The following is a 225,308-nucleotide window of genomic DNA, read 5'->3' as shown; positions in this document are numbered from 1 at the left end:
CTGCCGCTGGCCGGCCGCCGGCTCCGCGCGGTCTGGACGCCCGGCCACACCCCGGGCCACGTGTGCCTGCACCTGGAGGAGCGGCACCCGGCCGACCTGCCCGGCAACGGCCGCCTCTTCTCCGGCGACCACCTCCTCCCCGGCATCACCCCGCACATCGGCCTCTACGAAGCCCCCGACGAGGACGGCGTCACCCGGGTCACCGACCCCCTGGGCGACTACCTGGACTCCCTCGAACGCATCGGCCGGCTCGCCCCCGCCGAAGTCCTCCCCGCCCACCAGCACGCCTTCACCGACGCCCCCGACCGGGTCCGGCAGCTCCTCGCCCACCACGAGGACCGCCTGAACGGACTGCACCGGCTGCTGAGCGCCGAACCGCTGACCCCGTGGGACCTGGCGGAGCGCATGGAGTGGAACCGGCCCTGGGCGCAGATCCCGTACGGCTCCCGCAACATCGCCGTCTCGGAGGCCGAGGCACACCTGCGCCGGCTGGTGAAGCTGGGCCGCGTGGAGGCGGTCCCGGGCTCGTCCCCGGTGGCCTACCGGGCGGTGCGAGCGGTGTGAGGAGTGACGTACCGAACGGTATGAGGGGGCGGGGGCGCCCGGACACGGGCCGGTAGAGTGAGCGGGTCGTCAACACTTCCGTACGGGGGGAAGCCGGTGCGAATCCGGCACTGACCCGCAGCCGTGACCCGCCCCGCCCGTCGGGTGCCGGGAAGCCGGAATGCCCCGTGCCGGAAGGGTGGCCGGCACCGTCGAGGTCAACGGAGCCGGAGCACGGCAGCGCCTGCCCGGGCGCGCGCCCGCCTCCCGCTCCCCAGCAGAAGAGGCACCCGCCCCGTCATGAACGTCCGCCGCAGCGCCGCCACGCTCGCCGTCTCCGCCGCGCTCTGCGCGGCCGCCGCTCCCGCCGCCCTCGCCGCGCCGTCCCCCTCACCGTCCCCGGTGGTCATCCCCTCCGGCCTGTACGGCACCGCCGACCCGACCTACGACGGCGTCTTCCGCCAGTCCCTGGCCTTCGTCGCGCAGGACACCGTGGGCGTGACGCCCGCGCCGCAGGCCGTGGACTGGCTGACCGGCCAGCAGTGCGCGAACGGCGCCTTCGCCGCCTTCCGCCCGGACCCGGCCAAGGCGTGCGACGCCTCCGCCGCACCCGACTCCAACGCCACCGCGGCGGCCGTGCAGGCGCTGGCCGCGCTCGGCGGCCACGAGGCACAGGTGAAGAAGGCGGTGGACTGGCTGAAGTCGGTCCAGAACGACGACGGCGGCTGGAGCTACAACCCCGGCGGCGGCGCCATGGACTTCGGTACGGACGCCAACTCGACCGGAATCGTGGCCGGTGCGCTGGCGGTCGCCGGCGAGAAGCCCGCCGAGACCAAGTCGAAGACGGGCAAGACCCCGTACGACGCGCTGCGCGGCTTCCAGCTGGCGTGCGCGGAGGAGGGCATCTCGAAGGAGACCGACCTCGGCGCGTTCGCGTCCCAGGACAAGGCCACCAAGCTCATCGCCAACGCGGACGCCACCGCCGCCGCGGTACTGGGCGTGCTCGGCAAGGGCATGGTCATCGCTCCCCCGGCCGCCGACCGGCCGGTCGGGCCGAACCCGGTCGCGTGCGCGGCGGGCGGCGCGAGCGACCCCGCGCAGGCGGTGGCCGGCGGTGCGGGCTACCTGAGCCGGACCATGGCCGCCTCCGGCGACCACCTGATGTCGGCGATGCCCGGCGCCACCGACCAGCCGGACTTCGGCAACACCGCCGACGCGGTGGTCGCGCTGGCCGCAGCGGGCCACCAGCAGGCCGCGGCGAAGCCGCTGGCCTGGCTGCAGCAGAACGCCGCCGCCTGGGCGAAGACGGCCGGCCCGGCCGCGTACGCCCAGCTGGTCCTGGCCGCGCACGCGGGCGGCACCGACCCGCGGGCGTTCGGCGGCACCGACCTGGTCGCGGCCCTCAACGGCCAGGGCCCGGCCCCGGCGGCGGCCCCGACCAGGGCCACGGGCGCCATGCCTCCGAAGGACGAGAAGGACGGCGAGGACGGCTCGGGCTCGGGCCTGTGGTGGACCATCGGCGCCGGTGCGGCCGCCGGCGTCGGCATCGGCATCCTGCTGAGCGGCCGCCGGAAGAAGCAGCAGCCGTGAGGCGGGCGACCTCCGCCGCCGCCCTGCTGCTCGCCGCGGTCCTCGCCGTCCTCGTCGCCGCGCCCGCCCATGCCGCGGGATACCGCTACTGGTCGTTCTGGGACGGCACCGGCGACGGCGGCTGGACGTACGCGACGCAGGGGCCCTCGCTGGCCCGCCCGGCGGACGGCTCCGTGCAGGGCTTCCGCTTCGTGGTGAGCGCGGACGCCTCGGCGGAGGTCGCCAAGCCGCGGGCCGCGGCGGACTTCGCCGCGGTCTGCGGGTCGACGCCGGCCGCCGCCGGCCGGAAGCGGGTGGCCGTGGTCGTCGACTTCGGCCTCCCGTCGGACGCCCCCGCGGGCGAGACCCCGCCGCAGGACGCCCCGCGCACGGCCTGCGCCGTGCTGGACCGTGCGGGTACGGCGGCCGAGGCCCTGGCCTCGGTCGCCAAGCCGCTCCGCTACAACAGCGCGGCCCTGCTGTGCGCGATCTCCGGGTATCCCCGGTCGGGCTGCGGCGAGCAGGTCGCTGACACGGCGGGCACCTCCGCGAAGACCACGGACCCCGCCTCCTCACCGGCTGCCGCCCAGGGCTCGCCCGCACCGGCCACGGACCCGACGGCGCACTCGACTTCGAACTCTGCCTCGGACTCTGCTTCGGGCTCGGCGGGCTCCGGCCCCTCCGTCGGCCTGCTCGCCGGCATCGCCGCGATCCTGGCCGTGGGCGCAGCCGCCGTCCTGCAGTCCCGCCGCCGCACCCGATGACACCCCCGCCCGAGCACACGCCCGGACGGCCCGCGGCCGCCGACGGCGCGGTACCGCCCACCGGGGCCACCCGCACCTTTCCCACGGCCCGCACGGGTGGTGCGGGTGGGAACACCGCCCGGCCGGAGGCCGGGCGCACCTCGGGCGAAGCCGCTCCCGCAGCCCCCGCAGCCACCGCGCGCAGGGCGACGTACCGGCGCGGCCAAGGCCAAGGACACGAAGACCAGCCGGGTCACCGGCAAAGCCGCTTCGCCCCGCCGGAGGCAACCCGCGCCAACGCCCTCCACGCCGGCGCCTGGTGGCTGTGGGCGCTCGGCCTCGCCACCGCCGCCTCGCGCACCACCAACCCCCTCCTCCTCGGCCTGATCGTCGTCGTCGCCGGCTACGTCGTCGCCGCCCGCCGCGAGACCACCGCCCCCTGGGCCCGCTCCTACTCCGCCTTCATCAAGCTCGGCCTGTTCGTCCTCGCCCTCCGCCTCGCCTTCTCCGTGCTCCTGGGCTCCCCCGTCCCCGGCGCGCACACCCTCTTCACCCTCCCCGAGGTGCCGCTGCCCGCCTGGGCGCAGGGCATCCGCCTCGGCGGCCGGGTCACCGCCGAGCAGCTGGTCTTCGCCTTCTACGACGGCGCCAAACTGGCCGCCCTCCTCATCTGCATCGGCGCCGCGAACTCCCTCGCCAACCCGGCCCGTCTGCTCAAATCGCTGCCGGCCGCGCTCTACGAGGCCGGCGTCGCCGTCGTCGTCGCCATGACCTTCGCGCCGAACATGGTCGCGGACGTGGCCCGCCTCCGCCGGGCCCGCCGCCTGCGCGGCCGTCCGACCGGCGGCATCCGGGCCGTCGCCCAGATCGGCCTGCCCGTCCTGGAGGGTGCGCTCGAACGCTCCGTGGCGGTCGCCGCCTCCATGGACGCCCGCGGCTACGGCCGCACCGCCGCGGTCCCGCCCGCCGTACGGCGCACCACCGCGGTCCTCACCCTCGGCGGCCTGATCGGCATGTGCGCCGGCACGTACGGGCTGCTCGCCGCCGCGGGCGCCGCGTACGGGGTGCCGGTCCTGCTCGGCGGGCTCGTCCTGGCCCTGGCCGGGCTCCGCCTCGGCGGCCGGCGCAGCGTCCGCACCCGTTACCGGCCGGACCGGTGGGGCGTGCGTTCCTGGCTGGTCGCGGGCTCGGGCGCGGCCGTCGCCGCCCTGATGATCCACGCCTCGGGCATCGACCCGGCCGGGCTGAAGCCGGGCGTGGTGCCGCTGGTCGCCCCCGGCCTTCCGCTGTGGCCCGCGGCCGCCGTCCTGATCGGCCTGCTCCCCGCCTTCGTGGCGCCCGTACCGCCGAAGGAGACGTTGTCACCGTGATCCGCTTCGAACAGGTCTCCATTTCCTACGACGGCGCCGCCGGACCCGCGCTCCGCAACGCCGACCTGACGATCCCGGAGGGCGAGCTCACCCTCCTCGTCGGCCCTTCCGGTGTCGGGAAGTCCACGCTCCTGGGCGCGGTCTCCGGCCTGGTTCCGCACTTCACCGGCGGCACCCTGCGCGGCCGGGTCACGGTCGCCGGGCGGGACACCCGTACCCACCGGCCGCGGGAACTCGCGGACGTGGTCGGCACGGTCGGCCAGGACCCGCCGGCCCACTTCGTCACCGACACCGTCGAGGACGAGCTGGCGTACGGCATGGAGTCGCTGGGGCTGCCGCCCGCCGTCATGCGCCGCCGGGTCGAGGAGACCCTGGACCTGCTGGGCCTGAACGAACTCCGCGCCCGGCCGCTCACCACCCTCTCGGGCGGCCAGCAACAGCGGGTGGCGATCGGTTCGGTGCTGACCACGCACCCGAAGGTGCTGGTGCTGGACGAGCCCACGTCCGCCCTGGACCCGGCGGCCGCCGAGGAGGTCCTGGCGGTCCTCCAGCGGCTGGTGCACGACCTGGGCACCACGGTGCTGATGGCGGAGCACCGCCTGGAGCGCGTGGTCCAGTACGCCGACCGCCTGCTGCTCCTCGAAGCGCCGGGCGCGGCACCGCTCCTGGGCACCCCCGCGGAGATCATGGCGATCTCCCCGGTCCACCCCCCGGTCGTGGCCCTGGGCCGCCTGGCCGGCTGGCACCCCCTCCCCCTCTCCATCCGCGACGCCCGCCGCCACGCCCCGACCCTCCACCACCGCCTGCCGGCGACGCCGCCCCACCACTGGGGCGCGGCGCCGACGGGGTCGGAGGGCGCGGCCTTCGCGGGCGCTGGGGGCGGAGCCCCGGCGGGGTCCGGGGGAGGAGCCCCGAGTTTCGGGATGGGGGTCCCCCCGGCGAAGCCAGGGGGAGGGTGGGGAGGGGGAATCCTCGCCCGCCTCCGGCGCAGCCCCGCCGCGCCCACGCAGCCGCGCCCCGGCCACCCCGCCCCCACCCCCCTCGCCGAAGCCGACGCGCTCACCGTGCGCCGCGGCCGCACCGAAACCCTCCGCGCCGTCGACCTGACCGTCGCTCCCGGCGAGACCATCGCCCTGATGGGCCGCAACGGCGCCGGCAAGTCCACCCTCCTCTCCACCTTGGTCGGCATGCTCGAACCCGCCTCCGGTTCCCTCACCGTCGGCGGCGCCGTACCCCACCGCACCGCGCCCCGCGCCATGGTGCGCCGGGTCGGCCTCGTCCCCCAGGACCCCCGCGACCTCCTCTACGCCGACACCGTCGCGGCGGAGTGCGAGGCGGCCGACGCCGACGCGGGCGCCGCCCCCGGCACCTGCCGGGCCCTGGTGTCCGCCCTGCTCCCGGACGTCGCGGACGGCACCCACCCCCGCGACCTCTCCGAGGGCCAGCGCCTCGCCCTCGCGCTCGCCCTCGTCCTGACCGGCCGGCCCGGCCTGCTGCTGCTCGACGAGCCGACCCGCGGCCTGGACTACGCCGCGAAGGCCCGGCTGATCGAGCTGCTGCGCGGGCTCGCGGCCGAAGGCCACGCCATCGTGCTCGCCACCCACGACGTGGAACTGGCCGCCGAGCTGGCGCACCGCGTGGTCGTCCTCGCGGGCGGCGAGATCGTGGCGGACGGTCCGACCGCCGAGGTCGTGGTCTCCTCCCCCGCCTTCTCCCCTCAGGTCGCGAAGATCCTCGCACCGGCCCCGTGGCTCACGGTGTCGCAGGTCGCCGAAGCCCTGACGGGAGCACCCCCGGTCGACGGCACAGGCACAGGCACCGGCACAGGAACCGACCCGGACCCCGAGGCCGACACCGACGCCGACGCCGACCCCGACACCGACACCGACACCGACGCCGAGGCCGAGGCCGTCCCGGTCGACGACACCGCCACCCCGCCGGCCCCCCGCCCCGGCCGCACCTACCGCAGCGGCCCGCACCCGGCCGACGCATCCGAAACGCACACGGCACACGCATCACACCCAGCACACCCAGCACCCGGAACACCCGCAGCCCCCGGCACCGGAGCGGCCGACCTGTGAGCCGTACCCCCCGCCCCGTCCCCGTCGGCCCCCGCGCCGCCGCCGCCCTCGCCCTCGTCACCCTCATCGGCATCGCCGCCTTCGGCTGGCCGCTGCTCGCCTCGGGCCGGTCCGGGCTGGCGCACTCCCAGGACGCCCCCTGGCTGTTCGCCGCACTGCTGCCCCTGCTCGTCGCCGTGGTCGTCGCCACCATCGCCGACGACGGCATGGACGCCAAGGCCGTGGCCATGCTCGGGGTCCTCGCCGCGGTCGGCGCCGCCCTGCGCCCGCTCGGCGCGGGCACCGCCGGGCTGGAACCCATGTTCTTCCTGATGGTGCTGAGCGGCCGGGTCCTCGGGCCGGGCTTCGGGTTCGTCCTGGGCGCCGTCACCATGTTCGCGTCCGCCCTGCTCACCGGCGGGGTGGGGCCGTGGATGCCCTTCCAGATGCTGGCGCTGGGCTGGTTCGCGCTGGGCGCGGGCCTGCTGCCCGGCCGGGCCCGGCTCCGCGGCCGCGCCGAGCTGTGGCTGCTGGCGGCGTACGGCTTCGTCGCCTCCTTCGGCTACGGCCTGGTGATGAACCTGCAGGGCTGGGTGTTCTTCCGGTACGCCGAGAACATCTCCTTCCAGGCGGGTGACCCGCTGCCCGAGAACCTCGGCCGGTTCGCCGCCTACTACCTCGCCACCTCCCTCGGCTGGGACCTGGGGCGTGCTTCGCTGACCGTCGTACTGACCCTGGTCCTCGGTGCCACCGTGCTGCGGGCGCTCCGCCGGGCCACCCGGAAAGCGGCCTTCGACGCGTCCGCCACCTTCGAATCCGGGGGTGTAGTGGCCCAGGACACACCCCCGAAAGGGGTACGAGTGACCACAGAAGGTGAGAACCGGGCCGCCGGCCGGTGAGGCGCCCCACAGGACCCAGGTCACATACGACCCGGGACCGTAGTTCCTCCGCCCCCTCCCGCACCCCCTCCGCCCACCCCTCCACCTGCGGCTTTCCCACCGGACCCACGGCCCTGCCCGAAGGCCCCCGCCACTACCCGCGGTCGTAGACGGAGGGCATTGCCAGGCCGTCGGCGGCCTGGCTAACTGGTTCTCGTCGCCGAGGCGGCCGGGGCGCACAGCCCCCCGCCGGACGAACCCCTCTCCTCCGCGTGAGTGGCTCACGCATGTCTTCGACATGCGGCGCGACTGCCCCTGTTCCCCACGGAAGGTCCTCCCTTGTCCATCTCCGCCATCCGCCGCATCGCCGCTTCCAAGAAGGCCCTCACCGGCACCGTCGTCGGCCTCGCCGCCGCCGGTTCGCTGCTCGCCGCCGTTCCCGCCCAGGCCGCCCCCGGTGGCGCCAAGGCGATCGCCCAGCAGATGATCAAGGACCCGGCCCAGTTCGCCGCGTTCAGCAAGATCGTCGAGCACGAGAGCGGCTGGAACCCGTCCGCGACCAACGCCTCCTCCGGCGCCTACGGTCTGGTCCAGGCCCTGCCCGGCTCGAAGATGGCCTCCGCCGGTGCGGACTGGAAGACCAACCCGGCCACCCAGATCAAGTGGGGCCTGGACTACATGAACTCCCGCTACGGCTCCCCGGTCGGCGCCTGGAACTTCTGGCAGGCCAACCACTGGTACTAAGCCGGTGAACGCCCCGCGCACCCGGCGCGACGGCACCAGCAGGACCAGCGGAACCGGCAGGACCAGCGACACCAGCAGCACGAGCAACACCGGCAAGACCTGCAACACCAGCACCACCGGCAAGACCTGCACCACCCGCAGTACGAGCAGCACCCGCGGTGCGAAACGCACCGCACGACGTGATGGCAGCAGGCCCGTCCGCGCACGGCGCGACGGCCCACCGCACGCCGACACCCGACGCGACGGCCCACGGCCCGTCCGCGCACGGCGCGACACCGCGCAGCGCGACGCCGGCCCGCGCGTCGGAGAACGGCGCGACAGCGCCGACCCACACGCACGCGAAGGCCCCGGTGGCCGACCTCCCCAGGTCCGGCCGCCGGGGCCTTCCGCATCCCATCCCACAGGGTCGATGACCGGCGGCACCCACGGCGCCGCCGGAGCAGCACCGGCCGGCTACGTCACAGCCGCTGGATGATCGTGCCGGTGGCGAGCGCGCCCCCGGCACACATCGTGATCAGCGCGAACTCCTTGTCCCGCCGTTCCAGCTCGTGCAGGGCGGTGGTGATCAGGCGGGCGCCGGTGGCCCCCACCGGGTGCCCCAGGGCGATCGCCCCGCCGTTGACGTTCACCTTCTCCAGGTCCTGGCCGAAGACCTTCGCCCAGCTCAGCACCACCGACGCGAACGCCTCGTTGATCTCGACCAGATCGATGTCCTTCAGCGACATGCCGGCCTTGCCCAGCACCGCCCGGGTCGCGTCGATCGGCCCGTCGAGGTGGTAGTGCGGGTCCGCGCCGACCAGCGTCTGCGCGACGATCCGGGCCCGGGGTTTCAGCTTCAGCGCGCGGGCCATCTTGCGCGAGGCCCACATCACCGCGGCCGCGCCGTCGGATATCTGGGAGGAGTTCCCCGCGGTGTGCACGGCCGTCGGCATGACCGGCTTGAGCCGGGCCAGCGCCTCCATGGAGGTGTCGCGCAGCCCCTCGTCCCGATCGACCAGCCGCCACATGCCCTGGCCGGCATGCTGCTCCTCCTCCGTCGTCGGCACCTGCACGGCGAAGGTCTCCCGCTTGAACCGCTCCTCCGCCACGGCCACGGCCGCCCGCTCCTGCGAGAGCAGACCGAGCCGGTCCACGTCCTCCCTGGTCAGGCCGCGGTTACGGGCGATCCGCTCGGCGGCCTCGAACTGGTTGGGCAGGTCCACGTTCCACTCGTCGGGGAAGGGCTTGCCCGGGCCGTGCTTGGATCCGGAGCCCAGTGGCACCCGGCTCATGGCCTCGACCCCGCAGGCGATGCCGATGTCCATGACCCCGCCGGAGATCATGTTGGCGACCATGTGGTTGGCCTGCTGGCTGGAGCCGCACTGGCAGTCCACGGTGGTCGCGGCGGTCTCGTACGGCAGCCCCATCGCGAGCCAGGCGGTCCGGGCGGGGTTCATCGACTGCTCGCCGGCGTGCGTGACGGTGCCGCCGACGATCTGCTCGACGCAGTCCGGCTGGATGCCCGTACGGGCGAGCAGTTCGCGGTAGGTCTCGCCCAGCAGGTAGGCGGGGTGGAGGTTGGCGAGCGCGCCGCCGCGCTTGCCGATGGGGGTGCGTACGGCTTCGACGATGACGGGTTCCGCGGCCATGAGCTCGTCCTCTCCTGCACATCGTGCACGTCCTGCACGGCGGACCGTCCCGGCGCCCCGCCGACCTGACTTACCTGAGGTAACTAGTACGCGTTCTAGTTCTCTCCCGAAGTCTTAGTGGTCCGGAGCCCCATCACGCAAGGGTCTTGCACGCCCTGTGCACCGTATCCACACGGAGCGCCACGCAACAGTTGCTGCCGCGACCCTTGCCACTTCTAGAACTCGTTACTACGTTCAAGTCAGTTTTCTGATGGGCCGTCAGAATTCAGTCGGATCGGATCGGACCAGATCAGATGTGGAGAGCCCGATGACCTGTCCCGCGCTGCCCGAGGGCTTCGACGCCACGGACCCCGATCTCCTCCAGTCCCGCGTCCCCTACCCGGAGTTCGCGCAGCTGAGGCAGACCGCACCGGTCTGGTGGTGTCCGCAGCCCCGCGGCATCACCGGCTTCGACGACGAGGGGTACTGGGCCGTCACCCGGCACGCGGACGTCAAGTACGTCTCCACGCACCCGGAACTCTTCTCCTCCAGCGTCAACACCGCGATCATCCGCTTCAACGAGCACATCCAGCGCGAACAGATAGATGCCCAGCGCCTGATCATGCTGAACATGGATCCGCCGGAGCACACCCGGGTCCGCCAGATCGTGCAGCGCGGCTTCACCCCGCGCGCCATCCGCGGTCTGGAGGAAGCCCTGCGCGACCGGGCCCGGCAGATCGTGGCCGGAGCCAAGGAGGCGGCGGGCGGCGGGGCCTTCGACTTCGTCACGCAGATCGCGTGCGAACTGCCGCTGCAGGCCATCGCCGAGCTGATCGGCGTACCGCAGAAGGACCGCACGAAGATCTTCGACTGGTCGAACAAGATGATCGCGTACGACGACCCGGAGTACGCCATCACCGAGGAGGTCGGCGCCGAGGCGGCGATGGAACTCATCGGCTACGCGATGAACATGTCGGCCGACCGGAAGCAGTGCCCGGCGAAGGACATCGTCACCCAGCTGGTGGCCGCCGAGGGACAGGGCAACCTGAGCTCCGACGAGTTCGGCTTCTTCGTCCTGCTGCTCGCGGTCGCGGGGAACGAGACCACGCGCAACGCGATCAGCCACGGCATGCACGCCTTCCTGACCCACCCCGACCAGTGGGAGCTGTACAAGAGGACCCGGCCTTCGACGGCCGCGGAGGAGATCGTCCGGTGGGCCACCCCCGTGATCTCCTTCCAGCGGACGGCGACGCAGGACACCGAGCTCGGCGGCCGGAAGATCAGGAAGGGCGACCGGGTGGGGATGTTCTACTCCTCCGCCAACCACGACCCCGAGGTCTTCGAGAACCCCGATGTCTTCGACATCAGCCGCGACCCGAACCCGCACCTGGGATTCGGCGGCGGCGGCCCGCACTTCTGTCTGGGAAAGTCCCTGGCCGTCCTGGAGATCGACCTGATCTTCAACGCGCTGGCGGACGCCCTCCCGGACCTCCGGGCGGCCGACGGCGCCCCGCGCCGGCTGCGCGCGGCCTGGCTGAACGGCATCAAGGAACTCCGGGTCGTCCACGGCTGACCGACCCGGCAGTCCGGGACGGCAGGGGCCACACCCTCCACGCCGGGCCCCTGCCGTCTGCGGACGCCTGTGCTCCGCCGCACCCTCGCCCGAGTGGCGGAACGGGTGAGCCGGGCAGATCATGACAGGAGCGGCGATCCAGCCGAAGGGGCGCCGGGGCATTCGTGCCCCGGCGCCCCTTCGGCCTGCGGACCGCCCGCAGCCCGCCCGCAGCCCGCCCTCAGCCCGCCCCAAGCCGGGTTCCCGGTCCGCGGGCCCCGGGCCGTGCGGAGCCGAAAGCGTTATCCGACCTCGTCGTCCCCGTGTCCTGCAGCGGTTAGGTTTCCCCGAGCAACCGAACGACCCGCACCCGAGGGACACCACCACATGCGCCGCACCCGTGCGCTCTTCATCGGGGCCCTCGCCGCGGCCCTGACCGCCGCCTGCACGCCGGGATCCGGTACGGCGGCCAAGACCACGACCGCACCGGCCCCGGCGAACCCGCCGGCCACATCCGCCACTCCCGCCGCTCCCGCCTTGTCGGGTTCGCCGAGCCCTGTCGCCCCTCCGGCAGCACCCTCCCCCTCCGTCTCCGGCTCCTCCTCTCCCCGGCCGTCGGCGACCGCTCCCGGCTCACCCGGCCCGTCGGCCACGGCGGCAGCCACCCCGGCCACCGCCTCGAAGGCCGCGGCCGGGCCGCCCGTACCCACCCGGCTCACGATGACGGTCGGCACACCCGGCGGCCGGCTCCTGCTGCAGCCCGGAGGTCCCGCCCGGGAGTTCACCGTCACCCTGCGCAACGGCAACACCCGCGCCTACCGCCACCTGCTGCTCGCCTTCCAGATGGAGGCCACGCCGGGCGGCACCCTCCCCGGCCACCGCCTGGAGCGCCGCGACCCCGCCACCGGCTCCTGGCGCCCGGCCCCGCTGCGCATCGCCAACGACGTCATGCCGTACGGGCAGCTCACCGGCGGCACCCCGCTGGCCCGGGAGGCGGTCACCACGGTCCGCTACCGCCTCCGCGCCCTCGACGGCGCCCCGGCCGGGCCCAACCCGCTGATCGTGGCGCTCGTCGACACCGATGCCGGCACCGGCCCGGCCGCGGCCTCACTCCCGCAGACCACCCTCGGCTGACCCGGACGACCGTCGGCCACCCCGGCAGGCTCCGCGGCGCCGTTCCGGCCGCCCGGTGCCAGACTGGGAACATGCCCATGCCGATGGCCAGGGCCGCGCTCGACCCATCGCCGTTCCGGGGGCCGCTGGTGCGGCCCGGGGACGAGGCGTACGAAACCTCCCGCCGGGTGTGGAACGCCTCGATCAGCCGCCGACCGGAGCTGATCGCCTACTGCACGGGGGCGGCGGACGTGATCGCGGCGGTCCGGCTGGCCACCACCGGCGCCGGCGCCGGGCTCCCGCTCGCCGTCCGATCCGGCGGCCACAGCTTCCCCGGCCATTCCGTGTGCGACGGCGGCATCGTCATCGACCTGTCGCTGATGAAGGGCGTCCGGGTCGATCCGGAGGCCCGCACCGTGCGCGCCCAGGCGGGCGTCCTGCTCGGGGAGCTGGACCACGAGACCCAGGCGTTCGGACTGGCCGTGCCCGCCGGGATCGTCACCCACACCGGGCTCGCCGGACTCACTCTGGGCGGCGGCATCGGCTGGCTGATGCGCAAGTACGGCCTCACCGTCGACCAGCTGCTGGCCGTGGACCTGGTCACCGCCGACGGCAGCCTGGTCCGGGCGAGCGAGGACGAGAACCCCGGCCTGTTCTGGGGCGTGCGCGGCGGGGGCGGCAACTTCGGCATCGTCACGGAGTTCGAGTTCCGCCTGAACCCGGTGGGCCCGGTCGTGCTGGCCGGCCCGATCATGTGGCGGGTCGCCGACTCGGCCCGGCTGCTGCGCTTCTACCGGGACTGGATCACCGACGTCCCGGACGAGCTGACCACGGCCGTGGTGCACCGCCGGGCCCCGGCCCTGCCGTACGTCCCTGCCGCGCTGCAGGGCGAGCACGTGGTGATGGTGGTGTGCTGCCACTGCGGGCCCGTCGAGGAGGGCGAGCGCGTGGTGCGGCCGCTGCGGGAGTGGGGCCCGCCGCCGGTGCTGGACCTGTGCGCACCCAAGCCGTTCACCGCCCACCAGGCGATGTTCGATCCTTCCTTCCCGCCCGGCCGCTGGTACTACTTCAGGTCCCTGGACGTGGAGCGGCTGTCGGACGAGGTGATCGACACCACCGCGGAGCACGCGGCGCGGATCGTCTCCCCCTACACCGCCTTCCCGATCTTCCAGCTGGGCGGGGCCATCGCCCGGGCCGGGGAGGACGGGACGGCCTTCGGCGGGCGCTCCTCCGGGCACACCTTCAACATCAACGCCACCTGCCTCGACGCCGAGGGGTTCGAGCAGGAGCGGGCCTGGGCGCGCGGCCTGTGGTCGGCGCTGGCCCCGCACCAGGCGGGCGTCTACGCGAACTTCCTGATGGAGGAGGGCGCGGAGCGGGTGGAGCAGGCGTACGGGACCGCGAAGTACGCGCGCCTGCGGGAGCTCAAGGCACGCTGGGACCCGGACAACGTGTTCCGCCTCAACCAGAACGTCCCGCCGGCCTGAGGCGCGTCCCGCCCGGCCCGGGGAGGGGCCCCGGGCTCAGCGGGGCCCCAGCTCGACGGGGACGCCGACCAGCGAGCCGTATTCGGTCCAGGAGCCGTCGTAGTTCTTGACGTCCGGATAGCCGAGGAGCTCGTGCAGTGCGAACCAGGTGTGCGAGGAGCGCTCGCCGATGCGGCAGTAGGCGATGACCTCGCGGTCGGACGTGACTCCCTTGCCGGTGTACAGGGCCTCCAGCTCCTGCGCCGACTTGAACGTGCCGTCGTCGTTGGCGGCCTGCGACCAGGGGATGTTGGCGGCGCCGGGGATGTGGCCGGGCACCTGCGCCTGCTCCTGCGGCAGGTGCGGGGGTGCCAGCCGCTCACCCCGGTACTCCTCCGGGGAGCGGACGTCGACCATGTGTGCGGCCGGGCCCTGCAGCACCTCGGAGCGCATCGCCCGGAACTGCGGGTTCTCCTGGCCGGTGACGGTGAAGTCGGTGTGCCGGTGGTGCGTGACCTCCCTGGTCGTCTCCCGGCCGTCCAGTTCCCACTTCTTGCGGCCTCCGTCGAGCAGCTTGACCTTGTTGAAGCCGCGCAGCCGCATGATCCAGTAGGCGTACGCGGCGAACCAGTTGTTGTTGCCTCCGTAGAGGATCACGGTGGTGTCGTAGTCGACTCCCGCCTCGGACAGCAGCCGTCCGAGGGCCTCGCGGTCCAGGTAGTCGCGGCCCACGGGGGCGTGCAGGTCCGTGGTCCAGTTCCAGCCCACGGCCCCCGGGATGTGGCCCTGTTCGTAGGCGGTGGTGTCCTCGTCCACCTCGATGACGCGCACCGTCGTGTCGTCGAGGTGCGCGGCCAGCCAGTCCGTGTCCACCAGGGTCTCGGGATGGGCGTAGCCGTTTCCACCCGTGGGTGGGGTGCCTCCTGTGGCTGCGGTGCCTCCTGTGGGTGCAGTGCCTCCCATGGCGCTCTCCCTCTTTCTATGTGTGTGCGTGTTCCCCCAACTCCCCCACGCCGCCCCGGATCACGGCCGTGACCGGGATGCCGGCCAGGTCGAGCAGGCTCGCGGCGATGGTCGCGCGGCGTCCGCTGGCGCAGACCGTCCAGATCTCCCCGTCCCTGGGCATCTCGCCCAGTCGGCGCGGCAGTTCGGCGAGGGGGACGGTGAGCGTGCCGGGGATGCCGCCCTCGGGGTGCTCCGGCCGCACGTCCAGCACCCGCGTGCGGTCGAGCCGGGCCGCCAGTTCCGCGGCGTCGGCGGTGCGGAAGGAGCGCACCGGGTGGCCGGCGGCGGCCCAGGCGCCGACCCCGCCCGCCAGGTACCCGGCGGTGTTCTCGTATCCGATGCGGAGCAGTTGGCGGACGGCTTCTGCGGCGGATTCGTCGGCGGGCTCGGGCAGGACGAGCACCAGGCGGGTGCCGAAGGGCACGACCTCGCCGACCAGGCTCGCGAAGCGGTCGTCGAGTTCGAAGCAGAGTGCGCCGGGCACGTGCGCGGCCGCGAAGGTGCGGCGGTCGCGGCCGTCGACGATCTGCGCGCCGCGCCCGTACAGGCCCTCCACCTGTTCGGGGGTCAGCGGACGGAGCGCGGGCACGCCGCCGAGCACCTCGGGACCCTTCCGGTTGATGGTGGCCATGTGGCGGTAGTAGGCGGGGTACGGGGGCAGCCCGGACAGCCTGGTGCGGACGAACTCCTCCTCGTCGCGGGCGGTCAGCGCGGGGTTCGTGAGGCGTTCGGCGCCGACGGTGGTGGTGCGGGCCGCCGAGACCGGGCCGGCCGCGCAGGAGCTGCCCGCGCCGTGCGTCGGCAGCACCCGCGTGGGGTCGGGGAGCAGCGCCAGCCGCCGGACCGTGCGGTACTGGGCGCGGGCAAGCCGCTCGGTGAGGTCGTCGCCGGCCAGGTCGGTGCGGCCGGTGTTGCCGACGAGCATGCTGCCGCCGGTGAACACGGCCGCCGGCGGCCCGCCGGTGCCGTCGAGGACGAGGTAGGCGGTGTGCTCGACGGTGTGGCCGGGGGTCGCCATCGCACGGACGGTCAGGTCTCCGAGGGTGATCTCGTCGTCCTCGGCGAGCGGCAGGTGGTCGAAGGCGTACGGGACGCGGGCGGGGACGGCCACGGTGGCGCCGGTCGCGGCGCGGACCTCCAGGGCGCCGGAGACGTAGTCGTTGTGCACGTGGGTCTCCAGGACGTACCGGATGCGCAGCTTGCGGGCGGCGCAGGACTCCAGCAGGTCCCAGCTGTCCCGCTGGGGGTCGACCAGTGCGGCCTCGTCCCCGCTGACCAGGAGGTAGCTGGTGTCGCCCAGGCCGGTGGTGGTCACCGTCTCGATCCCGTGCACTTCGTCACCGCCTCACACGACGACCACGTCGACCGACGCCACCGGATTGCAGCCGTAGCCGCGGGCGTTCCACGGCGGCCGGACGGGCTGGGTGTCGCCGTGGGTGTCGCTCGCGCGGGCCAGCACCCGGCAGGGGCCCGGGCGGTGCGGGGTCCAGCGGAAGGACCAGGCGGTCCAGGCGTACCGGCCGGCCGGGGGTTCCAGTTCGGCCTGCTGCCATTCCGGGGCCGGGTCGTCGTCCTGGAAGGCGGCCTTCACCTCGACCGCGCACACCCGGAACCCGCCGCCGGACCAGGCCCGGCCGCGTACGACGGTCTCGTGGTCGCGGCGCAGGGCCGTGTCCGGTTCGGGCGCGGTGATGAGGGATTTGACCCGGACCGCGGTCACGGGGCCTTCGGGGGTGCCGCGCGCGTCTTCGTAGACGTACTCCTCGGCCTGGAACACGCCGGTGAAGGGCTCGGTGACGGCCCGTATGCCGACCAGCCACTTCACGTCGGCGACGGCGTACCGTCCGGGGACCACCAGGCGGACCGGGGCGCCGTGTTCGGGCGCGAGGGGTTCGCCGTTCATGCGCGTGGCGAGGAGGGTGTCCGGGTGGAGGGCGGCGGCCCGCGGGAGACTGCGCTCGAAGTGCACCCGGCGGTCGCGGACGGTGCCCGCGTCGGCTCCGGCGAAGACGATCTCCACGGCGTCCGGCCTGATCAGGGCCCTGGCGGCGAGGGCACGGAACGGTACACCGGCGAAGCGGGCGCAGCCCACCGCCCGCTGGTCCCAGGGGAGGCCGGGCGGGCGCGGGGACATCATGCCGCGGCCGTTGCCGGCGCATTCCAGGACCACGTCGAGTTCCCGGTGCGGCAGGGCGAGCAGGTCGTCGTGGCGGAGTTCGAAGGGGGCTTCGACGGCGCCGTCGAAGCGGAGCCGCCAGGTGCGGGGGTCGGGTTCCGGGATGCCGAAGTGGTCGCGGACGAAGAAGGCGCCCACCGGGGTGACCGGTTCGGCCAGCGCGGCCGAGGGCGTCTGGGCGTTGTACGGGTCGGTCGTGACCGTCTCGGGTGCCCAGGCGGTGGCCCCGGGTCCGAGGGGAATCGGCCGTGCGGTCATGGTGGCCCGTCCCTTCCATCGGGCTCCGGGCGAGCACGACGCGGGTCCCCTTCAGTCTACGACCGCGGGGCCGGCCCGCCCGGGGCTGTGGACAGGGCCCCGGCGAGGGCCCGGAGCGGCCTCGCCGTAGGACCGGAGCGGGCCCGGCGAAGGCCCGGAGCGGGCCCGGCGAAGGACCGGCAGGGCTCCGGCCGGGGCCCGGGCGGGGCCCCGGGCCGGCCGCCCCCTACCGGTTGCCCGCGGCCGTCCTGACCTGGGCCTCCTCGCCGCCCGCGGCCGGTGTGGCGCGCTGTGCCGGCACCCGCACGCGCAGCCGCCGAGGCCCGGACAGCACGTACACGAGGGCGAACCCGGCGCCCACCACGCACGCGCCGCCCACCGCGTCGAGCAGCCAGTGGTTGGCGGTGGCGACGATCGCGCACACCGTGACGACCGGGTGCAGCGCCCCGAGCAGCTTCTGCCAGCCCTTCGGCGCCATCGCGACGATCACGATGCCGCACCACAACGACCAGCCGAAGTGCAGCGAGGGCATCGCCGCGTACTGGTTGGAGATGGCGGTCATCGCACCGTACGACGGGTTGGCGAGGTCCTGCGGGCCGTGCACGGTGTCGGTGAAGCCGAGGCCCGGCATGAGGCGCGGCGGCGCGAGCGGGAACAGCCAGAAGCCGAACAGGGCGATGAGCGTGGCCAGGCCCAGGGAGGCGCGGGCCCAGCGGTAGTCGGCGGGGCGCCGCCAGTAGAGCAGTGCCAGGAGGCTCAGCGGGATCACGAAGTGGAAGGAGGTGTAGTAGAAGTTGAAGAACTTCTCCAGCCACTCCGTGCGCACCACCGCCTGGTTGACGGCGTGCTCGATGTCGATGCCGAGCGCCCGCTCCGCGGCGAGGACGGTGTGCGCGTTGTCCTCGGCCGTGGCGCGGCTGTTCGGCGCGGCGGCCCGGATGTGCGAGTACATCGAGTAGCCGACCCGGATCAGCAGCAGTTCCAGCAGCAGGTTGGGGCGGCTGAGCACCCGCCGCCAGCCCGGCAGCAGCGGGATCCGGTGCCACCGGGCCTCGGCCGGGTGCCCGTAGGAGGTGGCCACCGGCTCCCGCCAGTACGGCGAACAGCGCGGCAGGAACGGCACGGCGCAGGCCGCGGCGAGCGCGGCCAGCAGCAGCACGTTGTCGCGTACGGGCGCCAGCGCGGCCATGTTGGGCAGCAGCATCTCGCTGGGCAGGGTCATCACCAGGACCACCGCGACCGGCCACACGGGCCGGTCGGCGGCCCGCCGGCCGACCTTGCCGGCCACCGCGAGCAGCACCCAGAGCAGCTGGTGGCGCCAGCCGGTCGGGGAAACGGCGACGGCCACGCAGCCGGTCACGGCCACGGCCAGCAGCAGCTGGCCGTCACGGGCGTAGCGGACGGCGCGGCGCAGCCCGATCAGGGCGACGGCGCCGGCGAGCACGAGGTACAGGGCCGTCTCGCCCGAGCCGGCCAGGCCGAAGCGGAGCAGTGCGCCGTGCAGGGACTGGTTGGCGAGGCCGTCCGGGCTGCCGCCGAGACGGGTCCCGGCCAGGTGGTCCACCCAGTACGTCCACGAGTCGCGGGGCAGCGTCACCAGGGCGAGGAGAGAAGCGGCGGAGAAGGTGGCCAGCGTGGACCTGGCGGCGGTCCGGCGGCCGGTCAGCCACAGCAGCGGGGCGAACAGCAGCAGGGCGGGCTGGAGGGCGGCGGCCAGGCCGGTGAGGATTCCGGCGGGGCGGTCGCCGGGCACCCGGAACAGGGCGAACAGCACCAGCAGCACCGGCAGCACGGCGGTCTGCCCGGGGAAGGCGGCCTCCCGGACCGGGAGGGAGACCATCATCAGGGTGACCAGGACGGGCGCGGCGAGCAGGGCGGTGCGGCGGGGCACCGGATCGGGCAGGCCGCGCGCCGCCACCAGCCCGACGGCGGCGACGGAGAGCAGGGTGACGAACGTCCAGGCGATCTCCAGGGACTGGTCGGCGAAACCGGTCAGGGGCCGCAGCACCATGCCCGCGAAGGGACTGCCGGTGAACAGCCCGCTGTCGTAGAGCGAGCCGGCCGTCAGATCGGGCAGCCGGATGCCGGTGAGCCACTCGTTCGGTGGCACGCGCAGCACCACCGCGGCCTGCCGCAGGGCGAGTACGGCGGCCAGGCCCCAGAGCACGATGCGCGCGGCCCCCAGCCGCGCGCCTTCGCCGTCGTCTTTGCCTATGACACCGGCATGGCCTTTCGCCCCGCTGTGCTCCGACGCATTCGCCACGCCCCGCCGGCCTCCCGCCCTGTTGCCTGCAACCCCGACTTCGCCTGGCTGCCGCGCTCAATTACCCGGGACGACGATATCCCGGGGCGGAACGTCAACCGGCCCGTCCCGGGAAGGTCGGGCGTGGGGGCTTCCCTAGGATGGCGGCATGAGCATCGTGAAGATCAACGCGCTGACGGTCCCGGCGGAGCAGCGGGAAGTCCTGGAGAAGCGGTTCGCGTCGCGGGCCGGGTCGGTGGAGAACTCGGACGGGTTCGAGTGGTTCGAGCTGCTGCGTCCGATGGAGGGCACGGACCAGTACCTCGTGTACACCCGGTGGCGGGACGAGGCGGCCTTCCAGGCGTGGATGGAGGGGCCGATGAAGGCGGCGCACCAGGGTGGCGCCGGTGGCGAGGGCGGCGGCGAGCGGCCGAAGCCGGCGGCTTCGGGTTCCACGCTGTGGTCGTTCGAGGTGGTGCAGCAGGCGGCCCCGAAGAAGGGGTGACGTCACCTCCGACGTACTTCTCACGTGTGGCGCCGTGGCGAACGGGATCGACCCCGGGTACGGCGCCGTGCGCGGCGTACCCGGCCGTGCGCGGCGTACGCGGCCGTGCACGGGCGTACGCGGCCGCAAGCCGCCGTACGTGGCCATGTGCCGCCGTACGTGACCGTGTTCAGTGCCAGAAGTCGTTCTCCGCGTCGATGTCCTCGCTGCACTGGTCGATGTCGGTGATCTTCCCGCCGACGATGGTGAAGAACAGCCCGGCGTGCATCTCGATGCCGCGGTCCCCCCGGTCGGCGTGCCACTTGTGGACGGCGATGGCGTGTCCCCGCCCGTCGGCCGTCACTCGCTCCAGTTCCACCCGCATGGTGCCCTTCGTCTCCTCGCCCATGCTCCGGTAGAGGTCGAGGACGGCTTCCCTGCCCTTGTGGTGCCCGGACAGCGGGTGGGTACCGGGGACGTGGTGGATGACGTCCGCCGTCATCAGGGTGGCCATCGTCTCCATGTCGCCCTTGCCGAAGGCTTCGTAACCGCGGCGGACCAGGGCACAGTCCGGATGCTGCGACATGACTGCTCACACCCTTCCCGGGATCGGTTTGTATGCCTTTCCCATCATCGGTCCGAGGGTGTGGATATTCCACGCGGCGGACGGGACCGGGCCTCCAGAATGGCGCCATGAACGAGAACAAGATCGTGCATGCGCGCAGGACCTGGTCCGTCACGCCGGAGGCCTTCACCACCCCTGAGGCCACCGCGCTGCGCCGCGCCTATTACGCCGAGGTGGCCGGGCGGTACTGGAAGCGGTCCGTCAGCGAGGCGGAGATCGACCAGGGGATGGACGATTTCCCCGCGGACGAGTTGGTGCCGCCCACCGGCGCGTTCGTGGTGGGACGGCTGGACGGGGAGCCCGCGTCCTGCGGCGGGATACGCCTGCTCGACCCGGCCACCGCCGAGCTCACCCGGGTGTACGTCAGCCCGGACGCCCGGGGCACCGGCGGCGGGGCGGCCCTGCTCACGGCCCTGGAGGACGCCGCGCGCGGGCTGGGCGCGACCAGGATCCGGCTGGACACCCGCACGGACCTGGTGGAGGCCCGCAGGCTCTACGCGAAGCACGGGTACGCGGAGATACCCGCGTACAACTCGGGCCCGTACGCCCAGCACTGGTTCGAGAAGGTCCTCGTCTGACGGACGGTGACGGGGACGGGGGTCAGGCGCATCGTGGGGCTCAGGGCGCTTCGTGGTCGCGGGGGGCCAGCCGGTCGTACGGCTCCTCCGCGTCCGAGCCGCACAGCTCCGCGTTGATCTCCTTGACCAGTTCGGTGAGGTCCCTGGGCCGGTCAGGTCCCCACCAGTCACCCAGCAGCTCGGCGAGCGACTCCTCCCGCGCTTCGGACAGGCGCCCGGCCGCCACCCGTCCCTTGTCGGTGAGGACGAGCGGCAGCCCCTCGCGCCGGGCCAGGCCGCGCTCCTCGACCTGCCGGGCGGCCTCGGTGATGACCCGCAGGGGTACGACGGTCCGCTCGGCGAGCATGGCCGGCTCCGTCGAGCCGTACTTGTTGATCCGCAGCAGCATCCAGCTGGCGGCGGGCATCAGGTCGTAGCCGGCCTTCTCGGTGATCTTCTCGTAGACGTGTCTCTTCCCCTGGAGGGTGCCCAGGACCGACAGGGCCCGGGCGACCTCGTCCCGGGAGGAGCGCTGGACGGGGTTGGAGGCGAGCGTCTCGGTGACGTCGGGGGCGGTCACCGAGGCCCGGAGCGGGTCCTCCTTGAGGAACCAGGCCACGGCGAAGGCCAGGAGCACGATCGGGACGGCGTAGAGGAACACGTCGGTGATGGCGGTGGAGAAGGCGTCGAGGACGGTGGGGCGCAGCGAGGCGGGGAGTTCGGCGACGGTCCGCGGGTCCGCCTCCAGTCCGGAGGCGCTCACGCCGGGCGGCAGCGGGACGCCCGCGAGTGCCTTGGAGAGGTTGTCGTCGAGGCCGTGGATGAAGATCGTGCCGAAGACCGCGACACCGAAGGAGGCGCCGATGGAGCGGAAGAAGGTGGCCCCGGAGGTGGCCACGCCGAGGTCGGCGTAGCTGACCGCGTTCTGCACGACGAGCACCAGCACCTGCATGACGAGACCGAGGCCGGTGCCGAAGACGAAGAAGTAGAGGCTGGTCTCCCAGGTGGGGGTGGTGCGGTGGAGCTGGTGCAGGAGGAGCAGGCCGACGGCGGTGACCGCGGTGCCGGCGATCGGGAAGACCTTCCAGCGGCCGGTGCGGCTGACGATCTGCCCGGAGCCGGTGGAGGAGATCAGCATGCCCAGGACCATCGGCAGCATGTGCACGCCGGACATGGTCGGCGATACGCCCTGGACCACCTGGAGGAACGTCGGCAGGTAGACCAGTGCGCCGAACATCGCGAACCCGATGACGAAGCTGATCACCGCGCACAGGGTGAAGGTGCGGATCCGGAACAGCCTGAGCGGGAGGACGGGTTCCACGGCCTTCCGCTCCACGAACACGAAGGCGAGGAGCAGGATTGCGCCGAGGACCGCGAGGCCGATGATGCGGGCCGAGCCCCAGCCCCAGGTGCCGCCGAGGGAAGCCATGAGCACCAGGCAGGTGGCCACGCAGGCGATCAGGAAGGTGCCGAGGTAGTCGATGGTGTGCTTCGCGCGGCGCACCGGGATGTGCAGGGCCGTGGCGATCGTGGCCAGGGCGATGATGCCGATGGGGATGTTGATGTAGAACACCCAGCGCCAGGAGAGGTGGTCCACGAAGAGCCCGCCGAGGAGCGGGCCGAGCACGCTGGTCGCGCCGAAGACCCCGCCGAAGAGGCCCTGGTACTTGCCCCGTTCGCGGGGCGGGACGATGTCGCCGACGATCGCCATCGACAGCACGATCAGTCCGCCGCCGCCCAGGCCCTGCAGTGCGCGGAAGCCGATGAGCTGGGGCATGTTCTGGGCGATGCCGCAGAGCGCGGACCCGATCAGGAAGAGCACGATCGCGCCCTGGAACAGTTTCTTGCGGCCGTACTGGTCGCCGAGCTTGCCCCAGAGCGGTGTCGCGGCCGTCGAGGCGAGCAGGTAGGCGGTGACGACCCAGGAGAGGTGGGCCAGGCCGCCGAGGTCGCTGACGATCGTGGGCAGGGCGGTGGAGACGATGGTCTGGTCGAGTGCCGCGAGCAGGAGACCCAGCAGCAGGGCTCCGATCGAGACGAGCACCCCGCGGCCGGGCTGCCCGGGGGACGGGCCGGGCCGCTGGTCGGGACCGGGATGGACGGCGGGCGTGGTCTCCTTCTGACCCATGCACTCCTCCTCGGGCCGCTCCTCAACGTCCATGGTGAGCGGTGTGCCCGGTTATGGCCTCCCGGGCAGCGGAGGGCAGTAGGGAGCCGGTGGGGAGGGGGTTACATAATCGCTGGCAGTTGCCAGGGAGGGGTCTGAGTGAGCGCCGAGCGGTGTCCTGAATGCGGTGCCGGGAGAACCGGCTGCGGGTGTGCGCCCTCCACCGGGTACCACCCGCTGCGGATCCGCCCGTACATATCCCTGGCGGACTCCGCTCCCGCCCCCGCGACCCCGGCTCCGGCTCCGGCCGACGACCCGGCCACCCAGGTCCTCCCGCCGGCGCCTCCCGCTCCGGGCCCCTGGACGCCCGCGGCCGGGCCGGCGTACGGCGAGCTGCCCGGGGACGGCTCCGCCGGGACCGGCACGCCGGCGTACGGGACCTCCGTACCCGGCCCTGGCCACACCCCGGGCCACGGCCCCGATCACGGCGTGGGCCACGGCACGGCCGGGGCCGGCGCGGTCGGGTCCGGGGTGCCCTGGGGCGGCGTACCGGCGTACCTGAACCCCGCGTACGACGGCTCCGTACCGACCGGAGCGCCCGTACCGCCCGGGCCACCCGGGCCACCCGGGCCACAGGCGTGGGGTGGCTCCGGCGCGTCCGGCCCGCCGGACGAGACGGTGGTGCTGCAGCCCGTCCCGTCGTACGACCGGCACCGGAAGGCCGCGGCCAGGCGGCGGCGCGGCATGCCCCTGCTGGCCGGCGCGGCAGCCGCCCTGGTGATCGGCGGCGCCGTGGTCGCGCTCGGCACGAGTACGGGCGACGGCGCCCCGGACGCCGACCTGGCCCTGCCCGACCCGAAGCTCTCGGGGGCCGCGCAGAGCGTGGCCCCGGTCGGACCCAGCGCCTCGGCCGCCGGCCCCAGCGACGGCCCGACCGCCTCCCGCCGGCCCTCGCGCGGCTCCTCCCCCTCGCACTCCGCGTCGGCCACCGCGTCGGACGGCGCCTCCCCGAAGGCATCGGCCTCTCCGTCGGCGAGCACCGGCGCCCGGTCCGCCCCGGGCCCCGGCCCGAGCACGGGCTCCCGCCCGCCGAGCCCGTCGCAGGACGCACCCGACGGCACCCTGCGCGAGGGCGACTCGGGCTGGGAGGTCAGGCAGCTCCAGGAGGACCTGGCGCGCGTCCGCTATTTCAAGGGCCGCCCCGACGGGCAGTACACGGGAAAGACCCGGGACGCGGTCGCGAGGTTCCAGCGCGACCGGCACGTCACCGGAGACGCCAGGGGCGTCTTCGGCCCCGCGACCCGCGCCGCCCTGGAGGAAGCCCTCGACGACTCCTACGACGACGGCTACGACGGCTGGGACTGGTAGGGAGTCGAGACCGCTGAGGCCGCTCGCGGTCAACCGGGTGGCGCTGTCGGCCCCATGTTTTGTATCGTGGAGAAACAAAGTGGCTCCGCCCGCATTCCCTGACCGGCGTGCGGAGCCACTTGTTCTCCTTTTCCTCCCCCTGGAGCCCGTCGTGCCGGCCGGCGCCACCCCCGCCGCTCCCGTCGTCCTCACCGCCAGGGCCCTGCTCCTGGACATGGACGGCACCATCGTCGACTCGGACGCGGTGGTGGAGCGCTGCTGGCGGGAGTGGGCGGAGTCGCACGGGCTCGACCCGCACGAGGCCCTGAAGGTCGTCCACGGCCGCCAGGGGTACGCGACGATGGCCGTCCTGCTGCCCGAGCGGCCCATGGAGCTCAACCACGCCGACAACGCCGAGATGCTCGCCCGGGAGACCTCCGACACCGAGGGCGTGGTCCCGGTCGCGGGCGCTCCGGAGTTCATGGCGGCGCTCGGCGCTCTCCCGCACGCCCTGGTGACCTCGGCCGACGAGGCCCTGGCCACGGCCCGGCTGACCGTGCACGCAGCCGCCTGATCCGCTCCGACCGGTACGCCGACACGGGCATGACAGGGCAGGACAGGGCAGGACAGGACAGGACGAAGGGCCCGCCCGGGGCTGCCCGGACGGGCCCTTCGCGTACCTGCGCCGCCCACCGCACGTACCACGCAGGTACGCCGTGGCGCGTCACCGCAGAGGTCAGGCGATGGCCTCGTAGAGCGAGAAGACGGCCAGCGCGGCCATGACCGCCGCGGCGACCTTCGTGATCAGGCGCAGCGGCACGTACTTCATGAGGGTGCGGCCGCCCAGGATGCCGATGCCGGCGACGGCCCAGAGGGCCAGGACCGCGCCGAGGCCGACGGAGACGGGGTTGTCGTACCGGGCGGCGAGGTTCGCGGTCATGATCTGGGTCAGGTCGCCGAACTCGGCGACCAGGATCAGCATGAAGCCCGCCCCGGAGACCTTCCAGAAGGACTGGTCCGCGGGTGCCTTGACCGCCTCCTCGCCGTCGTCCTTCTTCAGCAGCAGCATCGCAGCGCCCGCCAGGAAGAGGACCCCGACCACCGCCTGGACCAGCCGGTGCGGGAGCAGGGTGAGCACGCTTCCGGCGGCGATGGCCAGGGCCACGTGCACGGCGAAGGCGGCGGCTACTCCCGCGAAGACGTAGGAGGCGCGGTAGCGGGTGCCCAGCATGAGCCCGGCGAGGGCCGTCTTGTCGGGCAGTTCGGCGAGGAAGACGACGCCGAACGCGATCGCCGTGACGCTGAGGGTGATCACAGGGGTGAACCTCAATCGGTCGGACAGAACGCTGCCGCACCGAGAGACCTGGTCGTTTCAGGGGTCGCTTCGGCTCGACAGCGCCCTGTGCGTACAAGGACAGGACACTGCGGCCGAAGGTCTCGCTGGCCGACCACCGAACGCGGTCTGCCTCCGGGCGCCGGCTGGGATGACCCAGCAGTATGTCGACGGTCCGGCGAAGAGCTACTCCCCTTCTGCTCCGTACAGAATACGTGACGATTCCGGGGATCCGGAATGGGTCTTTGGTCCCGGGTTGCGGGGGGATGCACACCACGAACCGGCACACCCTCGCCCGGATGCTCAACTTCCGCTTGAGTAGGGCGCGTTGCTCGACTTGATGTGACGTGCCCATGTCGCCACCCTGTCATCTGGCGCCCGCCCCCGTGACACCCGGCGCCACCACCATGGCCGGGCCCCGCCGGGGCGCACGGCCGCACACCCCCCGCACCCAGGGAGCCCTCATGCCCTCCATGCCCAAGTTCTACGCGCGTCGCCTTGGCGTGCTCGCATCAGTCGCCGGCCTCGCCGTCACCGCCCTGATCACGGCCCCCGCCGCCCAGGCCGCCCCGCCCGCCCCGATGAGCGCCGCCGCGGCCCGCGCCTACCTGGCCACGGTCACGCCCCGGGCGGAAGGTTCCTCCAGCGGCTACAGCCGTGACCTGTTCCCGCACTGGAGCACCGTGTCCGGCTCCTGCAACACCCGCGAGACCGTACTCAAGCGCGACGGCGTGAACGTGGTCACCGACTCCTCCTGCGCCGCCGTCAGCGGCAGTTGGTTCTCCGAGTACGACGGCGCCACCTGGACCGCCGCCTCCGACCTCGACATCGACCACGTCGTGGCGCTCTCCGAGGCATGGCGGTCCGGGGCCAGCTCCTGGACCACCGCCAAGCGCCAGCAGTTCGCGAACGACCTCACCCGGCCGCAGCTCATAGCCGTCACCGACAACGTCAACCAGGCCAAGGGCGACCTGGACCCCGCCAACTGGATGCCCTCGCGTACCTCCTACCGCTGCACCTACGCCCGCATGTGGGTCAACGTGAAGCAGTACTGGGGCCTGAGCATGGACTCCGCCGAGAAGAACGCCCTGGTGAACACCCTGAACGGCTGCTGAGGAAGCTCCCCCGGGCGAGGCAGGACAACTCCCCCGCCCGGGGGACGCAGACTCCCCTTCCGCCACGTACCTTGAACCAAAGGGGTACGGAGGAGGGGGAGTTGCATGGCCGACCTGCGCTTGGGACCGCTGCTGCGGCACGTCGACTGGGACACCGGCCGCTCGGCGACCGTGTGGGTCGAGACCAGCCGCCCGTGCACGGCCGAGGTCCGCTGCTCCGACGGCGCACACGGCCGGGTCCGGACCTTCGCGATAGCCGGACACCACTACGCGGTGGTCCCGGTGACCGGCCTCACCCCCGGTACCACCACCGCCTACGAGGTGCTGCTCGACGGCGTGCGGGTCTGGCCGCTCCCCGACAGCCCCTTCCCGCCGAGCACCATCGGCACCCCGGCCGTTGCCGCCGGGCCCGGCCGGCCCTCCCCCGGGCTGCGGATCACCTTCGGCTCCTGCCGGCAGGCCGCCCCGCCCGCCGACTCCCACGGGCGGCACGGCCCGGACGCCCTGGACACCCTGGCCGCGCGGCTGGCCGCCGACCCGGAGGCGGAACGGCCCGACCTCCTGCTGCTCCTCGGCGACCAGGTGTACGCGGACGCGCTCTCCCGCGAGACGCTGCGCTGGCTCCGGGCCCGCAGGGACCTGAAGGACCCGCCGGGGAGACAGGTCGCGGACTACGAGGAGTACACCCGGCTCTACTACGAGTCCTGGCTGGACCCGGAGATCCGCTGGCTGCTGTCCACGGTGCCCAGCCTGCAGATCTTCGACGACCACGACGTCATCGACGACTGGAACACCAGCGCCGCGTGGGTGGCGGAGATGCGGGCCACCTCGTGGTGGCGGGAACGGGTGCTCAGCGGCCTGATGTCGTACTGGGTGTACCAGCACCTGGGGAACCTCTCCCCGGCAGAGCTGGCGGCCGACGCACTGTACGCGGCCGTCCGGGACACCCCGGACGGCACGGAGGCCCTGCGGGCCTTCGCGTGCGCGGCGGACGCCGATCCGGCCTCGGCGCGCTGGAGCTACCGCCGGGACTTCGGGCGCACCCGGCTGCTGATGGTCGACACCCGCGCCGCCCGGGTGCTGGCCGAGGACCGGCGGGCCATGCTCGACCCGGCGGAGCAGCAGTGGCTGCGGGACAACGCGCTGGACGGGCACGGGGGTTACGACCACCTGCTGGTGGGCTCCTCGCTGCCGTGGCTGCTGCCCCCGCTGATCCATGACGCGGAGGCGTGGAACGCCGCCCTGTGCCGCGGCGAGCGGGGGCCGCGCTGGGCACGGATCGGCGAGGACCTCAGACGGCGCAGCGACCTGGAGCACTGGGCCGCGTTCCCCGCCTCCTTCACCGCGCTCAGCGACCTGATCGAGGAGGTGGGGACGGGCCCGCGGGCCCCGGCGACGGTGGCGGTCCTCTCGGGAGACGTCCACCACGCCTATGTGGCCGAACCCCGGATACCGACGACGGCCCGGGTGTTCCAGCTGACCTGTTCCCCCGTCCACAACTCGATCCACTTCGCGGTGCGGCTCGGGTTCCGGCTGGGCTGGTCGCGGGCCGGACGCCGGCTGGGCCGGATGTTCGCCAAGCACGGACGCACCGGGCGGCCGCCGTTGACCTGGCGGCGGTCCGGAGGCCCCTGGTTCGGCAACCAGTTGATGACCCTGGCGCTGTCCGGGCGGACGGCACGGCTGCGGCTGGACCAGGCCCGGCGTACGCGCACGGGTGCCAAGGGCGCGCGCCTGGTGACCGTCCTCGAAAGGGACCTGACAGAGTTGCCGTGACCCGTTCCGGGCCCGTTCGCCCAGTCCCCGCAAGGGCCGCCGGGGTTCGGGCGAACACGTTCACCGACCCGGCCGGATACCTTCCGTCAACCCCGCGTACGCTGTATGGCTGTCAGCCCAGCCGCCCCTGCCGCCCCAGCGACGTCGCGGCGCTTCCATGCCGAGGCACGCCAACCGGACTGGGGAGTCCTGTTTTGTTCGAGACTGTGGGGTCGCTGACCACGAGCCCCTGGATCTACGCCCTCGTGGCCCTTTCCGTCATCCTCGACGTCTTCGTGCCGGTGCTGCCGAGCGGCGTCCTGGTGATCACGGCGGCTGCCGCGGCAGCCGCGGCGGGAGCGGCCGGCTCGTCCGAACCGGTGCCGGAACAGGTGCCCGACATCATGGCGCTGCTGGTCATCGCGACCACCGCCTCGGTCCTCGGCGACCTGGCCGCGTACCGGCTGGCCCGGCGCGGCGGCCCCCGCCTGGACCGCGCCATCGCCCGTTCACGCCGGCTGACCCGGGCCCACGAACGCCTGGGCACGGCCCTGGCCCGCGGCGGGGGCGCCCTGGTGGTCATCGCCCGATTCGCCCCCGCGGGCCGCTCGGTGGTCTCGCTGGGCGCAGGCAGGATGCAGCGCAAGGCAAAGGAGTTCCTGCCCTGGTCGGCCCTGGCCGGCATGGCCTGGGCGGGCTACAGCGTGGCCCTGGGCTACTTCGGCACCCAGTGGCTGGGCACCACGTGGCTCGGCACGGCGGTCTCCCTGATCGCCCTCTTCGCCGCCGGCGCCCTGGCCGCGTACCTCATCCGCCGCCCCGCCCCTACAGCGACGCCGTAGCTCCCGGGGCCGGGGCCCACAACGCCCCTCCCCCACCCGGCTCAACCGCTCACCCGTTCACCCGGCCCCGATCGCCGCCCCACCCCGCCACTCCTAGCGTCGAGACACGGTGCGCAACCGACCCCGCGTCACATCCGTGCCCTGACCGCGCCGTGCTTCCCGGAGCCGAGGAGTACCACGATGACCGCCACGCACACGCCCGCCGGCCACACCGCCACAGCCAAGGCACGCGCCACGACCAGGGCACGCGCCACGGCCGGGGCACACACCACGGCCAGAGCCACGGCGGCAGCCCTCGGCGCGGCGGCCCTCCTCACCCTCGCCGCCCCCACGACCGCCTCGGCCGCCCCCACCGCGAGCATGTCCTCGACCACCGTCTCCCCCGGCGGCCGCATCGGCCTCAACCTCCAGGGCTGCGGTACCCGCACCGGCCGCGTGACCTCGACCGCCTTCGGTGAACTCTGGCTCACCCCCGGCAACCTCGAATCCACCACCCTCATCGGCACGGCCCAGGCCTACCGGGACGCCCGTTCCGGAGCCCATTCGGTCGTGTTCGAGTGCGGTGGCGCGGGCGGCCAGCGGGTGACCCTCACCCTCCAGGTCACCCCCGGAGCCGCTCGCGGCGGCACGGGCGGCAGCATCGGCGGGATCAGCCCCGCGGAGATCGCGATCGGCGGCTCGCTCGCAGCGGGCGCACTCGGCGCCGGCGTCTGGTTCCTCCGCCGCCGTACGCTCACGAACTGACCACTGCACTCCCCCTGACCTGCAGCCCGTCCAGCAGCACCCGAGTCGCCTCGGCCACCGCCTCCACGGCTGCGTCGAACACCTCCTGGTTGTGCGCGGCAGGCCGGTGGAAGCCGGACACCTTCCGCACGTACTGCAGCGCGGCGGCCCGGATCTCCTCCTCGGTGGCCTTCTCGGGGAGGGCGGGCGGGCGCAGGGTCTTGATGCTCCGGCACATACCACCACTATGCCTCCGGCAGCGCCGCCCCCGACAACTTCATGATCAGCCCGGCCTGCAGCCGCGCCCGCAGCGCCGGGTCCGCCACCTCGCCCAGCAGCTGCACGGCCTGCTGCGTGGTCTCGGCGGTCCGCCGGTCGTCCCGCAGCGCGGCGGTCTGCTCGGCCATGTGCCGCAACGCGAGATCGGCCCGCCGGTGGAACAGCTGCCCGATCAGGGTCACCACCACGCCCACCGAACTGGTCACGATGCCGGCGTACAGCTCTCCGGTGCTCTCCGCCTTCCACACGGCCAGCGCGACCCCGAGCAGCAGGATCCCGGCGCCGAACGCGGCGAAGACCTGACTCACCACGAAGCTGCTGCGCGCCTGCGTCAGCCCGTACGCGTAGTACTCGACCAGCAACGGCGTGAAATCGTCCCGCCGGTCACCGAGCAGCGCCCGACCCCCCGCCGAAGAATCGGCGTACTTCCCGCCCCCGGGAGGCACCCGAGGCTCCGGCACGGTCACGCTCGCGCTCGCGCCCCGCAGCTGCTCCAGCAACCGCTCCCGCTCCCGCTCCCTCCTCCGCTCGAACCCCCGCCCCCACAACCCCAGCCACTCCGCCATCCCCTCGGCCATCCACCGACCATCCCACGCCCCCACCCGCCGGGGAAGTGGAGGACCGGAAGGGCGACGGACGGTTGAGCAGTCAAGCACAACAAGTAGCCCATAAATGGACATACCCGCACCCTCTCGATACCGTCGAGCTGTAGATGCCAGAGCCCCGGCAGCCGCAGGCAGGCAGCCAGTTGGGCCTCGGACGCCGGAATACACCGGGCCCGAAACGGCATTCCCGCGCCACCCCGTGCGCAGCACCACCGCCCGCGCGAACGAGCAGGGCGTGCATTCCCACCCCCACCGCCACAGCGGCACGCACAGGCGCGGACACGGGCGAGTCGAGTGGAGACCGAAATGCGGGATTTCAGAAGCAGGACGAAGAGGCTCGGCACCGCCGTGCTCATGACCTCGCTGGCTCTCGCCGTTCCCGCGGCAGTGACCGGCACGGCGAACGCCAACCCGAACTCGGCGCGGGTCAAGGTCTCGGGGACCGCCAGCTGCGAGCGCTTCGAGGACGCGACGGTCACCCAGGTGACCATCACCCCCGAAGGCAAGCAGGCCAAGGCCGTCCAACTCTCCAGCGACGACCCGAAGGAGTCGTACTCGCTGGCCTTCACAGAGGTTCCCTCGGGCAAGGGCCTGCCGTCCAAGGCCAAGGTCCAGTGCCAGGACAGCGACGGCGACCCCCTCACCTACACCGTGAAGTTCAACCTCACCCGTCCCGCAACCTCCTCGGAAACCCAGACCCTCAACCTCAAATAGCCGTCAGTCCGGCCACAACCGACGCCTGACCGACCCCAGTTGCAGCTGAGGGACCACTACAACGGAACCATCACCGCGTACGTGGACCGGTTGCCGGGGCGGCACTCCCCATTCGCTTCCGTTGGAGTGCGCGAAAAATGTCCGGCTGCGGACAAGGCCCCCGATCCGCTCCCGCCGATGCCGCAAACCGACGCAGAAGACCCCCCGCCATGACTGGCGAGGGGTCTTCTTGCCGGTGGGCGCGGACGGTTTCGAACCGCCGACATCTGCTTTGTAAGTTCGTCCAACCTGGCACGTGGCCACGCGAGCGCCCACCACTGCCTACGGAGCGTGGGCTCCCAGGGTGTGTACCGATCCGCTCACGTCTGCTGTCGTTGCCGTCAGAGATTGCCGTCAAGCACACCGCGACCGTACACACGGCTCTGGGCGCGCAGGGGGCCCAGGAAGCCTTCTGTGGGCTACACGATGTCCGGGGGTACTCAAGCGCCGCGCGCGAGCGGGAGTTGCTCCCTATAGAGCCAGGTGAAAGTCCGATCTGGTTCGAGCCGGGCCTCTCCCCAGTGAATGACGTGGATGCCGCTTTCCGCGTCGGCAGTGAAGAAGAGACACACAAGCTTCGTCGTGGCCCCCAGCTCCTCGAAGGCTTCGTGCAGTCCCAGGTACTCCTGGGTGGTCAAGTCGTCGGCGAGGTCAAATAGCCCTTCCGGCGACTGTGGCCCATGCGCACGGAACAGCCGGCGACGCGTAGGGGACGTGTTGGCGGGCAACCGGGCGCGATCAATGGGCCTTGGCTTGTCTGCGTACCTGAAAGGAAACAGCGCGTGATCATTGATCACCGCGTACTCGTACCCACGCACGTCCCGAACCGACTCATGGAGGTCCCGCGCCATGTCCGCCAGGTTCTCGCGAACTGCCTCGGCCAGGGTGACGCCGTAGGGGCTTCGCTTCTTCAACTCCGCTGTGAGGTGTGTGGCGTGCGCCTTGGAGTGAGCCCTGGCCAGTTGCGTCGGCACGGTGGCAACGAGCTTGTCGGCCTGCCTTCCGAACCGCTTGATCGCCCAGGCCGACGAACCCTCCGAATCGCTATCGAACACGGGCATCCAGTGTCCCCCTCCCAGATCGGCCCACTTCACACCTGTGTGACACGTACCTGCCGTGTAAGCAAGGGAGCAATCAGGCCATGCGCTGCGCGTGACGCCTTCCGCTGGAGCCAGCTGCGGTCCGCTCGGACACCTTCATCTCTCCGGTAGGCGCTGCCGCAGGCCCGGCCTTCTCGTCAGGGTGCCGGGCGCTCAGCTCCAGGCATCGATACAGTCGCGCCAGAGCGTGGCAGCGCGGTTGTCAGTGGTGGCGACTACGTTCGCACCTACGAGGGGGACTACATGACCAGCAATCCATACCGCCGTGTAACGAGCTTGAAGTACTGGCTGATTGCCGCGTCCGGCTTGGGCGTCGGTCTCATATTCCTCTATGTCTCTGGAATAAGCTGGTTTGACCAACATAAGGGGGCGGCGGCATTCCTTAACCAGCTCGGTGGTCTCATCGGCGCGTCCGTTGCCCTTGCTGTTCTGTGGGAACTCGTCGGCAGGCGATCCTTCTTCCAAGAGATGCTAGAGGTTCTCCATGTGAAGAATGATGTGGATTCTGCAGGGCTAGCCGCGATTGGTACAGATTACTCCAGAGTGATCGATTGGGAGCATCGCCTGGACAGTGCTAAGCGGTTGGATATTTTTGCCGCGTGGGCGACTACGTGGCGAAACACACATCAGACTCGTCTTACTCGCATTGCAAATCGCCCTGACGCGAAGATCCGAGTTTGCCTGCCCGACCCCGCTGACCAGGACTGTGTTCGAAGCCTCGCCACTCGCTTCAACATGACGGAAGATCGCGTCAGGAGCAAGCTTAACGAGGCGATCGATGGGTATAAGAGCCTTGATGGCCCCACCGCCTCTGGCCGCATCGAGATCTATCTGTCGCCTGTGTTTCGAGCTTTTACGGCGTACCGGGTTGACGACACTTTCGTCGTTAGCCTTTACCACCACAAGGACAATCGCAGCGGCACGGTCCCCAGTTTCAGTTGCCATCGAGGCGGGTCGCTCTACGAATTTTTTGAAGAAGACCTCGAAGGGGTTCTGAATGTCAGCACCAAACTCTATCCGTGACGTGGAGGTTGGTGACCGGGTCCGCATCGTCTCCGGTGATCTGCCTGAAGCCTTGTATTCGGAGGTCGCATCCGTTCGGCGGGTCGCGTGGGACATCGAAACCAACGGTCTCAACCCGCTAGATGCGCAGATCGGAACCTGCCAGCTGTCGGCACCTGAAGTAGGGGCGATTGTTGTCGTTGATTTGGCGGGTAAGCGGCCAGTCAACCTTTCGCGACTTCTCTCCGATCACGACGTAGAGAAGGTTTTCCATCACGCGCCGTTCGATGTCTCCTTTATGACCCACTGGTGGGGGGTGAGTGCCCAGAAGGTCTTCTGTACGAAGATTGCCGCCAAGCTGCTAAACCCGCACGGTCCGGCTCGGGAACACTCCCTTGAACACTTGATGCAGGCTTATTTTAAGCTGCAGCTAGACAAGAGCGTGCGGATGACGGACTGGTTGGCGGAGCACCTCAGCTCCCGTCAAATCGACTATGCGGTGATGGACGTCCTGAAATTGCTCGATCTCCACGAGCTGCAGCTTTCCCAGCTAGAGACGCAACGGCTTATGGGTCTCTATGAGCGCTGCTGTGCTTTTCTGCCTAGTCACGTGGAGCTGAGGCTGCATGGCGTGTCGGATCCTTTCAAGTATTGAGGCCACGGGAGCCTCGCCGACGCGGCTAAGGCCGCTAGCTGTCGCCTGCTTTGCTGTCATCTCGTCTGCCTTCGACCCACACGGAGTGATATCGGGGCAGGCTTCTGGGGCCCAGGTGGAGCGCCCTGCTGGACGAACGACCTGGGCCCCAGAAGCCTGGTCTGCTATCGACGGCAGGGCGGGATGACAGATCCCCACCCCGAACCACGAACGGCGAGCAGCCGCACGACCGGCCCCGGTCGTCCCGGAGCCTGAGCGCCCCCGCCGGAGGCATCAGTTCTGACAGTCAGCCGACAGATCAGCCGGGTTCACCCCATCAAGCCCTCAGCCCAATGGCGCGCGGCCGGCGGTCCGGGCTGGAGTGGGGCGGAGAGCAGGAGCGCAGGCCCGGGGCGACAGGCACGCAACGCCGCCTTGGGCGGCGGAAGCGCCCTTGACCGGGTGGGGGAATTCCCTTCCGGAATCAGCTAGTACGCGGCGACGAGCCTGCTAGTGAAACCTTGCCGACACAGGCGCTCATAGGCGGCAAGCACATCAGGCGGCACTGACGTGGGCACCATGAAGCCCTGAGCCGGATAGAGCTGAAGGCGCTGTAGAGCACCGACCAGCATGTCGATGACCAACTTCGGGTTCTCGATCGAATCGACGTACTCGCGGAAGGCCATCGGTGTGGACGCACTGACGATTTCCACCTCCGGCCACAGCTTCCGGGCGGTGGCGTAGGCCCTGCGCTCCTCATAGGGCTTGCTCACCAGCAGCAGCGACTCGACCTGGCGGCCGGATTCTTCGAGCAGCGCCCGGCTGAACCGGATGTTCTCGCCGGTGTTTCGGGCATTGGGCTCGACGAGCACGTCCTCGGGCGGGACCCCCAACTCCAACGCCCGTTCCCGGTAGTGCACAGCCTCCCCGCGGGGCATTCGAGCACGAGTCGTCGGGCTGGTGGCGCCCGTGAACACAATCAGGGGCGCCATACCCCGCCGATAGAGCTCGACGGTCGTATCGGCCACGCCGAGGTCGTGGCTACCAAGCCCGACGGCCACTGAGCAGGGGCGCACGGCGTGGTGCATCTGGTGGAAGTCCCAAATGAGTGCCGCGTCCGACCACGCCTGTGCGGTTATCACGCCTACTCCTGGTGACTCGCCGAATCGGGGACCTTGAACTCATACTCCCAGGCGAACCGAGACGCAGCGTGCACGCCGATCGCGAACTCGACCACCGTGCCGTCGGCCGTCCAGGTGGTGCGGTGCAGCTCGACGACTGGTTCCCCTGCCGGCAGCTTAAGGAGCTTCACCTCGTCCGCGGTCGGCACCCGGGCGAAGATCTCTTCCTTCATGTGGTCGATCTCGTAACCAGCGTCGTACAGCACACGGAAGCCGCCGCCGCGGCCGGCCGGACCAGGAGTCGGATCCACGATCCGGGTGCCCTCGACATGCTCGGGCCGGTAGTAGCTGGTCAGCATGTGTGTGGGCTGCTCGCCTTCCTTCACCAGTCGGGCCCGAGCGTAGACCGGAGCCCCAACGGGGATCCCGTGCGCCGCCGCGACCGGCCCTGTCGCTTCAACGCGGCTGACGGTCTGCGTCTGCTCGTTCCGGTTATACGCGCGGCCGGATGCCACCCTGTCTGCGATGAAGGCAACTTCATCGCCGTCGCGCCACTTCGCCTTGTCGTAGCGGGCAACGCCGAGTCGTTTCAGCGGGGTCTGGGCTCGCACGATCGTTCCGACGCCACGCGATGACGTGACGAGCCCCTCCGCTTCCAATGCCTTGTAAGCGGCGTGGACGGTCGCCTTTGCCCCCTCCCCGGCTTCCACCAGGTCGCGGATCTGAGGCAGGCGCTGCCCCGGGGTGTAGTCGCCGTTCCTGATCTGCTCCGCAAGCCTGTCGGCCAGCTCGCGCCACTTCGGTGCCACCAAGAGCTCCTCTCGACATGGCCAGTTTCGCACAGTCCTAGGACATTGACAGTCCTAGGACTGGGCTGTCATGGTCTAACCAGACGGAACGCAGTCCTAGGACAGCGAACTGACTCCCTTGGGGGGCCTTCTTTGGCCTGCCCGAGCGCACGGCAAGGGGCCCGGGACAGAGCGGGCCGAGGGGCACCGGACAGTCGCATCCCGCGAGGGGGCGATCCCTTGGCAGTCCGGATGGCAGGTCTCTGCCTACCAACGGGAGCGTCTCGCTCCCGGAAAGAGACCACTACGCACGTTCAACCCCACCGCTTGGCCCTCGGCCGGCGGCCGGTTGCCTTCCCCGCCCGTCTCGTACGGGCGGGGTCGAGGGGAGCCGGGGTTCTTCCTGCTTCACAACGACGTGCGCCCCCGGTGCTGGAACACCGGGGGCGCTGTTCGGGCCCGTTCCTGTGTGAGAGGAGCAAGACCCAATGAAGACCATCGTTGCTGTTCAGGCGGTTGTTACCGCCGCCCCGTTCGACCGTGAGCCGACGGATGCGGAGCTGGACGCGATCGAGCTGGAGATGCCGGTCATCTCGGCGGAGGTCGACGAGCTCGACGTACGGATCGCCCTGCTCGACCGGGTGCCGACCGAGCTGGACGAACGGCGCCTGCGCCGGGCGCGCCGGCGAGTGCTGGCCGAGCGCCGGACCTTGGCGGACAAGCTCGCGGCTCACTCGCGTCCGAGGGATGCGGCGTGAGCGCCCCGCCGTTCGGTGGGCTCGGGACGCCGGTAGCCCTCGGCCGCGGTGGTGCGGGGGCTGGGCGGTGAGCGGCAAGGCGCGTGTCGCGCTGGTGGCCGCGCTGGTGGGTGTGGTCGGGATGGCGTTCCGGGTGTCGTGGAACGCGTTGAAGGATGTGGCCAAGACGATCGGGGCGGATGAGACCGCCGCGACCTTGTACCCGTTCGTGGTCGACGGGCTGATGGCCCTGGCTCTGGTTGCCGCGCTGGTCCTGACCGGACCCGATCGGCGGTTCGCGTTGCGGGTGCTGGCTGCGTACACGGCCGCGTCGCTGGTGCTGAACTACGTGCACGGACTGCACGGCCGATCGGCCGGTGAGTGGAGTCGGCTGGCGGAGTTCGGTCCGGTGAACTGGGCGCTGGTGCTGCTGGCCGCGTCGCTGCCGGTCGGGTCGATCTACTTCGGATCGGATCTGGTCGGCAAGGTCCTCCACCACCGACCGCACACCGATCCGATTGCGGAGGAATCGGTACAGGAATCCGCAAAGCAATCCATTCCTGACCAGCCTGAGCCTCCCGTACCGCCCGCCCTTCCGGCCCTGTCCTCGGCGGCGGATCTGGTCGAGTCGGGCGACCTGCTGATCGGCGCGGACGGACAGCCGGTGGCGGTGCTGGCGGCCGATCGGCCGCGCCCGCGTCGGGCGACCGGTCGGCTCCCTCAGGCAGCCCGATCGACCCGACCGACGCGCACTCAAGACGAACTACTCGCCGAGGCAAGGACTCTGACGGAGTCGTGGTCGGCGAAGGAACTGACGGCCGATCGGCTCCGGCAGGCCCTGCGCACCTCGCCGGCGAACGGCCGGATGCTCCGCGACACCCTGCGGGCCGAACGGACGGAAGCGGCGGACGCGTCGGCGGTGGTGCTGTGAGCGGGCTGCGGATCGGTTCGCTGTGCACCGGCTACGGCGGTCTGGACATGGCCGTCCAAGCCGTCTTCGGCGGGTCGCTGGCGTGGGTCGCGGACAACGACCCGGGCGCGTCCCGCATCCTCGCCCACCGCTTCCCCCAGGTGCCGAACCTGGGGGATCTGACGGCGGTGGACTGGCACCGGGTGGAGCCGGTGGACGTGTTGTGCGGGGGCTACCCGTGTCAGCCGTTCAGCTCCGCCGGCAAACGCAAGGGAGTCGCCGATGAGCGGCACATCTGGCCCCACATCGCCCGTGCCCTTGGCGTTCTACGACCCCGGTACGCGGTCTTTGAGAACGTCGCAGGGCACCTTTCTCTCGGATTCGACACCGTCCTCGCTGACCTTGCCGCCCTCGGGTTCGATGCGGAATGGTGCTCTCTTCGCGCGTCCGACATCGGCGCCGCGCACCAGCGTAAACGGCTCTTCCTCCTCGCCCGGCCTGCCGACACCGCGGGCCCGCGACTGGCGTGGGCGGGGCTTCGAGGACGGGCTGCCGAACGTGGTCTCGCTCCTGCCGACGCCCTCGACCTCGGAGGCGACCGGGACCGGGCGCGCGGCGCAGGGCGGGATGAACCTGCGGCACGCCATCTCGCTGCTGCCCACGCCGGTGGTGGGCGACTCCAAGGGAGCCCGGCAGGCGACGGCACCCAACCCACGCAGCAGTTCGCCCACGCTGTCGGATCTGTCGTACGCGAAGCTGTTGCCGACGCCGCGGGCGACGGACGGCAGCAAAGGCGGCCCGAACCAGCGCGGGTCCAAGGGGGACCTGACGCTCCCCTCGGCGGCGGCCCGGATTGGGGCCCCTACACCGCGGTCATCGCCCGGTGGGAGTCGGTCCTCGGACGTCCATGTCCCAGGCCAACTGACGCTCTGGGACGACTGAACCCGCCGCTGGTCGAGTGGCTGATGGGTCTGCCCGCCGGCCACGTCACCGACGTCCCCGGCCTGTCCCGTACGGCCAAGCTCAAAGCCCTCGGCAACGGCGTTGTCCCCCAGCAGGCCGTAGCCGCCCTCCGCCTGCTGCTCGACGCCGCCGACAGCTGCGACGCAGTGACGGCCGCCTGAAACCCCTGACAAGGGAGACACCATGAACCATCTGCCCGAGCCTGTCCGTTCGGCCTCAGTGGTCCGCCTGCCGGATGGTACCCACGTCTATGCCGACCAGCTGCCCGCCGCGTACTCCGGCCCGCAGGTCGTGCACCAGCACATCCACCAGGCGCCCCCGGACCGGATCGTCCAGCGGCTCGCCCTGGGGTCCGGTATCGGCGCGGGCACGGTCGCGGCCGGGGTCTACTTCGGCCCGCTGCTGGTCGGCGTGCTGACCGCGATCGCCGCGAACATCGCGTTCCTGGCGTTCCTGGCGCTGATGCTCGGCTGGGGCGTCCACACGGTTGTGAAGTCCATCGGCAGCCCCGAGGGGGCGCAGGCCGCGAAGAACCTGCGGTCCGCCCGTCGCGGCCGGCGCTGACCGGTTGCCCGATCCACCCGCCATTGGGCGGGTGGTGAGGGGAGCTGGGACAGCCCCGGCCCGGAAGGGACATGTCATGGCCCGTAACGACGGCATCGACGGATACGACGAGCTGCGGTTCTCCGACTTCACCACCGGCGAGAAGCTCGCGATCGGCTGGAACATCGCCCGGATGGCCAAGCGCGGTATCGCCAGCGAGACCGTCCACCTCGGCGACCTCAAGCGCAAGGTCGAGCGGATCGAGAAGGCGGCTCTCAAGCGCAAGGAGAAGGCGGCGGAGACCCGCCGCAACGGCAAGTAGCTGCGCCCCCGGGGCGGCCCGATTCCTTGGCCGGGACGGCCGCCTCGGGGCCCCTGCCCGCTCATCACGAGACAGGACACCCCAGCATGACCGATCAGCCCAACCCCAGCAGCCATCTGCGGGCAGTGCCCGACCTGGACGCCGAGCCGATCGTGCCGAAGATGGTCGACAACCCCAGCCTGCCTGACCCGAAGGTCACGGTGGAGAAGCGCCGGCCGGTCCTGGCCGGATGGCTGACCAACCGGCGGGACTTCACCGCCACCGCCCGCCACGCGGGCGGCAACCTCGGCTACGCCGCCCTGTACCACGGGGTTCGGATCCCGGTGTACACCGCGCGTCTGGGGGCCCGGTCCCCGCGCGGGGCCTGCCGGTTCGTCGTCTCCACCAACCGGTGGGTGTGGGACCGCGAGGCGGCCCCGCTGCGGTCGTTCGCCGTCCGTAGCGAGGACGTGGAGGAGTACATGCGTCTGGCGCGGCTGCGCGCCGGGCGGGTCAAGCTCCGCGGGCTGGTGACCCTGGTCGCCGCCGTCTTCGGCCTGTCCTTCGCGCTGTGGCTGTACGTCCTGGCCCCCGCCTACCTGTACGCGTTCGCCGCTGGCGGGGTCCTGCTGCTGGGGCTGGGCGGTCAGCAGCCCGACGAGAAGGTCATCGGCCCGGCGGTGCTCAAGACCGAGGTGCAGAAGCTGACCGGGTCGATCGTGCTGCGCGGCCTGGACAGCATCGGCAATCAGAAGATCTCCGCCGCCATCAAGAAGGGCGGGGACATGAACGGCCTGCGCTTCACCTCCGAGATCGTGCGTGACGGGCCCGGCTACCGGGCCGATCTCGACCTTCCGTACGGCGTGACGCCGGAGGACATCATGGAGGCCCGCAAGCCCCTGGCCTCCGGCCTGCGCCGCAAGGTCGGCTGCGTGTGGCCCTCCCCGGACCCCTCGGAGCATGAGGGACGGCTGGTGCTGTGGGTCGGGGACAAGCCGATGAACGAGACCACCAAACCGGCTTGGCCGCTGGCCAAGACGGGCACGGTGGACCTGTTCAAGCCCGTGGTGTTCGGCAACGACCAGCGCATGCGCGACGTGGCCGTGACCCTGATGTTCGCCTCCGTCGTCGTCGGCTCGATCCCCCGCATGGGCAAGACCTTCCTGATGCGGCTGCTCCTGCTGATCGGCGCGCTCGACCCGCGGTCGGAGATCCACGCGTTCGACTTCAAGGGCACCGGCGACTTCTCCGCCCTGGAACCGGTCTGCCACCGCTACCGGGCCGGCGAGGAAGACGAGGACATCGAGTACGTCGTGCAGTCCCTGCGCGAACTCCAGGACGAACTCCGCCGCAGGGCCAAGGTCATCAAGTCCCTGCCCCGTACTCGCTGCCCGGAGTCCAAGGTCACCCCCGACCTCGCCTCCGACAAGGCCCTGGGCCTGCACCCGGTGCTGGTCGGTCTGGACGAGTGCCAGGTGCCGTTCGAGCACGAGAAGTACGGCGCGGAGATCGAGTCGATCTGCACCGACATCACCAAGCGCGGCCCGGCCCTGGGCATGATCGGCCTGTTCGGCACCCAGCGCCCCGACGCCAAGTCCCTGCCCACCGGGATCTCCGCGAACGCGGTGCTGCGGTTCGCGCTGAAGGTCATGGGCCAGCCGGCCAACGACATGATCCTGGGCACGTCGATGTACAAGGCCGGGTACCGGGCCACGATGTTCTCCCGCTCCGACCGCGGCATCTGCTGGATGGCCGGTGAAGGAGACGACCCCAAGATCGTGGCCTCCGCGTTCGTCGACGCCGTCGCGGCCGAAGCCATCGTCGCCCGGGCCCGCAAGGCGCGGGAAGAGTACGGCAACGTCACCGGCCACGCCACCGGCGCCGGGCCGGAAGCCGGGACCGGGGTGGACATCCTCGCCGACGTGCTGAAGGTGATCCCGGCCTCCGAGAAGTCGGTGTGGTGCGAGCGGATCGCCGCCCGTCTCGCCGACCTCCGGCCGGAGACCTACACCGGCTGGAAGGGCGAGAACGTCACCGCTGCCCTGAAGCCCTGGGGCATCAAGACCGGACAGGTCTGGGGCCAGACCGACGACGGCAAGGGCGCCAACCGGCGCGGCATCGACCGCGCCGACATCACCGCCGCCATCACCCGCCGCGACGCCGACCGGGCCGCCTGAACACCGCCGGCACACCCGCTAGACCTAGCAGCCCGCACTGCTAGGTCTAGCACCCCCACTAGCGCCCCAGCATGCCGCTGACCTGGGCTTTAGCGCCTAGCAGGACCCGGCTCCGCGCCCCCGAAACCGCCCCTATGCCGGGAGAGGACCACCCGTGCTCATCGTTAGCGCCCTCGCCGCCCTGACCCTTGGCATCTACGCCGGGCTCTGCGCGGCCAGCCCCTTCGGCACCTGCCGCAAGTGCGACGGCATAGGCGCCCAGCTCCGCACCGACCACCACGGCCGGACCAAGGTCACCAAGCTGTGCCGCCGCTGCAAGGGCCAGGGCAAGCGCCTGCGCATCGGCTACCGCCTGCTCAACCACAGCCGCGACATCCACCGCGCCGGCAACCGCTGACCACCCCCGGAAGGACACCCCGAATGGTCATAACCGTCTCGCTCGTCGCGGTCTTCGGACTCGTCCTGTACTTCCTCCTGCGCTCCGGCAGCCTCAGCGCCGGCAGCGCCTTCACCGCCGCCGGATTCGGCTTCTTCCTCGCCTCCACCGGCGCCGCCGGACCCATCAACCAGATGGCCACCGCCATCGTCCAGGCCATCCCCAACCTCTGACCCACACCGACCAGACGGAGGTATCCAAATGGACCTCGACCCCGACGAGGTGGTGACCGTCGCACTGGACTGGGACGACCTCGAAGACCGCTACACCTGCCGAATCAGCCGACGTCAGCTGGGTGAACTCCTCCTGGTCCTGGACGACATGGCTGACCACGCCGAAGAAGCAGAGGAGAGCTGAAGCCATGTTCGAGATCCGCATCATCTGCGACCCCACCGACACCGGCCCGATCACATCTGCCCTGAGCCGGGCATTCACCACCGGCCCGGTCCGCCGCCTGCCCTCCCGTACGGCAGGCAAGGAACGCCTGTACATCACCGCCGACCACCGCACCGTGGACTCAACCATGTGGCCGACGCCGGAAGATGCCTACGCCAAGGCCCCCTCGGTCATCAGTGAGATCGGATGGACGGCCCGGCACGTCCGGCACGGCCTGGACTCCGCAGACCCCCGTGAGGCCCGTGTCTTCTGGCTCCGCAAAGCCGCCCTGCTCGACCGCATCGCCCTCGCCGACGGTCACCACGACACCGATGGCGACGCCCTGCATGCGGCCATCGAAGCGGCCCACCGCCTCCGGGTCTTCGACACCCACCACCCCGGTCTCCACCACGGCGACCCCGACGCCGACGACGCGTTCCTCAGCCCCCGCGGCTACCTCCGCCAGCAGTACGCCCACTGGGCCAACAACCAGTAGCTACGCCAAGGGCGGCCCCCTCTCACGCCAATGAAGCGGGGCCGCCCTTGTCTCCCAGCACTCTCAAGAACTGGAGACCCCCAGCATGACCCACACGACCGACTTCCCGCGAGGCCCGCGCCGCCTGGCCTTACCCGCTCACCTCCGCACCGCGCTTTGGCTCGCTAACATTGGCCTGCCTGTGCTGCCGCTGCGGAAGGGAAAGCTCCCCTACGGGAACTGCCCGGCCTGCACCCGCTCGGCCTGCGGCGACCGTCCCCAGATGAAGGCGGCTGGCCCCTGCCAGTGCCCCGCCCCCTGCCATGCCTGGGCCGCCGCCACGACCGACCGCGACGTTCTCACCTCGACCGCGTGGGCTGGTGCCTGGAAGCAGGCGCACGCCGTCGCCTACCACCCGGGCGGGGCCGGACTCACAGTCGTGGACCTCGACAACGCCGTCGCGGTCGCGTGGGCCCGCCAGAACCTGCCCGCAACCACGGTCGTTGCGACCACCCGGGGCGAGCACTGGGTCTACCGGGGCGCCATGCGCTCGGTGAACGGTGTCCGGGAGGGTGTCGACCTCAAGTCCACCATGGGCTACGTGCAGTGGCGCGGCCCTGGCGCCGGCTCCATGGCGCCGTTGCCGGACGCCGTTCGCGCGCTCGCGGTGAAGCACCCCACCGCGGCCCAGCCGACGCCCCGCGTGGTCACGGTGCCCGCGCCAGCCGGGGGCGGGGAGTGTCCCCACCGCTCGCCCGCCTACCTGGAGCGTGGCATCTCCATGGCCGAGCAGCGCATCAAAGAGGCACCCGACGCGATCCACAGGACCGTATACCGGATGTTCCTCGCCGTGCTGTCCGCCCATGGCCGGTGCGGATGCCTGAGCGAGGCGCACATCGCGCGGCTCTTCAGTGCCGCCCAGGGCAAGGGGGAATCACTGCGGCACTGCACGGATGCCTGGGACAACGCCCGTACGAGTTTGGGACTGTAGATGGCCGACGACGAGAAGACTCCGGCCCGCGAGATCATCACCGACTACGCCCAAGCGCACTTCCGGTACTTCCGCACCTCCGACGGGACCGTGTTCGCGCAGAAGAACGGCCACCCCGTGGCCCGGCCCATCCGCTCACAGGGCACCGCAGGCAGCCACCGCCAGGAACTCATGGTCGGCCTCTACAGGGACGGGCGCGGCGTGTTCAACGGGACCGCGCTCAAAGAGGCGCTCGACCTCATCGAAGCACTCGCGATGAGCCAGGAGGTGCAGCCCGTCCATATCCGGGTCGCGCCGGGATTCGACGGGGCGACGTGGCTAGACCTGGGCCGCACGGACGGGCAGTCCGTTCGCATCCACCCCACCGGTTGGGACATCGTCACCCCCCCGCCTGAAGAGGTGTGCTGGCGGCGGACCCAGCTCACCGGAGAGCTGCCCCTGCCGGCTAAGGACACCGACGGCAAGGGCCTGGACGTTCTGCTGCGGCTGTGCAACTTCGCCAACGCGGAAACCGAGTGTCTGGCCGTCGCGTGGTTGATCGGGTGCCTTGGGCCGTCCGTACCTGTCCCCGCCCCCTTCCTCACCGGCCCCCAGGGCGCGGGCAAGTCCACCGGAGGGCGGATGCTTGTCCGAATCATCGAGGGCATGAGCGCCGACCTGCGCCGGGCCCCGAAGGACGAGGAGAACCTGATCGCGGCCGTGGCTGCCGGGTGGGTCACGGCTTTGGACAACCTGTCCCATCTGGCCCCGGACCTGTCCGACCTCATGTGCTGCATCGTCACCGGGGCCGAGACCATCAAGCGGGCCCTCTACACCGACGGCGATGTCGTCCGCGCCCGCTACCGCCGGCCGCTGCTGCTGACCGGCATCGACGTGGGCGTCATCCGGCCCGACCTCGCCGAACGGCTTCTCCCGCTCCGCCTGGAGCGGCCCCGCGTGCGGCGGACCGAGGAAGAGCTGTGGGCGGAGTTCCAAGAGGCTCTGCCCGTCATCCTCGGCTCCCTCCTCGACCTCACCGTCAAGGTCCGGGCCGCGCAGGCCGACATTCCCACCGACCTGCGCATGGCCGACTTCGCCCACCTGTGCGCGCAGCTCGACGCAGCCACCGGCCTTGGAGCGCTGACCGCCTACCGGGCCACCCTCAACGACCTCAACGACGACGTCATCGAAGGGGACCTGCTGGCCCAGACCGTCCTCAAGCACGCCGCCGGCACCGACCCGGGAGAGGAAGTCCGGATGACCTCCGCCGAGTGGCTGCACGCCCTCACCCAGCTCTACACGGGCGAGGACTTCCGTCCCCTGCCCAAGGGGTGGCCCACCACCGGCAAGGTCCTCTCCGACCGCCTCAAACGGCTTCAGCCGACCCTCGCCGCGCGCGGTGTCCTCGTCGACTGGGGCCGCACCAACACCGCCCGCTACATCGAGATGACCCGCCCTGCCGCCCGGCCGCCGGACCCGTCGGATCCGATGTTCTAACCCCGCGCCGCCACGCCCGCGTCATGCACAGGCAAGAGGAGCACCCCGGCCCCGGGAGGGGCGTGCTCCTCTTGCTGTTCCGGCGGCTTGCCGCCGCTGCAGAGGACGTGCCGCTTTGCGGCTCCGTCTTCGCGTTCTATGGCGCACCGCACCACTACAAGGCACCCCCCTCTTTGTCCTAAGAGAAGGGACGCTGCGTCACCTGCGTCACCACAGGCCAACAAACAGCTTGTGACCTGTGGATACGCGGGTGACGCAGACGGCCCACAGCTGCGTCACCCCGCGTCACCCGCGTCACCGGCTTGCGTCACCCGGTGACCCGGTGACACAAGCCGGTGACACACGCGCCCAGCTCTGCGTCACCGAAAACCGCAGGTCAGCCAAGCGAATGACGCAGGTGACGCGGTGACGCAGAAATCCGAGCCTCGGACACACGCGGCGACGCCTGGAGAGGCCCCGAACCCTGCCCCGCGACGCATACAGCCAGCAGGACACCGTCAGCAACCACTGCCATGGGAGGCCGCAGTGAGCTCAGCCCTGCCTACTACCCACCAGGCCCTGACCGTCCCCGAGGTCATGGCCGCCCTGCGGCTCAGCCGCTTCACCGTCTACAACCTGATCCGCTCCCGCGCCCTGCCGAGCTTCACCGAGGGCCGTTCGCGCCGCATCCCCGCCGAGAGCGTGCGCGCTTACCTGGAAACCAAGTTGGAGGAAGCTGCCTGATGGCACGCAAGAGGAACCCGAACGGCGCCGGCAGCATCTGGCAGCGCACGGACGGCCGTTATGAGGCGCGGGTCTACGTGCCCCAGCCCGACGGAACGCGTAAGAGGAAGACCGTCTACGGCAAGACCTGGGAGGAGTGCGACACCAAGCGGCAGGAGTTGGTGCTGCGCGACCGGCAGGGGGTGCCCACGCCCACCCGGTCCGCGCGGCTCTCGGAGTGGCTCCCGTACTGGCTGGAGGAGTTCGTGAAGCCGGAGCGGAAGAAGACGACGTACGCGAAGTACGAGACGCACGTCAGGCGCTACCTGATCCCCAACATCGGCTCCAAGCGCTTGGAGAACCTCGCCGTCGCCGACGTGCGCCGCATGCTGACCACGGTGACCACGCAGGCGTCGGCCGCCACCGCGAAGGAGTCGCACCGGGTGCTCCGGAGCGCGCTCTCCGCCGCCTGCCGAGAGGAACTGATCAGCCGGAACGTCGTCCAGCTTGTGCCGGCGCCCCGCGTCCAGTCACGGGAGCTGAAGCCCTGGGACCTCGACCAAACGGTCGCCTTCCTGGAAGCGGCACGGCTGGACCCCCTGTACGCCGCATTCGTGCTCGCCGTGGCACTCGGCCTGCGTCGTGGGGAGGTCCTCGGGCTTAGCTGGACGGACATCGACCTCGACCGTCGGACCTTGACCGTCCGCAACCAGATCCAGCGGGTACAGAAGGAGCTGTACGCGGACAGCACCAAGAACCGGCGGACACGGGTGATCCCGATCCCGCTGATGTGCGTGGCACCGCTCCGCTGGCAGCGGCTTCGCCAGGCAGCGCAACGGGAGGCGGCCGACGCGGACTGGCAGGAGAGCGGCTACGTGTTCACCACGCGGTCCGGTCGGCCGATCGAGCCGCGGAACATCAGCCGGTCGTTCGAGCGGATCGCGGACGGCGCGGGCCTCCCGCGGGTCCGGCTGCACGACGCGCGGCACGGGTGCGCCACACTCCTGTTCGCCGCAGGGGTGCCCCCGCGGGTCGTCATGGAGATCCTGGGGCACTCGCAGATCGCCGTCACGATGAACATCTACACGCACGTGACGGAAGAGACCCGGCGCGAGGCCATCGGGCACATGGACCGGATGCTGCGGCGGCGGCGTCCGTAGGGCCAACTGCCGTCAAGAACTACCGTCAAAGGCCCCCAGCCATGATCGGCTGGGGGCCTTTGTACTGGTGGGCGCGGACGGTTTCGAACCGCCGACATCTGCTTTGTAAGAGCAGCGCTCTACCCCTGAGCTACGCACCCGCGGATGAGTGGACAGCCTACATGCAGGGCGTACCCCGGACGCAAACGCGTAGGGGTGGGAGAGAATGGAGCGAGGCAGGCGGGGCAGGGTGGACGCGTACGGGAGTGGGATTGTGACGACGGCATCCCGGCGGTGGTTCGGCGGGCGGGACGAGAGCCGGCGGGCGGACGCGCAGGCCGCGAAGGATGCCGCCGCGGCCGCGTTCTACGAGCTGGACACGGCACAGCGCGACCTGCGGATCTCGATCGAGACCATCGCCGCGGTGGACGGGAGTCCCGCCGGGCGGCAGGCCGTGGAGGGGTTCGGAGCGCTGGGGCGGCGGATCGACGAGGTCAGCCACACCTATATCGAGGCCGTGGACGCGCACGACCTGGACCGGGTCGATCTTGATGCCGGGACAGCAGGGCGGGCCAAGCAGCAGCTGGACCGGGCCCGGGACGAGCTGGTGCGGGTCAAGGGGGAGCTGGACCGGTTCGCCGAGGGGCTGCGGCCGCTGCTGGACCGGGCCGAGAGCCAGCTCGCGCAGGTGGCGCCGGCCCGGGAGCGGGCGCGGGCGGGCTTGCTGGCGGCGAGCGACGCGCTGGACGCCGTACGGGTGCAGGGCATGCGGGCCGACGATCTGGCGGCGCGGCTGGCGGCGCTCGGGCCGGAGCTGACCAAGCTGACGCAGGGGGCCGGGCAGCACGGCGTGCCGGAGACCCTGCAGCGGGCCGACCGGATCCTGCGGGAAGCCGAGGGCATCCGGGCCGAGGCCGAGCGGCTGCCGGAACGGGCCGCCGAGATGGACCGGCGGATGGTCAGCCTGCGGACGCGGGCGCAGGCGCTGCGGAACCGGGCGGAGCGGGTGGACCCCGTGCTGAGCGAGCTGCGCCGCCGGTTCTCGGCGGCCTGCTGGCAGGACCTGCAGCCGGTTCCGGAGCAGGCGGCACGGGACGTCGGGCAGGCGGAGGAGCGGCTGCGGGAGGCCGGCAAGGCGCGCGAGGAGCAGCGGTGGGCGGACGCCACCGCACTGTTCGGGACCGTACGGGCGCTGCTCGACGCGGTCGACGGGGCGGTGTCGGAGGCCCAGGACCGGCTGGAGCGGCTGGAGGCGGTCGCCCGGGACCCGGAGGTCGAGGTCTCGCGGACCCGGTTCGCGATCCGGGACGCGCAGCGGCTCGCCATGGACGGACGTACGGTGCCGGACCCGCGGCACGCCCGGCCGCTGGACGACGCGGTGGCGCGGCTGGACCGGGCGGTGGCGGGCCTGACCGGCCGGCACCCCGATTACTGGCAGTTCCTGAAGGAGCTGGAGGACGTACGGGGTCGGGTGGGGCGGGTGGTCGGCGACATCCGCGCCCAGCGGGGAATCGGCTGATCCCGTCCCCTGTCCCTCGCCCATCCCCTCCTGTCCCCCGTACCCGGTTGTCCCCGTGGCCCCGGCGGCGCAGGCTGGGGGTATGGCCAGTCACGCCGAAACCCATGCGCGGATGCCGGTTGCCAGTCACGTCGAGCCGCACCTGCGGATGCCGGTGACCGCACGGCTCGACGAGCACCTGCCGGTGGACCACAAGCTGAGCAAGGTCTACCGGGTCGGGGCGGGGCTGACCGGCCTCCTGCTGGTCGCCTTCGGGATCCTGGGCCTCACCGACAACATCGGGTTCTTCGACACCGGTGGGGACCGGGTGCTGGGGCTGAACACCAACGGTGCGCTCAGCGTGCTGTCGATCTGCGTGGGGCTGCTGCTGTTCACGGGGATGGTGATCGGCGGGAACTTCGCCTCCACCCTCAACATCGTGCTGGGGCTGCTGTTCATCGCCAGCGGGTTCGTGAACCTCGCCCTGCTGGATACGGAGCTCAATTTCCTGGCGTTCCACATCCAGAACGTGCTGTTCAGCTTCATCGTGGGCGTGATGCTCATGTGGTTCGGGATGTACGGGCGGGTGGGCAGTGCGCTGCCGCACGACAATCCGTACTGGCGCGCCCGGCACCCCGAGGAGGCCGCGCGGGAGGACCGGGCGCGGGCCCGGCTCCAGGCCCGGTCGAGCGGGCACGAGCAGTACCTGCGCAGGCAGCTCCCCCACGGCTCCTGAGCGTTTAGCATGCCTGCATGCCTCGCTACGAATACCGCTGCCGGACCTGCGACGACACCTTCGAGCTCAGCCGCCCGATGGCCGAGTCGGGTGATCCCGCCGACTGCCCCGCCGGGCACGCCGACACCGTGAAGCTGCTGTCCGCCGTCGCCGTCGGCGGCACCAGCGCCGCCCCCGCCCCGGCGGGCGGTGGCGGGGGCTGCTGTGGCGGCGGGGGCTGCTGCTAGCGCCCCGGTTCGACCCCCGCAGCCGGTTCTGCCCCCGCCCCCGGCCCCCTAGCGCTTGCGGGAGAGCGTCAGGCCGTCCGAGATGGCCAGCAGGACGCTCTCCATCCGCTCGTCCTGGCGGACGTGCTGGTTGAAGGCGCGCACGGCGGCCGGCGTGCCGGGCGCCGACTCGTCCACGACCTCGCCGTGGAAGAGGGTGTTGTCGGTGACGATCAGACCGCCCGGGCGCATCCGCGGGACGAGTTCCTCCCAGTAGTCGATCTGGCTCGTCTTGTCCGCGTCGATGTACGCCATGTCGACGTGCGGCTCCGCCGGGAGCGAGCGGAGGGTGTCCAGCGCCGGGGCGATCCGCAGGTCGATGCGGTCCGCGACGCCGGCCTCCGCCCAGGCCTCGCGCCCGTACGCCGTCCACTCCTCGGAGACGTCGCAGGCGATGATCTTGCCGTCGGCCGGCAGGGCCTGTGCCATGGAGAGGGCGGAGAAGCCGGTGAAGGTGCCCACCTCGACGACGAGGCGGGCACCGGTCAGCCCGACCAGGAACGCCAGCAGCGGCCCCTGCTCCTCCGCCGACTGCATGCCGGCGGCGTCCGGGAACTTCTCCCAGGTCTTCTCGATCAGCCCGTGCTGCACCGCGGTCAGCGGCGGGTTCTGCGCGAGCATGTAGGCGTACAACTCATCCGTGATTTTGGTGGTGTTGCCCTTGGTCATGATCACAGTTTCGCAGCATCCCGCCGCCGTCGCCCCGACTTCCGCCAGTCCCGGCGCCGCCCCCGCCCCCGTCCCGCTGCCGCCGTCCCACCGGGCCCGCCCCCGCTGCCACCGTCCTATCGGCCGGCCTCCGCCGACGCCCGCCCGAACGCCCGGACGATCTCCTCGCCCGCCAGCACCCCGGCCGCCGTCAGCGCGGTCACGCCCGGAGCCCGCCATCCGGCGTCGGCCAGTTCGCCGTGGCCTGGCCGCCAGGCCCGGTCCGCCGCCAGCAGCAGGTCCGCGTCCAGCAGCGAGTCCCCCGCGGCCAGGGTGTGCGTGGCACCCGTGCGCCGGGCCACCTCCCGCATCGCCGCGCTCTTGGTCAGCGGGCGCGGGACGGCGTAGATCTTGCGGCCCTGGAGGGACACGGTCCAGCCGCGCGCCTCCGCCCACTCGGTGAGCGCCTTCAGCCACTCGTCCGGCACCAGCGCCCGCTCCACCACCAGGTAGACGAAGAGGTCCTCCGCCACCCGGGCCTTGCGCAGCCACGCCGGGTCGGCCGTGCCGACCAGGCGGTCGTGCACCTCCTCCAGCGGGGCGCACTCCCGCGCCAGGCGCCCGGCGACCGTCCGCCGCCAGTCCCGGTCGGAAACGCCGTCGACCAGCAGCTGCCCGCCGTTCGCGCAGATCGCGTACGGCGCGGGCGGTCCGGGGAAGCGGATGCGCTGGTACTGCTTGCGCGTCCGGGTGGTGGTCGGGACGAACACGACGTCGTCCCGGCCCGCCAGCTCCGCCAGCAGGGCCGCCGCCGTCTCCGTCATGAAGGACAGCGGCTTGCCCTCGTGGATCTCCACGCACAGCAGCCGCGGCGCCTCCGGGTCCGGCATCGTCAGCCCGAGGGCCGCCGAGGAGTAGATCAGCGTCCGGTCGAGATCGCTCGCTATCAGGACGGTCACCGGTTGACCACAGCCTTTCCGTCGGCGCCCGTGGCGCCTCTCGTGAAGCGGGGATGGATGAGTCCGACACAGGTGTACGGCAGGCCGTCGACCTCCTCGACCGGCACCCCGCGCTGCTCGGCCAGCAGCCGTACGTGGTCCAGGTCGGGCCCGGCGCCCCGGCGGGCCAGGATCTTCCACGGCACCCGGCGCAGCAGCACCCGGGTGGTCTCCCCGACACCCGGCTTGACCAGGTTCACGTCGTGGATGCCGTACTCCTCGCTGATCCGCTCGACCGCCGCCCAGCCCTCCCAGGTCGGGGTGCGGTCGGTGGCGAGGAGCTCCTTGACCTCGGCGTCGACGGCGTCGGAGACCTCGTCGAAGCGGGCCGCCACGGTGTCGACGAAGGCGGTCGAGACGTCGGCCCCGGCCAGCTCCCGGTAGAACTTGGCGCCGTGGAAGTCACCCGGCCCGACCAGGTCGGCGCGCAGCACGGTCCGCGAGACCAGGCCGGAGACGGTGGAGTTGAGGCAGGCCGAGGGAATGAGGAAGTCCTCCCGGGTGCCGTACGTGGCGACGCAGCCGCCGGGGTCGGCGAGCACCACGATCTCGGGGTCGAAGCCGGGGCCGCCCTCCCGTTCCCGGTGGGCTTCGAGCGCGGCCCGCAGCTCGCGGGTGATGGCGCCCTTGCCGGTCCAGCCGTCGACGAAGACGATGTCGGCCGGGTCGTGGCGGTCGGCCAGCCAGCGCAGGGCGTTGGCGTCGATGCCGCGGCCGCGCACGATCGAGACGGCGTAGTGCGGCAGGTCCAGGCCGTGCCGGTGGCGGGCCCAGCGGCGCATCAGCACGCCGACGGGGGTGCCGGCCCGGGCCAGCGAGACCAGTACCGGGGACGGGGACCGCTCGGCCAGCACCGTTTCGGTGACGGTGCCGACGGCGCGGGCGATCCGGGTCGCGGAGGCGCGGAGCGCCGAGTGGTAGAGCTCCTGGTAGTGCGGGCTCGGCTGGTACTCCACCGGCAGGGATTCGGCGTAGTGGGCGCCGCCCGCCTGGATGGCCTCCTCGCGTTCCTCGGTGGGGGCCTCCAGATGGACGTCCGAGAGGTCCTGCAGGAGCCAGCCGACGTCCTCGGGGGCGTAGGAGGAGAACGCGGGCCCGCGGAGGGGCTCGGACAGCATGATCGGCTCCTGCCGGTCGGGGACGACGGGGTCGGTGCGCACCGTGTCGGTGTCGCCGGGGGCGGCGTCGGCGGGATCGGTGTCCGTGCCGGCGGCGGCTGTGTCGGCGGGGACGGCGTCGGCGGAGGCGGCGTCGGCGGAGTCGGTGTCGGCCGCGCCTGCGGGGACGTACGACGGCACCACCGCGAGCAGTACCCGCCCGGCGTGCCCGCGCAGCCGGTCCAGCAGCCCGTCCGGCGCGTGCAGGGCGGGGGTGTCCCCGGCCGAGTCGACGACGGCGACCACGGCGTCGAAGCCGGCGCCCGCCACGTTGTAGGCGTAGCGGTCGCCCGGGCCGTCCGCCGGGTCGTCGTGGGCGGGGAACACCAGCCGGGTGCGTATGGCGTAGCCGGGGTCGTCCACGGCGAGCACCGGCGAGCGGGTCGTGGTCGAGAACCGGACCTCGGCGGCCGCGCCGGTGTCCTCCAGGGCCTTCGCGAGCCGCAGCGGGGTGTACATCAGCTCTTCGTTGCCGAGTACGAGAACCCTCCCGGGCCGCGCCCCGAGCGCCGAGGCGAGCTGCGCGCCGAGGCGGGGGACCGCTCGTTCCAGCCGCGTCCGGTGGAGGGGCGTGAAGCCGTGGCGCCCCCCGTCGGGGACCCCGCCGGGCCAGTCCAGGACGATGCGCCCGACCCCGGCGGCCGGCTCCGACCCCGCGCCGGCACCGGCCCCGGCACCCGTACCGGAGCCCGCACCGGCACCCGCCTCGTGCTCGGCCACCAGGGCCTGCCCCTTCGCCAGCACGTCCGGCGGCAGGGCGACCGTCCCGGAAGCCAGCGCGACCAGGTCGATCCGGGCGCCCAGCTCCGCCGCGAAGGCGGCCAGCCGGTCACGGTCGGCCGCGGAACGCATGTCGACCAGGGCGACCACCACGTAGTGGGTGCGCGGATGGCGGGCGTGCAGGTCGCGGATGGTGTTGAGGACCGTGTTGCCGGTGGAGAACTCGTCGTCGACCAGCACCAGCGGGCCGGTGCCCGCCAGCTGCGCCGGGTCCTCGGGCAGCAGCAGGTGGGAGGTGGCGTGCGAGTGGGACTCCTCGAAGCCGCCGGCCGGGGTCAGCCCGGCGACCGGACGGCGGGTGGAGTGCAGGTAGGGCGCGGCGCCCAGGCCGTCGGCCACGCAGTGGCCCAGGCCGGTCGCGGTCTCCGCGTAGCCGAGGACCACGGCGGAGGCCGCCTGCTCGCCCAGCAGCTCCCGGACCCGCTCGCCGAGCCCGTGCCCGGCGCCGTACACCACGGCCGGGGACTGCGGCACGTGCTTGCCGAGCACCCGGGAGACGAGCAGGTGGGCCCGCTTGGGGTTGCGGCGCAGGGCGAGCCCGAGCAGCCCCGGCAGGTCCCCGGCGCCGTCCAGGCGCACCCCCAGCCGGTCCGCGACCCACGTCCCGGACCACACCTCCGGCACGCCCGGTACCACCGCCGTGCCGGCTCGCGGCACCGCGCCCGATCCCACCGTGTCGATCGTCTTGCCTTCCGTCGATCCCATCAGACCTGCAGTCCCGCCGTCAGGAGGTCGACGAAGCCGACCTCCTCCCTGGCCACCCCGAACACCTCGGCGCGCAGCATGGTGCGCTCGGCCCAGGCCCGGTGGGGCTTCACCTCGTTCATCTTGTTCGTGTAGGCGGACCGCATCACTCCGCCGCCGCCCCGCTCCGGGCTCAGGATGTCCTGGGCGTCGCTGAACTCCTCGTGCGAGACCACCGACAGGGCGTGCACCGGGGCCGTGTGCGCCGGGTGGATGCAGGTCTTGCCGAGGAGTCCGTTGGCGCGGTCGAGCTCGATCTCGCGCAGCAGGCCGTCCAGGTCGTGCTCGATCAGGGTGGTGCGGAGGTCCTCGGCCTGGCCGTCCAGGAACGGGCTCCGGCGCAGCTGGGGCTTGAACATCCGCTCCTGGTGGCGGAAGTACTCCCAGACCGGTCCGGTGATGGTGAAGCCGGTGCCGTCCGCCCGGCTCAGCACGTTCACCACGTCCGCGATGACGCCCGCGACGATCTGGACGTCGTAGGCGGTCATGTCGGGGGAACGGCGCAGTCCGTAGGCGGAGCAGAAGTCGGTGACGCCCAGCCGGAGGGCGAGGACCCGGTCGCGGTGGAGGTTGACCGTGCGGGAGATCCCGGCGAGGGCCTCGACCCGGGTCTCCAGGTGGAGCAGCTCGGGGGATTCCAGGACGGGCATGGCGTAGAGGCGCCGGCCGCTCGCCTCCTCGGCGGCGGCGACGGCCTCCAGGAAGGCCGTGCCACTGCCCTCGGTGAATTTCGGAAGTACAAATCCGGCCAACCATCGGACGGAGGTGCCGAGCCGGGCCACCAGGTCCGGTATCTGCTCCGGTGTGCGGACCCGGACGAACAGCAGCGGCAGCTCGGCTGCACCGCCCTCGCGGGCCTGCGCTTCGAGCTCGGCGAACTGCCGGACGAGGTTCTCCTCACCCGCCGTGACCTCGGCATCGCTGATGGAGTCCTCCAGGCACAGCACCATGGACACGACACCGCGGGCCGCCTGCTTGCGGATGTCGGAAGCCAGGTGCGGCCGGACGGCGGGGCTGTAGAGGGTGGCACCCAGGGCCGCGGCAAGAATGCGGGCGGGGGAAGCGGCGGTGAATTCGGCCGGTTCCCGGTGGAAGAGACCCTCACGGGTCGCGGGCGATATGTGCCCGAAATGACGCATGTGCTTCCCCCGTACTGCCTCGGCGGCCCAACTGGCGTGGCCGGTAATAGTACGTACGAATGCGATGCCGAGTTCCTCGCGCACATGAAATCCAGGTAACCGTCCTGAAGACTGGGCGGTAGCGGCCGGTCGTGAACGGTGGCGGCCGATCTGCCCGATCTTGTGACCCGGTCTTGTGACCCGATCTTGTGACCCGGTCTTGTGACCCGGTCTTGTGACCCGATCGTGCGGCCCGTTCCCGCGACCCGTTCCCGCGACCCGCGCACGCGGATCCCCTTGCACCATGCACGGGCTGCGGGGCTCCCGACAAGGGTCGGGCGGGGATCGGTCCGGCCCGCACCGGGGGGCCGCATTGTCCCGGTCCGGCCCGGGAGGGCAGGATGACCGGCATGACGCACGCGATGCAGAAGGGCTCCAACATTCCGGTCACCGCCGCGGCGGTCCGGGCGGTGCTGCGCTGGACCACTGGCCCCGAGGTTCCGGACGTGGACGCTTCGGCGCTGCTCGTGGGCCCGGACGGGCGGGTGCGTTCGGACGAGGACTTCGTCTTCTACAACCAGCCGCGGCACCCCTCGGGGGCGGTCTGGCGGCTCGGCAAGAAGCTGATCGGGGACAGCGTCACCGACGCGGTGCAGGCCGACCTCGGCTCGGTCACCGCAGCGGTGGACCGGATCCTGGTGGTCGCCTCCGCCGAGGACGTGCCCTTCGAGCGGGTCCACGACCTGCGGATCCTGCTCTACGACGCCACCGGCGCGGGCGGCACGGACCCCCTGGCGCACTTCGACGTGCGGCCGGAGACCGGGGCCGAGACGGCTCTGATCTGCGGGGAGCTGTACCGCCGGGGCGAGGGCTGGAAGTTCCGGGCGCTCGGCGAGGGCTACTCCAACGGGCTGGTGGGGCTGGCCACCGACCACGGCATCTCGGTGGACGAGAACCCCGACGCCGACGCCCCCGACGGGGCCCCGGCCGGCGACCCCGAGGCCACCACCGCCATGCGGCCGCCGACCCCGCCCCACCCGGTGCCGGCGGCGCCGCCGGTCCCGTCGGCGCCGCCCACGCAGGCCCCGCCGGCCGTGCAGCCCGCCTACGGGTACCCGCAGCCGGTGTCCCCCGCCCCGGTGCCGGGACCGGGCGGGGACCCGTCCTTCCGGCTGCCGCTGCAGGGGCCGCAGTTCGCCCGGCGCTAGGGCCCGCGCTAGCGGGCGCTGCTCTTGTAGCCCCGCCCCCACTGGAGCCCCCAGCCGTACAGCCGGTCCAGCTCGGCCTGGAAGCCGTAGACGAAGCGCACCTCGCGGCGGACGACCAGTTCGCCGCCGGTGTTCTCCAGGGAGACCACCGCGCAGGAGCGGGCCTCGGGGTGCCGTTCGTCGAGGGCGATCTCGATGCGCGGTCCGCTGATCGGGTAGAGGGTGACCACGGCGTGGGTCCGGTCAAAAGCCGGGGTCTGGTCGTAGATGTAGACGAAGACCAGCAGCCGTTTGATCTCCTCGGCGTGGTCCAGGTTGACGTAGAGGGTCTCCCCCGAAGGGGACCCGAAGCGGTCGTCGCCGCTGAGCTTCACGTACGGCGGGTCGTTGAGGTCGCCGAGGAGGTTGCCCAGCGGCTGGACCACTCCCCGGGTGCCGTCCGCCAGCTCGTACAGGCAGCCCATGTCGAGGTCGACGTTGACCATGCCCTGGGTGTGCGCCTGCACCACCTCGGGCTTGAACAGCTTGAACGGATGGCGGAACAGCTGGCCGCTCTGCCCCGACCGGCCGCCTATGTCCGAGCTCCGCATCCGCCAGGACAGGTTGACCCGCAGGTTCCCCGTGACGGCGCCCTGCTTGGTCAGCGAGACCGCCGGGTGCCGACGCGTCAGCTCGATCGCGTTCGACGAGGCGGCGCCCGACTGGAACTGGGCCGCCCGGCCTCCCCTGAGCCCGTCGAAGAACCCCATGTCCTTCCCCCCACGTCCGAACCGCCACCGGAGTGACCCGGTGCCGGGAACACCGACAGGGGGTGGCCGGACGGCCACCCCCTGTCAATGTTTCCGCATACGCGGCCGGCTCATGCCTCGGCCGCACGCCTTTGCGTCATGTCCCGGCTGCGCGCGGGGGCGCACGGGGGCGTCACGCCTTGGCGGTGGCGGCCTCCTCCAGCTCCATCCGCTTGTTGCGGCGGACCGAGGACCAGAAGGACGCGGCGATGAGCACCACCCCGATGAGGCCGGTGATGACCTCGCTGATCTCGTGCTGGATGGTGACCAGCAGGATCAGGGCCAGCGCGCCGATCGCGTAGTGCGCGCCGTGCTCCAGGTAGACGTAGTCGTCCAGGGTGCCCTCGCGGACCAGGTAGACCGTGAGCGACCGGACGTACATGGCGCCGATGCCGAGGCCGAGCGCCATCCAGAAGATGTGGTTGGTGATCGCGAAGGCGCCGATGACCCCGTCGAAGGAGAAGGAGGCGTCCAGCACCTCCAGGTAGAGGAAGAGGAAGAACGCGGCCTTGCCGGCCAGGCCGACCGCCGAGACCTGCTTGCCCTCGGCCTTGGCCTTCTCCTCCTCCTCGTGCTCGCGCTCCTCTTCCTCTTCGAGCTTGTCCTCGAAGTAGGAGGAGAGGCCGCCCACGATCAGGTAGGTGATCAGGCCGGCGACGCCGGCGAGCAGCACGGTGGCGGACTTGTCCGCGTGGCCGGTGCTGGTGTGGGCCTCGGTCGCGAAGGTCATCGCGGTGACGAGCAGGGCGATCAGCGCGATGCAGACCGACAGCATGTCGACCTTGCCGAGCTTGGCCAGCGGCCGCTCCAGCCAGTGCAGCCACTTGATGTCACGGTCCTCGAAGATGAAGTCCAGGAAGATCATCAGGAGGAACATGCCACCGAACGCGGCGATCGCGGGGTGGGCGTCGGTGACCAGCGCCTCGTACTTCGCGGGCTCGTCCAGGGCGAGGTTGACGGCCTCGATCGGTCCGACCTTGGCGCTGATCGCGACGATGGCAACGGGGAAGACCAGTCGCATGCCGAAGACCGCGATGAGAACACCGATCGTGAGGAAGATCTTTTGCCAGAAGGCATTCATCTTCTTCAGGATTCCGGCATTTACGACGGCATTGTCGAAGGACAGCGAGATTTCGAGGACCGACAGGATCAGCACGATCCCGAACGCCTCCCACCCCCACTGCCAAGCGGCGAAGGCAAGGCCGAGCGCCGTGATGGCGAACGACCAGCCGAAGGTTTTCAGAACCACTGGCACCCCATGCTCTTGTACGGCTTTACGAAACGTTGACCCCGAAGTCTAGAGCGATGCCCCGCAGGCCCGACGCGTACCCCTGCCCCACGGCCCGGAACTTCCATTCGCCCCCGTAGCGGTACACCTCGCCGAAGATCATCGCGGTTTCGCTGGAGGCGTCCTCGGACAGGTCGTAGCGGGCCAGTTCCTGGCCGTCCGCCTGGTTGACCACGCGGATGAAGGCGTTGGTGACCTGGCCGAAGGTCTGCCGGCGGGCGTCCGCATCGTGGATCGAGACCGGGAAGACGATCTTGTCCACCTCGGCCGGCACCTGGGCCAGGTCGATGATGATCGACTCGTCGTCGCCCTCGCCCTCACCGGTGAGGTTGTCACCCGTGTGTTCGACGGAGCCCTCGGGGCTCTTGAGGTTGTTGTAGAAGACGAAGTACTGGTCCCCCAGCACCCGGCCGCCGTTGCACAGCAGCGCACTGGCGTCGAGGTCGAAGTCGGCCCCCGTGGTGGAGCGCGCGTCCCAGCCGAGGCCGACCAGGATCCGGGTCAGATTCGGTGCGGCCTTGGAGAGGGAGACATTGCCTCCCTTGGCGAGCGTGACGCCCATGTGTGGTCCTCCCCGGAACACGTGGTGGTGGCAAAACCGTCCGGCGCCGCACACGGACGGGTGCGCGGCGCCGGACGGGTGGACTGCCGGCGGGCCGGCAGAAGGAGACTCAGACGTTGACGCCGAAGTCCTGCGCGATGCCGCGCAGGCCCGAGGCGTACCCCTGGCCGATGGCACGGAACTTCCACTCGGCGCCGTTGCGGTAGAGCTCGCCGAAGACCATGGCGGTCTCGGTCGAGGCGTCCTCGCTCAGGTCGTAGCGGGCCAGCTCCGTGTTGTCCGCCTGGTTCACCACGCGGATGAACGCGTTGCGCACCTGGCCGAAGCTCTGCTGCCGGGTCTCGGCGTCGTAGATCGAGACCGGGAAGACGATGCGGTGCACGTCGGCGGGCACGCCGACGAGGTTCACCTTGATCTGCTCGTCGTCGCCCTCGCCCTCACCGGTGAGGTTGTCACCGGTGTGCTCCACGGAGCCGTCGGGGCTCTTGAGGTTGTTGAAGAAGACGAAGTTGCCGTCGATCGCGACCTTGCCCTGGTCGTTGGTGAGCAGGGCGCTGGCGTCGAGGTCGAACTCGGTGCCGGTGGTGGTGCGAGCGTCCCAGCCCAGACCGACGATGACCGCCGTCAGGTTGGGGGCGGCCTTGGTCAGCGAGACGTTGCCGCCCTTGCTGAGGCTGACTCCCACGGATCCTCCATTGGTTACTTGTCTGGGGCGGGGCCCCGTCGTGCGGTTGCTACCGGGTCAACGGTCCGATCCTAGTGACGGGTTCCCGCCCGGAGACACCTTTAGGCCGGTACCGCCCCGGCCGTGACCCCGCCCGGGCGGCTCAGAGGCTGTCGAGCGCCTTGACGTACTCGTTCAGGTCGCGGGCGTCGGGCAGGCCGTTGACGACGGTCCAGCGCACGATGCCGTCCTTGTCGATGATGAAGGTGCCGCGCACGGCGCAGCCCTTGTCCTCGTCGAAGACGCCGTACGCGCGGGAGGTCTCGCCGTGCGGCCAGAAGTCCGACAGCAGCGGGTACTCCAGGCCCTCCTGCTCGGCGAACACGCGCAGGGTGGGCACCGAGTCGTTGGAGACGGCGAGCAGCTGGACGTCGTCGTTCTGGAAGCGGGGCAGCTGGTCGCGGAGCTCGCAGAGCTCGCCGGTGCACACGCCGGTGAAGGCGAAGGGGTAGAAGAGCAGGACGACGCTCTTCTCACCGCGGAAGTCGGACAGCCGGACGGTCGCGCCGTGGTTGTCCTTGAGCTCGAAGTCCGGAGCCTTGTTGCCGACCTCGATCGCCATCTCTCGCATCCCTCCATTGGGCCGTTCGGATGGCCCCAGCCTATCGAGGGGGCGCGGGGAAGGCAGAAACCCCGCCGACCGGGGTCGGCGGGGTTTCCGTCCGCTCGGGTGCGGAACGCGGCTCAGCGCTTGCCGGTCTTGGCGGCCTTGGCGGCCTTGGGGGTCACCAGCTTGTTGGCGGTCCAGTCCTTGCCCACGCTCACCGGCTTGCTCGTCGAGAGGCCCGCGGTGGTGGCGGCCTCGTTGACGTCGCTGGGGAGCACGTGACCGTCACGGCCGGTTTTCGGCGTCATGAGCAGGATCACCGCGTTGTCTTCGACGAACTCGGTGGCGTCGACCAGCGCGTCCGTCAGATCGCCGTCTTCGTCCCGGAACCAGAGGAGCACGGCGTCGGCAACGTCGTCGTAGTCCTCATCGACGAGATCGCTGCCGATCTGCTCCTCAATGGCCTCGCGGAATTCCTGATCGGCGTCGTCGTCGAAGCCGATCTCCTGGACCACCTGGTCGGACTGGAAACCCAGCCGGGCGGCCAGGTTGGTCTCCGCGTGGTCCGCGGTCGCGCTCACGGGGTGCCTCCTGCTCATGTTCGGGGTATGTCTTCGGCTGCGCGCGGACGCGCAGCATTGGGCGTAGTCCACACGGGAGCGGCGGATCGCGCAAGTACCCGGTGGGCGAGACCGCCGAAACGGTGACGATTGCGGCCGTCTCGACGCTCTTGGATTACCCATCCCACACCATTGCAGCTCATTCGGCATCGGATGGGGACCTTCCTACCTGTTTGAGGGACGAACGGCCTTTCGGACGTGGCGAACGGGGTGGGCGGAACATCCCGGTACAGGCGTTCCGTCCCGGGTCGGGTCCGGAGCCTCACCGCCCGGCCCGCGCTCCCGCCCGCGCCCCCACTCCGGACGCTCCCGGGGCCGGGCCGGGAGGCAATCGCCCGAAGTTCCGCGGGTTACCTGGCGGTAAAGGTGACGATTAAGGTCCTGCGGTACACGATGGGAGGCGGTGTGACCCATGACACGATCCTCCCCCGACAGCGAAGGAACAGCGTGGCTTCCGCATCCGATCGCAACCCGATCATCATTGGCGGCCTGCCGAGCCAGGTCCCGGACTTCGATCCGGAGGAGACCCGGGAGTGGCTCGACTCCCTGGACGCAGCCGTCGACGAGCGCGGGCGTGAGCGGGCCCGCTACCTGATGCTGCGGCTGATCGAGCGGGCCCGCGAGAAGCGCGTGGCCGTGCCCGAGATGCGCAGCACGGACTACGTCAACACGATCGCGACCAAGGACGAGCCCTTCTTCCCCGGCAACGAGGAGATCGAGCGCAAGGTCCTGAACGCCACCCGGTGGAACGCCGCGGTGATGGTCTCGCGGGCGCAGCGCCCCGGCATCGGCGTCGGCGGCCACATCGCCACCTTCGCCTCCTCGGCCTCCCTCTACGACGTGGGCTTCAACCACTTCTTCCGCGGCAAGGACGAGGGCGACGGCGGCGACCAGATCTTCTTCCAGGGCCACGCCTCACCCGGCGTCTACGCCCGCGCCTACCTGCTGGACCGGCTCTCCGAGCAGCAGCTCGACGCCTTCCGGCAGGAGAAGTCCAAGGCCCCGTACGGCCTGTCCAGCTACCCGCACCCGCGGCTGATGCCGGACTTCTGGGAGTTCCCGACCGTCTCGATGGGCCTCGGCCCGATCGGCGCGATCTACCAGGCCCGGATGAACCGGTACATGGAGGCGCGCGGCATCGCGGACACCTCCAAGTCACACGTTTGGGCGTACCTCGGCGACGGCGAGATGGACGAGCCGGAGTCGCTGGGCCAGCTGACCCTCGCCGCCCGCGAGGGCCTGGACAACCTGACCTTCGTGGTCAACTGCAACCTGCAGCGGCTCGACGGCCCGGTGCGCGGCAACGGCAAGGTCATCCAGGAGCTGGAGTCGGTCTTCCGGGGTGCCGGCTGGAACGTGATCAAGCTGATCTGGGACCGCTCCTGGGACCCGCTGCTGGCCCAGGACCGGGACGGCATCCTGGTCAACCGGATGAACACCACGCCGGACGGCCAGTTCCAGACCTACGCGACGGAGACCGGCGCGTACATCCGGGACCACTTCTTCGGCGACGACCAGCGGCTGCGCGCCATGGTCGAGAACATGACCGACGACCAGATCCTGCACCTGGGGCGCGGCGGCCACGACCACAAGAAGATCTACGCGGCGTACGCGGCGGCCAAGGCGCACAAGGGCCAGCCCACCGTCATCCTGGCGAAGACGATCAAGGGGTGGACGCTCGGCCCGAACTTCGAGGGCCGCAACGCGACCCACCAGATGAAGAAGCTGACGGTCGACGACCTCAAGGGCTTCCGCGACCGGCTGCACATCCCGGTCACGGACTCGCAGCTGGAGAGCGGCCTGCCGCCGTACTACCACCCGGGCCCGGACTCCGAGGAGATCCAGTACATGCACGACCGGCGCAGCGCGCTGGGCGGCTACGTACCGACCCGCGTGGTGCGCGCCAAGCCGCTGCCGCTGCCGGAGGACAAGACCTACGCGGCGGCCAGGAAGGGCTCCGGCCACCAGTCGATCGCGACGACCATGGCCTTCGTCCGCATCCTGAAGGACCTGATGCGGGACAAGGAGATCGGCCGGCGGTTCGTGCTGATCGCGCCGGACGAGTACCGCACCTTCGGCATGGACGCGTTCTTCCCGAGCGCCAAGATCTACAACCCGCTGGGCCAGCAGTACGAGGCGGTGGACCGCGACCTGCTGCTCGCCTACAAGGAGTCGCCGACCGGCCAGATGCTGCACGACGGCATCTCGGAGGCGGGCTGCACGGCCTCGCTGATCGCGGCGGGCTCGGCCTACGCCACGCACGGCGAGCCGCTGATCCCGGTCTACGTCTTCTACTCGATGTTCGGTTTCCAGCGGACGGGTGACCAGTTCTGGCAGATGGCCGACCAGCTGGCGCGCGGTTTCGTGCTCGGCGCGACGGCCGGCCGGACCACCCTGACGGGTGAGGGCCTGCAGCACGCGGACGGCCACTCCCAGCTGCTGGCCTCGACCAACCCGGGCTGCATCGCGTACGACCCGGCCTACGGCTACGAGATCGCACACATCGTCCAGGACGGCCTGCGGCGGATGTACGGACCGGAGGCGGAGGACGTCTTCTACTACCTGACGGTCTACAACGAGCCGATCCAGCACCCGGCCGAGCCGGCCGACGTGGACGTCGAGGGCATCCTCAAGGGCATCCACCGGATCGCGGCGGGCACCTCGGGCGCCGTCCCGGCACAGATCCTCGCCTCGGGCGTGGCCGTGCCGTGGGCGCTGGAGGCCCAGCGGCTGCTGGCGACGGAGTGGAACGTCCGGGCGGACGTCTGGTCGGCGACCTCCTGGAACGAGCTGCGGCGCGAGGCCGTGGCCGTGGAGGAGCACAACCTGCTCCACCCGGAGGAGGAGCAGCGCGTGCCGTACGTGACGCGCAAGCTGTCCGGCTCCGACGGGCCGTTCGTGGCGGTGTCGGACTGGATGCGCAGCGTGCCGGACCAGATCTCCCGCTGGGTTCCGGGCGCGTACACCTCGCTGGGTGCGGACGGCTTCGGCTTCGCCGACACCCGGGGCGCGGCGCGGCGGTTCTTCCACATCGACGCGCAGTCGGTGGTGCTGGCGGTGCTCACCGAGCTGGCGAAGACCGGGCAGATCGACCGCTCGGTGCTCAAGCAGGCGATCGACCGCTACCAGCTGCTGGACGTCTCGGCGGCGGACCCGGGCGCGGCGGGCGGCGACGCCTAGGCACGGCCTGGCAGCCCCTCGCGCGGACGCACGCGGACGGACCCGGACGCACCGGAGCGTGCGTCCGCGTGCGCGGGGCGGACCATCCGATGACGCGGCTCCGGCTCCGGCCGGGGCTGCGTCCGTTTCGTACCTTCCTTACGATGCCGGGCATGAAGGAACAGCCCGCGCAGGTCCGCTGGGAGCGGCGCACGCAGAACCCCTTGCTGGCCCTGGCGGTGCTCTTCGCCGTCGCCTACACGGTGCCGATCGTGGTCCCCGACGCCGATCCGGCGGTGCTGCGGGGCTGCATGTACGCCGAGTGGGGGGTCTGGGCGGTCTTCGCCGCGGACTACCTGGTCCGGCTGGGGCTGGCGCACGACCGGCGGCTGTTCGTCCGCACCCACTGGCTGGACCTGGCGGCTGTGCTGCTGCCGCTGGTGCAGCCGCTGCGGCTGCTGCGGCTGGTCGCCACCCTGATGCTGGTCGGGCGGCGGGCGCGGATGGCACCGCAGATCCGGCTCACCACGTACGTGGCGGGGGCCGTGGTCGGGCTGATGATGTTCGGCTCGCTGGCGGTGCTGAGCGTGGAGCGGGACGCGCCGCACGGCAACATCAAGACGCTGGGCGACGCGGTGTGGTGGTCCTTCACCACCATGACCACCGTCGGGTACGGCGACCACTCCCCGACCACCGGGCTGGGGCGGGTGCTCGCGGTGGGACTGATGCTGTCCGGGATCGCCCTGCTGGGTGTGGTGACGGCGAACATCGCGGCGTGGTTCATCTCCCGCTTCGAGCGGGACGACGCGGTGGAGCGGGCGCAGCTGGCCCTCCTCACGGAGCTCCAGTCGGAGCTCCGCGCCCTCCGGGCGGAGGTGGCCCGCCTTTCGCCTGCGGCGGCTGCGCCGACCCTGCCGACTCCGCCGGCGCCGCTCCCCGCCGGACCGGCGCCCGCCGAGGGTGTGGGGGCGCCGCTCCACTGAGGTGCGGGCAGGCGTTCTGCCGGGCTCTGCCCCGCCCGGGGCCGGGACGCCGGCTCCGCCGAGGTGTGGGCAGGCGGGGGGGTACCGCCGTCGAGCCCACACGGCGGTGGTGGGGCAGGGGCAGTGGAGTGCCCCGTCAGGGGCGCGGGGAACTGCGCGAACGGCCAGGGGCGGGCCGCAGGCCGGGGAGCGACCGGGCCGCCCCGGTCCGGGGCGGGGGCTGGGGCCGCAGGCCACAGTTTCGGGAAGGGGCGGGGTGGGGAAATGGACCCCCGCCCCGCCCCCGGCGGGGTCAGTTCTCCCAGACCTTGAACGCGCGGACCTGGTACGGCGACCTCGGCAGCCACACCCCGTCCCCGGGGTAGGTCTGGAACTCGCCCGTCTCGGCGCACTCGGCCGACTGGTACGTGGTCACCGGCCGCCCGGTGCGGTTGGCCAGTGCCTGGGCCGGCGGACCTGCCGCCGGCAGCGGGACGCAGCTGTCCACGTCGAGCCGGTGCAGCTCGTGGACCTGCCGCTTGCCCTGGAACTCCGGCTTGGGCCACAGGCAGAGCTGGCCCGGCCCGCAGGGCCCGAGCGGCGGCGGAGCCGTGCCCCGGGGCGCCATGGCCCCCGGAGCCGCGGCCCGGGCTGCGTCGGCCCCGGCCGCGTCAGCCCCGGCCGCCGCCGCCGGCAGCAGCGCCGCACCGCCCAGCAGCACCGCGGCCGCCACGAGGGCAGCCGCCGTCGTAACCCGGCCCGCGAGGAAAGACGTACGCATGGCGATCAACTCCTTGCGCGGCGAACCGCCCGTACGGGTGGCCGGGTCGGCCGAGGAGCCCGTACGGATCGCCGCACCCCCACGCTGACCTGCGGCGACATGGTCGCGGAAGGGGCCCGGGAGCGGACCACCCGGATAGGGGACCCCGCACCGGACGGCCCGCCAGAGAGCGTCCAGGGCCCCGGAATTGACCCCTCCGACCAGGTACGGGGCCCGTCCCGCCGCCCCGTTCGCCCGCAGGGGGTCCCACCCGAACGTGTCATGCCCGCCAGGACGACCCCCGGTCCGGCACCCCCGCGGCACCGCCTCGAACGGCGCAGCCGGACCGCCGCACCCGGGTCCGGCACCGATAGCCTGACCGCTCACTCGGCGTCAGGTGTCCCGGCCTCGCCGGGCGGCGGAGAGGACCATGCGGTGATGACCGACCAGCGGCCGGTGCCGGCGGCGCCGGCCGGACTGCGCGAACGCAAGAAGCAGCGCACCCGCGACGCCCTCCTCCGCGCCGCCCTCCTGCTCTTCACCTCGCAGGGCTACGAGCAGACCACCGTCGACGAGATCGCCGGCGCGGTCGACGTGTCGCAGCGGACCTTCTTCCGGTACTTCGCCAACAAGGAGGAGGCCGCGTTCGCGGTCCAGGACCTGGCGGAGTCCCACTTCGTCGCGGCGCTGGCGGCCCGGCCGGCCTTCGAGGGGCCGCTGGAAGCCCTGCGGAACGCGGTCCTCCGCACCTGGGACACGATCGAGGACGCCCTGTCCGACGTGGTCCCGGTGGACCTGTACATCCGCGCGTACCGGATGATCGAGTCCACTCCCGCCCTGCTCGCGGTGCACCTGCGCCGTTCCGCCGAGCTGGAGGAGCGGGTCGCCCGCATGGTGGCCCGCCGCGAGGGCCTGGACGTGGACGCGGACCCTCGGCCCCGGGTGGCGGTGGCCGCCTTCTCCGGTGTGACCCGGGTCACGGGCCGGCTGTGGGGGCGGGGCGAGGACACCAGCGTGGCCGCGATCCGGCGGATGACCGAGGAGCACCTGGACCAGATCACCCGGGCCCTGGCGGCCGATTGGCGGGGCGTGCCCGCCCCCGCGCCGGCCGCCGTCAACCCACCGTCCGGGGCGACTTCGTAAACGTGACGCCCGCCACCTGACGCACCGCGGCCGGAAATCGTCTCCTAACCTGTTGTCCAGTGAACGTGCCCGGCCCCGCCTCCCCGCTCCCCGCATCCCCCACCACCCTGCGCGCCCTGCTGGCGCTCGCGGTGGTGTTCGTCATGCTGGCGATCACCGGCTGGACCGCGGTGCACCGGCCCGGCACGGACGTCGCGCCGCGCACCGCCGCCCTCGCCGCGTGGGCCGGGGCCCAGGCGGGCGGGCATCCGGTGCCGCCCGCCGACGCACCCGTACGGACGGTCGCCCGGTTCTTCGCGAACCTCGACGCCGGCGAGCGGGCCCGGCTCGCCGACACGCACCCGCTGGTGGTCGGCAACCTCAACGGCGTCCCGGCGGCGCTGCGCTACCGGGCCAACCGGGTCGCACTCGCCCAGGCCCAGGACGTCGAGGAGCACCGCGCCAAGGACGTCCGGCTCACCCCGGCGGCCCGGACGGACGCCGGACGGCGAGGCCACCGCTTCGCCTCGATGCTGGCCGGCGACCGGCAGATCCTCGCCTTCGACCCGACCGGCGGCGGCCTGGCCGCCGAGGTCTTCGGCGACCTGGACCACGCGCGCCGCATCTCGGTGATCGTGCCCGGCGTCGACACCGACCTGCGCACCTTCGAGCGGACCGCGCGCCGCTGGTCCGCGCCGGTGGGCATGGCCCAGTCCCTGTACGCCGCCGAGCGCGCCGCGGCTCCGGCCCTGCCGACCGCGGTGGTCGCCTGGGCTGACTACACCACCCCGGCGGGCATGGGCGTGGACGCGGCCACCGGACGGCTGGCCGTGGAGGGGGCGGCACGGCTGGAGGCGTTCACCTCGGCGCTGCCGGCCCGCGCCGGCACGGCCCTGATCTGCCACAGCTACGGCTCCGTGGTGTGCGGGGTGGCGGCGGCCAAGCTGCCGGCCCGGGTGACGGACATCGTGGTGGCGGGCAGCCCGGGCACCCGGGCGGAGAACGTCACCGGACTGCACACGGCGGCCCGGGTCTGGGCGATGCGGGATCCAGGCGACTGGATCGCCGACGTGCCACACCTGGAGGTCGGCGGGGTGGGCCACGGCGCCGACCCGATGTCCGGCGACTTCGGCGCCCGTCGGCTGTCGGCGGCCGGGGCGGGCAGCCACACCGGCTATTTCGCGCCAGGCACGGAGGCGGTGCAGAACCTGGCCAGGGTCGGAACCGGTACGTACGGTTCCGTGGTGTGCCTCCCCGGGGACGACTCGTGCCGCGACGGCATTTCCGGGACAGATGAGGGCTGACGCGGCCGGAGGCCGGAGAATCGACGGGAAGACGGTCTCCGCAGCGAGGCAGACGGCCGGGGCCGGTGCACCTTACGATGGCCCGCATGGGTGACGTACTGGCCGGAAATCATGCCGTCTGGGAGTTCGACTCGGACTCGGTGCTCATCCGCTTCACACGGGGGATCAGGACGCGGCGGCTGTTCAGCGCGCTCGGACAGCGGCGCATCCCCTACGAGGCGTTGTCGGGGCTGACACTGACCTCGGGCAAGCGGGACTCCGTCGTCCTGAGGGCCGTGCCGAGACCGGGCGCGGACCCGCTGATGGAGGCGGCGGAGGGGCAGCTCAAGGAGGTCTGCGACCCGTACCGGCTGGTGCTGCCGGGTGACGGGGCGGCGCGGGCCGCCTCGCTGACGGAAGCAGTGCGTCCGCTTCTGGGTCCGGACGAGGAGGCGCCGGCCTTCCTGGTGGAGGTGCCCGAGCCGCCGCTGGTACTGAAGGCGTACGACGCCCGGGTCTCCTTCGACGGCTCGGCCGTCGCGCTGCGCTGGTCCCGTACGGGCGCCAGCAGCGCGAAGTGGAAGTCCGGGGACCAGGAGTACCCGGTGTCCGCGCTGTCCGGGGTGGAGTGGTGCTCGCCGGAGGGACCGGGCGGCCACCTCCGGCTGAAGCTGCGCGACGCGGCGCCGGACGCGGCGCCCCTGCTGCCCGACCACGATCCGGCGGCGGTGGTGTTCGCGCTGGGCTACGGGGCGGTGCACGAGTCCCTGCCCTTCGCGGCGACGGTGCTGGCCGCGGTGCGGGGGCGGACCCCGGTGGCGGCGGTGCCGCTGCCGCGTTCCGCGGCGGAGCCGGCGGAGTCGGCAGGGTCCGACCGGATGCGGCACCTCGGTGAGCTGCACGGTGCCGGGCTGCTGACGGACGCCGAGTACGCGGCGTTGCGGGATCGTTTCGCCAACGAGCCGGACACACCGGCCTGACCCCGGGCCGCCGCCGCGTGGGCCGGCCGCCGCAGACCGCCGTGCGGGCAGGCGTGCCCACACGGCGGCGGAGGCCCGCCCACCCCTTCGCGGAACTACTCGCGGGACGCCGAGGTGAAGGTCATGTCCGGGTAGCGGGTGCCGGCGACCTGCGCCGCCAGCGGCTCCAGCTCGGCGAGCTCCGCGTCCGTCAGGACGATCCCCGTGGCGGCCACGTTCTCCGCGAGGCGGCTCCGCTTGCGGGTGCCCGGGATCGGGACCACCGTCAGGCCGTGCACCCGGGCCCGCTGCTGGACCCAGGCCAGCGCGATCTGCGCCGGGGTCGCCCCGCGCGCCGCCGCGATCTCCCGCACCGGGGTGAGCAGCAGCGCGTTCGTCTTGGCGTTGTCCCCGGTGAACCGGGGCTGCATGCGCCGGAAGTCGCCCTCCGCCAGATCCGCGCCCGCGTCGGCGAACGCCCCGGTCAGAAAGCCCCGCCCGAGCGGGGAGTACGGCACGAACGCCACCCCCAGCTCCGCCGCCGCGCCGACCGCGCTGCGCTCCACGTCCCGGCTGAACAGCGACCACTCCGACTGGAGCGCGGCGATCGGGTGCACCGCGTGCGCCTCCCGCAGCTCCGCCCCGGTCACCTCGCTCAGCCCCAGGTGCAGCACCTTGCCCTCGGCCACCAGCTCCGCCATCGCGCCGACCGTCTCGGCCAGCGGCACGGCCGGGTCCCGCCGGTGCATGTAGTAGAGGTCGATCACCTCCACGCCGAGCCGCTTGAGGCTGCCCTCCACGGCCGCCCGGATGTAGGGCCGGTCGTTCCTGGTGCCCCGGTACTGCGGGTCGTCGGTCCGCTCTATGCCGAACTTGGTCGCCAGCACCACCTCGTCCCGGCGCTCGGCCAGGAACGGCGCCAGGAACTCCTCGTTCGCCCCGCGCCCGTAGACGTCCGCCGTGTCCAGCAGGGTGACCCCGGCCTCCAGCGCGGCGACCAGCGTGTCCCGCGCGGCCGCCTGGTCCGTCTCCCCGTAGAACTCGCTCATGCCCATGCAGCCCAGGCCCTGCACCCCGACCAGCGGACCGCCCGCACCGAGTTCGGCCTGTCCGATCCTGCCGATCCCACTCATGTCAGCCACCACAGCTCCTCCCCGCATACATTCCGATCTTGAGGTCCAGCACGGCGAGCGCGTCGGTCAGTTCCGCGATCCGCGCCCGCACGTCGTCCCGGGTCCGCTCCAGCAGTTCCCGGCGCTCCCCCGCGGTGTCCTCGCCGGCCCGCACGAGTTCGGCGTACCGGACCATGTCCGCCACCGACATGCCGGTGGCCCGCAGCTTCCCGACGAAGGCCAGCCAGTCCAGGTCCCGGTCGGTGAACCGGCGCTGCCCCGAGTGCGAGCGGTCGATGTGCGGCATCAGGCCGATCCGCTCGTACCAGCGCAGCGTGTGCTGGGTCAGGCCGGTCCGGGCCTCGACCTCGCTGATCGTGTACCGGGTCTCCGTCAGGTTCATGACCGCAACGCTAGATCCCTGGAGTGCACTCCAGGCAAGTAGGCTCGGCGGCATGGAGAATCCGGTGAACCTGCAGAGCCTGCGTACCATCGAGAGCTGGCCGGTGCCGACCGCCGCCGCGGCCGTCGTCCGGTCGGACGGCACCGTGGCCGGCACGCACGGCCCGGTCCACCACCGGTTCCCGCTGGCCTCCGTGACCAAGCCGCTGACCGCGTACGCCGCACTGGTCGCCTACGAGGAGGGCGCGATCGAGCTCGACGAGCCGGCCGGCCCCGAGGGTTCCACGGTCCGTCACCTCCTCGCCCACACCAGCGGTCTGGCCTTCGACGAGCACCGCGCCATGGCCCCCGCCGGGACCCGCCGGCTGTACTCCAACGCCGGTTTCGAGGAGCTCGGGGACCACATCGCCAAGGCCACCGGCATCCCCTTCGCCGAGTACCTGCACCAGGCCGTGTTCGAGCCCCTGGGGATGACCGCGAGCAGCCTCGACGGCTCGCCCGCCAAGGACGGCGTCTCCACGGTCGCCGACCTGGTCCGCTTCGCCGCCGAGCTGCAGGCGCCGCGGCTGCTGGACCCGCGCACGGTCGCCGCGGCGATCACCGTGGTGCATCCCGGCCTCAAGGGCGTGCTGCCCGGCTACGGCCACCAGTCCCCCAACGACTGGGGCCTGGGCATGGAGATCCGCGACGGCAAGTCCCCGCACTGGACGGGCGCGTCCTCCTCCCCGCGCACCTTCGGGCACTTCGGCCAGTCGGGCACCTTCCTCTGGGTGGACCCGGACGCGCGCGCCGCGTGCGTGGCACTGACCGACCGCGCCTTCGGGCCGTGGGCGGTCGAGGCCTGGCCCCCGTTCACCGACGCGGTCCTCGCCGAGCTGGCCTCCTCCCGCTGAGGGCCGGGCCGAGGCCGGGCTGAGCTGCGGCACCCCTCAGGAGCCGAACTCCCACAGCAGCAGTTCCGCCGGGGACCCGGCCGTGATCTCCAGGCCCTCCTCGCCGGTGATCCGCGCCGCGTCCCCGGGCTCCAGCTCCACCCCGTCCAGCCGGACGTCCCCGCGCACCACGTGCACGTACACCCGCGGCGCGTCCGGCACGGGCGTCACCTCGCCCGCCGCGGGCCGCCGTACGTGCAGCACCGCCGACGCGGCGGGCAGCGGGTAACGGCCCCCGTCCGGCACCGAGCGGACGATCCCGTACGCCGGCTCGCCGCCGGGGTCCTCGGGCGCCAGCCACATCTGCACGAAGCGCAAGGGGCGCGTCCCGTCGTTGCGTTCGACGTGCCGGACCCCGTCGGCGGAGCTCAGGTGCTGGAGGTCGCCGGGCTGCACGGTGGCGGCGTGCCCGGCGTCGTCGCGGTGCGTCAGCTCGCCCTCCACCACCCAGGTGACGATCTCGGTGTGGTGGTGCGGGTGCTCGTCGAATCCGGCGCCCGGGGCGAGGGTCTCCTCGTTGACGGCGAGGACCGGACCGAACCGGAGGTTGTCCGGATCGTAGAAGTTCCCGAAGGAGAATGCGTGCCGGGTGTCGATCCCGGCGGCCCCGTTCCCGCCCGGGTAGCGGTCGGTGCCACGGCGTACGTCGATCATGACGGCCACGGTAGCGGGCCCCCGGGAGTCCGCCGGGCCGCCCGGATAGGGCAGTCTTGTCCCGTGCCCCAACCCGAACGTGAGCATCCCACCGAGCACGCGCCCGCGCACCTGCCTGCGCAGCCCGTCCATCCGCATGCCGCGACGCTGCGCCGGCTGGAGAGGTCCTCCGGTCGGCTGGCCGCGAACGCCATCGCCCGCATGGACGAGTCGCTGCCGTGGTACCGGGCGATGCCGCCGGAGAACCGGTCCTGGATCGGCCTGGTCGCCCAGGCCGGCATCGCCGCGTTCACCGAGTGGTTCCGGCACCCGGAGACCCCGCAGGCGATCTCGACCGACGTGTTCGGCACCGCGCCGCGCGAGCTGACCCGGGCGATCACCCTGCGCCAGACCGTCGAGATGGTGCGCACCACCATCGAGGTCATGGAAGTGGCCATCGAGGAGGTGGCCGCGCCGGGCGACGAGTCGATCCTGCGCGAGGCCCTGCTCGTCTACGCCCGGGAGATCGCCTTCGCCACCGCCCAGGTGTACGCCCAGGCGGCCGAGGCGCGCGGCGCCTGGGACGCCCGGCTGGAGTCGCTGGTGGTCAACGCGGTGCTGTCCGGGGAGGCCGACGAGGGCGCCCTGTCCCGGGCCGCCGCGCTCGGCTGGAACTCGCCGGAGCACGTCTGCGTGGTGCTGGGCACCGCACCGGACGGCGACAGCGAGCTGACCGTGGAGGCGATCCGGCGGGCTTCCCGGCACGCCAAGGTGCAGGTGCTCACCGGAGTGCTCGGGGACCGCCTGGTGGTCATCGCCGGCGGCAGCGACGATCCGCTGCGGGTGGCGAAGTCGCTGATCGGCCCGTTCGCGGCGGGCCCGGTGGTGGCCGGACCGGTGGTGCCGGACCTGATGGCGGCGACCCGGTCCGCGCAGGCCGCGACGGCCGGCCTGAAGGCGTGCGCGGCATGGCAGGACGCACCGCGCCCGGTGCTCGCGGACGATCTCCTGCCGGAGCGCGCGATCGCCTCGGACCCTTCGGCCCGCGAACAGCTGGTGGAGGAGATCTACAGACCGCTGGAGGAGGCCGGTTCGGCCCTGCTGGAGACTCTGAGCGTCTACCTGGAGCAGGCCAGCAGCCTCGAAGGCGCAGCTCGAATGCTGTTCGTGCACCCGAACACCGTGCGCTACCGGCTCCGTCGTGTGACCGACGTCACCGGCTGGTCACCCTCCGATGTCCGCTCGGCGTTCACGCTGCGGATCGCCCTGATTCTCGGGCGTCTGGCTGACGGAGATCAGCAACCCTAGACTTTTGTCGGACATCAACAATTACCCCGATGGTTCTTCGTCCCTGTCATCACGGGCGGCGCGGACCGACTACAAGAGAGAGTGTGAGGGTGCTCGTACTCGTCGCTCCCGGCCAAGGCGCTCAGACGCCCGGCTTCCTGACCCCCTGGCTCGACCTGCCCGGCGCCGCCGAGCGCGTCGCCGCCTGGTCCGAGGCCATCGGTCTCGACCTCGCCCACTACGGCACCAAGGCCGATGCGGACGAGATCCGCGACACCGCCGTGGCCCAGCCGCTGCTGGTGGCCGCCGGTCTGCTGTCCGCGGCGCACCTCGACGGCATCGTGCCCGGCGCGGTCGCCGGCCACAGCGTCGGTGAGATCACGGCCGCCGCGGTCGCGGGCGTGCTGACCGAGTCGGACGCGCTGTCCTTCGTGCGCACCCGCGGGCTGGGCATGGCGGACGCCGCCGCGGTCACCCCGACCGGGATGTCCGCGGTCCTCGGTGGCGACCGGGACACCGTGGTCGCACACCTGGAGAAGCTGGGCCTGACCCCGGCGAACATCAACGGCGCGGGCCAGATCGTGGCCGCCGGCACCCTGGAGCAGCTGGCCGCCCTGGAGGCGGACAAGCCCGAGGGCGCCATGAAGGTCGTCGCCCTCAAGGTCGCGGGCGCCTTCCACACGCACCACATGGCCCCGGCGGTGGCCCGGCTGGAGGAGGCCGCCCAGGCGCTCACCCCCGCCGACCCGACCGTCACGTACGTCTCGAACAAGGACGGCGCCGCCGTCGCCACGGGTGCCGACGTCGTCGCCCGCCTGGTCGGCCAGGTCGCCAACCCGGTCCGCTGGGACCTGTGCATGGAGCGGTTCGCCGGGCTCGGCGTCACCGGGATCATCGAACTGTGCCCCGGCGGCACCCTGACGGGCCTGGCCAAGCGCGCCCTCAAGGGCGTCCCCTCGGTGGCCCTGAAGACCCCGGACGACATCGAGAAGGCCAAGGAGCTCGCCGCCGAGATCTCGGCCTGAGAGAAGGAGCCCCACCCAGCATGTCGAAGATCAAGCCTGCCAAGGGCTCCCCTTACGCACGCATCCTCGGGGTCGGCGGCTACCGCCCGACCCGGGTGGTGCCCAACGACGTGATCCTGGAGACGATCGACTCCTCCGACGAGTGGATCCGCTCCCGCAGCGGCATCCAGACCCGTCACTGGGCCTCGCCCGAGGAGACGGTGGCCGCGATGTCGGTGGAGGCGTCGGGCAAGGCCCTCGCCGACGCCGGCGTGTCGCCCGAGCAGATCGGTGCCGTGATCGTCTCGACGGTCTCGCACTTCAAGCAGACCCCGGCCGTCGCGACCGAGATCGCCGACCGGATCGGCGCGGGCAGGCCCGCCGCGTTCGACATCTCGGCGGGCTGCGCCGGCTTCGGCTACGGCCTGACGCTGGCCAAGGGCCTCGTCGTGGAGGGTTCGGCGGAGTACGTCCTCGTCATCGGCGTGGAGCGGCTCTCGGACCTGACCGACCTGGAGGACCGGGCAACGGCCTTCCTGTTCGGCGACGGCGCCGGCGCCGTGGTCGTCGGTCCCGCGGACGAGCCGGCCATCGGCCCCACCGTGTGGGGTTCGGAGGGCGACAAGTCCGAGACCATCAAGCAGACCGTGCCGTGGGACCAGTACCGAGGTGACGCGGCCGGCGAGAAGTTCCCGGCCATCACGCAGGAGGGCCAGGCGGTGTTCCGCTGGGCCGTCTTCGAGATGGCGAAGGTGGCCCAGCAGGCGCTCGACGCGGCCGGGATCACCGCGGATGACCTGGACGTCTTCATTCCGCACCAGGCGAACATGCGGATCATCGATTCGATGGTGAAGACTCTGAAACTGCCGGAGCACGTGACGGTCGCCCGTGACGTGGAAACCACCGGCAACACCTCGGCCGCCTCGATTCCGCTCGCGATGGAGCGGCTTCTGGCGACCGGGGCGGCGAAGAGCGGCGACACCGCACTCGTCATCGGCTTCGGGGCGGGGCTCGTCTACGCCGCCACGGTCGTTACCCTCCCCTAGGGCCGGGGATCATCCCCGTCCCACACCACTCAGACAGCTACCAGAAGGAGCGCCACATGGCCGCCACCCAGGAAGAGATCGTCGCGGGCCTCGCCGACATCGTCAACGAGATCGCCGGCATCCCGGTCGAGGACGTCGAGATCGACAAGTCCTTCACCGACGACCTGGACGTCGACTCGCTGTCCATGGTCGAGGTCGTCGTCGCCGCCGAGGAGCGCTTCGGCGTCAAGATCCCGGACGAGGACGTCAAGAACCTGAAGACCGTCGGCGACGCCGCGGACTACATCCTCAAGAACCAGGGCTGAGCCCGAAGAAGCGTTTGTCGCCACCTGGCGGTGGCCGTGACAAATTCAGCACCCTCGACACGTGGAGAAAGAATTCCTGTGAGCCCGACCAATCGCACCGTGGTCGTCACCGGTATCGGCGCAACCACTCCGCTGGGTGGCGACAGCGCATCGACCTGGGAAGGTCTGCTCGCCGGTCGCTCCGGCGTGAAGCCCCTGGAGGGCGAGCGCTTCGCCGAGCTCCCGGTCCGCATCGCCGCGCAGGCCGCCGTCGACCCGGGCGAGGTCCTGCCCCGGCCGCTGGCCCGCAAGCTCGACCGCTCGGCGCAGTTCGCGCTGATCGCGGCCAGGGAGGCGTGGGCCGACGCCGGCTACACCGCCCCGGCGGGTGAGGACGCGTCCGTCGCGCCCGAGCGCCTGGGCACCGTGATCGCCTCCGGTATCGGCGGTGTCACCACTCTGCTCGACCAGTACGACGTACTGAAGGAAAAGGGTGTGCGCCGGGTCTCCCCGCACACCGTCCCCATGCTCATGCCGAACGGTCCCTCCGCCAACGTCGGCCTGGAGGTGAACGCCCAGGCGGGCGTGCACACCCCGGTCAGCGCCTGCGCGTCGGGTGCCGAGGCCATCGGCTACGCCGTCGAGATGATCCGTACCGGCCGTGCCGACGTGGTCGTCGCCGGCGGCACCGAGGCGGCGATCCACCCGCTGCCGATCGCCGCGTTCGCCAACATGATGGCGATGTCCAAGAACAACGACGAGCCCACCCGGGCCTCCCGTCCCTATGACAAGGGCCGTGACGGCTTCGTGCTCGGCGAGGGCGCCGGCGTCGTGGTGCTGGAGTCCGCGGAGCACGCCGCCCGCCGTGGCGCCCGCGTCTACTGCGAGGTGCTGGGCCAGGGCCTGTCGGCCGACTCGCACCACATCGCGCAGCCCGAGCCGACCGGCCGCGGTGTCGCCACCGCCGTGCAGAACCTGCTGGACAACACGGGTCTGAAGCCGGCCGAGGTGGTGCACGTCAACGCCCACGCGACCTCCACCCCGCAGGGTGACAGCGCCGAGATCAAGGCGCTGCGCAAGGTGCTCGGTGACGACCTCGACCACGTGGCGATCTCCGCCACCAAGTCGATGACCGGTCACCTGCTGGGCGGCGCGGGCGGTATCGAGACCGTCGCGACCGTGCTGGCGCTGTACCACCGGATCGCCCCGCCGACGATCAACATCGACGAGCTGGACGAGGAGATCGACGCGGACATCGTGGTCGGCGAGCCGCGCAAGCTGCCGGCCGACGGCCCCATCGCCGCGATCAACAACTCCTTCGGCTTCGGCGGTCACAACGTGACGCTGGCCTTCCGGACCATCTGAGCACCTCTGTGAAGAAGGCCCACCCGGATCCGGGTGGGCCTTCTTCATGCGTGCGGGGCGGTCACACTAGACCACTTGGTGGAGCCAGCGGACCGGGGCTCCCTCGCCGGCGTAGCGGAAGGGTTCGAGCTCGTCGTCCCAGGGCTTGCCGAGCAGCCTGGCGATCTCCGCCTCCAGCTGGGTCTCGCCGTGCGCGGCGCGCGCGAGGGCGGCGCGGAGCCGGTCCTCGGGGATCAGGATGTCCCCGTGCAATCCGGTGACGGCGTGGAAGATGCCCAGCTCGGGGGTGGAGCTGTAGCGCTCGCCCTCGGCGGTGGCGCAGGGTTCGGCGGTGACCTCGAAGCGCAGCAGGTGCCAGCCGCGGAGGGCGGAGGCGAGCTTCGAGGCGGTGCCGGCTTCGGCCTGCCAGGAGAACTCGGCTCTCCAGGTGCCCGGGGAGGCGGGCTGCCTGATCCAGTCGAGGTTCACCCGCACCCCGAGCACGCCCGCAACCGCCCATTCCACATGCGGACAGAGCGCACGCGGTGCGGAATGCACGTACAGAACTCCACGTGTCGTCACCGGGACCTCCAGTGTGGGACGAGGTCGGGAAGAAACTCCTGAAAACGGACAGTTTGTGACGTGATGTAATTTACCGGAAACGATCAGATAGTGCGTTACGGGCCCCGCGGCCGGAACGCCACGGGAAAAAGCTACCGTGCGGCGGGGCTCCCGGGGTGACGTACGGTCGGTCGTGGGCCGGGGAAACACGGAGCTTTCACTCGGCGGGACGTCCCGGACGGACCGGGGACGACGAGGGAGGGAGGCACGCGATGCGGACCACGCACGGGCGCCGGCGCACGCGGAGCGCTCTGGCGGCCGCGTCGGCCGCGGCAGTTGTGCTGGTGGGGGCGCTGAGCGGGTGTTCGTCGGGGGACGGCGGGGCGGCCGGAGGGGACGCGGCGCTCCAGGCCCGGCCCTCTCCCGCGCCGGCCCCGCGCTGGAACACCTCCCCGGCGTCCATCGCCGCTGTGGGTGACTCCATCACCCGTGGTTTCGATGCCTGTTCGGTGTTCGCGGACTGCCCGGAGGCGTCCTGGGCCACCGGCAACGACCCCGAGGTCCAGTCGCTGGCGAGCCGGCTGCTGGGCGCCGCGGAAGCACCGGCCCGGAGCTGGAACTACGCGGCCACCGGCTCCCGGATGGCGGACCTGCCCGCCCAGCTCTCCGAGGCTGCCGCGCACCGTCCGGACCTGGTCACGGTGATGGTCGGGTCGAACGACGCCTGCCGCCAGACGGCTTCGGCGATGACCCCCGTGCCCGCGTTCCGGGCCGACTTCGAGAAGGGCCTGGCGGAGCTGCGCCGGAGCTCGCCGAAGTCGCAGGTGTACGTCTCCAGCGTGCCCGACCTGCTGCGGCTGTGGGAGACGGGCAAGGACAGTCCGATGGGCCGGCAGATCTGGAAGCTGGGCATCTGCCCGTCGATGCTGGCGAAGGCCGAGTCGACGGCCCCGGCGGCGGTGGCCCGGCGGGAACAGGTGCGCGCCCGGGTGGTGGCGTACAACCAGGCGCTGCGCGAGGTGTGCGCGAAGGACGAACTGTGCCGCTACGACGGGGGCGCGGTGTTCCAGTACCCGTTCTCGGTGGAGCAGTTGAGCCGGTGGGACTGGTTCCACCCCGGGAAGAACGGCCAGGCGCGGCTGGCCGAGCTGGCGCACCGCCAGGTGACGGCGGCCCGGCCGCCGATCTGACCGCGGACCCGACCGCCGGTCGGACTGCCGGTTCGAACCGCCGGTCCGACCGCCTGCGGTGGGAGTGGTGGACCGGGGGCGGCTGTCAGGGGCCGCCCCCGGTCCGGTCGGGGGGAGTCCGGCCGGAAGGAGTCCGGCCGGGCCCGGGTGGTGCCCGGTCGGTGTGCGGGCGCCGGCTCAGAGGTGGAGCGTGGCCGTCAGCCGGGTGTCGGCGTACGAGCGGCCCGCCCGGACCAGGTGCGCCCCGTCGGTCCGCCGCCAGCGGCCGGCCTCCTCGTCCCAGCTCTCGAAGGCGCGGCCGGGCAGCTCGATCTCCGTCTCGACGGTCTCGCCGGGGCCGGCCTCGACGGCCGCGAATCCGGCCAGCCGGCCCGGCGTACGGTCCCGGACGTCCGCCGTCTCCCCGTCCCCGGCGGGCACGAGGTAGACCTGGACCACCTCGCGGCCGGGCCGGGTACCGGTGTTGGCGAGCCGGACCCGGACCGTGGCGCCGGGGCCGCCCGGGCCGCCCGGGCCGCCGGTCCCGGAGGTCACCTCCAGGGACTCGTAGCTCCAGTCCGTGTAGCCCAGGCCGTGCCCGAAGGCGTACGCGGGCTCGGTCCCGGCCCGCTCGTAGGCGCGGTAGCCGATGAAGACCCCCTCGCGGTACTCCAGTCGGCCGTCGACCGGGACCACCTCGGTGACGGGCGCGTCGGCGAGCACGGCCGGCCAGGTGGTGGGCAGCCGCCCGCCCGGCTCCCGCGCACCGAGCAGTACGTCGGCCAGCGCGGCCCCGCCCTCCTGTCCCGGGAACCAGGTGAGCAGCACCGCGGCGACCTCCTCGCGCCAGGGCAGTTCCACCGGGGAGCCCGCGTTGACCACCACCACCGTGCGGGGGTTGACCGCGGCGACGGCCCGGACCAGGTCGTCCTGACGGCCCGGCAGCTTCAGGTCCTTGCGGTCGAATCCCTCGGACTCGACCCGCTCGGTGGTGGCGACCACCACGACGGCGGTGTCGGCGGCGCGGGCGGCCTCCACGGCCTCGGCGATCAGCTCGTCGGGGTCCCGCCGCGGGCCGAGGTGGAGCAGTGAGAACATGACGGCCTTGAGCGGCAGGGTGCTCAGGTCCGGGACGTGGAAGAGCAGGGAGACCCGCACCGGCCGGCCCGCCTCCAGGCTGACCCGGCCCCGTTCGCTGGGCGCGCCGAAGAACGCCTCGAAGGGGTCGGCCTCCTCGCCCATCCGCTGGACGCCCTCCCAGACGGCCGCGCCGTCCACGGTGAGGGTGAAGGCGCCGAGCCCGCGGGTGCCGAAGGCGTGCTCGCCGGTCTCGCGCGGGGTGAAGGTACCGGTGACCTCGATGGACGCCATGGTCTCGTAGGTCGCTCCGGCGGGCAGGTCGTCGCCGATCCACTGGACCTGGCCGGTGGGCAGGCTGCCTTCGCCGAGGACGGTGCCGGTGGCGTCCCGGCAGACGGCGCGCAGTTCGAAGCCCTGGCCGGCGGGGGTGAGTTCGTCGCTGGGGTCGGCTCCGACGGCGTAGCGGAGGGAGCCGGGCGGGAGGGCGGCGGTGAGGCCGTCGAGCGGGGAGACGATCCGTTCGGGGAAGACGGTGGCGGAACCACCGCCGAGCACGCGTGCGTCGCGGGCGGCGGCGCCGAGCAGGGCGACGGTGGGGCCGGCACCGGAGGGCGGGGGCAGGGTGCCGGAGGGCGGCAGGGCGCCGGCGGAGGGGAGGGCGCCGGAGGGCAGCGGGAGCCTGCCGGAGGACAGCGGGAGGGTGCCGCCCTCGTTGCGGAGCAGCACGAAGCCGCGGGCGGCGGTCTCGCGGGCCAGGGCCTGTCCGTCGACCGGCTCGGGGAGCCCGGTGACCGCGGCGGGGGCGCCGTCCAGCAGACCCACCCGGGCGGCGAGCCGCAGCACGTTGCGCACGGCGGCGTCCACGGCGGCCTCGGGGACCTCCCCGGAGCGGACGGCCTCGGCGAGCGCCGGCCCGTACACGGTCTGCGGGCCGGGCATGGCGATGTCCAGTCCGCCGAGGATGCAGCCGGCGGTGGAGCGGGCGGCCATCCAGTCGGAGACGTTGGCCCCGTCGAACCCCCATTCGCCGCGCAGCACCTCCTCGACGAGGTGCCGGTGCTCGGTCATGGTCGTGCCGTTGACCCGGTTGTAGGCGGTCATCACGCCCCAGGGGCGGGCGTCCTTGACGATGGCCGCGAAGGGGGCCAGGTAGAGCTCCCGGAGCGCACGCCCGGCGATGCGGTTGTCGACGGTGAAGCGCTCGGTCTCGGCGTCGTTGCCGGCGAAGTGCTTGACGGTGGTGCCGACCCCGCCCTCCTGGACGCCGAGGACGTAGCCGGTGCCGATCGCGCCGGTGAGGAACGGGTCCTCGGAGTAGCACTCGAAGTGGCGGCCGCCCAGCGGTGAGCGGTGCAGGTTGACGGTGGGGGCGAGCACGACGTGGACGCCCTTGCGGCGGGCTTCCTGGGCCAGCAGCCTGCCCGCCCGGCGGGCGGTCTCCGGGTCCCAGGAGGCGGCGAGCGCGGTCGGGGAAGGCAGGGCGACCGAGGGGTCGTCGGTGGTCCAGCGGACACCGCGGACACCGACGGGGCCGTCGGACATGACCAGGGAGCCCAGGCCGATCTCCGGGACCGCGGGCAGGGTCCACATGTCCTGGCCGGCCAGCAGCCGGGCCTTGGTGTCGAGGTCGAGCTTGCCGAGTGCGGCCTCCACTCGGTCTTCGCGGATCTGGTCGGCGTGGGTCACGGCCGGGCCTCCTCATGGGTGCGGGCGGTGGGGGGCGCGCCCATCGTGGACCCGGATGCCTGTAGAGCGGTAGGGTTCGTAATCCATTCGTGATTTTTCGATGCCGTACGGTCCTCCTGACGAGGTCGAACGGAAGGGGCGCCGGGGCGATGGCCAGGGCGAGGAGCGAGGAGCGGCGGGACGAGATCGTCCGGGCCGCGCTGGAGGTGATCGCGGAACGCGGCTACCGGGGGGCGTCCCTGAACACGGTCGCCGAGCGGGTGGGCCTGACCCAGCAGGGCCTGCTGCACTACTTCCCGACCAAGGAAACGCTGCTGGTCGCGGTGCTGGAGGAGCGCGACCGGTGGGACACCGGGGGCGGGGCCCGCACCTCGGCCGGGCAGTGGCGGCTGGACCTGCTGGCCTCGCTGGTGGACTACAACGCGATGCGGCCGGGGATCGTGCAGACCTTCTCGGCGCTGCTGGGCGAGAGCGTGACGGAGGACCATCCGGCGCGGGCGTTCTTCACCGAGCGCTACGCCCAGGTGCGCGCCGAGACGGCGGCGCTGCTGCGGGCCGAGTTCGGCGACCGGCTGCCGTCCGGGCTCACCCCGGAGGCGGCGGCGCCGCTGCTGACGGCGGTGATGGACGGGCTGCAGTACCAGTGGCTGCTGGACCCGGAGGCGGTGGACATGCCCGGAGCGTTCCGGGCGTTCCTGGGCCTGCTGCGGGGAGCGGACGACACGGCGCGGCCGTGATCCGGGGGATCCGGGTACCCGGTGATCCAGGCGATCCGGGTGATCCGGGTGACCTGGTTACCTGGTGACCTGGTGATCCCAGGCGATCCGGTGATCCGGCGCCGGAGCGCCGTGTCGGTGTGCGCCGCCGCCGCAGGGCTGCGGCACGGTGGGGCGCATGACCGAGAACGGCACTCCCCGGGTCGGCCGCCGGACGGTCCTGCTGGCCGCCGGGTCGGCCGGGATCGCGGCGCTGGCCGCGGCCTGCGCCCGCCCGGACGGAACCCGCGGCGGGGAAGCCCGCGCCGGGGAAGCCCGCGCCGCCGCCACCGGGCCCGCCGGCCCGACCCCGTCCTGCGTCCTGGTCACCTCGGCGAGCGCGGGACCCTACTACTCCGGGCCCGGCAAGCTCCGCTCCGACATCACCGAGGGCCGGGCCGGGGTGCCGCTGCGGCTGGACCTGACGGTGGTCGGGGTGAAGCCCGGCTGCCGGCCGCTCGCCGGTGCCACCGTCGACGTCTGGCAGGCGGACGCCCAGGGCGAGTACTCCACCGGCCGGGCCACCCACCTGCGCGGCACCCAGGTCACCGACGCCGACGGCCGGTGCGTGATCAGGACGATCGTGCCCGGCTGGTACGCGGGCCTGGCCCCGCACATCCACTTCAAGGTGCGGCCGGACCGCCGCAGCGAGACCACCTCGGTGTTCTACCTGCCCGAGGACGTCCTGCGGCAGGTCTACGCGCGCGAGCCGTACGCGCGCCGCAAGGCCCCGGAGAACCCCAACGGCCGCGACGACCGCTACCGTTCCGCGGGCGCCGCGATGACCCTGGCCGTCACCCCGGACGGCACCGGCTACCGCGCCGCCTACACCGTCGGCATCGCCTGACCCGCCCCGCCCCCTCGGGGACGGTCACCAGGCCGGCCGGAGCGCCGACAGGTCGCTCTCCGCAAGCTCGGGGCGGCCGGTCAGTGCGGCGCGCACCGCCTCCAGGACCGGCAGCGGGGCATGGGCGGTGGCCAGGGCCACGTCCTTGGCGGCCAGCGCCACCGGGAAGTGCGAGTCCTCCGCGAACGCCCGGCCGACCGCACCCGCGAGGGGGCCCTTGGCCAGCTCGGTACGGAGCATCCCGGCGGGCAGGCCGAGGGCCTGACCCAGCCTCAGGGTCTCGTTCACCAGGGCCACTCCCCCGATCACGGCATTGATCAGCACCAGCTTCAGGGCCGCCCCCGAACCCGCCGGCCCGCACTCGGTGACCTCGCCGAGCCGTTCCAGCACCCCGGCGACCGGTCCGGGCAGCGGCCCGCCGGCCAGCACCCACAGGTCCCCCGAGGCGGCCCGGTCCACACTGCCCATGACGGGCGCGTCGGTCAGCGTCACCCCGTCCGGCAGGCGTGCCGCCAGGGCCCGGACGGTGTCCGGGCCGACCGTGGAGGTGTCGATCCAGTGGGTGCCGGGGCGCAGGGCCGGGAGCATCTCCCCGGCGACGGCCAGCAGGGCCTCCGGGTCGGCGAGCATGGTGATCACGACGTCCGCGTCGCGGACCGCCTCGGCGGGGGTCGCGGCGAGCACCGCGCCCGCCTCGACGAGCGGCCGCGCCCTGGCCGCCGTACGGTTCCAGACCGTCAGGGGGAGTCCGGAGGCGAGCAGGTGACGGGCCATCGGAGTGCCCATGCCGCCGAGGCCGAGGAAGGCGATCCTGTGTGTCTTGTCCATGGCCACGACGCTAGATCCGGCCCTCCCATGCGACAAGCGAATGTCTAGCATGGCTGCCATGCCTGCTCCGCATGACCTTTACGACGTGTTCCGGTGCGTGGCGCGCCACGGCTCGTTCACCGCTGCCGCGCAGACCCTGGGCTACACCCAGTCCGCCGTGTCGCGGCAGATCCAGACCCTGGAGGACGAGTGGGGCGCCCGGCTGTTCGACCGGCTGCCGCGCGGGGTCCGGCTGACCGAGGCCGGGCGGGTGCTGCTGCCGCACGCCGAGGCCGTCGCCGAGCGGCTGCGCACCGCGCGGGCCGAACTGGACGCGCTGCGCACCCTGGACGGCGGACGGCTGCGGATCGGCGCCTTCTCCACGGCCGACGCGTATCTGCTGCCCCGCGCGCTGGCGGCCTTCCGGAAGCGGCACCCCGCCGTCACGGTGAGCCGTACCGAGGGCGGGTCGACCCGGCAGCTGGCCCTGCTGGCCGCCGGGGAGCTGGACCTCGCGGTGGTGGGCACCGCCTGCGGGCAGCCGCTGGACGGCTGCACCCTGCACCACCTGCTGGACGAGCGGATGTACGTGGCCCTGGCCCGCGGCCACCGGCTGGCGGGCCGGGACCTGCTGCGCCTGGCCGAGCTCGCCGACGAGGAGTGGATCGCGGCCAGCGCCCGGCCCGAGGAGACCCTGATGGGCGGCGCGCCCGCGCAGGGCTTCCGGCCGCGGACGACCTTCCTGGCCGCCGACTGGATCGCCAAACAGGGGTTCGTCGCGGCCGGTCTGGGCGTGACCCTGGTCCCGGCGCTGGCGGCCTCCTCGGCCCGCTCCGACATCGTGCTCGTACCCCTGCACCCCGAGGATTCGCCGCGCCGCGCGGTGTACGCGGCCACGCCTCGCGGCCTGTCGCACCCGCCGGCCGTGGCGGCGTTCCTGGCCCTGCTGCACTCGGTGGCCGGCACCGTGCGAGCCTGAGGCCGTGTCCGCCTGTCCGCCTGTCCCGCCTGTCCCGCCTGTTCGTCTGTCCGTCTGTCCGTCCGTCTGTCCGTCCGTCCGTCCGTCCGTCCGATCAGGCCGGGACGAAGTGCCTGCGCCCCCACTCGCCCAGCGGGGCCAGGGCCTCGTTGAGCTCGGTGCCGAGGGGGGTGAGGGAGTACTCGACCCGCGGCGGCACCTCGTCGTACACCTCGCGGTGCACGATGCCGTCCGCCTCCAGTTCGCGCAGCTGTGCGGCGAGGACCTTCTCGGTGACCCCCTCGACCATCCGGCGGAGCTCCCCGAACCGGCGCGGCCGCTCGTCCAGGGCCCACAGGACGAGCACCTTCCACTTGCCGCCGATGACCCCCATCGCCGCATCGATGCCGCAGTGGCCCGCCCCCGGCCGGTTCGCCGCCATCGTCCCGCCCCCTTCCGACCTGCATGCTTCCCCTGAGGTGAGCACCCACTTCGAAGTGCGTACTTGATCACCCTCCGCCCCGGCCCAAGGCTAATGCGCATGACCGACACCCGTACGAAGACCCGCGTCTGCCTGCTCGGGCTCGGTGCCATGGGCACCGCGCTCGGCCGCGCCTGGCTGGCCGCCGGCCACCCCCTGACCGTCTGGAACCGCACCCCCGCCAAGGCCGGGGCACTGGCGGCGGAGGGCGCCTCCGCCGCTGCCGACCCGGCCGCCGCGGTGGCCGCGGCCGACCTCGTCGTGCTCTGCCTGCTCGACGACTCCTCCGTCGAGCAGGCCCTCGACGGGGTGGACCTCACCGGCAAGGACCTGGTGAACCTCACCACCGGCACGCCCGCGGAGGGCCGGGCCCGGGCCGCATGGGCGCAGGCCCGCGGCGCCCGCTTCCTGGACGGCGGGATCATGGCCGTACCGCCGATGATCGGGGTCCCCGAAGCGGGCGGCTACGTCTTCTACAGCGGCTCCCCCGAACTCTTCGCGGAGCACCGGGAGGTGCTGGAGGTGCCGGCCGGGGCCCGCTTCACGGGCGCCGACCCCGGCTTCGCCGCGCTGCACGACGTGGCGCTGCTCAGTGCCATGTACGGGCTGTTCGCGGGCATCTCGCACGCGTACGCGCTGATCCGCGCGGAGGACATCGCGCCGAAGGACCTGGCGCCGCTGCTCACCGAGTGGCTGGGGGCGATGGGCGCACGGTTCGCGGCGGGTGCGGCCGAGCGGCTGGAGTCCGGGGACCTGACCACCGGCGTGGTCTCCGACCTGGCGATGCAGGCGGCCGGTACGGGCACCTTCCTGCGGACCGCCGAGGAGCAGGGGGTCAGTGCCGAGCTGATCCGGCCGTACTTCGAGCTGATGCGTCGGCGGCTGGCCGCCGGCCCCGCCGAACACGGCGGCGAGGACACGGCGGGCCTGATCGACCTGCTGGTCGGGCGGTAGGCGGACGGGCCGCCGTCAGGCGGTGGGCGGCGGGCCGAAGGAGGCCGGCGGCGGGCCGAAGCCGGCGGCCGGGGCGGGAGCGTACGGGCCGGCCGGGGCCGGGCCTGCCGTGCCCGGGCCGGCACCGTAGGAGGGACCGTGGCCCTGGCCGTGGCCCGCCCCGCCGTGGGAGCCGCCGTGGCTGCCATAGCCGTGGGAGCCGCCGTAGCCGCCGTAGCCGTCGGAGCGGTCGGGGTCGTCCGAGGCATCGGAGTCGTCGGAGTCGTCCCGGCCGTCGGCCGGCTCGGACGGGAGCAGGTCCCGGACGAGCAGGGTGGCGCCCGCCACCGCGCCCGGCATCAGGAGGACCGCGACCAGGGGCACCAGGAAGGCCAGCACCAGCGGCACGCCGAAGCCGAGCGCCAGGCCGCGCCGGGAGCGCAGCAGGGCCATCCGCCGGTCCAGGTCGACGTCGCGCCGCTGCAGGGCGACGGCGGTGAGCTCCAGGGCGAGGAAGAAGCCGGAGACGCAGAAGCCGATGACCGGGACCACGGTCTGGCCGATCACGGGGATGAAACCGGCGGCGAAGAGCAGGATGCCGTAGAGCAGCACCCGCAGGAGCACCCGCAGGCTGTCCTTGAGCGAGATCCACAGCTCCTGGACCAGCGAGCGGCCGGACTCGGGGACCTCACCGCCCTCGCTGCGCTCGACCTGCTCGGACAGGGACTCGTAGAAGGGTTCGCCGATCAGCAGCGTCACGGCGGTGAAGGTGATCACCGCGAGGAACAGGCCGAGGCCGAAGAACAGGGCGGTCAGGGAGCCGCGGAAGAGGCCCAGCCAGGGCGAGGACCAGCCGTCGGCGAAGGGCGTGGCCCAGGCGACCAGGTCGTCGGCACCCATGCCCAGGCCGATCAGGGCACCGGTGTACAGGACCAGTGCCACCAGGCCGGGCAGCAGCCCGAAACCGAACCACCGGCCGTGCCGGAACACCCACTTCTGTCCGGCCAGCAGATAGCCGAACCCCCCACCGAAATCACGCATGTCCGCAGCTTACGGCGAAGGCCGCACCCTCCCGGTGGAGGGTGCGGCCTTGTAGCGCGGTTGCTACGTCAGGCAGGCGCCGGATCAGGCGACGGAGAGCTCGACGGTGATGTTGCCGCGGGTGGCCTTGGAGTACGGGCACACCTGGTGGGCCTTCTCCACGAGGTCCTTCGCGCGCTCCTGGTCCACGGCCGGGATGGAGGCGACGATCTTGACGATGATGCCGAAGCCCTCGTCGTTCTTGCCGATGCCGACCTCGGCGGTCACGGTGGCGCCGGAGATGTCGGCGTTCTCGTTGCGGGCCACGACGCCGAGGGCGCCCTGGAAGCAGGCGCTGTAGCCGGCGGCGAACAGCTGCTCCGGGTTGGTGCCGGCGCCGCTGCCGCCCATCTCCTTCGGCGGGTTCACGACGACGTCGAGCTGGCCGTCGTTGGAGGCGACGCGGCCGTCACGGCCGTTCTCGGCGGTGGCGACAGCGGTGTACAGCACGTCGGACTGCTGGATGGACATGTAAGAAGATCCTCCTGGTAGTCGCCCCGACTCGCGCCCACGGTCGTGACGGTGTACAGAGAGACTAACCGGTGAAAGAAACGATCATCTTTCCGGTGTTCTCGCCGCGCAGCATGCCGAGGAACGCGTCCACGCCGTTCTCGATGCCCTCGACGACCGTCTCGTCGTAGCGCAGCTCGCCGGAGCGCAGCCATCCGGCCACGTCCTTCACGAAGCGCTCCTGCATCCCGTAGTGGTCGGCGACCAGGATTCCCTGGAGGCGGAGGCGCTTGCCGATCACCGCGACCATGTTGCGCGGGCCGGGGGCCGGCTCGGTGTCGTTGTACTGGGCGATCGCGCCGCAGAGGGTGGCGCGGCCGTGCATGTTGAGCGAGCCGATGGCCGCTTCGAGGTGGTCGCCGCCGACATTGTCGAAGTAGACGTCGATGCCCTCGGGGGCGGCGGCGGCGAGCTGCTCGGCCACCGGGCCGTTCTTGTAGTTGAAGGCGGCGTCGAAGCCGTACGTGCCGGTGAGCAGCTCGACCTTCGCGTCGGAGCCGGCGGAGCCGATGACCCGCGAGGCGCCCTTGATCTTCGCGAACTGGCCGACCAGGCTGCCGACCGCGCCGGCCGCGCCGGACACGAAGACGGCGTCGCCCTCCTTGAAGGAGGCGGTCTCGAACAGGCCCGCGTAGGCCGTCAGGCCCGGCATGCCCAGCACGCCCAGGTAGGCGGAGAGGGGGGCGATGGAACCGTCGACCTTGACCGCGTGCCGGGCGTCCACGTCGGCGTACTCGCGCCAGCCGAGCTGGTGCAGCACGTGGTCGCCGACCCGGAAGCCCTCGGCGGCGGAGGCCACGACCTCGCCGACGGCGCCGCCCTCCATGGGGCGGTCCAGCTGGAACGGCGGGATGTAGGACTTCGTGTCGTTCATCCGGCCGCGCATGTACGGGTCCACCGACATGTGGAGGTTGCGCACCAGGATCCGGCCCGGGGCGGGCTCGGTGACCGGGGCCTCGCGGAGGGCGAAGTCGGCGGCGGTCGGCCAGCCCTGCGGGCGGGCGACGAGGTGCCATTCGCGGCTGACGGCGGGAAGCGCGGGGGAAAGCTCGGACATGAGGGAAGCTCCAGATCCGTGAATTACTTCAGGTCGTGAAACAACCATGCCCCTGGATATTTCATGTTGTCAAGCAAACGGGTATCCTGGTGCCATGAGCACCAGCCGGATGGACCCCGTCACCCTCGAAGTCGTCGACCTGATCGGCGCCGTCGTGGCCCGCTACCACGAGGAGTACGAGCACGCGGCCGCCGGGCACCAGCTCACCGGCGCCCAGGCCAAGCTGCTCGGCCTGCTGTCCCTGGAGCCGCTGCCGATGCGCAAGATCGCGGAGCGGCTGAAGTGCGAGCCGTCGAACGTGACGGGCATCGTGGACCGCCTGGAGGGCCGCGGCCTGGTGGAACGCCGCCCGGACCCGGCCGACCGCCGGGTGAAGATGGCCGCCCCCACCGAGGAGGGCCTGCGGACCGCTGCGGAGCTGCGCGCGTCACTGGGCTTCGCGCGGGAGCCGCTGGCCGGCCTCTCCACGGCCGAGCGGGTGCTGCTGCGGGACCTGCTCAAGCGGATGCTGGACTGACGCACGGTCCGCGCCCGCCCGGGGGCGGGCGTCCCCGTGGGCCCGATCCGAAGGGCGCGGCCCACGGCCCTGTGCGGGGGACTCGGCTCGGCAGCCCACGCGGCTCAGCAGCCGAAGATCTCCCACCAGTGGCACTCCTTCGTCGGTGACGGCGAGGGAGTGGGAGTGGGAAGGGGCCGCGGCGACTGCGGGGCGGAGGTCTTGGGCGAGGCACCGCCCGAGGACGTGGTCTTGGGCTTGCCCGGCTTCTTCGAGGAGGCGCTCGGCGAGGCCGATCCGCTCGGCGAGCGTCCGGGCGCCGACGTGCCGGGCTCCACGGACGCCTCCGTCCCGCCCGGCTCGGGCGCCCCGGAGGCGCCCGGAGCCGGTGCGGCCGAGCCCGTGCCCGTGCCCGTACGGACGGCCCCCCGGCTGGGCCGGGCCGAGGAGCGCGGGGCCTGCCCCAGCGAGGGCGCCACGGTTTCCGCGCCCGAGGTCCCGGTCGGCTCCGGCTCCGGCTCCTGCGGACGGGAGTCGTCCTGCAGCAGCACCGTCGAGGCCCGGTCCTGGGGCTCCGACCCGGCCGTCACCTGCGCCACCAGCACCACACCGCCCGCCGCGACCAGCAGGCCGAGCCCGGCGGTGAGCGCGGTCCGGCGGCGCCGCCGCTGGACCACCCTGCGCCGCGCCGCCCCGCGCACGCTGCCGCGCCCCTGGTACGGCCCGCCGAGGACGACCGACAGTTCGCCCGGACCCTCCACGCCCTCTGCGCCCCCGGCCCCCTCCGCACCGTCCGGCGCGTACGGGCCCCCGGCTCCCCGGCCCGCCCGGCGGGTCCCGCCCCGCCCCTGCGGTGCGGGGACGGGCGCGGCGGCAGCGGCCGGCGCGGGGGCGAGGTATTCGGCAGGGGTTCCGCATCCGGCACACGCGAGTGCGCCGTTGAGGTACCTGTGGCACGCGTGGCAGTAGTCCATGGGGCAGGCAGGCTATGCGCTGGAGCACAACAACCGCATCGCGACGACGTAAGGATCCTGTGTGGAAATCGGACCGCGCGCCTTCCAGCTGGTGCTGCTCCGCCGGATGGCCGACTTCCAGCCCGGTCTCGCAGAAGAGGCCCGGTTGCGCCTGGGCGCCTCTCTCGCCGAGCAGCGCGAGGCCAACCGGCGCTGGCAGGCGATGGTCCGCTCCCCGCGCTCCCGCGGGGCCCTCGCCCGCTACCGGTCCGTGCTCGGGCCGCCCGTGTCCGAATCCCCCCGCACGATCGGGGACCTGGAGTGCACGGCGCTGCAGTGGCCGCTGCCCCTCTGGCCCGGCCTGCACTTCGAGGTGCTGGCCGGGCCGGGCGGGGCGGTGTGGAACGACTGGCTGGTACGGGCGCCGGACGCGCCGGGGCCCGCACTCGACCGCCTCGCGGACCTGCGGCCCTGGTCGGCGACGGTGGACGAGGTGGCCCGCGCCTTCGCCCCGGTCCGGCCGATGGAGGGGACCGCCCCGACCCGGTGGCGGCTGGCCTTCGAACGGGAGGGGCGGTCCTGCGTGGCCGAGTTCACGTACGGGCTGCTCCAGCGGGTGACGGTCGCCGGCGAAGAGCTGCCGTAGGGGCCCTCCGGGCCGCTCCCGGCCGGGACTACGGGGACGCGAGGAAGGCGCGGACGCCGGCCGAGACGGCGTCGTCGCCGAGCAGGCCGTTGTGCTTGAGGCAGCCGACACCGGTGTTCAGCGCCCCGGCCAGCGCGACGCTGCCGTCCGGGTTGATCACCTCGTCGCAGTCCGACCGGAAGGTGGCGTACCGGACCGCGCCCGGGGTCTCGTCACCGGCGGCCAGGTTCTTCTGCACGTAGGAGTTCGGGGTCATGTCACGGCACGCCTGGTCCCACAGGGCGCAGGCCCACGCGGTCGAGGTGCCGTGGTTCGGTCCCGCCAGCGAGACCAGTCGGCCGACCGTACGGTCGCCGCCGCCGAACTTCACGTACCAGCGGGCCGGCAGCGACCCGAACGAGTGCGCGACCACGTCGACCCTGGCCGCGCCGGTCAGCCTCCGCACCTCCTCCACGTACGCGGCGAGCCGCCCTGACAGCACCTCGTTGACCGACTGGTGGGTGTCGTAACCCCAGGAGAACAGCTCGGAGTCGGCGTACCCGTCGGCGCGGAGGTCCTCGCGCAGCGCGCCCCACACCCCGGGGTCGGCGTTGTAACCGTGCACGAGGACCACCGGATTTCGGGCGGCCGCCCGGTCGGGGGCGGCCGCCGCGGCCCGGGCGGAGGCCGGTGCGAGCAGCGCCCCGCCGAGGGAGAGGGCCAGGGCGAGGAACAGGGCGAGGGGCAGGGCGAGAACCGGCCCGTGGGCGAGGGCAAGGCGGCGCGCCGGGCGGGGCGCCGGAAGATCACGAAGGCTCTGGCGGGTCGTCAGCAACGTGGCCCCTTTACCTTGTTACGCACGAGTAGCGAAGGCAGTCAGGGCATGGTCCGGCCTGTCGGTACAGAAATCCACCCCCGTGCAGCACGCCGACGGGCACTCGACCGGAGCAGCCCAACAGGCCGATGGCCCGTTTTCCCGGGAAAGTTATGAAATGCACCCGGCAAGCCGCCGGACTTCCTGCGTCAGCGCTCTCGGGAGGATCTGCCGTGACCGTCAGTCTTGAGCAGCTGCGCCGCTGCCACGTCGCCGTCGACCTGGGGGCGGCCCGGACCCGCGTATACGTGAAGGGCGCCGGCCTCGTGGTCGACGAGCCCAGCTGTGCCGCGATCAACACGCGCACCGGCGCACTGATCGCCGTGGGCTCCTTCGCCGAGCGGATGACCGGCCGCACCCCCCACTACATCCGGGTGGTCCGCCCCGTCTCCGGCGGCACCGTCGTCGACATCGAGATGGCGCAGCGGATGCTGCGTCACCTCCTGGGCGAGAAGCTGCGCCGCGCCCTCCGCCGCAAGCCCCGGCTCCGCGCCGCCGCCTGCACCCCGCACGACGCCGATCCGCTGGCCCAGCGGGCCACGGTGGAGACCCTGGTGGGACTCGGTGCCCGGCGGGTGGAACTCGTCGACACCCTGATCGCGGCAGCCGTGGGCTGCGGCCTGCCGGTGGAGCAGCCCACCGCGACCATGATCATGGTGTGCGGGGCGGCGGCCACCCAGGTGGCGGTCCTCTCCCTCGGCTCCGTGGTGACCGCGGAGCGGGTACCGGTGGGCGGCGAGGCCGTGGACCACGCGGTGGTCCAGCACCTCCGGCTCGCCCACAAGCTGATGCTTCCGAGCCAGGCCGTACGGCCGCTCCAGGTCGCCCTGCACGACAGCGGCCTCACCCCCGGCGGCCCCAGCTCCACCCTCATCACCGGCCTGGACGTGGCCACCGGCCTGGCCCGCTCGGTGCAGGTGGACACGGCGGCGGTGCGCAACGCCGTCCACGCCCCGCTCACCGCCGTGCCGGACGTCATCAGCAGGGTGCTGCGGGACTGCCCGCCGGACCTCGTCGCCGATCTGACGGACCGCGGGATCATGATGGTGGGCGGCAGCGCCGTACTGCCCGGACTGGACCAGATGCTCCGCGACGCCACCGGCATGCCCGTGGCCATCGCGGAACGACCCGATCTGTGCGCCATCCTCGGGGTCGGCGCCATGCTGGAAGGCAAGATCTCCCCGATGGTCCTCGACCCCACCACCGGATGACCCCGGAACCGGCCGGGGGCACCACCGCGCCGGCCGGCGACCCGGGAGACCCCGGGCAACCCGGTGTTCCCGGTATCTCCGGGAACACCGGGAACACCCGGAACACCGGAAAGCCGGGGAATCCCGGCCAGCCCGGACTGCCGGTGCTTCCGGTGCTCCTGGAAGCCGTCCTCAGCGTCGGCTCCCGGCTGGAACTGCGCTCCACCCTCCAGCACATCGTGGACTCCGCGGCCGAACTCAGCGGCGCCCGCTACGCCGCGCTCGGGGTCGTCGACCCCGAGCGCGGCCGCCTCACCGACCTGTACACCGCCGGCCTGACCGATGCCGAACGCGCCCGGATCCCCCACCTCCCCGAGGGTTCCGGACTCCTCGGCACCCTGATCCGCGACCCCCGGCCCCTGCTGGTCCCGGACCTCGCCGCCGACCCGCGCGCGGCGGGCTTCCCGCCCGGCCACCCGCCGATGCGCTCCCTCCTGGGCGTCCCCATCCGCGTCCACACCGATGTGTTCGGCAACCTCTACCTCGCCGACAAGCAGGACGACGGCCCGTTCACCGAGGAGGACCTCGCCCTGCTGCGGGTGCTGGCCTCCCAGGCCGGCATCGCGATCGGCAACGCCCGCCTCTACGACACCGCACGCCGCCGGGAGCGCTGGATCCAGGGCGCGGCGGCCGTCACCACCGCCCTGCTGACCGGCCGCCCCGCCGAGGACGCACTGATGTGCGTCGCGGACCGGGCCCGGCGGCTGGCGGACGCCGCGGCGGGCGTGGTGCTCCGGCCCACCCCCGAAGGCGGCATGGAGATCGTGGCCGCCTCCACCCACGGCGACCCGGGGGACCTGGTCGGCACCACCATCGAGCCCGGCAGCCCGGTCCTGGAGCAGCTGCTGGGCGGTGAACCGGTGTTCGTGGAGGACTCGGCCACCGACCCGCGGATGACCACGCGCGTGCGGGAGCTCTTCGGCCCCAGCATGCTGCTCCCCCTCCAGAGCGGCGGCCGGCTGATCGGCACCCTGGCGTTGCCGAGGGCACGGGGCGGCGTCCCGTACGACGCGGTGGACCGGCTGCTGGCCTCGCAGTTCGCCTCCCAGGCCGCGCTCGCCCTGGTCCTGGCGCACGCCCAGTACGACCGCGAGCAGCTGGCCGTGTACGAGGACCGCGACCGGATCGCCCGCGACCTCCACGACCTGGTGGTGCAGCGGCTGTTCGCGACGGAGATGATGCTGGAGAGCACCCGGCGGCGGTCCTCCGCCTCGCCCGCCGACAACGGCGTCGGCGAGGACCTGGGCCGGGCCGTGGACGAACTGGACTCCACGATCCAGGAGGTCCGCACGGCCATCTTCGCCCTCCAGCAGCCGCCGACGGAGGCACCCGCCACCTTCCGGGGCCGGGTGCTGCGCGAGACCGGCGGAGCCGGGGTGCTGTTCGGGTTCCCTCCGTCCGTGCGCTTCGCGGGGGCGGTGGACACCCTGGTGCCGGAGCCGGTGGCGGCCGGCCTGCTGGCGGCGCTGCGGGGCGCGCTGGCCGCGGTGCACCGGCGCACCGGGGTGACCTCGGTGGACGTGGAGGTGGACGCCACCCCGGCGGCCGTACGGCTCACCGTGACCGACGACGGCCGTACCGGGGCCGGAACCAGGGGGACGACGCTGACCTGGGAGTCCGCCCTCTGAAGGGCGGACCCCGCAACGGACAGGAGGAGGTGGCACGGTGCGCGCTCCCAGGACGGTCGTCCTGCTCGGCCTGAACCTGCTGCTGGGCGTGTCCCTGGCGGCCGGCCACGGACTCGGCGGCCACGGACCGGGCACGGCCCGCGGCACGGCCCACGGCACCGAACGGCAGTGCCCGTCGGGGCAGACCGCCCGCGGCGGCACCTGCCTGCCTGCGGACACCGCGGAGTTCACCCGTCGGCAGGTCTCCCAGGCCCTGGCGAAGTACCGGCTGACGGCCTCCATGGCCGAGGTGTGGGTCAACGGCGAGAAGGTCACCGCCACCGCGGCCGGATCGACGATGACCGGCGTCCCCGCCACCCCCGACATGCGCTTCCGGATCGGCGCGGTCGCGATCCCGTACCTGTCCACCGAACTGCTGCGGCTGGTGGACGAGGGCCGGGTCCGACTGGACGACCCGGTCTCCCGGTGGCGCCCGGACCTGCCGCACGCGGACCGGATCACCCTGCGGATGCTGGCCGCGACCACCTCGGGCTACGCCGACTACGTGCGGGACGAGGGGTTCCTCGCCGCCCTGTACAAGAACCCCTTCCGGCAGTGGACGGCCGACGAGCTGGTGAAGATCTCGGTGACCAAGCCGCTGGTACGGCAGCCGGGGACGGGATTCGCCTACTCGCACGCGAACTTCGTGATCCTCGGCGACATCATCTCCAAAGTCGAGGGGATGCCGCTGGACCGGGTGATGCGCGAACGCGTCCTGGAGCCGATGGGGCTGACCTCGACGTCCAACCCGGCCACCGCCGTGATCGACCCGCCCGTGCTGCACGGCTTCGACAACGAGCGCGGCGTGTTCGAGGACTCCACGTACTGGAACCCCTCGTGGACGCTGGCACCGGGCGCGGTGATGACCGGAACGCTCGCCGACATGGCGAAGTCCTTCACCGCGATCGGCGAGGGCACCCTGCTCACCGCCGGGTCGCACCGGACCCAGCTCACCCCGGTCTCGAAGATCGACGCGAACGTCTCGTACGCGCTGGGGCTGGCCGTGGCGAACGGCTGGATCCTGCAGAACCCGTCCTTCGCCGGCTACGCGGGCACGGTCGCGTACCTGCCCGCGAGGAAGCTCGCCATCGCCACCGCGGCCACCCAGGGCCCGGGGAGCACGGTGCCGAACGCGAGCACGAACGTCCTGGTGGCGATCGCGAACCACCTGGCCCCGGAGGCACAGCTCAAGGCGGGCTGAGGGCCTGGCCGGACGGTCCGCCGCGGTTGGCCGCGCGCAGCGCGATGCGGGTGTTGGACTGGGCGACCCCCGCCTCGGTCTTGAGCCGGCGCAACAGCGAGTCCAGCGCGGCGGGGTCGGCCGCCCGGGCCCGGACGATGTAGTCGTGGGCGCCGGTGACGTGCACGGCCTCGGTGATCCCGGGCAGCTTGGCGATCGCCCGCTCGAACTCGTCGTTGCCGGTGTCCAGCCGCAGCGTGACGTCGATGAACACGAGCAGCCCGCCGCGGGTGTCGGCGGCCGGATCGACCACGGTGGTGAACCCGCGGATCACCCCGTCGCGGCGCATCCGGCGCACCCGGTCGGCGGCGGCGTTGGCACTGAGTCCGACGCGGACCCCCAGGTCACGGTACGAGATCCGCGCATCCTGCTGCAGAATGCCGAGGATCTCACTGTCCAGACGGTCCATACCGCGATTCTCGCAGCGCGGGCCGGTAATCGCCCACCCCTCCCCGCCCGGCCCCCGCAGGCTGCCCGCATGAGCACATGGACGCTTGCGTCGACGCATGCATGGATGAATTCCGGGGCCGCCGGAGCCGTGGCCGGACTGGGCGTGGCCGTACCGATGGGCGCGATGAGCGTGCTGCTGCTGCAGGAGGCCCTGCGGTCCCGGAAGGCGGCGGTGGCGGGGGCCGCGGGCATCGCGGCGGTGGACTTCGCCTACGCGGCGGTGGCCGTGGTGGTGGGCCCCTGGGTGGCCTCCCACGTGACCCCGGTGGAGGCCTGGGTCCGGCTGGCGGCGGCCGCGATCCTGCTGAGCCTCTCGGGGCACGGCCTGTGGTCGACCCTGCGCGGTCCGCGTTCCCCGGACCCGGAGGCGGACGCGGACGCGGGCGCGAGCACGGGGGCGGGCTCCGGTGCGGGGGCGGGCCGCACCTTCGCCCGCTACGTCGCCCTGACGGCGGTCAACCCGACCACGGCGCTCTACTTCGCCGCGCTCACCACGGCCCAGGGCGCCGAACTGGGCAGCACCGGCCGGGCCAGCGCGTTCGTCGCCGGCGTCCTGCTCGCGTCCATGGCCTGGCAGCAGTTCCTGGCCGCCGTCGGCTCCTTCGCGGGCAACCGCATCTCCCCCGCGATCCGTACCTGGAGCTTCCGCCTCGGCTACGCCCTGGTGGCCGCCTACGCCGTCAAGATCGCCTTCCCCCTCCCCTGACCGAGCCGGCTCGGCGGAGGTGTGGGCAGGCGCGGTGTCGCGGCCGCCGGGCCCGCCCGGCCAGGCCCCGCCGGAGCGCGTGGCGTGAGGCACAGTCGGGGCGCAGCCCGGACCAGACCGCCCCGCCCGCCCTAGGGTGGCTCCGTGCCCACCCGACTCTCCGCCCGTGCGGCAATCGCCACCGTCACCGACCCGGCCGGCTTCGCCGAACTCACCGTCCCCGCGCCCGAGTCCGCGGCCGGCCCGGCAGACGCCCCCGACGCCCCCCTCGGCTGGGCCGGCTACGACGCCGCACGGGCCCGGGCTGCGGGCCGTACCGGCGAGCGCGAGTCCGTCGTCGTCGGTACCGCCCGCATCGGCGGCCACCGAGCCGTGCTCGTCTCCTTCGAGTTCGGGTACCTCGGCGGCTCCCTCGGCCGGCACACCGGCGACCGCCTGGAGGCCGCGTACGCCCACGCCCGCGCGCACCGCCTCCCCCTGGTCTCCCTGATCGCCACCGGCGGCTCCCGCATGCAGGAGGGCATGCTCGCGCTCACCCAGCTCCAGCGGGTCGCCCGCCAGTCGGTGCTCACCCGCGCCGCCGGCCTCCCGCAGATCGCCGTACTGCGCGACCCCACCACCGGCGGCGGCTGGGCCACCCTCGGCGCGGGCGCCGACGTGGTCCTCGCCCTGCCCGGCGCCCAGGTCGGCTTCGCCGGCTCCCGGGTGCGCCCCGCCGACGCCGACCCGGCCGCTTACACCGCCGAGGGACAGTACGCCGCCGGCCACGTGGACGCCGTCGTGCCCGCGCCGCAGCTCCGCGAAACCCTGTCCGGCTGGCTGCGCCTCCTCTCCGGCCCGCACCCGGACCGGCCCGGCCCCGTTGCGCAGCCCGCCGACCCGCCCGCCGCGCTGGCCGACGTATCGCCGCCGGAGACCGGCTGGGACGCCGTACGCCTGGCCCGGCGCCCCGACCGCCCGCGCGCCGCGGCGTACCTGGACGCCTACTTCGCCTTCCGGCTGCCGCTCTCCGGCGACCGCGCCGGCGGCACCGACCCCGGCATGCTGTGCGGCTTCGGGCTCCGGGCGGGCCGGACCGTCGCCTACGCCGCCCAGTGCGGCACCGCGACCCGCCCGGCCGGCTACCGGGCGGCGGCCCGGCTGATCCGGCTCGCGGACCGGCTCGGCATCCCGGTCCTCACCCTCGTCGACACCCCCGGTGCGGCCAACGACGCGGCCGCCGAGCACGCCGGGGCGGGTGCGGCCATCGCCGACGCCTTCGCGGCGGTGGCCGGCGCGACCGTCCCGGTCACCACCCTGCTCATCGGGGAGGGCGGCTCGGGCGGCGCCCTGGCCCTCGCCGCCCCCGGCAACACCTGGGCCACCCCGGACAGCTACTTCTCCGTCATCGCGCCGGAGCTCGCCGCCGCCATCCTCAAACGCCCTGCCGACCAGGCCCCGGCCACCGCCGACCAACTGCGGCTGCGCCCCCAGGACTTGGTGGACCTGGGGGTCGCGCGCGGCATCGTCGGCACCGTCGCCGCGGACGGCACCGAGCAGGGCTGAACAAGCCGGGCCGGTGCCCGCGGGGTCAGTGCGCGGACGGGCCGCCGGAGCCGCGCGCGGGCAGCCGTACGTCCATCGCGTAGAGGCGGGTGATCTGCTCCGGCCGCTCGTTGTCGTCGCTGGCGAGCAGCAGCCGCAGGCGCCCGCCCTCGTGCCCGGTCACCGCCATCGCCTCGACGTTGTCGACCAGCGGGTGGTTCTGCGGCAGCTTCGACGGCGCACCGAGGGTGGGGCAGGTGTCGAAGTCGCCGATCAGGGTCTTGCGGGCGGTCCTCAGCCCCGGCCCCTCCTTCAGCTGCGCGACCCGGCGGGTGTCGGTGGCGAGCAGCGGGTCGGCGACGTACAGCCGCACGGTGATGGCGAAGCTCTGGGTGAAGCCGCGCTCCAGCACGATCAGCCGGCCGTCCCGGGTGGGGGCCAGTTCGACCAGGCCGTGACCGGGGTCCACGGCGTACGCGTACTGCCGTCCGAGGACGAACTCCCCGTTGCCGCGCCGCTCCCAGGTCTGGATGCGCTGCAGGGTGCGGCCCTGCGCGTCCGTGCCGTCCCCGGCGAGCGGGCCCTCGACGCCGGCGACCAGGGTGTTGCCGCCGGGCAGCAGGGTCAGCGACTCGAAGGTCTGGTTGGCGGTGGCGCGGCCGCCCTGCGCGGCGAGCCGGAAGTCCTCGGGCACGGGCAGGGTGCCGATGAGCCGGCCGGTCCGGCTGTACCGGTTGATCGCCGGGGCGAACTCGTCGGTGATCAGGTAGGACCCGTCCCGGTCGACCGCGATGCCCTCGGAGTCCACCGGCCTGCCGGCGCCGTCGGTGATCGGGAGCTGCGCGGTCGCGGTGGCCGCGGGGGTGTTCCCGCGGGCGGTCCTCAGCTTGAACAGGGCCGAGCGGTCGGAGACGGCGGCGATGCTGCCGTCCTGGTCGACGGCGATCCCGGAGATCCCGCCGACCAGGCGGCCGTCGACGCTGGTCTTGTCGAGCGCGTCGGAGTAGCCCGCCACGGAGAGGTACGGGGAGCAGGCGCGGGAGGCGGCGCCGCCGGCGGGCTGGGACGCTCCGGCGGGCTGGACGAGCACGCCCGAGAGCGCGGCGGTGGCCACGGCGGTGGCGGCGATCGTACGAAGGCGCATGGCGGCCTTCCTCCTGGAGTCGGGGACGGAGACGGGACGGCCCGGGCCGGCCTGGATCGGGATGGGCCGGGACGGCCCGGGATGGCAAAACCTGCCGCACTGTCATATGACGATTCGAAACAAAGAGGAAGACCGTGCAACACGATGGAAACGAACTCGCCAACTTCTCCCCCCGGCCGGTCCAAAGACGTGCACCGATCGGCTGAGACACACCGCGCGTCCCGGCCCGCGCGGGCAGCACGGGCCCGGTCCGGGGCGAAGCTCGGGGCGCCGTCCCGAACGAAAGGCAGCCGTGCCGATGCTGATCACCCAGCTCGCCCTGGTGTCCGAGACCCGCGCCCACACGATCAACGCCTCGCAGCTCAACCGGGTGGCCGCCGCGCTCCAGAAGCAGGTCACCCGTGACTTCGGCCCCCTGTGGCAGGTCGACGCGACCGTGGACGCCTTCGACCGCCTCGAAGACGTGCCCGTGGGGTACTGGCCGCTGATCGTGGTCGACGACGTCCCCGACGCCGCGGGCTACCACACCGACGACAACGGCCAGCCGTTCTCCCTCATCGAGTTCAGCGACAGCTGGTCGCTCACGGCGAGCCACGAGATGCTGGAGATGTGCGCCGACCCGTTCGGGAACCGCCTGGTCTCCGGCCGGTCACCGCACCCCGACCAGGGGCAGGTCGAGTTCCTCGTCGAGGTCGCCGACCCCTCGGAGGCCGTGCAGTTCGGATACACCGTCAACGGCATGCTCGTCTCGGACTTCTTCACCCCGCGCTTCTACGACCCGGTGGCCGTCGACGGCGTCCGCTACAGCTTCGGCGGCCACGTCAAGGCGCCCCGGCAGGTGCTGCCCGGCGGGTACATCAGCTGGCGCGACCCGGCCACCGACCAGTGGTGGCAGCAGACCTGGTTCGGCGGGGACGAGCCGGAGTTCGTCAGCCTCGGCCGACTCACCGGCAGCGGCAGTCTCCGTGCGGCCATCGACGCACGCACCAGGACGGTCAGCCGCCTGGCCGCCGACGGGCCGGGCTCCCGGCACTTCGGCGCCGCGCGGGAACTCACCGCGAAGGCCAAGGAGTCCACCGGCGCCCGCGCCCGGGCGTGGCGCTCCCAGATCGAGCGCCTGAAGGACTCGAACCCCGCGAGGGAGGCGTGGAGCAACGGCGGGTGAGGACGCACGGCCGGCCACGGGAACGTGCCCGGCCCCGGGCCCTGCCCGTCCCCAACGCCTTCGCCCGCTACGCCTCCGGCGACCGCGCGTCGTAGCGGGCGAAGCCGCGCCAGCGGAGGGCGAGCAGGCCCACGGCCACGGCACAGGCGAGGCCGCCGCCGGTGATCGCGAGGGTCGGCGTGGTCAGGTCGGCGACCGACCCGGCCAGGAAGTCGCCCAGGCGCGGCCCGCCCACCACGACCACGATGAACACGCCCTGCAGCCGGCCGCGCATGTCGTCGGGGGTGGCGGCCTGCAGCATCGTGGTGCGGAACACCATCGACACGGTGTCCATCCAGCCGGCCAGGGCCAGGAAGAACATCCCGAGCCACAGGTTCCGGGTCAGTCCGAACACGGCGATCGCCAGGCCCCAGCCGGCCACCGACAGCAGGATCGCCAGCCCGTGCCGGCGGATCCGGCTCTGCCAGCCGGAGAACAGCCCGCCGAGCAGCGCACCGGCCGCGGTCGCGCCGCCGAGCAGGCCGGCGATCTCGGCGTCGCCGGCGTACCAGCCCACGGCGATGGCCGGGAACAGCGCCTTCGGCTGGGCCAGCACCATGGCGCACATGTCGGAGAAGAAGGTCATCCGGACGTTGGGGCGGGTGGCGAGGAAGCGCAGCCCGTCCAGTACGGACGCCCGGCCCCGCTTGCCCTCGGCGCGGTCCGGCAGCATCGAGGGCAGCCGCCACATGGCGTAGAGGGCGCCGGAGAAGGCGACGGCGTCGATCAGGTAGGCCGCCTGGAAGCCGAAGAGGCCGACGACCACACCGCCCAGCGCCGGGCCGACCACGAAACCGGAGGTGGTGGTCACCGACTGCAGCGCGTTGGCGGCGGGCAGCAGCTCGGTCGGCAGCAGCCTGGGGACCATGGCCGAGCGGGCGGGCGAGTTGAGCGACCCGCAGATCGACTGGAGCGCGACGACGGTGTAGAGCAGCCAGACCTGGTGGAACCCGGACAGGGCTGCCGCGGCGAGCAGCACCGAGAGCGCGGCCAGGCCGCTCGAGCTGTACAGACCGAGCTTGCGGCGGTCGACGGAGTCGGCGACGGCACCGCCGTAGAGGCCGAAGAAGACCAGCGGGACGAGCGAGCACAGGCCGACGAGGCCGACCGAGAAGCTGGACCTGGTGATGTCGTAGACCTGGAGCGCGACGGCGAAGTTGGTCATCGCCGAACCCATCCAGGAGACCGTGTTGCCGATCCACAGCCGCCGGTAGTCGGGCGACACGCGCAGCGGCGTCAGGTCGGCGAATATGCGCCGCCGCGCGGGGGCGGCGGCCGGATCGTCCGGCTCGGTGGAGGAGGTCGTACCAGTCACACGGGATGGTAACCGGACCCCCTTCGGAGCCGGATCGAATTCCAGCCCTCGGAACACCGGCCCGCACCCGACCGCCGGCCCCGTCCCACCGGACACTCGCCCGTACCGCCCGCACACCGGACCCGGGGACCCCTCCCCTTACCCCGTCCGGCCGGTAACGCGCCACCGCCTCCGGACATTTGACCGAATCGACAGGGGTTACCCGCCTCCCCTCAGCCCATGATGAAAAGACGTGCATGTCCAGGGAGGCGTAGTGATCGAACCTGGCAAAGGAACAGCGAGCAACACGCTTCATCCACGGGGGCGGACCGGTACGGTCCCGCTCACCGTCGGGGTCGAGGAGGAGTTCCTGCTCGTCGACGCCCGCACGTTCAAGGTGGTCCCGGCCGCGCCGCTCGTCCTCGACACCGCCGGCGGTTCGACGCCGCGGCTGCACGCCGAGGGCACCCGCTACCAGGTGGAGATCTCCACCCCGATCGCCGACTCGGCCGGCACCCTGCGCGAGCAGCTCGCCGCGCTCCGGCGCGGCCTCGCCGACGCGGCCCGGGCGCACGGCTGCCGGCTGCTGGCCAGCCCGTCCCCGGTGGTGGCCCTGGACGGGCCGCTGCACCTGACCGACGACGAGCCGCGCCAGCGCGAACAGCACCGGCGGTTCGGCGCCCTGACCGACACCCTGGTCGGCTGCGGCCGGCACATCCACATCGGCACCCTCGACGTGGATTCCGCGGTGGCCGTGGCCAACCGGGTCCGGCCGTGGCTGCCCACCCTGATCGCGCTGGCGGCCAACTCGCCCTTCTGGCAAGGGCGCGACACGGGTCATGCCAGCTGGCGGGCGATGGCCTGGTCCGCCTGGCCCTCGGCGGGACTCCCGCCGCACTTCACGTCCACCGCCCACTACCGCCGCTCGGTGCAGGCACTGCTCGGCTCCGGGGCGGCGCTCGACACCAAGATGGTCTACTGGGACCTCCGCCCCTCCGGGAACTGGCCGACGCTCGAGATCCGGGCGCCCGACATGTCCCCCGGCATCGAGACCGCCGTACTGCAGGCGGAACTCGCCCGCGCACTGGTGGCCACCGCCCTGCGCGAGATCGACGAGGGGCACCCTGCCAAGGAGGCCCGGGACGAGGTCCTGCGCCTGGCCCGCTGGCGGGCGGCCCACGACGGCCTGGAGGGCTTCGGCCTGGACCCGTACACGGGCGCCGAACTCCCCGCCGCCGACCTGGCGGAGGCCCTGCTCGACCACGTGGGCCCGGAACTCGCCGCCTCGGGCGACCTGGACCACGCGGCCGACACCCTGACCTCCCTGCTGCGCGACGGCTCGGGCGCCCACCGCCAACGCGCCGCCTACGCCCGCCGCCACGAGCTGACGGACGTACTGCGCCATCTGGCGGAGGAGACGGAAAAGCTCTGAAGCCGTACGCCTGCGCGCCCCGGCTTCCGGAACGGCACGCCGACGGAACACCGGCGGCGCACCGGCGGAACCCCCCGGGAACGCCAAAGCCGCAGGTGCAATCGTTTCTGCACCTGCGGCTTACGGTGGGGCGGGTGGGACTCGAACCCACGGCCGACGGATTATGAGTCCGCTGCTCTAACCGGCTGAGCTACCGCCCCTCCACGGCGTGGCGCGTACATGTGTGCGCGCCGTCTGCCGCAGCATAGCCGCTCATACGATCTCCTGCTCCGTGTGCCTCGCATGATCGGCCGCGTCTGACCGGTGAGACCGCTGTCAGGGCTGCCTGGTTCCAGGAGCGGGCAGAAAAAACGACAGAAAAAAGAAGAGGACCCACTCGGGGGTCCTCTTCCTGATCGCTCCCCCGGCTGGACTCGAACCAGCAACCCTCCGGTTAACAGCCGAATGCTCTGCCAATTGAGCTACAGGGGATCGCGCTCCCCCGACTGGACTCGAACCAGTAACCTGCCGGTTAACAGCCGGCTGCTCTGCCAATTGAGCTACAGGGGATTGCTGCGTTGCACCGAACAGACCCACCTCCGGCCTCGCCGGTGAGCGGTCGCTCGCTGCGAGACATAGATTAGCGCAAGCAGGGGGGTGCTCCGCCAATCGGTATCGAGAGCAGGCCGGGCACCGAATCGACGAAGGGTGGCAGGGCATGCGCTACAAGGTCACGTTCGCCGTCGGACTCGCCCTCGGGTACGTCCTCGGGACGCGTGCGGGGCGGGAGCGTTACGAGCAGCTGAGGAAGTCCGCACGGGAGCTGGCGCAGAACCCGGTGGTGCGGAACGCCGCCGAGCAGGCCGGGCAGACCTCGCGGCAGTACGCGGGCAAGGCGGTCTCCGCGGTGGGCGGCCGCATCGGGGACTCCCTGCCCGAGCCGGTGGCCCGGCGGGTGCGGTCGCTGCGCGACCGGCAGCACGGGATCGACGACGACTGGGGCACCAGCAACACCTGAGGCGGTCCGCAGGCCCCGCCCCCGGAACGGCGCGCGGGGCACCGGAACGGCGCTCGGGGCACGGGAACGGCGCGCGCGGCCCGCGGCGGTACGCAGGGCCCGGGGCGCCCCGCCGGGGCCCGGATCCGCGGGACCGGGGCCCGGCGGGGCGCCCGGCCGGTGCGCCGGGCGCGGCGGCTGCGGCAGAATTCTCCGCATGGGGATAGTCGCCGGGCTGGACAGCTCTTCCGCCTTCACTCGCATCGTCGTCTGTGACTCGGAAACGGGCGCGGTGCTGCGCCAGGGGTACGCGCCCCATCCGCAGCAGCCGGCCGACACCGACCCGTACGAGACCGACCCCCAGAGCTGGCTGCTCTCGCTGGGCGAGGCGGCCGGCGGCGGGATCCTCGAAGGCGTCCAGGCCATCGGCGTGTCGGCGCAGCAGCGCGCGCTGCTGCCGCTGGACGCGCAGGGGGCGCTGGTCCGTCCGGCCCTGGTCGGCAACGACAAGCGGGCGCAGGTGGCCGCCGCCGACCTGGTGGAGCGGCTGGGCGGCCGGGCCGCCTGGGCCGAGGCCGTCGGATCCGTCCCGCAGCACACCCAGCCGCTGGCGAAGCTGGCCTGGCTGGCCCGGACCGAGCCGGACGCGGCCCGCCGGGTCGCCGTACTGATGCAGCCGCACGACTGGCTGGTCTGGCAGCTGCTGGGCCGGCCGGCCCGGCGCACCACCGACCGGGGCGGGGCCTCCGGCACCGGCTGGTGGTCGGCGGCCACCGGTTCCTACCGTCCCGACCTGGTCGAGCTCGCGCTCGGCCACCGGGCGGTGCTGCCGGAGGTGCTCGGCCCGGCCGACGCCGCCGGCACCACCCCGGAGGGGCTGCTGATCTCCGCGGGCACCGGCGAGACCATGGCCGCCGCGCTGGGCCTGGGCGTGGGGCCGGGCGACGCCGTGGTCTCGCTGGGGGCCTCCGGTTCGGTGATGGCCGTGCACCACGAGGCGCTGGCCGAGCCGGGCGGGCTGATCACCTCGCTGGCCGACGCCTCCGGCATGCACCTGCCGGTGGTGAACGTCTCCAACGCCGTACGGGCCCTGCGCGGCACCGCCGACATGCTGGGCACGGACCTGGAGGGGCTGAGCGAGCTCGCGCTGAAGTCCACGCCGGGCGCCCACGGGCTGGTCCTGCTCCCCTACCTGGAGGGCGAGCGGACCCCGTACCTCCCGCACACCGCCGGCACCCTGGCCGGGCTGCGCCGGGACTCGATGAAGCCGGAGCACCTGGCGCGGGCGGCGTTCGAGGGCATGCTGTGCGGGCTGGCGGACGCCCTGGACGTGCTGCGGACCCGCGGGGTCGCGATCCGGCGGGTGTTCCTGCTGGGTGCGGCGGCCGGGCTGCCCGCCGTACAGGCGGCGGCGCCGGGGCTGTTCGGCACCCAGGTGGTGGTCCCGCAGCCGGCGGACTACGCGGCGCTGGGCGCGGCCCGGCAGGCGGCGTGGGCGCTGGGCGTGGCGCAGGGCGCGCTGGCCCCGCACACGCCTCCGGTGTGGCCCGCGGCTGCGGCCCAGGTCCTCGACCCGGACGAGGACCTGCCGGCCTGGCAGGCGGTGCGGCAGCAGTACGTCGCCACCCGGGAGTCGATCCACCCGGGCGCGTTCGCGGTGCAGCAGCACCCGCAGTAGCAGCGGTGCGGTGGCGGCCGCGGCACCGGGCACGGCAACAACGGCGGCGGGCGCGTGACCCAGGTCTCACGGCCGGGGCCCGGGGCCGGGGCCGGTCCTCCTTTTGGACCGGCTTTGCGAAAAAGAGTGGGGATCGGAAGGGCGGGTGCCCGAAGATGGGGTGACCCCCGATCTTGCCGACCCGGAGCCTCGCGCGTGCTCATACGACTTCTGCGGACCCATCTCGGTCCGTACCGGAAACCCATCGGCCTGCTGGTGCTGCTGCAACTGCTCCAGACCAGCGCGAGCCTGTACCTCCCCACACTGAACGCCGACATCATCGACAACGGTGTCGTCAACGGCGACACCGGCTACATCCTGGGCTTCGGCGCGCTGATGCTCGGGGTGTCGCTGGTCCAGCTGGTCTGCAACACCGGCGCCGTCTACTACGGCGCCCGGACCGCGGCGTGCCTCGGCCGGGACGTCCGCGCGGCCGTCTTCGACCGGGTGCAGAGCTTCTCCTCCCGGGAGCTCGGCCAGTTCGGCGCCCCCTCGCTGATCACCCGCACCACCAATGACGTCCAGCAGGTCCAGATGCTGGTGCTGATGGCGTTCACCCTGATGGTGTCGGCGCCGATCATGTGCGTCGGCGGCATCGCGATGGCGCTGTCCCTGGACGTCCCCCTGTCGAGCGTGCTGATCGCGGTGGTCCCGGTGCTCGGCATCTCGGTCGGCGCGATCGTGATGAAGACCCGCCCGCTGTTCCGGCAGATGCAGGTGCGGCTGGACACGGTGAACCGGGTGCTGCGCGAGCAGATCACCGGCAACCGGGTGATCCGGGCCTTCGTGCGCGACGACTACGAGAAGGACCGGTTCCGGAAGGCCAACACCGAGCTGACCGAGGTCTCCCTGGCGTCCGGCCGGTGGCTGGCGCTGATGTTCCCGACGGTCATCGTGGTGATCAACTTCTCCAGCGTGGCCGTGGTGTGGTTCGGCGCGATGCGCATCGACAGCGGCGCGATGGAGATCGGCCAGCTGACGGCCTTCCTGGCCTATCTGATGCAGATCGTCATGGCCGTGATGATGGCCACCTTCATGTTCATGATGGTGCCGCGGGCCGAGGTGTGCGCGGAGCGCATCCAGGAGGTCCTCGACACCAGCTCCAGCGTCGTCCCGCCGGCCGACCCGGTGCGCGCGCTGGACCGCCGCGGGCTGCTGGAGCTGCGCGGCACCGACTTCCGCTATCCGGGCGCCGAGGCGCCGGTGCTGCGGGGGGTGGACCTGGTGGCCCGCCCCGGGGAGACCACCGCGGTGATCGGCTCCACCGGCAGCGGCAAGTCCACGCTGCTGGGGCTGGTGCCCCGGCTGTTCGACGCGACCGGCGGCGAGGTGCTGGTCGACGGTGAGGACGTACGCCGCATCGATCCGGTGCTGCTGGCACGGACGGTGGGCATGGTCCCGCAGAAGCCGTACCTGTTCTCCGGGACGGTCGCCTCGAACCTGCGGTACGGCCGGCCCGACGCCACCGACGAGCAGCTGTGGCGGGCGCTGGAGGTGGCCCAGGCGCGCGACTTCGTGGAGGCGCTGGAGGGCGGCCTGGACGCGCCGATCACCCAGGGCGGGACGAACGTCTCCGGCGGGCAGCGGCAGCGGCTGGCGATCGCCCGCACGCTGGTGCAGCAGCCGGAGATCTACCTGTTCGACGACTCCTTCTCGGCGCTCGACTACGCGACGGACGCGGCGCTGCGCGCGGCGCTGGCCCGCGAGACGGAGGAGGCCACCGTGGTGATCGTGGCCCAGCGGGTGTCGACCATCCGGGACGCCGACCGGATCGTGGTCCTGGACGAGGGCCAGGTCGTGGGCGTGGGCCGGCACCACGAGCTGATGGCAGGCAACGAGACCTACCGGGAGATCGTGCTCTCCCAGCTGACGGAGGCGGAAGCCGCATGAGCGGGCCCGGCGGACGGATGATGATGGGGTCGGGCCAGGGCGCCCTCGACTTCAAGACCTCGGGCAGGCGGCTGCTGCGGCAGATCGCCGTGGACCGGGCGAAGCTGTGGGGCATGGTCGCCGCCACGGTCGGCAGCGTCGCGCTGACCGTGATCGGGCCGAAGATCCTCGGCCATGCCACGGACCTGGTGTTCGCGGGGATCGTGGGCCGGGAGATGCCGGCCGGGATCACCAAGGAACAGGCGCTGGAAGGGATGCGCGCCCGCGGCGAGGACGGCGCGGCGGACATGCTCTCCGGTACCGACTTCACCCCCGGCCAGGGCATCGACTTCGGTGCGGTCGGCGTGGTGGCGGTCTGGGCCCTGGTGGTGTTCGCACTGGCCGGCCTGCTGATGCTGGTGGCGACCCGGCTGTCGAACCACGTGATGAACGGCACCGTGTTCCGGATGCGCGAGGAGCTGCAGGCGAAGCTGTCGCGGCTGCCGCTGTCGTACTTCGACCAGCAGAAGCGCGGCGAGGTGCTGAGCCGGGCGACGAACGACATCGACAACATCGGGCAGACGCTCCAGCAGACGATGGGGCAGCTGCTGAACTCGCTGCTCACCATCGTCGGCGTACTGGCGATGATGTTCTGGATCTCGCCGCTGCTGGCGCTGGTCGCGCTGGTGACCGTGCCGGTGTCGGTGGTCATAGCGGCGAAGATCGGCAAGCGGTCGCAGCCTGAGTTCGTGGCGCAGTGGAAGGCCACGGGCGCGCTGAACGCGCACATCGAGGAGATGTACTCGGGCCACACGCTGGTGAAGGTCTTCGGCCGTCAGCAGGAGTCCGCGGACGCCTTCGCCGAGCAGAACGAGGCGCTGTACCGGGCGAGTTTCAAGGCGCAGTTCGTCAGCGGCATCATGCAGCCGGTGATGTTCTTCGTGTCGAACATCAACTACGTGCTGGTGGCGGTCGTCGGCGGTCTGCGGGTGGCCTCGGGCACCCTGTCGATCGGCGACGTGCAGGCGTTCATCCAGTACTCGCGGCAGTTCTCGATGCCGCTGTCGCAGGTGGCGTCGATGGCGAACCTGGTGCAGTCCGGGGTCGCGTCGGCGGAGCGCGTGTACGAGCTGCTGGACGCGGCCGAGCAGGAGCCGGAGCCCGAGGTTCCGGAGCGCCCGGAGCGGGTGCGCGGCCGGGTGACCCTGGAGAAGGTGGCGTTCCGCTACGAGCCGGACAAGCCGCTGATCGAGGACCTGTCGCTGGCGGTGGAGCCCGGGCAGACCGTGGCGATCGTCGGCCCGACCGGCGCCGGCAAGACCACGCTGGTGAACCTGCTGATGCGGTTCTACGAGGTGACGGGCGGCCGGATCTCGCTGGACGGGGTGGACGTCGCGCGGATGACGCGCGAGGAGCTGCGGGCCGCCATCGGCATGGTGCTGCAGGACACCTGGCTGTTCGGCGGCACGATCGCGGAGAACATCGCGTACGGCGCCCGGCGCGAGGTGACCCGCGAGGAGATCGAGGCGGCGGCGAAGGCCGCGCACGCGGACCGGTTCGTCCGCACCCTGCCGGACGGGTACGACACGGTCCTGGACGACGAGGGCGCGGGCGTCAGCGCGGGCGAGAAGCAGCTGATCACGATCGCGCGGGCGTTCCTCTCGGAGCCGGTGATCCTGGTGCTGGACGAGGCGACGAGCTCGGTGGACACCCGTACCGAGGTGCTGATCCAGAAGGCGATGGCCCGCCTGTCGGACGGCCGCACGTCCTTCGTGATCGCGCACCGCCTGTCCACGATCCGCGACGCGGACGTGATCCTGGTGATGGAGAACGGATCGATCGTGGAACAGGGCACGCACGAGGAGCTGTTGTCCTCCGGCGGCGCCTACGCCCGCCTGTACGCGGCCCAGTTCGCCCAGGCGGTGGCCGAGGTCGACTGACCCCGCGCGGTACGGGATTCCGTACGGCCGGGCGGAACGGAGCGGGGGCGGGAGCGCGGGTCAGGACCGTGCTGCCGCCCCCGCCGTCGTACGCCGGCCCGGGCGGGCGCCGGCCCGGCCCGCCCGACCCCGCCGGCTCAGCCGAAGGTTCCGGCGGTGACCTCGACCTGTGTGGTGGCCCGGAGGCCCGACTCCTCGCCGCTCGCGGTGTACGTGTAGGACCCCGGCTTCGGGTTGTGGACCGGGCTGATGACGAAGCCGCCCCGGCTGTCGGCCGTGAAGACGTGCTCGGTGGTCTGCCCCTCCCGCCTGAGGTGGATCCGCTCGCCCGGTTTGAAGTCGGCGCCCTGGAAGGTGCACTGGAAGCCGGACTTGAAGGTGCCGCACCCGGTGAGGGTGGCCGGCCCCTTCTGCCCCCACCCGCCCGGCGACGGGTCGTCGGGGGGTGGCGACGTCACGGGTCCGGGCGACTTCGAAGTCTTGGGCGACTTGGGCGGCGTGGTCTTCGGGCCCGGTTTCGGGCCGGGCTTCACCGTGCCCTTCGAGCTGGCCGAAGGGCCCGGCTTCGGGTCCCCGGAGAGGTCCTCGCAGCCGGTCAGCGCCACGGCCGCGGCCAGCACCACGGCGACGGTGCCCGCCGCACGTGCACGCCTCATGCTCGTCTCCCCCGTCGTCGTGAGTGCTTGTCGCGCCGTCGTCAGTCGAGGTAGCCGCGGAGCTGGTCGGCGAAGGCGTGGTCGCGGAGCTTGTTGAGGGTCTTGGACTCGATCTGCCGGATGCGTTCGCGGGTGACCCCGAAGATGCGGCCGATCTCCTCCAGGGTGCGGGGGCGGCCGTCGGCGAGGCCGTAGCGGAGCTGGACCACCTTGCGTTCCCGCTCTCCCAGGGTGGAGAGCACGGCCTCCAGGTGTTCGCGCAGCAGGAAGAACGCGGCGGACTCCACGGGCGACGCGGCGTCCCCGTCCTCGATCAGGTCGCCGAGGGCGACGTCGTCCTCCTCGCCGACGGGCGCGTGCAGCGAGACGGGTTCCTGGGCGAGCCGGAGGACCTCGCTGACCCGTTCCGGGGTCAGCTCCAGGTGCAGGGCGACCTCTTCGGGGGTGGGCTCGTAGCCGCGTTCCTGGAGCATGCGGCGCTGCACCCGGACCACCCGGTTGATCAGCTCGACCACGTGGACGGGGACGCGTATGGTGCGCGCCTGGTCGGCCAGGGCGCGGGACATGGCCTGGCGGATCCACCAGGTGGCGTAGGTGGAGAACTTGTAGCCGCGTGCGTAGTCGAACTTCTCGACGGCGCGGATGAGTCCGAGGTTGCCCTCCTGGACGAGGTCCAGCATGGTCAGGCCACGGCCGACGTACCGCTTCGCGACGGAGACGACCAGGCGCAGGTTGGCCTCGATCAGCCGCCGTTTCGCCATCCGCCCCATGACGACGATCCTGTCGAGGTCCACGGCGAGCTGCGAGTCCAGGTCGGGGGTGCTGCCGAGCTTCTCCTCGGCGAACAGCCCGGCTTCGACGCGCCGGGCGAGCTCCACCTCCTCCGCCGCGGTGAGCAGCGGTATGCGGCCTATCTCGCGCAGGTACTGCCGGAACAGGTCCGCGGAGGGCCCCCCGCCCCCGCCGGCCTCCGTACGCCGGCCCTGCTGCCGCAGCCGCTCGACCGGGTCCGGCGGACCGGACTCCTCGTCCGTGTCCGCGTCCGCGCCGGCGTCCGATTCCGCGGCCGCGTCCAGGGACGGGGCGTCGGGCCCGTCCTCGGCGCCGGGATCGGCCTCGGGCTCCGCCTCGGGCTCGGCGTCGTCCACGGGCGGTGCGTGCTCTGCGGTTTCGGTCAGGGTCTGGGTCTGCACGGGGGCGACCTCCAGGGCTCCGAGGACTCAGGCACCGCGACTCAGTGTGGCGTACGACACATGACCGCCACGAGGGGCGTGCGGGCACTTTCTGCGTCCGGTGCGTGACCGGATGGTTACCCACGGACCGGAACTCCGATGCGCCTCGCACACACGTCCGACGGAATCCGGCAGTCGCCTACGGCGCGGCGGCCCCGCGGGGAAGCCCCGCGGACGAGCCCGCGCCGCGGGCCCCTTCACGCCTCGGCGGCGAGCTCCACGCGGACCGCGCAGGTCTTGAACTCCGGCATGCGGGAGACCGGGTCGAGGGCGGGGTTGGTGAGGATGTTGGCGCGGTCCCCGGCGGGCCAGTGGAAGGGCATGAAGACGGTGTCGGGGCGGATGGTGTCGGTGATGCGGGCCGGGGCGACGACCCGGCCGCGGCGGGACACGACGGCCAGCGGGCGGCCCTCGGCCGCGCCGAGGCGGGCGGCGAGCCGGGGGTGGAGCTCCACGAAGGGGCCGGGGGCGGCGGCGTTGAGTTCGTCGACGCGGCGGGTCTGGGCCCCGGACTGGTACTGGGCGACCACCCGGCCCGTGGTGAGGATCAGCGGGTAGTCGGCGTCGGGGAGTTCGGCCGCGTCCCGGTGGGAGACCGGGGTGAAGCGGGCGCGGCCGTCGTCGGTGGCGAAGCGGTCGAGGAAGAGGCGGGGGGTGCCGGCCGCGGGACTTCCGTCGGAGCAGGGCCAGAAGACGCCGTCCTGCTCCTCGATGGAGCGGTAGGAGATGCCCGAGTAGTCGGCGGGGGCGCCGGCGGTGGCGCGGCGGAGTTCCTCGAAGACCTCCTCGGGGGATGTGGGGAAGGACTTCTCCAGGGCGGGGCCGCCGAGTCGGGCGGCCAGCCCGCTCATCACGTCCAGGTCGCCGCGGACGCCGGGGGGCGGGGTCAGGGCGCGGCGGCGGAGCAGCACGCGGCCCTCCAGGTTGGTGGTGGTGCCGGTCTCCTCCGCCCACTGGGTGACGGGGAGGACGACGTCGGCCAGCCGGGCGGTCTCGGAGAGCACGACGTCGGCGACGGCGAGGAAGTCCAGGGAGCGGATGCGGGATTCGACGTGGGCGGCCCGGGGGGCGGAGACCACCGGGTTCGAGCCCATGAGGAGGAGGGCGCGGATGTCCGTGCCGAGCGCGTCGAGGAGTTCGTACGCGCTGCGGCCGGGCCCGGGGAGCGAGTCGGGGTCGACGCCCCAGACGGAGGCGACGTGGGCCCGGGCCGCGGGATCGGTGAGCTTGCGGTATCCGGGCAGCTGGTCGGCCTTCTGGCCGTGCTCGCGGCCGCCCTGGCCGTTGCCCTGGCCGGTGAGGCAGCCGTAGCCGGAGTACGGACGGCCGGCCCGGCCGGTGGCCAGGCAGAGGTTGATCCACGCGGAGACGGTGTCGGTGCCCTTGGACTGCTGTTCCGGGCCGCGGGCGGTGAGGACCATGCCGGTGGGCGGGGCGCAGAAGAGCTCGACGGCTTCCCGGAGTTTCGGGACCGGGACTCCGGTGACGCGCTCGACGTGTTCGGGCCAGTGGGCCATGGCGGCGGCCCGGGTCTCCGCCCAGCCGGTGGTGCGGGCGGCGATGAACTCCTCGTCGGTGCGGCCCTCGGCGACCACCAGGTGGAGCAGGCCGAGGGCGAGGGCCAGGTCGGTGCCGGGGCGGGGGGCGAGGTGCAGGTCGGCCTGGGCCGCGGTGCGGGTGCGGCGCGGGTCCACGACGATCAGGGTGCCGCCGTTCTCCCGCAGCTCGGTGAAGTAGCGCAGGGCGGGCGGCATGGTCTCGGCGGGGTTGGAGCCGACCAGGATCACGCAGCCGGTCCGGGGGACGTCCTCCAGCGGGAAGGGCAGGCCCCGGTCCAGGCCGAAGGCCCGCTGGTGGGCGGCGGCGGCCGAGGACATGCAGAAGCGGCCGTTGTAGTCGATCTGGGAGGTGCCCAGGGCGATCCGGGCGAACTTCCCCAGCGAGTACGCCTTCTCGTTGGTGAGTCCGCCGCCGCCGAACACGCCGACCGCGTCCGGGCCGTGCGCCGCGCGGGTCCGGGCGAGGCCCTCGGCGACGACGTCGAGGGCCTCCTCCCACCCGGCGGGTTCGAGCCGGCCCGTGGCGCGGGAACGGACGAGCGGCTCGGTCAGGCGCACCCGGGAGGAGAGCACGGCGGGGGCGGTGCGGCCCTTGCCGCACAGGGCCCCCCGGTTGACCGGGAAGTCCGTGCGTTCCTCCACCGCGACCGTCCCGTCCCCGGTGGGCCTCAGGTTCATTCCGCACTGGAGCGCGCAGTACGGGCAGTGGGTCGCGGTGGTGTGCATGCGGCTCAGCGTGCAACGGTGGTGTTACGCGGACCGGCGCCGCGGGTTACGCCTCCTGTACGTCGGTCTCAGCGGTTGGCCGGGCGGGCGGTGAGCGGTGTCGCGCCGCCGGGTCGGCTGGGCTTTCCGGCCCGGCTCGGCCGGAGCCGGCCGTTTCCCGCTCGGCGGGGTCCGGCCGCTGGGCCGGGTGGGGACAAGCGAGGCTGCGCAGGCCTGCGGGGGGGGCCGTGTGCCCACCCTCCCCCGAGCTCTCGACTGCGCTCAAGCAGGGGGGGGACCCCCATCGCCCTGCGGCACGCCTGCCCACACGGCGCGGTACGCCTGCCACACAGCGCGGTACGCCTGCCCGCGCGGCGGCGGGCGGGGCCGGCTACTGGCCGGTGAGGTAGCGGACCGTGAGGCCGGCGGTCCAGCCGCCGTCGACAGCCAGCTCCGAGCCCGTCATGTAGCCGGCGGAGTCGGAGAGCAGGAAGGCGACCGCGGCGGCGATCTCCTCCGGTACGCCGACCCGGCCCAGGGGGGCGCCGGGGTAGTTGCCCTCACCGGCCTGGATGCCGACCGGGGCGGTCATCGGGGTCAGGGTCATCCCCGGGTGCACCGAGTTCACCCGGATCTTCGCCTCGGCCAGCTCCACCGCGCCGATCTTCGACAGGCCGCGCACGCCCCACTTGGAGGCCCCGTACCCGGCGGTCAGGGCGAGGCCGGTGAGGCCGGCCGCGGAGGAGATGTTGACGATCGAGCCGCCGCCGTTCGCCCGCATCAGCGGGATGGCGGCCTTGATGCCGATGAACACGCCGACCAGGTTGATCTCGACGCACCGGCGGAAGTGCTCGACGCTCTCGTGCTCCAGGAACTGGCCGGTGGCTATGCCCGCGTTGTTGACCAGGCCGTCGAGCCGGCCGAACTCGGCGACCGCGTGGTCGAGGGCGGCCTGCCAGTCGCTCTCGCTGGTGACGTCGTGCTTCAGGAAGCGGGCGGAGTCGCCGAGCTCGGCGGCCGTCTCCGCGCCCTCCTTCTCCAGCACGTCGGTGATCAGCACCTTGCCGCCGCCGTCCACCACGGCGCGCGCGGCGGCCGCGCCCAGGCCCCGGGCGCCACCGGTGACGACGACGACCTTGCCACTCAGATCAACAACAGCCATGGGTTCCCAACCTTCGGTCCGCGAGACAGGCATATGACTAATAGAAATAGTCAGACACTGTCAGTCTGCCACGGCGGCCAGCGCCTCCGACACCCCCGTCTCCTCACGTCCCAGGAACTTCGGATCCGGCTTGAGCGCGGCGTCCAGGGCCGCCTTCCCCGCCGCGAACACCTCGCGGGCGCCGCCGTAGTACCAGGTCGAGTCGTGCGTGTCCGACACCCCGATCCCGTACGCGTCGATGCCCGCCGCCCCGCACAGCGCGACCGCCCGGCGTATGTGGAAGCCCTGGCTGATCAGCACGGCCCGGTCCACCCCGAAGACCTTCCGGGCCCGGACGCAGGAGTCCCAGGTGTCGAACCCGGCGTAGTCGCTGACGATCCGGTCGTCGGGCACGCCGTGCTGCGTGAGGTACCGCCGCATCGCGTCCGGTTCGTCGTACTCCACCCGGCTGTTGTCGCCGGTCACCAGCACCACCTTGACCCGGCCCGAGCGGTACAGCTCGGCCGCCGCGTCCAGCCGGCGGGCCAGGTACGGCGTGGGGCGCTCGCCCAGCAGCCCCGCCCCGAACACCACCGCGACATCGGCGGCGGGCACGTCCGCCGTGCCGTGCAGCCTGTCCTCCGCCACCGCGTGCGTCCACGCCGACGGCAGCAGCACCAGCACGCAGCCCAGCATCAGCGCCTGTACCAGCCGGCGCTGCCGCCGCCGGCCCCGCAGCAAACCCTTCACGGCATTCCCCCCTCGTTCCGCAAGATCCGACGAGCGGACCCCCGTCCCGGGTTCCACCCCCGCCCGGTTTCACTCGTACGCGTGACCGAGTGAGGAGGCGGAAAAGACCCGTCACGCCGGCGCAACGGCCCTGCAATCCGTGGCCCCCAGCATGGGTGTGCATGCCCGCCACCCCGTTCTCCGCCGCCCCGTTCCCCGTGACCCCGGCCTCCCCGCGCCCGGCTGCCGCCCCGGCCTCCGGCACCCTCGTCGCCGTCGCCCACGGCAGCCGCGACCCCCGCGCCCTCGAATCCGTCTCCGCGCTCCTCCACCGGGTCCGCGAGCTCCGCCCCCGGCTGGACGTGCGCCTCGGCCACATCGAGCTCAGTGAACCGCTGCTCGACGACACCCTGCACGCCCTCCCCGACGGCACCCGGGCCGTCCTCGTACCGCTCCTCCTGGCCCGCGGCCACCACGTCAAGCGCGATCTCCCCGAAGCCGCCCGCCGCGCCCCGCACCTGCGGATACGCGTGGCCGCCCCGCTCGGCCCGCACCCCCTGCTGGTGGAGGCCCTGCACGAACGGCTGCTCGACGCCGGCACCCCGCCCGGCACCGCCGTGGTGCTCGCCGCCGCCGGTTCCCGCGACCCCGAGTCGGCCCTCGACACCCGCCGCACCGCGGCCCTGCTGGCCGAACGCCTCGGCGGCGTCCCGGTCGTCCCCGCCTACGCCTCCGCCGCCGCACCCACCGTGCCCGAGGCGGTCCGCGCCCTGACCGCGCGCGGCCACCGGGTCTCCGTCGCCTCCTGCTTCACCGCGCCGGGCCGGTTCGCGGAGCAGAGCGCCGCCGCCGCGCCCGGCCCGGCCGCCGCACCGCTCGGCGACCACCCCGCCCTGGCCCGGCTGGTGCTGCACCGCTACGACCGCGCGGCGGCCCTCCCCCGCACCCCCGCGGAACGGGAACTCAGCCCGACCTGATCCCGCTTTGCCGCTCGTTCCGGTTAACGTCGTTGCATGGAAGGCACCGCGCACGACCCCTACGATCCGTCCGCCACCGAGCGCTGGGCCGCCGAGCCGGACAAGCGGCCCGGCCGCACCGCCTTCCAGCGCGACCGCGCGCGCGTGCTGCATTCCGCCGCACTGCGCCGGCTCGCCGGGAAGACCCAGGTCGTCACCCCGGGCAGCCGCTCCTTCGACTGGGACGCCAGCCCCCGCACCCGGCTCACCCACTCCCTGGAATGCGCCCAGGTGGGAAGGGAACTGGGGGCCGCCCTCGGCTGCGACCCCGACCTCGTGGAGACCGCCTGCCTCTCCCACGACATGGGCCACCCGCCGTTCGGGCACAACGGCGAGGAGGTCCTCAACGAGTTCGCGAAGGACTGCGGCGGCTTCGAGGGCAACGCCCAGTCGCTGCGCCTGCTGACCCGGCTGGAACCCAAGCGGTTCGTGCCGGACCCCGCCACCGGCGAGCCGGTCAGCGTGGGGCTCAACCTCACCCGCGCGTCCCTCGACGCGGCCACCAAGTACCCGTGGCCGCGCGGGAGCCACCCCACCGAGCCGGATTCGGTCAAGTTCGGCTCGTACGACGACGACCTCCCGGTGTTCGCCTGGCTGCGGCGCGGTGCGCCCGCCGACCGCAAGTGCTTCGAGGCCCAGGTGATGGACTGGTCGGACGACGTCGCGTACTCCGTCCACGACTTCGAGGACGGGCTGCACGCAGGACACCTCGACCCCAACCTGCTCTTCTCCGAGACCGAGCGGAGCGCCATCTGGCGGGTGGCCATCGGCCGTTACGTCCCGGCGGGCACCGACCCCGAGGAACTGCGCGAGGCCCTGGACCGGCTGATGGAGCAGGACTGGTGGCCGCACGGGTACGACGGCTCGGCCGTCGCCCAGGCCCGGCTGAAGGACGCCACCAGCCAGCTGATCGGCCGGTTCTGCCTGGCCGCGGAGACCGCGACCCGGGAGGCGTACGGCACGGGCCGGCTCACCCGGTACGCGGCGGAGCTGGTCGTCCCCCGGGAGGCCCGCAACGAGTGCGCCGTACTGAAGGCGGTCGCCGACCTCTACGTGATGCAGCGCGCGGCACAGGAGCGGGTACGGGCGGACCAGCGCATCGTCCTGGCCGAACTCGCGGAGGCGCTCAGCGCGCGTGCGCCCGAGGGACTGGACCCGCAGTTCCGCGCGCTGTTCGACGCCGCGCCCGACGACCGGGCGGCAAAACGCGCGGTCATCGACCAGATCGCCTCGCTCACCGACGCCTCCGCCCTCTCCCTCCACACCAGGCTCACCGTCCGGTCACGGCGCGCCGGGACCTGAGCCGATCGGGCCACGGCCCCTTCACGGGGCAGACTCGATGCGGGACGCTCGCAAGTGGCCGCAAGTGGCGCAGAGGTTATGAGGAGGCATCAGGTGGTCGACGCACACCGGACGTTCGTCATCGTCGGCGGGGGTCTGGCCGGGGCAAAGGCGGCGGAAACACTGAGGTCGGAGGGGTTCACCGGCCGGGTCATCCTGATCGGTGACGAGCGCGACCACCCTTACGAGCGGCCTCCCCTGTCCAAGGGGTACCTGCTGGGCAAGGAGGAACGCGACAGCGTCTTCGTCCACGAGCCCGGCTGGTACGCGCGGGCCGACGTCGAACTGCACCTGGGCCAGCCCGCCGTCCAGCTGGACCGGGAGGGCAAGCGGGTCGTCCTGGGCGACGGCACCGCCCTGCACTACGACAAGCTGCTGCTGGCCACCGGCGCCGAACCCCGCCGCCTGGACATCCCCGGCACCGGCCTGGCCGGGGTGCACCACCTGCGCCGCCTCGCGCACGCCGAGCGGCTCCGCGGGGAGCTCGCCGCCCTCGGCCGGGACAACGGCCACCTGCTGATCGCGGGCGCCGGGTGGATCGGGCTGGAGGTCGCGGCCGCCGCCCGCACCTACGGCGCCGAGGTGACGGTGATCGAGCCGGAGCCCACCCCGCTGCACGCGGTCCTCGGCCCGGAGCTCGGCACCGTCTTCGCCGACCTGCACCGCGAGCACGGGGTCACCTTCCGCTTCGGGGCCCGGCTGAGCGAGATCACCGGACACGACGGCATGGTGCTGGCCGCCCGCACCGACGACGGCGAGGAGCACCCGGCCCACGCGGTGCTCGCCGCGGTCGGCGCGGTCCCGCGGACCGCGCTCGCCGAGACCTCCGGCCTGGCCCTGGTGGACCGGGCGCACGGTGGCGGCATCGCGGTGGACGAGTCGCTGCGCACCTCCGACCCCGACGTCTACGCCGTCGGCGACGTGGCCGCCGCCCACCACCCGCTGTTCGGGACCCGGCTGCGGGTCGAGCACTGGGCGAACGCGCTCAACGGGGGGCCGGCCGCCGCCCGGGCGATGCTCGGCCAGGAGGTCCGCTACGACCGGGTGCCGTACTTCTTCTCCGACCAGTACGACGTGGGCATGGAGTACTCGGGGTACGCACCGCCCGGCTCCTACGACCAGGTCGTGGTCCGGGGCGACGTGGGGCGGCGGGAGTTCATCGCCTTCTGGCTGTCGGAGGGCCGGGTGCTGGCGGGCATGAACGTGAACGTGTGGGACGTCACGGAGACGGTCCAGGGGTTGATCCGGTCCGGTGCGGCGGTGGACCGGGAGGCCCTTTCCGACCCGCAGGTGCCGCTGGAATCCCTCCTCCCGGCGGCGGAGGGCTCCTGACCGGATCCCCGGCCGGGCCCTGACCGGCCCCCGGCCGACCCCGGCCGGACTCCCGGCGGGACGCCCGGCCGGACTCCCGATCCGGCTGCCGGCCGGACTCCTGACCGGGCTGTCGGACACCGGCCGTAGAATTCACGCGTGGCAGGCAGGATCAATGACGACGACGTGAAGGCGGTACGGGACGCGGTCCCGATCGACGCCGTCGTCTCCGAGTACCTCCAGCTGCGCAACGCCGGCGGCGGCAACCTCAAGGGCCTCTGCCCCTTCCACGACGAGAAGTCCCCGTCCTTCCAGGTCAGCCCGAGCAAGGGGCTGTACCACTGCTTCGGCTGCCAGGCGGGCGGGGACACCCTCGACTTCATCATGAAGATCGACCACCTGTCGTTCTCCGAGGCGGTCGAGCGGCTGGCCGGGCAGGCCGGCATCACCCTCCGCTACGAGGAGGGCGGGTACACCGCGGGCACCAGCGGCCGCGGCGAGCGGATCCGGCTGGTCGAGGCGCACAAGGCGGCCGCGCAGTTCTACGTGGACCAGCTGGAGTCCCCCGAGGCGGAGATCGGCCGCCGGTTCCTGGCCGAACGCGGCTTCGACCAGGCCGCGGCCGCGCAGTTCGGGGTGGGCTACAGCCCGGCCGGCTGGGACCACCTGACCCGGTTCCTGCGCGGGCGGGGCTTCACCGACAAGGAGCTGGTCCTCTCCGGGCTGGCCCAGGACAGCCGCAGCGGGAAGCCGATCGACCGGTTCCGGGGCCGGCTGATGTGGCCGATCCGCGACATCACCGGCGAGGTGGTCGGCTTCGGCGCGCGCAAACTGCGGGACGACGACAACGGCCCCAAGTACCTGAACACGCCCGAGACGGCGATCTACCGGAAGTCCCAGGTGCTGTACGGCATCGACCACGCCAAGAAGGAGATCGCGAAGACCTCCCGGGCGGTGGTGGTCGAGGGCTACACCGACGTCATGGCCTGCCACCTGGCCGGGGTGACCACGGCGATCGCCACCTGTGGCACGGCCTTCGGCGGGGACCACATCAAGATCCTCCGGCGGCTGCTGATGGACAACGCCACCGCCGAGGTGATCTTCACCTTCGACGGCGACGCGGCCGGCCAGAAGGCCGCGCTGCGGGCCTTCGAGGACGACCAGAAGTTCGCCGCGGAGACCTCCATCGCGATCACGCCGGGCGGGATGGACCCGTGCGAGCTGCGGCTGGCCGAGGGCGACGACGCGGTGCAGGGTCTGGTGGAGAGCCGGACCCCGCTGTTCGAGTTCGCGCTGCGGCACATCGTGGCCCGGCACAACCTGGAGAACCCGGCGGGCCGGGCCGCGGCGCTGGACGAGGCCGCCCCGGTGGTGGCCAACATCAAGAACATCGCGATCCAGCACGAGTCGGCGGTGCAGCTGGCCGGCATGCTGGGCGTACGGGACGAGCAGTTCGTGGTCAAGCGGGTGGCGCAGCTGGCCCGTTGGGCCCGGGAGCGGGGTGCCGGCGGCCCGGCCGGCGGTCCCGGCGGCCGGACGCAGCAGGCCGGGCGCGGGCAGGCCCGCGGGCAGGCGTACGAGGCGGTGCCGGCACCCGCCCCGGCGGGGCTGTCCGGTCCGGCGCTGAACCTGCGCAGCCCGGCCCACCGCACCGAACGGGAGCTGCTGAAGCTCGCCCTGCAGCGGCCGGAGCTGGTGTCCCCCGCGTTCGACGCGTACGGCGTGGACGAGTTCACCGCCCCGCCGTACGCGGCGGTGCGGCAGGCGGTGCTGGACGCGGGCGGCGCGTCCTCCGGCGGCGAGGACTTCCTGGCCCGGGTCCGCGACGCCGCGCCGAACGACACCGTCCGGGCCCTGGTGACGGAGCTCGCGGTCGAGGCGGTCTTCTCCAAGACCGTGGACGACGCCTACGCGGGCGAGCAGCTGGTGGCGGTCCGGCTCCGCGCGGTGGACCGCCGGGTCAACGAGCTGAACAGCACGATCGTCCGGCTGAACCCGCACGCGCAGGCCGAGCAGCACCAGGCGATCAACCAGGAGCTGTGGGTGCTCCAGCAGTACGGCCGCCGGCTGCGCGAACAGGGCGCGGCGGGGCTGTAGTCAGCGATCGGCCGGGCGGCGGGCCAGCCAGTCGCCGCCGGGTATCGGGGTGCCGGACTCGGTGAGCCGGCGGGCCACCAGGGGCGCCGCCAGGTACACCCAGGCGCGGACCGGGGTGCCGTCCGGGCGGACGGCCTCGCGGAGCACCCGGTCGTAGACGTTCCGGGGGCGGCCCGGGCCGTGGTACTCCTCCAGCCGGTCCAGGGCCGCGAGCAGCTCCTCGTACGCGCCGGGCGCGGCGGTGACCAGCTCGCCGGACACGGAGCCGCCGGGGTGCTCCACGGCGAAGGGGTAGCCGGGGCCCTCGTAGAGCCGCGCGCCGGGCAGCAGGGCCGGTTCCTCGGCGGCGGTGCGGCCGCGCAGGAACAGGTCGTGGTTGACCTCGCCGGGGCGCAGGGTTCCGTAGACGAAGAACGGGAGCTCGGCGGTCACGGGGCGACCTCCTCGGCGACCTCCGCGGCGACCCAGGCCAGATAGCCGGCGCTGCCCGCGGTCACCGGGGTGGCGATGATCTCCGGGGTGTCGTACGGATGGTCCGCGGCCAGGGCGGCTTCCAGGGCCGGGTACCGGCCGGCGGTGGTCTTGAGGAGCACCTGCCATTCCCCGGCGGTCTCCACGGCGCCCCGCCACCGGTACACCGAGGTGACCGGGCCGGAGATCTGGGCGCAGGCGGCGAGGCGCGCGTCCACGGCGACCCGGGCGAGCGCGTTCGCCGCCTCCGCGGAGTCGACGGTGGTCAGCACGGTCACCACCGCCTCCGCCCCGGCCGGCTCCGGTGCGGTCCGTTCGACCGGTGTCACGGGGACCTCCCTGGCAATGGATGCAACCGGGTGAACGGTACGGCGATCCCGCCCGAACCTCCACCCAGGCGGCGTGCACCATCCACCGAGCCCCGGACGGCGCCCCGCCGGGGCATGCGCACGGCTCCGCCGGGGCGCGGGCGCGGCTCCGCCCAGGGTGCGGGGGCAGCTCCGCTGAGGTGTGGGCAGGCGTTCCGCAGGGCGATGGGGGTCCCCCCTGCGGCACGCCTGCCCACACGGCGGGCGGCGTAGCGCCACCAAGCCCAGCCCGGCCAGGGCAACGGCCGACCCACACCGCGGCGCGGTACGACCGCCAAGCACCGCCCCGCCAGGGCGACAGTCGGCACCCGCGCGGCCAAGGCGCCGGCCTCCAGGCCCGCACGGAGTCGCGGTACGGCCACAAGCCCCGCCCCGCCGGGGCAACGGTCGGCGCCCCCGGCGGCGGGGTGCGGCCGGCCCTCCGCGCATGCCGGGTCACCCGGACGGGGGTCGGGGGCGGCGAGCCCCGGACGAGTGGGTTGACCTGCTGTGACGGGGTGCGGGCGGGGTCCCGCCGGAGGGATGTGACGAGGCATCAGGAGGCGCTGCAGCCCGCACGGGGATTAGCTCGACGCACGACCCCGGTCAGGAGGAGCGAGGAACCCATGCGCCGCCGCACCGCCCGCCTGCTCACCGCCACCGCACTGACCGCCGCCGCCCTCACCGGCCCGGTGAGCAGCTCGGTGATGGGCTCGGTCGCGGCAGCGGTCACGCGCGCGGGACCGGCCGCGCAGGCAGCCGGCCGCTCCGGCCCCGCCACCGCGGGCCCCGCCACCATCGGCCCCTCCACCGCCGGCGACTTCGCCGTACTGGAGGTGTGGCCGAAGTCGGCCGCCCCCGGCACCACCGTCACCGTGAACACCACCGCCTGCGGCCCGGACGGCGAGGCCGACGGCGATGCCACCACGGTCGACGGCGGCCGGTTCCGGCTGGCACCGGGCACGCACAAGGAGGTCGTCGTGGGGCAGTTCCAGGTCGCCCGCGACACCCGGCCCGGCACCTACGAGATCGGCGCGACCTGCGCCGACGGCAGGTTCGCCACCGGCGACCTGGTCGTCACCGAGGGACACGGCCCGCAGGGCCACGTCCGCACGGGAGTGGGCGGTGGTACGGCCACCACCGCCGACCCCGCCAAGATCACGGCGGGAGCGGCAGTGCTGGCCGCGGCCGCCGTCGGCGGTACCTGGCTCCTGCGTCGCCGGGCGAGCGGCACGCGGAGCTGACGGGCGCCCACCGCGGCCCCGGCCGCGGTCCGACCGGTACCGCCCCCCGTCGCCCGCCCCGCGAGGTCCCCCCGTTCGCGGGGCCGGGCGACGGCCACCCCCACCACACGGCCCGAAGACCGTCGCACGGCCCGGGCCCCACCGAGGGAAAGGACCATGCCCGGCGACTTCCGCGACTCCGGCTCGGGCTCCGGTCCCGGCGCGAGTCCCGACTCGGGCCCGGACCCGGGCTCGGACCCCGCCTCCGGCTCGGGCCCCGACTCCCGAACCGGTCCCTGTCCCCGCTCGGCTGCCGCCTCCGGCTCGGGTCCCGACTCCGGCTCGGATTCCGACTCCGAGGCCGGACCCCATCCCAACTCGGCTGCCGCCCCCGGCCCAGCTCCCGACCCCAAGGCCGGGCCCCATCCCGACTCGGCTGCCGCCCCCGGCCCGGATCCCGACCCCAAGACCGGGCCCTGGCCCGACTCGGCTGCCGCCCCCGGCCCAGGCCCTGATCACGATCCCGGCCCGGGGCCCGAGTCCGGCGCTGCGCCCCGGTCCGGTGCCCGTGGTGGTGCCGCTCTCGGACCCGGGCCCGGCACCGGTCCCGAACCGGACGGGCGTCTCCGACCGGCCTCCGCTACGGGTACCCGACCCGGTACCCGTACCGGAGGGGACTCCGGCAGGAACGCCACCGGCTCCGACATCGACGCCGGCTCCGAGGACCGCTCCTTCGGCCGCCTCCACCCCGGTCCCGGCAGCGGCAGCGGACCCGGCACGGACAGGGGCCCGGGCGGACGCACCGGCAGGTGCGCCGCCGGGGGCGCCTGGGGCGGGACCGCGAAGGGGCCCGGAAAATGCGTCGGCGGCGACGGAGTCGGCCTGCGGCCCGGGGCCGGCCGGTTCGACCGGATCGGCCTCGGTCCCGCGCCCGTCGCCCGGGCCGGGCTGCTCGCGCTCGCCGTCTGCCTCGGCGTATGGCTGGTCACCAGCGGCTCCGCGGAAGAGGTCCGGCCGCCGCAGCCCTCCCCCGCCGAGGCCGCGGACGCCTGGGGCGGCCGGTCCGGGGCCGCGCCGCTTCCGGGCTCCCCGCCCGTCCGCATCCGCATCCCCTCCATCGGGGTGGACGCCCCGCTGACCGGGCTCGGCCTGGACCGCGACGGCAGCCTCCAGGTGCCGCCCACCGGCGACCGCAACCTGGCCGGCTGGTACCGGGACGGCACCACCCCCGGCGCGGCCGGTACGGCGATCCTGGCCGGGCACGTCGACCGCGCCACCGGCCCGGCGGTGTTCTACCGGCTCGGCGCGGTCCGGCGCGGCGCGTCCGTGGAGGTGCCGCGCGCGGACGGCCGTACCGCCGTGTTCACCGTGCACGCGGTCGAGGTGTACGACGCGGACGCCTTCCCCGACGAGCGCGTGTACGGGCCCGCCCGGCGCGCCGAACTCCGCGTGATCACCTGCGGCGGGCCCTTCTCCCCCGGCACGGGCTACCGGGGGAACGTGGTGGTGTTCGCCCACCTGACCGGCGTCCGCTGACCGGCGCCCACCGCCGGTCCCGGCCCCGGCCCCGGCCCCGGCCGCCGCCCCGGCCGCCGCGCCGTCAGGCCCACTGCTCCCAGCCCAGCTTCAGCACCAGCGCGCAGACCACCGTCAGCAGCACCACCCGGACGAAGCCACTGCCCTTCTTGAGCGCGAGCCGGGCGCCCGCCATGCCGCCGGCGAGGTTGAAGACCGCCATCAGCGCGGCCAGCCGCCACATCACCGCGCCCTGGTACGAGAAGACGGCGAGGGCGCCGGCGTTGGTCCCGACGTTGACGATCTTGGCGGTGGCGGAGGCGGTCAGCAGGTCCAGGCGGAGCAGCCCGGTCAGGGTGAGGACCAGGAAGGTGCCCGTCCCCGGCCCGATCAGGCCGTCGTAGAAGCCGATGCCGACGCCCGCGAGGAGGATCGCGGCGACGACGCGCTGCCGGGTGACCGGCCCCGTGGCCGGAGCCGCACCGAACGAGGGCTTGAAGATCACGAACGCGGCGACCAGCAGCAGCACCACCATGACCACCGGGATCATGGCGTCCTTGCTGACGGAGGCGGCGAGCACCGCGCCGCCCGCCGCGCCCGCCATCGCCGCGAGGCCGATGCGCAGCGCGGTCTTCACGTCGACGGGCGCCTTGCGGGCGAAGGTGATCGCCGCGCCGGCGGTGCCGACGATGGCGACCGCCTTGTTGGTGCCGAGGGCGTGCGTATGGGGCACGTTCGCGGGCAGGCCCAGCAGCAGGGCGGGCAGCAGCAGGAGTCCGCCGCCGCCCACCACCGCGTCGATCCAGCCGGCCGCCGCGGCGGCCGCGCACAGCACGATGATCATGGTCGTGGATATGTCAGGCACGTCCCGACCCTATGGATCACTTGAGTGCACAGGGCATCAATCGGCGGTTTCTTGCGCAAGGTTTGAGGTTTCCACCGCCGCTGCCACCGGCGGGACCCGGTCCGGGGCGACCGGAGCCGCCGGCACCGGCACGGCCGTCAGCACGGTCGCGGCGAGCGCCCCGGCCGCCCCGATGCCGGCCGCGACCCGCCACCGGGGCGGCACGGCGAGCAGCGCGGCGAACGGCCCGGAGAGCGGCGCAGCGAACGGCCCGGCCCCCCGTCTGCGCCGGTGCCTCCCATGCGGCCCCGGGACCGTGCCGGAAGCCGTCACCGGACCCGGGCCGTGCCCCCAGCCCGAATCGGGCACGGACGCAGTCACGGACGCAGGCCCGGACGCAGGCCCGGACGCAGTCACGGACGCGGCCACGGGCGGGTGCGTCGCCACGTCCACGGGAACGTGCAGCGGATGGCGTATCGGTCGGCGGGGCGGGCGCACGGCGGGTCGGTCTCCCTCGGTCGGAACGTGGACAAGAAGGCGGATCAGAACAACAAGGCGGACAAGAAGGCGGGCGAGGAGGCGGGCGAGGAGGCGGATCGGAGGGCGGATCAGAAGGCGAAGCATTCGGCGTGGATCCGGGCAGCCGGCACCCCGGCCCGCAGCAGCGAGGCGTGGGTCGCCGCCGCCATCCCCGGCGGCCCGCACAGGTAGACGTCGTGCTCGGCCAGGTCCGGCACCAGCGCCCGCAGCGCGCCCGCGGCGAGGGGGTCGTAGGCCCCGTCGGACGGCCCCAGCAGGTAGTGCAGCCCGGCCTGCCGCCCGGCGGCGATGGCCTCCAGTTCGGGCCGCAGCACCAGCTGTTCCGCCGCCCCGGCCCGGTACAGCAGGGTGAGGTCCCCGGGGCCTCCGGGCAGCGTCTCGAACAGCGTGCGCAGCGGGGTGATGCCCACCCCGCCCGCGATGAGCAGCACCTTGGCTCGGGTGCGGCGGGCCGCGGTGAGCGCGCCGAAGGGGCCGGTGGCGATCACCCGGGTGCCGGGGCGCAGCCGGCGGATCCGGCGGGAGTGCCCGCCCAGGCCCTTCACGGTGATCCGGAGGGTGTGGTCCCCGTCCCGGACGGGCGCGGAGAGCGAGAACGGCAGCGCGGTGTACCAGAGCCGCCGTTGAAGGAACCGCCAGCGCAGGAACTGCCCGGGTTCGGCCCGGAGTTCGGCGAGGTGGTCCCCGTGCACGAGGACGGAGACCACGCCCGGCCCCTCGGCCCGGACCCCGGCCACCCGCAGCGAGTGCCGCAGGGCCTGCCGTACGGGGACCACCGCGCGGTACCAGACCAGGAGTGCGGCGACCACGGTGTGGGCGAGTGCCCAGAACCAGCCGAGGGCGGCGAGGTCGGGCCCGGCGAGCTGGTGGACGAAGGCGAGGGCGGCCGCCGCGTACACCAGCAGGTGCGCGCCGCGCCAGGTTTCGTGGGCGAGGCGGCGGCGTACCGCGCGGGCGGAGGTGAACCCCACGGCGGCGAACAGCGCGGCACCGGCGGCGGCAGCGGCCAGCGCGGGGTAACCGAGCAGCTCGCGGGCGGCGGTGAGGAGGTCGCGCCCGGCGTGCACGGCGTAGCCGAGGAGGGCGAGGAGGGCGTGCCCGGCACAGAGCAGCAGGACGTGCCGGCCGCCGGCCGCGTGCCAGCGGGCCAGTCGGTCGGCGCCCACGCCGTGCTCGACGGCGGGCACCCGGGCCATGAGGAAGAGCAGGACGAGCACCCCGTACCCGGCGAGCAGACCGGTGAGGTGGGCGGCGGTGGCGAAGAGCGCGTCGGGCCGGGCGGAAGGCCGCACCTGGGCCGCCCACAGCAGGCAGACCGCCCCGGCCCCGCCCAGGATCCCGCCCTTGACCCGCACCACCGCATCACGCATACGGGCACGCTAGGCGCCCCCGGACGACACCAGAAGATCCTTAAGCCTGGCTTGAGGGAGCCCTCACGGGCACTTAAGCCGGCCTGGGAGACGGGCGTTCCGTCCGGGTAACAAGGGCGATGCGGCCGGGAAACAGCGGGCCCGCACGCTCATGGCATGACCTGGCGACAGCAGCGTGTGGTGGTGGTCGGCGGCGGCCTCGCGGGGCTGCGGCTGGCCCAGCGGCTCGGCTCCGCACCGACGACCGTGACCGTGTCCGTGTTCGGCGAGGAGCCGCACGTCCCGTACAACCGGGTGCTGCTCGCGGAGATCCTCGCGGGGCGTTACGCGGCCGAGGTCGCGGCCCTGCCCTCGGCCGGGCCGGGGCTGCGGCGCGGCGTCCGGGCGGTCCTGATCGACCGGCACGCGCGGCTCGTGCACGGCGACGACGGGTCCGTCGAGCCGTACGACGTGCTGGTCCTGGCCACCGGCTCCAACCCGGTGCTGCCGCCGCTGCGGGGCCTGTTCGAGCCCGGTGACGGTGAACTGCCCGACGGCGTGCACCCCTTCCGCACCATGGACGACTGCACGGCCCTCTCCGACGCGGTCGGGCCGGGCGTCCGCACGGTGGTGATCGGCGGCGGGCTGCTGGGCGTCTCGGCGGCGCGGGCCCTGGCCGCGCGGGGCGCACAGGTGGTCCTGGCCCAGCAGGGCGAGCGCCTGATGGAACGCCAGCTGGACGCACCGGCCTCCGCACTGTTGCGGTCCCACCTGACGGAGCTCGGGGTGGAGGTCCACACCGAGTGCCGCGTCCGCGCGGTCCTCACCGACCCCCCGGGCTCCGGCCCGGGCCGCCGGGACGCGCGGCCCGCGCCGGCCGGACCCCGGCGGGTCACCGGCGTGGAACTCGCCGACGGCTACCGTCTCGACGCCGACCTGGTCGTCCTCGCCTGCGGCGTACGGCCCCGCGTGGGCCTGGCCCGGGCCGCCGGGCTCGACGTACGGCAGGGCGTGCTCGTCGACGACGAGCTGCGCACCAGCGACCCCCGGATCCACGCGATCGGCGACTGCGCCGAGCACGGCGGCCGGGTCTACGGCCTGGCCGGCCCGGCCCTGGAACAGGCCGACGTACTGGCCTCGATCCTGCTGAGCGGTCCGGCCGCGGCCGGGCACCCCGAAGCCCGTTCGGCTTCCCCGGCCCACGCGGCTCCGCACGCCCACGCAGCTTCCCCCGCCCACGCAGCTCCCGAAGCGAACGAAGCCCCCGTGCCCGGCCCCGGTCAGGGGGCCGGGGCCGGGCACGGCCGGACAGCCGGCGCCCCCGGCACCCCCGGCCCGGACACCGCCGAAGCCGTGCACGGCGCGGGAGCGCCCGTGGGCGCCCCCGGCCCGGACCCCGGCCCGGACACCGGCCCGGCAACGCCCGCGGGCGCCCCCCTCCGCTACACCGGCACCCGCGCCCTGACCCGGCTCACCCTCGCCCACGGCCCCGCCGGCCCCGCGCCCCTCGACCTCGCCGCCTTCGGCGAGACCACCCCGCTCCCCGGCGACGACGTCGTCCGGCTGACCGACGCCACCCGCCGCACCTACCGGCAGGTCGTCGTCCGCGGGGACCGGCTCGTCGGCGGGGTGCTCCTCGGCGAGCTCTCCGCCGTGGGAACCCTCGCCCGCGCCTGGGAGGGCGACGAACCCCTGTCCGCCACGGACCGGCTGATCCACCTGCTCACCGACGACGGAGGCCCCACACGATGACCAAGCCCACGATCCTGCTCATCGGGCACGGCATGGTCGGCCAGCGCTACCTCGAAGCGCTCGCCGAACGCGGGACGACCCGCACCCACCGCGTCGTCGTGCTCGCCGAGGAGCCCCGGCCCGCCTACGACCGGGTCCACCTCACCTCCTACTTCTCCGGCAGCACCCCCGAGGAGCTGTCCCTCACCCCGGCCGGCTTCCTGGCGGAGCACGGCATAGAGCTGCACCTCGACGACCCCGCCGCCTCCGTCGACCGGGCCGCCCGCACCGTCACCGCCGGCTCCGGCCGGGTCCACCCGTACGACGTCCTCGTGCTCGCCACCGGCTCGTACCCCTTCGTGCCGCCCGTCCCCGGCAAGGACGCCCCCGGCTGCTTCGTCTACCGCACCATCGAGGACCTGCTGGCCATCGAGGAGTACGCCCGGGGCCGCACCCGCGGCGCGGTGGTCGGCGGCGGCCTGCTCGGCCTGGAGGCGGCCGGGGCCCTGAAGGGCCTCGGACTGGACACCCGGATCGTGGAGTTCGCGCCCCGGCTGATGCCCGTCCAGGTCGACGAGGGCGGCGGCGCCGCCCTGCTGCGCACCATCGAGGGCATGGGCCTGACCGTGCACACCGGCGTCGGCACCCAGGAGGTCGTCACCGGCGGCCCGGACGGTTCGGTCAGCGGCATGCTGCTCTCCGACGGAACGACGGTCGGCACCGACCTGGTGGTCTTCTCCGCCGGGGTCCGGCCCCGCGACGGGCTGGCCCGGGACTGCGGCCTCGACGTCGGCGAACGCGGCGGCATCACCGTCGACGCCCGCTGCCGCACCTCCGACCCGTACGTGTACGCCATCGGCGAGTGCGCGCAGGCCGCCGACGGCCGCGTCTACGGACTGGTCGCCCCCGGCTACGAGATGGCCGAGACCGCCGCCGACGACCTGCTCGGCCGGGGCCGCGAGTTCACCGGCGCCGACCTGTCCACCAAGCTCAAGCTGCTCGGCGTGGACGTGGCCTCCTTCGGCGACGCCCACGGCACCGCCGAGGGCAGCCTCGACGTGGTCTACTCCGACTCCCGCTCGGGGATCTACAAGAAGCTGGTGGTCTCCCCCGACGGCACCCTGCTCGGCGGGGTGCTGGTCGGCGAGGCCGACGCCTACGGCCTGCTGCGCCCGCTGACCGGCAGCGTCCCGCCGGTCTCCCCCGAACAGCTGGTGCTGCCCGCGGGGGCCGGCGCCCCCGCCGCCCTCGGCCCGGCCGCGCTGCCCGACACCGCGGTGATCTGCTCCTGCCACAACGTGACCAAGAAGGAGATCACCGCCTGCGCCACCCTCGCCGAGGTGAAGAAGTGCACCCGGGCGGGCACCGGCTGCGGCAGCTGCGTAAAGGTGATCGGCCAGCTGCTGCCGGCGAGCACCGACAAGGGGCTCTGCGCCTGCTTCCCCCACACCAGGGCGGAGCTCTACGAGATCGTCCGCACCCGCCGCCTGAGCACGTACGAGGAACTCCTCGACGGACACGGCCGGGAGGCGGCCAAGGGCGGCGACGGCTGCGAGACCTGCAAGCCGGCCGTCGGCTCGATCATCGCCTCGCTCGCGCCGAGCATCGGCGCCAGCGGCTACGTCCTGGCCGACGGGCAGGCGGCCCTCCAGGACACCAACGACCACTTCCTGGCGAACCTGCAGCGCAACGGCTCGTACTCGGTGGTCCCGCGGATCCCCGGCGGCGAGATCACCCCGGAGAAACTGATCGTGATCGGCGAGGTGGCCCGCGACTTCGGCCTCTACACGAAGATCACCGGCGGTCAGCGGATCGACCTGTTCGGCGCCTCGGTGGACCAGCTGCCGAAGATCTGGACCCGCCTGGTGGACGCCGGATTCGAGTCCGGGCACGCCTACGGGAAGGCCCTGCGCACCGTGAAGTCCTGCGTGGGACAGACCTGGTGCCGCTACGGCGTCCAGGACAGCGTCCGCATGGCCATCGACCTGGAACTCCGCTACCGGGGCCTGCGCGCCCCGCACAAGCTCAAGTCCGCGGTGTCCGGCTGCGCCCGGGAGTGCGCGGAGGCCCAGAGCAAGGACTTCGGGGTCATCGCCACGGCCGGCGGCTGGAACCTCTACGTCGGCGGGAACGGCGGGGCCACCCCGCGCCACGCGGACCTGCTCGCCCAGGACCTGTCCGACGCCGAACTCGTCCGGCTGATCGACCGCTTCCTGATGTTCTACATCCGCACCGCCGACCGCCTGGAGCGGACCTCCACCTGGCTGGACCGGCTGGAGGGCGGCCTGGACCACCTCCGGGACGTGGTCGTGCACGACTCGCTGGGGCTGTGCGCGGAGCTGGAGTCCCTGATGGCCGGGCACGTGGCGCACTACCGCGACGAGTGGGCGGCCACCCTGGACGACCCGGAGCGGCTGCGGCGGTTCGTGTCCTTCGTCAACGCGCCGGGCGCGCCCGACCCGGCGGTGAAGTTCGTGCCCGAACGGGACCAGGTCAAGCCCGACCTGACCGTCCTCACGCTGGAACCCCTGGGAGGGAACCGATGACCGTGGAACTGCGGGTGGCCGAGGGATGGCTGACCGTCTGCGAGCTCGGGCAGCTGCTGCCCGGCCGGGGAGTGGCGGCCCTGCTGCCCGACGGGAGCCAGGCCGCGGTCTTCGTGGACCGGGCCGGGCGCACGTACGCGATCGGCAACCGGGATCCCTTCACCGGGGCGCAGGTGCTCTCGCGCGGGCTGATCGGAGCGGCGGCCGGCCGGCCGTTCGTGGCCTCGCCGCTGCTCAAGCAGCGCTTCGACCTGGAGACGGGGCGCTGCCTGGACGACGAGGAGGTGGCGGTCCCCACCTATCCGGTACGGACCGCCGCGACCTCCTGACACCGCCGCGGCCTCCCGACACCACGGCGGCCGGACCCTGCGGCGCCGGCCGCCGTCAGCCCTGCCGGGCGGCGGCCGGGTCCATCCACACGACCTCCCACAGGTGGTGGTCGAGGTCCTCGAAGGTGCGGCCGTACATGAAGCCGTACTCCATGGCCGGGCGCGGCTCGGTGGCACCGCCCGCGAGGGCCCCGTCGACCAGCTCGTCGACCCGCTCGCGGCTGTCGGCGCTCAGCGCGAAGATGCCCTGGGCGGTGCGGGCGGTGTCCGCGATCTTCTTGGAGGTGAACTCCTTGAACTTGGCCTCGGTCAGCAGCATCGCGAAGATCGTGTCGCTGAAGACCAGACAGGCCGCGGTGTCGTCGGTGAACTGCGGGTTGAAGGAGTAGCCGAGCTTCTCCCAGAACGCCTTGGCCGCGTCCAGGTCCTTGACGGGCAGGTTCACGAAGATCATCTGCGGCTGGGACATCCCGGTCTCTTCTCTCTCGGTGCCGTGTGGTGCTGTCGAGAGGTAGACCAGGGGCCGCCGGGAAACTCATCGGTCCCGTCGAAACTTTTTTGCGGATCTACGAAGCCGCAGGTCAGGGGCGGTGGGGCAGCGGGGTCAGACCAGTGAGGAGCGCAGCTCCAGGGCGGCCAGCGGCACGAAGCCCGGCCCCTGACCGGTGAGCGGCGCGTCCCCGCCCGCCAGCCGCCGGTGCAGGGTGAGCGCGATCCGCTCGCCCTGGTCCTTGGCCCGCTCGGCGAGCGGCCCGGCGTACAGCCCGTCGACGGTGGCGCGCCACAGCTGCACCCAGCGCCCGAAGTCCTCCGCGGTGAGGGGGCGGACCGAGTGCACGGCGGCGTGCGGAGCCAGGGCATTGCCCTCGTAGCGGGCGGTGCGGAACAGCGCCTGCTCCCAGAAGTCGGTGATCCGGGGCAGGTGGGCCTCCAGGTCGGTGCCCGCGATCCGGGTGAAGAACGGCCCGATCAGGGGGTCGGCGAAGGCCGCCGTGTAGAAGCGGCGCAGCAGGACGTCGAGGTCCGCCCGCCCGGCGATATCGGAGCGCGTTCCGTTCATGTCTCCGGCATCCTCGCGCATCCGTGGCCCCTCCGGGGCCGGAAAGCCACGGAATGGCGCGACGTCCGGAAATCGCCCCTGCACGGCCGGTCCGGCGGCCGGACCGGGGGCGCGGGGATTGCACTCCGACCGGTCGCCCGCGCGTCACGAGGAATTGACGTCCGGTCAACTCTGGACTCCTAGGTTCCCAGTCGCGCATGACCCCGGGAGGCCGGCCGGCCTCCCGGGGCCTCCCTCCCCCCAGGAGTGACCGTGGAACGTCGTACCTTCCTGCGCGGTGCCGTGATCGGCACGTCGGCCGCCGCCTTCGGCGGCACCCTGATGCGCGGCGCCGCCTACGCGGCCCCCGCCCAGCCCGGCCCCGGTCCCTACGGGGCCCTGGGCGCGGCGGACGCGAACGGCATCATGCTCCCGGCCGGCTTCACCAGCCGGGTGATCGCCCGATCCGGCCAGACCGTGAGCGGCACCTCGTACACCTGGCACAACGCTCCCGACGGCGGTGCGTGCTTCACCGACGGATCGGGCTGGATCTACGTGTCGAACTCCGAGATCAACCCTTCCGGCGGCGCGAGCGCCGTCAGGTTCAACTCGTCCGGCACGGTCACCGGCGCGTACCGGATCCTCTCCAACACCCGGCAGAACTGCGCGGGCGGCAAGACCCCGTGGAACACCTGGCTGTCCTGCGAGGAGGTCAGCCTGGGCTACGTGTACGAGACCGACCCGTACGGGGTGAACGCGGCCGTGCAGCGGCCCGCGATGGGCCGGTTCAAGCACGAGGCCGCGGCCGCCGACCCGGTCCGCCAGGTCGTCTACCTGACCGAGGACGAGACGGACGGCTGCTTCTACCGGTTCATCCCCACCGCCTGGGGCAGCCTCACCTCCGGCACCCTGCAGGTCCTCAAGGCCGGCAGCGGCACCTCCGGCTCCTTCACCTGGCAGAACGTGCCGGACCCCGACGGCTCGCCGACCGTCACCCGCAGCCAGGTCTCCGGCGCGAAGAAGTTCAACGGCGGCGAGGGCTGCCACTACGCCAACGACACCGTCTGGTTCACCACCAAGGGCGACAACCGGGTCTGGCAGCTGAACCTGGCCAACAGCACCTACGAGCTGGCCTACGACGACTCCCTCGTGGTGGGCGGCGGCGCCCCGCTGACCGGCGTCGACAACGTCACCGGCTCCTCCTCCGGCGACCTGTTCGTGGCCGAGGACGGCGGCAACATGGAGATCTGCATCATCACCCCGGACGACGTGGTCGCCCCGTTCCTGCGGATCACCGGCCAGTCCTCGTCGGAGATCACCGGCCCGGCCTTCTCCCCCGCCGGCAACCGCCTGTACTTCTCCAGCCAGCGCGGTACGAGCGGCAGCTCCTCGGGCGGCATCACCTACGAGGTCACGGGCCCGTTCCGGACCTGAGCCCTGCCCGGGCACCTGAGCCCGCCTGCCCCACGGCCCCGTCCCGCGGCCCCGCCTCCACGGCCGCCTCCGGGGTCGCCTGACGGCCGCACCCCGCCCGGGTCCTCCCGGCCGGGGTGCGGCCGCGCTCAGGAGGCCACCGCCCCGCCCTTCAGCAGGGCCGCGCCCAGCGGGGTCACGGTGTGCAGCACCGCGTTGCCCCGGCGCAGGGTGGTGACCAGACCGGCCTCGCGCATCACGCCGGCGTGCTGGCTGGCCGAGGCCAGCGAGACCCCGGCCCGGCGGGCCAGCTCACTGGTGGTGGCGCCGTCCCCGATGGCCCGCAGCACCACCGAGCGGGTGTGCCCGACCAGCTTGCCCAGGCTGCGGACGCGCCGCTCGTCGGGGCAGGCGGGGCGGACCGCGTCCACCCCGGCCGAGGCGGAGGCCAGTTCGGCCGCCGCCGGGTACACCAGCACCGGCGGCAGCTCGGGGTCCTGCAGGGTCACGGCGGTGCGCCGGCAGAAGAACGACGGCTGGAGCAGCAGCCCGCGCCCCTGGAGCCGTACGTCGCGGTCCACCGGGTAGTCGCACTCCAGCACCGGGGCGCGCCAGCGCAGCATCGGCGGCAGGGAGTCCAGGAGCTCGTCCGCGCCCCCGTCGAGCAGGGCCCGCCCGCGGGCGGCCCGCTCCGCCTCGATCTGGGCCTGGATGTGCGTCCAGTACGGCTCCACGGCGGCCCGGTGGTAGCCGCGCAGCTCGCGCAGCAGCCGGGGCAGCACCTGGGTGCCGCCGTCGGCGAACTCCCGCAGCCGGGGTGACAGCGGCGCTCCGCCGGCCACCAGGGACAGCTCCCTGCGGAGCCGTTCGTCACGGATCCCGCGCAGCGCGTCGAGCCCGACGTCCCACCCGAAGCGGCCCTCGGCCGGGGTCAGGAAATCGGGGAAATAGCCGCGACTCGGTATGAGCGCACCAAGCAGCCGTGTTTCACTATTCAACCTGCTCCGCGCTTCAGTACGCCATTCACCGAACAACCGGGCATCCCGCCGGTCTCTTAGGCGGTGAAAACTAAGAATCGTTTCCCACAACGCATCGGGACGCCCTGCCATCCGTACGCGTGCCAGGTCCACTCCAGTGAAATGGATACGCAGCACCGAACCCCCACCTGTGCAACCGCAATCCCCCCGCCCCATGAGTATGCATGCAGTCACACGACGTCACCACGCCCTTTCGGCCACAGTTGAAACCCCTTTCGGCAGGGGTGTGACAACCGAAATGCTGTACTCCGCCGGGCACACTCCGGTGCGACCGAAACGCTCCGTGAAGGCCGTGGGGGGCTTTGCGGGGCCTGGCGGTCGGTCGCACCGGGAAGCGCCGACGTGACCGGCGGATTGACAGCAGGCGGTGGACGGGTGGGGATCCGTCCACCGCCTGCTGGCGTTGAATAGTGGTTGAACTCGAAAAAGCACGGCGCGCCTGCCCTCGGGGGTCAGGGAACCCGGGGGCAGGCGCGCGGTCGGCGGTCCGGCCGTCCCGTCAGGGTCCGTCACAGGACCTGATGACCCGTCGTGGACCGGGATGGTCCGTCATGTCCGACGGGACGGCCGGAGTGTGGGGGTGGTGGGGTCAGCGGCTGTCGGAGCCCTTGTCCGCGCCCACCGCGGCGGCCCGGCCGGCCTCCAGGCGCGCCACCGGGATCCGGAACGGCGAGCAGGAGACGTAGTCGAGGCCGACCTCGTGGAAGAAGTGCACCGACTCGGGGTCGCCGCCGTGCTCGCCGCAGACGCCGAGCTTGAGGTCGGGGCGGGTGGCCCGGCCCAGCTTGGCCGCGTGCCGGACCAGGGAGCCCACGCCGTCCTTGTCGATGGTCTCGAACGGCGAGACCCCGAAGATGCCCTTCTCCAGGTAGGCGGTGAAGAAGCTGGCCTCCACGTCGTCGCGGGAGAAGCCCCACACCGTCTGGGTCAGGTCGTTCGTGCCGAAGGAGAAGAACTGGGCGGCCTCGGCGATCTGGTCCGCGGTCAGCGCGGCCCGGGGCAGCTCGATCATGGTGCCGATGGTCAGCTTGAGGCTGGTGCCGGTGGCGGCCTCGACCTCGGCGATGATCCGGTCGGCCTCCTCGCGGACGATCTCCAGCTCCTGGACGGTGCCGACCAGCGGGATCATGATCTCGGCGCGGGGGTCGCCCTTGGCGTCCTTGCGGATGGCGGCCGCCTCCGCGATCGCGCGGACCTGCATGGCGAACAGGCCGGGGATGACCAGGCCGAGGCGGACGCCGCGCAGACCCAGCATCGGGTTCTGCTCGTGCAGCTTGTGCACGGCCTGGAGCAGACGCAGGTCGTTCTCGTTGGGGTCCTTGCGGGCCTCGGCGAGGGCGACCCGGACCGACAGCTCGGTGATGTCGGGCAGGAACTCGTGCAGCGGCGGGTCGAGCAGGCGGACGGTGACGGGCAGGCCGTCCATCGCCTCGAACAGCTCGACGAAGTCCTTCTTCTGCAGCGGCAGGAGGGCACTGAGTGCCTTCTCGCGCTCGGAGTCGGTGTCGGCCAGGATCAGGCGCTCGACCATCTCGCGGCGCTCGCCGAGGAACATGTGCTCGGTGCGGCACAGGCCGATGCCCTGGGCGCCGAACCGGCGGGCGCGCAGGGCGTCCTCGGCGTTGTCGGCGTTGGCGCGGACGCGCAGCCGGCGGACCCCGTCGGCGTAGGACATGATCCGGTGGACCGCGCCGATCAGCTCGTCGGCCTCGTCGGCACCGGCGTGCATGCGGCCCTCGAAGTACTCGACCACCGGGGACGGTACGACGGGTACCTCGCCGCGGTACACCTTGCCGGTGGAGCCGTCGATGGAGACGACGTCACCCTCCTCGATGACCTGGCCGGAGGAGGTGGTCAGACGGCGGCGCTTGGTGTCGACGTCGAGCTCCTCGGCGCCGCAGACACAGGTCTTGCCCATGCCGCGGGCGACGACGGCGGCGTGCGAGGTCTTGCCGCCGCGCGAGGTCAGGATGCCCTCGGAGGCGATCATGCCGTCCAGGTCGTCGGGGTTGGTCTCGCGGCGGATCAGGATGACCTTCTCGCCGGAACGGGACCACTTGACGGCCGTGTAGGAGTCGAAGACGGCCTTGCCGACGGCGGCACCCGGGGAGGCGGCGATGCCGCGGCCGAGCAGCTCGGTCTTCGCGTCCTCGTCGAAGCGCGGGAACATCAGCTGGGCGAGCTGCGCGCCGTTGACCCGGCGGAGCGCCTCGGCCTCGTCGATCAGGCCCTGGTCCACCAGCTGGGTGGCGATGCGGAAGGCGGCGCCGGCGGTGCGCTTGCCGACCCGGGTCTGGAGCATCCACAGCTGGCCGCGCTCGATGGTGAACTCGATGTCGCACAGGTCCTTGTAGTGCGTTTCGAGGGTCTCCATGATCTGCATCAGCTGGTCGTAGGACTTCTTGTCCAGCTGCTCCAGGTCGGAGAGGGGCACGGTGTTGCGGATGCCGGCGACGACGTCCTCGCCCTGCGCGTTCTGCAGGTAGTCGCCGTAGACGCCCTGGTGGCCGCTGGCGGGGTCGCGGGTGAAGGCGACGCCGGTGCCGGAGTCCGGGCCGAGGTTGCCGAAGACCATGGAGCAGACGTTGACCGCGGTGCCCAGGTCGCCGGGGATGCGCTCCTGGCGGCGGTAGAGCTTGGCGCGGTCGGTGTTCCAGGAGTTGAACACCGCCTCGACGGCGAGGTCGAGCTGCTCGCGGGCGTCCTGCGGGAACTCGCGGCCGGCCTCCTTCGCCACGATCTTCTTGAAGGCCTTGACCAGCTTCTTGAGGTCGGCGGCGTCGAGGTCGGTGTCGACGGCGACCTTCTTGGCGGCCTTGGCCTCCTCGAGGGCCTCCTCGAAGAGCTCGCCCTCGACGCCGAGCACGGTCTTGCCGAACATCTGGATCAGGCGGCGGTACGAGTCCCAGGCGAAGCGCTCGTTGTCGGCCTGCTTGGCCAGGCCCTGGACCGACTCGTCGGACATGCCGATGTTGAGGACCGTGTCCATCATGCCGGGCATGGAGAACTTGGCGCCGGACCGGACGGAGACCAGCAGCGGGTCGTCGGACTGGCCGAGCTTCTTGCCCATCTTCGCCTCGAGGGCCTGCAGGTGGGCGGTGACCTCGTCGCGCAGCGCGGCCGGGGCCTCACCGCTGTCCAGGTACACCTTGCAGGCGTCGGTGGTGATGGTGAAGCCGGGAGGCACCGGGAGACCCAGGTTGGTCATCTCGGCGAGGTTGGCACCCTTGCCGCCGAGAAGGTCCTTGAGGTCGCGGTTGCCTTCGGTGAAGTCGTAGACGAACTTCTGATCTTTGTTTTCCGACACGGGTCTCGACTCCTCGAGGACTCGGTGGCTGCCCTGACGGCGAGGAACATACCCAGATCGAAGGCTTCTGGGTACGTCCACTTGGTCGTCATGTGCCCGTAACCGGCCCGGCGCCACCAGATCGAAAGTAACCGGTGAGTAGCCAAAACCTCCTAAGACCTTTCACCTCCCGAACGGGAAAGTGCCATCTGAGGCCTGATCCCGCTCGGATGAGCGATCATCGATACTCTTGTGTTCAAGAGTTGAACGCACAAAGGGTGGCACCCAGTGCCACCCTTTGGAAGTCATAGCCGTGATCTGTTCGCTCATCTGAGCGCAACCGACCCCATGCGTGGCGTATCTCACGCCGCGCGCGGAGGGGATTCTCAGCCTCCGGACGTATCCAGCTCTGCGTCTTCACTCACCCCAGCGCAGTCGTAGGGATCCTTGAGCCAGCCTTCGGGCAGGACAACCCGGTTGTTTCCGGACGTCCGGCCGCGCGGACCGTCGGCACCCTCGGGCCAGGGCTGGTCCAGATCAAGCTCGCTCAGATGAGCGTCCAGTTCGGACAGGGAGGACGTGATCGCCAGCTTCTTGCGCATCTCGGATCCGACCGAGAACCCCTTGAGGTACCAGGCCACGTGCTTACGGAAGTCGATCACACCGCGGGCCTCGTCGCCGATCCACTCCCCCAGCAGGGTCGCGTGGCGGATCATGACCGCGGCGACCTCCCGGAGCGAGGGGGCGTAGTAGTCGTCCGTACGACCCTCGAAGGCCGCCACCAGGTCGTTGAACAGCCACGGACGGCCCAGGCAGCCGCGGCCGACCACCACGCCGTCGCAGCCGGTCTCCCGGACCATGCGCAGCGCGTCCTCGGCGCACCAGATGTCCCCGTTGCCCAGCACCGGGATCTCCGGCACGTGCTCCTTGAGCCGTGCGATGGCCTCCCAGTCGGCGATGCCGCCGTAGTGCTGGGCGGTGGTCCGGCCGTGCAGGGCTATCGCGGTGACGCCCTCCTCCACCGCGATCCGGCCCGCGTCCAGGTAGGTCAGGTGGTCGTCGTCGATGCCCTTGCGCATCTTCATGGTCACCGGCAGGTCGCCGGCCCCGCTGACCGCTTCCCGGAGGATCGCGCGGAGCAGGTTCCGCTTGTACGGGAGGGCGGAGCCGCCGCCCTTCCGGGTGACCTTGGGCACCGGGCAGCCGAAGTTCAGGTCGATGTGGTCGGCCCGGTCCTCCTCGACGATCATCCGGACGGCCTTGCCCACGGTGGCCGGGTCCACCCCGTACAGCTGAATCGACCGCGGCTTTTCCGATTCGTCGAAGTGGATCAGCTGCATGGTCTTCTCGTTGCGCTCGACCAGCGCGCGCGTCGTGATCATCTCGCTGACGAACAGTCCCTTGCCGCCCGAGAACTCGCGGCAGAGCGTGCGGAACGGGGCGTTGGTGATGCCGGCCATGGGCGCGAGCACCACCGGGGGCTGCACGGTGTGCGGGCCGATCGCGAGGGCGGGGGGGAGCGTGGTCATCCCCCCATTGTCGCGCATGCCGTGTTGATCAGGTGTCCGTACGATCGGCGCCATGAGCGAGACCGGCCACCGGCACCGCATGGTGATCCTGGCGATCTGCTGCCTGAGCCTGCTGATCGTCAGCCTCGACAACACCGTCCTGAACGTCGCCCTGCCGCAGATGCGGCGGGAGCTCGACGCCCCCGTGTCCGGCATGCAGTGGACCATCGACGCCTACACGCTGACGATGGCCGCGCTGCTGATGCTGGCCGGGTCCACGGCCGACCGGATCGGCCGCCGCAAAGTGTTCACGGCCGGTCTGGTCATGTTCCTGCTGGGCTCGCTGCTGTGTTCGCTGGCGCCCGGCCTGGAGTGGCTGATCGCCTTCCGGGTGGTCCAGGCCGTGGGTGCGGCGATGCTCAACCCGGTCGCCATGTCGATCATCGCCAACACCTTCACCGAACCGGCCGCGCGGGCCCGGGCGATCGGCGTCTGGGGCGGGGTGGCCGGCATCGCGATGGCGGCCGGCCCGCTGGTGGGCGGCGTCCTCGTGGACACCGTGGGCTGGCGGTCCATCTTCTGGCTGAACCTGCCGATCGGTCTGGTCGCGCTGGTGCTGACCCTGCGGTTCATCCCCGAGTCGCGGGCCCCGCGGCCGCGCCGTCCCGATCCGGTGGGACAGCTGCTGATCATGGCCCTGCTGGGGTCGCTGACGTACGGGATCATCGAGGCGCCCACCGCCGGCCTCCGCTCCGGCCTGGTGCTGGGCTGCGCGGCGGTCGCCCTCGCCTCCTTCGTCGGGCTGCTGGTGTACGAGCCGCGGCGGGCGGACCCGCTGATCGACCCGCGGTTCTTCCGGAGCGTCCCCTTCAGCGGTGCGGTGCTGATCGCGATCTGCGCCTTCGCCGGGCTCTCCGGGTACCTCTTCCTGACCACCCTCTACCTGCAGGACGTACGCGGTCTGGACGCCCTGCACGCCGGCCTGTGGATGCTCCCGCTGGCGCTGATGACCTGCCTGATCGCCCCGCTGTCGGGGCGGCTGGTGGGCAGCCGGGGGCCGCGGCTGCCGCTGGTGGTGGCCGGTCTGGGGATGGGGTCGAGCGGCCTGCTGTTCGCCGCCTTCTCCGCGGAGGACCGGGTCTGGCTGATGCTCGCCGCCTTCCTGCTGTTCGGCGTGGGCTTCGGCATGGTCAACTCGCCGATCACCAACACGGCGGTCTCGGGCATGCCCCGTTCGCAGGCGGGCGTGGCGGCGGCGGTCGCCGCCACCAGCCGGCAGACCGGCGGCACGCTGGGCGTGGCGGTGATCGGCTCGGTGCTGGCGGCAGGGCTGGCTCGGGGCGGCGACTTCGCCGGGGCCGCCCGGCCGGCCTGGTGGATCATCACGCTCTGCGGGCTGCTGACCCTGGTGCTGGGCCTGGTGAGCAGCGGCGCCTGGGCGCGCGCGACGGCCGCCCGGACCGCGGCGGCCCTGGAGGAGCCGCCGGCCGGGCCCGGACCGTCCGCGATGGCCGCGGGGCCGCCCCGGTCCGAGTGACCGGGCGTACGCCCCGGCCGAGGGGGGTGCGCAGCGCAGCTGCTCGCACTCCTCCTCATCCTCATCCTCATCCTCATCCTCATCGGAGAGGTTGCCGAAGATGCCGCGCTCGACCTCGTCGGGCGCGGCATCCGTCCGTCCGGGCGCCTCGCCCTCCCTCGGCGTACTCGGCGTCCTCGCCGCGCAACCCGTCCGGAGGCATGACTGCTGACAGATATTGAAATCTGTCAGCAGTCATGCCATTCTCCTTGCATGACCACTTCCGCGAGCACCCCTCGACACCGCACGCTCGGCTCCACCGGTCCGGCCGTCTTCCCGCTCGGCCTCGGCTGCATGGGCATGTCCGCGCTCTACGGCGAAGCCGACCGCGCCGAGTCGGTCGCCACCATCCACGCCGCCCTGGACGCCGGGGTCACCCTGCTGGACACGGGCGACTTCTACGGCATGGGGCACAACGAACTGCTGATCGCCGAAGCCCTCCGCACGGCGCCGCGGGCGGCTCGCGAGCAGGCCCTCACCAGCGTCAAGTTCGGCGCCCTGCGCACCGTGGAGGGCGGCTTCACCGGGTACGACGGCCGCCCGGAGGCCGTGAAGAACTTCCTGGCCTACTCCCTGCAGCGGCTGGGCCGGGACCACATCGACATCTACCGGATCGCCCGGGTCGACCCCGACGTGCCGGTCGAGGAGACGATCGGCGCGATCGCCGAGGCCGTGCAGGCCGGACACGTCCGGCACATCGGACTCTCCGAGGTCGGCGCCGCGACCATGCGCCGGGCGGCCGCCGTCGCCCCCATCGCCGACCTGCAGATCGAGTACTCGCTGATCTCCCGGGGCATCGAGGCGGAGATCCTGCCGACCGCCCGGGAGCTGGGCATCGGCGTCACGGCGTACGGCGTCCTCTCCCGCGGCCTGATCAGCGGACACTTCACCCGCGACCGGCTGCTCTCCCCCGGCGACTTCCGGGGCATGAGCCCCCGCTTCCAGGGCGGGAACCTGGAGCACAACCTCGCGCTGGTGGAGTCGCTGCGCAAGGTCGCCGAGGACAAGGGCGTCAGCGTGGCCCAGACGGCCATCGCCTGGGTCCTCGCCCAGGGGCCGCGGCACGGGGTGGACATCGTCCCGCTGATCGGCGCCCGCCGCCGGGACCGGCTCGCCGAGGCGCTCGGCGCGCTGGAGGTGCAGCTCGACCCGGAGGACCTGGCCGCCGTCGAGGCCGCCGTGCCCGCCGGATCGGCTGCCGGCGAGCGCTATCCGGCCGCCCAGATGGCCCACCTCGACAGCGAGCACTGAGCGCCGGGTACGGTCGAGGCATGCCGCCCGAAGCCCTGACCCCCGACCGCATCCTCGAAGTCACCGAGGACGTGCTGCGCCGCTACGGCCCGGCCAAGGCAACCGTGGTCGACGTGGCACGGGCGCTGGGGGTCAGCCACGGCAGCGTGTACCGGCACTTCCCCTCGAAGGCGGCGCTGCGAGAGGCGGTGACCGACCGCTGGCTGGGCCGGACGGTCGGGCGGCTGGAGGAGATCGCCGCCGCCCCCGCCGAGCCGGCCCCCTCCAAGCTGGAGTCCTGGCTGGAGGCCCTGTTCGAGGCCAAGCGGCACAAGGCGGGCGACGATCCCGAGCTGTTCGCCACGTACACCGTGCTGCTCGCCGAGAACAGCGGTGTGGTGGACGCCCACCTCGCCGAGCTGGTCGCCCAGCTGACCCGGATCATCGAGGAGGGCGTGGCCGCGGGCACCCTGACCGCCGCCGACGCCCCGGCCTCGGCGCGGGCCGTCTTCGACGCCACCGCCCGGTTCCACGACCCGCAGTACGCGTCCGAGTGGCAGAGCCCCACCATCGCCGCGGAGTTCGGGGCCGTTTCCTCCCTGGTGGTCCGGGGGCTGCGGGCCTGAGCCGTCCCAGGCCATCCGGAATGGCTGATTCCGGAGAGTTTGGCGATCATTTTGGCCGGTCGTGGGCTTTTCCCGCCCAACCGTGACCTACCTTCCCCAGACCGCACTCGTTTTTGCTCTTTCTCAGGGGGAAGCATGTCCACGGCGTCCGTTCCGGCCACCCAACCGGAACCACCCGCCCGTTCAGGATCCTCGGCCGCGATCGGCTGGGTCCTCACCATCGGCCTCAACGTCGTAGCGCCGATCCTCACGTACAACACGCTCAAGGACGACCACGGCTGGAGCGAGTTCGCCGCGCTGCTCGCCAGCAGCGCGTGGCCGGTCCTCGACACCGCCGTCGTGGTGGCCTGGCGGCGCAAGATCGACGAGTTCGCCCTCGTCACCCTGGTCTTCATCGTCATCACGGCCGTCGTCTCGCTGGTCGGCGCCCACTCGGCCCGCGCGCTGCTGATCAAGGACTCCGGGATCACCGGACTGTTCGGGCTGCTCTGCCTGGCCACCCTGCTGGCGCCGCGCCCGCTGATGTTCTACTTCGGCCGGAAGTTCGCCACCGACGGCACGCCCGAGAGCACCTCCTGGTGGAACGGCCTGTGGCAGTACGAGGGCTTCCGCCGGACCATGATCGTGATGACCACCGTGTGGGGCGTGGCCTACGTGGCCGAGGCCCTCGTGCGGATCGCCCTGGCGTACACGCTCGACACCGACACCATGGTGACGCTCAGCCCGTTCATGATCTACGGCGTGCTGGGCGCGCTGGCCTTCTGGACCATGCAGTACGGCAAGCGGTCCAAGGCCCGGGGCGAGGCACGGGCGGCCGCCGCCGCGGCTGCCGGGGAGCCCGCCTCCTGATCACCGCGGTCACCGCGGCCTGATCCCTCATGACGAAGGGCCCGGTGCGCTCACACGCACCGGGCCCTTCGTGTGTCCGGGACCTAGCAGCCCAGCAGGCGGGCGCCCAGGTAGCCCTGGATCTGGTCCAGGGAGACGCGCTCCTGCTTCATGGTGTCGCGCTCGCGCACGGTCACCGCGTTGTCGTCCAGGGTGTCGAAGTCGACGGTGACGCAGAACGGCGTACCGATCTCGTCCTGGCGGCGGTAGCGGCGGCCGATGGCGCCGGCGTCGTCGAACTCGATGTTCCAGGCCTTGCGCAGGTCGGCCGCGAGGCCCTTGGCCTTCGGCGACAGCTTCTCGTTGCGGGACAGCGGCAGCACGGCGACCTTGACCGGGGCCAGGCGCGGGTCGAGGCGCATCACGGTGCGCTTCTCCATGACGCCCTTGGCGTTCGGGGCCTCGTCCTCGGTGTACGCGTCGAGCAGGAAGGCGAGCATGGCGCGGTTGACACCGGCCGCCGGCTCGATGACGTACGGGACGTAGCGCTCGCCGGCCTCCTGGTCGAAGAAGGACAGGTCCTGGCCGGAGGCCGCGGAGTGGGCCTTGAGGTCGAAGTCGGTGCGGTTGGCCACGCCTTCGAGCTCGGAGAACTCACTGCCGCCGAAGTTGAAGCGGTACTCGATGTCGGCGGTGCGCTTCGAGTAGTGGGACAGCTTCTCCTTCGGGTGCTCGTACCAGCGGATGTTCTCCTCGCGGATGCCGAGGTCGCGGTACCAGTTCCACCGCTCCTGCATCCAGTACTCCTGCCACTGCTCGTCCTCGCCCGGCTTGACGAAGAACTCCATCTCCATCTGCTCGAACTCGCGGGTGCGGAAGATGAAGTTGCCCGGGGTGATCTCGTTGCGGAAGGACTTGCCCATCTGCGCGATGCCGAACGGCGGCTTCTTGCGGGAGGTCTGCTGGACCTGGGCGAAGTTGGTGAAGATGCCCTGGGCGGTCTCGGGGCGCAGGTACGCCTTGGAGCCGGTGTCCTGGGTCGGGCCGAGGTGGGTCTCCAGCATGCCGGAGAACTGCTTGGGCTCGGTGAACTGGCCCTTGGTGCCGCAGTTCGGGCAGTTGATGTCGGCCAGGCCGTTGGCGGGGACGCGGCCGTGCTTGGCCTCGTACGCCTCTTCCAGGTGGTCGGCACGGTGGCGCTTGTGGCAGGAGGTGCACTCGGTCAGCGGGTCCGAGAAGGTCGCCACGTGACCGGAGGCCACCCAGACCTCGGGGGCGAGGATCACGGACGAGTCGATGCCGACGATGTCCTCACGCCCGGTGACCATGGCCTTCCACCACTGGCGCTTGATGTTCTCCTTGAGCTCGACACCCAGCGGCCCGTAGTCCCAGGCGGCCTTGGAGCCGCCGTAGATCTCGCTGCAGGGGTAGACGAAGCCACGGCGCTTGCTGAGGCTGACGATGGTGTCGATCTTGTCGGCGGCCACGATGCTCTCTTCATTACGAGGACGAACGCGAATGCCTCAGGTTACCGGCGTCCTCCCCTCCCCCATCAAATCGGTTCCGCTTTTCCGGCCCCCCACCAGGGTTTTTGACAACCGTTTCCATCTTTGATGAAAATGGATGTCATGAACGTACGACGCCTCATACCCTCCGCCGCCCTCGCCGGAGCCGTCGCCCTCGGGGCGGCGGCACTGACCGCCTGCTCAGGAGCCGAAGCAGCCGGCGGCGGCAAGGACGGCAAGCTCGCCGTGACGGCGTCGTTCTACCCCATGCAGTTCCTCGCCGAGCGGATCGGCAAGGACCACGTGAAGGTCACCTCCCTGACCAAGCCGGGCGTCGAGCCCCACGACCTGGAGATCACCCCCAAGCAGACCGGCCGCCTCGGCGAGTCCGACGTGGTGGTCTACCTCAAGAACCTCCAGCCCGCCGTCGACAAGGCCATCGAGCAGTCCGGCGTGAAGAACGTCGTCGACGCCGGCACCCTCACCGCACTCGAATCGCACGGCGCCTCCGGCCACGACCACGGCCACGGGGGCGAGGACGAAGGCCACGAAGGCCACTCGGAAGGTGACGGCCACAACCACGGCGAGGCCGGCACGGACCCCCACATCTGGCTCGACCCGGTGAAGTACGCCGAGGTCGCCAAGGGCGTCGGCGCGGCCCTGGAGAAGGCCGACCCCGCCCACGCCGCCGACTACCGGAAGAACACCGCCGAACTGGTCGCCCAACTGGGCGCGCTCGACACCGAGTTCAAGAACGGTCTCGCCCACACCGCCGGCCGGACCTTCATCACCACCCACTCCGCGTTCGGCTACCTCGCCGAGCGGTACGGGCTGGAGCAGGAGGGCATCTCCGGCGTCGACCCCGAGTCCGAGCCCAGCCCGGCCCGGATGAAGGAGCTCCAGGGGATCGCGAGGAAGGACAATGTCTCCACCGTGTTCTTCGAGACCCTGGCCAGCGAAAAGACGGCCAAGACCCTCGCCGGGGACACCGGCCTGAAGACGGACGTCCTCGACCCCGTCGAGGGAATCACCGACAAGTCCCAGGGCGCTGACTACTTCGAGGTCATGCGGTCCAACCTGAAGAACCTCCAGAAGGCGCTCGGAAGCAAGTGATGGCAGTTACGGAGGCGCGAGCCATGGATCCTTCGCCGGCAGCCGCGGAAGCGGACACCCCCGTCATATCCCTGCGCGGCGCCACCGCCTCGCTCGGCTCCCGCCCCGTCCTGCGCGGCGTCGACCTCACCGTGCGGCGCGGCGAGGTCGTCGCCCTGCTCGGCGCCAACGGCTCCGGCAAGTCCACCGCCGTGCGCGCCGTCGTCGGCCAGGTCCCGCTGACCGCCGGCGAACTCTCCCTCTTCGACACCCCGTTCCGCGGCTTCCGCGACTGGTCCCGGGTCGGCTACGTACCGCAGCGCACCACCGCCGCCAGCGGGGTCCCCGCCACCGTCCGCGAGGTGGTCTCCTCCGGCCGGCTGGCCCGCCGCCGGTTCGGCTTCCCGCGCGCCGCCGACAGGGCCGCCGTGGACCGCGCCCTCGCCCTGGTCGACATGGACGGCCACGCCTCCGCCTCGGTCAACGCGCTCTCCGGCGGCCAGCACCAGCGGGTGCTGATCGCCCGCGCGCTCGCCGTGGAACCCGAACTCCTGATCATGGACGAGCCGATGGCCGGCGTGGACCTCGACAACCAGGAGGTCCTCGCCCACGCTCTCCGGCAGCAGGTCGCCGCCGGGTCCACCGTCCTCCTCGTACTGCACGAGCTCGGCCCGCTGGAGCCGCTGATCGACCGCGCCGTCGTCCTGCGCGACGGCTGCGTCGTCCACGACGGGGCGCCGCCGGAGGCGGTGGGACAGCACGCGCTGCCCGGCCACGACCACGTTCACCCCCACGCGGCGCACGACGCCGAGCCGCTCCGGACGGGACTGCTGAGCTGATGGAAATCCTCGACTACGCCTTCATGCAGCGGGCCCTGATCGCGGCCGCGCTGGTCGGCATCACGGCACCCGCCATCGGCACCTACCTGGTCCAGCGCCGGCAGGCCGTCATGGGCGACGGCCTCGGCCACGTGGCCATGACCGGTGTCGCCCTCGGCTTCTTCTTCCAGGCCAGCCCCGTGTGGATGGCCACCCTGGTCGCCGTCCTCGGCGCCGTCGGCATGGAGCTGATCCGCTCCCGCGGAAAGACCAGCGGGGACGTCGCGCTCGCCATGCTCTTCTACGGCGGCCTGGCCGGCGGCGTACTGATCATCAACATGGCCCCGGGCGGCTCCACCGCCAACCTGGTCAGTGCCATGTTCGGCTCGATCACCACCGTCGCGTCCGAGGACGTCACCGCCATGGTGGTCCTCGCCGCGTTCGTCATCGCGGTCACCATCGGCCTGCGCAGGCAGCTGTTCGCCGTCTGCCAGGACGAGGAGTTCGCCCGGGTCACCGGACTGCCGGTGCGGGCCCTGAACCTGCTGATCGCGGTCACCGCCGCGGTCACCGTCACCGTCGCCATGCGGATCGTCGGCCTGCTGCTGGTCAGCGCCATGATGGTGATCCCGGTGGCCGCCGCGCAGCGGATGACCCGGGGCTTCGCCGCCACCCTGGGCCTGGCCATCGCGATCAGCGTGACCGTGTCGCTGACCGGCACGGCCGCGACGTACTGGATCGACGCCCCCTCCGGCGCCACGATCGTGCTGCTCGCCATCGCCGTGTTCATGGGCATGACGGCCCTGTCCGCCCCGCTGGCCCGCCGCCGGGCCCGGGCGTCGGCGGCGGGAGCCGCGCCGGAGGGGCAACTGTGCCCGCGGGACGGCGTACAGGACGACGTGAAGGTCCAGGACGGGGCAGGGGCCCAGGCCGCACGGCCCGGGTCGGCGTAAGGGTCTGGGACGCCGGGCGCGCCTGGCACAATGGGCCCAGGCCGATACGAGGAGGAACCGGTGGCGACTGCTCCTGGCGAGACGAATACCGCGCCAGTACGAGGACGCTCCACCCGGCAGCGCGCGGCCGTCGCGGCCGCTCTGGACGAAGTGGACGAGTTCCGCAGCGCCCAGGAGCTGCACGACATGCTCAAGCACCGGGGCGCCTCGGTGGGGCTGACCACCGTCTACCGCACCCTGCAGTCCCTGGCCGACGCCGGCGAGGTCGACGTGCTGCGCACCAGCGACGGCGAATCCGTCTACCGGCGCTGCTCCACCGGCGAACACCACCACCACCTGGTCTGCCGCGGCTGCGGCAAGGCCGTGGAGGTGGAGGGCCCGGCGGTGGAGAAGTGGGCGGACGCCATCGCGTCCGAGCACGGATTCGTGAACGTCGCCCACACGGTGGAGATCTTCGGCACCTGCGCGGACTGCGCGGCCGCCGGCACCGCGTAGCGGCCGGGCGGGAACGGCCAGGGGCCGGGCGGGAGCCCGCTCCTTCAGATCTTCTTCAGCCGGCCCGCCAGCAGGGCCCGCATCCGGTCGACGTCATCGGGGGCCGCGGCGCCCCGCTTGGGCAGGACGAGGAACGTGCCCCGGCCCTCGGTGACCGCGAACCCCTCGGGGGTCTCGAACCACCAGCGCAGGAAGGTCCATTCGAGGGTGCTCGCGAGGCCCTCGGCACCCTCGGTGTGCAGTCCTTCCCCGTCCGCGACGGTACGGCAGTCCCCGTACTCCTCCAGGCCCGCGTACTGGTCGTCCCCCTTGCGCCGGTTCACCTTGATCACGACGAACACCGTCGCGGCCAGGACCGTGGCGGCACACACCGACGACGACGGCGTGTCCCAGTGGCGCATCCACGCCTGCCACCAGATCAGGGCCTGGCCCAGCAGCAGGACCATCAGCAGGGCGCGGAGGCCGGGCCAGGTCCGCAGGGACCAGACCCGGACCGCCGCGCGGTAGTCGTCCGGCGTCGGCCGGTACGAGAAAGCGATCTCCCCAGTACGCATGCGCGGATCCTAGGGGGATCGATTTCAGCCAGTGGAGTCGGGGCCCTCGACCTGGTTGGGGATGGCGCCGCCGAAGCGGCGGTCGCGCTTGGCGTACTCCAGGCAGGCGTTCCACAGGTGCCGGCGGTCGAAGTCCGGCCACAGCACGTCCTGGAAGACCATCTCGGCGTACGCGCTCTGCCAGATCAGGTAGTTGGAGGTGCGCTGCTCGCCGCTGGGGCGCAGGAACAGGTCCACGTCCGGCATGTCCGGGTAGTAGAGGTACTTGGCGAGGGTCTTCTCGTTGACCTTCGACGGGTCGAGCCGGCCGGCCTTCACGTCCTCGGCGAGCGCCTGGGCGGCGTCGGCGATCTCGGCCCGGCCGCCGTAGTTCATGCAGAAGTACAGGGTCAGCTTGTCGTTGCCCTTGGTCTGCTCCTGGGCGACCTGGAGCTCCTTGGCCACCGACTTCCACAGCTTGGGCATCCGGCCCACCCAGCGGACCCGGATGCCGAGCTCGTCGAGCTGGTCGCGGGTCTTGCGGATGAAGTCGCGGTTGAAGTTCATCAGGAAGCGCACCTCGTCGGGCGAGCGCTTCCAGTTCTCGGTGGAGAAGGCGTACAGGGAGATGTTCTTGACGCCCATCTCGATCGAGCCCTGGAGGACGTCCAGGACCCGCTCGGCGCCGACCTTGTGGCCCTCGGTGCGCGGCAGGCCCCGCTCCTTGGCCCAGCGGCCGTTGCCGTCCATCACGATCGCGACGTGCTGCGGCACGAGCTCGCCCGGGATCTTCGGCGGTACGGCGCCGGAGGGGTGCGGGTCGGGAAGCCTGTACTCGCGGCGGGAGCGTCCCAGGAATCCGCGTACTGCCATGGCGCTTTGGTCTCCGATCTCGGTCACTTCTCTACGTAACGCAAGGAACGCAGCCCGCGCTCCAGATGCCAGTGCAGATAGGCGGAGACGAGTCCGCTCCCCTCGCGCACGTGCCGCGGCTCCGCCGCGTCGGCCGTCGCCCAGTCCCCCGTCAGCAGGGCGCTGAGCAGCCCGATGGCCTCAGCAGATGGTACGACGCTTCCGGGGACCCGGCAGTCGCCGCATATGACCCCGCCGGCGGCGACGGAGAAGTGCCGGTTGGGGCCGTGGATGCCGCATTTCGCGCAGTCCCCGAAGGAGGGGGCGTAGCCGTTGACGGCGAGGGAGCGGAGCAGGAAGGCGTCCAGGATGAGGTGCGGGGCGTGCTCGCCGCGGGAGAGCGTGCGCAGGCCGCCCACGAGCAGCAGGTACTGCTGGACGGCGGGCTCGCCCTCGTTCTCGGTGAAGCGCTCGGCGGTCTCCAGCATGGCCGTGCCCGCGGTGTACCGCGCGTAGTCGGTGACGATGCCGTTGCCGTAGGGGGAGATGATCTCGGTCTGGGTGCAGAGCGGCAGGCCGCGGCCGATCAGCTCGCTGCCGCGGGCGAAGAACTGCACGTCGGCGTGGGAGAAGGGTTCCAGCCCGGCCCCGAACTTCGATTTGGTGCGGCGGACGCCCCGGGCCACGGCCCGGACCCGTCCGTGTCCGCGGGTCAGCAGCGTGATGATGCGGTCCGCCTCGCCCAGCTTCTGGGTGCGCAGCACGATGCCGTCGTCGCGGAACAGACTCATGCGGCCATTGTCCCCGGTGGGTAGGACAGCGACGGCCCCCGGCCGGACGCGGGTCCGGTCGGGGGCCATCACCCCTTGGGAGGAGTGTGGGGATCAGCTCGCCGGCGTCTTGGCGGTCTCGCCCGCGCCGTCGGCGTCTCCGGCCTCGTCGGAGGCGGCCTCAGGGGCGGCTGCAGGAGCGTCGGACTTGGCGTCGGCCTTGGCGCCGACCGTGGCCTCGACCTTCGCCTCGGCCTTGGCCTCGGACACGGACTCGGCGGCCGGGGCGGCGGCCGGGGCCGGGATCTCGGCCACGGCGGTGTGCGCGTCGTCCTTGCCCAGACCGTTGAAGATCAGGTTGAGGACGATGGCGGCCGTGGCACCGAGCGTCACGCCGCTGTCGAGCAGCGAGGCCAGGTCGGCGCTCATGTGGTTCTTGAAGTAGAGCGGGACCGTGGACGGGAAGAGCGCGAAGGCGAGCGAGACGCCGACGATGAGGGCGTTCTTCTCCTCCTTCAGGTCCACCTTGGCGAGGGTCTGGATACCGGCCAGGGCGACCATGCCGAACATCACGGTGGCGGCGCCGCCGAGGACGCCCGGCGGGACGGAGGCGACGATCGCGGCGGCCTTGGGCAGCATGCCCAGGATGATCATGAACACACCGGCGGCGACGACCACGAAGCGGCTCTTGACCTTGGTCATCCGGACCAGGCCGACGTTCTCGGCGAAGGCGACGTACGGGAAGGAGTTCAGGATGCCGCCGAGGGCAGTGGCGGCACCGTCGGCACGCAGGGCGCGGGCCACGGTCTCGCTGTCGACCTCCTTGCCGACGATGTCGCCGACCGCGTAGGTGTCACCGGTGGTCTCCACCATGGTGATCAGCATGACGATCAGCATGAGGACGATCGGGAACCACTCGAACTTCGGGGTACCGAAGTGGAACGGGGTGGTGATGCCGATCCAGTCGGCCTTGTCCACGTTGCCGAACTTGGCGTCACCGAGGGCGAAGGCGAGGACGGTGCCGCCGACCAGGCCGAGCAGGATGCTGATGCTGCGCAGGAAGGGCCCGCCGAACTTCATCAGGACCAGGATGAAGAGCATCGTGCCGCCGGCGTAGGCGAGCTGCGTCGGGTCACCGCCCTTCTCCAGCAGCGGGACACCGCCGGCGGCGTCCTTGAGGCCGACCGGGATCAGCACGATGCCGAGCACGGTGATCACGGTGCCGGTGACCACCGGCGGGAACAGTCGCATGACCGCCTTGAACGCCGCGGGCGGCAGCCACGCGAAGGCAAAGGTGGCGATACCCGCCGTGATGACCGCGCCGTAGATCAGCAGGAGTCCGGCGACACCGCCGCCGGCACCCAGGCCGATGGCGATCATCGGGGATACGGCGGTGAAGGTCACGCCCTGGATCAGCGGCAGGCGCGCGCCGACGCGGCCGATGCCCCATGCCTGGATGATCGATGCGATACCGCAGGTGAACAGGTCCGCATTGATCAGGTAGACCAGTTGTTCGGGCGTGAGGCCCAGCGCGCCACCCACGATGATCGGGACGATCACCGCACCGGCGTAGAAGGCGAGTACGTGCTGGAAGCCATACAGCGCCAGCTTGGGAACGGGGAGCACCTCGTCGACCGGGTGCGAGCTCTGCTTTCCATCGGAAAGCCGGGCGGCGACACGTGCCATCTCTGCCTTGCCCTTCGGGGAGGTAAATGAGAGGAGATCTGGTTATCCCTGGCAAGGCGCGGATCGTGTTGCGTGGTTCCGCCAGGGTTTTCAGTGCATTCACGTGGATCGAAGCCGCGCTGTGTACAGCAGGCGTCTGTTCGTGTGACCGGAATTGAAAGCCTGTGGGGGGCGCCACACCTATCGTCGACTTACACAAAGTGTTGACGTGTAGAGATATTGGATTTGTAGGTTTCTCCACTGGCGGCCACGGGGTCGACAGGGCTATGGGCGCGGGACCCCAAAGGACCCCTTCCGGCCACGCTGTCGCGAATCGCATGCCGCCTGAGCTGCGGAAACGCTCCATACACCAGTTCGAGTAAGCAAACGGGAGCCCGAACTTCCGGAGGTTTACTTGGTGGATCAACCGACTGCGGACCGTGCCCTTCCGAGGATCGTACGGGCGAGTAATGGCCACCCCGAGGCCGGATCGTTACGCGGCCGGAGCGGCTTTTGCCCCCATTCCGTACAGCGCGACGTGCAGGTTCGCCGGACCTGACAGGGGTGAAACGCGCGTAGCGCCCTGACGGCCGAACCGGCAGGCGGGCCGGCGGTCAGGGCGCTCGGTGGAAAGGAAGGCGCAGAAGGGGTGTGCGGGAATACGGAAGGCGCGCCGAAGGGGGCGCGCGAGGGCTCAGCCGGCCGCCCGTACGGCCGCCAGGAGGCGGGAGATCTCGTCGGAATCCAGCCTCAGCGCGGCCCCCACCGTCGACAGCACCTCGCGCTCGGCCGGGGTGTACGGGCCGTCGGCGAGGGCGATCCGGGCGCCCTGCAGCAGCAGGGACTCCCGGCCCGGCCCGGCCAGGTGCGGGGACAGCGGCTCCAGCGCCTCGTGCAGCTCGATCGACAGGGCCGCGCCGCAGCACTCGGGCCCGTCGTAGAGGCCGGGCAGCCGCCCCGTGTCCGCGGTCAGGGTCTCCACCAGGGCCGCCAGCTGGTCCTCCGTACAGTCCTGGAAGCCGGCCGACCGCACGACGCCCACGGCCGCCTCCAGGGCGGACCGGGAGCCGGCCCCGCCGGCCGCCAGGACGGCCAGGGTGACGGTGTGCACCGCGTCCCGGAGCATCGCGGAGAACCGGGCGGTGGTCGGGTGGTCGAGCACGTCCATGGCGAAGCGCTCGCGGCAGGCGGCGCACTCGGCCACGGGCCCGACGTCGCCGCGCGGCAGCAGGGGCACGCCCAGCGCGGTGAAGCGGCGCTTTCCGGTGCGGCGGCGGTAGTTCCGGTCCCCGCCGCAGCCGGGGCAGAAGAACTCCCCGTCGCCCACGGTGGTCCAGGTGGTTCGGATGCCCCAGAGCATCAGCTTCCGGCTGGTCCCACCCCGCACTGGCAGCACGTCCCACCTCCGTAAACCAGCGGCGACGCCGCCGCGTTGGCGTGATGTTAGCCACATCGGTGAGGATCCGTCAGTCGTGTGACAGGACAACATGGGACGGCGCGCGGACTTGGCCGATCCGCGCCCCTGTTCACCACCCCGCGCCCCCTATCCTCACCGCCGTGCACGAGAAGTCCTGTCTGGTGACCGGCGCCGCGAGCGGCATCGGCCGGGCCACCGCCCTGTTGCTCGCCCGCTCCGGCGCCCGCGTCACCGCGGCTGACATCCATGCCCCTGGGCTGGCCTCCCTGCGTACGGAACTGGCCGGGGAAGGCCTCGCCGTCGAGACCGTCACCGGCGACGTGTCCGACCCGGTGGAGAACCGGGCCATGGTCTCGGCCGCGGTCGCGGCCTATGACCGGCTCGACGTCGCGGTGGCGAACGCGGGCGTGATCCCCCTTTCGGACGTACGGGAGACCACCCCGGAGATCTGGGACCACGTCATGGCCGTGGACGGCCGCGGCATGTTCCTGACCTGCAAGTACGCCATCGAGGCGATGACCGGACAACAGCCGGCCGGAGGCGCGCTGGTCTGCGTGTCCTCCATCTCGGGCCTGGCCGGGCAGGCCCGGCAGGCGGCGTACGGACCGGCCAAGTTCGTCGCCTCGGGCCTGACCAGGCACCTGGCGGTGGAGTGGGCACCGCATGGCATCCGGGTCAACGCGGTGGCCCCGGGAACCATCCGCACGGAGCGGGTCCGGGCCCTGTCGGACGAGCCGGGCGGACCGGAGTACCTGGAGCAGGTCACCCGCGCCCACCCGATGGGCCGCATCGGCGAGCCGGAGGAGGTGGCCCGGGTCATCGCCTTCCTGGCCTCGGACGCGGCCTCCTTCGTCACCGGCGTGGTGCTGCCGGTCGACGGCGGCTATCTCGCGCAGTAGGGGCGGCCGCCTCGCCCGGCAGGCAGGGCCCGTACGGACTCCGGACGGCACGACGGCCCCCGCCGCTCCCGGAAGGAGCGGCGGGGGCCGTCGTGGTGGACCCTGTGGGTCCGTGGTGTCAGCGGCCGGCGCGGTTGACGGCCGAGATGACCGCCTTCAGCGAGGCGCGGGTGGTGTTGGCGTCGATGCCGATGCCCCACAGCACCCGGCCGTCGATCGCGCACTCGATGTACGAGGCGGCCTGCGCGGAGGCGCCCTCGCTCATGGTGTGCTCGGTGTAGTCCAGCAGGCGGGCGTCCACGCCGATGCTCGCCAGCGCGTCGAAGAAGGCCGAGATCGGGCCGTTTCCGGTACCGCTCAGCACGGTCTCGGCGCCGTCCACGACCGCCTCGACGGTCAGCGTGTCGGTGCCGTCCTTGTCGGTGGCCGTCGAGCCCGAGCGCAGCTGGATGCGGCCCCACGGGTTCTCCGGGTTGGGCAGGTACTCGTCCTGGAAGACGTCCCAGATCGCCTTCGGCGTGACCTCGCCGCCCTCGGCGTCGGTCTTGGCCTGGATGATCCGGGAGAACTCGATCTGCATGCGGCGCGGCAGGTCCAGCTTGTGGTCGTTCTTCAGGACGTACGCGATGCCGCCCTTGCCGGACTGCGAGTTGACCCGGATGACCGCCTCGTAGGAGCGGCCGACGTCCTTGGGGTCGATGGGCAGGTACGGCACCGCCCACTCGATGTCGTCGACGGTCTTGCCCTGGGCGGCCGCGTCGGCCTCCATGGCGTCGAAGCCCTTCTTGATCGCGTCCTGGTGCGATCCGGAGAAGGCCGTGTAGACCAGGTCGCCCGCGTAGGGGTGGCGCGGGTGGACCTCCATCTGGTTGCAGTACTCCGAGGTCCGGCGGATCTCGTCGATCTGCGAGAAGTCGATCTGCGGGTCCACGCCCTGCGAGAACAGGTTCATGCCCAGGGTGATCAGGTCGACGTTGCCGGTGCGCTCGCCCTGCCCGAACAGGCAGCCCTCGATCCGGTCCGCGCCGGCCATCAGGGCCAGCTCGGCGGCGGCGACGGCGGTCCCGCGGTCGTTGTGCGGGTGCACGGAGATGCAGACGTGCTCGCGGCGGGTCAGGTTGCGGGCCATCCACTCGAAGCGGTCCGCGTGCGTGGAGGGGGTGGAGCGCTCGACGGTGGCGGGCAGGTTCAGGATGATCTCGCGGCCCGGGCCGGGCTGCCAGACGTCACAGACCGCCTCGCAGACGTCCAGGGCGAAGTCCAGCTCGGTGTCGGTGAAGATCTCGGGGCTGTACTGGTAGCCGAAGACCGTGTCCTCGCCCAGGATCTTCTCGGCGTACTCCATGACCAGGCGGGTGCCGTCGACGGCGATCTGCTTGATCTGCTCCTTGGAGCCGCGGAAGACGACCCGGCGGAAGGTCGGGGCGGTCGCGTTGTACATGTGCACGGTGGCGCGCTTGGCGCCGCGCAGCGACTCGACGGTCCGCTCGATCAGGTCCTCGCGGGCCTGGGTCAGCACGGAGATGGTGACGTCGTCCGGGATCGCTCCGTCTTCGATGATGGAGCGCACGAAGGCGAAGTCGGTCTCGCCGGAGGACGGGAAGCCGACCTCGATCTCCTTGTAGCCCATGCGGACCAGCAGGTCGAACATCTCGCGCTTGCGGGCGGGGCTCATCGGGTCGATCAGGGCCTGGTTGCCGTCGCGCAGGTCGGTGGACAGCCAGCGGGGAGCCTTGGTGATGCGGGCGTTCGGCCAGGTCCGGTCGGGGATGTCCACCTGCTCGTACGAGCCGTACTTGTGGATCGGCATCCCGGAGGACTTCTGGGTGTGGGTCGCGCTGGTGATGGGCGTGGGGCGACCGGCGTAGCTGTGCTGGCTCATGGCGTAGGGCTCCTCGCGTGTCCGCGTGTAGTTCGCTGGAACGGCCGACAGGTCGTGCCTCAGGTGGTGAGGACGGCGCAACACCAAAACTCCGCGGGGAGGGGGTCGACCTACGACTACAGGCCCTCGCCGCGGCAGCTAAGAAGGAGCAGCCCGAAACGCATGATGGTCCGCAGCCTAACCGAGTCCGCGACGGGGGCGCGTTGCCGTTTCAGTATGCAAGACCCCCTAGTCCGTTTTGCACCCTTATGTGACCGCTACCTCCCTCCTGGGCGGGAAGTCCGTTCGATCCGTCAACCGCATGCGATCGCTTTCGGTCAAGCGAATGAATCATGGTCACGGGTAGTGACACCGGCATGACCCACTGCCACATTGCCGGTCATGGATGCCAACCGTCACCCCGTCTTCTGCACGATCGTGCCGCCCCACCTGCTCGACAGGATCGTGCTGTCCGAGAACGTCCGGCGCGCCGACGTCGCGCAGCGCACCCTCGAACACGACTCCCTACAGCGTGCCCGGCGGCGGATCACCACCGCGCGCGGGGTGGTCCCCACGCTGGCCGCCGCGGCCCCTGACCGGCCTGAGCGCACCATCTACGACGCCGGGCACCGGACCCGGCTGCCCGGGACCGAGGTGCGCCGCGAAGGGTCGGAGCCCGGGCAGGACGCGACCGTGAACCGCGCGTACGCGGGACTGGGTGCGACCTTCGAGCTGTTCCTCAAGGCCTTCGGCCGGCACTCCATCGATGACGCGGGGCTGCCGCTCGACGCCAGCGTCCACTACGGCGAGGAGTACAACAACGCCTTCTGGGACGGCCGGCAGATGGTCTTCGGCGACGGGGACGGCGACCTGTTCCTCGACTTCACCGTCTCGGTCGACGTCATCGGACACGAGCTGGCGCACGGGGTCACCCAGTACACGGCCAATCTGGAGTACTACAAGCAGGCCGGCGCGCTGAACGAGTCGATGTCGGACGTGTTCGGCTCACTGATCAAGCAGTACACCCTGGACCAGACGGCCGACCAGGCGGACTGGCTGATCGGCGCCGGACTGCTCGGGCCCGACGTCAGCGGGGTCGCACTGCGCTCGATGAAGGCGCCGGGCACCGCGTACGACGACGACGAGCTGGGCAAGGACCCGCAGCCGGCCACCATGGAGGACTACGTGCAGACCAGCCGGGACAACGGCGGGGTGCACATCAACTCGGGCATCCCCAACCACGCCTTCTACCTGCTGGCGACCGCGCTCGGCGGCAAGGCGTGGGAGCGGGCCGGCCGGATCTGGTACGACACCCTGACCGGCGGCGAGCTGGCCGTCGACGCGAAGTTCACGGACTTCGCGTCACTGACGGTGGCGGCGACGCGGGCCCGCTTCGGGGACGGCGGCGAGGAGCACGAAGCGGTGCTCAAGGCGTGGTCCCAGGTGGGGGTGGAGACCGACCGGACACGGTAGGGCCGGCACCGGCGGATCCCGGTAGAAAGGTGCCATGCGGATTCATGTGCACAGGACCGGGGGTTTCGCGGGCATCGAACGGCAGGCCGAGGTGGACACCGAGGGCCTCGCCGACGAGGAGGAGTGGGAGGCCCTGGCCATGCTCGCCCTCCAGGCTCCGCCGCCGGACCCGTCCGGGCACCAGGTGCGGGACGGCTTCTCGTACCGGATCACGGTGGACGGGCGGACCGTGTCCTGTGCGGACCCGCACGTCACGGAGGCGCAGCGCAGGCTGATCCGCCGGGTGCTGAAGGAAGGCGCCTGAGCGGCGGGCGCCTACCGCGGGCCCGGGAGGCGGGCCGGATCGGGTCGGGTCGGGCTGGACCGGGTCGGGCGGGCCGTGAGCCCGCCCGGACCGGGTCGGGTAGGGCGGGCCCTGAGCCCGCCCTACCGGCACGGGACCGCCCGTGGCCCCCGGCCCGTGGCCCAGGGCCCGCGGCCCGCGGTCACGCCTGCCCGGGCGGCTCCGCGATCATGGCGGTGCCGACCCGGCGGAAGCCTGCGCGGCCGTAGATCCGCGCCACGTCCTCGTCCCCCGCGGAGAGGAAGACCAGCTCCGCGCCGCGCGCGCGGGCGTCGGCGACCAGGGCCGCCGTCACGGCCAGGGCCATCCCCTGGCGGCGGGCGGCGGGCAGGGTGCCGACGGCGACCACCTCCGCCACCTTGCCGACCGGGTTGTACATCCCGGAGCAGAGCACGACCCCGTCCCGTACGGCCGCCGCCAGGGCGCTCCGGCCGGAGGCGATCTTGGTGGACACCGTCGCGGCCCGGCCGTCCGCAGCCGGGTCCGCCAGCGCCGCCGCGAGCTCCGCCGGGCCCGCCTCGCCCGGTGCCGTGCCGGGGGCGGCGAAGGCCAGCGCGGGCACCGTCACCGCCGCGCGCAGCAGCGGGTCGGTGGCGTCCAGCAGCCGCACCTCCGGGTGCGGGGGCAGCGGCCCGGCGGCCGGGTCGAGCGCCATCAGCGGGTGCGCGTGTACGTGCAGCCCCGCCGCGCGCGCCGCGTCCTCCAGGGAGGGGGTGGTTTCGGCCACCCACTCGAAGGCCTCCGGGACCTTCAGCTCCCGCTGCCGCTCCCGGGTGCGCCGGACGTCGTCCGCGGTCACCGGGCCACCGCCGAGGGCGGGCCGGGCGTAGTAGGGCCAGCCGCTGCCCTCCTGCACGAACAGCGTCAGCGGGCCGAGGTCCTCGGCCCGGGCGCCGCCCACGCGGGGGACGGTGTCGTAGTAGTTCTCAAGATCGTCAAGAATCGTCACCGGGTCATCCAAGCAAGGGGGCCGGGACCCGGCACCCCCTTTTCGGCCCTGCGCGGCGCCGCACCGGGATTTGCCGGAACGGCAAGGATGTTTGGCCCGGTGCGGAGGGGCGGCGGAGCATCGGGACGTATCCGCCGCACGACCGAACCGGAGGCACCCGATGGCCGGACAGCCGCACACGCACACGCAGACCCACGAGCACCACCAGCACGGGCACGGGCAGCACGGGCACGGGCAGCACGCGCACCGCGGGGGGCGGGAGTACGCCTCGGAGCAGGAGTTCTGGGACTCCTTCTACGGCGAGAGGGAGCGGATCTGGAGCGGCAGGCCCAATTCGGTCCTGGTCCGGGAGGCCGCCGAGCTGCCGCCCGGCCACGCCCTGGACCTGGGCTGCGGCGAGGGCGCCGACGCGGTCTGGCTGGCCGGCCGGGGCTGGCGGGTGACCGGGACCGACATCTCGCCCGTGGCGCTGGAGCGGGCCGCCGGTCACGCGGCCGAGGCGGGACTGGCCGAGCTGATCTCCTTTGAACGCCACGACCTCGGCGAGTCCTTCCCCGCCGGCGCCTTCGACCTGGTGTCCGCCTGCTTCCTGCACAGCCCGGGCGACATGCCGCGGGACCGGATCCTGCGCGCGGCCGCGGCGGCCGTCGCCCCCGGCGGCGTCCTGCTGGTCGCCGGCCACGGGGGCGCGGCACCCGGAACCGAGAACCCGCACCCGGACCTGCACCTGCCCACCCCGCAGGAGGTGCTGGCCGGCCTGGAGCTGCCCGAGGACGGCTGGGAGGTACTGGTCTGCGCGGAGCACGAGCGGACCGGCGCCGAGGCCGACCGGCCGGGCCACGGCTACGACAACACGGTCAAGGTCAGGCGCCGGGCCTGACGGGCCGGCCTGACAGGCCGGCCCGAAGGCCGCGGCCCGGACGCCCGGTCCGGGTCAGAATCCGAGCTTGCGCAGCTGCTTGGGGTCGCGCTGCCAGTCCTTGGCGACCTTCACGTGGAGGTCCAGGAAGACCGGCGTGCCGAGCAGCGCCTCGATGTGCTTGCGCGACTTCATGCCGACCTCCTTCAGGCGCGAGCCCTTGGGACCGATGATGATGCCCTTCTGGCTGGGCCGCTCGATGTAGACGTTCGCGTGGATGTCCAGCAGCGGGCGGTCCTTCGGCCGGTTCTCGCGCGGCAGCATCTCCTCGACCACCACCGCGATGGAGTGCGGCAGCTCGTCCCGTACGCCCTCCAGCGCGGCCTCGCGGATCAGCTCCGCGACCATCACCATCTCGGGCTCGTCGGTGAGGTCGCCCTCCGGGTAGAGCGGCGGGCTCTCCGGCAGCATGGGGGCGATCAGGTCGGCGAGCAGCTGCACCTGCTTGTCGCCGACGGCCGAGACCGGCACGATCTCGGCCCACTCGATGCCGAGCTCGGCGCCCAGCTTCTGGATCGCGATCAGCTGCTCGGCCAGCGCCTTGGAGTCGACCAGGTCGGTCTTGGTCACGATGGCGATCTTGGGGGTCTTCTTGATCCCCGCGAGCTCCTTCGCGATGAACTTGTCGCCCGGGCCGAGCTTCTGGTCGGCGGGCAGGCAGAAGCCGATCACGTCGACCTCGGCCCAGGTGGTCCGCACCACGTCGTTGAGCCGCTCGCCCAGCAGGGTGCGCGGCTTGTGCAGACCGGGCGTGTCGACGAGGACGAGCTGGGCGTCCGGGCGGTGCACGATGCCGCGGACGGTGTGCCGGGTGGTCTGCGGCCTGTTGGAGGTGATCGCGACCTTGGTGCCCACCAGTGCGTTGGTCAGGGTCGACTTGCCCGCGTTGGGGCGGCCGACGAAGCAGGCGAAACCCGCACGGTGCGGGGCGGTGGGCTCGGGGGAACGATCGCTCATACGGGCCATTCTCCCCGATGCCGCCGCCCGCGCCGACCAGACCGCTGCCGCGGGGGCGAGCAGGGGGGCCAGGGCGGCGGCCAGGAGCAGTCCGGCGAGCCCGGGCACCAGTCCCGGGTGCGCGGCGTACGCGGCGGTGGCCCGGCCCTCCGTCCCGGCCGCCGCGGCCCGGACGGTCACCTCGCTCCAGCCGGCGGACGGCGGACCGGTCCACGGTTCGGTGACCGCCACCCGCTGCCCGGGCAGCAGCCCGTCGGGCAGTCCGGCCGCCGGGCGGCGGAGCGGCGGGCGGCCGGGGAGCCCGCGGGCGGTGAGGGTCACCTGCGGGCGGAGGGTGATGTTCCCCAGGTTGTGGAGGGTGTACGTGATCTCGGCGCGCCCGGCGCGGCGGCGTACGGCGAGGTCCTCGACGGCGAGGGCGGGCGCCGTGGGGCCGGTGACCCGGAGGTGGACGCGGGCGGCGACGGCCTGCCGGACGGCGATGCCCTGCGCGGTGCGCCCGCCGGCCTCCTCCCGGGCGACGACGGCACCGGGGTGGTCGCCGGGTTCGGCCCGCTCGGGGACCTCGACGGTGAAGGGGACGTCGAGGGTGCTGCGGGGCGGCAGGGTGACCCGGTCCCGGCCGAGCCGGGTCCAGGCTCCGGTGGCCCGGCGCGGTTCGTCGGGGCCGCGGACGGCGAAGCCGCCGTCGCGGGCGGTGTTGTGGGCGTCGGCGGCGTAGAGGAGGAGGGTCAGCGGGCGGTCGGTGCGGTTGGTGAGGGTGACGGTGTCGGTGACCGTCCCGCCGGGCGTGGTCGCGAGGTAGAAGTACGGCCGCTGCCCGGTCGCGCCGGCGGACGGCAGCACGGCCCACTGCCCGTTGTCCGCGGCCGCGGCGGTCCCGGCGGTGCCGAGCAGGACGGCGGCCAGCGCGGCCAGCAGCGCCACGAGGACACGGGGAACCGCGAGGGCCCCGGGAGCCGCGGGGACACCGGGGGTCGCGCGGCGCGGGCGCCGGCGGGTCACGACAGGGTCAGGGTCAGGGTGGCCGTGTACGCGCCGGGCGGTGCGTACGGCGGGACCTGGAGGGTGACCCCGGCGTCCACCGTGAAGGTGCCGCCGACCGCCTCGCCGTCCGGGGTGGAGGCGAGCACGGCGCCGTCCGGGCCGACCGTGCCGGGGCTGCCCGGGGCGCAGGTGCTCGTACTGCCCGGGGCGGTGGCGCAGGACGGGGTCCAGCCCAGGGAAGCGCTGGGGATGCCGTGCCCGCCGGGTCCGGAGAAGTCGGTGACCCTGCCGACCAGGGACCAGCCGGCCGGGCCGCCGCGGGCGTCCTTCACGGTGACGGTGCCGATCTTCCCCGCCGCTCCCCCGCCCTCGCCGTACGGGACCGCGCCGAGGGCGATGTCCTCCCCCGACTGGGTCATGGACAGGCCGCCCGGTTCGACGGTGGCGGTGATCCGCCGGGCGGCGGGCGGAAGGGGCACTGCTTCGACGACGCCGTAGGCGGCCGGGCCTGAGCCCTTGGCCGCCGTCCAGGCGAGGCCCTCCCAGGCGACCACGGCGGTGGTGGCCCGGTCGCCGACGGCGAGGTCCGCGGTGAGGAACCCTCGGTCGTCGGCGGTGGCCCTGACCCGGTCCGCGGTGATCTCGGTTCCGGCCCGACCGGCCACGGTGACCCGGGCGCCCGGGGTGAAGCCGCCCGCCGTCACCTTCACCCGGTCGCCCGGCCGGCCGCGGGCCGCGTCCAGGGCGACGTACCTCAGGTTGGCGGTCGGCGCCGGGGCGGCGGTGAGGCGGGCGGCCGGGGGCACGGGCCCGGCGGGGGTGCAGGCGGTGTCGCCGAGGGAGTAGCCGGCCGGGGTGAGGGTGGTCTCGCCCTGGGCGGTGACGGTGAAGGTGCCCGTCATCAGGAAGGTGCCGAGCGTCCCGCCGGGCGGGGCCGGGTCGTTGCGCCGGATGCCGGTGACGGTGACCTCGCCGGTCTGTGCGCCGGCCAGCCGGAAGGTGCCGGTGGGGGTGAGGACGTCGGCGGGGAGGGCGTCGGGCAGCGGGTTCACGGCCGGGGTGCCGGTGACCCGGTAGGTGACGGTGACCGTGTCGCCGACCCTCGGCTCGGGGTTGTCCACGGCGACCACGGCGGTGGTGGGTCCGTCGGCGGGCGGCTGTCCGGCCTCCTGCGGCGGCAGGCACTGGGTGCGGAACTCCACCCGGCCGGGCGGTGCTCCGGCGGCGGGCCCGTCGGCCGCGGCCGTGCCCATGGCCCCGCTCGCGGCGGCGAGGACGGCCATCCCCGTGGCCGCCCCGGCCCAGTTCCGTCTGCGCATTGCCCCGCCCCCCGGCCGCATCGCCCACCCCCGGTTCCGCCCGTGCGCCTGTGGGCGCCATTCACCGGCGGGCGGCGGCAGAAGTCAATGTGCGGCTCCCCCATCATCTGATGGCCCATCAGCTGGTGGGACGTTCGCGGCTCCCGCGGCGCGGAAGGTGCGCCGGTAGGCGGTCGGACTCACCCCGAGCACCGCCCGCAGGTGCTTGCGGAGCGACTGGGCGGTGCCGAAGCCGGTCTCCCGGGCCACCTGATCCATGGACAGCCCGCTGGTCTCCAGCAGGTGCCGGGCCCGGTCGACGCGCTGCTGCACGATCCACTGCCCGGGGCTGACCCCGGTCTCCTCGCGGAACCTGCGGGTGAACGTCCGTACGGACATGGACTCCTGGCGGGCCATGTCCACCAGCCGCAGCGGTTCGTGCAGCCGGTCCAGGGCCCAGGCGCGGGCTGCGGTGGTGCCGGCCACCTGCGGCCGCGGCACCGGCCGCTCGACGAACTGGGCCTGACCGCCGTCCCGGTGGGGCGGTACGACGGTCCGCCGGGCCACCTCGTTGGCCACGGCGGCGCCGTGGTCCCGGCGCACGATGTGCAGGCAGAGGTCGATGCCGGCGGCCACCCCGGCGGAGGTGAGCACGTCGCCGTCGTCGGTGTAGAGCACGTCCGGATCGACCCGGACCCCGGGGAAGAGCTGCTGGAAGTGCTCGGCCGAGGCCCAGTGGGTGGTGGCGCGGCGGCCGTCGAGGAGGCCGGCGGCGGCCAGCACGTAGCCGCCGGTGCAGATGGAGACGAGCCGGGTGCCGGGGCGGACGTGCGCGAGCGCCGCGGCCAGTTCGGGGGTGAGGCGGCCCTCGCCGTACACGGGCCCGAGTTCGTACGAGGCCGGCACCACCACGGTGTCGGCAGTGGCCAGCAGCTCCGGGCCGTGCCCGACGGCGACGGCGAAGTCGGCGTCGGTCTGCACCGGGCCCGGGGCCAGGCCGCAGGTGAGGATCTCGTACAGGGGGCGCCCGGCGGCGTCCTTGGCGCGGCCGAAGATCCGGTGCGGGATCCCCAGCTCGAAGGGCAGCAGTCCGGCCAGCGCGAGGACCACGATCCGGTGCGGGCGCGCTGCGGCCGGTCCGCTCGCGGAGGGCGGCACGGGTCCGGCCTGTTCGAGGTCAACGGATGCCATGGCCCGATCGTATCGAACGCTGTCGTTCAGGCCACTGGAGCGCCGTCCCGGCCGCCCCGAAGCTGGGGCACGTGACCCAGACAGCACCCGAATCCGCGTCCGCCCCCGAACCCGGGTCCCTGCCCGAACCCACGTCCGCACGCGCGTCCACGACTGCGTCCGCGACTGCTCCCGCCTCCGTGCCCGCGACCGGGTCCCCGTCCGCGGCGGCGGGCGGGCCGCGCCAGCGCCGGCTTCACCGTGCCTGGTCCGTCGCCGCCGTGGCCTTCGTGACGATCACCGGCGCGGCCGCCTTCGCCTCACTGCCCGGCCTGCTCATCGAGCCGCTGCACGGCGAATTCATGTGGTAATGCTTGGGGGAACCACCAGCGGGATCTGCTGATCAGATTCGGGAGACTCCGGCACCACCCTGACGGTACGACACCACCCCCTGCCGAACAGTCCGGTTCCGGCCCCCTTGACCAGCACTGTCCGGCAGAGTGGAGGTCGTGCAACCAGGCGCAACGCGCTCGACAGGGAGGGACGCCATGGCCTTACGGTTCGTCGGTAAAGATCCCGAGTCCGGGGACCACGGATCACCCGCTGTGTGGGTGGACCAGGAATCGAAGGATCTTGTGATCCAGGGGTGGACAGCAGACGAGCGGACCACGGGCGAGAGTTCGCGGGATGTGCCGATCCCCGGGCACGAGTCGGTGATCAGGGTTCCGAAGCGGATGATCCCGCTTCTCAGGGAGGCGCTCCGTGTCGCAGAGTCTGACTGACTTCTCTGACCTCATCAGGTCAGTGCAGGAGTCAGCCGTGCACCTTGAGATGCGCGACACGTACGGAGTCGAGAACGAGATCGAAGGCTTCGCCGCATGGAAGCAAGGGCGCCGGCTCGACCCGGAGGACCGGGCTTCATGGTGGCGTCCCTGGCTCGACCTCGTTCAGGAGGTCACGGCCAACGGCGTTGTCATCCGACGTGCCCGCATCGTCTCGGAGCCCGTCAGTGATTACATCGCCTTCGAGCACTCGGGCACCTTCACGAACGTGGCGGCCGGAGAGCAGATCCGTTGGCTTCCCCGTCGCAGTGCCTCGGACCTTGCCCTGCCGGGCAACGACTTCTGGTTGTTCGACGGCCGCCTGGTCCAGTTCAACGTCTTCGATGGGGTCGGACGGTGGGTCCACACTGACCAGACGGAAGACCCTGCCGTAGTTGCGCAGTGCGCGTCGGCGTTCGAAGCGGTGTGGGAGCGAGCCATCCCGCACGAGAAGTACGCCGTCTGATTCCTGACCGGTCAGCTCATGCCTTCCTCTCCACTCTCCAGCGCCCAAGCGGCACGAGCCGCTGTGGCTGCCCGCTTGCAGGGCCTCATGCAAGACGCTGGACTCACAGGGCATGAGCTGGCCGCTCGGTGCGGCTGGCACAAGTCGAAGTCATCCCGGATCGCGCGCGGCAAGACGCCGCCCTCGGATGCTGACATCCGTGCCTGGTGCGCTGCGTGCGGGGCCGACGATCACGCGGCCGATCTGATCGCTGCGTCCCGAAACGCAGAGTCGATGTACGTCGAGTGGCGGCAGATCCACCGTGACGGGATGCGGCGCATTCATGAGCAGACCGTCCCTCTGTATCAGCGGACCCGCTCCTTTCGCGTGTACGCGTCGAACGTCATGCCGGGGATGCTCCAGACTCCCGGCTACGCCACAGGACTTCTGCGGTCCATCACGACGTTCCAGGGAACCCCGGACGACGTAGCTGACGCCGTGCGGGCTCGGACGCAACGGTCCCGCGTGATCCGGGAGGGGGATCATCGGTTCGCCCTGGTGCTCGAAGAGACGGTTCTCTACTACCGGGTGAGCGACGATGCCGCGATGGCGGCCCAGCTTGAGCACGTGCTCTCGGTGATGGGACAGCAGAACGTATCCCTCGGCATCATCCCGGCAAGGGCCCGCCGTACGGTCTGGCCGCTCGAAGCCTTCTACGCCTTCGATGATCGGCAAGTGGCGGTGGAGACTCTCACAGCAGAGATCAACCTGACCGCGCCCGGCGAGATCCGTACGTACCTCCGAGCTTTCTCCGAGCTGTCCCGATCCGCCGTGCGCGGGGCCGAAGCCCGTGCCCTGATCACGAAGGCTCTCGCCGCCCTCGGGTGAATCCGTGCAACCGTGTGCAACAGCGTGGACCCCTCGCAACGCCGCTCCCTACGGTCTCCTCATCGACCTCGGCGGCGACAGGGAGGGCGCGACGGTGACGAGGACAGAACCCACGCGGTGGCAGGAAGCGCCGTTAGAGCTGCCGATCCGGGAGGAGCGCCCTGCGCCCCGTCCGGTGCCCGGCTGCCCTGAGTGCGCGCGGCTCGGTCAGCTCCGGAAGGCAGCCGGGTTGGAGCGTGACAGCACCACGGTCGCTGACTGCAACATCCTGCTTCGGATGCACGGGACCGGTCACTGATGGACATGCAGACGTGGAGAGACGGCAGGACTCAGGCGACGGACGCGACGGAGTCCATACGCGCGGCACTCGCTGCGCTCGGAGTTCCCGAGTCTGCGTGGAGCAGCGTACGGCCCGTGGTGACGCACACCGGGCAGGCGTACGTCCATCTCGGGATGATCCGGGCTGATGCGGTTGAGCAGATCGCAGAGGCGCTGCGAGTGCCCTCGACTCCCTGAGTCCACTCCAAGACTTCCGTCCGCTACGGGCGGAGGACGGCCCTCTCTGGGCCGTCAGCAGATCAGGAAGGGCACAACGATGACCGACCTGTACGGGCTCCCCATCACGGGAGCCGAGTTCTCGAAGGCGTGCGGCGGCAACACCCACCCGGACGGCGAGGCGTGCGTGACGCTCGCGAAGATCGGGCCGGACGCATGGGCCATGGGCGACAGCAAGCGGCCGGACGCCGAGCCGCTGCGCTTCACCACGGCCGAGCTGGACGCGGCGGGCATCGACCCCGCCCGGTTCGACCTCTCCGCCTGATCCACAGCACCACCTGAACTGACGGCCCCGCCCTCACGCCGACGAGCGGGGCCGTCGTCATCTCTCGGAACGGAGCAGCGGTGCACCACCACGGATACGCATGGGTGGGGGAAAAGAAGACGTTCGACAAGGAGAGCGTCCGCAGACCAGCCGGACAGGCCCCGACCGCAAGCAGCGAGATGGAGGTACACGACCGGTACCGAGAAGCCGTGGCCGTGTTCCCGACCACCGACGTGCCCCCGATCCAGACGGCGCACTGGCTCATGAAACCGCCCTCGATGATCCGAGGGACATGGGAGGAACCCAAGGAAGCCGGCGAGTGGCTGGGCCTTCAGCTCGCAGAGTTCGCCCCACGATTCGCCTCCGAGCAGGACCGGGAAGTGACCAGACTGGTTCTCCTGGTGAAGGGGGCAGTCGAGCGGCTGACGTGGGGAGGAGACGTCTCCCTCGGCCACTACCTGAAGGGCACGGTCTTCCACTCCGTCGCCCTTGTGACGTGCTCGCCGAACCGGGCTGCTCCCGACCTGTCCTGTCCCGCCCGGTAGGCCGCACATGACAACGGCCCCCGACGTATGCCGAGGGCCTGTCTGCATGGCTGTGCGCCTGTCTCAGGCGCTCTCTCCGAGGTGGCGGTACAGCGTGGCACGGCCGATTCCCAGGGCCTTGGCGATGGCTGTGACGCTGTCTCCCTTGGCGTGTCGAGCACGGGCTACGGCGAGGTTGTCGTCATCCACCACGGACGGGCGCCCACCGACGTTGCCCTTACGGGCCGCAGCTTCCAATCCTTCCAACGTCTTCTCTCGTATGCCTTCCCGCTCCACCTCTGCACTGACGGCGAGCACGGCGAACACGATGGCACCTGCCCCGTTCGGGTCGTACACCCCCTGAAGGGGACCGGACAGGAGTTCCAGTTGGATGCCGTCCGCCTGAAGGGCGGAAGACAGCGTCATCAGCTCTGCCGCACTGCGGGCAAGACGCTTCATCTCGACCACGGTCAGGATCACCGACTGATTCGGCGCTGCCGCTTTGAACTCCCGAGCCAGTGTGAGCGCCTTCTCAAGCTCCGGCCGCTCCTTCACACGGGTACTGATCTTCTCCGAAAACACGCGGGTGCAGTCGGCACGGGCAAGCATGTCCAACTGGGACTGAAGTTCCTGTCCAACGGTTGAGCAACGGGCGTAGCCCAGTCGGATCGCTGCCCCCGGTATCGCGTCGGGCACCTGTGTGGCAGGAGCGCTCCGTGTCCACACCTTCCCGGGGTTGCGGTCGACCGGAGTCTTCACGGTCAGTTCCGCCTTGAGCGCGGGCACCAGGGCGAAGCGGCCCGTGTGGTAGTTCGCCGCCACCTTGCCCGTCGTCGTACGGCAAGGGCTACCGGCGGGGGCTCCGCACTTGGGGCAGGCATGACGTTCGACCTGTGCGGCCGGGGTGTTCGTGATCACGACGAGACAGTCTCACAAACGTGTCCCGAAAGCCAGCAGTGAGGGTGATGTTTCGGGACGGGTTACGAGACGACGGAGCGGGGGCGAAACGGACACACCCCGAGCGTTCGCCGTCCGTCCCGAAAACGAAGGTTTGTGAGACGCGCCTCGGTACGCTCTTCGGCATGTCTGATGAAGCGGTCCTGCCAAGCCATCTCGATGGGCTTCCGATCCTCCGATCGGACGAGGAGATGGAGGAGATACAGCAGCGCATGTCTCTCCTGGTGGGTGAGGTGGCGAGGGAGAGTGCTGCGCTGGAGTACTACCTGCGCCAACTCATGACCTGCCTCATCGACAGCAAGTACGCCGAGGTTGTGGCTGCGGGGCTTGGACCACATGAGTTGATCGATACGTGTACGGCGCTCGTGAAGATCAACCGGGAGATCACGGAAGCGCAGCGCACCGAGTGCCGCTCCAAACTTGCGACCCTCAAGCCCTTGCTCGCCCGCCGAAATCACTTGGTGCACGGCATGTGGTCGCCTGAGCGTGTGCCGGAGACGGAGCCGCTACCCAGCGCGGCATGGGCGCTTGTCAGCAAGAGGCGCACGGCTGCGGCCTCCATCGAGATCTCCTACGAAGAAGCGGAAACCTTGGCCTACGAGTTGAATCGGGCGGGCTCCGGCGTCTTCGACTGGATCTGCCGCTCCCTTCTTGTGCAGCTGAGGAGAGAGCAGGTAACCGAGCCCCCCGAGTAGGTGAGAGGGGGTGGGGGATGACCCCCTGGCGAGCAAGGCCGGACCGCCATGTCATACCGGCCAGGATCGCGCCACGGTTTCAGGGTCGATGACGGTGCGACGGGGACCTCGGGGTGCCGACAGTGGTGGCCCGAATCGCGGCATCAAGATCGACACGAAGGGGCGCAATGGTCTCTTCCCAAATGGTGCGCCGCTGCCTCGTGTGCACCCAGAGCCCGGGGCAGCGGCGAAGAATACGGACAGCGCAGTCCGCGACCTGGTCCGGACCGACCTCTCGAATCCGGTGACCACTGTCGTGCACCTCCCCATACAGCTCTTGCAGCCTTCCTCTGTCAGCGTCGGGCGAGTAGACCTCTCGGCGAAGCTCTCTCAGTGCGTTCTGGAAGTACCGATACTCGGCGCGTCGGGCTTCAAGGAGCCATCGATCACGTTCGGCCTCGACTGCGTTGCGAGCCAGCTCCAAGGCGCCCCGATGGCTCGCCTCAGCAACCTCCATGGCCGCCCGATGACTCTCCCTTGCCTGCGTCAGGGTCGTGCGCATCTGCCACCGAGCTACGAGCACACTGACAGGAATGCCTGCAAGGGCGAGAACTGCAGTAATGCCAGCGAGGGTCATGGCGGCAATGATGTATTACAAATTGCTCTGGCGGGCCCCATTCAAGTGCTTGCTGGTCACAGCCTCGCACCCGTACGCAGAGGCGACGGTCAGGATGCGGCTGAGCGGAGTGCCCGGGGCCGGCGGCTGGGGGCCAGCTCGGTGCCGGTGACCTGAAGGGCAAAGCGAACATGTGGATCAGACGGATTCTTCCCCGGCCGTGAACGCCTCGGTCTCGTAGCGCGCCATCGCCTCGCGGCGCTCCTTCGCGTACTGGGCCGCAACGGCTTCAGCCGTGATCCCCATGCCTTGCATGATGGGATCCAAGATCCTCTCGCTGAAACGCTCGTCTGTCCGCGTGAGGAGCCGGCAGTCCGCCTTCAGGTCCGCGCACAGCCGAATCCGGCCAGCCTCACTGATCATGTCTTGGATGCGCTCGCGCCAGAAGTTGTGAACCAGGTCGTTACGCCGCTTCAGGCTGCTGGTGAGATCGTCGATGACCTCTGGGTAGGCGCTGGTGTGCGGCTCGACGCGTTTGATGAGCTTGCCCATCATGTCCTTGAAGCCTTGAGTCCAGGGGTCGCGGATGAGCTGCTCGCCCTGCTCCCTCGCCGTGATGATTCTGGTGAACGCGAGAAGGTTTACGAGCGAGTGTTCGAGGCAGTTGGCCTTGTAGATGGCCAGCCCGAAGAGGGCGTACACGGTCTTGTGTTCCGTGTCGTTGTCGTACTCGTCGTCCGGCTCAGGCTCCGATTCCTCGCGCCAGGTCGGCTCATGCCTGACGACATACAGTCCATCCATGCCTTTCAGTGTGCTGGCAAGGCGAGCCAACTCGCAGCGAATTTGGCGTCTTCGCCACTGGCTCTCCTGAGCCAGCCGAGTCAGCTGACCTGCGCGGGTGGGGGATGACCCCTTGCGCCTCTCTGCGGCGACCGCCATGTCATACCGGCGAAGATCGCGCCACGGTTTCAGACCCCGTCAGACAGCGGCGAAGTGAGGCAACGGCGAAGAAGGTGCAGGTAGGAGGGCTGCACCCTGCGCGGCCGGCACTCAGAGACTGCGCAAGAGTGAGGGTTTACCAAGGCTTGCCATCTGTGGCTTCCCGCTGTGGCCGCGTAGCGGCCCCCCTTTGCCCGAGCAGCTTGCCTCGATCCTTGGCGTAACGGGGGCGCGGTTGCGCCCCCACTTGGCCAGCTCCCTGGTCCTCCTGATGTCGGCCCCCTTCGGGGCCGCTCATACGAAGTGTCTTGCGGCTGTGCGGCCGGAGGCCGCGCCTGTCGCTTGGTTCTCTTTGCCGTCGCCTTTACGACTGGGGGCGCTGCGCGCCCCACTTCCCCTTGTCGCTGACGTAAGTGCGTACCTGGCTTCCTTCACTGTCGGCCCCTGCGGGGCCGCACTGTGAGGCCAAAAGGTGTGAGGCCAAAAAGAGAAGAGAAGGCGCGAACGTTTCCGCAGGTGAGATGACGTCTCGGTACACGCGAGGCGTGTGCTGGCTACACGCGAGAGATGTAGTCACCGATCGAGGCGCAGGCGGCACGGCACGGGTGCGCCCTTCCTTTTCTGGAAGACGTGAGAGGGAAGGACAAGGCAAGCGGCGCCCGATCGGGGCGAGACAAGCTCCAGTTCCCTGGCGCGGGCCAGGGCGTTGTTCGTGCTCTGGTCAGACAGGGGCTTGCCTTCCTTGCCGAGCAGCGCGGCGAGCTTGCCGGGGCCGAAGCTTGCGTGTCCGTGGCGGTCGGCCCAACCGAGCGCCGCGAAGTGGATGCGGTAGGCGAGCTGGTGTCGGGGGTCTCGGGCCATGCGCTGGTACTCGCGCTGAGATACCCCGCCCCACGGGCGACCGGGGCCGAAGTTGATGGTGCTGTTCAAGGGGTGGCGACCTCCCGGCGGCAGCCGAGGTCAGCGCGTGGCTGCACCTCGGCAGGTGAGTGGAAGTCGCGCAGTACCGTCCTGCGCTTCGGGGTGCCCTCGGCTCCCCTGCCAGCCCCTTGGGATGGCGGCCCCTGCACGGAGTGGCCAGCTCTACCGGCGTCACACGCCGGGAGCTACGGTGTCCGCTCCTCGAAGGATCGGGAGGATCTTCCTACATGGCCGGTTGCTCGGTCGTCAACTGTGCCGGCCGACCCCCGCTCCTCTGACCGGACATGACGAGGCCCCGCCCTCGGGTGCGAGCAGGGCCGTGTCGAGCAGGGCAGGGCTACGCATCGGGGTCGTCGGCGGTGTGGTTCCAGTCCACGGACATGTAGTCGTCCACGGTCATCTTCGCCGCCTTCTTGAAGCCGTTCGAGTGCATCGTGATCGTGGTGACGAACTTGACCCACGCTCGACGTACGGGGAGTGGAGCGTTCGGCCAATCCTGAATCAGGCCAGCGATGCCGGACACGGGATCGATCGGAGGCAGGCCGGTGACACCGGAGAGCTTTTCGTTGATCGCGTCCAGCCTGGTCCGGATCGCCTCGGTCCCCGCCGTCATCTGCGACAGAGTGATCGACCCCGAGGCGTAGGAGACGGCCAACCCGTCGAGCCGTTCCCGCAGGATCTCCGCTTCCTGGTGAAGGTGGGCCGAGTCGTCTCCCTGCTCCTGCCGAGCGGCGAGGACCCAGGGCAGGAAGTCGGGGAAGACCAGGCGCGCCAGAACCGCGTTACCGGCCCGCTTGTCGGCCAGCTCTCGCGGGACGCGGACGTGCTTCTGTCCGCAGCGGTAGACGGGAGTCCCTCGGTACATCCCGCCTCGCACGGTTTCTCCACAACGCTCACACGTGGCCAGTCCGGCGAGCAGGGTCTGAGGGGCCGAGCCTGTACGCGCACCGCCCGTGAACCGCTTGGGGTTCGTCAGTGCCGACACGAGGCCGTAGTGAGTGACCTCGTCCAGGATCGCGGGCCACCGGCCCTCGCCCACCACTTCGCCTCGGTAGGTGGATTGAGCGATGTACCGAGGGGAGATGAGCACCTTCTTCACTCCCCCCACGCCCCACCCCTTGGCCTCGTCCTTCGCCGTGCCGGAAGACGAGCGAGGAGCGAGCAGACCGAGGCCGGTCCAGTAGCGGGCGACAGACGCAAGGGTCTCGCCCTGAAGGACCATCTCGGCACCCTTGCGGATCGCTTCCGCCTCGTCCTCGACCACGGTCACGTAGTCGTCGGCGTATCCGAAGGTCCGCAAGCCCGCCTTGTGGGGCTTGCCGTTCTTCGCCGCCTGGAGGTTCGACGCCTTCTGGCGCAGCGCCTTCTGCTCCCCCTCGTACTCCGCCCACGCCGTGACCGTCTTGGCCGTGGCCCGACCGGCCGGAGTCGCGAGGTCCAGGTGTCCGGCGTGGATGGCGTGGACGTTGACGCCGAGCGCGATCACGCGCAACAGGTCTTCGGTCTTGCGTACGAGCCTGTCCGTATGCCAGCAGAGGATCGCGCCCGGCTTGGAGACCAACAGCCGCTCGAACCCTGGCCGCACCTTGCCCGAGGTGGCGCTGACGTCGTTGTCCGCGATCACTTCCCGTACGGTCCAGCCACGGGCTGCGGCGAAGGCCCGGCACTCTTCCTCCTGCCGCTTCACGCCCAGTTCATCGCCGTGCTGATCGAGGCTGAGTCGTACGTAGACGGTGACATCCATCTGTGGTGGTCCCCCCTTGGCCTGCCTTGCTGATGCCCCAAACATCTACCACAAGTTCGGCTGGTCCCGCGGCACCATCGGCTTCGCCATCTCGGTCAACCTGGCGCTGTACGGGCTGACCGCGCCGTTCGCCGCCGCCCTGATGGACCGCTTCGGCATCCGCCGGGTGGTGGCCTGCGCGCTGACCGTGATCGCGGGCGGTTCGGTGGCCACGGTGTGGATGACGGCGGCCTGGCAGCTGGTCCTGTTCTGGGGCGTGCTCGTCGGGCTGGGCAGCGGGTCGATGGCACTGGCCTTCGCGGCGACCGTCACCAACCGCTGGTTCACCGCCCGGCGCGGCCTGGTCACCGGCATCCTGACCGCGGCCGGCGCCTCCGGCCAGCTGGTGTTCCTGCCGCTGCTGTCCTGGCTGGTGGCCGAACACGGCTGGCGGCCCGCGGCGGTGACGGTGGCGCTCACCGCGCTCGCCGTGGTGCCCTTCGTCTGGCTGCTGCTGCGCGACCATCCGGCGGACGTGGGTCTGGCACCGTACGGCGGGGAGTACGCGCCCAGGCCCGACCCGGTGCCGGGGGCGGCACGGCGAGCGGTGACCGTACTGCTCAAGGCAGCGCGGACCGGGCCGTTCTGGCTGCTGGCGGGCACCTTCGCGATCTGCGGCGCCTCGACGAACGGCCTGGTCAAGACCCATTTCGTACCCGCCGCCCATGACCACGGGATGCCGGTGACGGCGGCCGCCGGGCTGCTCGCGGTGATCGGCGTCTTCGACGTGATCGGCACGGTGGCCTCGGGCTGGTTCACCGACCGGTTCGACGCGCGCCGCCTGCTGGCGGTGTACTACGCGCTGCGCGGGATCTCGCTGCTGTTCCTGCCGATGCTGCTGGCCCCGTCCGTGCACCCGCCGATGGTCTTCTTCATCGTCTTCTACGGGCTGGACTGGGTGGCCACGGTGCCGCCCACGATCGCGCTGTGCCGCGAGCAGTACGGGGAGGACGGCGCGATCGTCTTCGGGTGGGTGCTCGCTTCGCACCAGGTGGGGGCGGCGCTGGTGGCGTTCCTGGGCGGCCTGGCGCGGGACGTGTTCGGGTCGTACGACGTGGTGTGGTACGCGTCGGGTGCGCTGTGCGCGGTGGCCGCGCTGATGGCGATGGTCATCCGGCGGCGGCCGGCCGGGGCGGGCTTGGCCGCGTAGTCGTCCGGCCCGGCCTTGGCCTGCCCGGCCCGGGAGCAGGCCCGCCCACAGCGGGGAGCGCCGCGGTCAGCCGGCCTTCGTCGTGGACTTGAGGGTGCCGTCGGGGGCGGCCAGGAGGACCGGGGTGTCCGGGCCGCCCAGGTCGCGGACGGCGGCGCGGTCCTCGTCGGCGGGGGCGTCGGCGGCGCTGACCACGGCGGCGGCCTCCAGGGACTGCGCACCGCTGGCCACGGCCATGGCGACGGCGGTCCGGAGGGCGCTGAGCTTGAGCGAGTCCAGGTCCACGGTGCCCGCCACGTAGGTGCGGCCGGTCTCGTCGCGGACCGCGGCGCCCTCGGGCACCCCGTTGCGGGCGCGGGCGCTGCGCGCCAGCGTGATGATCTTGCTGTCCTCGGGGTCGAGCGCTGTGGTGTCGGTCATGGTCGAAAGCATAAGGAGGGCACGGTCGCCGCCGCGCAACGGCCCCGTTCCGCAGCTCACGCCGACCGGTCGGCCCGTCCCGTCAGCTTGTCCGCGACCAGGCCGGTGAACTGCCGGAACTCCTTGGTGTCCGGCGGTCCGTCGGCGGACTCGCCATCGGATACGGCGATCAGTCCGCCGCGGCGGACGAGCACCACCGACGTGTGCATCGACATGTCGGAGTCGAGGACCAGCTCCGTGGAGAAACCGTAGCTGCCGTCCCCCGCCGGATCCGCCGCGAGCGGTCGGGCGTGCACCGGCAGCGACGGCTCGGCGCCGCCGTCCGCCTCCCCGGTGGTGGTGAAGGTGCCGCAGGCCCCCACGGCGTTCTCGACTTCCTTCAGGAACGCGGCCGCATTCGCCTCACCGAGTTCGAACACGTTCGTCTCGTAGGCGACCCCACCGGCGTTCGCGAACCTCGCTCCCACGGCGCCCCGTCCCACCCGCGCCGGTCGACCGGCTTCCACCAGGTCCGCCAGCACCTGGCACTCCGGCCTGTCGACCGGCGAGGAGTCGCCCTGTTCCTGTGAGGTGGCCGGGCTCCAGCCCTCCGGCAGGTCCGCCTCGGCGAGCACCGCCTTCGCCGGGGTCCGCGGCGCCGACGCGTTCCCGGAGCCGGCGCCGTCGCACGCGGTGAGGAGCATCGACGTCAGCAGGGCGGCGGTCGCCAGACGGGCGGTACGGACGGACACGGGGGGCTCCGGGGGTGTCGCGTGGCGTGTGGGGTCGCGACAGCATAGGCGCCCCGGCGGCGGCGTGAAACACCTGCGCCGGGGCGGCCCGATCCGGGTTCCTAAGGGCGGTCCAGCCGCAGCCGTTCCGTGCGCGGCAGTCCGGCGACCACCAGGTCGTACGAGTCCTCGATCAGCTCGCGGACCGTGCGTTCCGGCAGGCCGTCCACCGTCACGGTGTTCCAGTGCCGCTTGTTCAGGTGGTAGCCGGGGGCGACGGCCTCGTGTTCGGCGCGGAGCCGGACCGCGAGCTCCGGTTCGCACTTCAGGCTGACCTTGAGCGGGTCCGAGTCCAGTTGCGACAGCGCGAACATCTTGCCGAGCACCTTGAAGACCGAGGTCTCGGGATTGAAGGGGAACTCCTCCACCGCCGCGTTGAACCCGAGGCAGAAGGCGCGCAGCTCCGCCGGTGTCATCCCGTCGTCTCCTCCTCGTCGGCGGGCGCCGGGACCGGCTCCGTGAGCACCGTGACGATCTTGTTCCGGCGGCCGGCCGGGGATTCCGCGGTCAGCCGCAGCGAGCGGCCGTCGGGCAGCTCCACCAGGGCCGTGGCCCCGGCGATCGGCACCCGGCCCAGCGCCTTGGCCAGCAGGCCGCCGACCGTCTCCACGTCCTCGTCGTCGAAGGCGTCGATGCCGAACAGCTCGCCGAGGTCGGTGATGTCCAGCCGTGCCGTCACCCGGTAGCGGTCCCCGCCCAGTTCCTCCACCGGCGGGAGCTCCCGGTCGTACTCGTCGGTGATCTCGCCGACGATCTCCTCCAGGATGTCCTCGATGGTGACGATGCCGGCCGTGCCGCCGTACTCGTCGATGACCACGGCGACGTGGTTGCGGATCTGCTGCATCTCCCGAAGCAGGTCGCCCGCGTTCTTGGTGTCGGGCACGAAGGTCGCCGGGCGCATCGCCGTGGACACCGGGTCGGACTCGGAGTCCCGGCTGATGTGGGTCTTCCGGACGAGGTCCTTGAGGTACACGATGCCGACGATGTCGTCCTCGTTCTCGCCGGTGACCGGGATCCGCGAGAAGCCCGACCGCAGGGCGAGGGTGGTGGCCTGGCGGATCGTCTTGAAGCGCTCGATGACGACGAGGTCGGTCCGCGGCACCATCACCTCGCGGACCAGGGTGTCGCCGAGCTCGAAGACCTGGTGCACCATGCGGCGCTCCTCGTCCTCGATCAGCGACTCCTTCTCCGCGAGGTCGACCATCGCGCGGAGCTCGGCCTCCGAGGCGAAGGGCCCCTTGCGGAAGCCCTTGCCGGGGGTGAGCGCGTTGCCGACGAGGATCAGCAGCTGCGGGACCGGGCCCATGATCCGGGCCAGCGGGACCAGCACGTACGCGGCCGCGGTCGCGGTGTTCAGCGGGTGCTGGCGGCCGATGGTGCGGGGCGAGACGCCCACCGCCACGTACGACACCAGCACCATCACCGCGATCGCGACGAGCAGCGCCGTCCAGTTCTCGCCGAAGTGGTCGAGGCAGACGTAGGTGACCAGCACGCCGGCGGCCATCTCGCAGGTCACCCGGACCAGCAGCGCCACGTTGACGTACCGGGTGGGGTCGGCGGCCACCTGCGCCAGTTTGGCGCTGCCGCGGCGGCCCTCCCGGACGGCCTGTTCGGCGCGGAAGCTGGAGACGCGGGCGATGCCCGCCTCGGCGCAGGCCGCCAGCCAGGCGACCATGACCAGCAGGACCGCCCCGGTGATCAGCTGGCCGGGCGTCACGAGACGGTCGGGGCCGGCGAGGGGCCGGTCATGCCGCGCTCGGCCCGCCAGCCGTCCACGATGGCCGCCTGGAGACCGAACATCTCGGCCTTCTCGTCCGGCTCCTCGTGGTCGTAGCCCAGCAGGTGCAGCACTCCGTGGACGGTGAGCAGCTGGAGCTCCTCGTCCATGGAGTGCTGCGTCGGGGCTTCGTCACCCTGCTTCTTGGCGACCTCCGGGCAGAGCACGATGTCGCCGAGGAGCCCCTGCGGGGGCTCCTCGTCGTCCTTGGCCGGCGGCCGGAGCTCGTCCATCGGGAAGGACATGACGTCCGTCGGTCCGGGCAGGTCCATCCACTGGATGTGGAGCTGCTCCATCGCGTCGGCGTCGATGACGATGACGGACAGCTCGGACAGCGGGTGGATCCGCATCCGGGTGAGCGCGTAGCGGGCGATGTCGAGGATCGCCTGCTCGTCGACCTCGGTTCCGGACTCGTTGTTGACGTCGATCGACATGGTGCTGTTCGGCTCTACTCTCGTTGAAAAGTCACAGCCCGTTTCGGCTGTCGTACTGCTCGTACGCGTCGACGATACGGCCGACGAGCTTGTGCCGGACGACATCCTGGGAGGTGAGCAACGAGAAATGCACGTCCGGTACGCCCTCCAGGATGTCCCGGACCTGGCGGAGGCCGGACTTGGTGCCTCCGGGAAGGTCGATCTGGGTGACGTCACCCGTGACGACGATCTTGGAGTCGAAGCCGAGCCGGGTGAGGAACATCTTCATCTGCTCGGGGTTCGTGTTCTGCGCCTCGTCGAGGATGATGAACGCGTCGTTCAGGGTGCGTCCGCGCATGTAGGCGAGGGGGGCGACCTCGATGGTGCCGGCCGCCATGAGCCGCGGAATGGAATCCGGGTCGAGCATGTCGTGCAGCGCGTCGTACAGCGGGCGCAGGTACGGGTCGATCTTCTCGTAGAGCGTGCCGGGCAGGAAGCCGAGCCGCTCACCCGCCTCGACGGCGGGCCGGGTCAGGATGATCCGGCTGATCTGCTTGGACTGCAGGGCCTGGACCGCCTTGGCCATGGCGAGGTAGGTCTTGCCGGTACCGGCGGGGCCGATGCCGAAGACGATCGTGTGCTTGTCGATCGCGTCGACGTACCGCTTCTGGTTGAGCGTCTTGGGGCGGATGGTGCGGCCGCGGTTGGACAGGATGTTCTGGGTGAGCACCTCGGCGGGGGTCTCCGCCGCGCCGCCGCCGTTCTCGTTGGCCTGGAGCATCGCGATCGACCGTTCCACTGCGTCCTCCGTCATCGGCTGCCCGGTGCGGAGCACCAGCATCATCTGGTCGAACAGGCGCTGGATCAGGGCGACGTCCTTGGCGTCGCCGACCGCGCTGATCTCGTTTCCCCGGACATGGATGTCGGCCTGCGGGAAGGCGTTCTCGATCACGCGCAGCAGGGAGTCTCCCGAGCCGAGCACCATGACCATCGGGTGCTTGGCCGGAACGCTGAACTCGGCGCGTGCCTGCCCCGGCAGGAGCGGGGTCCGGTCTGTGGGTGTCTGCGTCATGGGCCGGCCCTGTGGCCTGCACATACCTCCCGTTGCGGGGTCTCGCCAGTCGACGACCTCTGGAGTACCAAGGGTACGACGCACCCGGGTGATGCCCGAGAGGTTTTCCACCGGCCGGACAACCGGCTACGCGGAGTGCCGGAACCCGATCGTGGGCACCGCCCGCCGGCGCACCGAGGCCCCGGCCGGCACGGCGGGCGGCCCGTCGGCCCGCCCGAGCAGCTCCTCGCCGAGCAGGCCCTCCAGGAAGGCGTACCGCGCCGGATGCTCGGGCCTGGACCGCCACCAGTGGGCGACCTCCTCCCAGCCCGGGGCGGACAGCGAGCCGCCGAACTCCTGCACCGAGAGGGCGGCGGTCAGGCCGGCGAAGGCCAGCCGGTCGGCGAGCGGCCAGCCGGCCAGGGTCCCGGTGACGAAGCCGGCCACGTACACGTCGCCGGCACCGGTCGGGTCGAGGGCGTCGACGGTGATGCCCGGCATCTCCGCCGTCTCCCCGGTCCGGCCGTCCACCGCGTACGAACCCTCCGCACCCAGCGTGACCACGGCGATCGGCACCCGCTCGGCCAGCGCCCGGGCCGCGGCGCGCGGACAGTCGGTCCGGGTGTAGCGCATGGCCTCCCCGGCGTTGGGCAGGAAGGCCTCGCAGTGCTCCAGGTCCACCAGGGCGTCCGGGTCCCACACCCCGCTCTCGTCCCATCCGACGTCGGCGAAGACCCTGGCCCCGCCGCGGGCGGCCTCCGCGATCCACCCCGCGCGGCGGCCGGGGGCCAGCGAGGCCACCGCGGCCCGGGCGCGCGGGGGGCCGTCCGGTACGGCGCCGGTGCCGTCCGGCGGAGGGGCCTCGTGCCCGTGCGAGACCATCGTGCGTTCGCCGTCGTAGGCCATGGAGACGGTGACGGGACTGTGCCAGCCGGGGACGGTCCGGGACAGGGACAGGTCGATGCCCTCGCCCTGTTCGAGGGCGTCCCGGCAGTACTCGCCGTAGTGGTCGTCGCCGAACGCGGCGGCCAGCGAGGTGCGCAGCCCGAGGCGGGCCAGGGCGGTGGCCATGTTGGCCACCCCGCCGGGGCTGGAGCCCATGCCGCGCGCCCAGGACTCCGTACCGATCACGGGGGCGGAGTCCAGGCCGGTGAAGATGATGTCGAGGAAGACGCTGCCGGTCAGGAACACGTCGCAGTCGGGGTCCTGCGGGGTGCGCAGCGCCGCGAGCGGGTCCAGGGCGGCCGCGCGCGGGACCGCGTGCGAGCCGCGCGGGGCCGCGTGGGATTCGCGCGGGGCCGCGTGGGATCCGTCTCTGCTGCTCCGACCGGTCACTTCGGCTCCCCCTCCTCGGTGAAAGCTGTCAGTCCTGCCCGCCCGCCGACGGCGCAAACCCAGTGTGTCCCACGTCACCCCGGTGATGCCCGTCCCGCAGGTCCCCGACGCACCCGGAACCCCGCGCGACCGGGACTCCGGTGGGGATTCCGGCAGGGGTTCCGGCGAGGAAGGTCAGCCCCGCTTGGGGAACGGGACGTGCATGAGGTCGGCGGCGATGGTGAGGTCCCCTTCGAAGCCGGCCCGGCGGGCCTGGCGCTCGAACTCCGCGGGGTCGCCGTAGCGCTGCGAGAAGTGGGTGAGCACCAGGTGCCGGACGCCGGCGTCGCGGGCGATGCCGGCGGCCTGGCCGGCCGTCAGGTGGCCGTGCTCCACGGCGAGGTTCTCGTCCTCGTCGAGGAAGGTGGACTCGATGACCAGCATGTCGCAGTCCTGGGCGAGTTCGGCCGCGCCGGAACAGAGCCCGGTGTCCATGACGAATCCGAAGCTCTGCCCGCGCCGCTCCTCGCTGACCTGCTCCAGGGTGATGCCGTTCAGCACGCCCTCGCGCCGGATGCGGCCGACGTCCGGGCCCGTGATCCCGTGCCGGGCGAGGAGTTCGGGCAGCATCCGGCGGCCGTCGGGCTCGGTGATCCGGTAGCCGAAGGACTCCACCGGATGGGAGAGCCTGCGGGCCTCCAGCACGTACGAGGGGCCGGTGGCCAGGACTCCGTCCCCGGTCACCGGCTCCTCGTCGAGCAGGACGGTCTCGCGGTAGGCGGTGGCGTACCGCAGCCGGTCGAAGAACGCCTGGCCGGAGGCCGGGTAGTGGGCCGCGACCGGGTGCGGGACCCGGTCGAGGTTGATCCGCTGGATCACCCCGGCGAGGCCGAGGCTGTGGTCGCCGTGGAAGTGCGTGACGCAGATCCGGTTGATGTCGTGCGCGGCCACGCCGGCCCGGAGCATCTGCCGCTGGGTGCCCTCTCCGGGGTCGAAGAGGATGCCCTCGCCATCCCAGCGCAGCAGGTAGCCGTTGTGGTTGCGGTGACGCGTGGGCACCTGGCTGGCGGTGCCGAGGACGACGAATTCACGTGCGGACATGCCTGATTCCTACGCCGGTTCCGGTACTGCGGCCATTCCTTTTCGGTGCGCGGCCGGTGCCGCGCCCCGGTCGGTTGCTATCCGGGCGGCCAGTTGAAGCCGCGGCCGCCCAGCACGTGGGCGTGCGTGTGCCAGACCGTCTGGCCGGCGCCGGCGCCGGTGTTGAAGACGATCCGGTAGCCGCCGTGCTCGTCGAGCTTCTCCTGCGCGGCGACCTCTCCGGCCTCGCGCAGTACGTCCGCCATGGCCTGCGGGTCGCCGGCGGCGAGCTCCGCGGCGTCGCGGAAGTGCACCTTGGGGATCACCAGCACGTGCGTCGGAGCCTGGGGGTTTATGTCGCGGAAGGCGACGGTGGTGTCGGTCTCGCGGACGATCGTCGCGGGCACCTCACCCGTGACGATCTTGCAGAACAGGCAGTCCGCCTGCGGTTCCCCGGCCATGGCCGTCGCCTCCCGTGTTCCCGGTCCTCAATGATCACTACGCCCGCATGGTATCCGGCGGGTCACGCCCAGCGGCCGGTACGGGCCAGCAGCACCGCGACCGCGGCGGTGCCCGCCGTGGACGTGCGGAGCACCGAGCGCCCCAGCCGGTACGGCCGGGCACCGGCCTCCGCGAACACGGCCAGCTCCTCAGGGGAGACACCGCCCTCGGGGCCGACCACCACGACGATCGAGCCGGAGGCGGGGAGTTCCGCCGTGGCGAGCGCCTCCGAGGGGTGCTCCCGGTCCTCGTGCAGGACGACGCCCAGGTCCGCCTCCGCCAGCAGCGCGGCCACCTGCTTGGTGGACAGGGCCTCCGTCACCTCGGGGAACCGGACCCGGCGGGACTGCTTGCCGGCTTCCCGGGCGGTGGCCCGCCACTTGCCGAGGGACTTGGCGCCCCGGTCGCCGCGCCACTGGGTGATGCAGCGGGCGGCCTGCCACGGCACCACCGCGTCGACCCCGGTCTCGGTCATGGTCTCGACCGCCAGTTCGCCCCGGTCGCCCTTGGGCAGCGCCTGGACCACCGTGATCCGCACCGGCGGCTCCGGTTCGGCACGGACCCCGGCCACGTCGACGTGCAGCCGGTCCTTGCCCTCGGCCGCGGTCACCACGCAGTCCGCCCAGCCGCCGCGGCCGTCGGTGAGGACCACCGCCTCGCCGGGCTCCAGCCGCTTCACCGAGACCGCGTGCCGGCCCTCCGGCCCGTCCAGCACGAACCGCGGTCCCGCCGGGACCTCCTCGACCACGAACACCGGGGCCGTCATGACGTACTCCTTCTCCGTACCACCTGCAACGCGCTCTGCGCCTCGGCCACTTCGGCCGCCAGGACCTCCACCAGCTGCCCGGCCGGCAGCGAACGCGCCTGCCGGTGCCCCTGGCCCGCCCACAGTGCCATGCCCTGCGGGTCACCGGCCTCCGCCGCGGCCCTGCGCAGCCCGGAGGTCAGATGGTGGACCTGGGGGTAGGCGGCCGGGGCATACGGCCCGTGCTCCCGCATGAACCGGTTCACCAGACCGCGGGCGGGGCGGCCGGAGAACGCCCGGGTGAGTTCCGTACGGGGGAACAGCGGGTCGGTCAGCGCCTTCTTGTGCAGGGCGTGCGCCCCCGACTCGGGACAGGCCAGGAACGCCGTGCCGAGCTGGGCCGCGACCGCGCCGGCCGCGAGCACCCCGGCGATCTGCGAGCCGCGCATCAGTCCGCCGGCCGCGACCAGGGGCAGCGCCACCGCCTCCCGCACCTGGCCGACCAGGGCGAGCAGGCCGGTGCCGGTGCCGTCGGCCTTCGGGTCGTCGCGGTGGGTGCCCTGGTGGCCGCCCGCCTCGATGCCCTGCACGCAGAGGGCGTCGGCACCGGCGTCCTGGGCGGCCCGGGCCTCGGCGACCGAGGTGACCGTGACCATGGTGAACGTACCGGCCCGGCGCAGGGCGGTGAGGGCGGCCGCAGAGGGGCACCCGAAGGTGAAGGAGACGACGGGGACCGGGTCCTCCAGCAGAATGGCCAGTTTCGCGTCGTAGGCGTCGTCTGTGGTGCCCGCGGTGTCCTCCGCGGCGAGCGAGACCTCGTACCAGCCGGCCTCGCCGGCCAGCTGGCCCCGGTAGACCTCGACCGCCGCCGGGTCGGTGTGCCCGTACTGCGGGAGGATCAGGTTGACGCCGAACGGCCGCCGGGTGAGCCCGCGGAGGAGCTTGATCTCCTGGTACATGCCGTCGGCGGTCTTGTAGCCGCCGGCCAGGAAGCCCAGCCCGCCGGCTTCGGAGACGGCGGCGGCGAGGGGCGGGCAGGACGCTCCGCCCGCCATGGGGGCCTGCACGATCGGGTACTGGTGGAGACCGTTCGGTGCGGAGGACATGAGTTGCATCGTGCCACGTCCCCCGCACCGCGCCGAATCGTTCCATTCGCCTGGCATAGTCCGGTTGCGCAACCGGCCAGGCACCGCGCCGCGGCGGGGGGCGCCGCGGCGGCGGGAGGCGGCTCAGCGACCGTTGAAGGCGTCCTTGAGCCGGCTGAACAGGCCCTGCTGGCCCGGCGCGAACTGGCCCATCGGGCGCTCCTCGCCGCGCAGCTTGGCAAGCTGCCGCAGCAGGTCCTCCTGCTGGGCGTCCAGCTTGGCCGGGGTCTGCACCTCGACGTGGACGATCAGGTCGCCGCGCCCGTTGCCGCGCAGGTGGGTGACGCCGCGGCCGTGCAGCGGGATCGACTGGCCGGACTGGGTACCGGGCCGGATGTCGACCTCCTCCATGCCGTCGAGCGTCTCCAGCGGGCACTTGGTGCCCAGCGCGGCCGCCGTCATCGGGAGGGTGACGGTGCAGTGCAGGTCGTCGCCGCGCCGCTGGAACACCGGGTGCGGAAGCTCGTGGATCTCCACGTACAGGTCACCGGCCGGGCCGCCGCCGGGGCCGACCTCGCCCTCGCCGGCCAGCTGGATCCGGGTTCCGTTCTCCACACCGGCCGGGATCTTGACCGTCAGGTCGCGGCGGGACCGGACCCGGCCGTCGCCGGCGCACTCCGGGCACGGGGTCGGGACCACGGTGCCGAAGCCCTGGCACTGCGGGCAGGGGCGGGAGGTCATGACCTGGCCGAGGAAGGACCGGGTGACCTGGGAGACCTCGCCGCGGCCGCGGCACATGTCGCAGGTCTGCGCGGAGGTGCCGGGCGCGGCGCCCTCGCCGGAGCAGGTGGTGCAGACGATCGCCGTGTCCACGTGGATCGGCTTGGTCGTGCCGAAGGCGGCCTCGTCCAGCTCCAGGTCCAGGCGGATCATCGCGTCCTGGCCGCGCCGGGTGCGCGAGCGCGGACCGCGCTGGGACGCCTGCCCGAAGAAGGCGTCCATGATGTCCGAGAAGTTGCCGAAGCCACCCGCTCCGAAGCCACCCGCGCCACCGCCGCCGCCGGAGGCGGACAGCGGGTCGCCGCCGAGGTCGTAGACCTGCTTCTTCTGCGGGTCCGACAGCACCTCGTACGCGGCGTTGATCTCCTTGAAACGCTCTTGCGTCTTGGGATCGGGGTTCACGTCCGGGTGGAGCTCACGGGCGAGCTTGCGGAACGCCTTCTTGATCTCGTCCTGCGATGCGTCGCGGCGCACGCCGAGTACGGCGTAGTAGTCCGTGGCCACTTACGACTCCGCCAGGATCTGTCCGACGTAACGTGCCACTGCGCGTACCGCTCCCATCGTTCCGGGGTAGTCCATGCGGGTCGGGCCGACCACGCCGAGTTTGGCGACTGCTTCGCCGCCCGAACCGTAGCCGACCGAGACGACGGACGTGGAGTTGAGTCCTTCGTAGGCGTTCTCGTGGCCGATGCGTACGGTCATCCCCGACTCGTTGGCCTCGCCGAGCAGCTTGAGGAGCACGACCTGCTCCTCCAGTGCTTCCAGCACCGGCCTGATGGTCAGGGGGAAATCGTGTCCGAAGCGGGTGAGATTGGCGGTGCCGCCGATCATCAGCCGCTCCTCGGTCTCCTCGACGAGCGTTTCGAGGAGGGTGGCGAGGACCGTCTGGACCGTCGCCCGGTCCTCGGCCTCGAAGGATTCCGGCAGGTCCTGCACCAGCTGCGGCACGTCCGCGAAGCGGCGGCCGACGACCTTGCCGTTGAGCCGGGCCCGCAGGTCCGCCAGGGACTGCTCGGGGAACGGCGAGGGGCAGTCCACCATGCGCTGCTCGACCCGGCCCGTGTCGGTGATCAGGACGAGCATCAGGCGGGCCGGGGCCAGCAGGAGAAGCTCGACGTGCCGGACGGTGGAGCGGGTCAGCGACGGGTACTGGACGACGGCGACCTGCCGGGTCAGCTGCGCGAGCAGCCGGACGGTGCGGCCGACGACGTCGTCGAGGTCGACGGCCCCGTCGAGGAAGTTCTGGATGGCGCGGCGCTCGGGCGTCGACAGCGGCTTGACCCCCGCCAGCTTGTCGACGAACAGGCGGTAGCCCTTGTCGGTGGGGATCCGGCCGGCGCTGGTGTGGGGCTGGGCGATGTAGCCCTCCTCCTCCAGCACGGCCATGTCGTTGCGGACGGTGGCCGGCGAGACGCCGAGCTTGTGCCGCTCGGTGAGCGCCTTGGAGCCGACCGGCTCCTCCGTCCCGACGTAATCCTGGACGATGGCGCGCAGCACCTCGAGTCTCCGTTCGCTGAGCATCGCGTGCCACCTCCAGCTGTGAGCGTCCTACTGCGGTCCGTGATTGGCACTCACGCGGTACGAGTGCCAGAGATCCCCCCGGTCAGTGTACGGCGGGCAGGTGTGCCCGAGGCAAGGGAGCCCGTCGCGGCGCTCGTCACGCCCGCCCGTCGGGTCCTCGCCCGCGCGGCCCGTCACGGTAGCGTCGCGCCATGGACGTGCGATGGGAAGAGGCGGGCTGGGAACGGCTGACCGGACGCGCCGGACGGCTGCGTCTCCCGGTCTGGGACTGCACCGCGGGGCTGGTTGTGGGGGACGACGCGGTGCTGCTGGTGGACCCCGGGTCGAGCGTCCGCGAGGGTGCGGGACTGCGGGTTCGGGCCGAGCGGCTGACCGGCCGCCGAGTGACCCATATCGCATTCACGCACGGACATTTCGATCACGTCCTGGGCGCGTCGGCGTTCGCCGGGGCGGAGGTCTTCGGCGCGGTCGGACTGGACGGACTGCTGGGCGGCCCGGCGGGCCGGGAGGAACTGCGCGGGGACGCCGTGCGCCACGGACTGCCGGAGGAGGACGCGGCCGGGTCGGCGGAGCTGCTCACGGCCCCCCGGCACCTGGTGTCGGGCGAATGGACCCTCGAACTCGGCGGGGTGCAGGTGCTCCTGGCCAACGTGGGGCCGGGGCACACCCGCCACGACCTGGCGGTGTTCGTGCCCGGCGGCGGCCGGGAGGTCGTCTTCTGCGGGGACCTGGTGGAGGAGTCCGGGGAACCGTCGGCGGGCCCGGACGCGGTGCCCCGGCAGTGGCCGGCGGCCCTGGACCGGCTGCTCGCCCTGGGCGGCGAGGACGCGCTGTACGTGCCCGGCCACGGGGCGGTGGTGGACGCGGCCTTCGTGCGTGCCCAGCGCGCCACACTGGCCGAGCGCTTCGGCGTGTCGTCTTGATCTCCGGGCGGGTGCCCCTACCCTCGGCCGGATGCGTGAGTACTCCCCCGATCTGACCCCCGCGTGGAAGCGCCCGAAGCCGGTGCCGGAGGTGGCGGCCGAGCCCGATCTGGTGGTCGAGGTGGCGGGTACGGACTTCTGCGGGGCGGTGGTGGGCTGCGAGGCCGGCACGGTGACGTTGGAGGACCGCTTCGGCAAGCGGCGGGTGTTCCCGCTGGAGCCGCGCGGGTTCCTGCTGGACGGCGCGGTGGTGACGCTGGTCCGCCCCTCGCGCGCGCCGGCGGCCCCGGCCCGGACGGCCTCGGGTTCGCTGGCGGTCCCGGGGGCGCGGGCCCGGGTGGCCCGGGCGGGCCGCATCTACGTGGAGGGCCGGCACGACGCCGAGCTGGTGGAGCGGGTCTGGGGCGACGACCTGCGGATCGAGGGCGTGGTCGTCGAGTACCTCTCCGGGATCGACGACCTCCCGGCGATCGTCGCCGAGTTCGGCCCCGCGCCGGACGCCCGCCTGGGCGTCCTGGTGGACCACCTGGTCCCCGGCTCGAAGGAGTCCCGCCTGGCGGCGCAGGTGTCCGCCGTCCCGGACGTCCTGGTGGTGGGCCACCCGTACGTGGACGTCTGGCAGGCGGTGAAGCCGTCCGCCCTGGGCATCCCGGCCTGGCCGGTCGTCCCGCCGGGCCAGGACTGGAAGACGGGCGTCTGCCGCGCCCTGGGCTGGCCGGAGAACACGGGCGCGGCCTGGCAGCACGTCCTGTCCCGGGTCACCTCGTACCGCGACCTGGAGCCGACCCTCCTGGGCCGGGTGGAGGAACTGATCGACTTCGTGACGGCCCCCGCCTGACACCGCACCGCGCCGTACGCGGCGGAGCCGTGGCTGCGCCGTACGCGGCGGAGCCGTGGCCCCACCCCACACTTCACCCGTTCACCGTGGCTCCGCCCCGGACCCCCGTAAGGGGTCCTGCCCCCGTGTCCGACTGCGGGCCGGCCGTGGCCGGTCGCGCCGTTCCCCGCGCCCCTGACGGGGCGCGGCCCCGGTGAACGGGAAAAGGGGCAAGGGCCCGCAGGGCGGCGGGAAGCCGCGCTAGTCGACCAGGTCGCGGACGACCGCGTCGGCCAGCAGCCGCCCGCGGAGGGTGAGGACGGCGCGGCCGGCCTCGTACGGGGCCGGCTCCAGGAGGCCGTCGGCCAGCGCACGGCGCGACGCCGTCAGGCCCGCCGGCGCCAGCAGGGACAGCGGGACGCCCTCCAGCAGCCGCAGCTCCAGCAGGATCCGCTCGACCCGCCGGTCCTCCTCGGAGAGGACCTCCCGGCCCGCTCCGGGGGAGCGGCCCTCCGCCAGCGCCGCCGCGTACGCGCCCGGGTGCTTCACGTTCCACCACCGGACCCCGCCCACGTGCGAGTGCGCGCCCGGTCCCGCGCCCCACCAGTCGGCGCCGCGCCAGTACAGCTCGTTGTGCAGGCAGCGGCCCGCCTCCGTGGTGGCCCAGTTGGACACCTCGTACCAGCCGTAGCCCGCCGCGGCGAGGGTCTCCTCGGCGATCAGGTACCGGTCGGCGTGTACGTCGTCGTCGGTCATCGGGACCTCGCCGCGCCGGATCCGGCGGGCCAGCCCGGTGCCCTCCTCGACGATCAGCGCGTACGCCGAGACGTGGTCGGGGCCGGCCCCGATCGCCGCGTCCAGCGAGGCCCGCCAGTCGTCGTCGGACTCGCCCGGGGTGCCGTAGATCAGGTCCAGGTTGACGTGCTCGAAGCCCGCCGCCCGCGCCTCGGCCACGCACGCCTCCGGCCGCCCGGGGGTGTGCGTGCGGTCGAGCACCTTCAGCACGTGCTGCCGGGCGCTCTGCATGCCGAAGGAGATCCGGTTGAAGCCGCCGGCCCGCAGCTCGGCCAGGTATTCCGGCGTCACCGACTCCGGGTTGGCCTCGGTGGTCACCTCGGCGTCCGCCGCCAGCCCGAACTCGTCGCGGATCGCGCCGAGCATCCGGACCAGGTCCCCGGCCGCCAGCAGGGTCGGCGTACCGCCGCCCACGAACACGGTGCGCACCTCGCGCGGGTCGTCGCCGAGCACCTTGCGGGCCAGCCTGACCTCGTCGGTCAGGGTGTCGGCGTAGTTGTCCCGGGAGGCCAGCACTCCGCCGGTGCCGCGCAGCTCGGTGGCGGTGTAGGTGTTGAAGTCGCAGTACCCGCAGCGCGTGGCGCAGTACGGCACGTGCAGGTAGAAGCCGAGCGGGCGCGCCGCCGCGCCCCGCAGGGCATGCGACGGCAGCGACCCGTCCTCGGGCACGGTCTCACCATCGGGCAGGGCGGAAGGCATGGGTCCATTGTCCCGCACCGCCCGGCATGCCCCGGGCCGGGCGGCGGGCCCCCCGGCCGTGAGGGGCCGCGCACCGGCCGTGCACCGGTCGTGCACCGGCCGGCGCCTCCGGCCCGCACCGGACGGCTCTCGGCCGCCCGCGCCCCGCGTGCTACGCCTCGCGGGCGCCCTCGTACATCTCGTCGATCAGGTGCTTGAACTCACGCTCGACGGCCGGTCGCTTCAGCTTGAGGCTGGGCGTGAGGTCGCCGTGCTCGACGTCCAGGTCGCGCGGCAGGATGCGGAACTTCTTGACGGTCTGCCAGCGCTGCAGGCCCTCGTTGAGGGTCTGGACGTAGGTCTCGACGAGCCGGTTGGTCTCGGGGGCCGCGACCACCTCGGCGTAGGACTTGCCGCCCAGGCCGTTCTCGGCGGCCCAGCCGAGGAGGGAGGGCTCGTCCAGGGCGATCAGGGCGGTGCAGTAGTTGCGGTCGGCGCCGTGCACCACGAGGTTGGAGACGTACGGGCAGATCGCCTTGAACTGGCTCTCGATCTCGGACGGCGCGACGTACTTGCCGCCGGAGGTCTTGATCAGGTCCTTCTTGCGGTCGGTGATCCGCAGGTAGCCGTCGGGGGACAGCTCGCCGATGTCGCCGGTGTGCAGCCAGCCGTCGGATTCGAGGACCTCGTCGGTCTTCTCGGGCTGGTTGTGGTAGCCCTCCATGATGCCGGGGCCGCGCAGCAGGATCTCGCCGTCGTCGGCGATGCGGACCTCGGTGCCGGGGAGCGGCTTGCCGACCGTGCCGGTGCGGTACGCCTCGCCGGGGTTGACGAAGGAGGCCGCGCTGGACTCGGTGAGGCCGTAGCCCTCCAGGATGTGGATGCCGGCGCCGGAGAAGAAGTAGCCGATCTCCGGGGCGAGGCCGGAGGCGCCGGAGACGCAGGCGCGGAGGTTGCCGCCGAACGCCTCGCGGATCTTGCCGTAGACGAGCCTGTCGGCGATCTTGTGCTTGGCGGAGAGCGGGAAGGGCGCGCCCGCCTTGCCGGTGCGGTGGAAGTTGTCCTGGCTGACCTTGGCGTACTCGCGGGCCACCCCGGCGGCCCACTGGAAGATCTTGTACTTGGCGCCGCCGGCCGCCCGGGCCTTGGCCGCGACCCCGTTGTAGACCTTTTCGAAGATGCGCGGGACGGAGGCCATGTAGGTCGGCTGGACCACCGGCAGGTTCTCGATGATCTTGTCGATCCGGCCGTCCACGGCGGTGACGTGGCCGACCTCGATCTGACCCGAGGTGAGCACCTTGCCGAAGACGTGGGCGAGCGGCAGCCACAGGTACTGGACGTCGTCCTTGCCGATCAGGCCGGTGGCCACCATCGCCTTGGCCATGTACGACCAGTTGTCGTGCGGCAGCCGTACGCCCTTGGGCCGTCCGGTGGTTCCGGAGGTGTAGATGAGGGTGGCGAGCTGGTCGGCGGTGATCGCCGAGACCCGCTCCTTGACCGCCGCCGGGTGCTTCGCCAGGTACTGGCTGCCGCGCTTCTCCAGGTCGGCGAGGGACAGCACCCAGCCCTCCGGGTCGCCCTCGGCGGGTACGGCGTCGGCCGCCTCCAGCACCACCACGTGGCGCAGCGAGGGCAGGCCGGCCCGGTGCTCGCGGGCCTTGGCCAGTTGGGCGGCGTCCTCGGCGATCAGCACCCGGCTGTCGGAGTCGGAGAGGATGAAGGCCGACTCGTCGGCGTTGGTGCTGGGGTAGATGGTGGTGACCGCTCCGCCGGCGCACATCACGCCGAGGTCGGAGAGGATCCACTCGACCCGGGTGGCGGAGGCCAGGGCCACCCGGTCCTCCGAGCCGATCCCGAGCTCGATCAGGCCGGCGGCGATGGCGAAGACCCGTTCGGCGGCCTCTCCCCAGCTGAGCGATTTCCAGTCGTCGGGCCCCCGGCCGGCGGCCGAGGGGACCGGATAGCGGTACGCCTCGGTGTCGGGGGTTGCTGCGACACGCTCAAGGAAGAGGGCCGCCACGGAGGGCGGGCGGTTCTCGATCATCGTCTGTGTGTCGCTCACGACATCCTCCGGACCACGCGGCAGGGCTTGTGTAACTGGCGAGTAACCAGTGATCAGGGTAGGGGGCCGCCCGGCCGGTGCGTAAGGGCCCGCGGGCGGCCGATTCATAACGAAAGAAGCCCCCGCGCCGGAGCGCGGGGGCCAATTCCGTATGAGCGGTGACGAGTCGGCGGCCGTCCGGCGGGGCGGCCCGTGACGGGCCGTCACCCGCCCCGGCCGCCGGGACCGCCCGGCGGCTACTTCTTCTTGGCGCCGGACTCGTCGCTGGACAGCACCGCGATGAAGGCCTCCTGCGGGACCTCCACGGAGCCGACCATCTTCATCCGCTTCTTGCCTTCCTTCTGCTTCTCCAGCAGCTTCCGCTTACGGGAGATGTCACCGCCGTAGCACTTGGCGAGGACGTCCTTGCGGATGGCCCGGATGGTCTCGCGGGCGATGACGCGGGAGCCGATGGCGGCCTGGATCGGCACCTCGAACGCCTGCCGCGGAATGAGCTCGCGCAGCTTGGCGACCAGGCGCACGCCGTAGGCGTAGGCGGCGTCCTTGTGGGTGATCGCGGAGAACGCGTCGACCTTGTCGCCGTGCAGCAGGATGTCCACCTTGACCAGGCTGGAGGCCTGCTCGCCGGTGGGCTCGTAGTCGAGGGAGGCGTAACCGCGGGTCTTGGACTTCAGCTGGTCGAAGAAGTCGAAGACGATCTCGGCGAGCGGGAGGGTGTAGCGGATCTCGACCCGGTCCTCGGAGAGGTAGTCCATGCCGAGGAGGGTGCCGCGCCGGTTCTGGCACAGCTCCATGATCGAGCCGATGAACTCGGTGGGCGCGAGGATCGTGGCGCGCACGACCGGCTCGTAGACCTCCGAGATCTTGCCCTCGGGGAACTCGCTCGGGTTGGTGACCGTGATCTCGGTCTTGTCCTCCAGGACCACGCGGTAGACCACGTTGGGCGCGGTGGCGATCAGGTCGAGGCCGAACTCGCGCTCCAGGCGCTCACGGATCACGTCCAGGTGCAGCAGGCCGAGGAAGCCGACGCGGAAGCCGAAGCCGAGCGCCGCCGAGGTCTCCGGCTCGTAGACGAGCGCGGCGTCGTTGAGCTGGAGCTTGTCCAGGGCCTCGCGCAGCTCCGGGTAGTCCGAGCCGTCGAGCGGGTACAGGCCCGAGAAGACCATCGGCTTCGGGTCCTTGTAGCCGCCGAGGGACTCGGTGGCGCCGTTGACCTGCTGGGTGATGGTGTCGCCGACCTTGGACTGGCGGACGTCCTTCACACCGGTGATCAGGTAGCCCACCTCACCCACGGAGAGACCGTCGGCCGGCAGCATCTCGGGCGAGTTGGTGCCGATCTCCAGGAGCTCGTGCGTGGCGCCGGTGGACATCATCCGGATGCGCTCGCGCTTGTTGAGCGTGCCGTCGACCACACGGACGTACGTGACCACACCGCGGTACGAGTCGTAGACCGAGTCGAAGATCATCGCGCGGGCGGGGGCGTCCTTGACGCCGACCGGGGCCGGGACGGTCTGGACCACGCGGTCGAGCAGCGTGTCCACGCCGAGGCCGGTCTTCGCCGAGACGCGCAGGACGTCGTCGGGCTCGCAGCCGACCAGGTTCGCCAGCTCCTCGGCGAACTTCTCCGGCTGGGCGGCCGGCAGGTCGATCTTGTTGAGGACCGGGACGATCGCGAGGTCGTTCTCCATCGCCAGGTACAGGTTGGCGAGGGTCTGGGCCTCGATGCCCTGGGCCGCGTCCACCAGGAGGACGGTGCCCTCGCACGCGGCGAGGGACCGGGAGACCTCGTAGGTGAAGTCGACGTGCCCGGGCGTGTCGATCATGTTCAGGATGTGGGTCTTGCCCTGGCCGTCACCCGCGGTGGGCGCCCAGGGCAGACGGACCGCCTGCGACTTGATCGTGATGCCGCGCTCACGCTCGATGTCCATGCGGTCGAGGTACTGGGCACGCATCTGCCGCTGGTCGACGACGCCGGTGAGCTGGAGCATCCGGTCGGCGAGGGTCGACTTGCCGTGGTCGATGTGCGCGATGATGCAGAAGTTGCGGATCAGCGCCGGGTCGGTACGGCTCGGCTCGGGCACGTGGCTGGGGATGGCGGGCACGCAGTGTCCTGATTCTCGGGTTCTCGGGTCTCAATTCGGAACGTTACGCAGGCCACCATGGTCCCATGCTTGCGCCACTGCGCTCGGTTTGGGCCGTCCAATGGGCTCCTGGTAACGTGGGCAGCTGTGTCTGACATGCCCTCTCAGCGCGCCGGACACAATCCGAAGATCAAACTCTGAACCTGAAAAGGCTCTTTCGTGGCGAACATCAAGTCCCAGATCAAGCGGAACAAGACCAACGAGAAGGCGCGCCTGCGCAACAAGTCGGTCAAGTCCGAGCTCCGTACCTTCATCCGCAAGGCCAACGAGGCCGTCGCCGCCGGTGACGCCGAGAAGGCCACCGCTGCCGCCCGTGCCGCGTCGCGGAAGCTGGACAAGGCTGTCTCCAAGGGTGTCATCCACAAGAACGCCGCCGCCAACAAGAAGTCGGCGCTGGCCTCCAAGGTTGCCGCTCTCTGAGCCTGAGCACTTCGATGTGATCGCCGGAAGGGACCCAGCGGGCCCTCTCATCCGCTCCTGACCGGCACCCAGCGCCGCACGCGGCCTGCGTTCGCCACGCGGGTGCGGCGCAAAAGATCCAAACGAGGCCCCGGCCGCCGCCCTTCCCCAGGGCGCCGGCCGGGGCCTTCGTCATGCCCCGCACGTGTCCGGCCGGGGTGCGGCGCGCGATCCGCCGCCTCAGGCCGAAGGCATGGGAGGAGATCCACGCGAGGCCCCGGCCCGCAGCGGGGATCGGATCCGCCGCCTCGGCCGGCTGATCAGCGCGGTGGGAATCATCGCGGCCGTCGCCCTCGGCGTCCTGGGGGCGTCGGCGACCGCCCACCGCGATGACGCGGCGCCACCCACGGAGACGACCGCGACCGGCAGCAGGTCCCCCGAGCCGCAGCAGGCCGTTCCCTCCCCGCCGGGCGGGTCGCCGGAGGCAACGGCCACCCCGACCGCGCCACAGTCCACCCGGACCGGCGGAGCCCATGCCGCGCCCACCGACGGCAGGGCGTGCCGTCAGGTGACACCGCTCGTGAACGGGACCGCGGCGCAGGACCTGCAGACGGCCGCACCCGCCGCGTCAGCGAACCCCTGGAGCCAGGCCGCGACGACCGGCGGAATCGTGGTGGCCGGGCTCGTCGGGATCAGCGGGCAGGCCCTGCTCTGGAAGGAACACCTGCGCAAGGCGCGGGAGGCCGCCGGCGGCGACGGGCCGGACTCCCCCGTCAGTACGCGGCACGACGGGCGCGGGCCGCGCGGGCAACGGCGACGACGGCTTTCTCCAGAGCGTACTCGGGATCGTCGCCGCCGCCTTTGACGCCGGCGTCGGCCTCGGCGACCGCGCGCAGGGCGTCGGCGACACCGTCGGCCGACCAGCCGCGCATCTGCTGGCGGACCCGGTCGATCTTCCACGGGGGCATGCCGAGGTCCCGGGCGAGGTCGCCGGGGCGGGCCCCGCGCGGGGCCGAGGCCAGCTTGCCGATGGCACGGACCGCCTGGGCGAGCGCACTGGTGATCAGGACCGGGGCGACACCGGTGCCCAGCGACCAGCGCAGCGCCTCCAGTGCCTCGGCGGCCCGGCCCTCGACCGCGCGGTCGGCGACCTCGAAGCTGGATGCCTCGGCGCGGCCCGTGTAGTAGCGGCCGACGATGGCCTCGTCGATGGTGCCCTCGACATCCGCGCACAGCTGCGCGGCCGCGCTCGCGAGCTCGCGCAGGTCGCTGCCGATCGCGTCCACCAGGGTCTGGCACGCCTCCGGCGTGGCCGAGCGCCCGAGCGTCCGGAACTCGCCCCGGACGAACGCCAGACGGTCGCCCGCCTTCGTCATCTTCGGACAGGCCACCTCCCGCGCGCCCGCCTTCCGCGCGGCGTCCAGCAGGGCCTTGCCCTTGGCCGCGCCCGCGTGCAGCAGCACGAGGATGATCTCCTCGGCCGGCGCGCCGAGGTACGCCTTCACGTCCCTGATCGTGTCCGCGGACAGGTCCTGCGCGTTGCGGACGACCACGACCTTCCGCTCGGCGAAGAGCGACGGACTGGTCAGCTCGGCGAGCGTGCCGGGCTGCAGCTGGTCCGGGGTCAGGTCGCGGACGTCGGTGTCGGGATCCGCGGCACGGGCCGCCGCCACGACCTCCCGCACGGCGCGGTCGAGCAGCAGCTCCTCCTGCCCCACCGCGAGGGTGAGCGGGGCGAGCGGATCATCGGTGGAGTTCTTCCTGGTGGCCATCGGCTCCAGCATCCCACGGCGGACCGACACTCCTCCGCGTGCCCGAGAATGGTGCGGTGAACCTGCGACATGTACTGGTCCTGCCCGACCGCGACGCCGCCGAGGAAGTGGCCGAGGAGCTCACCGGCCGCTTCGGCCTCGCCGAGGAACCGCAGTTGGTGCGGGACGCCCTGGCCGGCGAGGACGACGCCGAGGACGCCCAGTGGCTGGTCGTGGTCGAAGACCCCGACGGCCGCTTCGACCCCGGCGCCCTGGACGCCCTCGCCGACGAACACGAGGGCTGGCTCGAAGCCCCGTAGAGCCCGCGTCCGACCCTGCGGAGCACGGTCGGACGCGGCGGCGGGGCTCAGGCCTTGCGGACGATCTGGACGTCCAGTTCGACCTCGACGCTCGAACCGATCGCCGCGATGCCCTGGGCCAGCATCGACTGCCAGTTCAGGGCGAAGTCCTCGCGGTGCAGCTCGGCGGTGGCCCGGCAGGCCGCGCGGGGCTCGCCCTCCAGACCCGTGCCGAGGCCCAGGTACTGGGTGTCCAGGGTGACCGAGCGGCTGGTGCCGTGCAGCGTGAGGGCCCCGGCGACGGCCCACTTGCTGCCGCTGCGGTGGATGAACCGCTCACTGTAGAACTCGACCGTCGGGTACCGGGCCGCATCCAGGAAGTCCGCCGAGCGCAGGTGGTCGTCCCGCAGCCGCACACCGGTGTCGATGCTGGCCGCGTCGATGATCACGTGCATGGAGGAGTCCTCCATGCGGTCGGCTATCCGGACCGCCCCCGCGAACGTGTTGAACCGGCCCCTGATCCGGGCGAATCCGATGTGGCGGGCCGTGAAGGCGATGGCGGAGTGGCCCGGATCGAGCTCCCAGTGACCCGGCTGCGGCAGCAGCGGCGGCTCCACCGGTTCCAGGATGATCTCCGCGGCTCCCGGCTGGGCGCCGTCGCCGACCAGGGTCGCGCCGTGGAAGGGCGCGTAGCCCTCGGCCGTCACGGACACCCGGTACTCGCCCTCCGGGAGGAGCGCGGTGAAGCTGCCGTACGGATCGGTCTCGCCGGTGACGATCCGGCGGCCGATCGGGTCCGTGACCTCGAACCGGGCCTGCCGTACCGGCTGGTGGACCGTGTCCAGGACGTGGCAGGACAGGAGACCCGCCGCGGGCGGCAGGGTCAGTGTCGCGGATGTGGACCGACCGGCACTTCCGGCCGTCTCCAACCCCCGTCGGCGACCGAACATGATGATGCACCCCCGTGCTGTGTGAACGTACTCCCCGCTTGCGAAGACGCATTCGATCATGACGGAGGGGCACGGGCAAACAGAACGCTTTCCGCCCGGCGAGCCCCCGCCCGGCCCGGTGCCGGCGCCTCCGGCCGGCCGGGACCGCCCGCACTCCCGGTCCGGAGCCGGTGACCGCGACGGAGCCGTCCGTGTCCGTCCTCAGGACCGCCGTACCGGCCTGCGCCAGCCGGTCCAGGGTGTGCGGCGACGGATGCCCGTAGCGGTTCCCGGCGCCGACCGGGACCAGGGCGATCCGCGGCCGCAACCGCTCGTGCAGGGCCGGGTCCTGATGGGCGGAGCCGTGATGGGCGACCTTGAGCACGTCGACCCGGACGAGCCCCGGATGGTCCGTCAGCAGGGCCCGCTGGGCGGGTGGTTCGAGATCGCCCGCCAGGAAGAGGGTCAGCCCGGCGGAACGGACCAGCAGGACCACGCTGGCGTCGTTGGGGCCCTCCGGCGCCGCTCCGTACGGCGGCGGCCAGAGCACCTCCCAGTCCACCGGCCCGGCCCTGCGCCGCTCCCCCGCCAGGGCCGGCAGGACCGGGATCCGGGCGGCCCCGGCGACCCGCCGGACCCACCGGGCGCGGACCGGCGGCTCCTCCAGGGTGGTGGTCTGGATCAGCCCCACGGACCGCCCCCGCAGCACCCCCGCCAGGCCGCCCACGTGGTCCGCGTGGAAGTGCGTGAGCAGCAGGAGTGGGATGCGATTCACACCCAGGACGCGCAGGCACCGGTCGGCCGGCACGGGCTCGGGGCCGGCGTCCACCACCACCGCCGTGCCCGGACCCACGGCCAGTACGCCGAGGTCCCCCTGCCCGACCGCACACTGGACGTAGCGCCAGCCCGGCGGCGGCCACCCGGTCAGCGTCCGGACCAGCGGAGGCGGCCGGAGCACCGCCACCAGCAGCAACAGCGCCACCGCGGCACACAGCCACCGGGCCCGCAGGACCCGGGCCGCCATCAGGACGGCCGACACGGTGGCGGCGGCGAGCAGCAGTCCGCCCGCCCAGCCACCCGGCCATCCCAGCTCCGCGCCCGGCAGCGCGGCACCGGCCCGGGCCACCCGGGCGATCCACCCGGCGGGCAGCCCGGCGCAGTACGCCAGCGCCTCCGCGGCCGCCATCCACACCGGAGCCACGGCCAGCGCCGCGAACCCGAGCACCGTGGCCGGTCCCGCGGCCGGCTCCGCGAGCAGGTTGCACGGTACGGCGACCAGACTGACCCGGGCCGAGAGCACCGCCACCACCGGCCCGCACACCGCCTGCGCGGCGGCTGCCGCCGCGACCGCCTCGGCGAACCGGGGCCGCATGCCGCGCCGCTGCAGGGCCCCGCTCCAGCGCGGGGCCAGGACCAGCAGGGACCCGGTGGCCAGGACGGACAGCAGGAAGCCGGGGCTCCGGGCCAGCCACGGGTCGTACAGCAGGAGCAGCAGGACGGCGGCGGCCAGGGCCGGGACCAGGGATCGGCGCCTGCCCGTGCCGATGGCCAGCAGGGTGACGGATCCGCAGGCCGCTGCCCGCAGCACGCTCGGCTCGGGCCGGCAGACCACGACGAACGCCAGGGTCAGGGCCGCCCCCGCCAGGGCGGTGCCCCGCAGGGAGAGCCCGATCCGGGGTGCCAGACCGCGGCGCTCGGCGTACTGGGCGCTGCCCGGCGGTCCGATCAGCAGGAACAGCACGACGGTGAGGTTGGATCCGGACACGGCGAGCAGGTGCAGCAGGTCCGTGGCCCGGAACGCCTCGTGGAGGTCGTCGGGCACCCGTGAGGTGTCCCCGACCACCAGACCGGGCAGCAGTGCCCGGGCGTCCCCGGACAGGCCCTCGGTGGCCTCCCGCAGCCCGGCCCGCAGGGCCCCCGCCACCCGCTGTGCGGTGTCCGGGCCGCCGACGCAGCGGGGCGGGCTCGCCCCGGGCACCCGGAGCACGGCCACGGCGGGCCCGGCGCCACGGGCCGGGGCGAGCCGCCCGGACACCGCGACCCGGGTCGACGGCAGCAGCCGGGCCCATCCTGCGTGCCGGGCCAGCACCACGACCGGGGTCCGGACCCGGCTGCCGTGCCCGTCCGGGCCGGTCACCTCGGTCAGCACCGCGTCCAGCACCACTCCGGGCGGCCCCGCCCCGGTCCGGCGGGGGTCCCCGGTCACGGTCAGCTCCGCCTCGACCCGGGCGTACGCCCCCGCCAGCCCGGGCACCGGACCGGCCCGCGCCTCGGCCCTGGCCAGGCCGGCCACACCGGCCCCGGCGGCCGCCCCGAGCAGGGCGGCCGCCACGGCCGTCCCCAGTGCCGTCCCCACGGCCCACCCCGGCCCCGCCCGCCGCGGCCTCGCCCGCCCGGCCCCCGCGCGCCCGGCCCTCGCCGGCCCCGGCCCCGCCCGCCGCGGCCCCGTCCGCCGCCGGCCGGCCCACAGCAGCACTCCGGCCCCGGTGCCCGCGAGCCCGGCCCCGAGGGCCGTCCAGAACCCCGGCACGCCCAGCGCGACCGCGGCGGCGGCCCATGCCGCCCCGGCCATCACGGCGAGCCGCAGATCGAGGGGACGGCGGTCTTCCGGCAACGCATCGGGACGTCCGCCGGCGCCGGGACTCCGGGTGTCCGGGCGCCCTGATCCGGAGGCCCCCGTGTCGGAGGCCCCCGTGTCGGAGGCCCTCGGGTCGAAGGCCCCGGTGTCGGAGGCCCTCGGGTCGTGCCCGCCGGGGGCCGGGGGGTTCACGGCCGGACCAGGGTGCGCAGATCGGCGAACCGGCGCTCTCCGATGCCGTTGACCTGACGCAGGTCCTCGACCGAACGGAAGCCGCCGCGGACGGTACGGAAGTCGACGATGTGCCGGGCGAGCACCGGGCCGACTCCCGGCAACCCGTCGAGCTGTTCGACGGTGGCCGTGCCGAGGCTGAGCGGGCCGCCGGGGGCCGGGCCGCCCTGCGCAGCGGGCGGCAGGGCGGCCGGCGCCCCCGAAGGTACGGGGGTGCCGACGAGCACGTGCTCACCGTCGATCAGGATCCGGGCCCGGTTCAGTCCGGTGGTGTCCGTGCCCGGCCGGACTCCCCCGGCGGCGGCCAGGGCGTCCGCCACCCGTGATCCGGCGGGCAGCCGCAGCACCCCGGGGGCCCGCACCTTCCCACCGACGTCCACGACGACTCGGGGGCCGACCGAAGCGGAGCTCATGGGTGTCCGGTCCGCCACCGGAACCGGAGCGGTCAGCGTGGCCGTCACCGGCTCCGGGCGGGCCGACCAGTACTGCTGCGCCGCGAAGCCGAGTCCGGCCACGAGCACGACCGTCACGGCGGCGAGCGACCGCGGCGTCGGCCCGCACCTGGCCTGCAGCCACAGGGGAAGCCGCTCCCGCACCGCCAGGCGGCGCGCGGCGCCCGGGCTCAGGCCGGCGGGGGCCGGCTCGGGCGGTGTCGGCCCGGGCGGTGTCCGACCGGCCGAAGCCGGACCGGCGTAAACCGGACGGGTGCGGAACGGCTCGTCCACCGGAAGCGGAGGCGCTGCCGGGACCGGAGGGGCCGCCGGGGTCGGGGAGCCGGTGAGCAGGGCCTCCGCGCGGCGGCGCAGCGCCTCGTGGTCGACGGGGAGGTGCCGGCGGCGGCGCGTGCGGATCCTGCGGCTGCGGAACCGGCTGTCCGAGCCCGCCGCGCGACCGGGGCCGCTGCCGGGGCCGGGGCCGGCTCCTGCCGGAGTCGCGGGGCGGGCGGCGGTCCGGGATGCGGCTGCTGTCGCGGTTGCTGTCGCGGTTGCGGTCGTGGTTGCGGTCGCCGTTCCCGCCGCCCCCGCCGTCGCGGTGCGGGGAGCGGGCGGAGCGGTGCGGGGCGTCGTGGGCGTGGGGTGCGTCTCTGATGTCATGCCACGACGGTAGGAACGCGGCCGCAGCCGCGTGCGGAACCGTCGATTCCTGTGGGCTGCCCAGCATCTGTGGATAACCGGCTCACCCTCAGGGGTGAGATCAGCGCGGCGAGATGACGGTGGCGAGGAGCCCCGGCCCGGTGTGCGCACCGATCACAGCGCCAACCTCGCTGACGTGCAGTTCGGCCAGTCCGGGCACGCGTTCGCGCAGTCGTTCCGCGAGCTTCTCGGCCCGCTCCGGGGCAGCGAGGTGGTGCACGGCGATGTCCACGCCGCCCGAACCCGCGCGTTCCACGGCGAGCTCTTCGAGGCGCGCGATGGCCTTGGAGGCGGTCCGCACCTTCTCCAGCATCTCGATGCGGCCGCCGTCCAGCTGGAGCAGCGGCTTCACGGCGAGCGCGGAGCCGAGCAGGGCCTGGGCGGCGCCGATGCGGCCGCCGCGGCGGAGGTAGTCGAGCGTGTCGACGTAGAAGAACGCGGCCATGCCCGAAGCGCGCTTCTCGGCCGCCGCCACGGCTTCGTCGGCGGTGCCGCCCGCCTCGGCGGTCTCGGCGGCGGCGAGGGCGCAGAAGCCGAGGGCCATCGCGACCATGCCGGTGTCGACGACCCGGACGGGGACGGGGGCGGTGCGGGCGGCCACGACAGCGGCGTCGTACGTACCGGAGAACTCGGCGGAGAGGTGCAGGCTGACGATGTCCGTGGCGCCGGCGTCGGCAGCCGCCCGGTAGGTGCGTGCGAACTCCTCCGGGCTGGGGCGGGAGGTGGTGACGGGGCGGCGCTTCTGCAGGGCCTGGGCGAGGCTGCGGGCGGAGATCTCGGTGCCCTCGACGAGGGCCTCGCCGCCGAGGACGACGGTGAGGGGGACGGAGGTGATCCCGTGCCGCGCCATTGCCTGATGGGGCAGGTAGGCCGTGGAATCGGTGACGATCGCGACATGGCGGGACATGAGGCGGAGGTTACCCCTAGTGGGGGTGCGGCGGCAGCAAGGGGGCGGACTACGGGTTCCGCTTGCTCGGCCGGTGGCCGGCCGGGAGGTGGCCGGGCGCCGCTGCGCGGGCCATTCCCCTCCCCGCCCTCCCCCAGACTTCGTCCGGGGGACCCCCATCCCGAAACCGGGGCGGTGCCCCGGACCCCCTCCTTCATCTGCGGGCCGGTGGGGGCCGGTCACGCAGTTCCCCGCACCCCTGGGGGGCTTCGGTCAAGCCGCGTCAGGCCGTGTCAGGTCGTTGCCTCCGGGCGCGGGGTCTTCTGCCACGGGTACTCAGGCTGGGGCTTCGACGGAGGGAGGGCCGAGGTCGGCTTGGTGCTGTGTTCGGGCGGGGTCGGGGGGTGGTTCCGGTCGTCCGCCAGGGCGGCCGCCAGGTCGTCGTCCAGGGTGTCCGGGCGGGACCAGTCGCGCAGGGCGTCCGACTCCATGCCGATCCGCGTGGAGAGGGCGGACAGGTCGTCGTCCGCGAGGCGGCGTGCGCGCTCGTGGGCGGCCCAGCGCAGCGAGTCCGCGGACTCGGTGATGCGCTGGGTGCGCTCGCGCAGCGTGGGCAGTGCGGCCTGCACCCGGGCCTTGTCCGGCTCGGCCTCCAGCCGCTTCAGTTCCTCGTCCAGCTCCCAGCCGTGCAGGCTCAGCTGTTCGAAGAGGGAGAGTGACTCCTGTAGTGACGTGTCCGTGCGCACACCGTCCTGCAGCGCCTGCTGGGTGGCGCGCATCGAGCTCCGCAGGTCCAGCCTCAGCTGTGCCAGGGCTCCGGCGACGCCCACCTGGCCGAGGCTCTTGGCCCGCAGCGCGGTGTCCTCCACCGTGCGCCGCGCCTGGGTGACCGTCCGCTCCACCCCGCGCTTCGCCGCCCCGACCACCTTGACCGTGGCGTACGCGCCGAGGCCGACGAAGGCCAGCAGCATCAGCGCGAAGATGATCAACGCGGCCTCCATGACGGGCCCCTTCCCCTGGTCGAGTGGGAGTGCGTGCACACCCATCTCCACCGTAAACGCAACGGGCAGGCCAGAGGTTCCAAACGAACCCCCAACCTGCCCGTACGGGGAAACCCCTACCGCGTCGCTCAGATGACGATGTTGACCAGCTTCGGCGCGCGGACGATGACCTTGCGGATCTCCGCGCCGCCCAGCGCCGCCACGACGGCCCCGTCGGCCAGCGCCAGCTTCTCCAGGTCGGCGTCGGTGATGGCCGGCGAGACCTCCAGGCGGGCCTTGACCTTGCCCTTGATCTGGACGACGCAGGTGACGGCCTCGTCGACCACGTACGCCGGGTCGGCCACCGGGAAGTCCCGGTGGACCACGGAGTCGCTGTGGCCCAGCCGGTGCCACAGCTCCTCCGCGATGTGCGGGGCCAGCGGCGCCACCAGCAGGACCAGGCGCTCCGCCACGGACCGCTCCAGCGGCTTGCCGGCCTTGGTCAGGAAGTTGTTCAGCTCGGTGATCTTCGCGATCGCCGTGTTGAACCGCAGGCCGGCCATGTCGCCGCCGGCGCCGTCGATCGCCTTGTGCAGGGCGCGCAGGGTGGCCTCGTCCGGCTCCCCGTCCACGACGGTGACGGCGCCCGTCTCCTCGTCGACGATGTTGCGCCACAGGCGCTGCAGCAGCCGGTACTGGCCGACGACGGCGCGGGTGTCCCACGGACGCGAGACGTCCAGCGGGCCCATCGCCATCTCGTACAGGCGCAGGGTGTCCGCGCCGTACTCCTCGCAGATCTCGTCGGGCGTGACGGCGTTCTTCAGGGACTTGCCCATCTTGCCGTGCTCGCGCTTGACGGGCTCGCCCTGGTGGAAGTAGCCGCCGTCGCGCTCCTCGACCTCGGCCGCGGGCACGTAGACGCCGCGCGCGTCAGTGTAGGCGTACGCCTGGATCATGCCCTGGTTGAACAGCTTGTGGAACGGCTCGGCCGACGAGACGTGGCCCAGGTCGAACAGCACCTTGGACCAGAAGCGGGCGTACAGCAGGTGCAGCACCGCGTGCTCGGCGCCGCCCACGTACAGGTCGACGCCGCCGTGCGGCGCGCCCTCGCGCGGGCCCATCCAGTACTGCTCGATCTCCGGGTCGACCAGCGCCGAGGCGTTGTGCGGGTCCAGGTAGCGCAGCTCGTACCAGCAGGAACCGGCCCAGTTGGGCATGGTGTTGGTCTCGCGGCGGTAGGACTTCACGCCGTCGCCCAGGTCCAGCTCCACGTTGACCCACGCCTCGTTGCGCGACAGCGGGGTCTCCGGCTTGGAGGTGGCGTCGTCGGGCTCGAAGGTGCGCGGCGAGTAGTCCTCGACCTCCGGCAGCTCCAGCGGCAGCATCGACTCGGGCAGGGAGTGCGCGACGCCGTCCGCGTCGTAGACGATCGGGAAGGGCTCGCCCCAGTAGCGCTGGCGGCTGAACAGCCAGTCGCGCAGACGGAAGTTGACGGTGCCTTCGCCGATGCCGCGCTCGGTCAGCCAGGTGGTGATGGCGGCCTTGGCCTCGACGACGCCCAGCCCGTCCAGGGAGATGCCCTCGCCGGCCGAGTTGATCAGCGTGGCGTCGTAGGAGACGAACGCGTCCTCCCACTCGGCGGTGTCGGTGCCGCGGCCGTCCGTCGGCTCGACGACGCAGCGGATCGGCAGCTCGAAGGCGCGGGCGAACTCGAAGTCGCGGCTGTCGTGCGCCGGGACGGCCATGATCGCGCCGGTGCCGTAGCCCATCAGCACGTAGTCGGCGATGAAGACCGGGACCTTGTCGCCGCTGACCGGGTTGACCGCGTACTCGCCGGTGAACACACCGGTCTTGTCCTTGGCCTCGGCCTGGCGCTCGACGTCCGACTTGGAGGCGGCCTGCTTGCGGTACGCGGCCACGGCCTCGGCGGGGGTGGCGTACCCGCCGGTCCACACGTCGTGGGTGCCCTCGGGCCAGGCGGCCGGGATGAACTTCTCGACCAGCGGGTGCTCGGGCGCCAGGACCATGTAGGTGGCGCCGAACAGCGTGTCCGGGCGGGTGGTGAAGACGGTGATGGCCTCGTCGCCCAGCGCGAAGTCGACGCGGGCGCCCTCGCTGCGGCCGATCCAGTTGCGCTGCTGCAGCTTGATGGCCTCGGGCCAGTCCAGCGCGTCCAGGTCGTCCAGCAGGCGGTCCGCGTAGGCCGTGATCCGCATGTTCCACTGGCTCAGGCGGGACTTGAAGACGGGGAAGTTGCCGCGCTCGGACCGGCCGTCGGCGGTGACCTCCTCGTTGGCCAGTACGGTGCCCAGCCCGGGGCACCAGTTCACGGGCGCGTCGGAGGCGTAGGCCAGGCGGAAGCCGTTCAGTACGTCGGCCCGCTCGGCGGCGGTCAGGTCCGCCCAGGCGCGGCCGCCGGGGACCTCACGGGAGCCGTCCTCGAAGGCGGCGACCAGCTCGGCGATCGGGCGGGCCTTCTGCGCCTCGGTGTCGTACCAGGAGTTGTAGATCTGCAGGAAGATCCACTGGGTCCACTTGTAGTAGTCCGGGTCGATCGTGGCGAACGAACGGCGCTTGTCGTGGCCCAGGCCCAGCCGGCGCAGCTGGACCTTCATGTTCTCGATGTTCGCCTCGGTCGACACCCGCGGGTGGGTGCCGGTCTGCACCGCGTACTGCTCGGCGGGCAGGCCGAAGGCGTCGAAGCCCAGGGTGTGCAGGACGTTGTGGCCGGTCATCCGCTGGTGGCGGGCGAACACGTCGGTGGCGATGTACCCGAGCGGGTGACCGACGTGCAGTCCCGCACCGGACGGGTACGGGAACATGTCCATGATGAACTTCTTGGGCCGCGCGGCCAGGGCCGGGTCACCCGCCAGGTCACCGGTCGGGTTGGGCGCCTCGTAGGTGCCCTCCGCGTCCCATACGTCCTGCCAGCGTGCCTCGATGTCGGCGGCCAGGGCGGCCGTGTAACGGTGCGCCTCGGCCGCCTCGGGGGCCGGGGTGTTCGTCTCGCTCATGATTCCTACAAGCTCCATCGATCGTCTCTGCCGTCTCTGCCTGCCCAAACGAAAAATCCCCTCACACAGGAGGGGACGCCGCGCCGAGTTCGACCGTGATCCCGTGGACCAGCAGGTCGAGGCTGCTCAGCGCGGCCCGGTAAGCAGAAGGCGTACGGCACGCATGGCGTCAGGGTACCGCAGCGGCCTCCGACGCCGCTCGGGCGACCACACAACGAGAAGCGGGCCACCCGATCCGGGTGGCCCGCTTCCTCACTGTGGAGCTAAGGAGAATTGAACTCCTGACCTCCTGCATGCCATGCAGGCGCTCTACCAACTGAGCTATAGCCCCTTGCTTCTTGCCGCCGGGCCCTTGCTCGGTTTCCCTTGCCGGTTCCCCCTGGCGACATCCAGAACATTACACGGTCATGGCCCAGGACCAAAAATCGGTTTCGGCGATGTCCGGTTTGGGCGGAACGTCACGCCCGGGCGAACTGGTAGAAGCGCTTCAGCGTGCAGTGCTCGTCCAGCAGGCGCCCGTAGATCGGCTCCCCTTCGAGCTCCCGGTAGGTCTCGATGGGGTCGCCTTTTATGATCAGCGCCCGCGCGCATTCCTCGCACCAGTACTGGTAGTCGGGGTTGACCGGGTCCATGTCCCGCACGATCGGCGTGCCGTTGTCGCACCAGTCGCACCGCCGCCGGTGTGCACCCATCCGTGAGCGACTCCCTCCCGTTCAGAGCCGGCCGGGCCGTCGTCTCCCCCTCCGGCCGTCCGATTCTGCCATGCAGGCGGTCGGGCGTGCATCAGGTGACAAACGCGAAGGATCCCACCCCCTGACGGGGATGGGATCCTTACCGCTGTGGAGCTAAGGAGAATTGAACTCCTGACCTCCTGCATGCCATGCAGGCGCTCTACCAACTGAGCTATAGCCCCTTGCTCTCCGCCGTTCCCCCCGCTGTTTTCTGCGGTGTTCCCTGCGGACAAGAAGAACCATAGCCTGTGACCAGCCGGAAAGCGAAATCCGCTGTCCGGAGCCCGTCAGTCGTCGTCGCCGAGCACCGGCTCGGGCAGCGTGCCGGCGTTGTGCTCCAGCAGCCGCCAGCCGCGCGCGCCCTCGCCCAGCACGGACCAGCAGCAGTTGGAGAGCCCGCCGAGGCTCTCCCAGGAGGACGGATCGAGGCCCAGCAGCCGGCCGATGGTGGTCCGGATGGTGCCGCCGTGGCTGACCACGACCAGGGTGCCGTTGCCCTCCAGCCGGCCGGCGTGGTCCGCGACCACGGGAGCGGCACGGTCGGCGACCTCGGTCTCCAGCTCCCCGCCGCCGCGCCGGACCGGCTCGCCGCGCTTCCACGCCGCGTACTGCTCGCCGTACTTCGCCACGATCTCGTCGTGGGTCAGGCCCTGCCACTCGCCGGCGTACGTCTCCCGCAGCGCGGGGTCGTGCGTGACGGGCAGCCCGGTGACGGCCGCGAGCTCCGCGGCCGTCGCGGCCGCGCGCTTGAGGTCGGAGGCGACGATGGCGGCCGGGCGCAGCGAGGCGAGCAGCCGGGCGGCCCGGCGGGCCTGCGCCACACCGGTCTCGGTCAGCTCGATGTCCGTGGAGCCCTGGAAGCGGCGCTCCAGGTTCCACGCGGTCTGGCCGTGCCGCCAGAGCACGATCTTGCGTCCGGGCCGCTCGTTCCGGGCCGTGCCGGTCTCGCCGGTGGTGCTCAGAACAGATCACCGTCCAGGTCGTCATCGGCCTGCGCGGCACGCAGCTTGGCGTGCTCCTCCGCCTTGCCCTTGGTCAGCTTCGCGTCCTCGGGCAGCTCGATCTCGGGGCAGTCCTTCCACAGCCGCTCCAGCGCGTAGAAGACGCGCTCCTCGCTGTGCTGCACGTGGACGACGATGTCCACGTAGTCGAGCAGGATCCAGCGGGCGTCGCGGTCGCCCTCGCGGCGCACCGGCTTCGCGCCGAGCTCCTTGAGGAGGCGCTCCTCGATCTCGTCGACGATGGACTTGACCTGGCGGTCGTTGGGCGCCGACGCGAGCAGGAAGGCGTCGGTGATCGACAGCACGTCACTGACGTCGTACGCGATGATGTCGTGCGCGAGCCGGTCGGCCGCCGCCTGGGCGGCGGTGGTGATGAGCTCGATGGAGCGGTCCGTGGCGGTCACTGAGCCATGCTTTCGGGTCGAGGGCAGATCCATACAAGGGTCTCATGGGCGGCCGACACCGCCCACGCGTTTCCCCCGCGGCCCGCCTCCGGGCCTGCTCCGGGCCTGCTCCGGGTCCGCCTCGCGCCCGCTACGGCGCCTTGAAGTCCCGGCCGAGCACCACCACGACGTCCGCATTGACCGCGCTCCCGGCCTTCTTCACGGCGGTCTCGGGCAGGCCCAGGGTCTTGGCGACCTCCACGGCCTTGTCCCGCTGCGCGTCGTCCTGGTACGTGACCTGGGTTCCGGCCTGGCTCTGGCCGGCCTTGCCGCCGTCCACGAACGTGTAACCGCCGTTGACCAGCGCGGCCCGGGCCGCGGTGACGGCCTTCTCGTTGCCGGTGGCGTCCTTGAGGCCGACCCTGGGGGCCGCGGAGGCGCCCTGCGGGGCGGTCACGCTGCCGCCGAGGACCTCCTTGACGACGCTCCGCCCGGCCTCGTCGGCCAGGCCGCCGTCCGGCTTCACCGCGACCACGTCGGTCCGGTACGCGCCGAGCTTGGCGTGCTCGGCGAGCCGGGCCAGCGAACCGCCCAGCGCCTTGTCGGTGAGGGACGGGTCGAGGATCTGGCCGAGCGACTCCACGGTGAGCACCGCCGCGCTCTCGTCACCGGGCATCTTGCGCAGGGTGGCGTACAGGACCTTGCCGAAGCGCTCCAGCTGCTTCGCCTCCGGCTCGCCCTGGGCGCGGTGGGTGGCGTAGGCGACCGCCATGGCCCCGGTCAGGCCCTGCTTGGCTCCCTGGCCCACGGCGGGCGTCTTCGCCGCGTCGTCGGCGGGGACGGCGGTGTCGGTGTCGACCTCGATGCCGCCGACCGCCTGGACGAGGTTCTCCAGGTACGGGGTGTCCAGTCGCCAGGTGCCGCCGATGTGCGTGCCGAGCATGGAGTCGAGGGCCTCGCGGGTGCCGCCGAGGCCGTCCTCCTCCACCGATTTCCCGAGGGCGACCGAGCTGCCGTCGTCCCGGGGCACGGTCATGGTGTTCGGCAGCAGGACGGTGGCGCCCTTCTTCGCCGTCACGTTGTCGACGAGCAGCGCGGTGGAGGTGCCGCCCTTCTTGGTGTTGTGCAGGTGGACGACGATCATGTCGCGCTTCTGCGGTCCGGTGTCCGCGGCGGCGCCCCTGCCCGGGCCGGCGCCGCCGCCGAGGAAGGGCAGCTTGTCCGCGTACCAGAGGTAGCCGGCGCCGCCGACGACGAACAGGGCCAGGACGACCATCAGGGCGATCACCCGGTTGCGGCCGCGGCGCCGGGCCTCCTCACGGCGTTCGGTGCGGCTCTCGGTGAACTTGAGCCAGTCGATGACGTCGTCGGCGTCGTCGTCGGGCTGGTCGAGGAAGGAGAACTGCTCGGTCCGGTAGTCCGGGGCGGGGCGGCGCTGTCCGGGCACCTGCGCGGTCCCGGCCCCGGGGCCGTCGTCCTCGTCCGGGTCGGTGCCGGGGTCCGCGGCCGGGTCCCGGTCGGGCGCCTGCTGCGGGATCCACTGCGAGCCCGTCTGCTGCGGGCCCGTCTGCTGCTGCCCCGTCTGCCGGTATGGGGCCTGCGGGGGCATCTGCTGCTGCACCTGCGGCATCTGCCCGGTGTCGTACCCGTTGTGGACGCCGCCGTAGCCGTCCTGGCCGTAGTACTGCTGAGCGGGCTGCTGCGGGTACTGCCGGGGCGCCTGGGGCTCGGCGACCGGCTGCCCGTAGGCGTCGTACGTCTCGTACGCGTCCTGGCCGTACGGTTGCTGCCGGTACTGCTGCGGGTACTGGCCGTACTGCTGCGGGGGCCCGGCGGGCACCTGGCGGTACAGCGGCCGGCCGTACTCGTCGTAGCCGATGAACTGCGGTTCCTGTGGGTCGTTCACCGCGGTGCCCCTCTCGTACCGGCCCTACGGCGCCCGGTACAGCTCTCGCTTGTGGATGTACCGCACCACACCGTCGGGGACCAGGTACCAGACCGGGTCTCCCGCGGCGACCCGCGCGCGGCAGTCGGTGGAGGAGATCGCCAGTGCCGGGACCTCCACCAGGGAGACGCCGCCCTCGGGCAGGCCGTCGTCGGTGAGCAGGTGGCCGGGCCGGGTGACCCCGATGAAGTGCGCGAGCGAGAAGAGCTCCTCGGCGTCGCGCCAGGTGAGGATCTGCGCCAGGGCGTCGGCGCCGGTGATGAAGAACAGGTCCGCGTCGTCGTTGAGGCGCCGCAGGTCCCGCAGGGTGTCGATGGTGTACGTCGGGCCGCCGCGGTCGATGTCGATGCGGCTGACCGAGAACTGCGGGTTGGAGGCCGTGGCGATGACCGTCATCAGATAGCGGTCCTCGGCGGGGGACACGGCGCGCTCGGACTTCTGCCACGGCTCGCCGGTCGGTACGAACATCACCTCGTCGAGGTGGAAGAGGGCGGCCACCTCACTGGCGGCCACCAGGTGTCCGTGGTGGATCGGGTCGAATGTCCCGCCCATCACGCCGAGCCTGCGCTTGACCGGACCGGTAGGCGTTTCCTGCTCTTCCATGAGCGCAGACCATACCGGCCCGGGGGCGGGACGCAGCTGCCGCGGTCGGATTAACGGTCGCGGTTGAGGCGGGTGGTCACCCACAGCATCAGCAGCAGCGCGACGAACGCACCGCCGCCGGTCAGGTACGGGTTCAGGCTGTCGTGGTTGCCGCCGTGCTGCTCCGCCCCTTCCGAGGCGAGGAGAACCAGGCTCTGGGCGGTGGTGTGGAGGCTCATCAGACAGGTACCTATCGGGTCGGGGAGCGGGGCCGAGATTTCGCTCACATCGTATGCGGGTGCCTGGGGCACGCTCACGCCGACTCAGGCGTTGGAGAGGATAGACGTACGGCAGGGCAGTCCGATCAAGGGGGAGGCGCAATGGCTGACACGGTTTTCGAGAAGGTGCCGGCACGGGACCGCAGGAGGTTCCCCGGGATCTCCTCGCGGGCGTACGAGCATCCGGCGGACCGGTCGGCACTGGTGGCGCTGCGCAAACTGAGCGGGTTCGACACGGTGTTCAAGGCGCTCAGCGGGCTGCTGCCGGAGCGCAGCCTGCGGCTGCTCTACCTGTCGGACTCGGTGCGCGTGGGCGAGACCCAGTTCGCGCACCTGCACGCGATGCTGCGGGACGCCTGCTACATCCTGGACCTGGAGAAGGTCCCCCAGATGTACGTGCAGCAGGACCCGCGGCCGAACGCCATGTGCATCGGCCTGGACGAGCCGGTCATCGTGGTCACCACCGGTCTGGTCGAGCTGCTCGACGAGGAGGAGATGCGGGCCGTCGTCGGCCACGAGGTGGGCCACGCGCTGTCCGGTCACGCGGTGTACCGGACGATCCTGCTGTTCCTGACCAACCTGGCGGTGAAGGTCTCCTGGATCCCGCTGGGCAATGTGGCGGTGACGGCGATCGTCACGGGGCTGCGGGAGTGGTTCCGGAAGTCGGAGCTGTCCGCCGACCGGGCCGGGCTGCTGGTCGGTCAGGACGTACGGGCCTCGATGCGCGGCCTGATGAAGCTGGCCGGCGGCAACCACCTGCACGAGATGAACGTGGACGCCTTCCTGGCCCAGGCCGAGGAGTACGAGGCGGGCGGCGATCTGCGCGACTCGGTACTGAAGATCCTCAACATGCTGCCGCGGACGCACCCCTTCACCACGGTGCGGGCCGCCGAGCTGAAGAAGTGGTCGGAGAGCCGGGACTTCCAGCGGATCATGGACGGCCACTACCCGCGGCGCGAGGAGGACAAGGACACCTCGGTGACGGACTCCTTCCGGCAGTCCGCCACGCACTACGCCGACTCGGTGCGGACGAGCTCGGACCCGCTGATGAGGCTGGTGAGCGATATCGCGGGCGGGGCGGGCGACCTGGCCGGGTCGCTGCGGGACAAGTTCGCCGGGGCCGGCCGGGACGGAAAGGGTTCCGCGGACGGCGGCTCCGCGCAGCAGGACTGACGTCCGGGGCGGTGTGAGCGGGGGCCGGCCGGCCCGGTGACCGGGAGCGGGTGCGGGCCGGGCGCGGACCGGGTGCGAGCTCTACGGGACGGCCGCGGCCGGGGTGGCCGCGGCGGCCCGATCGGAGCCGGCCGGGCCGGAACCGGCGGGGGCCGGGGCCTGCGCGAGCCCCGGGCCTGCCGGGGCCTGCGTGCCTGCCGTGCTCTGCGTGCCCGCCGGGCCCTGCGGCTGCGGCGCCCCGGTCGGGCCCTGGGTGGCCAGTACCCCGCACAGCCCGCCCGCCTGCCGGTCCCGGCCGTCCGCGAAGGGGTCGGTGGCCGTCGGGCCCGTGGTGGTGGCCGAGGTCCCGGCCGTCAGCGGCCGGAAGCCGGTGTACGGCTCGGCCGCGCAGTCGTGCGGACCGGCCTGTACGTACGCGGTCAGCAGCTCCGCGCGGCGGGCCACCAGGTCGTCCCGGTCGAACCGCATCCGCAGTTCGCGCCGGACGGTGAACAGCGAGGCTCCGTCCGATCCGGCGGCCTGTCCCGCGGTCTGTCCCGCGGTCTGTCCCGCAGCCTGCCCGGCGGCGGCCGGTCGCACGGTGTAGACGAAGGTGTGGTCGGAGATCACCTCCAGCACTCCGGGGGCGACCTCGTCGAAGGCGAGCGTGCCCTTCACCCGGACCCGGGAATCGGCCATCACGGCGGTACCCGGGGCGAAGCGCACCAGCCAGCCGGTGGCGGCGAGGTGCGGATCGCCGCCCGTGGAGCCCATGCTGCGGTCGAACTGGTCCAGCTGGTCGGGGTCGAGCAGGATGCGGACCGGGCGGGACGCCTCCCCGGCGAGCACGTCCGGGTCGAGCGAGGACTGCACCAGGTAGTCCTTGGCGATGCTCAGGGCGGCGACCACCTGGGTGTCGGTGAAGTGCGGGGTGCGGCGTACCGCCGGGAGGGTGATGCCGGCCGCGCCGACCCGGTACCGCTCCGCGGGGCTGTGTGCCAACAGCCCGGCCGATGTGCCGCCGGGCACCTGCCCCGACGGGGCCAGCGGGACGATGGTGCTGGTCAGCTCCTCGGTGCGGTTCCCGCGCGGGGCGACATAGGGGTTGCGCAGCCCCATCCAGACGGCCGCGCCGAAGGCCATCGCGATCAGCAGGACCAGCACCAGGCCCTGGCGGGCGGCACGGCCGGGGGTGCCGGTCCTGCTCCGTCCGCTGGACCAGACGGAGCGGCTGCGGACGGCGCGGGCGTGTTCCCCCATGCGTTCGTCGGCGGAGAACTCCTGGAGGCGCGCAGCCCGGACGAAGTCCTCGTCGAAGACCACCGACCGGTATTCGTCCGACCGGAAGTCGTCCTCGCCCCCGCCGAAGGGATCGGGGGTGGCGTCATATGGATCTCGTGGCACGGCCATGCGCGTCTCCCTGCTCCGGGAGGAGGTCGTACCTTCAGGGTTGGCGCACGGCGGGGTGCGTAAACGCGCCACCGCCGCCGACTTCCGTCAGGGGCGTCCTGCTCGCGGGGGGCGGGGTCTGTCCCGGGTCGCCCGAGCTTCCCGAGGCACCACGGTAGACGGCGGTGAAGGCCAGCGCGACCATCCCGATGCCCATGACCACGGCGAGCACCCAGGCCACCGGGCGCAGCCAGCGGGACCGGCCCCGGTAGGGCCGCATGGACCCGCCGTAGGCCCCGTAGGGGCCGTGGCCGTGGTCGTAGGGGTCGTTGTGCTCGCCGTACGGGAGGTCGTCGGGGCCGTAGCCGTCCGGCAGGCCGTGGGGCCATCCGTAGGGGTACCCCTCGAAGGGGTCCTCGTCGACCGGGCGGCCGCCGGCGACCGCCGCGCGGGCGGCTTCGGCCTCGCGCAGCCGCTCGGCCGCGCTCGGCTCATGGATCTCGGCGTTCCGGACGAAGTCCTCGTCGAACACCACGGAGGCGAAGTCCTGGTCCGCGCCTCCGCGGTCGTCGTGCTCGTTTTCGGGCTCCCCGTCGTCCGGGAACGGCTTGCCCCCCACGTCGTCCGGCACGGGTCCAGCGTAGCCCCGGACAGGGGTTCCGGGCAGGCCGTAAGCCGGAATTCGGCCACGCGGAGTCCAGCGGGCGATTACCGCACGTGACCGTCGCCGGTGACGATGTACTTGGTGGAGGTGAGCTCCGGGAGGCCCATCGGGCCGCGGGCGTGCAGCTTCTGGGTGGAGATGCCGATCTCGGCGCCGAAGCCGAACTGGCCACCGTCGGTGAACCGGGTGGAGGCGTTCACGGCGACCGTGGTGGAGTCGACCAGCTGGGTGAAGCGGCGGGCCGCGGCCTGGGAGGTGGTGACGATGGCCTCGGTGTGGCCCGAGGTCCAGCGGCGGATGTGGGCGACGGCCTCGTCGAGGGAGCCGACGACGCCGGCGGCGATGTCGTACGAGAGGTACTCGGCGGCCCAGTCCTCGTCGGTCGCGGGCAGCGCGGTGACCTTGCTGTCCCGGGCCGCGGCGAGGACCTGCTCGTCGCCGTGGACGGTGACGCCGGCGTCGGCGAGGGCGTCGAGGGCGCGGGGCAGGAAGGCGGCGGCGATGTCCTGGTGGACCAGGAGGGTTTCGGCGGCGTTGCAGACGGAGGGCCGCTGGGCCTTGGAGTTGATCAGGATGTCCACGGCCGTGTCGAGGTCGGCCTGGGCGTCGACGTAGACGTGGCAGTTGCCGGTGCCGGTCTCGATGACGGGGACGGTGGACTCCTCGACGACCGTCTTGATGAGGGAGGCTCCGCCGCGCGGGATGAGCACGTCGACGAGGCCGCGGGCGCGCATCAGCTCGCGGACGGAGTCGCGGGACTCGCCGGGGACGAGCTGGATCGCGTCCGCGGGGATGCCGGTGGACTCCACGGCGTCGCGGAGGATGGTGACGAGGGCGGTGTTGGAGGCGTACGCGGAGGAGCTGCCGCGCAGCAGGACGGCGTTGCCGGACTTCAGGCAGAGCGCGGCGGCGTCCACGGTGACGTTCGGGCGGGCCTCGTAGATGATGCCGACGACGCCGAGGGGGACGCGGATCTGGCGCAGGTCGATGCCGTTGGGGAGGGTCGAGCCGCGGACGACCTCGCCGACCGGGTCCGGGAGCGCGACGACGTCGCGGACGTCGGAGGCGATGGCGGCGACGCGCTCGGGGGTGAGGGTGAGGCGGTCGATGACGGTCTCGCTGGTGCCGGCGGCCCGGGCCTTGGCGATGTCCTGGGCGTTGGCCTCGACGATCTCGGCGGTACGGGCCTCCAGCGCGTCGGCGATGGCCAGCAGGGCGGCGTCCTTCGCGGACCGCGGGAGCGGGGCGATGTCCGCGGCGGCGGTACGGGCGCGCCGGGCGGTGGCGATGACGGGCGAGACGGAGGCGTCGTTCAGCGAGGTCATGCCGTCCAGGGTAGTGCGCCGCCCGCGCCCGACCGGCGGCCTTTCCACCCCGCGAGACGACACCCCTGCGGCACGCCTGCCCACACGGCGGCGGCGCCGGGCGCAGGCCCGCACCGCGGCGGGGTCAGTACGGGTGGACGCCGACCGGGTGGGCCGGGGGTGGGCCGTAGCCCTCGGCGACGCGTTGGTGGTACGTCGCCCGGTCGATGACCTCCAGGCCGACGATCTCCCACGCCGGCAGCTTCGCCGAGGACCGGTGTTCGCCCCAGAGCCGCAGGGCGACCGCCGCCGCGTCGTGCAGGTCGCGGGCCTCCTCCCAGTAACGGATCTCCGCGTGGTCGTCGGCGTACCGGCTGGTGAGGAGGAACGGGTGGTCGTGGGCCAGCTGTTCGAGGCCGCGCCGGACCTCGGCCAGCGCCACCGGCTTGCCGGAAACGCTCAGGGTGACGTGCCACAGGCGGGACTGGTGGTCCTCGTCCTCACCGCCCCCGCCCGCGACGCTGGTCAGCGCTCGTCCCACCAGTCGGCTCCTCTGCCCTGCGTGTCTGCCCGTTACCCACAGTTGACCAGTCCCGGACCCGCTTCGCGTCGGTTTTGCAGAACCTCAGCCCTGCAGCAGAACCAGATCGTCCCGGTGGACGACCTCCCGTTCGTACTCCGGTCCGAGTTCCCGCGCGAGCTCGCGAGTGGAGCGGCCCAGCAGCTGCGGCATCTCCTTGGCGTCGAAGTTGACCAGGCCGCGGGCGATCGGCCGGCCGTCCGCGGTGCGCAGCTCGACCGGGTCGCCTGCGGAGAAGTCGCCCTCGACGGCCGCGATGCCGGCGGGCAGCAGGGAGCTGCCGCGTTCGGTGACGGCGGCCACCGCGCCGTCGTCCAGGACCAGGTGGCCCTGCGGGGTGGAGGCGTGCTGCAGCCAGAGCAGCCGGTCGGCGGACCGGCGGCCGGTCCGGTGGAAGAACGTGCCCGTCTCGCGTCCGGACAGGGCGTCCGCGGCCTGGCTGGCGGAGGTGAGGACCACGGGGATGCCGGCCGCGGCCGCGATCCGGGCGGCCTCCACCTTGGTGACCATGCCGCCGGTGCCGACGCCCGCCTTGCCGGCACTGCCGATGGTGACGTGGGCGATGTCCTCGGGGCCGCGGACCTCCCCGATCCGGGTGGTGCCCGGCTGGGACGGGTCGCCGTCGTAGAGGCCGTCCACGTCGGAGAGCAGCACGAGGAGGTCGGCGCGGACCAGGTGGGCGACGAGTGCGGCCAGCCGGTCGTTGTCGCCGAAGCGGATCTCGTCCGTGGCGACGGTGTCGTTCTCGTTGACGATCGGCAGCGCGCCCATGGCCAGGAGCTGGTCCAGGGTCCGGTAGGCGTTGCGGTAGTGGGCGCGCCGGCTGGTGTCGTCCGTGGTCAGCAGGACCTGGCCGACGCGGATCCCGTACCGGGCGAAGGAGGCCGTGTAGCGGGCGACCAGCAGGCCCTGGCCGACGCTCGCGGCAGCCTGCTGCCGGGCCAGGTCCGTGGGGCGGCGGCGCAGCCCGAGCGGGGAGAGTCCGGCCGCGATGGCGCCACTGGAGACCAGCACGATCTCCTTCTCGCCGCCGCTGCGCGCCTTGGCGAGTACGTCGACCAGCGCGTCGACCCGGTCCGCGTCCAGGCCGCCCGCCGCGGTGGTGAGGGAGGAGGAGCCGACCTTGACCACGATCCTGCGGGCGTCCATGACTCCCTGCCTTACCCCTGACACGTCCAACCCCTTACCGCCTGACCGCCCGACCGCCTGCACGGCCGGTACGGCCCCCAATTTACGGGGTTCCGGCGGGCGGCCGCCCGCCGGTTTCAGACCGTGGACTTGCCGGACGGCACCGGCTCGGCCTGGGCCTGGGCGGCCCGGGCCGCGCCGGGCACCAGGATCTTCCGGGAGAGGACGAAGGTGAACGGGATCGCCACCACGGCCGCGACCAGCGGGGCGATCCTGGTGTCCATCCCGGCCCAGGTGACCAGCGCGTACAGCCCGACCGACTGGATGACGTAGTTGGTGACGTTGGTCAGCGGGAAGAGCAGGAACTTCTTCCAGGTGGGCCGGGTGCGGTAGGTGAAGTAGGTGTTCATGAAGAACGACCCGACCATCGACAGCACGAAGGCCAGGCTGTACGCCGCGAAGTACGGCATCCACGGGTGCAGCAGCAGGTAGATGCCGAAGAAGGTGGCCGTGTTGACGCCGCCCACCAGGCCGAACCGGACGATCTGGCCGAGCTGGTCCTTCATCGGATGTCGGTCCCGTGGGATTCCTTGACCAGGAAGTGCGGGCGCCGCTTGGTCTCGTAGTAGATGCGGCCGATGTACTCGCCGATCAGGCCGAGCATGGTCATCTGGACGCCGCCCAGGGCCACGATGATCGCGACGAGGGTGACGTAACCAGGGGTGGTGATCCCGCCGGTGACCGCCTGTCCGATGATCCACAGGGTGTAGAGCGCCCCTATGGCGGTGAGGCCCGCGCCCATCCAGATCGCCAGCCGCAGCGGCCGGTTGTTGAACGAGATCAGCCCGTCCATGGCGTAGTTCAGCAGGGAGCCGAACTTCCACTTGGTCTCGCCGGCCTCGCGCTGCGCGTTCTGGTAATCGAACGTGACGGTGTCGAAACCGATCCAGGAGAACAGGCCCTTGGAGAAGCGGTTGTACTCCTGGAGCGAGAGCAGGGCGTCCACGGCGGACCGGGACAGCAGGCGGAAGTCGCCGACGCCGTCCATCAGCTCGACGTCCACCCAGCTGTTGACCATGCGGTAGTAGAGGCGGCTCAGGGCGCTGCGGACCTTCTTGTCGCCCTCGCGGTTGCGGCGGGCGATGATCTGGTCGTGGCCGAGCGCGTACAGGTCCAGCATCTTGCCGATCAGCTCCGGCGGGTGCTGGAGGTCGGCGTCCATGATGACCACGGCGTCGCCGGTGGCCTCCTTCAGACCGGCCAGCATCCCGGCCTCCTTGCCGAAGTTCCGGCTGAAGGAGACGTAACGGGTCTGCTCGGGATGCACTTCGGCGATCTTGCGCAGCTTCGAGAGGGTTCCGTCGCGGCTGCCGTCGTCGACGTAACAGACTTCGTACTCGATCGGGAGGGCACCGAGGACCTTGCGGATCTCCGTGTCGAAGCTGTCGATGACTGCTTCTTCGTTGTAGCAAGGAACGACTACGGACAGCTTCGTCATGAACACTTCCTGCTGGGTCTGATCCGCATGCCCTAGAAGTATGCACGCCCGGCGGTCTGCTGCCGGAGCCCAGGGGAACACACGGTAGTTTTGACGGGATAAGCGGAACGGAACAAATAGGGATCGAGGTGCACGTGCCTGACGTCTCCGTGGTCGTCATCGTCTACAACGACGCAGAGCGTCTGCCGACAGCCGTCCAGTCGGTGATCGACCAGACGCTGCAGGGCGTCGAGGTCGTCATCGTCGACGACTGCAGCAAGGACCGTTCCTTCGAGGTCGCCAAGGAACTCGAAGCGGCGCATCCCGGCAGGGTGCGCGCCTTCCAGCTGCCGCAGAACAGCGGCGGCTGCGGAGCACCCCGCAACCACGGTATCGGGCAGGCCACCGGTACGTACGTGATGTTCCTGGACAGCGACGACGTCCTGGAGCGCAACGCCTGCCGGAACATGCTGGACGCGGCCGAGCGGACCGGGGCGAACCTGGTCTCGGGCATGTGCGTCCGGGTCCACCTCGACAACCGGTGGGGCAAGACCACCGAGTGGTACCCGTGGATCTACTCGCGCACCCGCACGCTGGAGTCGATCACCGAGTACCCCGACCTGCTGGTGTACGACACCCTCTCCACCAACAAGTGCTACCGGCGGTCGTTCCTGCTGGAGCAGGGGCTGGAGTTCCCGGTCGGCATCCACTACGAGGACCTGCTGTTCTCCGCCCAGGCGTACGTCGCGGCCGGCCGGATCGCCCTGATCCCCAACCACGTCTACTTCTGGAACGTGCAGGAGAAGGCCGCCTCGAAGTCGATCAGCAACCGGCGCCACGAGATCGCCAACTTCGTGCACCGGATGGAGATCCACCGCCGCGTCGACGCCCTGCTCGCCGAGAAGGGCCACGACGAGATCAAGTCGGCCAAGGACGCCAAGTTCCTCAAGCACGACCTCGTGCTGCACCTGCGCGACCTGCACCTGCTGGACGACGAGTACCGGCAGGAGTTCGCCCGGCTCGCCAACGGCTACCTGGAGGGCATCGATCCCGCCGCGTACGACCAGGTCAACCACCTCCAGGCGATCTGCGCCTACCTGCTCGGCAAGGAGGACTGGGTCAACCTGCTGTCCGCCGCCGAGTCGATGACCAACCGGGGCCGGCTGACCTCCGCGCTCGCCGAGCGCGACGGCCGGATCTACTGGTGCGCGGAGCACGTGGACGACCCGGCGGACGCCGAGGCCCGCCGCATACTGGACGTCACCGACCAGGGCTTCCACACCACCCCGCTGGCCTCGCTCGCCCTGGGCAACCGGCTCACCTCCTACGAGGACGACGGCCGCGGCACGGTCACCCTCTCCGGCTCCGTGGTCAACCCGCTCCGCCGGATCGCCGAGGACGCCCCCCTCAAGGCCGAGCTGGAGTTCCGCGCCCGCCGCCAGATCGGCGTCAAGTCGTTCAGCTTCCCGGTGGAGAAGATCGACCACGCCGGTGACACGATCGAGTGGTCCGTGCGGGCCGACATCGGCAAGACCGTCCGGCCGCTGGGCATCATCGACGCGGTCTGGGACGTCCGGCTGAAGCTGACCGCGGGCAAGGACCGGATCAGCACCCGCGTCGCCGTCGGCAGCGTCGACCTGGAGCGCGCGGCCAGGCTGCGCGTCCGGCCCCGGCTGACCCGCCTGGTCTCCGACCGCTTCGAACCGGAGATCACCAAGAAGGGCAACCTGTCGTACGTGCTCACCGCCGAGGGCGCGGCCGCCGTACGCACCCAGGCGCTGATCAACGGGGCGATGCACGGCAAGACCGCCGGCCTGGTCAAGCGGAGCCTGAAGAAGGCCCTCAAGACCAAGCGGAACATCGGCTCGGGCGAGCAGAAGGTCAAGGTCTACCACGAGGTCTTCTCGAAGCTGCCGCTGAAGAAGGGCCTGGTCGTCTTCGAGAGCCACATGGGCAAGCAGTACAGCGACAGCCCCCGGGCGATCTACGAGGAGATGCTCCGGCAGGGCATCGACTTCGAGGCCGTGTGGTCCTACGCCGGCGCCAAGCCCACCGGCTTCCCCAAGGACGCCACCCTGGTCAAGCGGTGGAGCTGGCAGTACCTGCGGGCGCTCGCCCAGGCCGAGTTCTGGATCGACAACCAGGGCTTCCCGCTGGCCCTCGCCAAGCGCCAGGGGACCACGTACATCCAGACCTGGCACGGCTCCGCGCTCAAGCGCATGGGCTTCCACGAGCCGCGCACCAAGGCGCTCGGCCAGGACGGTCAGGCCAGGTTCCAGGCCGCGGTGGACCGCTTCGACCACTTCCTCATCCGCTCCGAGCACGACAGCCGCACCCTCGCCAAGGCCTTCCGGCTCCGCGAGACGGCGCTGCTGCGCGCCGGCTACCCGCGCAACGACGCCCTCGTGGCGGCACATGGCGCGGAGGCGCAGAGCGGTGAGCGGGTGCGCGGCCCGCTGGCTGCCGAGCTCGGCATCGACCCGGAGAAGAAGGTGCTGCTCTACGCGCCGACCTTCCGGGCCGCGGCGGACGGCTCGGTCGAAGGCTTCGTCTTCCCGTTCGACGTCGAGGAGTTCGCCGACCGGCTGGGGGACCGTTTCACCCTGCTGGTGCGCACCCACTACCTCAACAGCGTCACCCTGCCGCCCTCCGTGGAGGGCCGGGTCATCGACGTGTCCAAGCAGCACGACATCACCCCGCTGCTGGCCCTGGCCGACGGTCTGATCACCGACTACTCGTCCGTGATGTTCGACTACGCGGTGCTGGACCGGCCGATGCTGTTCTTCGCGTACGACTACGAGGCGTACGCCTCGGACCTCCGCGGCACGTACTTCGACCTCAAGGAGAAGGCGCCCGGCCCGGTGGTCGCCACGGCGGACGAACTCCTGCAGGCGCTCTCCGCCTTCGAGGAGGCGGACGCCAAGTACGCGGAGGCGCGCCAGCGTTTCCTCGCCGAGTTCGGTGAGTACGACCGCGGGGACGCCGCCCGCCGGATCGTCGAGAAGTTCTTCCAGGGGAGCGGCAAGTGAGCCAGGGCCGTGACATCTTCTTCGTGTCCAACAGCGTCGACGAGATCGGCGGGGTGACCACCTGGTCGCACCAGATGGCCCGGCTGCTGACGGACCGCGGGCACCGGGTGCACGTCATCGGCATCTGCCCGGTGGAGGAGCACATCCGGCAGAGCTTCCCCGCGGAACTGCCGTACGCCACCACCGTCCTGTACGACGAGCGGCCCCCGTCGCCGCGCACCCTGCGCGGCATCAAGGGGAAGCTCAACGCGCCCGAGCGGCGCCGCCAGGCCGCCCGCCGGGCGGGGATGCTGGAGCAGGCGGAGAAGCTGGGCGCGCTGTTCAAGGCGGCCGCGCCCGGCGCCGTGGTGATCTGCACCCAGGTCTGGGCGATGGAGTGGGTGGCGCTCGCCGACACCAAGGGGCTCACCGTCATCGGCATGAGCCACGAGTCGTACGAGGCCAGCCACAAGTCCTCGCGCGCGGCCCGGGTACGGCGCCACTACAAGGACGTCGACCGGCTGCTGGTGCTCACCCCGGAGGACGCGGACCTGTGGATCCGCTCCGGGATGGACAACGTGGGCTCCATGCCGAACCCGCTGCCGTTCATGCCGGACGCGCCCGCGCCCCGCGAGGCGAAGGTCGTCGCCTCCGTCGGCCGGCTCGCCTTCGAGAAGGGCGTGGACCTGCTGCTGGACGCCTGGTCGGAGACGGCCCCGCTGCACCCCGACTGGACCCTGCGGATCTACGGTGCGGGCCCCGAGGAAGCCGTGCTGCGTGCGTACTGCACCTCGCTGGGCCTGGACGACTCGGTGGAGTGGATGGGCAGCACGAGCGACGTGCTGGGCGCGCTGCACGGGGCCTCGCTGTTCGCGCAGGCCTCCCGGGCCGAGGGCTTCCCGATCACCCTGCTGGAG

204 protein-coding genes, 6 tRNA genes, 7 pseudogenes and 1 riboswitch (2 of these 218 cut by a window edge) are annotated in these 225,308 nt (G+C 72.3%); of the genes and pseudogenes, 105 read left to right on the top strand and 112 right to left on the bottom strand.

Annotated features, from left to right (window positions below; genetic code table 11):
• From AB0O36_RS13010 to AB0O36_RS12980, 7 genes are all read left to right on the top strand, one after another.
• Positions 1-564, top strand: the 3' portion of a protein-coding gene (locus AB0O36_RS13010; protein ID WP_365108240.1) for an MBL fold metallo-hydrolase. It extends 567 nt beyond the left edge of the window; only the last 564 of its 1,131 coding nucleotides appear in the window; the start codon falls outside the window, past its left edge; its stop codon occupies positions 562-564.
• Positions 565-650: 86 nt separating this feature from the next.
• A riboswitch (cobalamin riboswitch) is annotated at positions 651-730 on the top strand.
• Positions 731-843: 113 nt separating this feature from the next.
• Positions 844-2,133, top strand: coding sequence for a prenyltransferase/squalene oxidase repeat-containing protein (locus AB0O36_RS13005; protein ID WP_365108237.1), 1,290 nt, complete (start codon positions 844-846; stop codon positions 2,131-2,133).
• Positions 2,130-2,876: an SCO2322 family protein gene (locus AB0O36_RS13000; RefSeq protein WP_365108234.1), complete on the top strand. Its 747-nt coding sequence runs from the start codon at positions 2,130-2,132 to the stop codon at positions 2,874-2,876. The genes AB0O36_RS13005 and AB0O36_RS13000 overlap by 4 nt, the downstream gene beginning before the upstream one ends.
• The gene (locus AB0O36_RS12995) at positions 2,873-4,225 is read left to right on the top strand and encodes an energy-coupling factor transporter transmembrane protein EcfT (protein ID WP_365108231.1); all 1,353 of its coding nucleotides are present in this window, start codon (positions 2,873-2,875) and stop codon (positions 4,223-4,225) included. The genes AB0O36_RS13000 and AB0O36_RS12995 overlap by 4 nt, the downstream gene beginning before the upstream one ends.
• Positions 4,222-6,306: an ATP-binding cassette domain-containing protein gene (locus AB0O36_RS12990; RefSeq protein ID WP_365108229.1), complete on the top strand. Its 2,085-nt coding sequence runs from the start codon at positions 4,222-4,224 to the stop codon at positions 6,304-6,306. The genes AB0O36_RS12995 and AB0O36_RS12990 overlap by 4 nt, the downstream gene beginning before the upstream one ends.
• Entirely contained in the window at positions 6,303-7,184 is an 882-nt protein-coding gene (locus AB0O36_RS12985; protein ID WP_365108226.1) for an ECF transporter S component, read from the top strand. The genes AB0O36_RS12990 and AB0O36_RS12985 overlap by 4 nt, the downstream gene beginning before the upstream one ends.
• A gap of 318 nt (positions 7,185-7,502) precedes the next feature.
• A complete protein-coding gene (locus AB0O36_RS12980; protein ID WP_365108223.1) occupies positions 7,503-7,907 on the top strand; it encodes a transglycosylase SLT domain-containing protein in 405 nt (134 codons plus the stop codon).
• Positions 7,908-8,365: 458 nt separating this feature from the next.
• On the opposite strand, the gene AB0O36_RS12975 is transcribed toward AB0O36_RS12980, so the two are convergent.
• The gene (locus AB0O36_RS12975) at positions 8,366-9,535 is read right to left on the bottom strand and encodes a steroid 3-ketoacyl-CoA thiolase (protein ID WP_365108220.1); all 1,170 of its coding nucleotides are present in this window, start codon (positions 9,533-9,535) and stop codon (positions 8,366-8,368) included.
• Positions 9,536-9,842: 307 nt separating this feature from the next.
• Between AB0O36_RS12975 and AB0O36_RS12970 the strand changes: the two genes are divergently transcribed.
• The 3 genes from AB0O36_RS12970 to AB0O36_RS12960 all read left to right on the top strand — a co-directional run bounded on the left by AB0O36_RS12970 (position 9,843) and on the right by AB0O36_RS12960 (position 13,666).
• The gene (locus tag AB0O36_RS12970) at positions 9,843-11,087 is read left to right on the top strand and encodes a cytochrome P450 (RefSeq protein ID WP_365108218.1); all 1,245 of its coding nucleotides are present in this window, start codon (positions 9,843-9,845) and stop codon (positions 11,085-11,087) included.
• 366 nt (positions 11,088-11,453) lie between these two features.
• On the top strand, positions 11,454-12,200 hold the full coding sequence (locus tag AB0O36_RS12965) for a hypothetical protein (RefSeq protein ID WP_365108215.1): 747 nt from the start codon (positions 11,454-11,456) through the stop codon (positions 12,198-12,200).
• A 71-nt stretch (positions 12,201-12,271) separates the two neighbouring features.
• On the top strand, positions 12,272-13,666 hold the full coding sequence (locus AB0O36_RS12960) for an FAD-binding oxidoreductase (RefSeq protein WP_365108213.1): 1,395 nt from the start codon (positions 12,272-12,274) through the stop codon (positions 13,664-13,666).
• Between the two features lie 36 nt (positions 13,667-13,702).
• On the opposite strand, the gene AB0O36_RS12955 is transcribed toward AB0O36_RS12960, so the two are convergent.
• The 4 genes from AB0O36_RS12955 to AB0O36_RS12940 all read right to left on the bottom strand — a co-directional run bounded on the left by AB0O36_RS12955 (position 13,703) and on the right by AB0O36_RS12940 (position 19,347).
• Positions 13,703-14,608: a sulfurtransferase gene (locus AB0O36_RS12955; RefSeq protein WP_365108210.1), complete on the bottom strand. Its 906-nt coding sequence runs from the start codon at positions 14,606-14,608 to the stop codon at positions 13,703-13,705.
• A 16-nt stretch (positions 14,609-14,624) separates the two neighbouring features.
• Positions 14,625-15,983, bottom strand: coding sequence for an MBL fold metallo-hydrolase (locus tag AB0O36_RS12950; RefSeq protein ID WP_365108207.1), 1,359 nt, complete (start codon positions 15,981-15,983; stop codon positions 14,625-14,627).
• Between the two features lie 12 nt (positions 15,984-15,995).
• Positions 15,996-17,084 (bottom strand): sulfite oxidase, encoded by a 1,089-nt coding sequence (locus AB0O36_RS12945; protein WP_365108204.1) that lies wholly within the window; start codon positions 17,082-17,084, stop codon positions 15,996-15,998.
• Positions 17,085-17,310: 226 nt separating this feature from the next.
• Entirely contained in the window at positions 17,311-19,347 is a 2,037-nt protein-coding gene (locus AB0O36_RS12940; RefSeq protein WP_365108201.1) for a bifunctional glycosyltransferase 87/phosphatase PAP2 family protein, read from the bottom strand.
• A 148-nt stretch (positions 19,348-19,495) separates the two neighbouring features.
• Here AB0O36_RS12940 and AB0O36_RS12935 point away from each other — a divergent pair, with 148 nt between their 5' ends.
• Positions 19,496-19,831, top strand: a complete 336-nt coding sequence (locus tag AB0O36_RS12935; protein WP_365108198.1) for an antibiotic biosynthesis monooxygenase — start codon at positions 19,496-19,498, stop codon at positions 19,829-19,831.
• Between the two features lie 169 nt (positions 19,832-20,000).
• Here AB0O36_RS12935 and AB0O36_RS12930 read toward each other — a convergent pair whose 3' ends face one another.
• Positions 20,001-20,396 (bottom strand): nuclear transport factor 2 family protein, encoded by a 396-nt coding sequence (locus tag AB0O36_RS12930; RefSeq protein ID WP_365108196.1) that lies wholly within the window; start codon positions 20,394-20,396, stop codon positions 20,001-20,003.
• A gap of 107 nt (positions 20,397-20,503) precedes the next feature.
• Between AB0O36_RS12930 and AB0O36_RS12925 the strand changes: the two genes are divergently transcribed.
• Positions 20,504-21,013, top strand: a complete 510-nt coding sequence (locus AB0O36_RS12925) for a GNAT family N-acetyltransferase (protein ID WP_365108193.1) — start codon at positions 20,504-20,506, stop codon at positions 21,011-21,013.
• 40 nt (positions 21,014-21,053) lie between these two features.
• Here the strand turns inward: AB0O36_RS12925 and AB0O36_RS12920 are convergent, their stop codons facing one another.
• Positions 21,054-23,120, bottom strand: coding sequence for an MFS transporter (locus tag AB0O36_RS12920; protein WP_365108190.1), 2,067 nt, complete (start codon positions 23,118-23,120; stop codon positions 21,054-21,056).
• A gap of 138 nt (positions 23,121-23,258) precedes the next feature.
• On the opposite strand from AB0O36_RS12920, the gene AB0O36_RS12915 reads away from it, so the two are divergent.
• Both AB0O36_RS12915 and AB0O36_RS12910 read left to right on the top strand, forming a co-directional pair.
• Positions 23,259-24,467, top strand: a complete 1,209-nt coding sequence (locus AB0O36_RS12915; RefSeq protein ID WP_365108187.1) for a peptidoglycan-binding protein — start codon at positions 23,259-23,261, stop codon at positions 24,465-24,467.
• A gap of 214 nt (positions 24,468-24,681) precedes the next feature.
• Positions 24,682-24,999, top strand: a pseudogene (locus AB0O36_RS12910) (HAD family hydrolase); the annotation flags it as partial.
• A gap of 183 nt (positions 25,000-25,182) precedes the next feature.
• Here AB0O36_RS12910 and AB0O36_RS12905 read toward each other — a convergent pair.
• Positions 25,183-25,761 carry a TMEM165/GDT1 family protein gene (locus AB0O36_RS12905; RefSeq protein ID WP_365108184.1) on the bottom strand — a complete coding sequence of 193 codons (579 nt, stop codon included), beginning with the start codon at positions 25,759-25,761 and terminating at the stop codon, positions 25,183-25,185.
• 491 nt (positions 25,762-26,252) lie between these two features.
• Here AB0O36_RS12905 and AB0O36_RS12900 point away from each other — a divergent pair, with 491 nt between their 5' ends.
• From AB0O36_RS12900 to AB0O36_RS12885, 4 genes are all read left to right on the top strand, one after another.
• On the top strand, positions 26,253-26,894 hold the full coding sequence (locus AB0O36_RS12900; RefSeq protein WP_365108316.1) for an HNH endonuclease family protein: 642 nt from the start codon (positions 26,253-26,255) through the stop codon (positions 26,892-26,894).
• Between the two features lie 105 nt (positions 26,895-26,999).
• Positions 27,000-28,670 carry an alkaline phosphatase D family protein gene (locus tag AB0O36_RS12895; RefSeq protein ID WP_365108181.1) on the top strand — a complete coding sequence of 557 codons (1,671 nt, stop codon included), beginning with the start codon at positions 27,000-27,002 and terminating at the stop codon, positions 28,668-28,670.
• Positions 28,671-28,864: 194 nt separating this feature from the next.
• A complete protein-coding gene (locus tag AB0O36_RS12890) occupies positions 28,865-29,491 on the top strand; it encodes a VTT domain-containing protein (RefSeq protein ID WP_365108178.1) in 627 nt (208 codons plus the stop codon).
• Positions 29,492-29,671: 180 nt separating this feature from the next.
• Positions 29,672-30,235, top strand: coding sequence for a hypothetical protein (locus AB0O36_RS12885; protein WP_365108176.1), 564 nt, complete (start codon positions 29,672-29,674; stop codon positions 30,233-30,235).
• On the opposite strand, the gene AB0O36_RS12880 is transcribed toward AB0O36_RS12885, so the two are convergent.
• A complete protein-coding gene (locus AB0O36_RS12880) occupies positions 30,225-30,452 on the bottom strand; it encodes a DUF2277 domain-containing protein (RefSeq protein ID WP_365108173.1) in 228 nt (75 codons plus the stop codon). The genes AB0O36_RS12885 and AB0O36_RS12880 overlap by 11 nt on opposite strands.
• Positions 30,453-30,459: 7 nt before the next feature.
• On the bottom strand, positions 30,460-31,071 hold the full coding sequence (locus AB0O36_RS12875) for a hypothetical protein (RefSeq protein WP_365108170.1): 612 nt from the start codon (positions 31,069-31,071) through the stop codon (positions 30,460-30,462).
• Positions 31,072-31,404: 333 nt separating this feature from the next.
• Between AB0O36_RS12875 and AB0O36_RS12870 the strand changes: the two genes are divergently transcribed.
• The gene (locus AB0O36_RS12870; protein WP_365108167.1) at positions 31,405-31,812 is read left to right on the top strand and encodes a hypothetical protein; all 408 of its coding nucleotides are present in this window, start codon (positions 31,405-31,407) and stop codon (positions 31,810-31,812) included.
• A gap of 479 nt (positions 31,813-32,291) precedes the next feature.
• Here AB0O36_RS12870 and AB0O36_RS12865 read toward each other — a convergent pair whose 3' ends face one another.
• Positions 32,292-32,912, bottom strand: a complete 621-nt coding sequence (locus tag AB0O36_RS12865) for a hypothetical protein (RefSeq protein WP_365108165.1) — start codon at positions 32,910-32,912, stop codon at positions 32,292-32,294.
• A 282-nt stretch (positions 32,913-33,194) separates the two neighbouring features.
• Between AB0O36_RS12865 and AB0O36_RS12860 the strand changes: the two genes are divergently transcribed.
• Both AB0O36_RS12860 and AB0O36_RS12855 read left to right on the top strand, forming a co-directional pair.
• Positions 33,195-33,974, top strand: a complete 780-nt coding sequence (locus tag AB0O36_RS12860) for a hypothetical protein (protein WP_365108163.1) — start codon at positions 33,195-33,197, stop codon at positions 33,972-33,974.
• Positions 33,949-34,608 carry a ribonuclease D gene (locus tag AB0O36_RS12855; protein WP_365108160.1) on the top strand — a complete coding sequence of 220 codons (660 nt, stop codon included), beginning with the start codon at positions 33,949-33,951 and terminating at the stop codon, positions 34,606-34,608. Before AB0O36_RS12860 ends, AB0O36_RS12855 begins: the two co-directional genes overlap by 26 nt.
• 467 nt (positions 34,609-35,075) lie before the next feature.
• Here AB0O36_RS12855 and AB0O36_RS12850 read toward each other — a convergent pair whose 3' ends face one another.
• Both AB0O36_RS12850 and AB0O36_RS12845 read right to left on the bottom strand, forming a co-directional pair.
• Entirely contained in the window at positions 35,076-35,729 is a 654-nt protein-coding gene (locus AB0O36_RS12850) for a YdcF family protein (protein WP_365108158.1), read from the bottom strand.
• A 2-nt stretch (positions 35,730-35,731) separates the two neighbouring features.
• Positions 35,732-36,517, bottom strand: a complete 786-nt coding sequence (locus tag AB0O36_RS12845) for a GntR family transcriptional regulator (protein WP_365108155.1) — start codon at positions 36,515-36,517, stop codon at positions 35,732-35,734.
• A gap of 467 nt (positions 36,518-36,984) precedes the next feature.
• Here AB0O36_RS12845 and AB0O36_RS12840 point away from each other — a divergent pair, with 467 nt between their 5' ends.
• The 3 genes and pseudogenes from AB0O36_RS12840 to AB0O36_RS12830 form a co-directional block, all read left to right on the top strand.
• Positions 36,985-37,254, top strand: a complete 270-nt coding sequence (locus AB0O36_RS12840) for a DUF6284 family protein (protein ID WP_365108152.1) — start codon at positions 36,985-36,987, stop codon at positions 37,252-37,254.
• A gap of 67 nt (positions 37,255-37,321) precedes the next feature.
• On the top strand, positions 37,322-38,164 hold the full coding sequence (locus AB0O36_RS12835) for a DUF2637 domain-containing protein (protein ID WP_365108149.1): 843 nt from the start codon (positions 37,322-37,324) through the stop codon (positions 38,162-38,164).
• A 47-nt stretch (positions 38,165-38,211) separates the two neighbouring features.
• Positions 38,212-38,577, top strand: a pseudogene (locus AB0O36_RS12830) (DNA cytosine methyltransferase); the annotation flags it as partial.
• On the opposite strand, the gene AB0O36_RS12825 reads toward AB0O36_RS12830, so the two are convergent.
• Complete coding sequence (locus AB0O36_RS12825; protein WP_365108324.1) at positions 38,470-38,961, bottom strand: hypothetical protein; 492 nt, start codon at positions 38,959-38,961, stop codon at positions 38,470-38,472. The pseudogene AB0O36_RS12830 and the gene AB0O36_RS12825 sit on opposite strands and share 108 nt — an antisense overlap.
• A 147-nt stretch (positions 38,962-39,108) precedes the next feature.
• Here AB0O36_RS12825 and AB0O36_RS12820 point away from each other — a divergent pair, with 147 nt between their 5' ends.
• From AB0O36_RS12820 to AB0O36_RS12765, 12 genes are all read left to right on the top strand, one after another.
• Positions 39,109-39,267 carry a hypothetical protein gene (locus tag AB0O36_RS12820; RefSeq protein WP_365108322.1) on the top strand — a complete coding sequence of 53 codons (159 nt, stop codon included), beginning with the start codon at positions 39,109-39,111 and terminating at the stop codon, positions 39,265-39,267.
• Positions 39,268-39,289: 22 nt separating this feature from the next.
• On the top strand, positions 39,290-39,670 hold the full coding sequence (locus tag AB0O36_RS12815) for a DUF6251 family protein (RefSeq protein WP_365108146.1): 381 nt from the start codon (positions 39,290-39,292) through the stop codon (positions 39,668-39,670).
• Between the two features lie 76 nt (positions 39,671-39,746).
• Positions 39,747-39,971 carry a DUF6257 family protein gene (locus AB0O36_RS12810; RefSeq protein WP_365108143.1) on the top strand — a complete coding sequence of 75 codons (225 nt, stop codon included), beginning with the start codon at positions 39,747-39,749 and terminating at the stop codon, positions 39,969-39,971.
• Positions 39,972-40,057: 86 nt separating this feature from the next.
• A complete protein-coding gene (locus tag AB0O36_RS12805) occupies positions 40,058-42,127 on the top strand; it encodes a cell division protein FtsK (protein WP_365108140.1) in 2,070 nt (689 codons plus the stop codon).
• A gap of 154 nt (positions 42,128-42,281) precedes the next feature.
• Positions 42,282-42,524, top strand: a complete 243-nt coding sequence (locus AB0O36_RS12800; RefSeq protein ID WP_365108138.1) for a hypothetical protein — start codon at positions 42,282-42,284, stop codon at positions 42,522-42,524.
• 23 nt (positions 42,525-42,547) lie between these two features.
• The gene (locus tag AB0O36_RS12795) at positions 42,548-42,736 is read left to right on the top strand and encodes a hypothetical protein (RefSeq protein WP_365108135.1); all 189 of its coding nucleotides are present in this window, start codon (positions 42,548-42,550) and stop codon (positions 42,734-42,736) included.
• A 28-nt stretch (positions 42,737-42,764) separates the two neighbouring features.
• The gene (locus AB0O36_RS12790; RefSeq protein WP_365108132.1) at positions 42,765-42,920 is read left to right on the top strand and encodes a hypothetical protein; all 156 of its coding nucleotides are present in this window, start codon (positions 42,765-42,767) and stop codon (positions 42,918-42,920) included.
• 4 nt (positions 42,921-42,924) lie between these two features.
• Complete coding sequence (locus AB0O36_RS12785; RefSeq protein ID WP_365108129.1) at positions 42,925-43,434, top strand: hypothetical protein; 510 nt, start codon at positions 42,925-42,927, stop codon at positions 43,432-43,434.
• Positions 43,435-43,519: 85 nt separating this feature from the next.
• Complete coding sequence (locus AB0O36_RS12780; protein WP_365108126.1) at positions 43,520-44,404, top strand: DNA primase; 885 nt, start codon at positions 43,520-43,522, stop codon at positions 44,402-44,404.
• Positions 44,405-45,880: an ATP-binding protein gene (locus tag AB0O36_RS12775; RefSeq protein WP_365108123.1), complete on the top strand. Its 1,476-nt coding sequence runs from the start codon at positions 44,405-44,407 to the stop codon at positions 45,878-45,880.
• 525 nt (positions 45,881-46,405) lie between these two features.
• Positions 46,406-46,603: a helix-turn-helix domain-containing protein gene (locus AB0O36_RS12770; RefSeq protein WP_365108120.1), complete on the top strand. Its 198-nt coding sequence runs from the start codon at positions 46,406-46,408 to the stop codon at positions 46,601-46,603.
• Entirely contained in the window at positions 46,603-47,742 is a 1,140-nt protein-coding gene (locus tag AB0O36_RS12765) for a site-specific integrase (RefSeq protein ID WP_365108117.1), read from the top strand. Before AB0O36_RS12770 ends, AB0O36_RS12765 begins: the two co-directional genes overlap by 1 nt.
• A gap of 65 nt (positions 47,743-47,807) precedes the next feature.
• Here the strand turns inward: AB0O36_RS12765 and AB0O36_RS12760 are convergent.
• A tRNA-Val gene (locus AB0O36_RS12760) sits at positions 47,808-47,882 on the bottom strand.
• A gap of 65 nt (positions 47,883-47,947) precedes the next feature.
• Between AB0O36_RS12760 and AB0O36_RS12755 the strand changes: the two genes are divergently transcribed.
• The 3 genes from AB0O36_RS12755 (at position 47,948) to AB0O36_RS12745 (ending at position 50,182) form a co-directional block, all read left to right on the top strand.
• Positions 47,948-49,240 (top strand): hypothetical protein, encoded by a 1,293-nt coding sequence (locus tag AB0O36_RS12755; protein WP_365108115.1) that lies wholly within the window; start codon positions 47,948-47,950, stop codon positions 49,238-49,240.
• Between the two features lie 112 nt (positions 49,241-49,352).
• Entirely contained in the window at positions 49,353-49,955 is a 603-nt protein-coding gene (locus AB0O36_RS12750; protein WP_365108112.1) for a DUF4383 domain-containing protein, read from the top strand.
• Between the two features lie 17 nt (positions 49,956-49,972).
• Positions 49,973-50,182 carry a zinc ribbon domain-containing protein gene (locus AB0O36_RS12745; RefSeq protein ID WP_365108109.1) on the top strand — a complete coding sequence of 70 codons (210 nt, stop codon included), beginning with the start codon at positions 49,973-49,975 and terminating at the stop codon, positions 50,180-50,182.
• Between the two features lie 48 nt (positions 50,183-50,230).
• Here AB0O36_RS12745 and AB0O36_RS12740 read toward each other — a convergent pair whose 3' ends face one another.
• The 4 genes from AB0O36_RS12740 to AB0O36_RS12725 all read right to left on the bottom strand — a co-directional run bounded on the left by AB0O36_RS12740 (position 50,231) and on the right by AB0O36_RS12725 (position 55,687).
• Positions 50,231-50,890: an O-methyltransferase gene (locus tag AB0O36_RS12740; RefSeq protein WP_365108107.1), complete on the bottom strand. Its 660-nt coding sequence runs from the start codon at positions 50,888-50,890 to the stop codon at positions 50,231-50,233.
• A 116-nt stretch (positions 50,891-51,006) separates the two neighbouring features.
• Positions 51,007-51,828, bottom strand: coding sequence for an HAD family hydrolase (locus AB0O36_RS12735; RefSeq protein WP_365108104.1), 822 nt, complete (start codon positions 51,826-51,828; stop codon positions 51,007-51,009).
• On the bottom strand, positions 51,825-54,509 hold the full coding sequence (locus AB0O36_RS12730) for a phosphoribosyltransferase (protein ID WP_365108102.1): 2,685 nt from the start codon (positions 54,507-54,509) through the stop codon (positions 51,825-51,827). Before AB0O36_RS12730 ends, AB0O36_RS12735 begins: the two co-directional genes overlap by 4 nt.
• Positions 54,509-55,687, bottom strand: coding sequence for an HpcH/HpaI aldolase/citrate lyase family protein (locus tag AB0O36_RS12725; RefSeq protein WP_365108099.1), 1,179 nt, complete (start codon positions 55,685-55,687; stop codon positions 54,509-54,511). Before AB0O36_RS12725 ends, AB0O36_RS12730 begins: the two co-directional genes overlap by 1 nt.
• A 389-nt stretch (positions 55,688-56,076) precedes the next feature.
• Between AB0O36_RS12725 and AB0O36_RS12720 the strand changes: the two genes are divergently transcribed.
• Positions 56,077-56,874: a TerD family protein gene (locus tag AB0O36_RS12720; RefSeq protein WP_365108096.1), complete on the top strand. Its 798-nt coding sequence runs from the start codon at positions 56,077-56,079 to the stop codon at positions 56,872-56,874.
• An 8-nt stretch (positions 56,875-56,882) separates the two neighbouring features.
• Here AB0O36_RS12720 and AB0O36_RS12715 read toward each other — a convergent pair whose 3' ends face one another.
• The 6 genes from AB0O36_RS12715 to AB0O36_RS12690 all read right to left on the bottom strand — a co-directional run bounded on the left by AB0O36_RS12715 (position 56,883) and on the right by AB0O36_RS12690 (position 61,364).
• Positions 56,883-57,623, bottom strand: a complete 741-nt coding sequence (locus AB0O36_RS12715) for a Tellurium resistance (protein ID WP_365108093.1) — start codon at positions 57,621-57,623, stop codon at positions 56,883-56,885.
• A 172-nt stretch (positions 57,624-57,795) separates the two neighbouring features.
• Entirely contained in the window at positions 57,796-58,911 is a 1,116-nt protein-coding gene (locus tag AB0O36_RS12710) for a DUF475 domain-containing protein (protein WP_365108313.1), read from the bottom strand.
• Between the two features lie 25 nt (positions 58,912-58,936).
• Complete coding sequence (locus tag AB0O36_RS12705) at positions 58,937-59,512, bottom strand: TerD family protein (protein WP_365108090.1); 576 nt, start codon at positions 59,510-59,512, stop codon at positions 58,937-58,939.
• Positions 59,513-59,621: 109 nt separating this feature from the next.
• Positions 59,622-60,197 (bottom strand): TerD family protein, encoded by a 576-nt coding sequence (locus tag AB0O36_RS12700; protein WP_365108087.1) that lies wholly within the window; start codon positions 60,195-60,197, stop codon positions 59,622-59,624.
• 142 nt (positions 60,198-60,339) lie between these two features.
• Positions 60,340-60,798, bottom strand: coding sequence for a peroxiredoxin (locus AB0O36_RS12695; protein WP_365108085.1), 459 nt, complete (start codon positions 60,796-60,798; stop codon positions 60,340-60,342).
• Positions 60,799-60,920: 122 nt separating this feature from the next.
• Positions 60,921-61,364, bottom strand: coding sequence for a DUF3052 domain-containing protein (locus tag AB0O36_RS12690; protein ID WP_365108082.1), 444 nt, complete (start codon positions 61,362-61,364; stop codon positions 60,921-60,923).
• Positions 61,365-61,850: 486 nt separating this feature from the next.
• On the opposite strand from AB0O36_RS12690, the gene aceE reads away from it, so the two are divergent.
• Positions 61,851-64,583, top strand: coding sequence for a pyruvate dehydrogenase (acetyl-transferring), homodimeric type (gene aceE, locus AB0O36_RS12685; protein ID WP_365108080.1), 2,733 nt, complete (start codon positions 61,851-61,853; stop codon positions 64,581-64,583).
• Between the two features lie 152 nt (positions 64,584-64,735).
• A complete protein-coding gene (locus AB0O36_RS12680; RefSeq protein WP_365108077.1) occupies positions 64,736-65,545 on the top strand; it encodes a potassium channel family protein in 810 nt (269 codons plus the stop codon).
• Between the two features lie 292 nt (positions 65,546-65,837).
• Here AB0O36_RS12680 and AB0O36_RS12675 read toward each other — a convergent pair whose 3' ends face one another.
• The gene (locus tag AB0O36_RS12675; protein WP_365108074.1) at positions 65,838-66,305 is read right to left on the bottom strand and encodes a peptidase inhibitor family I36 protein; all 468 of its coding nucleotides are present in this window, start codon (positions 66,303-66,305) and stop codon (positions 65,838-65,840) included.
• Between the two features lie 417 nt (positions 66,306-66,722).
• Here AB0O36_RS12675 and AB0O36_RS12670 point away from each other — a divergent pair, with 417 nt between their 5' ends.
• From AB0O36_RS12670 to AB0O36_RS12660, 3 genes are all read left to right on the top strand, one after another.
• A complete protein-coding gene (locus AB0O36_RS12670; protein ID WP_365108071.1) occupies positions 66,723-67,427 on the top strand; it encodes a TetR family transcriptional regulator in 705 nt (234 codons plus the stop codon).
• A gap of 143 nt (positions 67,428-67,570) precedes the next feature.
• Positions 67,571-68,710, top strand: a complete 1,140-nt coding sequence (locus AB0O36_RS12665) for an alpha/beta hydrolase (RefSeq protein ID WP_365108310.1) — start codon at positions 67,571-67,573, stop codon at positions 68,708-68,710.
• Between the two features lie 77 nt (positions 68,711-68,787).
• Entirely contained in the window at positions 68,788-69,669 is an 882-nt protein-coding gene (locus tag AB0O36_RS12660; protein WP_365108069.1) for a DUF4429 domain-containing protein, read from the top strand.
• A gap of 95 nt (positions 69,670-69,764) precedes the next feature.
• Here AB0O36_RS12660 and AB0O36_RS12655 read toward each other — a convergent pair whose 3' ends face one another.
• Both AB0O36_RS12655 and AB0O36_RS12650 read right to left on the bottom strand, forming a co-directional pair.
• Positions 69,765-70,781, bottom strand: a complete 1,017-nt coding sequence (locus tag AB0O36_RS12655) for an aldo/keto reductase (RefSeq protein ID WP_365108307.1) — start codon at positions 70,779-70,781, stop codon at positions 69,765-69,767.
• A 1-nt stretch (position 70,782) separates the two neighbouring features.
• The gene (locus AB0O36_RS12650; protein ID WP_365108066.1) at positions 70,783-71,163 is read right to left on the bottom strand and encodes a MerR family transcriptional regulator; all 381 of its coding nucleotides are present in this window, start codon (positions 71,161-71,163) and stop codon (positions 70,783-70,785) included.
• 70 nt (positions 71,164-71,233) lie between these two features.
• Between AB0O36_RS12650 and AB0O36_RS12645 the strand changes: the two genes are divergently transcribed.
• Entirely contained in the window at positions 71,234-72,055 is an 822-nt protein-coding gene (locus AB0O36_RS12645) for a serine hydrolase domain-containing protein (RefSeq protein WP_365108304.1), read from the top strand.
• A gap of 36 nt (positions 72,056-72,091) precedes the next feature.
• Here the strand turns inward: AB0O36_RS12645 and AB0O36_RS12640 are convergent, their stop codons facing one another.
• Positions 72,092-72,748: a pirin family protein gene (locus AB0O36_RS12640; protein WP_365108063.1), complete on the bottom strand. Its 657-nt coding sequence runs from the start codon at positions 72,746-72,748 to the stop codon at positions 72,092-72,094.
• Between the two features lie 111 nt (positions 72,749-72,859).
• Here AB0O36_RS12640 and AB0O36_RS12635 point away from each other — a divergent pair, with 111 nt between their 5' ends.
• The 5 genes from AB0O36_RS12635 to fabF all read left to right on the top strand — a co-directional run bounded on the left by AB0O36_RS12635 (position 72,860) and on the right by fabF (position 77,713).
• The gene (locus tag AB0O36_RS12635; protein ID WP_365108301.1) at positions 72,860-74,035 is read left to right on the top strand and encodes a helix-turn-helix domain-containing protein; all 1,176 of its coding nucleotides are present in this window, start codon (positions 72,860-72,862) and stop codon (positions 74,033-74,035) included.
• An 89-nt stretch (positions 74,036-74,124) separates the two neighbouring features.
• Positions 74,125-75,039: an ACP S-malonyltransferase gene (locus AB0O36_RS12630; protein WP_365108061.1), complete on the top strand. Its 915-nt coding sequence runs from the start codon at positions 74,125-74,127 to the stop codon at positions 75,037-75,039.
• 20 nt (positions 75,040-75,059) lie between these two features.
• Positions 75,060-76,064 (top strand): ketoacyl-ACP synthase III, encoded by a 1,005-nt coding sequence (locus tag AB0O36_RS12625; protein WP_365108058.1) that lies wholly within the window; start codon positions 75,060-75,062, stop codon positions 76,062-76,064.
• 56 nt (positions 76,065-76,120) lie between these two features.
• Positions 76,121-76,369, top strand: coding sequence for an acyl carrier protein (locus AB0O36_RS12620; RefSeq protein ID WP_365108056.1), 249 nt, complete (start codon positions 76,121-76,123; stop codon positions 76,367-76,369).
• 78 nt (positions 76,370-76,447) lie between these two features.
• Complete coding sequence (fabF, locus tag AB0O36_RS12615) at positions 76,448-77,713, top strand: beta-ketoacyl-ACP synthase II (RefSeq protein ID WP_365108054.1); 1,266 nt, start codon at positions 76,448-76,450, stop codon at positions 77,711-77,713.
• 66 nt (positions 77,714-77,779) lie between these two features.
• On the opposite strand, the gene AB0O36_RS12610 is transcribed toward fabF, so the two are convergent.
• Positions 77,780-78,274, bottom strand: a complete 495-nt coding sequence (locus AB0O36_RS12610) for a DUF3145 domain-containing protein (protein ID WP_365108051.1) — start codon at positions 78,272-78,274, stop codon at positions 77,780-77,782.
• A gap of 251 nt (positions 78,275-78,525) precedes the next feature.
• Here AB0O36_RS12610 and AB0O36_RS12605 point away from each other — a divergent pair, with 251 nt between their 5' ends.
• Entirely contained in the window at positions 78,526-79,443 is a 918-nt protein-coding gene (locus AB0O36_RS12605) for an SGNH/GDSL hydrolase family protein (RefSeq protein WP_365108048.1), read from the top strand.
• Positions 79,444-79,620: 177 nt separating this feature from the next.
• Here the strand turns inward: AB0O36_RS12605 and AB0O36_RS12600 are convergent, their stop codons facing one another.
• Positions 79,621-82,188: a glycoside hydrolase family 3 C-terminal domain-containing protein gene (locus tag AB0O36_RS12600; RefSeq protein WP_365108046.1), complete on the bottom strand. Its 2,568-nt coding sequence runs from the start codon at positions 82,186-82,188 to the stop codon at positions 79,621-79,623.
• A 149-nt stretch (positions 82,189-82,337) separates the two neighbouring features.
• On the opposite strand from AB0O36_RS12600, the gene AB0O36_RS12595 reads away from it, so the two are divergent.
• Together AB0O36_RS12595 and AB0O36_RS12590 are read left to right on the top strand one after the other, a co-directional pair.
• Positions 82,338-82,925, top strand: coding sequence for a TetR/AcrR family transcriptional regulator (locus AB0O36_RS12595; RefSeq protein WP_365108043.1), 588 nt, complete (start codon positions 82,338-82,340; stop codon positions 82,923-82,925).
• Between the two features lie 157 nt (positions 82,926-83,082).
• Positions 83,083-83,790 (top strand): intradiol ring-cleavage dioxygenase, encoded by a 708-nt coding sequence (locus AB0O36_RS12590; RefSeq protein ID WP_365108040.1) that lies wholly within the window; start codon positions 83,083-83,085, stop codon positions 83,788-83,790.
• A gap of 24 nt (positions 83,791-83,814) precedes the next feature.
• Here AB0O36_RS12590 and AB0O36_RS12585 read toward each other — a convergent pair whose 3' ends face one another.
• Positions 83,815-84,618, bottom strand: coding sequence for an NAD(P)-dependent oxidoreductase (locus AB0O36_RS12585; RefSeq protein ID WP_365108037.1), 804 nt, complete (start codon positions 84,616-84,618; stop codon positions 83,815-83,817).
• 58 nt (positions 84,619-84,676) lie between these two features.
• On the opposite strand from AB0O36_RS12585, the gene AB0O36_RS12580 reads away from it, so the two are divergent.
• Positions 84,677-85,576: a LysR substrate-binding domain-containing protein gene (locus AB0O36_RS12580; protein ID WP_365108034.1), complete on the top strand. Its 900-nt coding sequence runs from the start codon at positions 84,677-84,679 to the stop codon at positions 85,574-85,576.
• A 94-nt stretch (positions 85,577-85,670) separates the two neighbouring features.
• Here AB0O36_RS12580 and AB0O36_RS12575 read toward each other — a convergent pair whose 3' ends face one another.
• Positions 85,671-85,997, bottom strand: a complete 327-nt coding sequence (locus tag AB0O36_RS12575) for a helix-turn-helix domain-containing protein (RefSeq protein WP_365108032.1) — start codon at positions 85,995-85,997, stop codon at positions 85,671-85,673.
• Positions 85,998-86,096: 99 nt separating this feature from the next.
• On the opposite strand from AB0O36_RS12575, the gene AB0O36_RS12570 reads away from it, so the two are divergent.
• Entirely contained in the window at positions 86,097-86,990 is an 894-nt protein-coding gene (locus tag AB0O36_RS12570; protein WP_365108030.1) for an NAD(P)-binding domain-containing protein, read from the top strand.
• 279 nt (positions 86,991-87,269) lie between these two features.
• On the opposite strand, the pseudogene AB0O36_RS12565 reads toward AB0O36_RS12570, so the two are convergent.
• The 3 genes and pseudogenes from AB0O36_RS12565 to AB0O36_RS12555 form a co-directional block, all read right to left on the bottom strand.
• Positions 87,270-88,010 (bottom strand): annotated as a pseudogene (locus AB0O36_RS12565) (EI24 domain-containing protein); the annotation flags it as partial.
• 84 nt (positions 88,011-88,094) lie between these two features.
• Positions 88,095-88,520: an organic hydroperoxide resistance protein gene (locus AB0O36_RS12560; protein WP_365108027.1), complete on the bottom strand. Its 426-nt coding sequence runs from the start codon at positions 88,518-88,520 to the stop codon at positions 88,095-88,097.
• A gap of 64 nt (positions 88,521-88,584) precedes the next feature.
• Positions 88,585-89,616, bottom strand: a complete 1,032-nt coding sequence (locus tag AB0O36_RS12555) for an NADP-dependent oxidoreductase (RefSeq protein WP_365108024.1) — start codon at positions 89,614-89,616, stop codon at positions 88,585-88,587.
• A gap of 94 nt (positions 89,617-89,710) precedes the next feature.
• Between AB0O36_RS12555 and AB0O36_RS12550 the strand changes: the two genes are divergently transcribed.
• Positions 89,711-90,133, top strand: a complete 423-nt coding sequence (locus tag AB0O36_RS12550) for a MarR family transcriptional regulator (protein ID WP_365108022.1) — start codon at positions 89,711-89,713, stop codon at positions 90,131-90,133.
• Positions 90,134-90,237: 104 nt separating this feature from the next.
• Here AB0O36_RS12550 and AB0O36_RS12545 read toward each other — a convergent pair whose 3' ends face one another.
• Positions 90,238-91,086 carry a hypothetical protein gene (locus AB0O36_RS12545; protein WP_365108019.1) on the bottom strand — a complete coding sequence of 283 codons (849 nt, stop codon included), beginning with the start codon at positions 91,084-91,086 and terminating at the stop codon, positions 90,238-90,240.
• Between the two features lie 106 nt (positions 91,087-91,192).
• On the opposite strand from AB0O36_RS12545, the gene AB0O36_RS12540 reads away from it, so the two are divergent.
• Positions 91,193-91,711 carry a hypothetical protein gene (locus tag AB0O36_RS12540; protein ID WP_365108299.1) on the top strand — a complete coding sequence of 173 codons (519 nt, stop codon included), beginning with the start codon at positions 91,193-91,195 and terminating at the stop codon, positions 91,709-91,711.
• A 28-nt stretch (positions 91,712-91,739) separates the two neighbouring features.
• On the opposite strand, the gene AB0O36_RS12535 is transcribed toward AB0O36_RS12540, so the two are convergent.
• Positions 91,740-92,525: a triacylglycerol lipase gene (locus AB0O36_RS12535; protein ID WP_365108016.1), complete on the bottom strand. Its 786-nt coding sequence runs from the start codon at positions 92,523-92,525 to the stop codon at positions 91,740-91,742.
• 212 nt (positions 92,526-92,737) lie between these two features.
• Between AB0O36_RS12535 and AB0O36_RS12530 the strand changes: the two genes are divergently transcribed.
• The 3 genes from AB0O36_RS12530 to AB0O36_RS12520 are packed head-to-tail and all read left to right on the top strand — an operon-like array spanning position 92,738 to position 96,682.
• Positions 92,738-93,775: a rod shape-determining protein gene (locus AB0O36_RS12530; RefSeq protein ID WP_365108014.1), complete on the top strand. Its 1,038-nt coding sequence runs from the start codon at positions 92,738-92,740 to the stop codon at positions 93,773-93,775.
• Complete coding sequence (locus AB0O36_RS12525) at positions 93,772-95,442, top strand: GAF domain-containing protein (protein ID WP_365108011.1); 1,671 nt, start codon at positions 93,772-93,774, stop codon at positions 95,440-95,442. Before AB0O36_RS12530 ends, AB0O36_RS12525 begins: the two co-directional genes overlap by 4 nt.
• A gap of 37 nt (positions 95,443-95,479) precedes the next feature.
• Entirely contained in the window at positions 95,480-96,682 is a 1,203-nt protein-coding gene (locus tag AB0O36_RS12520) for a serine hydrolase domain-containing protein (protein ID WP_365108009.1), read from the top strand.
• Here AB0O36_RS12520 and AB0O36_RS12515 read toward each other — a convergent pair.
• The gene (locus AB0O36_RS12515; protein WP_365108007.1) at positions 96,669-97,130 is read right to left on the bottom strand and encodes an Lrp/AsnC family transcriptional regulator; all 462 of its coding nucleotides are present in this window, start codon (positions 97,128-97,130) and stop codon (positions 96,669-96,671) included. The genes AB0O36_RS12520 and AB0O36_RS12515 overlap by 14 nt on opposite strands.
• Before the next feature lie 69 nt (positions 97,131-97,199).
• On the opposite strand from AB0O36_RS12515, the gene AB0O36_RS12510 reads away from it, so the two are divergent.
• Positions 97,200-97,877 (top strand): LysE family transporter, encoded by a 678-nt coding sequence (locus tag AB0O36_RS12510; protein ID WP_365108004.1) that lies wholly within the window; start codon positions 97,200-97,202, stop codon positions 97,875-97,877.
• 144 nt (positions 97,878-98,021) lie between these two features.
• On the top strand, positions 98,022-99,422 hold the full coding sequence (locus AB0O36_RS12505) for a carboxyl transferase domain-containing protein (RefSeq protein ID WP_365108001.1): 1,401 nt from the start codon (positions 98,022-98,024) through the stop codon (positions 99,420-99,422).
• Positions 99,423-99,447: 25 nt separating this feature from the next.
• Here AB0O36_RS12505 and AB0O36_RS12500 read toward each other — a convergent pair whose 3' ends face one another.
• A complete protein-coding gene (locus AB0O36_RS12500) occupies positions 99,448-100,545 on the bottom strand; it encodes an esterase-like activity of phytase family protein (RefSeq protein WP_365107998.1) in 1,098 nt (365 codons plus the stop codon).
• A 298-nt stretch (positions 100,546-100,843) separates the two neighbouring features.
• On the opposite strand from AB0O36_RS12500, the gene AB0O36_RS12495 reads away from it, so the two are divergent.
• The gene (locus AB0O36_RS12495) at positions 100,844-101,710 is read left to right on the top strand and encodes a hypothetical protein (protein ID WP_365107995.1); all 867 of its coding nucleotides are present in this window, start codon (positions 100,844-100,846) and stop codon (positions 101,708-101,710) included.
• Positions 101,711-101,777: 67 nt separating this feature from the next.
• On the opposite strand, the gene AB0O36_RS12490 is transcribed toward AB0O36_RS12495, so the two are convergent.
• Positions 101,778-103,064, bottom strand: coding sequence for an MFS transporter (locus AB0O36_RS12490; protein ID WP_365107992.1), 1,287 nt, complete (start codon positions 103,062-103,064; stop codon positions 101,778-101,780).
• Between the two features lie 253 nt (positions 103,065-103,317).
• Here AB0O36_RS12490 and AB0O36_RS12485 point away from each other — a divergent pair, with 253 nt between their 5' ends.
• On the top strand, positions 103,318-104,475 hold the full coding sequence (locus tag AB0O36_RS12485) for a glutamate--cysteine ligase (RefSeq protein ID WP_365107988.1): 1,158 nt from the start codon (positions 103,318-103,320) through the stop codon (positions 104,473-104,475).
• Positions 104,476-104,601: 126 nt separating this feature from the next.
• Here the strand turns inward: AB0O36_RS12485 and AB0O36_RS12480 are convergent.
• From AB0O36_RS12480 to AB0O36_RS12470, 3 genes are all read right to left on the bottom strand, one after another.
• Positions 104,602-104,675, bottom strand: a tRNA-Ile gene (locus tag AB0O36_RS12480).
• 198 nt (positions 104,676-104,873) lie between these two features.
• Positions 104,874-104,946, bottom strand: a tRNA-Asn gene (locus tag AB0O36_RS12475).
• A 5-nt stretch (positions 104,947-104,951) separates the two neighbouring features.
• A tRNA-Asn gene (locus AB0O36_RS12470) sits at positions 104,952-105,024 on the bottom strand.
• A gap of 148 nt (positions 105,025-105,172) precedes the next feature.
• Between AB0O36_RS12470 and AB0O36_RS12465 the strand changes: the two genes are divergently transcribed.
• The 4 genes from AB0O36_RS12465 to AB0O36_RS12450 all read left to right on the top strand — a co-directional run bounded on the left by AB0O36_RS12465 (position 105,173) and on the right by AB0O36_RS12450 (position 110,977).
• Positions 105,173-105,472 carry a YtxH domain-containing protein gene (locus tag AB0O36_RS12465; protein WP_365107985.1) on the top strand — a complete coding sequence of 100 codons (300 nt, stop codon included), beginning with the start codon at positions 105,173-105,175 and terminating at the stop codon, positions 105,470-105,472.
• A gap of 196 nt (positions 105,473-105,668) precedes the next feature.
• Positions 105,669-107,129, top strand: a complete 1,461-nt coding sequence (locus tag AB0O36_RS12460) for an FGGY family carbohydrate kinase (protein ID WP_365107982.1) — start codon at positions 105,669-105,671, stop codon at positions 107,127-107,129.
• 195 nt (positions 107,130-107,324) lie between these two features.
• Complete coding sequence (locus tag AB0O36_RS12455) at positions 107,325-109,058, top strand: ABC transporter ATP-binding protein (protein WP_365107979.1); 1,734 nt, start codon at positions 107,325-107,327, stop codon at positions 109,056-109,058.
• Positions 109,055-110,977 (top strand): ABC transporter ATP-binding protein, encoded by a 1,923-nt coding sequence (locus tag AB0O36_RS12450; RefSeq protein ID WP_365107977.1) that lies wholly within the window; start codon positions 109,055-109,057, stop codon positions 110,975-110,977. The genes AB0O36_RS12455 and AB0O36_RS12450 overlap by 4 nt, the downstream gene beginning before the upstream one ends.
• A 137-nt stretch (positions 110,978-111,114) precedes the next feature.
• On the opposite strand, the gene AB0O36_RS12445 is transcribed toward AB0O36_RS12450, so the two are convergent.
• The 5 genes and pseudogenes from AB0O36_RS12445 to AB0O36_RS12425 form a co-directional block, all read right to left on the bottom strand.
• Entirely contained in the window at positions 111,115-111,633 is a 519-nt protein-coding gene (locus AB0O36_RS12445) for a hypothetical protein (protein WP_365107974.1), read from the bottom strand.
• Positions 111,634-111,674: 41 nt separating this feature from the next.
• Positions 111,675-112,841, bottom strand: a pseudogene (locus AB0O36_RS12440) (RNA polymerase sigma factor); the annotation flags it as partial.
• A 221-nt stretch (positions 112,842-113,062) separates the two neighbouring features.
• A complete protein-coding gene (locus AB0O36_RS12435; RefSeq protein WP_365107971.1) occupies positions 113,063-115,150 on the bottom strand; it encodes a molybdopterin oxidoreductase family protein in 2,088 nt (695 codons plus the stop codon).
• 370 nt (positions 115,151-115,520) lie between these two features.
• Positions 115,521-116,291, bottom strand: coding sequence for a glucose 1-dehydrogenase (locus AB0O36_RS12430; RefSeq protein ID WP_365107968.1), 771 nt, complete (start codon positions 116,289-116,291; stop codon positions 115,521-115,523).
• Between the two features lie 60 nt (positions 116,292-116,351).
• Positions 116,352-116,966, bottom strand: coding sequence for an ElyC/SanA/YdcF family protein (locus AB0O36_RS12425; RefSeq protein WP_365108296.1), 615 nt, complete (start codon positions 116,964-116,966; stop codon positions 116,352-116,354).
• Between the two features lie 215 nt (positions 116,967-117,181).
• Here AB0O36_RS12425 and AB0O36_RS12420 point away from each other — a divergent pair, with 215 nt between their 5' ends.
• The 4 genes from AB0O36_RS12420 to dnaG all read left to right on the top strand — a co-directional run bounded on the left by AB0O36_RS12420 (position 117,182) and on the right by dnaG (position 122,764).
• A complete protein-coding gene (locus AB0O36_RS12420) occupies positions 117,182-117,976 on the top strand; it encodes a sirohydrochlorin chelatase (RefSeq protein WP_365107965.1) in 795 nt (264 codons plus the stop codon).
• 36 nt (positions 117,977-118,012) lie between these two features.
• Entirely contained in the window at positions 118,013-119,317 is a 1,305-nt protein-coding gene (locus AB0O36_RS12415; protein ID WP_365107962.1) for a deoxyguanosinetriphosphate triphosphohydrolase, read from the top strand.
• Between the two features lie 93 nt (positions 119,318-119,410).
• Complete coding sequence (locus tag AB0O36_RS12410) at positions 119,411-120,688, top strand: FAD-dependent oxidoreductase (protein ID WP_365107960.1); 1,278 nt, start codon at positions 119,411-119,413, stop codon at positions 120,686-120,688.
• A gap of 138 nt (positions 120,689-120,826) precedes the next feature.
• Entirely contained in the window at positions 120,827-122,764 is a 1,938-nt protein-coding gene (gene dnaG / locus AB0O36_RS12405) for a DNA primase (RefSeq protein ID WP_365107957.1), read from the top strand.
• Here dnaG and AB0O36_RS12400 read toward each other — a convergent pair whose 3' ends face one another.
• Both AB0O36_RS12400 and cutA read right to left on the bottom strand, forming a co-directional pair.
• Entirely contained in the window at positions 122,765-123,196 is a 432-nt protein-coding gene (locus tag AB0O36_RS12400; protein WP_365107955.1) for a gamma-glutamylcyclotransferase family protein, read from the bottom strand.
• Positions 123,193-123,564, bottom strand: a complete 372-nt coding sequence (cutA, locus tag AB0O36_RS12395) for a divalent-cation tolerance protein CutA (RefSeq protein ID WP_365107953.1) — start codon at positions 123,562-123,564, stop codon at positions 123,193-123,195. The genes AB0O36_RS12400 and cutA overlap by 4 nt, the downstream gene beginning before the upstream one ends.
• Positions 123,565-124,208: 644 nt before the next feature.
• Between cutA and AB0O36_RS12390 the strand changes: the two genes are divergently transcribed.
• Both AB0O36_RS12390 and AB0O36_RS12385 read left to right on the top strand, forming a co-directional pair.
• Positions 124,209-124,826 (top strand): hypothetical protein, encoded by a 618-nt coding sequence (locus AB0O36_RS12390; protein ID WP_365107950.1) that lies wholly within the window; start codon positions 124,209-124,211, stop codon positions 124,824-124,826.
• Between the two features lie 891 nt (positions 124,827-125,717).
• Positions 125,718-126,341 carry a class F sortase gene (locus AB0O36_RS12385; protein WP_365108293.1) on the top strand — a complete coding sequence of 208 codons (624 nt, stop codon included), beginning with the start codon at positions 125,718-125,720 and terminating at the stop codon, positions 126,339-126,341.
• Positions 126,342-126,405: 64 nt separating this feature from the next.
• On the opposite strand, the gene AB0O36_RS12380 is transcribed toward AB0O36_RS12385, so the two are convergent.
• A complete protein-coding gene (locus tag AB0O36_RS12380; RefSeq protein ID WP_365107947.1) occupies positions 126,406-127,185 on the bottom strand; it encodes a TSUP family transporter in 780 nt (259 codons plus the stop codon).
• A 587-nt stretch (positions 127,186-127,772) separates the two neighbouring features.
• Entirely contained in the window at positions 127,773-129,074 is a 1,302-nt protein-coding gene (locus AB0O36_RS12375; RefSeq protein ID WP_365107944.1) for a ferric reductase-like transmembrane domain-containing protein, read from the bottom strand.
• 156 nt (positions 129,075-129,230) lie between these two features.
• Between AB0O36_RS12375 and AB0O36_RS12370 the strand changes: the two genes are divergently transcribed.
• Genes AB0O36_RS12370 through nirD form a run of 3 tightly spaced genes read left to right on the top strand, consistent with a single transcriptional unit; the run spans position 129,231 to position 133,659 of the window.
• Positions 129,231-130,805 carry an FAD-dependent oxidoreductase gene (locus AB0O36_RS12370; protein WP_365107941.1) on the top strand — a complete coding sequence of 525 codons (1,575 nt, stop codon included), beginning with the start codon at positions 129,231-129,233 and terminating at the stop codon, positions 130,803-130,805.
• Positions 130,802-133,330: a nitrite reductase large subunit NirB gene (nirB, locus tag AB0O36_RS12365; RefSeq protein ID WP_365107938.1), complete on the top strand. Its 2,529-nt coding sequence runs from the start codon at positions 130,802-130,804 to the stop codon at positions 133,328-133,330. The genes AB0O36_RS12370 and nirB overlap by 4 nt, the downstream gene beginning before the upstream one ends.
• Positions 133,327-133,659 (top strand): nitrite reductase small subunit NirD, encoded by a 333-nt coding sequence (nirD, locus tag AB0O36_RS12360; protein ID WP_365107935.1) that lies wholly within the window; start codon positions 133,327-133,329, stop codon positions 133,657-133,659. The genes nirB and nirD overlap by 4 nt, the downstream gene beginning before the upstream one ends.
• A 55-nt stretch (positions 133,660-133,714) precedes the next feature.
• Here nirD and AB0O36_RS12355 read toward each other — a convergent pair whose 3' ends face one another.
• Together AB0O36_RS12355 and AB0O36_RS12350 are read right to left on the bottom strand one after the other, a co-directional pair.
• Complete coding sequence (locus AB0O36_RS12355) at positions 133,715-134,128, bottom strand: VOC family protein (RefSeq protein WP_365107933.1); 414 nt, start codon at positions 134,126-134,128, stop codon at positions 133,715-133,717.
• Between the two features lie 135 nt (positions 134,129-134,263).
• The gene (locus tag AB0O36_RS12350; protein WP_365107930.1) at positions 134,264-134,719 is read right to left on the bottom strand and encodes a group III truncated hemoglobin; all 456 of its coding nucleotides are present in this window, start codon (positions 134,717-134,719) and stop codon (positions 134,264-134,266) included.
• Between the two features lie 252 nt (positions 134,720-134,971).
• Here AB0O36_RS12350 and AB0O36_RS12345 point away from each other — a divergent pair, with 252 nt between their 5' ends.
• Positions 134,972-136,132: an alkaline phosphatase PhoX gene (locus tag AB0O36_RS12345; RefSeq protein WP_365107927.1), complete on the top strand. Its 1,161-nt coding sequence runs from the start codon at positions 134,972-134,974 to the stop codon at positions 136,130-136,132.
• 128 nt (positions 136,133-136,260) lie between these two features.
• On the opposite strand, the gene AB0O36_RS12340 is transcribed toward AB0O36_RS12345, so the two are convergent.
• The 3 genes from AB0O36_RS12340 to dusB form a co-directional block, all read right to left on the bottom strand.
• The gene (locus AB0O36_RS12340) at positions 136,261-137,265 is read right to left on the bottom strand and encodes a winged helix-turn-helix domain-containing protein (RefSeq protein WP_365107924.1); all 1,005 of its coding nucleotides are present in this window, start codon (positions 137,263-137,265) and stop codon (positions 136,261-136,263) included.
• Positions 137,266-137,737: 472 nt separating this feature from the next.
• Positions 137,738-140,455 carry a pyruvate, phosphate dikinase gene (gene ppdK, locus AB0O36_RS12335; RefSeq protein ID WP_365107922.1) on the bottom strand — a complete coding sequence of 906 codons (2,718 nt, stop codon included), beginning with the start codon at positions 140,453-140,455 and terminating at the stop codon, positions 137,738-137,740.
• 365 nt (positions 140,456-140,820) lie between these two features.
• Positions 140,821-141,981: a tRNA dihydrouridine synthase DusB gene (dusB, locus tag AB0O36_RS12330; protein WP_365107919.1), complete on the bottom strand. Its 1,161-nt coding sequence runs from the start codon at positions 141,979-141,981 to the stop codon at positions 140,821-140,823.
• Between the two features lie 34 nt (positions 141,982-142,015).
• Between dusB and AB0O36_RS12325 the strand changes: the two genes are divergently transcribed.
• From AB0O36_RS12325 to AB0O36_RS12310, 4 genes are all read left to right on the top strand, one after another.
• Positions 142,016-143,479: an MFS transporter gene (locus AB0O36_RS12325; RefSeq protein ID WP_365107916.1), complete on the top strand. Its 1,464-nt coding sequence runs from the start codon at positions 142,016-142,018 to the stop codon at positions 143,477-143,479.
• A 252-nt stretch (positions 143,480-143,731) separates the two neighbouring features.
• The gene (locus tag AB0O36_RS12320; protein ID WP_365107913.1) at positions 143,732-144,769 is read left to right on the top strand and encodes an aldo/keto reductase; all 1,038 of its coding nucleotides are present in this window, start codon (positions 143,732-143,734) and stop codon (positions 144,767-144,769) included.
• A 20-nt stretch (positions 144,770-144,789) separates the two neighbouring features.
• Positions 144,790-145,374 carry a TetR/AcrR family transcriptional regulator gene (locus AB0O36_RS12315; RefSeq protein WP_365107910.1) on the top strand — a complete coding sequence of 195 codons (585 nt, stop codon included), beginning with the start codon at positions 144,790-144,792 and terminating at the stop codon, positions 145,372-145,374.
• 135 nt (positions 145,375-145,509) lie between these two features.
• Positions 145,510-146,223, top strand: a complete 714-nt coding sequence (locus tag AB0O36_RS12310; protein WP_365107907.1) for a VC0807 family protein — start codon at positions 145,510-145,512, stop codon at positions 146,221-146,223.
• A gap of 83 nt (positions 146,224-146,306) precedes the next feature.
• On the opposite strand, the gene AB0O36_RS12305 is transcribed toward AB0O36_RS12310, so the two are convergent.
• Positions 146,307-147,689: a glycine--tRNA ligase gene (locus AB0O36_RS12305; RefSeq protein WP_365107905.1), complete on the bottom strand. Its 1,383-nt coding sequence runs from the start codon at positions 147,687-147,689 to the stop codon at positions 146,307-146,309.
• Positions 147,690-147,830: 141 nt separating this feature from the next.
• On the opposite strand from AB0O36_RS12305, the gene AB0O36_RS12300 reads away from it, so the two are divergent.
• From AB0O36_RS12300 to AB0O36_RS12285, 4 genes are read left to right on the top strand one after another with little or no spacing between them, the layout of a single operon-like run.
• Positions 147,831-148,820, top strand: a complete 990-nt coding sequence (locus tag AB0O36_RS12300; protein ID WP_365107902.1) for a metal ABC transporter substrate-binding protein — start codon at positions 147,831-147,833, stop codon at positions 148,818-148,820.
• Between the two features lie 23 nt (positions 148,821-148,843).
• Positions 148,844-149,638 (top strand): metal ABC transporter ATP-binding protein, encoded by a 795-nt coding sequence (locus AB0O36_RS12295; RefSeq protein ID WP_365107899.1) that lies wholly within the window; start codon positions 148,844-148,846, stop codon positions 149,636-149,638.
• Complete coding sequence (locus AB0O36_RS12290) at positions 149,638-150,570, top strand: metal ABC transporter permease (protein ID WP_365107896.1); 933 nt, start codon at positions 149,638-149,640, stop codon at positions 150,568-150,570. The genes AB0O36_RS12295 and AB0O36_RS12290 overlap by 1 nt, the downstream gene beginning before the upstream one ends.
• 60 nt (positions 150,571-150,630) lie before the next feature.
• Positions 150,631-151,065 carry a transcriptional repressor gene (locus AB0O36_RS12285; protein WP_365107893.1) on the top strand — a complete coding sequence of 145 codons (435 nt, stop codon included), beginning with the start codon at positions 150,631-150,633 and terminating at the stop codon, positions 151,063-151,065.
• A gap of 44 nt (positions 151,066-151,109) precedes the next feature.
• Here the strand turns inward: AB0O36_RS12285 and AB0O36_RS12280 are convergent, their stop codons facing one another.
• The 5 genes from AB0O36_RS12280 to AB0O36_RS12260 all read right to left on the bottom strand — a co-directional run bounded on the left by AB0O36_RS12280 (position 151,110) and on the right by AB0O36_RS12260 (position 156,245).
• Positions 151,110-151,619 (bottom strand): YcxB family protein, encoded by a 510-nt coding sequence (locus AB0O36_RS12280; RefSeq protein WP_365107891.1) that lies wholly within the window; start codon positions 151,617-151,619, stop codon positions 151,110-151,112.
• 24 nt (positions 151,620-151,643) lie between these two features.
• The gene (locus tag AB0O36_RS12275; RefSeq protein ID WP_365107889.1) at positions 151,644-152,471 is read right to left on the bottom strand and encodes an isoprenyl transferase; all 828 of its coding nucleotides are present in this window, start codon (positions 152,469-152,471) and stop codon (positions 151,644-151,646) included.
• 23 nt (positions 152,472-152,494) lie between these two features.
• Positions 152,495-153,241: a DNA repair protein RecO gene (gene recO / locus AB0O36_RS12270; protein ID WP_365107886.1), complete on the bottom strand. Its 747-nt coding sequence runs from the start codon at positions 153,239-153,241 to the stop codon at positions 152,495-152,497.
• A gap of 93 nt (positions 153,242-153,334) precedes the next feature.
• Positions 153,335-154,906 carry a nucleobase:cation symporter-2 family protein gene (locus tag AB0O36_RS12265; RefSeq protein WP_365107883.1) on the bottom strand — a complete coding sequence of 524 codons (1,572 nt, stop codon included), beginning with the start codon at positions 154,904-154,906 and terminating at the stop codon, positions 153,335-153,337.
• 673 nt (positions 154,907-155,579) lie between these two features.
• Positions 155,580-156,245 carry a TerB family tellurite resistance protein gene (locus AB0O36_RS12260; protein ID WP_365108290.1) on the bottom strand — a complete coding sequence of 222 codons (666 nt, stop codon included), beginning with the start codon at positions 156,243-156,245 and terminating at the stop codon, positions 155,580-155,582.
• 197 nt (positions 156,246-156,442) lie between these two features.
• Between AB0O36_RS12260 and AB0O36_RS12255 the strand changes: the two genes are divergently transcribed.
• Positions 156,443-157,201, top strand: a complete 759-nt coding sequence (locus AB0O36_RS12255; protein ID WP_365107880.1) for an SDR family NAD(P)-dependent oxidoreductase — start codon at positions 156,443-156,445, stop codon at positions 157,199-157,201.
• 118 nt (positions 157,202-157,319) lie between these two features.
• Here AB0O36_RS12255 and leuA read toward each other — a convergent pair whose 3' ends face one another.
• Entirely contained in the window at positions 157,320-159,083 is a 1,764-nt protein-coding gene (gene leuA / locus AB0O36_RS12250; protein WP_365107877.1) for a 2-isopropylmalate synthase, read from the bottom strand.
• 381 nt (positions 159,084-159,464) lie between these two features.
• Between leuA and AB0O36_RS12245 the strand changes: the two genes are divergently transcribed.
• Together AB0O36_RS12245 and AB0O36_RS12240 are read left to right on the top strand one after the other, a co-directional pair.
• Positions 159,465-160,535, top strand: a complete 1,071-nt coding sequence (locus AB0O36_RS12245; RefSeq protein ID WP_365107874.1) for a M4 family metallopeptidase — start codon at positions 159,465-159,467, stop codon at positions 160,533-160,535.
• 34 nt (positions 160,536-160,569) lie between these two features.
• Positions 160,570-160,839 carry a protealysin inhibitor emfourin gene (locus AB0O36_RS12240; RefSeq protein WP_365107871.1) on the top strand — a complete coding sequence of 90 codons (270 nt, stop codon included), beginning with the start codon at positions 160,570-160,572 and terminating at the stop codon, positions 160,837-160,839.
• Positions 160,840-161,020: 181 nt separating this feature from the next.
• On the opposite strand, the gene AB0O36_RS12235 is transcribed toward AB0O36_RS12240, so the two are convergent.
• The gene (locus tag AB0O36_RS12235; protein WP_365107868.1) at positions 161,021-161,827 is read right to left on the bottom strand and encodes a GNAT family N-acetyltransferase; all 807 of its coding nucleotides are present in this window, start codon (positions 161,825-161,827) and stop codon (positions 161,021-161,023) included.
• A gap of 160 nt (positions 161,828-161,987) precedes the next feature.
• Here AB0O36_RS12235 and AB0O36_RS12230 point away from each other — a divergent pair, with 160 nt between their 5' ends.
• Entirely contained in the window at positions 161,988-162,707 is a 720-nt protein-coding gene (locus AB0O36_RS12230) for a methyltransferase domain-containing protein (protein ID WP_365107865.1), read from the top strand.
• 54 nt (positions 162,708-162,761) lie between these two features.
• On the opposite strand, the gene era is transcribed toward AB0O36_RS12230, so the two are convergent.
• The 4 genes and pseudogenes from era to AB0O36_RS12210 form a co-directional block, all read right to left on the bottom strand.
• Positions 162,762-163,703: a GTPase Era gene (era, locus tag AB0O36_RS12225; protein ID WP_365108287.1), complete on the bottom strand. Its 942-nt coding sequence runs from the start codon at positions 163,701-163,703 to the stop codon at positions 162,762-162,764.
• A gap of 534 nt (positions 163,704-164,237) precedes the next feature.
• A pseudogene (locus AB0O36_RS12220) lies at positions 164,238-164,549 on the bottom strand (DUF916 domain-containing protein); the annotation flags it as partial.
• 155 nt (positions 164,550-164,704) lie between these two features.
• Entirely contained in the window at positions 164,705-166,009 is a 1,305-nt protein-coding gene (locus AB0O36_RS12215) for a beta-xylosidase (RefSeq protein WP_365107862.1), read from the bottom strand.
• Between the two features lie 84 nt (positions 166,010-166,093).
• On the bottom strand, positions 166,094-167,179 hold the full coding sequence (locus AB0O36_RS12210) for a helix-turn-helix domain-containing protein (protein WP_365107859.1): 1,086 nt from the start codon (positions 167,177-167,179) through the stop codon (positions 166,094-166,096).
• A gap of 119 nt (positions 167,180-167,298) precedes the next feature.
• Here AB0O36_RS12210 and AB0O36_RS12205 point away from each other — a divergent pair.
• The 5 genes and pseudogenes from AB0O36_RS12205 to AB0O36_RS12185 form a co-directional block, all read left to right on the top strand.
• A pseudogene (locus AB0O36_RS12205) lies at positions 167,299-167,526 on the top strand (MFS transporter); the annotation flags it as partial.
• Between the two features lie 394 nt (positions 167,527-167,920).
• Positions 167,921-168,445 (top strand): DUF6879 family protein, encoded by a 525-nt coding sequence (locus AB0O36_RS12200; RefSeq protein ID WP_365107856.1) that lies wholly within the window; start codon positions 167,921-167,923, stop codon positions 168,443-168,445.
• An 18-nt stretch (positions 168,446-168,463) separates the two neighbouring features.
• On the top strand, positions 168,464-169,312 hold the full coding sequence (locus AB0O36_RS12195; protein WP_365107853.1) for a helix-turn-helix transcriptional regulator: 849 nt from the start codon (positions 168,464-168,466) through the stop codon (positions 169,310-169,312).
• A gap of 595 nt (positions 169,313-169,907) precedes the next feature.
• Positions 169,908-170,132 (top strand): DUF397 domain-containing protein, encoded by a 225-nt coding sequence (locus AB0O36_RS12190; RefSeq protein WP_365107851.1) that lies wholly within the window; start codon positions 169,908-169,910, stop codon positions 170,130-170,132.
• An 80-nt stretch (positions 170,133-170,212) separates the two neighbouring features.
• Positions 170,213-170,677 carry a hypothetical protein gene (locus AB0O36_RS12185; RefSeq protein WP_365107848.1) on the top strand — a complete coding sequence of 155 codons (465 nt, stop codon included), beginning with the start codon at positions 170,213-170,215 and terminating at the stop codon, positions 170,675-170,677.
• Positions 170,678-170,740: 63 nt separating this feature from the next.
• On the opposite strand, the gene AB0O36_RS12180 is transcribed toward AB0O36_RS12185, so the two are convergent.
• Positions 170,741-171,574 (bottom strand): recombinase family protein, encoded by an 834-nt coding sequence (locus AB0O36_RS12180; RefSeq protein ID WP_365107846.1) that lies wholly within the window; start codon positions 171,572-171,574, stop codon positions 170,741-170,743.
• A 164-nt stretch (positions 171,575-171,738) separates the two neighbouring features.
• Between AB0O36_RS12180 and AB0O36_RS12175 the strand changes: the two genes are divergently transcribed.
• Positions 171,739-172,308, top strand: a complete 570-nt coding sequence (locus tag AB0O36_RS12175) for a hypothetical protein (RefSeq protein ID WP_267802626.1) — start codon at positions 171,739-171,741, stop codon at positions 172,306-172,308.
• Positions 172,309-173,101: 793 nt separating this feature from the next.
• Here the strand turns inward: AB0O36_RS12175 and AB0O36_RS12170 are convergent.
• The 3 genes from AB0O36_RS12170 to AB0O36_RS12160 all read right to left on the bottom strand — a co-directional run bounded on the left by AB0O36_RS12170 (position 173,102) and on the right by AB0O36_RS12160 (position 176,507).
• Positions 173,102-173,704, bottom strand: a complete 603-nt coding sequence (locus AB0O36_RS12170) for a hypothetical protein (protein ID WP_365107843.1) — start codon at positions 173,702-173,704, stop codon at positions 173,102-173,104.
• A gap of 711 nt (positions 173,705-174,415) precedes the next feature.
• Positions 174,416-174,772, bottom strand: a complete 357-nt coding sequence (locus tag AB0O36_RS12165) for a hypothetical protein (protein ID WP_365107840.1) — start codon at positions 174,770-174,772, stop codon at positions 174,416-174,418.
• A gap of 328 nt (positions 174,773-175,100) precedes the next feature.
• Positions 175,101-176,507, bottom strand: a complete 1,407-nt coding sequence (locus tag AB0O36_RS12160) for a recombinase family protein (RefSeq protein ID WP_365107837.1) — start codon at positions 176,505-176,507, stop codon at positions 175,101-175,103.
• 16 nt (positions 176,508-176,523) lie between these two features.
• On the opposite strand from AB0O36_RS12160, the gene AB0O36_RS12155 reads away from it, so the two are divergent.
• Positions 176,524-177,696, top strand: a complete 1,173-nt coding sequence (locus AB0O36_RS12155) for an MFS transporter (protein WP_365107834.1) — start codon at positions 176,524-176,526, stop codon at positions 177,694-177,696.
• A gap of 66 nt (positions 177,697-177,762) precedes the next feature.
• Here the strand turns inward: AB0O36_RS12155 and AB0O36_RS12150 are convergent, their stop codons facing one another.
• The 13 genes from AB0O36_RS12150 to hrcA form a co-directional block, all read right to left on the bottom strand.
• Positions 177,763-178,116: a cytidine deaminase gene (locus tag AB0O36_RS12150; protein ID WP_365107831.1), complete on the bottom strand. Its 354-nt coding sequence runs from the start codon at positions 178,114-178,116 to the stop codon at positions 177,763-177,765.
• A gap of 56 nt (positions 178,117-178,172) precedes the next feature.
• Positions 178,173-178,847, bottom strand: coding sequence for a hypothetical protein (locus tag AB0O36_RS12145; RefSeq protein ID WP_365107828.1), 675 nt, complete (start codon positions 178,845-178,847; stop codon positions 178,173-178,175).
• Between the two features lie 101 nt (positions 178,848-178,948).
• Entirely contained in the window at positions 178,949-179,302 is a 354-nt protein-coding gene (locus AB0O36_RS12140; RefSeq protein ID WP_365107825.1) for an MmcQ/YjbR family DNA-binding protein, read from the bottom strand.
• The gene (locus AB0O36_RS12135; protein ID WP_365107822.1) at positions 179,299-180,603 is read right to left on the bottom strand and encodes a hemolysin family protein; all 1,305 of its coding nucleotides are present in this window, start codon (positions 180,601-180,603) and stop codon (positions 179,299-179,301) included. The genes AB0O36_RS12140 and AB0O36_RS12135 overlap by 4 nt, the downstream gene beginning before the upstream one ends.
• Positions 180,600-181,097 (bottom strand): rRNA maturation RNase YbeY, encoded by a 498-nt coding sequence (gene ybeY / locus AB0O36_RS12130; protein ID WP_365107820.1) that lies wholly within the window; start codon positions 181,095-181,097, stop codon positions 180,600-180,602. Before ybeY ends, AB0O36_RS12135 begins: the two co-directional genes overlap by 4 nt.
• Positions 181,098-181,128: 31 nt before the next feature.
• The gene (locus tag AB0O36_RS12125; RefSeq protein WP_365107817.1) at positions 181,129-182,148 is read right to left on the bottom strand and encodes a PhoH family protein; all 1,020 of its coding nucleotides are present in this window, start codon (positions 182,146-182,148) and stop codon (positions 181,129-181,131) included.
• Positions 182,149-182,274: 126 nt separating this feature from the next.
• Positions 182,275-183,366, bottom strand: coding sequence for a PfkB family carbohydrate kinase (locus tag AB0O36_RS12120; RefSeq protein ID WP_365108284.1), 1,092 nt, complete (start codon positions 183,364-183,366; stop codon positions 182,275-182,277).
• A gap of 270 nt (positions 183,367-183,636) precedes the next feature.
• Positions 183,637-184,542, bottom strand: coding sequence for a ribonuclease Z (locus AB0O36_RS12115; protein ID WP_365107814.1), 906 nt, complete (start codon positions 184,540-184,542; stop codon positions 183,637-183,639).
• Between the two features lie 77 nt (positions 184,543-184,619).
• Complete coding sequence (locus AB0O36_RS12110) at positions 184,620-184,982, bottom strand: histidine triad nucleotide-binding protein (RefSeq protein ID WP_365107812.1); 363 nt, start codon at positions 184,980-184,982, stop codon at positions 184,620-184,622.
• A 62-nt stretch (positions 184,983-185,044) separates the two neighbouring features.
• Positions 185,045-185,788, bottom strand: coding sequence for a 16S rRNA (uracil(1498)-N(3))-methyltransferase (locus AB0O36_RS12105; protein WP_365107809.1), 744 nt, complete (start codon positions 185,786-185,788; stop codon positions 185,045-185,047).
• Positions 185,785-186,873 carry a nitronate monooxygenase gene (locus AB0O36_RS12100; protein ID WP_365107806.1) on the bottom strand — a complete coding sequence of 363 codons (1,089 nt, stop codon included), beginning with the start codon at positions 186,871-186,873 and terminating at the stop codon, positions 185,785-185,787. Before AB0O36_RS12100 ends, AB0O36_RS12105 begins: the two co-directional genes overlap by 4 nt.
• A 123-nt stretch (positions 186,874-186,996) precedes the next feature.
• A complete protein-coding gene (gene dnaJ / locus AB0O36_RS12095) occupies positions 186,997-188,136 on the bottom strand; it encodes a molecular chaperone DnaJ (protein ID WP_365107803.1) in 1,140 nt (379 codons plus the stop codon).
• Positions 188,137-189,153: a heat-inducible transcriptional repressor HrcA gene (gene hrcA, locus AB0O36_RS12090; protein ID WP_365107800.1), complete on the bottom strand. Its 1,017-nt coding sequence runs from the start codon at positions 189,151-189,153 to the stop codon at positions 188,137-188,139.
• A gap of 191 nt (positions 189,154-189,344) precedes the next feature.
• Between hrcA and AB0O36_RS12085 the strand changes: the two genes are divergently transcribed.
• On the top strand, positions 189,345-190,076 hold the full coding sequence (locus AB0O36_RS12085) for an MBL fold metallo-hydrolase (RefSeq protein WP_365107797.1): 732 nt from the start codon (positions 189,345-189,347) through the stop codon (positions 190,074-190,076).
• A gap of 31 nt (positions 190,077-190,107) precedes the next feature.
• The gene (locus AB0O36_RS12080; protein ID WP_365107795.1) at positions 190,108-190,914 is read left to right on the top strand and encodes a DUF3097 domain-containing protein; all 807 of its coding nucleotides are present in this window, start codon (positions 190,108-190,110) and stop codon (positions 190,912-190,914) included.
• 240 nt (positions 190,915-191,154) lie between these two features.
• On the opposite strand, the gene hemW is transcribed toward AB0O36_RS12080, so the two are convergent.
• The 3 genes from hemW to lepA all read right to left on the bottom strand — a co-directional run bounded on the left by hemW (position 191,155) and on the right by lepA (position 196,530).
• Positions 191,155-192,387 (bottom strand): radical SAM family heme chaperone HemW, encoded by a 1,233-nt coding sequence (hemW, locus tag AB0O36_RS12075; protein WP_365107793.1) that lies wholly within the window; start codon positions 192,385-192,387, stop codon positions 191,155-191,157.
• A gap of 151 nt (positions 192,388-192,538) precedes the next feature.
• Positions 192,539-194,428, bottom strand: coding sequence for a long-chain fatty acid--CoA ligase (locus tag AB0O36_RS12070; protein ID WP_365107790.1), 1,890 nt, complete (start codon positions 194,426-194,428; stop codon positions 192,539-192,541).
• Between the two features lie 236 nt (positions 194,429-194,664).
• Entirely contained in the window at positions 194,665-196,530 is a 1,866-nt protein-coding gene (gene lepA, locus AB0O36_RS12065) for a translation elongation factor 4 (RefSeq protein ID WP_365107787.1), read from the bottom strand.
• 198 nt (positions 196,531-196,728) lie between these two features.
• On the opposite strand from lepA, the gene rpsT reads away from it, so the two are divergent.
• Entirely contained in the window at positions 196,729-196,989 is a 261-nt protein-coding gene (gene rpsT / locus AB0O36_RS12060) for a 30S ribosomal protein S20 (RefSeq protein ID WP_365107784.1), read from the top strand.
• Between the two features lie 752 nt (positions 196,990-197,741).
• Here the strand turns inward: rpsT and holA are convergent.
• The gene (holA, locus tag AB0O36_RS12055) at positions 197,742-198,740 is read right to left on the bottom strand and encodes a DNA polymerase III subunit delta (RefSeq protein WP_365107781.1); all 999 of its coding nucleotides are present in this window, start codon (positions 198,738-198,740) and stop codon (positions 197,742-197,744) included.
• 56 nt (positions 198,741-198,796) lie between these two features.
• Here holA and AB0O36_RS12050 point away from each other — a divergent pair, with 56 nt between their 5' ends.
• Positions 198,797-199,039, top strand: a complete 243-nt coding sequence (locus AB0O36_RS12050) for a hypothetical protein (RefSeq protein WP_365107778.1) — start codon at positions 198,797-198,799, stop codon at positions 199,037-199,039.
• 47 nt (positions 199,040-199,086) lie between these two features.
• Here AB0O36_RS12050 and AB0O36_RS12045 read toward each other — a convergent pair whose 3' ends face one another.
• The 14 genes and pseudogenes from AB0O36_RS12045 to AB0O36_RS11980 form a co-directional block, all read right to left on the bottom strand.
• Positions 199,087-199,968: a YceI family protein gene (locus AB0O36_RS12045; protein ID WP_365107775.1), complete on the bottom strand. Its 882-nt coding sequence runs from the start codon at positions 199,966-199,968 to the stop codon at positions 199,087-199,089.
• 142 nt (positions 199,969-200,110) lie between these two features.
• Positions 200,111-202,519 (bottom strand): annotated as a pseudogene (locus AB0O36_RS12040) (ComEC/Rec2 family competence protein); the annotation flags it as partial.
• A 194-nt stretch (positions 202,520-202,713) separates the two neighbouring features.
• A complete protein-coding gene (locus AB0O36_RS12035) occupies positions 202,714-203,850 on the bottom strand; it encodes a ComEA family DNA-binding protein (protein ID WP_365107772.1) in 1,137 nt (378 codons plus the stop codon).
• Positions 203,851-203,950: 100 nt separating this feature from the next.
• Entirely contained in the window at positions 203,951-204,796 is an 846-nt protein-coding gene (locus AB0O36_RS12030) for a DegV family protein (RefSeq protein WP_365107769.1), read from the bottom strand.
• Between the two features lie 272 nt (positions 204,797-205,068).
• Positions 205,069-205,776 (bottom strand): hypothetical protein, encoded by a 708-nt coding sequence (locus AB0O36_RS12025; protein WP_365108281.1) that lies wholly within the window; start codon positions 205,774-205,776, stop codon positions 205,069-205,071.
• A 128-nt stretch (positions 205,777-205,904) separates the two neighbouring features.
• Entirely contained in the window at positions 205,905-208,769 is a 2,865-nt protein-coding gene (leuS, locus tag AB0O36_RS12020; protein ID WP_365107766.1) for a leucine--tRNA ligase, read from the bottom strand.
• A 258-nt stretch (positions 208,770-209,027) separates the two neighbouring features.
• Positions 209,028-209,100 (bottom strand) — tRNA-Ala (locus AB0O36_RS12015).
• A 127-nt stretch (positions 209,101-209,227) separates the two neighbouring features.
• Entirely contained in the window at positions 209,228-209,461 is a 234-nt protein-coding gene (locus tag AB0O36_RS12010; protein ID WP_030229679.1) for a hypothetical protein, read from the bottom strand.
• 148 nt (positions 209,462-209,609) lie between these two features.
• Positions 209,610-209,682, bottom strand: a tRNA-Ala gene (locus tag AB0O36_RS12005).
• 105 nt (positions 209,683-209,787) lie between these two features.
• Positions 209,788-210,462, bottom strand: coding sequence for a histidine phosphatase family protein (locus AB0O36_RS12000; RefSeq protein ID WP_365108279.1), 675 nt, complete (start codon positions 210,460-210,462; stop codon positions 209,788-209,790).
• Positions 210,459-210,905 (bottom strand): ribosome silencing factor, encoded by a 447-nt coding sequence (gene rsfS / locus AB0O36_RS11995; protein WP_365107761.1) that lies wholly within the window; start codon positions 210,903-210,905, stop codon positions 210,459-210,461. The genes AB0O36_RS12000 and rsfS overlap by 4 nt, the downstream gene beginning before the upstream one ends.
• A gap of 130 nt (positions 210,906-211,035) precedes the next feature.
• The gene (locus AB0O36_RS11990) at positions 211,036-212,790 is read right to left on the bottom strand and encodes an LCP family protein (RefSeq protein ID WP_365107758.1); all 1,755 of its coding nucleotides are present in this window, start codon (positions 212,788-212,790) and stop codon (positions 211,036-211,038) included.
• A 24-nt stretch (positions 212,791-212,814) separates the two neighbouring features.
• Complete coding sequence (gene nadD / locus AB0O36_RS11985) at positions 212,815-213,432, bottom strand: nicotinate-nucleotide adenylyltransferase (protein WP_365107756.1); 618 nt, start codon at positions 213,430-213,432, stop codon at positions 212,815-212,817.
• Positions 213,433-213,482: 50 nt separating this feature from the next.
• On the bottom strand, positions 213,483-213,650 hold the full coding sequence (locus tag AB0O36_RS11980; RefSeq protein WP_365107754.1) for a hypothetical protein: 168 nt from the start codon (positions 213,648-213,650) through the stop codon (positions 213,483-213,485).
• A 141-nt stretch (positions 213,651-213,791) separates the two neighbouring features.
• Between AB0O36_RS11980 and AB0O36_RS11975 the strand changes: the two genes are divergently transcribed.
• The gene (locus AB0O36_RS11975; RefSeq protein WP_365107751.1) at positions 213,792-214,862 is read left to right on the top strand and encodes a M48 family metallopeptidase; all 1,071 of its coding nucleotides are present in this window, start codon (positions 213,792-213,794) and stop codon (positions 214,860-214,862) included.
• Between the two features lie 81 nt (positions 214,863-214,943).
• Here the strand turns inward: AB0O36_RS11975 and AB0O36_RS11970 are convergent, their stop codons facing one another.
• From AB0O36_RS11970 to AB0O36_RS11940, 7 genes are all read right to left on the bottom strand, one after another.
• A complete protein-coding gene (locus AB0O36_RS11970; protein ID WP_365107748.1) occupies positions 214,944-216,251 on the bottom strand; it encodes a hypothetical protein in 1,308 nt (435 codons plus the stop codon).
• A gap of 34 nt (positions 216,252-216,285) precedes the next feature.
• On the bottom strand, positions 216,286-216,861 hold the full coding sequence (locus AB0O36_RS11965; RefSeq protein ID WP_365107746.1) for a hypothetical protein: 576 nt from the start codon (positions 216,859-216,861) through the stop codon (positions 216,286-216,288).
• Positions 216,862-216,938: 77 nt separating this feature from the next.
• Positions 216,939-218,219: a glutamate-5-semialdehyde dehydrogenase gene (locus AB0O36_RS11960; RefSeq protein WP_365107743.1), complete on the bottom strand. Its 1,281-nt coding sequence runs from the start codon at positions 218,217-218,219 to the stop codon at positions 216,939-216,941.
• Between the two features lie 124 nt (positions 218,220-218,343).
• Positions 218,344-218,742, bottom strand: a complete 399-nt coding sequence (locus AB0O36_RS11955) for a hypothetical protein (protein WP_365108276.1) — start codon at positions 218,740-218,742, stop codon at positions 218,344-218,346.
• An 81-nt stretch (positions 218,743-218,823) separates the two neighbouring features.
• Entirely contained in the window at positions 218,824-219,927 is a 1,104-nt protein-coding gene (gene proB / locus AB0O36_RS11950; protein ID WP_365107740.1) for a glutamate 5-kinase, read from the bottom strand.
• Between the two features lie 116 nt (positions 219,928-220,043).
• The gene (locus tag AB0O36_RS11945; protein WP_365107738.1) at positions 220,044-220,472 is read right to left on the bottom strand and encodes a GtrA family protein; all 429 of its coding nucleotides are present in this window, start codon (positions 220,470-220,472) and stop codon (positions 220,044-220,046) included.
• On the bottom strand, positions 220,469-221,404 hold the full coding sequence (locus AB0O36_RS11940; RefSeq protein ID WP_365107735.1) for a glycosyltransferase family 2 protein: 936 nt from the start codon (positions 221,402-221,404) through the stop codon (positions 220,469-220,471). Before AB0O36_RS11940 ends, AB0O36_RS11945 begins: the two co-directional genes overlap by 4 nt.
• A 128-nt stretch (positions 221,405-221,532) precedes the next feature.
• Between AB0O36_RS11940 and AB0O36_RS11935 the strand changes: the two genes are divergently transcribed.
• Positions 221,533-224,412, top strand: coding sequence for a bifunctional glycosyltransferase family 2 protein/CDP-glycerol:glycerophosphate glycerophosphotransferase (locus tag AB0O36_RS11935; RefSeq protein ID WP_365107732.1), 2,880 nt, complete (start codon positions 221,533-221,535; stop codon positions 224,410-224,412).
• Positions 224,409-225,308, top strand: partial view of a glycosyltransferase gene (locus tag AB0O36_RS11930; protein ID WP_365107730.1) — the 5' portion only. Its footprint extends 255 nt past the window's final position; 900 of the gene's 1,155 nt are visible here — the first part of the coding sequence; its start codon is at positions 224,409-224,411; its stop codon lies beyond the right edge, outside the window. The genes AB0O36_RS11935 and AB0O36_RS11930 overlap by 4 nt, the downstream gene beginning before the upstream one ends.

It is taken from the genome of Streptomyces sp. NPDC089799 (genome assembly GCF_040684755.1).
In the GTDB taxonomy this organism is placed as follows: domain Bacteria; phylum Actinomycetota; class Actinomycetes; order Streptomycetales; family Streptomycetaceae; genus Streptomyces.
The sequence above is the reverse complement of the archived record's forward strand: the minus strand, read 5'-3'. Positions and strand labels throughout refer to the sequence as shown.

Coding starts and splice junctions, on each gene's coding strand:
- AB0O36_RS13005 (WP_365108237.1), top strand. CDS start 844: ATGAACGTCCGCCGCAGCGCCGCCACGCTCGCCGTCTCCGCCGCGCTC.
- AB0O36_RS12995 (WP_365108231.1), top strand. CDS start 2,873: ATGACACCCCCGCCCGAGCACACGCCCGGACGGCCCGCGGCCGCCGAC.
- AB0O36_RS12975 (WP_365108220.1), bottom strand. CDS start 9,535: ATGGCCGCGGAACCCGTCATCGTCGAAGCCGTACGCACCCCCATCGGC.
- AB0O36_RS12970 (WP_365108218.1), top strand. CDS start 9,843: ATGACCTGTCCCGCGCTGCCCGAGGGCTTCGACGCCACGGACCCCGAT.
- AB0O36_RS12965 (WP_365108215.1), top strand. CDS start 11,454: ATGCGCCGCACCCGTGCGCTCTTCATCGGGGCCCTCGCCGCGGCCCTG.
- AB0O36_RS12960 (WP_365108213.1), top strand. CDS start 12,272: ATGCCCATGCCGATGGCCAGGGCCGCGCTCGACCCATCGCCGTTCCGG.
- AB0O36_RS12955 (WP_365108210.1), bottom strand. CDS start 14,608: ATGGGAGGCACTGCACCCACAGGAGGCACCGCAGCCACAGGAGGCACC.
- AB0O36_RS12945 (WP_365108204.1), bottom strand. CDS start 17,084: ATGACCGCACGGCCGATTCCCCTCGGACCCGGGGCCACCGCCTGGGCA.
- AB0O36_RS12935 (WP_365108198.1), top strand. CDS start 19,496: ATGAGCATCGTGAAGATCAACGCGCTGACGGTCCCGGCGGAGCAGCGG.
- AB0O36_RS12930 (WP_365108196.1), bottom strand. CDS start 20,396: ATGTCGCAGCATCCGGACTGTGCCCTGGTCCGCCGCGGTTACGAAGCC.
- AB0O36_RS12925 (WP_365108193.1), top strand. CDS start 20,504: ATGAACGAGAACAAGATCGTGCATGCGCGCAGGACCTGGTCCGTCACG.
- AB0O36_RS12920 (WP_365108190.1), bottom strand. CDS start 23,120: ATGGGTCAGAAGGAGACCACGCCCGCCGTCCATCCCGGTCCCGACCAG.
- AB0O36_RS12900 (WP_365108316.1), top strand. CDS start 26,253: ATGCCCAAGTTCTACGCGCGTCGCCTTGGCGTGCTCGCATCAGTCGCC.
- AB0O36_RS12895 (WP_365108181.1), top strand. CDS start 27,000: ATGGCCGACCTGCGCTTGGGACCGCTGCTGCGGCACGTCGACTGGGAC.
- AB0O36_RS12885 (WP_365108176.1), top strand. CDS start 29,672: ATGACCGCCACGCACACGCCCGCCGGCCACACCGCCACAGCCAAGGCA.
- AB0O36_RS12880 (WP_365108173.1), bottom strand. CDS start 30,452: ATGTGCCGGAGCATCAAGACCCTGCGCCCGCCCGCCCTCCCCGAGAAG.
- AB0O36_RS12875 (WP_365108170.1), bottom strand. CDS start 31,071: ATGGCCGAGGGGATGGCGGAGTGGCTGGGGTTGTGGGGGCGGGGGTTC.
- AB0O36_RS12870 (WP_365108167.1), top strand. CDS start 31,405: ATGCGGGATTTCAGAAGCAGGACGAAGAGGCTCGGCACCGCCGTGCTC.
- AB0O36_RS12865 (WP_365108165.1), bottom strand. CDS start 32,912: ATGCCCGTGTTCGATAGCGATTCGGAGGGTTCGTCGGCCTGGGCGATC.
- AB0O36_RS12860 (WP_365108163.1), top strand. CDS start 33,195: ATGACCAGCAATCCATACCGCCGTGTAACGAGCTTGAAGTACTGGCTG.
- AB0O36_RS12855 (WP_365108160.1), top strand. CDS start 33,949: ATGTCAGCACCAAACTCTATCCGTGACGTGGAGGTTGGTGACCGGGTC.
- AB0O36_RS12840 (WP_365108152.1), top strand. CDS start 36,985: ATGAAGACCATCGTTGCTGTTCAGGCGGTTGTTACCGCCGCCCCGTTC.
- AB0O36_RS12820 (WP_365108322.1), top strand. CDS start 39,109: ATGGGTCTGCCCGCCGGCCACGTCACCGACGTCCCCGGCCTGTCCCGT.
- AB0O36_RS12815 (WP_365108146.1), top strand. CDS start 39,290: ATGAACCATCTGCCCGAGCCTGTCCGTTCGGCCTCAGTGGTCCGCCTG.
- AB0O36_RS12810 (WP_365108143.1), top strand. CDS start 39,747: ATGGCCCGTAACGACGGCATCGACGGATACGACGAGCTGCGGTTCTCC.
- AB0O36_RS12805 (WP_365108140.1), top strand. CDS start 40,058: ATGACCGATCAGCCCAACCCCAGCAGCCATCTGCGGGCAGTGCCCGAC.
- AB0O36_RS12795 (WP_365108135.1), top strand. CDS start 42,548: ATGGTCATAACCGTCTCGCTCGTCGCGGTCTTCGGACTCGTCCTGTAC.
- AB0O36_RS12790 (WP_365108132.1), top strand. CDS start 42,765: ATGGACCTCGACCCCGACGAGGTGGTGACCGTCGCACTGGACTGGGAC.
- AB0O36_RS12785 (WP_365108129.1), top strand. CDS start 42,925: ATGTTCGAGATCCGCATCATCTGCGACCCCACCGACACCGGCCCGATC.
- AB0O36_RS12780 (WP_365108126.1), top strand. CDS start 43,520: ATGACCCACACGACCGACTTCCCGCGAGGCCCGCGCCGCCTGGCCTTA.
- AB0O36_RS12775 (WP_365108123.1), top strand. CDS start 44,405: ATGGCCGACGACGAGAAGACTCCGGCCCGCGAGATCATCACCGACTAC.
- AB0O36_RS12765 (WP_365108117.1), top strand. CDS start 46,603: ATGGCACGCAAGAGGAACCCGAACGGCGCCGGCAGCATCTGGCAGCGC.
- AB0O36_RS12755 (WP_365108115.1), top strand. CDS start 47,948: ATGGAGCGAGGCAGGCGGGGCAGGGTGGACGCGTACGGGAGTGGGATT.
- AB0O36_RS12750 (WP_365108112.1), top strand. CDS start 49,353: ATGCCGGTTGCCAGTCACGTCGAGCCGCACCTGCGGATGCCGGTGACC.
- AB0O36_RS12745 (WP_365108109.1), top strand. CDS start 49,973: ATGCCTCGCTACGAATACCGCTGCCGGACCTGCGACGACACCTTCGAG.
- AB0O36_RS12740 (WP_365108107.1), bottom strand. CDS start 50,890: ATGACCAAGGGCAACACCACCAAAATCACGGATGAGTTGTACGCCTAC.
- AB0O36_RS12730 (WP_365108102.1), bottom strand. CDS start 54,509: ATGGGATCGACGGAAGGCAAGACGATCGACACGGTGGGATCGGGCGCG.
- AB0O36_RS12725 (WP_365108099.1), bottom strand. CDS start 55,687: ATGCGTCATTTCGGGCACATATCGCCCGCGACCCGTGAGGGTCTCTTC.
- AB0O36_RS12720 (WP_365108096.1), top strand. CDS start 56,077: ATGACGCACGCGATGCAGAAGGGCTCCAACATTCCGGTCACCGCCGCG.
- AB0O36_RS12715 (WP_365108093.1), bottom strand. CDS start 57,623: ATGGGGTTCTTCGACGGGCTCAGGGGAGGCCGGGCGGCCCAGTTCCAG.
- AB0O36_RS12705 (WP_365108090.1), bottom strand. CDS start 59,512: ATGGGCGTCACGCTCGCCAAGGGAGGCAATGTCTCCCTCTCCAAGGCC.
- AB0O36_RS12695 (WP_365108085.1), bottom strand. CDS start 60,798: ATGGCGATCGAGGTCGGCAACAAGGCTCCGGACTTCGAGCTCAAGGAC.
- AB0O36_RS12680 (WP_365108077.1), top strand. CDS start 64,736: ATGAAGGAACAGCCCGCGCAGGTCCGCTGGGAGCGGCGCACGCAGAAC.
- AB0O36_RS12675 (WP_365108074.1), bottom strand. CDS start 66,305: ATGCGTACGTCTTTCCTCGCGGGCCGGGTTACGACGGCGGCTGCCCTC.
- AB0O36_RS12670 (WP_365108071.1), top strand. CDS start 66,723: ATGACCGACCAGCGGCCGGTGCCGGCGGCGCCGGCCGGACTGCGCGAA.
- AB0O36_RS12665 (WP_365108310.1), top strand. CDS start 67,571: ATGCTGGCGATCACCGGCTGGACCGCGGTGCACCGGCCCGGCACGGAC.
- AB0O36_RS12660 (WP_365108069.1), top strand. CDS start 68,788: ATGGCCCGCATGGGTGACGTACTGGCCGGAAATCATGCCGTCTGGGAG.
- AB0O36_RS12655 (WP_365108307.1), bottom strand. CDS start 70,781: ATGAGTGGGATCGGCAGGATCGGACAGGCCGAACTCGGTGCGGGCGGT.
- AB0O36_RS12650 (WP_365108066.1), bottom strand. CDS start 71,163: ATGAACCTGACGGAGACCCGGTACACGATCAGCGAGGTCGAGGCCCGG.
- AB0O36_RS12640 (WP_365108063.1), bottom strand. CDS start 72,748: ATGATCGACGTACGCCGTGGCACCGACCGCTACCCGGGCGGGAACGGG.
- AB0O36_RS12625 (WP_365108058.1), top strand. CDS start 75,060: ATGTCGAAGATCAAGCCTGCCAAGGGCTCCCCTTACGCACGCATCCTC.
- AB0O36_RS12620 (WP_365108056.1), top strand. CDS start 76,121: ATGGCCGCCACCCAGGAAGAGATCGTCGCGGGCCTCGCCGACATCGTC.
- AB0O36_RS12605 (WP_365108048.1), top strand. CDS start 78,526: ATGCGGACCACGCACGGGCGCCGGCGCACGCGGAGCGCTCTGGCGGCC.
- AB0O36_RS12595 (WP_365108043.1), top strand. CDS start 82,338: ATGGCCAGGGCGAGGAGCGAGGAGCGGCGGGACGAGATCGTCCGGGCC.
- AB0O36_RS12590 (WP_365108040.1), top strand. CDS start 83,083: ATGACCGAGAACGGCACTCCCCGGGTCGGCCGCCGGACGGTCCTGCTG.
- AB0O36_RS12585 (WP_365108037.1), bottom strand. CDS start 84,618: ATGGACAAGACACACAGGATCGCCTTCCTCGGCCTCGGCGGCATGGGC.
- AB0O36_RS12580 (WP_365108034.1), top strand. CDS start 84,677: ATGCCTGCTCCGCATGACCTTTACGACGTGTTCCGGTGCGTGGCGCGC.
- AB0O36_RS12575 (WP_365108032.1), bottom strand. CDS start 85,997: ATGGCGGCGAACCGGCCGGGGGCGGGCCACTGCGGCATCGATGCGGCG.
- AB0O36_RS12570 (WP_365108030.1), top strand. CDS start 86,097: ATGACCGACACCCGTACGAAGACCCGCGTCTGCCTGCTCGGGCTCGGT.
- AB0O36_RS12560 (WP_365108027.1), bottom strand. CDS start 88,520: ATGTCCATCCAGCAGTCCGACGTGCTGTACACCGCTGTCGCCACCGCC.
- AB0O36_RS12555 (WP_365108024.1), bottom strand. CDS start 89,616: ATGTCCGAGCTTTCCCCCGCGCTTCCCGCCGTCAGCCGCGAATGGCAC.
- AB0O36_RS12550 (WP_365108022.1), top strand. CDS start 89,711: ATGAGCACCAGCCGGATGGACCCCGTCACCCTCGAAGTCGTCGACCTG.
- AB0O36_RS12545 (WP_365108019.1), bottom strand. CDS start 91,086: ATGGACTACTGCCACGCGTGCCACAGGTACCTCAACGGCGCACTCGCG.
- AB0O36_RS12540 (WP_365108299.1), top strand. CDS start 91,193: ATGGCCGACTTCCAGCCCGGTCTCGCAGAAGAGGCCCGGTTGCGCCTG.
- AB0O36_RS12525 (WP_365108011.1), top strand. CDS start 93,772: ATGACCCCGGAACCGGCCGGGGGCACCACCGCGCCGGCCGGCGACCCG.
- AB0O36_RS12515 (WP_365108007.1), bottom strand. CDS start 97,130: ATGGACCGTCTGGACAGTGAGATCCTCGGCATTCTGCAGCAGGATGCG.
- AB0O36_RS12510 (WP_365108004.1), top strand. CDS start 97,200: ATGAGCACATGGACGCTTGCGTCGACGCATGCATGGATGAATTCCGGG.
- AB0O36_RS12500 (WP_365107998.1), bottom strand. CDS start 100,545: ATGCGCCTTCGTACGATCGCCGCCACCGCCGTGGCCACCGCCGCGCTC.
- AB0O36_RS12495 (WP_365107995.1), top strand. CDS start 100,844: ATGCTGATCACCCAGCTCGCCCTGGTGTCCGAGACCCGCGCCCACACG.
- AB0O36_RS12465 (WP_365107985.1), top strand. CDS start 105,173: ATGCGCTACAAGGTCACGTTCGCCGTCGGACTCGCCCTCGGGTACGTC.
- AB0O36_RS12460 (WP_365107982.1), top strand. CDS start 105,669: ATGGGGATAGTCGCCGGGCTGGACAGCTCTTCCGCCTTCACTCGCATC.
- AB0O36_RS12450 (WP_365107977.1), top strand. CDS start 109,055: ATGAGCGGGCCCGGCGGACGGATGATGATGGGGTCGGGCCAGGGCGCC.
- AB0O36_RS12445 (WP_365107974.1), bottom strand. CDS start 111,633: ATGAGGCGTGCACGTGCGGCGGGCACCGTCGCCGTGGTGCTGGCCGCG.
- AB0O36_RS12435 (WP_365107971.1), bottom strand. CDS start 115,150: ATGCACACCACCGCGACCCACTGCCCGTACTGCGCGCTCCAGTGCGGA.
- AB0O36_RS12430 (WP_365107968.1), bottom strand. CDS start 116,291: ATGGCTGTTGTTGATCTGAGTGGCAAGGTCGTCGTCGTCACCGGTGGC.
- AB0O36_RS12425 (WP_365108296.1), bottom strand. CDS start 116,966: ATGCTGGGCTGCGTGCTGGTGCTGCTGCCGTCGGCGTGGACGCACGCG.
- AB0O36_RS12420 (WP_365107965.1), top strand. CDS start 117,182: ATGCCCGCCACCCCGTTCTCCGCCGCCCCGTTCCCCGTGACCCCGGCC.
- AB0O36_RS12415 (WP_365107962.1), top strand. CDS start 118,013: ATGGAAGGCACCGCGCACGACCCCTACGATCCGTCCGCCACCGAGCGC.
- AB0O36_RS12390 (WP_365107950.1), top strand. CDS start 124,209: ATGCGCCGCCGCACCGCCCGCCTGCTCACCGCCACCGCACTGACCGCC.
- AB0O36_RS12375 (WP_365107944.1), bottom strand. CDS start 129,074: ATGCGTGATGCGGTGGTGCGGGTCAAGGGCGGGATCCTGGGCGGGGCC.
- AB0O36_RS12370 (WP_365107941.1), top strand. CDS start 129,231: ATGACCTGGCGACAGCAGCGTGTGGTGGTGGTCGGCGGCGGCCTCGCG.
- nirB (WP_365107938.1), top strand. CDS start 130,802: ATGACCAAGCCCACGATCCTGCTCATCGGGCACGGCATGGTCGGCCAG.
- nirD (WP_365107935.1), top strand. CDS start 133,327: ATGACCGTGGAACTGCGGGTGGCCGAGGGATGGCTGACCGTCTGCGAG.
- AB0O36_RS12355 (WP_365107933.1), bottom strand. CDS start 134,128: ATGTCCCAGCCGCAGATGATCTTCGTGAACCTGCCCGTCAAGGACCTG.
- AB0O36_RS12350 (WP_365107930.1), bottom strand. CDS start 134,719: ATGAACGGAACGCGCTCCGATATCGCCGGGCGGGCGGACCTCGACGTC.
- dusB (WP_365107919.1), bottom strand. CDS start 141,981: ATGCGCGACAATGGGGGGATGACCACGCTCCCCCCCGCCCTCGCGATC.
- AB0O36_RS12325 (WP_365107916.1), top strand. CDS start 142,016: ATGAGCGAGACCGGCCACCGGCACCGCATGGTGATCCTGGCGATCTGC.
- AB0O36_RS12320 (WP_365107913.1), top strand. CDS start 143,732: ATGACCACTTCCGCGAGCACCCCTCGACACCGCACGCTCGGCTCCACC.
- AB0O36_RS12315 (WP_365107910.1), top strand. CDS start 144,790: ATGCCGCCCGAAGCCCTGACCCCCGACCGCATCCTCGAAGTCACCGAG.
- AB0O36_RS12310 (WP_365107907.1), top strand. CDS start 145,510: ATGTCCACGGCGTCCGTTCCGGCCACCCAACCGGAACCACCCGCCCGT.
- AB0O36_RS12300 (WP_365107902.1), top strand. CDS start 147,831: ATGAACGTACGACGCCTCATACCCTCCGCCGCCCTCGCCGGAGCCGTC.
- AB0O36_RS12295 (WP_365107899.1), top strand. CDS start 148,844: ATGGATCCTTCGCCGGCAGCCGCGGAAGCGGACACCCCCGTCATATCC.
- AB0O36_RS12290 (WP_365107896.1), top strand. CDS start 149,638: ATGGAAATCCTCGACTACGCCTTCATGCAGCGGGCCCTGATCGCGGCC.
- AB0O36_RS12280 (WP_365107891.1), bottom strand. CDS start 151,619: ATGCGTACTGGGGAGATCGCTTTCTCGTACCGGCCGACGCCGGACGAC.
- AB0O36_RS12275 (WP_365107889.1), bottom strand. CDS start 152,471: ATGGCAGTACGCGGATTCCTGGGACGCTCCCGCCGCGAGTACAGGCTT.
- recO (WP_365107886.1), bottom strand. CDS start 153,241: ATGAGTCTGTTCCGCGACGACGGCATCGTGCTGCGCACCCAGAAGCTG.
- AB0O36_RS12265 (WP_365107883.1), bottom strand. CDS start 154,906: ATGGCACGTGTCGCCGCCCGGCTTTCCGATGGAAAGCAGAGCTCGCAC.
- AB0O36_RS12260 (WP_365108290.1), bottom strand. CDS start 156,245: ATGCTCTGGGGCATCCGAACCACCTGGACCACCGTGGGCGACGGGGAG.
- leuA (WP_365107877.1), bottom strand. CDS start 159,083: ATGAGCCAGCACAGCTACGCCGGTCGCCCCACGCCCATCACCAGCGCG.
- AB0O36_RS12245 (WP_365107874.1), top strand. CDS start 159,465: ATGGATGCCAACCGTCACCCCGTCTTCTGCACGATCGTGCCGCCCCAC.
- AB0O36_RS12240 (WP_365107871.1), top strand. CDS start 160,570: ATGCGGATTCATGTGCACAGGACCGGGGGTTTCGCGGGCATCGAACGG.
- AB0O36_RS12230 (WP_365107865.1), top strand. CDS start 161,988: ATGGCCGGACAGCCGCACACGCACACGCAGACCCACGAGCACCACCAG.
- era (WP_365108287.1), bottom strand. CDS start 163,703: ATGAGCGATCGTTCCCCCGAGCCCACCGCCCCGCACCGTGCGGGTTTC.
- AB0O36_RS12215 (WP_365107862.1), bottom strand. CDS start 166,009: ATGCGCAGACGGAACTGGGCCGGGGCGGCCACGGGGATGGCCGTCCTC.
- AB0O36_RS12210 (WP_365107859.1), bottom strand. CDS start 167,179: ATGGCATCCGTTGACCTCGAACAGGCCGGACCCGTGCCGCCCTCCGCG.
- AB0O36_RS12195 (WP_365107853.1), top strand. CDS start 168,464: ATGCCTTCCTCTCCACTCTCCAGCGCCCAAGCGGCACGAGCCGCTGTG.
- AB0O36_RS12190 (WP_365107851.1), top strand. CDS start 169,908: ATGACCGACCTGTACGGGCTCCCCATCACGGGAGCCGAGTTCTCGAAG.
- AB0O36_RS12175 (WP_267802626.1), top strand. CDS start 171,739: ATGTCTGATGAAGCGGTCCTGCCAAGCCATCTCGATGGGCTTCCGATC.
- AB0O36_RS12170 (WP_365107843.1), bottom strand. CDS start 173,704: ATGGATGGACTGTATGTCGTCAGGCATGAGCCGACCTGGCGCGAGGAA.
- AB0O36_RS12160 (WP_365107837.1), bottom strand. CDS start 176,507: ATGGATGTCACCGTCTACGTACGACTCAGCCTCGATCAGCACGGCGAT.
- AB0O36_RS12150 (WP_365107831.1), bottom strand. CDS start 178,116: ATGACCGACACCACAGCGCTCGACCCCGAGGACAGCAAGATCATCACG.
- AB0O36_RS12140 (WP_365107825.1), bottom strand. CDS start 179,302: ATGACACCGGCGGAGCTGCGCGCCTTCTGCCTCGGGTTCAACGCGGCG.
- ybeY (WP_365107820.1), bottom strand. CDS start 181,097: ATGTCGATCGACGTCAACAACGAGTCCGGAACCGAGGTCGACGAGCAG.
- AB0O36_RS12125 (WP_365107817.1), bottom strand. CDS start 182,148: ATGACGCAGACACCCACAGACCGGACCCCGCTCCTGCCGGGGCAGGCA.
- AB0O36_RS12115 (WP_365107814.1), bottom strand. CDS start 184,542: ATGTCCGCACGTGAATTCGTCGTCCTCGGCACCGCCAGCCAGGTGCCC.
- AB0O36_RS12110 (WP_365107812.1), bottom strand. CDS start 184,982: ATGGCCGGGGAACCGCAGGCGGACTGCCTGTTCTGCAAGATCGTCACG.
- AB0O36_RS12105 (WP_365107809.1), bottom strand. CDS start 185,788: ATGACGGCCCCGGTGTTCGTGGTCGAGGAGGTCCCGGCGGGACCGCGG.
- AB0O36_RS12100 (WP_365107806.1), bottom strand. CDS start 186,873: ATGTCCTCCGCACCGAACGGTCTCCACCAGTACCCGATCGTGCAGGCC.
- hrcA (WP_365107800.1), bottom strand. CDS start 189,153: ATGCTCAGCGAACGGAGACTCGAGGTGCTGCGCGCCATCGTCCAGGAT.
- AB0O36_RS12085 (WP_365107797.1), top strand. CDS start 189,345: ATGGACGTGCGATGGGAAGAGGCGGGCTGGGAACGGCTGACCGGACGC.
- AB0O36_RS12080 (WP_365107795.1), top strand. CDS start 190,108: ATGCGTGAGTACTCCCCCGATCTGACCCCCGCGTGGAAGCGCCCGAAG.
- hemW (WP_365107793.1), bottom strand. CDS start 192,387: ATGCCTTCCGCCCTGCCCGATGGTGAGACCGTGCCCGAGGACGGGTCG.
- holA (WP_365107781.1), bottom strand. CDS start 198,740: ATGGCCACCAGGAAGAACTCCACCGATGATCCGCTCGCCCCGCTCACC.
- AB0O36_RS12045 (WP_365107775.1), bottom strand. CDS start 199,968: ATGTTCGGTCGCCGACGGGGGTTGGAGACGGCCGGAAGTGCCGGTCGG.
- AB0O36_RS12035 (WP_365107772.1), bottom strand. CDS start 203,850: ATGACATCAGAGACGCACCCCACGCCCACGACGCCCCGCACCGCTCCG.
- AB0O36_RS12030 (WP_365107769.1), bottom strand. CDS start 204,796: ATGTCCCGCCATGTCGCGATCGTCACCGATTCCACGGCCTACCTGCCC.
- AB0O36_RS12025 (WP_365108281.1), bottom strand. CDS start 205,776: ATGGAGGCCGCGTTGATCATCTTCGCGCTGATGCTGCTGGCCTTCGTC.
- leuS (WP_365107766.1), bottom strand. CDS start 208,769: ATGAGCGAGACGAACACCCCGGCCCCCGAGGCGGCCGAGGCGCACCGT.
- AB0O36_RS12010 (WP_030229679.1), bottom strand. CDS start 209,461: ATGGGTGCACACCGGCGGCGGTGCGACTGGTGCGACAACGGCACGCCG.
- nadD (WP_365107756.1), bottom strand. CDS start 213,432: ATGGAAGAGCAGGAAACGCCTACCGGTCCGGTCAAGCGCAGGCTCGGC.
- AB0O36_RS11980 (WP_365107754.1), bottom strand. CDS start 213,650: ATGAGCCTCCACACCACCGCCCAGAGCCTGGTTCTCCTCGCCTCGGAA.
- AB0O36_RS11975 (WP_365107751.1), top strand. CDS start 213,792: ATGGCTGACACGGTTTTCGAGAAGGTGCCGGCACGGGACCGCAGGAGG.
- AB0O36_RS11970 (WP_365107748.1), bottom strand. CDS start 216,251: ATGGCCGTGCCACGAGATCCATATGACGCCACCCCCGATCCCTTCGGC.
- AB0O36_RS11960 (WP_365107743.1), bottom strand. CDS start 218,219: ATGACCTCGCTGAACGACGCCTCCGTCTCGCCCGTCATCGCCACCGCC.
- proB (WP_365107740.1), bottom strand. CDS start 219,927: ATGGACGCCCGCAGGATCGTGGTCAAGGTCGGCTCCTCCTCCCTCACC.
- AB0O36_RS11945 (WP_365107738.1), bottom strand. CDS start 220,472: ATGAAGGACCAGCTCGGCCAGATCGTCCGGTTCGGCCTGGTGGGCGGC.
- AB0O36_RS11940 (WP_365107735.1), bottom strand. CDS start 221,404: ATGACGAAGCTGTCCGTAGTCGTTCCTTGCTACAACGAAGAAGCAGTC.